This is a genomic window from Mesorhizobium sp. M0910 (assembly GCF_040319465.1).
Classification (GTDB): Bacteria; Pseudomonadota; Alphaproteobacteria; order Rhizobiales; family Rhizobiaceae; genus Mesorhizobium.
In genome coordinates, this window is sequence record NZ_JAMYNZ010000009.1 from 1 (window position 1) to 230,686 (window position 230,686).

At 60.5% G+C, this 230,686-nt stretch carries 218 protein-coding genes, 1 tRNA gene and 9 pseudogenes; 107 read left to right on the top strand and 121 right to left on the bottom strand.

Features of this window, described 5'->3' with window-relative positions:
• The first annotated feature begins 68 nt into the window (after nt 1-68).
• Both NKH78_RS22170 and NKH78_RS22175 read left to right on the top strand, forming a co-directional pair.
• Complete coding sequence (locus NKH78_RS22170) at nt 69-686, top strand: thermonuclease family protein (protein ID WP_352883994.1); 618 nt, start codon at nt 69-71, stop codon at nt 684-686.
• 336 nt (nt 687-1,022) lie between these two features.
• A complete protein-coding gene (locus NKH78_RS22175) occupies nt 1,023-1,373 on the top strand; it encodes a hypothetical protein (protein ID WP_352508209.1) in 351 nt (116 codons plus the stop codon).
• A gap of 89 nt (nt 1,374-1,462) precedes the next feature.
• Here the strand turns inward: NKH78_RS22175 and NKH78_RS22180 are convergent, their stop codons facing one another.
• On the bottom strand, nt 1,463-2,812 hold the full coding sequence (locus NKH78_RS22180; RefSeq protein WP_352883997.1) for a Do family serine endopeptidase: 1,350 nt from the start codon (nt 2,810-2,812) through the stop codon (nt 1,463-1,465).
• A 277-nt stretch (nt 2,813-3,089) separates the two neighbouring features.
• Between NKH78_RS22180 and NKH78_RS22185 the strand changes: the two genes are divergently transcribed.
• The 5 genes and pseudogenes from NKH78_RS22185 to NKH78_RS22205 all read left to right on the top strand — a co-directional run bounded on the left by NKH78_RS22185 (nt 3,090) and on the right by NKH78_RS22205 (nt 5,490).
• Nucleotides 3,090-3,452, top strand: a complete 363-nt coding sequence (locus NKH78_RS22185) for a hypothetical protein (protein WP_352508211.1) — start codon at nt 3,090-3,092, stop codon at nt 3,450-3,452.
• Between the two features lie 261 nt (nt 3,453-3,713).
• Nucleotides 3,714-4,184, top strand: coding sequence for an Hsp20 family protein (locus NKH78_RS22190; protein WP_352508213.1), 471 nt, complete (start codon nt 3,714-3,716; stop codon nt 4,182-4,184).
• Between the two features lie 75 nt (nt 4,185-4,259).
• Nucleotides 4,260-4,754: an Hsp20/alpha crystallin family protein gene (locus NKH78_RS22195; protein WP_352517318.1), complete on the top strand. Its 495-nt coding sequence runs from the start codon at nt 4,260-4,262 to the stop codon at nt 4,752-4,754.
• 216 nt (nt 4,755-4,970) lie between these two features.
• Nucleotides 4,971-5,123, top strand: a pseudogene (locus NKH78_RS22200) (NADH dehydrogenase ubiquinone Fe-S protein 4); the annotation flags it as partial.
• 175 nt (nt 5,124-5,298) lie between these two features.
• A complete protein-coding gene (locus tag NKH78_RS22205; protein WP_352508214.1) occupies nt 5,299-5,490 on the top strand; it encodes a hypothetical protein in 192 nt (63 codons plus the stop codon).
• Between the two features lie 48 nt (nt 5,491-5,538).
• On the opposite strand, the gene NKH78_RS22210 is transcribed toward NKH78_RS22205, so the two are convergent.
• The 4 genes from NKH78_RS22210 to NKH78_RS22230 all read right to left on the bottom strand — a co-directional run bounded on the left by NKH78_RS22210 (nt 5,539) and on the right by NKH78_RS22230 (nt 7,962).
• Entirely contained in the window at nt 5,539-5,664 is a 126-nt protein-coding gene (locus NKH78_RS22210; RefSeq protein ID WP_023722793.1) for a hypothetical protein, read from the bottom strand.
• 405 nt (nt 5,665-6,069) lie between these two features.
• Nucleotides 6,070-6,270 (bottom strand): DUF2905 domain-containing protein, encoded by a 201-nt coding sequence (locus tag NKH78_RS22215; protein ID WP_352508215.1) that lies wholly within the window; start codon nt 6,268-6,270, stop codon nt 6,070-6,072.
• Nucleotides 6,271-6,408: 138 nt separating this feature from the next.
• Nucleotides 6,409-6,531 carry a hypothetical protein gene (locus NKH78_RS22220; RefSeq protein ID WP_292654615.1) on the bottom strand — a complete coding sequence of 41 codons (123 nt, stop codon included), beginning with the start codon at nt 6,529-6,531 and terminating at the stop codon, nt 6,409-6,411.
• A gap of 471 nt (nt 6,532-7,002) precedes the next feature.
• Entirely contained in the window at nt 7,003-7,962 is a 960-nt protein-coding gene (locus NKH78_RS22230) for a winged helix-turn-helix domain-containing protein (protein ID WP_352508216.1), read from the bottom strand.
• Between the two features lie 125 nt (nt 7,963-8,087).
• Between NKH78_RS22230 and NKH78_RS22235 the strand changes: the two are divergent.
• The 14 genes and pseudogenes from NKH78_RS22235 (at nt 8,088) to NKH78_RS22300 (ending at nt 23,810) form a co-directional block, all read left to right on the top strand.
• Nucleotides 8,088-8,525: pseudogene (locus NKH78_RS22235) on the top strand (cupin domain-containing protein).
• A gap of 506 nt (nt 8,526-9,031) precedes the next feature.
• A complete protein-coding gene (locus NKH78_RS22240; protein ID WP_352508218.1) occupies nt 9,032-10,045 on the top strand; it encodes an ABC transporter substrate-binding protein in 1,014 nt (337 codons plus the stop codon).
• Nucleotides 10,046-10,075: 30 nt separating this feature from the next.
• Nucleotides 10,076-11,083, top strand: a complete 1,008-nt coding sequence (locus NKH78_RS22245; RefSeq protein ID WP_352508219.1) for an ABC transporter substrate-binding protein — start codon at nt 10,076-10,078, stop codon at nt 11,081-11,083.
• A 45-nt stretch (nt 11,084-11,128) separates the two neighbouring features.
• Nucleotides 11,129-12,136, top strand: coding sequence for an ABC transporter substrate-binding protein (locus NKH78_RS22250; RefSeq protein WP_352508220.1), 1,008 nt, complete (start codon nt 11,129-11,131; stop codon nt 12,134-12,136).
• A gap of 32 nt (nt 12,137-12,168) precedes the next feature.
• Nucleotides 12,169-13,179, top strand: a complete 1,011-nt coding sequence (locus NKH78_RS22255; protein ID WP_352508221.1) for an ABC transporter substrate-binding protein — start codon at nt 12,169-12,171, stop codon at nt 13,177-13,179.
• 23 nt (nt 13,180-13,202) lie between these two features.
• Nucleotides 13,203-13,760, top strand: a complete 558-nt coding sequence (locus NKH78_RS22260) for an SCO family protein (protein WP_352508238.1) — start codon at nt 13,203-13,205, stop codon at nt 13,758-13,760.
• A 61-nt stretch (nt 13,761-13,821) separates the two neighbouring features.
• A complete protein-coding gene (locus NKH78_RS22265; RefSeq protein ID WP_352884003.1) occupies nt 13,822-16,380 on the top strand; it encodes a GAF domain-containing protein in 2,559 nt (852 codons plus the stop codon).
• Nucleotides 16,377-16,742, top strand: coding sequence for a response regulator (locus NKH78_RS22270; protein WP_352508224.1), 366 nt, complete (start codon nt 16,377-16,379; stop codon nt 16,740-16,742). Before NKH78_RS22265 ends, NKH78_RS22270 begins: the two co-directional genes overlap by 4 nt.
• Before the next feature lie 14 nt (nt 16,743-16,756).
• Complete coding sequence (locus tag NKH78_RS22275) at nt 16,757-17,884, top strand: adenylate/guanylate cyclase domain-containing protein (protein ID WP_352508239.1); 1,128 nt, start codon at nt 16,757-16,759, stop codon at nt 17,882-17,884.
• Between the two features lie 683 nt (nt 17,885-18,567).
• Nucleotides 18,568-19,581, top strand: coding sequence for an ABC transporter substrate-binding protein (locus tag NKH78_RS22280; RefSeq protein WP_352508225.1), 1,014 nt, complete (start codon nt 18,568-18,570; stop codon nt 19,579-19,581).
• Between the two features lie 25 nt (nt 19,582-19,606).
• Nucleotides 19,607-20,026 (top strand): hypothetical protein, encoded by a 420-nt coding sequence (locus NKH78_RS22285; RefSeq protein ID WP_352508226.1) that lies wholly within the window; start codon nt 19,607-19,609, stop codon nt 20,024-20,026.
• 213 nt (nt 20,027-20,239) lie between these two features.
• Entirely contained in the window at nt 20,240-22,468 is a 2,229-nt protein-coding gene (locus NKH78_RS22290; RefSeq protein WP_352508227.1) for an adenylate/guanylate cyclase domain-containing protein, read from the top strand.
• Nucleotides 22,469-22,902: 434 nt separating this feature from the next.
• On the top strand, nt 22,903-23,289 hold the full coding sequence (locus NKH78_RS22295) for a hypothetical protein (protein ID WP_023680933.1): 387 nt from the start codon (nt 22,903-22,905) through the stop codon (nt 23,287-23,289).
• Nucleotides 23,286-23,810, top strand: coding sequence for an RES family NAD+ phosphorylase (locus NKH78_RS22300; RefSeq protein ID WP_352517316.1), 525 nt, complete (start codon nt 23,286-23,288; stop codon nt 23,808-23,810). The genes NKH78_RS22295 and NKH78_RS22300 overlap by 4 nt, the downstream gene beginning before the upstream one ends.
• A 43-nt stretch (nt 23,811-23,853) precedes the next feature.
• Here the strand turns inward: NKH78_RS22300 and scpB are convergent, their stop codons facing one another.
• The 4 genes from scpB to NKH78_RS22320 all read right to left on the bottom strand — a co-directional run bounded on the left by scpB (nt 23,854) and on the right by NKH78_RS22320 (nt 26,639).
• A complete protein-coding gene (scpB, locus tag NKH78_RS22305) occupies nt 23,854-24,561 on the bottom strand; it encodes an SMC-Scp complex subunit ScpB (RefSeq protein WP_352517315.1) in 708 nt (235 codons plus the stop codon).
• Between the two features lie 2 nt (nt 24,562-24,563).
• Complete coding sequence (locus NKH78_RS22310; protein ID WP_352517314.1) at nt 24,564-25,520, bottom strand: DUF1403 family protein; 957 nt, start codon at nt 25,518-25,520, stop codon at nt 24,564-24,566.
• A 242-nt stretch (nt 25,521-25,762) separates the two neighbouring features.
• Nucleotides 25,763-26,353 carry a type II toxin-antitoxin system VapC family toxin gene (locus tag NKH78_RS22315; RefSeq protein WP_352508232.1) on the bottom strand — a complete coding sequence of 197 codons (591 nt, stop codon included), beginning with the start codon at nt 26,351-26,353 and terminating at the stop codon, nt 25,763-25,765.
• The gene (locus NKH78_RS22320) at nt 26,343-26,639 is read right to left on the bottom strand and encodes a hypothetical protein (protein WP_352508233.1); all 297 of its coding nucleotides are present in this window, start codon (nt 26,637-26,639) and stop codon (nt 26,343-26,345) included. The genes NKH78_RS22315 and NKH78_RS22320 overlap by 11 nt, the downstream gene beginning before the upstream one ends.
• A 210-nt stretch (nt 26,640-26,849) precedes the next feature.
• Here NKH78_RS22320 and NKH78_RS22325 point away from each other — a divergent pair, with 210 nt between their 5' ends.
• The 5 genes from NKH78_RS22325 to NKH78_RS22345 all read left to right on the top strand — a co-directional run bounded on the left by NKH78_RS22325 (nt 26,850) and on the right by NKH78_RS22345 (nt 32,959).
• Nucleotides 26,850-27,980 carry a site-specific integrase gene (locus tag NKH78_RS22325; protein ID WP_352884012.1) on the top strand — a complete coding sequence of 377 codons (1,131 nt, stop codon included), beginning with the start codon at nt 26,850-26,852 and terminating at the stop codon, nt 27,978-27,980.
• A 1,005-nt stretch (nt 27,981-28,985) separates the two neighbouring features.
• Entirely contained in the window at nt 28,986-30,167 is a 1,182-nt protein-coding gene (gene repA / locus NKH78_RS22330) for a plasmid partitioning protein RepA (RefSeq protein ID WP_352508236.1), read from the top strand.
• Nucleotides 30,164-31,198, top strand: coding sequence for a plasmid partitioning protein RepB (repB, locus tag NKH78_RS22335; protein ID WP_352884015.1), 1,035 nt, complete (start codon nt 30,164-30,166; stop codon nt 31,196-31,198). The genes repA and repB overlap by 4 nt, the downstream gene beginning before the upstream one ends.
• A gap of 154 nt (nt 31,199-31,352) precedes the next feature.
• Nucleotides 31,353-32,696, top strand: a complete 1,344-nt coding sequence (gene repC, locus NKH78_RS22340) for a plasmid replication protein RepC (RefSeq protein WP_352884017.1) — start codon at nt 31,353-31,355, stop codon at nt 32,694-32,696.
• A 77-nt stretch (nt 32,697-32,773) separates the two neighbouring features.
• Entirely contained in the window at nt 32,774-32,959 is a 186-nt protein-coding gene (locus tag NKH78_RS22345; protein WP_352671160.1) for a hypothetical protein, read from the top strand.
• Between the two features lie 25 nt (nt 32,960-32,984).
• On the opposite strand, the gene NKH78_RS22350 is transcribed toward NKH78_RS22345, so the two are convergent.
• The gene (locus NKH78_RS22350) at nt 32,985-33,917 is read right to left on the bottom strand and encodes a recombinase family protein (RefSeq protein WP_352884019.1); all 933 of its coding nucleotides are present in this window, start codon (nt 33,915-33,917) and stop codon (nt 32,985-32,987) included.
• A gap of 276 nt (nt 33,918-34,193) precedes the next feature.
• On the opposite strand from NKH78_RS22350, the gene NKH78_RS22355 reads away from it, so the two are divergent.
• From NKH78_RS22355 to NKH78_RS22365, 3 genes are all read left to right on the top strand, one after another.
• Nucleotides 34,194-35,324: an RHE_PE00001 family protein gene (locus NKH78_RS22355; protein ID WP_352884021.1), complete on the top strand. Its 1,131-nt coding sequence runs from the start codon at nt 34,194-34,196 to the stop codon at nt 35,322-35,324.
• Between the two features lie 91 nt (nt 35,325-35,415).
• Nucleotides 35,416-36,093 carry an XRE family transcriptional regulator gene (locus NKH78_RS22360; RefSeq protein ID WP_352884023.1) on the top strand — a complete coding sequence of 226 codons (678 nt, stop codon included), beginning with the start codon at nt 35,416-35,418 and terminating at the stop codon, nt 36,091-36,093.
• On the top strand, nt 36,094-36,702 hold the full coding sequence (locus tag NKH78_RS22365; protein WP_352884026.1) for an RES family NAD+ phosphorylase: 609 nt from the start codon (nt 36,094-36,096) through the stop codon (nt 36,700-36,702).
• 227 nt (nt 36,703-36,929) lie between these two features.
• On the opposite strand, the gene NKH78_RS22370 is transcribed toward NKH78_RS22365, so the two are convergent.
• The 14 genes from NKH78_RS22370 to proA form a co-directional block, all read right to left on the bottom strand.
• Nucleotides 36,930-37,904 (bottom strand): nucleotide kinase domain-containing protein, encoded by a 975-nt coding sequence (locus tag NKH78_RS22370; RefSeq protein ID WP_352884028.1) that lies wholly within the window; start codon nt 37,902-37,904, stop codon nt 36,930-36,932.
• Nucleotides 37,905-38,001: 97 nt separating this feature from the next.
• A complete protein-coding gene (locus NKH78_RS22375) occupies nt 38,002-38,763 on the bottom strand; it encodes a dCTP deaminase domain-containing protein (protein WP_352884030.1) in 762 nt (253 codons plus the stop codon).
• Between the two features lie 2 nt (nt 38,764-38,765).
• Nucleotides 38,766-39,347, bottom strand: a complete 582-nt coding sequence (locus NKH78_RS22380; protein ID WP_352884032.1) for a hypothetical protein — start codon at nt 39,345-39,347, stop codon at nt 38,766-38,768.
• Complete coding sequence (locus NKH78_RS22385) at nt 39,344-40,159, bottom strand: thymidylate synthase family protein (RefSeq protein ID WP_352884034.1); 816 nt, start codon at nt 40,157-40,159, stop codon at nt 39,344-39,346. Before NKH78_RS22385 ends, NKH78_RS22380 begins: the two co-directional genes overlap by 4 nt.
• On the bottom strand, nt 40,159-40,812 hold the full coding sequence (locus NKH78_RS22390) for a C1 family peptidase (RefSeq protein ID WP_352884036.1): 654 nt from the start codon (nt 40,810-40,812) through the stop codon (nt 40,159-40,161). The genes NKH78_RS22385 and NKH78_RS22390 overlap by 1 nt, the downstream gene beginning before the upstream one ends.
• A complete protein-coding gene (locus NKH78_RS22395; protein ID WP_352884038.1) occupies nt 40,809-41,741 on the bottom strand; it encodes an ImmA/IrrE family metallo-endopeptidase in 933 nt (310 codons plus the stop codon). Before NKH78_RS22395 ends, NKH78_RS22390 begins: the two co-directional genes overlap by 4 nt.
• 79 nt (nt 41,742-41,820) lie before the next feature.
• On the bottom strand, nt 41,821-42,177 hold the full coding sequence (locus NKH78_RS22400; protein ID WP_352884040.1) for a helix-turn-helix domain-containing protein: 357 nt from the start codon (nt 42,175-42,177) through the stop codon (nt 41,821-41,823).
• A gap of 8 nt (nt 42,178-42,185) precedes the next feature.
• Complete coding sequence (locus NKH78_RS22405) at nt 42,186-42,548, bottom strand: hypothetical protein (protein ID WP_352884042.1); 363 nt, start codon at nt 42,546-42,548, stop codon at nt 42,186-42,188.
• A gap of 68 nt (nt 42,549-42,616) precedes the next feature.
• On the bottom strand, nt 42,617-43,003 hold the full coding sequence (locus NKH78_RS22410) for a holo-ACP synthase (protein WP_352884044.1): 387 nt from the start codon (nt 43,001-43,003) through the stop codon (nt 42,617-42,619).
• A 20-nt stretch (nt 43,004-43,023) separates the two neighbouring features.
• Nucleotides 43,024-43,794 (bottom strand): DNA/RNA non-specific endonuclease, encoded by a 771-nt coding sequence (locus NKH78_RS22415; RefSeq protein WP_352884046.1) that lies wholly within the window; start codon nt 43,792-43,794, stop codon nt 43,024-43,026.
• Nucleotides 43,795-43,984: 190 nt separating this feature from the next.
• Nucleotides 43,985-44,224, bottom strand: a complete 240-nt coding sequence (locus tag NKH78_RS22420; protein WP_352884048.1) for a hypothetical protein — start codon at nt 44,222-44,224, stop codon at nt 43,985-43,987.
• Nucleotides 44,225-44,233: 9 nt separating this feature from the next.
• Entirely contained in the window at nt 44,234-45,733 is a 1,500-nt protein-coding gene (locus tag NKH78_RS22425) for a S8 family peptidase (protein ID WP_352884051.1), read from the bottom strand.
• 381 nt (nt 45,734-46,114) lie between these two features.
• Complete coding sequence (locus NKH78_RS22430) at nt 46,115-50,044, bottom strand: AAA family ATPase (RefSeq protein ID WP_352884053.1); 3,930 nt, start codon at nt 50,042-50,044, stop codon at nt 46,115-46,117.
• Nucleotides 50,045-50,568: 524 nt separating this feature from the next.
• A complete protein-coding gene (proA, locus tag NKH78_RS22435; RefSeq protein WP_352884055.1) occupies nt 50,569-56,562 on the bottom strand; it encodes an anti-phage protein ProA in 5,994 nt (1,997 codons plus the stop codon).
• Between the two features lie 353 nt (nt 56,563-56,915).
• On the opposite strand from proA, the gene NKH78_RS22440 reads away from it, so the two are divergent.
• The 4 genes from NKH78_RS22440 (at nt 56,916) to NKH78_RS22455 (ending at nt 62,904) form a co-directional block, all read left to right on the top strand.
• Complete coding sequence (locus tag NKH78_RS22440; protein ID WP_352884057.1) at nt 56,916-58,175, top strand: metallophosphoesterase family protein; 1,260 nt, start codon at nt 56,916-56,918, stop codon at nt 58,173-58,175.
• Nucleotides 58,172-61,642, top strand: coding sequence for an ATP-binding protein (locus NKH78_RS22445; RefSeq protein ID WP_352884060.1), 3,471 nt, complete (start codon nt 58,172-58,174; stop codon nt 61,640-61,642). The genes NKH78_RS22440 and NKH78_RS22445 overlap by 4 nt, the downstream gene beginning before the upstream one ends.
• Before the next feature lie 285 nt (nt 61,643-61,927).
• A complete protein-coding gene (locus NKH78_RS22450; RefSeq protein WP_502899824.1) occupies nt 61,928-62,314 on the top strand; it encodes a hypothetical protein in 387 nt (128 codons plus the stop codon).
• A 377-nt stretch (nt 62,315-62,691) separates the two neighbouring features.
• Entirely contained in the window at nt 62,692-62,904 is a 213-nt protein-coding gene (locus NKH78_RS22455; protein ID WP_127298034.1) for a cold-shock protein, read from the top strand.
• Between the two features lie 489 nt (nt 62,905-63,393).
• Here the strand turns inward: NKH78_RS22455 and NKH78_RS22460 are convergent, their stop codons facing one another.
• Together NKH78_RS22460 and NKH78_RS22465 are read right to left on the bottom strand one after the other, a co-directional pair.
• Nucleotides 63,394-63,615, bottom strand: a complete 222-nt coding sequence (locus NKH78_RS22460) for a hypothetical protein (RefSeq protein ID WP_352884062.1) — start codon at nt 63,613-63,615, stop codon at nt 63,394-63,396.
• A 198-nt stretch (nt 63,616-63,813) separates the two neighbouring features.
• On the bottom strand, nt 63,814-64,056 hold the full coding sequence (locus NKH78_RS22465) for a DUF982 domain-containing protein (RefSeq protein WP_352884064.1): 243 nt from the start codon (nt 64,054-64,056) through the stop codon (nt 63,814-63,816).
• Between the two features lie 412 nt (nt 64,057-64,468).
• Between NKH78_RS22465 and NKH78_RS22470 the strand changes: the two genes are divergently transcribed.
• The 5 genes from NKH78_RS22470 (at nt 64,469) to NKH78_RS22490 (ending at nt 69,888) form a co-directional block, all read left to right on the top strand.
• Nucleotides 64,469-65,665 carry a DUF932 domain-containing protein gene (locus tag NKH78_RS22470; RefSeq protein WP_352884066.1) on the top strand — a complete coding sequence of 399 codons (1,197 nt, stop codon included), beginning with the start codon at nt 64,469-64,471 and terminating at the stop codon, nt 65,663-65,665.
• Between the two features lie 286 nt (nt 65,666-65,951).
• Nucleotides 65,952-68,102 carry a ParB/RepB/Spo0J family partition protein gene (locus NKH78_RS22475; protein ID WP_352884068.1) on the top strand — a complete coding sequence of 717 codons (2,151 nt, stop codon included), beginning with the start codon at nt 65,952-65,954 and terminating at the stop codon, nt 68,100-68,102.
• 72 nt (nt 68,103-68,174) lie between these two features.
• The gene (locus NKH78_RS22480) at nt 68,175-68,651 is read left to right on the top strand and encodes a UCP036055 family protein (RefSeq protein ID WP_352884071.1); all 477 of its coding nucleotides are present in this window, start codon (nt 68,175-68,177) and stop codon (nt 68,649-68,651) included.
• An 83-nt stretch (nt 68,652-68,734) separates the two neighbouring features.
• Nucleotides 68,735-69,127 (top strand): hypothetical protein, encoded by a 393-nt coding sequence (locus NKH78_RS22485; protein WP_352884073.1) that lies wholly within the window; start codon nt 68,735-68,737, stop codon nt 69,125-69,127.
• A gap of 131 nt (nt 69,128-69,258) precedes the next feature.
• Nucleotides 69,259-69,888 (top strand): DUF1419 domain-containing protein, encoded by a 630-nt coding sequence (locus tag NKH78_RS22490; RefSeq protein WP_352884265.1) that lies wholly within the window; start codon nt 69,259-69,261, stop codon nt 69,886-69,888.
• A gap of 430 nt (nt 69,889-70,318) precedes the next feature.
• On the opposite strand, the gene NKH78_RS22495 is transcribed toward NKH78_RS22490, so the two are convergent.
• Nucleotides 70,319-71,509 (bottom strand): DUF1173 domain-containing protein, encoded by a 1,191-nt coding sequence (locus NKH78_RS22495; protein WP_352884075.1) that lies wholly within the window; start codon nt 71,507-71,509, stop codon nt 70,319-70,321.
• A gap of 185 nt (nt 71,510-71,694) precedes the next feature.
• Between NKH78_RS22495 and NKH78_RS22500 the strand changes: the two genes are divergently transcribed.
• From NKH78_RS22500 to NKH78_RS22550, 11 genes are all read left to right on the top strand, one after another.
• Nucleotides 71,695-76,197 carry a strawberry notch-like NTP hydrolase domain-containing protein gene (locus tag NKH78_RS22500; protein ID WP_352884078.1) on the top strand — a complete coding sequence of 1,501 codons (4,503 nt, stop codon included), beginning with the start codon at nt 71,695-71,697 and terminating at the stop codon, nt 76,195-76,197.
• A gap of 12 nt (nt 76,198-76,209) precedes the next feature.
• Nucleotides 76,210-77,274, top strand: a complete 1,065-nt coding sequence (locus NKH78_RS22505; RefSeq protein ID WP_352884080.1) for a DUF7146 domain-containing protein — start codon at nt 76,210-76,212, stop codon at nt 77,272-77,274.
• A gap of 245 nt (nt 77,275-77,519) precedes the next feature.
• Nucleotides 77,520-78,461 carry a DUF2493 domain-containing protein gene (locus NKH78_RS22510; protein ID WP_352884083.1) on the top strand — a complete coding sequence of 314 codons (942 nt, stop codon included), beginning with the start codon at nt 77,520-77,522 and terminating at the stop codon, nt 78,459-78,461.
• 63 nt (nt 78,462-78,524) lie between these two features.
• Nucleotides 78,525-78,785: a type II toxin-antitoxin system prevent-host-death family antitoxin gene (locus tag NKH78_RS22515; protein ID WP_352443212.1), complete on the top strand. Its 261-nt coding sequence runs from the start codon at nt 78,525-78,527 to the stop codon at nt 78,783-78,785.
• The gene (locus NKH78_RS22520) at nt 78,775-79,194 is read left to right on the top strand and encodes a hypothetical protein (RefSeq protein WP_352884086.1); all 420 of its coding nucleotides are present in this window, start codon (nt 78,775-78,777) and stop codon (nt 79,192-79,194) included. Before NKH78_RS22515 ends, NKH78_RS22520 begins: the two co-directional genes overlap by 11 nt.
• A 157-nt stretch (nt 79,195-79,351) precedes the next feature.
• On the top strand, nt 79,352-79,633 hold the full coding sequence (locus NKH78_RS22525) for a type II toxin-antitoxin system TacA family antitoxin (protein WP_352884088.1): 282 nt from the start codon (nt 79,352-79,354) through the stop codon (nt 79,631-79,633).
• Nucleotides 79,634-79,768, top strand: a complete 135-nt coding sequence (locus tag NKH78_RS22530) for a hypothetical protein (protein ID WP_023723161.1) — start codon at nt 79,634-79,636, stop codon at nt 79,766-79,768.
• Between the two features lie 226 nt (nt 79,769-79,994).
• Nucleotides 79,995-80,126, top strand: a complete 132-nt coding sequence (locus NKH78_RS22535) for a GCN5 family acetyltransferase (RefSeq protein WP_352884091.1) — start codon at nt 79,995-79,997, stop codon at nt 80,124-80,126.
• 199 nt (nt 80,127-80,325) lie between these two features.
• Nucleotides 80,326-80,859, top strand: coding sequence for a hypothetical protein (locus NKH78_RS22540; protein WP_352884093.1), 534 nt, complete (start codon nt 80,326-80,328; stop codon nt 80,857-80,859).
• A gap of 710 nt (nt 80,860-81,569) precedes the next feature.
• Complete coding sequence (locus tag NKH78_RS22545; protein ID WP_352778180.1) at nt 81,570-81,893, top strand: DUF736 domain-containing protein; 324 nt, start codon at nt 81,570-81,572, stop codon at nt 81,891-81,893.
• Between the two features lie 57 nt (nt 81,894-81,950).
• On the top strand, nt 81,951-82,292 hold the full coding sequence (locus tag NKH78_RS22550) for a hypothetical protein (RefSeq protein ID WP_352884095.1): 342 nt from the start codon (nt 81,951-81,953) through the stop codon (nt 82,290-82,292).
• Nucleotides 82,293-82,409: 117 nt separating this feature from the next.
• On the opposite strand, the gene NKH78_RS22555 is transcribed toward NKH78_RS22550, so the two are convergent.
• Nucleotides 82,410-82,817, bottom strand: coding sequence for a hypothetical protein (locus tag NKH78_RS22555; protein ID WP_352884097.1), 408 nt, complete (start codon nt 82,815-82,817; stop codon nt 82,410-82,412).
• Nucleotides 82,814-83,494 carry a nucleotide-binding protein gene (locus tag NKH78_RS22560; RefSeq protein ID WP_352884099.1) on the bottom strand — a complete coding sequence of 227 codons (681 nt, stop codon included), beginning with the start codon at nt 83,492-83,494 and terminating at the stop codon, nt 82,814-82,816. Before NKH78_RS22560 ends, NKH78_RS22555 begins: the two co-directional genes overlap by 4 nt.
• Before the next feature lie 490 nt (nt 83,495-83,984).
• Between NKH78_RS22560 and NKH78_RS22565 the strand changes: the two genes are divergently transcribed.
• The 3 genes from NKH78_RS22565 to NKH78_RS22575 are packed head-to-tail and all read left to right on the top strand — an operon-like array spanning nt 83,985 to nt 86,631.
• The gene (locus NKH78_RS22565) at nt 83,985-84,110 is read left to right on the top strand and encodes a hypothetical protein (protein ID WP_352884101.1); all 126 of its coding nucleotides are present in this window, start codon (nt 83,985-83,987) and stop codon (nt 84,108-84,110) included.
• Nucleotides 84,107-84,391 carry a hypothetical protein gene (locus NKH78_RS22570; RefSeq protein ID WP_352884104.1) on the top strand — a complete coding sequence of 95 codons (285 nt, stop codon included), beginning with the start codon at nt 84,107-84,109 and terminating at the stop codon, nt 84,389-84,391. The genes NKH78_RS22565 and NKH78_RS22570 overlap by 4 nt, the downstream gene beginning before the upstream one ends.
• Nucleotides 84,388-86,631, top strand: a complete 2,244-nt coding sequence (locus NKH78_RS22575) for a relaxase/mobilization nuclease domain-containing protein (protein WP_352884107.1) — start codon at nt 84,388-84,390, stop codon at nt 86,629-86,631. Before NKH78_RS22570 ends, NKH78_RS22575 begins: the two co-directional genes overlap by 4 nt.
• Nucleotides 86,632-86,974: 343 nt before the next feature.
• On the opposite strand, the gene NKH78_RS22580 is transcribed toward NKH78_RS22575, so the two are convergent.
• Complete coding sequence (locus NKH78_RS22580; protein ID WP_352884109.1) at nt 86,975-87,703, bottom strand: FRG domain-containing protein; 729 nt, start codon at nt 87,701-87,703, stop codon at nt 86,975-86,977.
• A 23-nt stretch (nt 87,704-87,726) separates the two neighbouring features.
• On the opposite strand from NKH78_RS22580, the gene NKH78_RS22585 reads away from it, so the two are divergent.
• Nucleotides 87,727-87,802: transfer RNA gene (locus tag NKH78_RS22585), tRNA-His, on the top strand.
• Nucleotides 87,803-88,140: 338 nt separating this feature from the next.
• Here NKH78_RS22585 and NKH78_RS22590 read toward each other — a convergent pair.
• From NKH78_RS22590 to NKH78_RS22600, 3 genes are read right to left on the bottom strand one after another with little or no spacing between them, the layout of a single operon-like run.
• Nucleotides 88,141-89,217, bottom strand: coding sequence for a cytochrome-c peroxidase (locus tag NKH78_RS22590; RefSeq protein WP_352884111.1), 1,077 nt, complete (start codon nt 89,215-89,217; stop codon nt 88,141-88,143).
• On the bottom strand, nt 89,214-90,893 hold the full coding sequence (locus tag NKH78_RS22595; protein ID WP_352884114.1) for a flagellin family protein: 1,680 nt from the start codon (nt 90,891-90,893) through the stop codon (nt 89,214-89,216). Before NKH78_RS22595 ends, NKH78_RS22590 begins: the two co-directional genes overlap by 4 nt.
• A 14-nt stretch (nt 90,894-90,907) precedes the next feature.
• Entirely contained in the window at nt 90,908-91,513 is a 606-nt protein-coding gene (locus NKH78_RS22600) for a hypothetical protein (RefSeq protein ID WP_352884116.1), read from the bottom strand.
• 661 nt (nt 91,514-92,174) lie between these two features.
• Here NKH78_RS22600 and NKH78_RS22605 point away from each other — a divergent pair.
• Nucleotides 92,175-92,813, top strand: coding sequence for a hypothetical protein (locus tag NKH78_RS22605; RefSeq protein WP_352884118.1), 639 nt, complete (start codon nt 92,175-92,177; stop codon nt 92,811-92,813).
• A gap of 21 nt (nt 92,814-92,834) precedes the next feature.
• Here NKH78_RS22605 and NKH78_RS22610 read toward each other — a convergent pair whose 3' ends face one another.
• The 14 genes and pseudogenes from NKH78_RS22610 to NKH78_RS22680 all read right to left on the bottom strand — a co-directional run bounded on the left by NKH78_RS22610 (nt 92,835) and on the right by NKH78_RS22680 (nt 109,719).
• Nucleotides 92,835-94,496 carry a DNA polymerase/3'-5' exonuclease PolX gene (locus NKH78_RS22610; RefSeq protein WP_352884268.1) on the bottom strand — a complete coding sequence of 554 codons (1,662 nt, stop codon included), beginning with the start codon at nt 94,494-94,496 and terminating at the stop codon, nt 92,835-92,837.
• Between the two features lie 107 nt (nt 94,497-94,603).
• Entirely contained in the window at nt 94,604-96,502 is a 1,899-nt protein-coding gene (gene ligD / locus NKH78_RS22615; RefSeq protein WP_352884120.1) for a DNA ligase D, read from the bottom strand.
• A gap of 234 nt (nt 96,503-96,736) precedes the next feature.
• Complete coding sequence (locus NKH78_RS22620; RefSeq protein WP_352884123.1) at nt 96,737-98,887, bottom strand: type IV secretory system conjugative DNA transfer family protein; 2,151 nt, start codon at nt 98,885-98,887, stop codon at nt 96,737-96,739.
• A gap of 12 nt (nt 98,888-98,899) precedes the next feature.
• Nucleotides 98,900-99,921, bottom strand: a pseudogene (gene virB11, locus NKH78_RS22625) (P-type DNA transfer ATPase VirB11).
• Nucleotides 99,918-101,351 (bottom strand): type IV secretion system protein VirB10, encoded by a 1,434-nt coding sequence (virB10, locus tag NKH78_RS22635; protein WP_352884130.1) that lies wholly within the window; start codon nt 101,349-101,351, stop codon nt 99,918-99,920. The pseudogene virB11 and the gene virB10 overlap by 4 nt, the downstream one beginning before the upstream one ends.
• Entirely contained in the window at nt 101,351-102,148 is a 798-nt protein-coding gene (locus tag NKH78_RS22640; protein ID WP_352884132.1) for a TrbG/VirB9 family P-type conjugative transfer protein, read from the bottom strand. Before NKH78_RS22640 ends, virB10 begins: the two co-directional genes overlap by 1 nt.
• Nucleotides 102,145-102,852, bottom strand: coding sequence for a VirB8 family type IV secretion system protein (locus tag NKH78_RS22645; protein WP_352884134.1), 708 nt, complete (start codon nt 102,850-102,852; stop codon nt 102,145-102,147). The genes NKH78_RS22640 and NKH78_RS22645 overlap by 4 nt, the downstream gene beginning before the upstream one ends.
• Nucleotides 102,853-102,930: 78 nt before the next feature.
• The gene (locus tag NKH78_RS22650) at nt 102,931-103,974 is read right to left on the bottom strand and encodes a TrbL/VirB6 family protein (RefSeq protein WP_352884136.1); all 1,044 of its coding nucleotides are present in this window, start codon (nt 103,972-103,974) and stop codon (nt 102,931-102,933) included.
• A 183-nt stretch (nt 103,975-104,157) separates the two neighbouring features.
• Entirely contained in the window at nt 104,158-104,892 is a 735-nt protein-coding gene (locus tag NKH78_RS22655) for a type IV secretion system protein (RefSeq protein ID WP_352884138.1), read from the bottom strand.
• 9 nt (nt 104,893-104,901) lie between these two features.
• Nucleotides 104,902-106,059 (bottom strand): transglycosylase SLT domain-containing protein, encoded by a 1,158-nt coding sequence (locus tag NKH78_RS22660; protein WP_352884140.1) that lies wholly within the window; start codon nt 106,057-106,059, stop codon nt 104,902-104,904.
• Entirely contained in the window at nt 106,043-108,445 is a 2,403-nt protein-coding gene (locus NKH78_RS22665) for a VirB4 family type IV secretion/conjugal transfer ATPase (protein ID WP_352884142.1), read from the bottom strand. Before NKH78_RS22665 ends, NKH78_RS22660 begins: the two co-directional genes overlap by 17 nt.
• Nucleotides 108,442-108,735: a VirB3 family type IV secretion system protein gene (locus NKH78_RS22670; protein WP_023720449.1), complete on the bottom strand. Its 294-nt coding sequence runs from the start codon at nt 108,733-108,735 to the stop codon at nt 108,442-108,444. The genes NKH78_RS22665 and NKH78_RS22670 overlap by 4 nt, the downstream gene beginning before the upstream one ends.
• A 3-nt stretch (nt 108,736-108,738) precedes the next feature.
• Nucleotides 108,739-109,053, bottom strand: a complete 315-nt coding sequence (locus NKH78_RS22675; protein ID WP_224615608.1) for a TrbC/VirB2 family type IV secretion system protein — start codon at nt 109,051-109,053, stop codon at nt 108,739-108,741.
• A gap of 12 nt (nt 109,054-109,065) precedes the next feature.
• Nucleotides 109,066-109,719 carry a lytic transglycosylase domain-containing protein gene (locus tag NKH78_RS22680; RefSeq protein WP_352884144.1) on the bottom strand — a complete coding sequence of 218 codons (654 nt, stop codon included), beginning with the start codon at nt 109,717-109,719 and terminating at the stop codon, nt 109,066-109,068.
• An 87-nt stretch (nt 109,720-109,806) separates the two neighbouring features.
• Here NKH78_RS22680 and NKH78_RS22685 point away from each other — a divergent pair, with 87 nt between their 5' ends.
• From NKH78_RS22685 to NKH78_RS22695, 3 genes are read left to right on the top strand one after another with little or no spacing between them, the layout of a single operon-like run.
• Entirely contained in the window at nt 109,807-110,409 is a 603-nt protein-coding gene (locus NKH78_RS22685; RefSeq protein ID WP_352884146.1) for a hypothetical protein, read from the top strand.
• Complete coding sequence (locus tag NKH78_RS22690) at nt 110,406-110,948, top strand: thermonuclease family protein (RefSeq protein ID WP_352884148.1); 543 nt, start codon at nt 110,406-110,408, stop codon at nt 110,946-110,948. The genes NKH78_RS22685 and NKH78_RS22690 overlap by 4 nt, the downstream gene beginning before the upstream one ends.
• On the top strand, nt 110,945-111,109 hold the full coding sequence (locus NKH78_RS22695) for a hypothetical protein (RefSeq protein ID WP_352884150.1): 165 nt from the start codon (nt 110,945-110,947) through the stop codon (nt 111,107-111,109). The genes NKH78_RS22690 and NKH78_RS22695 overlap by 4 nt, the downstream gene beginning before the upstream one ends.
• Here NKH78_RS22695 and NKH78_RS22700 read toward each other — a convergent pair.
• Nucleotides 111,106-111,450: a hypothetical protein gene (locus NKH78_RS22700; protein WP_352884152.1), complete on the bottom strand. Its 345-nt coding sequence runs from the start codon at nt 111,448-111,450 to the stop codon at nt 111,106-111,108. The genes NKH78_RS22695 and NKH78_RS22700 overlap by 4 nt on opposite strands.
• A gap of 351 nt (nt 111,451-111,801) precedes the next feature.
• Between NKH78_RS22700 and NKH78_RS22705 the strand changes: the two genes are divergently transcribed.
• Together NKH78_RS22705 and NKH78_RS22710 are read left to right on the top strand one after the other, a co-directional pair.
• Entirely contained in the window at nt 111,802-113,415 is a 1,614-nt protein-coding gene (locus NKH78_RS22705) for an RcgA family putative transporter (RefSeq protein ID WP_352884271.1), read from the top strand.
• The gene (locus tag NKH78_RS22710) at nt 113,405-114,430 is read left to right on the top strand and encodes an alpha/beta fold hydrolase (RefSeq protein WP_352884154.1); all 1,026 of its coding nucleotides are present in this window, start codon (nt 113,405-113,407) and stop codon (nt 114,428-114,430) included. Before NKH78_RS22705 ends, NKH78_RS22710 begins: the two co-directional genes overlap by 11 nt.
• A 430-nt stretch (nt 114,431-114,860) precedes the next feature.
• Here the strand turns inward: NKH78_RS22710 and NKH78_RS22715 are convergent, their stop codons facing one another.
• Nucleotides 114,861-115,367, bottom strand: coding sequence for a helix-turn-helix domain-containing protein (locus tag NKH78_RS22715; protein WP_352884156.1), 507 nt, complete (start codon nt 115,365-115,367; stop codon nt 114,861-114,863).
• Nucleotides 115,368-115,484: 117 nt separating this feature from the next.
• Between NKH78_RS22715 and NKH78_RS22720 the strand changes: the two genes are divergently transcribed.
• Nucleotides 115,485-116,087 carry a hypothetical protein gene (locus NKH78_RS22720; RefSeq protein ID WP_352884158.1) on the top strand — a complete coding sequence of 201 codons (603 nt, stop codon included), beginning with the start codon at nt 115,485-115,487 and terminating at the stop codon, nt 116,085-116,087.
• A 56-nt stretch (nt 116,088-116,143) separates the two neighbouring features.
• Nucleotides 116,144-116,602, top strand: a complete 459-nt coding sequence (locus NKH78_RS22725) for a hypothetical protein (RefSeq protein WP_352668388.1) — start codon at nt 116,144-116,146, stop codon at nt 116,600-116,602.
• Nucleotides 116,603-117,363: 761 nt separating this feature from the next.
• Here the strand turns inward: NKH78_RS22725 and NKH78_RS22730 are convergent.
• Together NKH78_RS22730 and NKH78_RS22735 are read right to left on the bottom strand one after the other, a co-directional pair.
• On the bottom strand, nt 117,364-118,242 hold the full coding sequence (locus NKH78_RS22730; RefSeq protein ID WP_352884161.1) for an MBL fold metallo-hydrolase: 879 nt from the start codon (nt 118,240-118,242) through the stop codon (nt 117,364-117,366).
• A complete protein-coding gene (locus NKH78_RS22735; RefSeq protein WP_352884163.1) occupies nt 118,229-119,734 on the bottom strand; it encodes an aminotransferase class V-fold PLP-dependent enzyme in 1,506 nt (501 codons plus the stop codon). Before NKH78_RS22735 ends, NKH78_RS22730 begins: the two co-directional genes overlap by 14 nt.
• Nucleotides 119,735-119,828: 94 nt before the next feature.
• Here NKH78_RS22735 and NKH78_RS22740 point away from each other — a divergent pair, with 94 nt between their 5' ends.
• Nucleotides 119,829-120,311 (top strand): Lrp/AsnC family transcriptional regulator, encoded by a 483-nt coding sequence (locus NKH78_RS22740; RefSeq protein WP_352508390.1) that lies wholly within the window; start codon nt 119,829-119,831, stop codon nt 120,309-120,311.
• Between the two features lie 185 nt (nt 120,312-120,496).
• Here NKH78_RS22740 and NKH78_RS22745 read toward each other — a convergent pair whose 3' ends face one another.
• From NKH78_RS22745 to NKH78_RS22780, 8 genes are read right to left on the bottom strand one after another with little or no spacing between them, the layout of a single operon-like run.
• Nucleotides 120,497-121,189 (bottom strand): amino acid ABC transporter permease, encoded by a 693-nt coding sequence (locus NKH78_RS22745; protein WP_352884167.1) that lies wholly within the window; start codon nt 121,187-121,189, stop codon nt 120,497-120,499.
• Nucleotides 121,190-121,207: 18 nt separating this feature from the next.
• A complete protein-coding gene (locus tag NKH78_RS22750) occupies nt 121,208-121,924 on the bottom strand; it encodes an amino acid ABC transporter permease (RefSeq protein ID WP_031194726.1) in 717 nt (238 codons plus the stop codon).
• Nucleotides 121,925-121,983: 59 nt separating this feature from the next.
• A complete protein-coding gene (locus NKH78_RS22755; RefSeq protein WP_352884170.1) occupies nt 121,984-122,811 on the bottom strand; it encodes a transporter substrate-binding domain-containing protein in 828 nt (275 codons plus the stop codon).
• Nucleotides 122,812-122,835: 24 nt separating this feature from the next.
• Complete coding sequence (locus tag NKH78_RS22760; protein WP_352884172.1) at nt 122,836-123,576, bottom strand: amino acid ABC transporter ATP-binding protein; 741 nt, start codon at nt 123,574-123,576, stop codon at nt 122,836-122,838.
• Between the two features lie 57 nt (nt 123,577-123,633).
• Complete coding sequence (locus NKH78_RS22765; RefSeq protein WP_352689173.1) at nt 123,634-124,197, bottom strand: peroxidase-related enzyme; 564 nt, start codon at nt 124,195-124,197, stop codon at nt 123,634-123,636.
• On the bottom strand, nt 124,194-124,676 hold the full coding sequence (locus NKH78_RS22770) for a CMD domain-containing protein (protein WP_352689175.1): 483 nt from the start codon (nt 124,674-124,676) through the stop codon (nt 124,194-124,196). Before NKH78_RS22770 ends, NKH78_RS22765 begins: the two co-directional genes overlap by 4 nt.
• On the bottom strand, nt 124,673-126,142 hold the full coding sequence (locus NKH78_RS22775) for an NAD(P)-binding domain-containing protein (RefSeq protein WP_352689178.1): 1,470 nt from the start codon (nt 126,140-126,142) through the stop codon (nt 124,673-124,675). The genes NKH78_RS22770 and NKH78_RS22775 overlap by 4 nt, the downstream gene beginning before the upstream one ends.
• Nucleotides 126,139-127,110, bottom strand: a complete 972-nt coding sequence (locus tag NKH78_RS22780) for a LysR family transcriptional regulator (protein ID WP_352689180.1) — start codon at nt 127,108-127,110, stop codon at nt 126,139-126,141. Before NKH78_RS22780 ends, NKH78_RS22775 begins: the two co-directional genes overlap by 4 nt.
• Nucleotides 127,111-127,323: 213 nt before the next feature.
• Between NKH78_RS22780 and NKH78_RS22785 the strand changes: the two genes are divergently transcribed.
• The gene (locus NKH78_RS22785) at nt 127,324-128,394 is read left to right on the top strand and encodes an NAD/NADP octopine/nopaline dehydrogenase family protein (RefSeq protein WP_352884175.1); all 1,071 of its coding nucleotides are present in this window, start codon (nt 127,324-127,326) and stop codon (nt 128,392-128,394) included.
• Between the two features lie 358 nt (nt 128,395-128,752).
• Entirely contained in the window at nt 128,753-129,295 is a 543-nt protein-coding gene (locus tag NKH78_RS22790) for a hypothetical protein (protein ID WP_352508383.1), read from the top strand.
• 21 nt (nt 129,296-129,316) lie between these two features.
• On the opposite strand, the pseudogene NKH78_RS22795 reads toward NKH78_RS22790, so the two are convergent.
• The 3 genes and pseudogenes from NKH78_RS22795 to NKH78_RS22805 all read right to left on the bottom strand — a co-directional run.
• Nucleotides 129,317-130,254: pseudogene (locus NKH78_RS22795) on the bottom strand (MFS transporter); the annotation flags it as partial.
• A gap of 110 nt (nt 130,255-130,364) precedes the next feature.
• The gene (chrA, locus tag NKH78_RS22800; protein ID WP_352884179.1) at nt 130,365-131,774 is read right to left on the bottom strand and encodes a chromate efflux transporter; all 1,410 of its coding nucleotides are present in this window, start codon (nt 131,772-131,774) and stop codon (nt 130,365-130,367) included.
• 9 nt (nt 131,775-131,783) lie between these two features.
• Complete coding sequence (locus tag NKH78_RS22805) at nt 131,784-132,761, bottom strand: chromate resistance protein ChrB domain-containing protein (RefSeq protein WP_352508381.1); 978 nt, start codon at nt 132,759-132,761, stop codon at nt 131,784-131,786.
• A 189-nt stretch (nt 132,762-132,950) separates the two neighbouring features.
• On the opposite strand from NKH78_RS22805, the gene NKH78_RS22810 reads away from it, so the two are divergent.
• The 8 genes from NKH78_RS22810 to NKH78_RS22845 all read left to right on the top strand — a co-directional run bounded on the left by NKH78_RS22810 (nt 132,951) and on the right by NKH78_RS22845 (nt 140,856).
• Complete coding sequence (locus tag NKH78_RS22810) at nt 132,951-134,159, top strand: APC family permease (RefSeq protein WP_352508380.1); 1,209 nt, start codon at nt 132,951-132,953, stop codon at nt 134,157-134,159.
• Nucleotides 134,160-134,185: 26 nt separating this feature from the next.
• Nucleotides 134,186-135,004, top strand: a complete 819-nt coding sequence (locus NKH78_RS22815) for a DUF1259 domain-containing protein (protein WP_352508379.1) — start codon at nt 134,186-134,188, stop codon at nt 135,002-135,004.
• A gap of 587 nt (nt 135,005-135,591) precedes the next feature.
• On the top strand, nt 135,592-136,062 hold the full coding sequence (locus tag NKH78_RS22820) for a chromate resistance protein ChrB domain-containing protein (protein ID WP_352452041.1): 471 nt from the start codon (nt 135,592-135,594) through the stop codon (nt 136,060-136,062).
• A gap of 39 nt (nt 136,063-136,101) precedes the next feature.
• Nucleotides 136,102-136,998, top strand: coding sequence for a DUF1259 domain-containing protein (locus tag NKH78_RS22825; protein WP_352452040.1), 897 nt, complete (start codon nt 136,102-136,104; stop codon nt 136,996-136,998).
• Nucleotides 136,999-137,123: 125 nt separating this feature from the next.
• Nucleotides 137,124-137,804 (top strand): ABC transporter ATP-binding protein, encoded by a 681-nt coding sequence (locus NKH78_RS22830; RefSeq protein WP_352689200.1) that lies wholly within the window; start codon nt 137,124-137,126, stop codon nt 137,802-137,804.
• A gap of 85 nt (nt 137,805-137,889) precedes the next feature.
• Nucleotides 137,890-139,188: an ABC transporter permease subunit gene (locus NKH78_RS22835; RefSeq protein ID WP_352884183.1), complete on the top strand. Its 1,299-nt coding sequence runs from the start codon at nt 137,890-137,892 to the stop codon at nt 139,186-139,188.
• Nucleotides 139,172-139,894, top strand: a complete 723-nt coding sequence (locus NKH78_RS22840; protein ID WP_352884185.1) for a LamG domain-containing protein — start codon at nt 139,172-139,174, stop codon at nt 139,892-139,894. The genes NKH78_RS22835 and NKH78_RS22840 overlap by 17 nt, the downstream gene beginning before the upstream one ends.
• Nucleotides 139,895-140,082: 188 nt before the next feature.
• Nucleotides 140,083-140,856, top strand: a complete 774-nt coding sequence (locus tag NKH78_RS22845) for a sulfite exporter TauE/SafE family protein (RefSeq protein ID WP_352689249.1) — start codon at nt 140,083-140,085, stop codon at nt 140,854-140,856.
• 199 nt (nt 140,857-141,055) lie between these two features.
• On the opposite strand, the pseudogene NKH78_RS22850 reads toward NKH78_RS22845, so the two are convergent.
• From NKH78_RS22850 to NKH78_RS22895, 10 genes and pseudogenes are all read right to left on the bottom strand, one after another.
• A pseudogene (locus tag NKH78_RS22850) lies at nt 141,056-141,157 on the bottom strand (YqaA family protein); the annotation flags it as partial.
• A gap of 49 nt (nt 141,158-141,206) precedes the next feature.
• Complete coding sequence (locus NKH78_RS22855; protein ID WP_352884188.1) at nt 141,207-142,190, bottom strand: oligopeptide/dipeptide ABC transporter ATP-binding protein; 984 nt, start codon at nt 142,188-142,190, stop codon at nt 141,207-141,209.
• The gene (locus NKH78_RS22860) at nt 142,183-143,196 is read right to left on the bottom strand and encodes an ABC transporter ATP-binding protein (protein ID WP_023722128.1); all 1,014 of its coding nucleotides are present in this window, start codon (nt 143,194-143,196) and stop codon (nt 142,183-142,185) included. The genes NKH78_RS22855 and NKH78_RS22860 overlap by 8 nt, the downstream gene beginning before the upstream one ends.
• Nucleotides 143,193-144,104: an ABC transporter permease gene (locus tag NKH78_RS22865; protein ID WP_352884191.1), complete on the bottom strand. Its 912-nt coding sequence runs from the start codon at nt 144,102-144,104 to the stop codon at nt 143,193-143,195. The genes NKH78_RS22860 and NKH78_RS22865 overlap by 4 nt, the downstream gene beginning before the upstream one ends.
• A 4-nt stretch (nt 144,105-144,108) precedes the next feature.
• Nucleotides 144,109-145,050, bottom strand: a complete 942-nt coding sequence (locus NKH78_RS22870; RefSeq protein ID WP_352884198.1) for an ABC transporter permease — start codon at nt 145,048-145,050, stop codon at nt 144,109-144,111.
• A gap of 28 nt (nt 145,051-145,078) precedes the next feature.
• The gene (locus tag NKH78_RS22875) at nt 145,079-146,641 is read right to left on the bottom strand and encodes an ABC transporter substrate-binding protein (protein WP_352787553.1); all 1,563 of its coding nucleotides are present in this window, start codon (nt 146,639-146,641) and stop codon (nt 145,079-145,081) included.
• A gap of 132 nt (nt 146,642-146,773) precedes the next feature.
• Nucleotides 146,774-147,214, bottom strand: coding sequence for a YqaA family protein (locus NKH78_RS22880; RefSeq protein ID WP_352884202.1), 441 nt, complete (start codon nt 147,212-147,214; stop codon nt 146,774-146,776).
• 9 nt (nt 147,215-147,223) lie between these two features.
• On the bottom strand, nt 147,224-148,546 hold the full coding sequence (locus NKH78_RS22885) for an MFS transporter (RefSeq protein ID WP_352884204.1): 1,323 nt from the start codon (nt 148,544-148,546) through the stop codon (nt 147,224-147,226).
• Between the two features lie 67 nt (nt 148,547-148,613).
• Entirely contained in the window at nt 148,614-149,951 is a 1,338-nt protein-coding gene (locus NKH78_RS22890; protein ID WP_352787686.1) for a cation diffusion facilitator family transporter, read from the bottom strand.
• 8 nt (nt 149,952-149,959) lie between these two features.
• Nucleotides 149,960-150,241, bottom strand: a complete 282-nt coding sequence (locus NKH78_RS22895; protein ID WP_352787545.1) for a metal-sensing transcriptional repressor — start codon at nt 150,239-150,241, stop codon at nt 149,960-149,962.
• A 101-nt stretch (nt 150,242-150,342) separates the two neighbouring features.
• On the opposite strand from NKH78_RS22895, the gene NKH78_RS22900 reads away from it, so the two are divergent.
• From NKH78_RS22900 to NKH78_RS22910, 3 genes are read left to right on the top strand one after another with little or no spacing between them, the layout of a single operon-like run.
• Nucleotides 150,343-150,729 carry a hypothetical protein gene (locus NKH78_RS22900; protein WP_352787542.1) on the top strand — a complete coding sequence of 129 codons (387 nt, stop codon included), beginning with the start codon at nt 150,343-150,345 and terminating at the stop codon, nt 150,727-150,729.
• Nucleotides 150,730-150,777: 48 nt separating this feature from the next.
• The gene (locus NKH78_RS22905; protein WP_352884206.1) at nt 150,778-151,515 is read left to right on the top strand and encodes a HupE/UreJ family protein; all 738 of its coding nucleotides are present in this window, start codon (nt 150,778-150,780) and stop codon (nt 151,513-151,515) included.
• A gap of 11 nt (nt 151,516-151,526) precedes the next feature.
• Nucleotides 151,527-152,315, top strand: a complete 789-nt coding sequence (locus NKH78_RS22910; protein ID WP_352787538.1) for a hypothetical protein — start codon at nt 151,527-151,529, stop codon at nt 152,313-152,315.
• A 163-nt stretch (nt 152,316-152,478) separates the two neighbouring features.
• On the opposite strand, the gene NKH78_RS22915 is transcribed toward NKH78_RS22910, so the two are convergent.
• The 12 genes from NKH78_RS22915 to NKH78_RS22970 form a co-directional block, all read right to left on the bottom strand.
• Entirely contained in the window at nt 152,479-153,192 is a 714-nt protein-coding gene (locus tag NKH78_RS22915; protein ID WP_352452073.1) for a HoxN/HupN/NixA family nickel/cobalt transporter, read from the bottom strand.
• Nucleotides 153,193-153,212: 20 nt separating this feature from the next.
• Complete coding sequence (locus NKH78_RS22920) at nt 153,213-153,857, bottom strand: DUF1007 family protein (protein ID WP_502898301.1); 645 nt, start codon at nt 153,855-153,857, stop codon at nt 153,213-153,215.
• A 1,378-nt stretch (nt 153,858-155,235) separates the two neighbouring features.
• Nucleotides 155,236-156,093 carry a copper homeostasis membrane protein CopD gene (gene copD, locus NKH78_RS22925; protein ID WP_352517453.1) on the bottom strand — a complete coding sequence of 286 codons (858 nt, stop codon included), beginning with the start codon at nt 156,091-156,093 and terminating at the stop codon, nt 155,236-155,238.
• 2 nt (nt 156,094-156,095) lie between these two features.
• Complete coding sequence (copC, locus tag NKH78_RS22930) at nt 156,096-156,455, bottom strand: copper homeostasis periplasmic binding protein CopC (protein WP_352508360.1); 360 nt, start codon at nt 156,453-156,455, stop codon at nt 156,096-156,098.
• 257 nt (nt 156,456-156,712) lie between these two features.
• Nucleotides 156,713-157,255, bottom strand: coding sequence for a hypothetical protein (locus NKH78_RS22935; protein WP_352452020.1), 543 nt, complete (start codon nt 157,253-157,255; stop codon nt 156,713-156,715).
• A gap of 285 nt (nt 157,256-157,540) precedes the next feature.
• Nucleotides 157,541-158,548, bottom strand: a complete 1,008-nt coding sequence (locus NKH78_RS22940; protein WP_352517454.1) for an AI-2E family transporter — start codon at nt 158,546-158,548, stop codon at nt 157,541-157,543.
• Between the two features lie 322 nt (nt 158,549-158,870).
• Nucleotides 158,871-159,935, bottom strand: a complete 1,065-nt coding sequence (locus NKH78_RS22945) for an ABC transporter ATP-binding protein (RefSeq protein WP_352884209.1) — start codon at nt 159,933-159,935, stop codon at nt 158,871-158,873.
• Nucleotides 159,928-161,598 (bottom strand): ABC transporter permease, encoded by a 1,671-nt coding sequence (locus tag NKH78_RS22950; RefSeq protein WP_352452017.1) that lies wholly within the window; start codon nt 161,596-161,598, stop codon nt 159,928-159,930. Before NKH78_RS22950 ends, NKH78_RS22945 begins: the two co-directional genes overlap by 8 nt.
• 120 nt (nt 161,599-161,718) lie before the next feature.
• Nucleotides 161,719-162,822, bottom strand: coding sequence for an ABC transporter substrate-binding protein (locus NKH78_RS22955; RefSeq protein ID WP_352720480.1), 1,104 nt, complete (start codon nt 162,820-162,822; stop codon nt 161,719-161,721).
• Between the two features lie 208 nt (nt 162,823-163,030).
• A complete protein-coding gene (locus NKH78_RS22960) occupies nt 163,031-164,101 on the bottom strand; it encodes an ABC transporter substrate-binding protein (protein ID WP_352884211.1) in 1,071 nt (356 codons plus the stop codon).
• Between the two features lie 29 nt (nt 164,102-164,130).
• Entirely contained in the window at nt 164,131-165,537 is a 1,407-nt protein-coding gene (locus tag NKH78_RS22965; protein ID WP_352884213.1) for a sensor histidine kinase, read from the bottom strand.
• Complete coding sequence (locus NKH78_RS22970; protein ID WP_352884215.1) at nt 165,524-166,198, bottom strand: response regulator transcription factor; 675 nt, start codon at nt 166,196-166,198, stop codon at nt 165,524-165,526. The genes NKH78_RS22965 and NKH78_RS22970 overlap by 14 nt, the downstream gene beginning before the upstream one ends.
• Nucleotides 166,199-166,609: 411 nt before the next feature.
• Here NKH78_RS22970 and NKH78_RS22975 point away from each other — a divergent pair, with 411 nt between their 5' ends.
• Nucleotides 166,610-167,974, top strand: a complete 1,365-nt coding sequence (locus tag NKH78_RS22975; protein WP_352884217.1) for a hemolysin family protein — start codon at nt 166,610-166,612, stop codon at nt 167,972-167,974.
• Here the strand turns inward: NKH78_RS22975 and NKH78_RS22980 are convergent.
• Entirely contained in the window at nt 167,964-168,269 is a 306-nt protein-coding gene (locus NKH78_RS22980) for a hypothetical protein (RefSeq protein ID WP_352517460.1), read from the bottom strand. The two genes, NKH78_RS22975 and NKH78_RS22980, sit on opposite strands and share 11 nt — an antisense overlap.
• Nucleotides 168,270-168,534: 265 nt before the next feature.
• On the opposite strand from NKH78_RS22980, the pseudogene NKH78_RS22985 reads away from it, so the two are divergent.
• Both NKH78_RS22985 and NKH78_RS22990 read left to right on the top strand, forming a co-directional pair.
• A pseudogene (locus tag NKH78_RS22985) lies at nt 168,535-168,819 on the top strand (transposase); the annotation flags it as partial.
• 123 nt (nt 168,820-168,942) lie between these two features.
• The gene (locus NKH78_RS22990) at nt 168,943-170,769 is read left to right on the top strand and encodes a heavy metal translocating P-type ATPase (protein WP_352517461.1); all 1,827 of its coding nucleotides are present in this window, start codon (nt 168,943-168,945) and stop codon (nt 170,767-170,769) included.
• A 458-nt stretch (nt 170,770-171,227) separates the two neighbouring features.
• On the opposite strand, the gene NKH78_RS22995 is transcribed toward NKH78_RS22990, so the two are convergent.
• The 9 genes from NKH78_RS22995 to iolG all read right to left on the bottom strand — a co-directional run bounded on the left by NKH78_RS22995 (nt 171,228) and on the right by iolG (nt 180,831).
• On the bottom strand, nt 171,228-172,277 hold the full coding sequence (locus NKH78_RS22995) for a Gfo/Idh/MocA family protein (RefSeq protein ID WP_352517462.1): 1,050 nt from the start codon (nt 172,275-172,277) through the stop codon (nt 171,228-171,230).
• A 209-nt stretch (nt 172,278-172,486) separates the two neighbouring features.
• The gene (locus NKH78_RS23000) at nt 172,487-173,491 is read right to left on the bottom strand and encodes a substrate-binding domain-containing protein (RefSeq protein WP_352517463.1); all 1,005 of its coding nucleotides are present in this window, start codon (nt 173,489-173,491) and stop codon (nt 172,487-172,489) included.
• Nucleotides 173,492-173,549: 58 nt separating this feature from the next.
• Entirely contained in the window at nt 173,550-174,650 is a 1,101-nt protein-coding gene (locus NKH78_RS23005) for an ABC transporter permease (RefSeq protein WP_352517464.1), read from the bottom strand.
• A complete protein-coding gene (locus NKH78_RS23010) occupies nt 174,643-175,383 on the bottom strand; it encodes an ATP-binding cassette domain-containing protein (protein WP_023676590.1) in 741 nt (246 codons plus the stop codon). The genes NKH78_RS23005 and NKH78_RS23010 overlap by 8 nt, the downstream gene beginning before the upstream one ends.
• A 137-nt stretch (nt 175,384-175,520) precedes the next feature.
• Nucleotides 175,521-176,645 carry a Gfo/Idh/MocA family protein gene (locus NKH78_RS23015; protein ID WP_352517465.1) on the bottom strand — a complete coding sequence of 375 codons (1,125 nt, stop codon included), beginning with the start codon at nt 176,643-176,645 and terminating at the stop codon, nt 175,521-175,523.
• Entirely contained in the window at nt 176,635-177,600 is a 966-nt protein-coding gene (locus tag NKH78_RS23020) for a hydroxyacid dehydrogenase (protein WP_352884222.1), read from the bottom strand. Before NKH78_RS23020 ends, NKH78_RS23015 begins: the two co-directional genes overlap by 11 nt.
• Nucleotides 177,600-178,415, bottom strand: coding sequence for an HpcH/HpaI aldolase family protein (locus NKH78_RS23025; RefSeq protein WP_352517467.1), 816 nt, complete (start codon nt 178,413-178,415; stop codon nt 177,600-177,602). The genes NKH78_RS23020 and NKH78_RS23025 overlap by 1 nt, the downstream gene beginning before the upstream one ends.
• 10 nt (nt 178,416-178,425) lie before the next feature.
• A complete protein-coding gene (locus NKH78_RS23030) occupies nt 178,426-179,862 on the bottom strand; it encodes an NAD-dependent succinate-semialdehyde dehydrogenase (protein ID WP_352517468.1) in 1,437 nt (478 codons plus the stop codon).
• 3 nt (nt 179,863-179,865) lie between these two features.
• On the bottom strand, nt 179,866-180,831 hold the full coding sequence (gene iolG / locus NKH78_RS23035) for an inositol 2-dehydrogenase (RefSeq protein WP_502899827.1): 966 nt from the start codon (nt 180,829-180,831) through the stop codon (nt 179,866-179,868).
• 150 nt (nt 180,832-180,981) lie between these two features.
• On the opposite strand from iolG, the gene iolD reads away from it, so the two are divergent.
• The 3 genes from iolD to NKH78_RS23050 all read left to right on the top strand — a co-directional run bounded on the left by iolD (nt 180,982) and on the right by NKH78_RS23050 (nt 184,692).
• Entirely contained in the window at nt 180,982-182,829 is a 1,848-nt protein-coding gene (gene iolD, locus NKH78_RS23040; protein ID WP_352517470.1) for a 3D-(3,5/4)-trihydroxycyclohexane-1,2-dione acylhydrolase (decyclizing), read from the top strand.
• Nucleotides 182,830-182,954: 125 nt separating this feature from the next.
• Nucleotides 182,955-183,854 (top strand): myo-inosose-2 dehydratase, encoded by a 900-nt coding sequence (gene iolE, locus NKH78_RS23045; RefSeq protein WP_352689230.1) that lies wholly within the window; start codon nt 182,955-182,957, stop codon nt 183,852-183,854.
• A 4-nt stretch (nt 183,855-183,858) separates the two neighbouring features.
• Nucleotides 183,859-184,692, top strand: a complete 834-nt coding sequence (locus NKH78_RS23050; protein WP_352517472.1) for an SDR family oxidoreductase — start codon at nt 183,859-183,861, stop codon at nt 184,690-184,692.
• Nucleotides 184,693-184,752: 60 nt separating this feature from the next.
• On the opposite strand, the gene NKH78_RS23055 is transcribed toward NKH78_RS23050, so the two are convergent.
• The gene (locus NKH78_RS23055; RefSeq protein ID WP_352517473.1) at nt 184,753-185,628 is read right to left on the bottom strand and encodes a MurR/RpiR family transcriptional regulator; all 876 of its coding nucleotides are present in this window, start codon (nt 185,626-185,628) and stop codon (nt 184,753-184,755) included.
• A gap of 623 nt (nt 185,629-186,251) precedes the next feature.
• Between NKH78_RS23055 and NKH78_RS23060 the strand changes: the two are divergent.
• From NKH78_RS23060 to NKH78_RS23080, 5 genes and pseudogenes are all read left to right on the top strand, one after another.
• Nucleotides 186,252-186,423 (top strand): annotated as a pseudogene (locus tag NKH78_RS23060) (DNA starvation/stationary phase protection protein); the annotation flags it as partial.
• An 86-nt stretch (nt 186,424-186,509) separates the two neighbouring features.
• Entirely contained in the window at nt 186,510-187,010 is a 501-nt protein-coding gene (locus tag NKH78_RS23065) for a hypothetical protein (RefSeq protein WP_352517475.1), read from the top strand.
• An 86-nt stretch (nt 187,011-187,096) separates the two neighbouring features.
• Complete coding sequence (locus NKH78_RS23070) at nt 187,097-187,723, top strand: hypothetical protein (protein WP_352517476.1); 627 nt, start codon at nt 187,097-187,099, stop codon at nt 187,721-187,723.
• Nucleotides 187,720-187,815, top strand: a pseudogene (locus NKH78_RS23075) (hypothetical protein); the annotation flags it as partial. The gene NKH78_RS23070 and the pseudogene NKH78_RS23075, both read left to right, overlap by 4 nt.
• A 64-nt stretch (nt 187,816-187,879) precedes the next feature.
• The gene (locus tag NKH78_RS23080) at nt 187,880-188,047 is read left to right on the top strand and encodes a hypothetical protein (protein ID WP_352517477.1); all 168 of its coding nucleotides are present in this window, start codon (nt 187,880-187,882) and stop codon (nt 188,045-188,047) included.
• 103 nt (nt 188,048-188,150) lie between these two features.
• Here the strand turns inward: NKH78_RS23080 and NKH78_RS23085 are convergent, their stop codons facing one another.
• Nucleotides 188,151-188,846, bottom strand: coding sequence for an alpha/beta hydrolase (locus NKH78_RS23085; RefSeq protein ID WP_352517478.1), 696 nt, complete (start codon nt 188,844-188,846; stop codon nt 188,151-188,153).
• Nucleotides 188,847-189,033: 187 nt separating this feature from the next.
• Between NKH78_RS23085 and NKH78_RS23090 the strand changes: the two genes are divergently transcribed.
• Nucleotides 189,034-190,584: a winged helix-turn-helix domain-containing protein gene (locus tag NKH78_RS23090; protein WP_352517479.1), complete on the top strand. Its 1,551-nt coding sequence runs from the start codon at nt 189,034-189,036 to the stop codon at nt 190,582-190,584.
• 201 nt (nt 190,585-190,785) lie between these two features.
• Here the strand turns inward: NKH78_RS23090 and NKH78_RS23095 are convergent, their stop codons facing one another.
• Nucleotides 190,786-191,367, bottom strand: coding sequence for a DDE-type integrase/transposase/recombinase (locus NKH78_RS23095; protein ID WP_352517480.1), 582 nt, complete (start codon nt 191,365-191,367; stop codon nt 190,786-190,788).
• Between the two features lie 483 nt (nt 191,368-191,850).
• Nucleotides 191,851-192,747: a LysR family transcriptional regulator gene (locus NKH78_RS23100; RefSeq protein WP_352517482.1), complete on the bottom strand. Its 897-nt coding sequence runs from the start codon at nt 192,745-192,747 to the stop codon at nt 191,851-191,853.
• An 80-nt stretch (nt 192,748-192,827) separates the two neighbouring features.
• Between NKH78_RS23100 and metC the strand changes: the two genes are divergently transcribed.
• The 5 genes from metC (at nt 192,828) to NKH78_RS23125 (ending at nt 198,181) form a co-directional block, all read left to right on the top strand.
• Nucleotides 192,828-194,042, top strand: coding sequence for a cystathionine beta-lyase (gene metC, locus NKH78_RS23105; RefSeq protein ID WP_352787517.1), 1,215 nt, complete (start codon nt 192,828-192,830; stop codon nt 194,040-194,042).
• A gap of 23 nt (nt 194,043-194,065) precedes the next feature.
• A complete protein-coding gene (locus NKH78_RS23110; protein ID WP_352517484.1) occupies nt 194,066-195,106 on the top strand; it encodes a transporter substrate-binding domain-containing protein in 1,041 nt (346 codons plus the stop codon).
• 70 nt (nt 195,107-195,176) lie between these two features.
• A complete protein-coding gene (locus NKH78_RS23115) occupies nt 195,177-196,292 on the top strand; it encodes an ABC transporter permease subunit (RefSeq protein ID WP_352517485.1) in 1,116 nt (371 codons plus the stop codon).
• 39 nt (nt 196,293-196,331) lie between these two features.
• The gene (locus NKH78_RS23120) at nt 196,332-197,387 is read left to right on the top strand and encodes an amino acid ABC transporter permease (RefSeq protein WP_352848573.1); all 1,056 of its coding nucleotides are present in this window, start codon (nt 196,332-196,334) and stop codon (nt 197,385-197,387) included.
• A gap of 44 nt (nt 197,388-197,431) precedes the next feature.
• The gene (locus NKH78_RS23125; protein ID WP_352517496.1) at nt 197,432-198,181 is read left to right on the top strand and encodes an amino acid ABC transporter ATP-binding protein; all 750 of its coding nucleotides are present in this window, start codon (nt 197,432-197,434) and stop codon (nt 198,179-198,181) included.
• A 48-nt stretch (nt 198,182-198,229) separates the two neighbouring features.
• Here the strand turns inward: NKH78_RS23125 and NKH78_RS23130 are convergent, their stop codons facing one another.
• A complete protein-coding gene (locus tag NKH78_RS23130; protein ID WP_352453299.1) occupies nt 198,230-198,568 on the bottom strand; it encodes a hypothetical protein in 339 nt (112 codons plus the stop codon).
• A gap of 158 nt (nt 198,569-198,726) precedes the next feature.
• Here NKH78_RS23130 and NKH78_RS23135 point away from each other — a divergent pair, with 158 nt between their 5' ends.
• Entirely contained in the window at nt 198,727-200,172 is a 1,446-nt protein-coding gene (locus tag NKH78_RS23135) for a hypothetical protein (protein WP_352517488.1), read from the top strand.
• Between the two features lie 151 nt (nt 200,173-200,323).
• On the opposite strand, the gene NKH78_RS23140 is transcribed toward NKH78_RS23135, so the two are convergent.
• The 8 genes from NKH78_RS23140 to NKH78_RS23175 all read right to left on the bottom strand — a co-directional run bounded on the left by NKH78_RS23140 (nt 200,324) and on the right by NKH78_RS23175 (nt 207,757).
• A complete protein-coding gene (locus NKH78_RS23140) occupies nt 200,324-200,518 on the bottom strand; it encodes a TetR-like C-terminal domain-containing protein (protein ID WP_352508721.1) in 195 nt (64 codons plus the stop codon).
• A gap of 76 nt (nt 200,519-200,594) precedes the next feature.
• Nucleotides 200,595-200,840, bottom strand: a complete 246-nt coding sequence (locus tag NKH78_RS23145; protein ID WP_352508722.1) for a TetR/AcrR family transcriptional regulator — start codon at nt 200,838-200,840, stop codon at nt 200,595-200,597.
• A 257-nt stretch (nt 200,841-201,097) separates the two neighbouring features.
• Nucleotides 201,098-202,084 carry an ABC transporter ATP-binding protein gene (locus tag NKH78_RS23150; protein ID WP_352508723.1) on the bottom strand — a complete coding sequence of 329 codons (987 nt, stop codon included), beginning with the start codon at nt 202,082-202,084 and terminating at the stop codon, nt 201,098-201,100.
• Nucleotides 202,084-203,082 (bottom strand): ABC transporter ATP-binding protein, encoded by a 999-nt coding sequence (locus NKH78_RS23155; protein WP_352508724.1) that lies wholly within the window; start codon nt 203,080-203,082, stop codon nt 202,084-202,086. The genes NKH78_RS23150 and NKH78_RS23155 overlap by 1 nt, the downstream gene beginning before the upstream one ends.
• Nucleotides 203,079-203,972: an ABC transporter permease gene (locus NKH78_RS23160; protein WP_352508725.1), complete on the bottom strand. Its 894-nt coding sequence runs from the start codon at nt 203,970-203,972 to the stop codon at nt 203,079-203,081. Before NKH78_RS23160 ends, NKH78_RS23155 begins: the two co-directional genes overlap by 4 nt.
• A 2-nt stretch (nt 203,973-203,974) precedes the next feature.
• A complete protein-coding gene (locus NKH78_RS23165) occupies nt 203,975-204,910 on the bottom strand; it encodes an ABC transporter permease (protein WP_023680718.1) in 936 nt (311 codons plus the stop codon).
• 9 nt (nt 204,911-204,919) lie between these two features.
• Nucleotides 204,920-206,518 (bottom strand): ABC transporter substrate-binding protein, encoded by a 1,599-nt coding sequence (locus NKH78_RS23170; RefSeq protein ID WP_245274882.1) that lies wholly within the window; start codon nt 206,516-206,518, stop codon nt 204,920-204,922.
• Nucleotides 206,519-206,542: 24 nt separating this feature from the next.
• Complete coding sequence (locus NKH78_RS23175) at nt 206,543-207,757, bottom strand: trans-sulfuration enzyme family protein (RefSeq protein ID WP_023680716.1); 1,215 nt, start codon at nt 207,755-207,757, stop codon at nt 206,543-206,545.
• Between the two features lie 100 nt (nt 207,758-207,857).
• Here NKH78_RS23175 and NKH78_RS23180 point away from each other — a divergent pair, with 100 nt between their 5' ends.
• Nucleotides 207,858-208,760, top strand: a complete 903-nt coding sequence (locus tag NKH78_RS23180) for a LysR substrate-binding domain-containing protein (RefSeq protein ID WP_352508726.1) — start codon at nt 207,858-207,860, stop codon at nt 208,758-208,760.
• A 57-nt stretch (nt 208,761-208,817) separates the two neighbouring features.
• On the opposite strand, the gene NKH78_RS23185 is transcribed toward NKH78_RS23180, so the two are convergent.
• From NKH78_RS23185 to NKH78_RS23195, 3 genes are all read right to left on the bottom strand, one after another.
• Complete coding sequence (locus NKH78_RS23185) at nt 208,818-209,951, bottom strand: recombinase family protein (protein ID WP_352508727.1); 1,134 nt, start codon at nt 209,949-209,951, stop codon at nt 208,818-208,820.
• Nucleotides 209,952-210,092: 141 nt separating this feature from the next.
• Complete coding sequence (locus tag NKH78_RS23190; RefSeq protein WP_352884235.1) at nt 210,093-210,410, bottom strand: recombinase family protein; 318 nt, start codon at nt 210,408-210,410, stop codon at nt 210,093-210,095.
• Nucleotides 210,411-210,434: 24 nt separating this feature from the next.
• On the bottom strand, nt 210,435-210,662 hold the full coding sequence (locus tag NKH78_RS23195) for a hypothetical protein (protein ID WP_352508729.1): 228 nt from the start codon (nt 210,660-210,662) through the stop codon (nt 210,435-210,437).
• 140 nt (nt 210,663-210,802) lie between these two features.
• On the opposite strand from NKH78_RS23195, the gene NKH78_RS23200 reads away from it, so the two are divergent.
• Nucleotides 210,803-211,231, top strand: coding sequence for a putative toxin-antitoxin system toxin component, PIN family (locus NKH78_RS23200; RefSeq protein WP_352508730.1), 429 nt, complete (start codon nt 210,803-210,805; stop codon nt 211,229-211,231).
• The gene (locus NKH78_RS23205) at nt 211,228-211,479 is read left to right on the top strand and encodes a hypothetical protein (protein WP_023722511.1); all 252 of its coding nucleotides are present in this window, start codon (nt 211,228-211,230) and stop codon (nt 211,477-211,479) included. Before NKH78_RS23200 ends, NKH78_RS23205 begins: the two co-directional genes overlap by 4 nt.
• A gap of 192 nt (nt 211,480-211,671) precedes the next feature.
• Here the strand turns inward: NKH78_RS23205 and NKH78_RS32645 are convergent, their stop codons facing one another.
• Both NKH78_RS32645 and NKH78_RS23210 read right to left on the bottom strand, forming a co-directional pair.
• Nucleotides 211,672-211,917: a Y4oE-related protein gene (locus NKH78_RS32645; protein WP_502899825.1), complete on the bottom strand. Its 246-nt coding sequence runs from the start codon at nt 211,915-211,917 to the stop codon at nt 211,672-211,674.
• Nucleotides 211,918-212,048: 131 nt separating this feature from the next.
• Nucleotides 212,049-212,765, bottom strand: coding sequence for a pentapeptide repeat-containing protein (locus tag NKH78_RS23210; RefSeq protein WP_352508731.1), 717 nt, complete (start codon nt 212,763-212,765; stop codon nt 212,049-212,051).
• Nucleotides 212,766-213,788: 1,023 nt separating this feature from the next.
• Here NKH78_RS23210 and NKH78_RS23215 point away from each other — a divergent pair.
• The 3 genes and pseudogenes from NKH78_RS23215 to NKH78_RS23225 all read left to right on the top strand — a co-directional run bounded on the left by NKH78_RS23215 (nt 213,789) and on the right by NKH78_RS23225 (nt 215,565).
• Nucleotides 213,789-214,001 carry a DUF982 domain-containing protein gene (locus NKH78_RS23215; protein WP_352517489.1) on the top strand — a complete coding sequence of 71 codons (213 nt, stop codon included), beginning with the start codon at nt 213,789-213,791 and terminating at the stop codon, nt 213,999-214,001.
• Nucleotides 214,002-214,285: 284 nt separating this feature from the next.
• Nucleotides 214,286-214,552, top strand: a complete 267-nt coding sequence (locus NKH78_RS23220; RefSeq protein ID WP_352689242.1) for a hypothetical protein — start codon at nt 214,286-214,288, stop codon at nt 214,550-214,552.
• Between the two features lie 71 nt (nt 214,553-214,623).
• Nucleotides 214,624-215,565: pseudogene (locus tag NKH78_RS23225) on the top strand (IS630 family transposase).
• Between the two features lie 230 nt (nt 215,566-215,795).
• Here NKH78_RS23225 and NKH78_RS23230 read toward each other — a convergent pair.
• From NKH78_RS23230 to NKH78_RS23265, 8 genes are read right to left on the bottom strand one after another with little or no spacing between them, the layout of a single operon-like run.
• Nucleotides 215,796-216,791 (bottom strand): response regulator, encoded by a 996-nt coding sequence (locus NKH78_RS23230; RefSeq protein WP_031195385.1) that lies wholly within the window; start codon nt 216,789-216,791, stop codon nt 215,796-215,798.
• Between the two features lie 11 nt (nt 216,792-216,802).
• The gene (locus NKH78_RS23235; protein ID WP_352884241.1) at nt 216,803-217,825 is read right to left on the bottom strand and encodes a chemotaxis response regulator protein-glutamate methylesterase; all 1,023 of its coding nucleotides are present in this window, start codon (nt 217,823-217,825) and stop codon (nt 216,803-216,805) included.
• A 22-nt stretch (nt 217,826-217,847) separates the two neighbouring features.
• On the bottom strand, nt 217,848-218,138 hold the full coding sequence (locus NKH78_RS23240; RefSeq protein WP_352884244.1) for a response regulator: 291 nt from the start codon (nt 218,136-218,138) through the stop codon (nt 217,848-217,850).
• On the bottom strand, nt 218,033-220,141 hold the full coding sequence (locus NKH78_RS23245; protein ID WP_352884247.1) for a chemotaxis protein CheA: 2,109 nt from the start codon (nt 220,139-220,141) through the stop codon (nt 218,033-218,035). The genes NKH78_RS23240 and NKH78_RS23245 overlap by 106 nt, the downstream gene beginning before the upstream one ends.
• Entirely contained in the window at nt 220,138-220,857 is a 720-nt protein-coding gene (locus NKH78_RS23250) for a chemotaxis protein CheW (protein ID WP_352508166.1), read from the bottom strand. The genes NKH78_RS23245 and NKH78_RS23250 overlap by 4 nt, the downstream gene beginning before the upstream one ends.
• Entirely contained in the window at nt 220,854-222,107 is a 1,254-nt protein-coding gene (locus tag NKH78_RS23255) for a CheR family methyltransferase (RefSeq protein WP_352787507.1), read from the bottom strand. The genes NKH78_RS23250 and NKH78_RS23255 overlap by 4 nt, the downstream gene beginning before the upstream one ends.
• A complete protein-coding gene (locus NKH78_RS23260; protein ID WP_352508170.1) occupies nt 222,104-222,568 on the bottom strand; it encodes a chemotaxis protein CheW in 465 nt (154 codons plus the stop codon). Before NKH78_RS23260 ends, NKH78_RS23255 begins: the two co-directional genes overlap by 4 nt.
• Nucleotides 222,569-222,575: 7 nt before the next feature.
• A complete protein-coding gene (locus tag NKH78_RS23265) occupies nt 222,576-224,474 on the bottom strand; it encodes a methyl-accepting chemotaxis protein (protein WP_352518176.1) in 1,899 nt (632 codons plus the stop codon).
• 466 nt (nt 224,475-224,940) lie between these two features.
• Between NKH78_RS23265 and NKH78_RS23270 the strand changes: the two genes are divergently transcribed.
• The 4 genes from NKH78_RS23270 (at nt 224,941) to NKH78_RS23285 (ending at nt 227,591) form a co-directional block, all read left to right on the top strand.
• On the top strand, nt 224,941-226,173 hold the full coding sequence (locus NKH78_RS23270; protein ID WP_352884279.1) for a pilus assembly protein TadG-related protein: 1,233 nt from the start codon (nt 224,941-224,943) through the stop codon (nt 226,171-226,173).
• Nucleotides 226,174-226,178: 5 nt separating this feature from the next.
• Nucleotides 226,179-226,619 carry a TadE/TadG family type IV pilus assembly protein gene (locus NKH78_RS23275; protein ID WP_352508174.1) on the top strand — a complete coding sequence of 147 codons (441 nt, stop codon included), beginning with the start codon at nt 226,179-226,181 and terminating at the stop codon, nt 226,617-226,619.
• 40 nt (nt 226,620-226,659) lie between these two features.
• Complete coding sequence (locus NKH78_RS23280; RefSeq protein ID WP_352508176.1) at nt 226,660-227,013, top strand: TadE/TadG family type IV pilus assembly protein; 354 nt, start codon at nt 226,660-226,662, stop codon at nt 227,011-227,013.
• A gap of 293 nt (nt 227,014-227,306) precedes the next feature.
• Complete coding sequence (locus NKH78_RS23285) at nt 227,307-227,591, top strand: PilZ domain-containing protein (RefSeq protein ID WP_023680838.1); 285 nt, start codon at nt 227,307-227,309, stop codon at nt 227,589-227,591.
• Between the two features lie 573 nt (nt 227,592-228,164).
• Here NKH78_RS23285 and NKH78_RS23290 read toward each other — a convergent pair.
• Nucleotides 228,165-228,308, bottom strand: a complete 144-nt coding sequence (locus tag NKH78_RS23290; protein WP_352518178.1) for a hypothetical protein — start codon at nt 228,306-228,308, stop codon at nt 228,165-228,167.
• Between the two features lie 109 nt (nt 228,309-228,417).
• Between NKH78_RS23290 and NKH78_RS23295 the strand changes: the two genes are divergently transcribed.
• The 4 genes from NKH78_RS23295 (at nt 228,418) to NKH78_RS23310 (ending at nt 230,592) form a co-directional block, all read left to right on the top strand.
• Complete coding sequence (locus tag NKH78_RS23295; RefSeq protein ID WP_023722969.1) at nt 228,418-228,615, top strand: hypothetical protein; 198 nt, start codon at nt 228,418-228,420, stop codon at nt 228,613-228,615.
• Between the two features lie 667 nt (nt 228,616-229,282).
• Entirely contained in the window at nt 229,283-229,513 is a 231-nt protein-coding gene (locus tag NKH78_RS23300; RefSeq protein ID WP_352508186.1) for a hypothetical protein, read from the top strand.
• A 262-nt stretch (nt 229,514-229,775) separates the two neighbouring features.
• A complete protein-coding gene (locus NKH78_RS23305; protein WP_352508188.1) occupies nt 229,776-229,994 on the top strand; it encodes a hypothetical protein in 219 nt (72 codons plus the stop codon).
• A 262-nt stretch (nt 229,995-230,256) separates the two neighbouring features.
• Entirely contained in the window at nt 230,257-230,592 is a 336-nt protein-coding gene (locus tag NKH78_RS23310; RefSeq protein ID WP_352508190.1) for a DUF982 domain-containing protein, read from the top strand.
• Nucleotides 230,593-230,686: the final 94 nt, after the last annotated feature.

The following is a 230,686-nucleotide window of genomic DNA, read 5'->3' on the forward strand; positions in this document are numbered from 1 at the left end:
AGGTGGTGTAACTCCGTTCGGGCTACGCCCTCACTGCGTCACACCACCTGCGCCGAGTCTCATCTTGATTGACGCTGAATCTCATCCTGATCGCCGCGCCGCACACAGTAGAGATTGCAGGCCAAAGGATTCGTTTCAATGGCATCGACGCGCCCGAGAGCCGTCAGCACTGCGACGACGCCAAGGGCTTTGACTACCCATGCGGGCGCCGCACTGCCCAAGCCTTGGACAAGTTCCTGGCAGCTTCGCGACCGCTGCATTGCAGTTTTGTCGATCGTGATCGGTACGGGCGTCTTGTCGGGAACTGCGATCGGGCGGACGGTCGTAGCGTTCAGCGCTGGCTTGTCGAGCAGGGCTTGGCACTGGACTGGCCCCTCTACAGCCACGGCGCCTATGCGGGGCAGCAGGCGAAGGCAGAGGCGGCAAAGCTCGGTCTGTGGGCCGGAACTTTTCAGGCGCCTTGGGTGTGGCGTCTAGCGCATGCCGACAACCGGCCGCTTTCTAACCAGCCGCTTGGCTTAATCAACCGCCATCAGGTCGCACAAAGCGGCTATTCATGCGAGCCGCGGCGCACCTGTTCCCAAATCAGCTCGTGCGATGAAGCAAGTTGGTACCTAGCCAACTGCTCTTGGGGCCGCAAGCTAGACCGCGACAAAGACGGCATCGCCTGCGAAAGCCAGTGTTGAACCTGCAGGTGCTGCCGCTTCACGGTCGCACGCACGTCGGTGTTGGCGCCGCGGCGCGTTGGGGTGGGTTTGGTCATGTGGAGGGGCTCCTAATGAAAAGGCCGCCTCGACGGGTGGCTTTTGAACGGTGACGGACTGCCGTTCCAAGCGGACCAGCTATTGTCGACTAAATGAAAGCGGGAAGATCCAACGATGCCTCCAAAATACGTGCCGCCCTCCGGTTCATGAGACAGCTTTCAGCGGCATTCCAAATCGGCAGGGAATTCGGCAGAGCCGAGGCCGAAGTTATGTTGTCACCGCCCGTCGATTATGATCGCCACCCATCGACAACGAGCGATGCAGAACACGGCGAGCCGACCTGACGTTATCATTCGCTGGCCTCAAGTCCGGCCTGATTTTCCAGAACTCGTTGCAACTGATGCGGCGAACTTTGACGCTGCCGTCTCAACAATGACCGTGCGAGATGTGGTCATATGGCGTCTTCGGGAAGGGCGCTCGCTGCGCGGTTCCGGCAAGGCCGGTCTTCATCATCGCCAACGCGGCGAAGGTCTTCTGTCACGCTATGCAGGAACGGAGTGCGTCAAAATTGACACGGGCTCGGCACGAGCTGCTCAAGTGCGGACGGTGATGGGAGCCACGGCCGGCTGGCTGCTTTTTGCCGCGCGCGAGATGGGAGGAGGCGGCTGAAGTGATGTTTGGGCCCCGGCGACCTGATTCCGTTCTTTCGGATACGGAACGGAAACTTTGTCACATTTTTGGTTTCGACGCACGCTACGTCAGGAAGCAGCTAGGGCAATGAAGAGCGATTGTCCTTGCCTGTTTATGCGCAACAGAATGGGCTTGTGCTGCTGCCGGGATCTTGCCCACTCCTCCTGGATATCTGACGGCTGTGCCACATCCCGGTTGTTGGCCGAGACAATCACGTCGCCAGGTCGAAGGCCGTTCTCGGCGGCGGGGCTATTCGGCGCCACCCCGGTGGTACCCGGCTGCAGACCCAGTTGCTGGCGCGCTTCGTCCGGAATGGGGCTGAGCGACAGCCCGAGGCGTTGGTCCGCCGCTTCCGGACTCGGAACGGCACCGGTCTGTACCTCCTCGTCCTTGCGTTGACCGAGGGTCAGTTCCACCTCCTGCTGGGAGCCGCCGCGGTTCCTTGTCAGCGTGGCTTTCGACCCCGGCTTTTCGTTAGCTGCCGCCAGCGTCAAGTCATGGACGCCCTGAACCTCCTTGCCGTTGAACCGGGTGATCACATCCCCCGATTGCAAGCCGGCCTTGTCTGCCGGACTGCCGGGCTCGACCGAGGCGACCAGCGCTCCCTTGGTGCTCGATATGCCAAGCGCCTGGGCAAGCGACGGCGTCACCTCCTGGAGACGCACTCCGATGAACCCGCGCTCGATCCGGCCGGTGCGGATCAGCTGATCGGCGACGCTCCGTGCGGTTCGGGACGGCACGGCGAAACCGATGCCTATGCTGCCGCCAAACGGAGAGACGATGGCCGTATTGACCCCGATCACTTCGCCGCGCGCGTTAAACAGGGGGCCGCCCGAATTGCCTCTATTGATCGAGGCGTCTGTCTGGAGGAAATCGTCGTAAGGGCCGGCTTGGATGTCGCGCGAGCGGGCGGAAAGAACGCCGACGGTCACGGTTCCCCCGAGCCCGAAGGGACTGCCAATCGCGATCGTCCAGGCACCCGGCTGCATTGCGTCAGAGTCACCCCAGGCGGTGGTCGTCATGTTGGGGCGTGGATCGACCTTCAGCACCGCGATGTCGGTTGCTGGATCGCGGCCCACAAGTCGCGCGGGCGAAGTCTCCTTATCGGAGAATACGACGTGGATTTCGGTGGAGTCGGCCACGACATGATTGTTGGTGACGATGTAGCCCTCCGGACTGACCACGAAGCCGGAGCCAAGAGCTTCTCGCACCTGCGGCTGGGCAGGCCCGCGGCTGTCGAAGGGGTTGAGAAAATCGTCGAGCATCGTTTGGTCCTGGATGATCTGCCTCGTCGTGATCGCGACCACGGCCGGCAGCTTCTGACGCACGATTGCGCTGAAGTCGTTCGGGATTTCCTGTGCTGAAACCGGAGCAAAGCCGCCAGCCGAGAGCATCAAGATTCCTGCGACGAGGCCCATGCTCAGTCGCTTCCTGGAAATGTAAGACATGACTGATTCTCCTGCCCGACCGCCCTGGCGCTGCCGCGCGACTTTTCCCAGACGCAAGAACTGACATTCACGCCGATTGTTTCACCGGTTCGAAAAAATGTTGATGGTGGGCTGAACTGCGAGGATTTGGCCTTGTCGGGCCATTGAAATTTGGTCGAAACTCTCCAAAATTTTCAGCTGGTGGAAATCGCGAGAGCCACCAAAGATGACATCAACAAAGGAGACTATTCAAAGCGGAGGACCATCGATGGAAGGAGCCATTTCGACGAGTTTTCCCCCAATCGGGCCCGAGGGCCCTGATGTTTTCCTTGACCGGTTGCTCCATCCGGCACGGCATTTCGAGCGACCTGAGAACGTGCTGACCGACGTGATGCTGGACTTCCAGGAGAAGCGTGCAATCCTTTCGTCCTGGGCATCGGATGCCTGTGCAGTGGAATCGGTGCCGGCGCTGCGCATGCCGCCGGGCGCAACCGAACCGGTCAGCTTCGATGCCATCATGGACGCGTTGCGCCAATTGGATCAATTGGAGAAGCTTCCCGGCGCCGGTCGCGGTCGTGAAATCGAAAGTATCGCGGTCACCGGTTTTACAGCATCCGTCGATCGACTTTGAGTTGAACGCGGCCACTCTCTGCATCCGAGGCATCCGCCCGCCGGCGAGGATTGGCCGGCGGGCGGGATAGACGTGTTCTTAGCGACCATTCGTCGCGACCATTCGTCTGGCTGAAAATTTTCCTATAGCCCCTTGAACGCGTAAGGCACTGTTCTAAATAACTAATCGCCGGTCGCCAGATGGGGCCGGCGCAGGTCCAGGAGGCGTCAAGGCTCTCTTGGCGTCTCCTTGTATCCATGTTGCTCAAAGGAGGATGTGGCTATGAGGACAAACCTCGATTTTACCCCTCTGTTCCGGTCCAGCATCGGCTTCGACCGCATTTTCAACATGCTGGAAAATGCGAGCCGTGTCACTGCGATAGACAATTGGCCGCCCTATGACATCGCCAAGGCTGGTGAGGACGCCTATCGCATCACCATGGCGGTCGCCGGCTTCTCGCAGGATCAGCTAACCATCACTCATCAACCTAACCTGCTGGTTGTGAGCGGGTCGCAATCTGGCGACGATGACGGCCAGTATCTCTATCGCGGCATAGCCGGGCTCGGCTTCGAGCGTCGGTTCGAACTGGCCGACCATGTGAAGGTCGTTGGCGCCAGCCTGGACAATGGGCTGCTGAACATCGATCTCAAGCGCGAGCTTCCCGAAGAGATGAAGCCGCGCCGGATCGCCATCGCCGGCAGCACGGCAAAGGCAGCACCGCGGCAGATCGAGGCCGAAAAGAACGCAGCCTGAAGTCAGCGTGAACCAGAAGCGACAGGCACCGGCAATCGTCCGGTGCCGCGCGGTTGAACGTGGAGGTGAATGACAATGAACATGCGTGACCTTATCCCGTGGGGCCGCAACAACAACCAGGCCCCGAGCATCTATAGCGGTGGCGACCCGTTCCTTTCGCTTCACCGCGAGGTAAACCGGCTCTTTGACGATATGTTGAGGAGCTTCGAGACGCGCTTGCCTGCTGCGGGGCAGCTTTCGCCTTTCGATAGCGGCTGGCCGAAGGTGGAGATCTCGGAGTCGGATAATGAGCTTCGCGTCACCGCCGAGGTCCCCGGCATGGAAGAGAAGGACATCGAAGTTCTGCTCGACGAAGACGTGCTGACCCTGCGTGGCGAAAAGCAGTCGGAGACCGACGAGAAGGACTACTCCGAGCGCTTCTATGGTCGCTTCGAGCGGCGCATACCCCTTGGCTACGAGGTCGAGGACGACAAGGTCAAGGCGTCCTTTGCCAATGGCGTCCTGACCCTGACGCTGCCGAAGAACCCGAACGCGCAGTCGAAGGTGAAGCGCATCCCGATCACCCACTGACGCATGGAGCAAGTCGGAGGCGGCAGGCCGCTGCCTCCGGCGCATCCTTCGCCAAAATGGGAGGGATGAGTGATGCAGAAGCAAGAAAGAGAAGTCACACCAGTCGTAGAAAATCTCGAACTGGCAAACGACAACCGCGGGCGAGCGCCGCTGTTCGGCAGATCCGAGTTCCCGAGTGATGCGGTCGCACGGATCTACAAGCCTTGCCGCTCAGTCATGACCTCCGGCCGTGCGCGGCCGAAGGTCTGGCGGCTGGTGCTCGAGCGGCGTACTGCGCCGGTCATTGAACCGCTGATGGGCTACACCGGAAGTGGTGACACGCTGACCCAGGTGGAGCTCGATTTTCCGACGGCTCAGGCGGCCATCGACTATGCCGAACGGCAGGGGCTTGCCTACGCGGTTCAAGGAAGCCCGGCGGCCAAAAAGTTCAGTGTCGAATCTTCCGATGCGGACAAGCGGCTGCAGGCCGGCGTACGGCGGGGTTTCGCAGGCGCCACATTATGGACCGGCGCTGACGGACGAGGAGGCGTTTTATGCATCGCCGATGGACGTGGTCGTCGATCCTCGTCTGGCAGCCGACGAGAAACGCGCCATCGTGCGAAACTGGGCGTGGAACGAGTATCTGGTCGATCTCGCGACGGCCGAGGGGATGCCGGAAAACGCGCGTCCGACGCGGCTCGACGAAGTGGAATTGGCCCTGCTCGCGCTGGTGCAGCAGCGCGGCATCCGCCCCTAAGCTCACAAGACCTCGCGCCCGCCGGTCCAATCCTGCTGTCTAAAAAGATCAGGACGTCCCGACGAGGGCGATGGTCAGCAGAGACACAAAAAGGACAAGAGCGATCGCAGCGCCCCAGAAGAGAACTTTTTCGGTGCCGCGTTGCTCTTCCTCGCGAGATATGTCTTTCGCCATTGGATACATCCTTTGCGATGATCAACGACTTGCAACGTGCCGCGCCAAGGCTGAGTTCCTGCAACTATCTTGTCCCTTCGGCACTGAGAGAAAGAGCTCGGAATCAAGCCTCGTGTTGTCCAACCGTCGGTTGGTGGACGTATTGCAGCTGATGCATCTAAATCCCTGTGATCCGCGCGCACCGGGCATGCCCAACCCGAGCCCCCGCCGGGTGCAACAGCGCTTGATCGGCCCGCCGCATCAAACTGTGCGGCGGGCTTTTTCACTCACGCGATGGAACACCGGCGCGTAGGGAAAGTTCTGCCACGCAGCAAACTCTTTCCCTCATATTTTTGCTGCCAGATCGGATAGCTCCGATCGGCCCACGTCGTTCTTTCCTCCGGCGACGTGGGCTCGCCGTCCTCGCTATCGGTTGAGTAGCCATAGAACAAACGAAAGCACGATGCTGATCAGAATCCCAGTGCCGATCGGAGCGTAAAACGTGAAGTTCTCACGTTGGATCACGATGTCACCGGGCAATCTGCCCGGACCGACCCGCGACAACCAGGACCACAATAGGCCTATGGCAACTATAATCAGACCATTGACAATCAGAGTTCTGGACATGGCGGCATCCGGCCGGGAATATAGTGGCTGACCATGAACGTTGCGATAGTGGTCATTCGTCGCCTCAAGCCGATCCGCTCAATTTGCAACTCCGCGGATTGCCGTGACAAAGCTCCCTTTCCCCCGGCTTGGAAGTGCTTAGCTGTCGTCCTTATAAGACTTGGCGGCTTCATCGATCTTACGCCAATCGTTTCCGTGGCGCCGCACAAGCTCTCGCGCCTGGGCTGGCGATACACTTTGCGTTTCGACGATGTGGTTCACTTCCGTCTCCTCGCCTTTCAGGGGACGCGAACGAGGGCTCGTTGGCCGTCTGGCCGCTGGGTTTTTTGCATCTCGTCTGGGCATGAATGGACCTCTCCTGGAGCAGAATAAACGGTCTGGCGCGGCGAAGGTTTCGCCACGCTAGCTCGTTGAGCAGTTTCACCGATCGCCTCCTTGGCTGCCCCTTGCGGCTCTGACCATACGTTCTGGTGTTCTTGGACCCGAATGAGCTGCACCGCGTTGTTTGCGAGCAGTGCTGTGCTTCGCAATCTGATGGAAAAATCCGACGCCCCTGCTGCACCGCAGCCAGCTCCTTGAGCCGAAGCGCGCTTTCCGTACGATCGCGCGGCGGTTGAGCGGTTTCGCCAGGCATTTCCGCGCGCCAGGTGGAGTTACGAGCGCAAAAGCTGGTTCATGCCGGGAAAGACTGCCGCGCGGCGCATCCAGCGCTGGCAGGCGCAAGAGGCGGATCTACGAGTAGCACATGATGACAGCAAGGGACGGCATGCCTTGCGCGTAAGCCGGATCGAGTTCGATGGCACGTTCGAGCAGCACGAGCGCTCGCCTCACTCGCTCAGGCATGCCGGAATCAACGTCGAGTTGGGCCCGCAGCACAAGGTCGTAAGCATCGAGATTGTCGGAGCGCCTGCGCTTGACCCTCTCGATTTCTGCACGCCGCAGACTCGGTGCGATTGCGCCGATAGCCGACATGGCGATCGCATCCTGAAGCCCGAAGATATCGTCAGAGCTGCGGTCATACCGCTCGGCCCACACATGAGCGCCGGTCGATGCATCGATCATCTGGCCGGACATGCGCACGTGGCCGCAGGCTCTCCGCACGCTGCCTTCGAGCACATATCGTACGCCAAGCTCGCGGCCGATCTGCTTCACGTCCACGGCACGACCCTTGTAGGTAAACGTCGAATTTCGCGCGATGACGAGCAGCCACTTGATGCGCGCCAGGCCGGTGATGATATCGTCAACCATCCCGTCGGCGAAATAGTCCTGCTCCGGATCGCCGCTTAGGTTCGAAAATGGCAAAACCGCGACAGACGGTTTGTCCGGCAATGTCAGCGTTGCCGTTGCTGCGCCCCCGGGTGTCGGATCACGGTTACCGGCTGTGACCGCCGGCCCCACATAGCGATAGCCGCGTCGCGGCAGCGTTTCGATCCAGCATGCGCCAGCCGCCAGTTCCTCAAAGAGCCGCCGAACTGCCGCGATCTGGACCGTCAGGTTGCTGTCCTCAATGGCATGTCCGGGCCACGCCGCCTCGATCAGAACTGCCTTCGGAACCGGTGCGCCCGCCCGTTCCACAAGCAGCGCAAGCAGCGCGAGCGCCCGCTGTCCGAGCGACGTCGGCTCTACGCCGTGGAATAGAATTCCAGCATCGGTGTCGAGGCGAAATGGACCAAACGCGAGGATTGTCGCCATTCCCAAAGAAGATATCGTCTGTGAATTTTTCGCAACGATTTCGGAACGGCTTCACGACTCGCGGAAACGGGGAGCGCATCTTGTCCACGTGCTAGCGGAGTAGCACCCAGCCAATGGAGGATCAGATGAGCGTCGCTCCCGTCATTCGCATGCCCGGCGAGAACAATGGAGTCAGGTTGCGTGGCTCTCCGATGGCGTTCCTTGTCACCGGCAACGATACGAAACACACGAGCATGTTCGACTGGACGATCCCTGCTGGCTTCGCAACCGGGTTCCATGTTCATCGCGTACAGGAGAAACCTTCTACGTGCTTGAGGGCGAATGCGTCTGGCATGTTGGGGACAAGACGATCCGCGCGACCCCGGGCACCTGCCTGTTCATTCCACCGGGCGTTCCGCACAACATCACCAATGTCGGCGAAGAGCCGGCCGCCCGGACACGAGCACTATTTTGAAGAGCTTGCCAGGCTCGCTGCGCACGGCTCTCCGGATCCGAAAGCGCTTGCAGACTTGCGGAACCGTTACGACACTGACCAGCTTTCTACCCTGACGACAAGAGCCTAAGCTCGATTTGCAATATCGGGTCATGGCGCAGCACCGCTCATGGCGTCGGCACCAGCGATGTCCGCTTTCAGGGGGCGTGCAGGGCCGCAACAAACGACCGAGGTTGGGCGCTTTGCGGTTAGGCAGATTTTGGGCCGAACAGCGGAATGGCGGCTTTTGGCGTCCGAAGAACGATAGCGGACGTTCAGCGGGTGGGTCCGGCCGCAGCAAACTTGAACTGGCCATTCGCAACCCCGTAAACAGTCTCCATGACAGCGAGGCGCTGGCGGGACGTTCGGCGTAGCAAGTTTTGCGCTCGCTACCTACGCAAATTGGGCGTATCGTGGCATATCGTCTGTTGCTAATAAATGAGCCGGCGACTGAGAGCGCAAGACTCTCGCATCGGACTAGGCGCGCTAGGTTCCACAACTACTCGTCGCGCTCACCAGACCATCTGCCTCTGCTGAAACCTCTTTTCCTCGGTTCCGGCCAGTATTGCTTTTGCCAATCGGAAGAGGAGCGTTCTGATGCAGATCATCCAAACCCGCCGCCGGTTCCTAGCCGGCGCTGCAATGGCAGGCGCTGCCGGTATCGTCGGTGTTCCAGGGTCACTCCACGCGGAACCGCCGTTGGAAACGACCACGGTTCGTCTGCCGCTGTGGGTCGGTAGTTCCTACTGTTGGGCAGGTGCGTACATCGCCGGAGAACTGATGCGCGCCGAGGGTCTTACCGATGTCCGCTACATAGAAGGCGACAGAAGCGTCAACCAATCGGTATGGATCGCACGCGGTGAGACCGATTTCTCCGTGAACTTTGCGCCGAACCAGGTCGCGTCGATCGCCGCCGGCGTGCCGATCAAGGTGCTGACCGGGTTGCACTCGGGATGCCTCGAACTGATCGCCAAGGAGAGCATTCGCAGCGTCACGGATCTGCGGGGCAAGAGAGTGGGCGTGAACGGTTTCAACAACTCGCGGCACGTGTGGCTGTCCCTCATGTCCGCCTATGTCGGACTCGATCCAGTGAACGATATCCAATGGGTCTTGACTAACGACGTCAAGCCGACGGAACTCTTCGTCGAAGGGAAGATCGACGCATTCCTGGGGACGCCGCCCCAGCCGCAGGAGCTGCGCGCCAAGAAGATCGGCCACACGATCCTCAACAATGCCGTCGACCGCCCGTGGTCACAGTATTTCTGCTGCATGATTTCGGCCACGACGGACTATGTGACAAGATACCCGGTGGCGACCAAGCGGGTCTTGCGATCCATCCTCAAGGCCGCCGACCTCTGCGTGTCGGATCCCGAAAGTGTGGCCCAGCAGATGGTCGATCGCGATTTCGAGACCAGCTATGACTACGCGCTCCAAACTCTGAAGGACATTCGGTACGACCGCTGGCGGGAATTCGATCCCGAAGACTCCCTGCGGTTCTACACACTGCGCATGCAGGAGACGGGCATGATCAAGTCGAGCCCGCAACAAATTATCGCCAACGGAACGGACTGGCGCTTCCTCGACGAGTTGAAGCGTGAGCTGAAAACCTGATCCCATCTGGTCTCGAGGGGAGACGTAGACATGCAAATCATTCAGAGCCGCAGGCGCTTCCTGGCCGGCCTGACGGCTGCCGGCACCGCAAGCCTCGTCGGCACTCCAACTCGAGTTCTTGCCGAGCCAGGGCCGGAGACCACACGCATTCGCTTGGCCAAGATCCCTAGCATCTGCGTGGCGCCACAGTATGTTGTAGAGGACCTGCTGCGCGCTGAGGGCTTCACCGAGGTTGCCTATGTCGCGGCAGGCCCCGGTGCGGCCACGGCCTCCGCGGTGGCGAATGGCGAGATCGACTTTAGCCTCAACTTCGTGACAAATTCGATCGTCGCCTTGGACTCCGGTGCGCGGCTCACTCTGCTCGGCGGCGTCCATCCCGGTTGCTTCGAGCTGTTTGCCAAGCACGGGATCGACAGCGTCGTCGATCTGAAAGGCCGGAACGTCGGCGTCCAGGGGCTCGGTTCGGGGCCGCATCTGTTCCTCGCCAGCATCGCCGCCTATGTCGGGCTCGATCCGGCGCGCGACATCAACTGGGTGGTGGACCCGGCGGTCAAGCCCAAGGAGCTGTTCGCGCGGGGCGAAATCGATGCATTCCTGGGCTTTCCGCCGGACCCGCAGGAATTGCGGCGCAGCAAGGTCGGGCACGTGATCGTCAACAGCACAGTGGACCGACCTTGGTCGCAATATTTTTGCTGCATGCTGTCCGGCAACAGCGATTTTGTGGCCGCGCATCCGGTTGCTACCAAGCGGGTGCTGCGCGCCATCCTCAAGGCCGCGGATCTATGCACCGCCGCGCCGGCCTTGGTTGCCGAGCGCTTGGTCGCGGGCGGATTCGCCAGCCGCTACGATGACGCGTTCGCAGCGATCAGCGAGTTGCCCTACCGGAAATGGCGGGACTACGATTCAACTGACACCGTCCGCTTCTATGCGCTGCGGCTGAAGGAAATCGGTTTGATCGGGTCCACACCCGACAGGATCATCGCCAACGGAACAGACTGGCGCTTCCTCAACGAGCTAAAGCGAGAGCTGAAGACGTAGACCTATCGCCGATACGCGTTGCCTTTTCAAGGGAAGGAGAGACTCGTGCAGATTGTCCAGAACCGTCGCCGTTTCCTCACAGGCTTGTCTGCGCTCGCTGCAGCAGGCCTTGCCAACGGCCGCAACGCGGCCGCCGCCGAAGCGGCACCTGAAACCACGACCGCCCGCTTTGCGGCGGCGCCTGGTATCTGCATCGCTCCGCAGTACGTCGCCGAGGATCTGATCCGCGCAGAGGGGTTCTCAGATTTCGGCTTCGTGGCCGCCGAGGCCGGTATCGCCCAGACCGAGATGCTGGCGCGCGGCGACATCGACTTCGGCATTGACTTTGCCACGGCCCTAATCATTCCGGTCGACACTGGCGCCCCGATCAAGGTGATCTCCGGAGTGCATGTCGGCTGCTACGAGTTGTTCGGACGCGAGGACATCAAGAGCATCGCGGATCTCAAGGGCCGCAAGGTCGGCGTCGGCGGCAATCTATCGTCGGATCCACATATCTTCGTCAGCGCCATGGCGACCTATGTCGGCCTCGATCCGCAACGCGACATCGAATGGATCGTCGGCGAGGCAAAGCCGGCGGAGCTCTTCGCCGATGGCAAGGTCGACGCCTTCCTGGCCTTTCCGCCTGAGGCTCAAGACCTCCGCGCCCGCAAAGTCGGCCACGTCATCCTCGACAGTTCCAAGGACCGGCCGTGGTCGCAATATTACTGCTGCATGCTAGCGGTCAACGCCGCGTATGCCGAGAAAAATCCAGCCGCCACCAAGCGGGTCATCCGGGCGATCATCAAATCGGCCGACATCTGCGCGGCTGAACCGGAACGGGTGGCACGCCTTCTGGTGGATCGCGGACACACCGAACAATACGACTACGCTTTGCAGTCGCTCCGCGAGCTCCCATACTCTAACTGGCGCGACTTCGATCCCGAGGACACGATGAGGTTCTTCTCGCTGCGGCTGCATGAAGCCGGGATTGTCAAGTCGAGCCCAAACGAGATCATCGCGAACGGCACGGATTGGCGCTTTTTCAACGAGGTCAAGCGCGAGATGAAAGGCTGAGTCTGCTCGTGCCGAGGGAGAGGAGACGTGACATGGAGATTGTCCAGAGCCGCCGCCACTTCATGATGGGCCTGTCGGCGGTCGGCGCCGCGGGTCTCGTCAAAGTGCCGACATCGGCTCATGCCGAGCCGGCGCCAGAGACCACGACAGTGCGTTTGCCAAGGACGTTCCGCGCCCTTTGCGAAGCACCCAAGAATATCGCCGGGGAGTTATTGCGGGCCGAAGGGTTCACCGATGTACGCTACATAGACTTGGCCGCCGACTCCGATCCGTTCGCGATGCTCGCAAACGGCGAACTGGATTTCGCCACCGACTTTCCGCCACCGCACATCATGGCGATCGAGGCCGGCATGCCGATAAAGGTGGTCACCGGCCTGCACTCCGGCTGCCTCGAACTGATCGTCAACGAAAGCATTAACAGCATCTCCGACCTCAAGGGCAAGAGGGTGGGCGTGTTCGCGCTGACCTCAGCTCCGCACATGCTCGTAACCCTCATGGCCGCCTATGTCGGTCTCGATCCCGCCACCGATCTCAAGTGGGTCGCGAACCCGGACGTCAGCTCGATGCAACTATTTAACGAAGGAAAGGTCGATGCCTTTCTGGCGGTGCCACCCGAGCCGCAGGAGCAGCGCGCCCGGAACGTCGGCCACACAATCCTTAATACGACCGTCGACCGGCCATGGTCGCAACACTACTGCTGCATGCTTGCCGGCCGCGCGGACTATGTCGACAGACACCCCGTGGCGACCAAACGCGTGCTGCGAGCGATCCTCAAGGGCGCCGACATCTGCGTGTCGGATCCGCAACTGGCTGCGCAACTATCGGTCGAGGGCAAGTTCACCGATCAATACGACTATGCATTGGAGGGCTTGCGCGAAGCGCGCTACGACGTGTGGCGGGAGTTCGATCCCGAAGACACAATGCGCTTCTACGCGCTGCGGATGAACGAAGTCGGCTTCATCGAGGCCGGCCCTAACAAGATTATCGCCAACGGCACGGATTGGCGTCTCTTCAACGAGATCAAGCGCGAGATGAAAACGTGAGCGAGTGGCCGGCGCGCATCTTGGTGCTGGCGCTGATGGCCGGGCCGGCACACGCGCACGACGCGCCGCACGACGAGCGCCTGCCGACGATTGGACCGGCGCCCGACTTCAGCCTGGTATCGCAGGATGGCGAACCTGTGTCGCTGCACGACTTTCGTGGCAAGGTGGTCGCCGTTGCATTCATCTATACGTACTGTACCGACGTCTGCCCGATGCTGACCGCTCATATGGCCAGCGTGCAGGAGAAGCTGGGCTCGACGTTCGGATCGAAGATTGTCTTCGTTTCGATCACCGTCGACCCGGAGCGCGATACGCCCGATGTTTTGAAGGCATATGCGCAGAATTTTGGCGCCGATCTGAGAGGCTGGTCGTTTCTTACCGGTGATCCGGCGGTTGTCCATGAGGTTGGACGGAAATACGGGGTCATCGCGAAGAAGGCGGCGAACGGAGATGTCGACCATACCTTGCTGACGTCGCTCGTGGACCCGGACGGCATCTTGCGCGTACAGTATCTCGGCGTCCGGTTCGACCTAGAGGAGTTCCGGGATGACCTTGTCAGCCTCTTGGACGAATCCAAGTAACATAACGAACTGGCTCGTCGGCTGGGTTGCCCGGCTGCCGGCGCGCGTCCAGACCAAGCTCTTGATCGCGTTCCTGTCGATCGTCGGCCTGTTGATCGTGCTCGGGGCCGTCGGGTTGCAGGTGCTGAGTGGGGTCAATGATCAAACAAACGAGCTGATCAAGCTGCAGCGCAGGATCGCGGCCTATCGCCAGGTGCAGCACGATACGACCACCCAGCTCTACGGCATCTCCACCGCCCTGTTGCTTCAGGACAACCGGATGCTGGATGGGGCGCTGCGCCAGCTCAACCAGTTTGGCTATGACCTCGACCGCATGGAGTTCGTCGCTGAAACTGAGGCGGAGGTGCTGGGCCAGGTCCGACAGGAGTACGAACGGCTTGCGGCCGGCGTGACGCATGTCGCGGAGCTCTTCCGCGCCGGTCGCACGGCGGAGGCGCGCAAGGTTCAGCTGGATGAGATCATGCCGTCGGCCGACCGCCTCGAGCGACTGACGAACCAGCTGGTCAACATGGCCGAAGCCGACATGGTGGCGGCCATCGAAGCGAGCGAGGGGGCGTACGGCACCTCTCGACTGATCGTGGTCGCTTTTGCTGTGGGCAGCATCCTGCTCGCGCTTGCGCTTGGCTACATCATCTCCTGGTCGTTGATCGAACCGGTCAAGAAGATCGAGACGCGTCTCAGTCAGATAGCGGCCGGCGACTTCGCCCAACAGGTTGCCGTCGCCAATCGCGACGAACTTGGAGTGCTCGCCACTAACGTCAACCAGACCTCCGACCAGCTGGGGCGCCTGTATCAGGAGATTGAGACGCGCACCCAGCAGCTCGACGAGGCCCTTCAGCAGCAGACAGCCACTGCAGACGTTCTGAAGGTCATCAGCCGCTCTACCTTCGATCTGCAGGTCGTGCTCGATACGTTGGTGGAATCGGCTGTCAGGCTCTGCCGTGCCGACAAGGGTGGTATCGTGCAGTTGCTTGATGGCGTATTCCGCTATGTGTCGACGCATGGCTACCCGCCCAGCTTCCGTGCTTATGTCGACGCCAATCCACTTCCAGAGCTTGCCGCAGGCCGAGGCTCCGCCGTAGGGCGCGTAATCGAAGAACGGCGGATCGTGCAAATCGAAGACGTGACCGCTGATCCGGACTACCGCGTTGTCTTGATCGCTGAGGCAGGCGGATTCCGCACCGTCCTCGCTGCCCCGCTGTTGCGGGAAGGTGATCTCGTTGGCGTATTCGTCATGACGAGGGTTGAGCCGCAACCTTTCAATCCCAAGGAGATCGCGCTCGTCGAGACATTCGCCGACCAAGCCGTGATCGCCATCGAGAATGCGCGGCTCTTCGAGGCGGTGCAGTCACGGACGCGCGAGCTTGCCGCGTCTGTTGGTGAGCTCGAGGCGCTTGGTGAGGTGAGCAAGGCGGTCAATTCGACGCTGGATCTCGACACCGTGCTGAAAACGATCGTCGCCAAGGCGGTCCAGTTGTCGGAGACGGATGCTGGCACCATCTACGTGTTCAGCAGCACGCGGCAGCAATTCCGTCCGCGCGCGAACTTCGGTATGAGTGATGAGCTTATCGCTGCAGTCTCACACCAGACGATCGGGCTGGCCGACATGGGGATCGGCGACGCACCCGAGCGCTGCATGCCGGTGCAGTTTCCCGACCTCAGCGAGGAGACCTCATCCTTCCTTGTAAGAAAGACGATCGTCGAAGCCGGATATCGCGGTATCCTGATCGTTCCGCTGCTGAGGCCCAACAAGATCGTCGGTGCACTGGTCGTCAGGCGCCACAAGCCAGGGGTCTTCCATGAGCAAGTTGTCCATCTGCTGGAGACCTTCGCAGCCCAATCGGTGCTCGCGATCCAGAATGCCAAGCTGTTCCGCGAGATCGAGGAGAAAGGCCGGGAGCTGGAGGCAGCTAGCCGCCACAAGTCCCAGTTCCTCGCGAATATGAGCCACGAGCTCAGGACACCGCTCAATTCAGTCTTGGGCTTCACAGAACTGCTGGTCGATGGCATCTACGGCGAACTCCCGGACAAGGCGAAGACGACCGTCGCGCGCGTGCAGGCAAACGGCCGTCACCTCCTTGGGCTCATCAACGACGTACTCGACCTTTCCAAGATCGAAGCCGGCCAGCTCACGCTGGCGATCGAGGACTACTCCGTCGCGCAGATTGTTCGATCGACCGTTACGGCTGTCGAGCCGCTGGCACGAGCGAAGGGTCTTGAGCTTTCAACGACTGTTGCCGAGAACCTTCCAATCGGCCGCGGGGACGAACGCCGTTTGATGCAGGTCCTGCTCAATCTTGCAGGCAATGCCGTCAAGTTCACCGAAACGGGTGCGGTCGACATTCTTGCCGATGCGGTCGACGGGCACTTCGAGATCACCGTCCGAGACACCGGTCCCGGCATCGCGTCCAAGGACCAGGCTCTCATCTTCGAAGAATTCCAGCAGGTCGACAACAGCAGCACCAGGCAGAAGGGTGGCACAGGTCTTGGCCTGGCGATCTCGAAGCGCATCGTCGAAATGCATGGCGGAACCATAGACGTCGAGTCCGTGATCGGGTCAGGGTCGACATTCCGTCTCAAGGTACCAATCTGGGTGAATGAGGACGTGAGGGCGGCATGAGCAAACGAATCCTTATGGTGGAAGACACCGAGGACAACCGCCAGATCATCCGCGATCTCATTGCCACCACCGAATACGAACTGATCGAGGCGGCGGACGGCGCCGCCGGCATCGCTGCAGCGGGAGCGCACAGGCCAGACCTGATCCTTATGGACATTCAGCTGCCGGTGATCGACGGGTATGAAGCGACCCGCCGCATCAAGGCCGACCCGGCGCTGCGGCACATTCCGATTATCGCGGTCACCTCCTACGCGCTGTCGGGCGACGAGGCGAAAGCCCTTGCTGCTGGGTGCGATGGCTACATTGCCAAGCCATTCAGTCCGCGCCAGCTGCTCGCCGAGATTCGTCAGTTCTTTTCCTGAGGGGAGACAGTGCCTTGCACGATCCGCCTCGCATTCTCGCGGTCGACGATACCCCGGAGAACCTTGAGATTCTGCGTATGCGGCTCGAGGCGAATGGCTACGAAGTGGCGACCGCCGCCGATGGTGAAGAGGGGTTGGCAAAAGCTCGCGAACTCACGCCGGATCTGATCCTGCTCGACATCATGATGCCGAAGCTGGACGGTATCAGCGTGGTTCGCCTGCTCAAGCAGGATCTCTCGCTGCGATCGATCCCGGTCATTCTTGTCACCGCAAAAGCCGACACGCGCGATGTGGTCGAGGGGCTGGACGCCGGGGGCGATGACTATTTGACAAAGCCCTTCGAGCACCAGGCGCTGTTGGCGCGGGTGCGCTCGATGCTGCGCCAGAAGGCGCTTCACGATACCGTCGCAAGCCAAGCCGTGCAGCTTTCCGATTGGAACCGCTCGCTCGAGCAGACCCTGGCGGAGCAGGTGATCGAGATCGAGCGAATGGGCCGGCTCCGGCGTTTCCTGCCCGCGCAGGTCGCCGACCTCATCCTTGCGGCGGGAAATGGCGACACGCTTCTGCAAAGTCACCGTCGCGAGGTGACCGTCGTTTTCTGCGATCTACGCGGCTTTACAGCCTTCGCCGAGACTGCCGAACCTGAGGAGGTGATGGCGGTTCTTGGCGAATACCACGCCTGTCTTGGTGAACAAATCGTCCGCTACGAGGGAACTCTTGAGCGATTCGTGGGCGACGGCATCGTCGTCGTTTTCAACGATCCACTGCCCTGCGCCGACCATACGGAGAGAGCCGTCCGCATGGCTGCGGCGATGCGTGATGCGATTGACGAGCATTCAGAGCAATGGCGCAAGCGCGATCACTTGCTCGGCTTCGGAATCGGCATCGCCCGAGGCCATGCAACCATCGGGCGGATCGGTTTCGATCAGCGCGCCGATTATGCAGTGATAGGCACAGTGTCGAACCACGCCGCCCGATTATGCGAGGAAGCCAGGCCACGCCAGATTCTCGTCAGCCAGCGGGTCGTTGGTGCCGTCGAATCCCTGGTTGAGTCCGTCGCCGTTGGCGAACTGACGCTGAAGGGCTTTCGCCGACCGATGCCTGCCTATGAAATTGTGCGGTGGATCGGTCGGCCAAGCTAGGGATCACTGTGCCTAATGAGATAGATCGCCTCCTGCGCTGAATGGGCCATACAATGATGCGGGCAGCTAGACCGATCAGCGATCGGACGGCCTTTGAGCTCCATGGCCGTTGCTCCCTATTCGCCTCGCTCGGGGAAACTTCCGTCAGCTCGCAAGGCACGTTACAGATACCTGGTTGGCTTCTTTCAAGCCCGGTCGCCACAAGGCGCGACAGGAGTTTCCGGAAGTCCAGCCCAACCTGTGAACAGCGCCTGGACAAGATGGCCGTAGCGGATGTGCAGCGTCCGTTCATGGCGCAAGCTAGACTTCTGTGAACGCGAACTTTGGACCCGATCCAGTCGTCACGTGGGATGAACTCGAACGTCTCGAATTGGTTCGAGAAGGCGCCTTTTGGCAACTACCCGACGATCCGTTTTGTCAGCGCCCTGGAAGGTACGAGGGTTCCGTAAAGGGCTTGGCCCTGGCTGAGAGCATTGCCCTCGCCACGAACGTTGACAAGGCGTATGGTCGTTAATCGTTGGCTGAAAGCGTTCTTGGCCAGCGACTGAAGAACGACAAGACTCCCGCCTTTACAGGGCGTGCTCCAACTCGCGATTACTCGGCGCGCTCACGCATTGTCCGTCCTCTACTGGGGTCATTTGCTTGATTCCTAGGGGCGATCAGTTTGCCAAAGGAGCGTCCCGATGAAGCTAATTCAGAATCGTCGCGCATTCCTGGCCGGCCTGTCGGCGATCGGCGGTGCCGGGCTCCTCAATGTTCGCCCATCCAGTGCGGCCGGGGAGCCTGCTTTGGAAACGACAACCGTCCGCTTGGGGCAGTGGGTCGGAGGCGCTTACTGTTGGGCGTCCATCTACCTCGCCGGAGAACTTCTGCGCGCCGACGGTTTCACCGATATCCAATATGTCGAAGGCGACACCCACGTCGACAATTCCAAGTGGCTCTCCGCCGGCCTGATCGATTTCGACATGAACATGCCGTCGATGCACATTAGGTCCATCGACGCCGGCGTGCCGGTCAAAGTGCTGATCGGCGTGCATTCCGGCTGCTTCGAACTGATCGGCAACGACAGCGTCCGCAGCATCAGGGATCTGCGGGGCAAGCGCGTCGGGGGAGGGTCGGTGGAGTCGCATCCTCACATCCTGACGGCCCTCATGGCCAACTATGTCGGGCTTGATCCGGTGCACGATATCGAGTGGGTGGAGGGAGAACAGGCCCCGATGCAAATGTTCATCGACGGCAAGGTCGATGCCTACATGGCTGGTCCGCCCGAACCGCAGATCCTGCACGCCCGGAAGATCGGCCATACGATCGTCAACAACGGGACCGACCGCCCGTGGTCGCAATATTTTTGCTGTATGGTGGCCGGTAATGCGGACTATGTGAGCAGATACCCGGTCGCGACGAAGCGAGTGTTGCGCGCCATTCTCAAATCCGCCGACCTGTGCGCTTCTGATCCGTCGTTGGCGGCACAGCAGCTCGTCGATCGAGGCTTTCTGCCCAACTATGACGAAGCGCTTGGGACGCTGAACGGTGCTCAGCATGACAAGTGGCGCGTGTTCGACGCCGAGGACAGCGTGCGGTTCTATGCACTGCGCATGCAGGAGACCGGCATGATCAAGTCGAGTCCGCAACAAGTCCTGGCCAACGGAACGGACTGGCGTTTCCTCAACGAGCTCAAACGCGAGTTGAAGGCCTGAGACCCTAGCAGACGCAGTTCTCGCCTTGGCGCTGAACATAGCGCGGACGAGTGAGCACGACGCGCCGAACGACGAGCGCCTGCCGACAATCGGACTGGCTCAGGACATCACGTTGACATCGCAGGACGGGGCGCGCGTGTCGCTGCGCGATTTTCGCGGCGACCAACGCCGCCGGATGGTGGCAGCAACCAGCCTCCAGATATTCGTTGTCTCTGGAGGACTGCTGTTTCGTGGGAGCAGCCGTTTCCATCAACAGCAACCACACGGCAACAAATGTCGCAAACGTGTTATGTCGTCTGTTCGCTCGAATGTCCGCTTTTGGGTTACGGCTTTGGGCTGCTCAACGGCCGACATTGGGCGCGATCCGGCCTGTCGCGAACGCGAACTTTTGACCCCAAAGCCCCCATTTGGCGGCGAACCCATAGACGGTCGCTTCTGGCGCTAGTTGCCCGTTCCGGCGGCCGGCTCAACGGCAAGCCCTGACCCAAACGAGCCATTCCGGCAGGCAAGCGCTAATGTCTCGAATGTGGTGACTACGACATTGGTTACACCTCGCCGTATCAGCGGTCCATCAAACGTGCGGGAGAAGGGATTTGCTGGTGAGGTCGGTTTCCTTTCAGAACAACCAATACTATGATCCGCTGGGGCCAGGCCACCGATGGACCGCAAGCTTGCCGCGATTCTAGCCGCAGATGTAGTAGGCTATTCGACTCTGATGGAGCGCGACGAGGCCGGTACATTTGAGCGACTACGTGCCGGACGCAAGGAACTGTTCGAGCCCGAAATTGCCCGCCACCACGGCCATATCTTCAAGCTGATGGGCGATGGGATGCTGGCCGAATTCGGTAGTGTCGTCGATGCCGTCGAATGTGCAGTGTCGTTGCAGCGGGGACTGTCCGAGCGCAACGCCTCGCTTCCCGCAGTGGAACAGATCGTGGTGCGGATCGGCATCAACCTCGGCGAGGTGATCGTCGACGGCGACGACCGGTATGGCGATGGGGTCAACATCGCGGCCAGACTTCAGCAGTTGGCGGAATCGGGCGGCATCTGCATCTCGGGAAAAGTGGCCAAGGAGGTTGATAGGAAGCTGGCGTTCGCCTTTGAGCCAATGGGCGAACAGAGGGTCAAAAACATAGCCGAACCCGTTCAGGCGTATCGCGTGTTGCTTGATTCCGCGGCAGCGGGCAAGACCCTCCATGCTCGCCGCCAGCCGCGCGCCTGGCGTTTTCCGGCCGCGGCGGGAATTCTCGTCCTGGCTCTCGGCCTTGCAGTAGCATGGTGGCAGCCGTGGGAGAGGCCTGCACCGCTTGCCGTTCCGACCGTCAGCGAGGCAGCCGACACCCGGCCCTCGCTAGTCGTCCTGCCCTTCGACAATCTCAGCGACGACAAGGAACAAGAATATCTCGCCAACGGCTTCACCGAGGATCTGACGACCGCACTGGCGCGTGTGCCGGGTCTTTTCGTCTTCTCCCCCAACGCGGCCTCCGCTTACAAGGACAAGGACCCGAAGGAGATTGCGGCGGCATTGGGCGTCCGGTACCTGCTGAAAGGCTCGATTCGCCGCGTCGGCGACGACATGCGCATCAATGCGCAGCTGATCGATGGCTCGACTTCCAGACATCTCTGGGCGGAGCGTTTCGACGGCCGGTGGGCAGACGTATTCGCGCTGCAGGACAGCGTTGTCAGCAGCATCGCGGGTGCGCTCCAGCTCCGCCTGGTGAGCGGCGCGCCGGCTACCCGGGCCGGAGGCACCAGTAATCCCGAGGCCTATGAGGCCTATCTCAAGGGGATGGACATCTACAACCGTATCAACACGCCCGAGGAGTTTGCGCAGGCTGTGAAGTATTTCCAGCAAGCCGTGCAACTCGACCCCGATTTCGGCGCGGCGTACGCCCAGCTCGCCTGGGCCTACTGGGACGCGGATGTCGGTCGGGTCGTAGTAATGGGACTTACGACGGACGTGGCCCAGGGCAAGATCTATGAAACCCTGGAAGCGGCGGCCAGGGATCCTTCGCCGGGCTACTATCAGCTCGTCGCCGAGTTGATGGTCCGCGAGCACGACTCGGACGACGCAGTTACCGTTCTTCTGAAGTCGGTGGCGCTCGATCCCAGCGATACTTGGAATTATCTCTCGCTGGCCAATGCTCTGAATTTCAACGGCAGGCCGAAGGAAGTGCTTAGCTATCTCGATGCGGCTGCGCGCGTCGACCCAAACTCGTGGATGGACTACAGGCGCTACCAAGCCGGACTGGCCGAGTTCGGCCAGGAGAAGTTTGAGGACGCGGTTCGCTCTATCGAGAAGATGGACCTTATATCGGCCGATCCACGGGCGAAATTTTATGCCCTGCAGGTCCTTATTTCGGCTTATGGGCATCTTGGGCGCACAGACCAGGCCGCGGCGGCTTTGGAAACGCTTAGGAAGGTTGTTGGGCGGGTGGACAGGGGGCCGAGCCAGTTGATGACCCAGGATTACATGGTGTTCAAGAATACGGCCGATATCGAACGCCTTTTGGCCGGGCTGACCAAGGCAGGTGTGCCAGAGCTGTCGGCATTGGCAAAGGCAGGCATGAATCCGAAGGACCGGCTCACAGGGGCGGAAATAAAGTCTCTCATGTTCGGGCACGAAACGCGCGGAAAATTGGTAATGCCCACGTTCCTGCCGATGCAGCGCACAACCTCGGTCGACGGCGCCGTCAGCGAGACCGTTGGCCAGAGGAGCCGCGTAGGAACCTCGTGGGTGCAAGGCGATTTCTTGTGCAACGCCTTTCCCATAGAACTGACAAGCTGTGGGGCGATTTTTCGCAATGTGTTCAGGACGCCGGGGCGCGACGACGAATACAAGGCCGTTTACCGCGGGGACCAGTTCGAGTTTTCGGTCGTCAAGTGAACTCCCAAATGCCGCAAGGCCGTAAGTCTGCTTGCCGAGTAGACGCGACGTTGTTGGCATAACTGCAAACGTCGACAATTGGCGCTATCAAGACGTCCGGCCCTGTCGCTGACCACGTCTGCTTTCAGGCAGCGGCTAAGCCAATCTCTACGGCCGACATTGGGCGCAACCGCGACTTTCAGTGCAGTCACGTTCGGCTGACATGAGGCGCTCGCAACCTCAAGCGTGGTCGCCGGCAACGTATGCTTTTCGTAGTTGGCAGGACGGGGTTCTACAGCCGCTATGCGGCGCATTGCCGCCGCTAGCGAACAAACGCTACGGAATGAAGAAGGCAAGTAGTCTGGGAAGGAGTCTGGGAAGGAGTAGGGCCTCCGTCCACTTGCTATGCATCGGAATGTGCATATATTGTGCATATGAGAGGTCGGAGATTTGTCATGGCCCACGCACAGCTCGCACATTCCACGGTGATTTCAGGCTTTGTCGATAGCCTGCAGGAGCCGCGCACGCCTTATATCTCGCCGAAGCGCCTGTCGCAGGCGCTCGGCGTGAAGGTGGCCAACTTGGCCCAGCTGACCGGTGTCCACCGCAACACGCTCCGCAACCCCTCATCGGAGCGCCTGCAGGGCCGGATGCGCGAGATGGTAAAAGTGATCTCGGCGGCGACGGAACTCACCGGCGACGTCAACAAGGCGATCTTTTGGTACCGCAATGAACCGATCGCCGACTATGGCCATCGTACCGCAGCCGAGCTCGTCGCGGGCGGCCAGGTCGAGGCGGTTCTGGCCTTTATCCGGGATCTCGAGAATGGTGCGCGCGGGTGAGGATCACCCGCATCGGTCCAGACGAAATCTTCCATCGCTATCTGACTCCCAAATGGGCTTTCCTGCCCACCAGCGGTGCAGGCGCAGCGATCGACGGCGGTCGTTTCAACCGGCCAGGCATCGAAGCACTTTATCTGTCGCGTGCGACCCAGACGGCGCTTGATGAATACAAGCAGGGAGCCAGCATCACCCCGCCCGCCACCCTTGCCGCTTACAAGATCACGCTCGCCGAGGTAGCCGACCTTTCGCAGGGTTTCGACCCGGACATCTGGGATGGCCCGTGGAAGGAGTGGGATTGTGCCTGGCGCCAGGTCGCTCGCATCGACAAGAAGATCCCGCCATCGTGGAAGCTCGCGGATCTGGTCATCACCGCCGGACTTCGCGGCATCCTGTTTCCGTCGCTGCGTCACGCCGGCGGCACCAATCTCGTGATCTTTCCGGCCAATCTTGTCGACGGCGACCATGTCGCGGTTCACGATCCCGATCAACGGTTGCCGCACGACCAGTCGTCCTGGTCCTGAGCTATCGACTGTCTCTGGGATCGCAACGCGACCACGCCCCCCGTCACGGCGCTTGCTCCCCAACGACATCGTCCTCGCCGTCGCCCTCCCCGCTCGCCAGCCCGGCTGGAATATCGCCGGCCAGCAGCTTCTCCTTCGACAGCAGCCCTGCGTCCTCAAGCGCCTCGAAATCCGGCAGCTGGCGCAGCGTGTCGAGCCCGAGCTGCGACAGAAAAGTTTTCGTCGTCACATAAGTATAGGGCGCGCCAGGTTGCGGCGAGCGCGGACCCGAAGCGATAAGATCCTGCGCGCGCAGCACGCCGATCAGGTCGCGCGACACCTCCTTGCCGAAGAAAGAAGACAGCTCGCCACGCGTGATCGGCTGGAAGTATGCAATGCACATCAGCACGAGCGCCTCCGCCTGCGGCAGTTCTTTTGTCTCCTCGCCCGCTGCCTTGCCGAAGGCTGCGCGAATGGCATCGCCAAAAACCTTTCTGGTCCGGTGCTGCCAGCCGCCGGCGACCGAGACCAGCTCATAGGGGCGGCCGGCGAGCTCGGCGCGGACGTCGTCGATGATCAGCTCAAGATTGCAGTTCTTGCCGACGACCCGCGCCAGCACCTCGCGCGGCACTGGTTCGCTGGCCGCAAAGACAACCGCTTCGACGCGGCCCATCCACTCGCGCCAGCGCAGTTCGGCCGGTAGATGTTCGAGCTCGGTGTCGAGCAAGGCCGGCTGTTCGTTCGGCTTGCGGCGGGCGGAGGCTTCGGCCATCGCTAGAGTCCAAACAGTCGGAACGAGGCGCGGCCGGTGAGCTCGCGCACCGCCTCGAGCTTTTGCAGCCGCTCGAACAGGCGCCGCGCCGCAAACCGCGACAGGCTTTTGGTCGTCAGCGATCCGGAGAGGGCGTCGTCGTCGAGCAGTCTTTGGATCACATCGCCCGCCCCCTTTGCCCTGAGCTTCGGTGCGACGGCGATGAGCCGCTCCGCGCGCCGCGACAGCTCGGCGGCCAACCGGCAGGCGTCCGCCGCCGCCTGCGCCAGCGCCAGGCACACTGCCCGCTCGAACCCTTTTTCGCCTGGCCGGATCCGCTTGCCGCCGCCAGGCTTGGACCGAAACGCCGGGCCAAAAGCGTGTGCCATCAGCAGCGGCAGCGGGCGCGGCCAGCGCAGGTTTTGCGCTAGCACCAGGTCGGCGAGCCACCAGGCAAAAAGCTCGGAGTCGGACTGCATGGCGACGACGCGAGCGGCGATTGCCGCCGCGGCGAACGGCGCCGGCCGCCCCGAGCGCGCCAGGTCGTCGATGTGTTCACAAACCGCGGCCAGCGCCTCGACGTCCCAATGGAGACCCATCTGGTCGACGACCTTTTCGAGCTGATCGGCGCTGGCGGCGGGCGGCTGCCCGGCCAACTGCCGCCAGGCGCCAAGGATGGCGCCAGCGGGTCCGGGTGCGGCACCTGGCGTGCGCAGGTGCCATGCGTCGCGCAAGGCGGCCTCGTCCTCCGCGCGCCCGGCCAGCCGCATGCTGGCGGCAGCGCATTTCAGCGCCAGCCGCTGGCGCCAGGCGCCGGCCCAGCCGGCTTGCGTGCGCGCGAGCGTCTCGAGCGCGCTCAAGGCGGCGCCGGCACAGAAGGCGGCGTCTGCGTCGGTGACGACAGCGCCGTTGGCCAGCGCCCAGGCCGGGACGACCGGCTCGAGAACGGGAACGGCGGCGGCGGGGTCGAGGCGAATCATGCTTCTGGAGGGTAAAGCAGCCGTGCGCTTTTTGCGACAAGCTTTGCACCAAAACGCACAGGCTGTCGTGCGTGCATAACGAATGATAATGTTGCCGTATCGTTCGTTTTTGTCCTTACGTTAGAAATGGCCGTTGTCGCCCGCGTTTCAACGGTCGCAGGAGAGTGTCAGCGACCAAGACTGGTGGTCATTAAAGGAGGTTGGACGAACACGGTGCACGGGCATATCTGCCACAGACGCTTTCAACCCTGCGGGCGCAAGTCTGTCACCGGCCGGTAGAAGATCACACGCACCGACGGAACAAGCTGGTTGAGGTAATCGAAATCCCGAACATTGCCGGTCAGGACCGTCGCCCCCAGCAGACCGGCCTGGTGAAAGATCAGCGCATCGTTGAGGAAGCGGCGTTCATGCCCCTCCCCTTTCGGCAGACGGCTCAGCCGGAACAGCAGGCCGGCAAGCATGCCGGCGCGTCCCCAGGCGGTGGCGTCGGGTGCATGCAGCCGGTGCACTGGAATGTCTTCAATCGTGCCTGCAACCACTTTCAGGACCGACTTCGTCGTGGGGTGCGCTGGGTCGAGCCGGCCGAACAGGTGGCTGAGCTCGGCAAGGCAGACGGCCGAGTGCTGACAGAGCCGATAGGTCAGAAGGTCATCGACCACTTTGGGCGTGCGCCCCTGAAGGACATCCAGATAGACGCTCGTGTCGAGAAGCAATGCACCGCCGACAGGCGGCTGGTCCCCTGCCCAGGACAGAGCGGAATCCGGCCGCCGTTCCAGCCCGGCACGCCGCTGTGGTTTGAGGGAACGCAGTGCGCTCCCGAGATCAAACGCCAAGATCAATGTCTGCGGTGATGCTGCCCTTGCGGCGGACGAGCCGGGCGCCAAAATCGTCCTCGAGGGCCAGCCGCGACAAGGCGAGCTCCAGCAGCTCAGTGTCGGAGGTCACATGAGCGCGCTTCTTTGCCGCCTCGATCAATTCCGACGGCACCCTGCCGGAAAGACGTGTGTTCTTGGCCGCGCCGAGAAGGCCGACCGCCCTCGCCTGCTCAAGCACCAGACGGTTCCGGGTGTGGGCGATCCGCTCCTCGCTTTCGGCTGCCGTTGCGCCACGTACGCTCATCCTGGATTCTCCTGTTGAACGAAACATAAGGGATGTTGAACATGAAGGCAAGGATCGGCACTGAGAAAGAGGGCCCTAGGAGGTACGCGACCGGCGCAAATCTCGGGAGCTATTGGTCAAGCACCTCGCGGTGGACAATTGGGCGCTTTGGTCGCACGTTGGGGCTCTCAGAATCGCACCACTGTGACATTCAAATGATCGAGAGTTTCGATGGGCAGTCCCCGTAATTTCATGACGCCCATCGACGCGGTCGACACCAGCGACCTGCCTGACATTGTCGACGTCGTCATGAAAATGGGGCACCCGGATGAGGCTCCCTCCCCTTCCACGCAGGTCCTCGACTCGCGACAAGCATCACTGCCTGCGCATCTCGAAAAGCTGGCCGACCGCGCGCGCGATTACGTCGAGGCGGCGAGTTCGGCAAACACCCGTCGCGCCTATGCCGCCGACTGGAAGCATTTTTGCGCCTGGTGCCGGCGCCAGGCGTTTGATCCGCTGCCGCCAGATCCACAAGTCGTCGGCCTCTACATCACGGCCCAGGCCTCAGGATCGGAACGGGACAAAAAGTCTGTGTCGACCATTGAGCGCCGCCTGTCGTCGCTGACCTGGAACTATACGCAACGCGGTCAACCGCTCGACCGGAAGGACCGGCATATCGCCACCGTGCTCGCCGGTATCCGCAATAAACACGCCTCCCCTCCCCGTCAAAAGGAAGCCATCCTGCGCGACGATCTTGTCGCCATGCTGGAAACGCTCGATCGTGGCACGCTGCGCGGTCTGCGCGGCCGCGCCATGTTGCTTTTGGGCTTCGCCGGCGGCTTGCGCCGCTCCGAAATCGTGGGCCTCGATGTTGCGCGCGATCAAACCGAGGACGGGTGCGGCTGGATTGAATTTTTCCCGGACAAGGGCGTGCTGGTTACGCTGCGAGGCAAGACCGGCTGGCGCGAGGTCGAGATTGGCCGCGGCTCGTCCGATGCCACCTGCCCGGTCGTCGCCCTGCAGACCTGGCTGAAGCTGGCCCGCATCGCGCATGGCCCCCTCTTCCGCCGCGTCACGGGGCAGGGCAAAGCTGTGGGCGCCGAGCGGCTCAACGATCAGGAGGTGGCGCGGCTGGTCAAACGCGCGGCCTTGGCCGCCGGCGTGCGCGGTGATCTTTCCGAGGGCGAGCGCGGCCAAAAGTTTTCGGGCCACTCGCTGCGTGCCGGCCTCGCGTCCTCTGCCGAGGTTGACGAGCGCTACGTGCAGAAGCAGCTTGGTCACGCCTCGGCAGAGATGACACGCAAATACCAGCGCCGGCGCGATCGCTTCCGCGTCAATCTAACTAAGGCGTCAGGATTGTAGAGTGCGGTACGCCCCCCCAGCCGCAGGTGACTCTGGATGCGCCAATCCACCCCGGCGCCACAGATCCAACCATCATGTTGATGGGTTTCCAAGGTTTATTGGTGCGGTCGCAAGCCTCCAACTTGAAGAGCTGTTCCCAGCTGGGAACTCAAAGTACGGGTTGTGGGAGAAGTTTGCTTCTCGATGAGTTCTCCAGATCCTTCGCCGACACGTGGACTGGCCCCGAGGGAAGTTGCCTGGCGACTGCAGGAGCCTCTTGCCCGACGCTGGAGGAAAGTGCGCGTGGACAGGACGCCTACGTGCCAAACGGTGCTGATTGCTGTCAAATCGCGTGGGACGCTTGGCGACAGGTCCGAGCCGCTGAGTTGCCATTCGCGAGGGTCGCTCGGCCCGGAAGGAATGCCTCGTTGCAGGGTAGGGGCAGTGGGGCGTCTAACTTGTCAGCCTGGGGCGATCACCGAAGTGACATCGGAAGCGGCGCGGCATGGCTGCATCACAAACACAACCCATCGTCTCCGACGCACAGGATGGTGACTCCCATAGGACTGCGCGAACTCAGTGCCTCCGTCACAACGGGAATTTCGCCGCCGCGCCAAAGTGGGGGGAGGGGGTATCTCTCCATGCGCCGAAACCTACCTGCGCTTCTGTAGGTCGCTCGCCGCCGTACGCGGAAGCCAGAGGCCAACCGGGTACACCAACGTCGACTATCTACGAGAACAAAACGGGCAAGGGGCTCGCCCGTGCCCCCATGCTGCGTAACCAACTTCATAGCGGTCTTTTTCAATGCCTGATGCGCAACTTTGACGGCACAGAGAAGCCAGCGATAAAGAAAAGTTCCCAGCTGGGAACTGCCCTGTGTCCATTTGCTCGAATTCTCCGAATCGGGCATACCTCCAGTAACGGAAAAACCGCGTAATTCGAAAAGTTGGCGTAGTTGGCGTGGCGTTAACAGCTTGTTAACCACAGTCGCTATCAATAGGCGCTAGGTGCAAGAGGAGAATCTGGGTGACGCGGCATCTAAGTAGCCTTCAGTTCATGAATACCTTTTCGACGAAACTCGAGAAGGCACTCAACAATCTTTCGCTGGCTCAGTATCCTCCTGATGCGATTCGTACGATGCGCAAATTCACTTCGACGGAAGTGGCAGCATTGCTAGGAGTGACTGAAGCTTACATACGGCAGGTCTCCTTAAAAGGGCAGGGACCTGAGCCAGAGACAACGACCACCGGAAAGCGCCTATATTCTGTGGAGCAGGTGCTGGACCTTCGGATGCACCTGGCGGAAAAGGCACGGAAGAAATGGATCAATCCTCGTCGTGTTAAAGGCGAGGATTGCCAGATCATCGCGATCACGAACTTCAAAGGTGGATCGTCCAAGACAGCGACCACTATTCACTTGGGTCATTGGTTGGCACTACGTGGATATCGCGTTCTCGCAGTCGACATGGATCCCCAGGCGTCGTTAACAAGTCTGCAAGGAGCGTTACCCGGATTTGACTACCGAGAAGGTGACACCCTTTACTCAGCGATTCGGTTTGATGATCCGGTGCCAACGGAAAAGATTATCCATCAGACGCATATCATCGGATTCGACGTCATCTGCGCCGGTCTTGAGCTGACAGAATTCGAAACGGCCGTTACCCTTGAGATGCGCAAGAGCGGTGGAACCAGTTTTCTGCTTCGAGTGTCACAGGCCCTCGAACAGGTCGTCGATAGCTACGACATCGTTCTTCTCGACTGTGCGCCGTCACTCAATTTCCTGACACTTTCGTCGCTCACTGCCGCTACCGGAGTCCTAATCCCAGTTCCAGCGCACATGCTCGATGTCGACTCCACAGGGAAGTTTTTGGAGCTGGCCGCATCTTATATGCAAATCCTGGATGAGGCTGGTGCAGGCGCACGTTGGGATTTCGCCAAATTCCTCATCACAAAGTTTGAGGCCAACGACCACCCGCAAGCCAACATGCAGGCCCTAATGCGCCAAGTGTTTGGCGAGGATTTACTTCTGAATTCAGTCTCCAAATCCACTGCGGTTGCGGACGCTCTCACTTGGAAGCAGAGCCTCTATGAAGTGCAACGATCGAGGTTTTCGGCACCTAAAACTTATGATCGTGCAATCGAATCGATCAATGCCGCGAACGCGGAAATAGAAAGCCTCATCACAATGGCATGGAGGCGTGAACAGTGAGCCGTAAAGATTCTAAGGGCATGTTTGCTGCTGTTTTGGGGCAACTCGGGGAGGACAATTCGGAGGAGGGCGTCAGCCGCCGCACGTCATCGCCGCACCTGATGAAGGTGGCGGCTGGTGTTCGCCAAATGCAAGAGCGTAGCGATATCGCCGACAAGTTACTGAAGTCAGGCGAACAGATCATTGAACTCGATCCCGACAAAATACGGCCGTCGTCCATCACCGATCGATATGATGACGCCTACGAGATTTCCGCCATTGCTGAGATCACTGAATCCATGCGGGAGCGCGGTCAAATTGTGCCTGGATTGGTTCGGCCAGTACAAGGCAAGGATGGCGAGTTTCAAATCGTCTATGGTCGCAGAAGATTAGCGGCAGCTAAGCAGCTTGGGATCGGATTCAAAGCGGCCGTCCGCGAGTTAACTGATGAACAAGCAGTCATTTTCCAAGGCGAAGAAAACACCGCTCGAGAGGATCTTTCATACATTGAGAAGTGCGCTTTTGCGCTTGCGCAGCAGGAAGCGGGATACAAACGGGACACCATCTGCGCTTCGCTGTCGACAGGAAAATCGCATGTCTCCGAGATGATCAAAATCGCCTCATCGGTCGACAAGGAGATACTGCAATCGATTGGTAAAGCTCCCGGGATTGGTCGAGGACGATGGCAGGAATTCTCGAACCGCTATTCCATAGACGGCTCACCCGCAAAAGCTTTCGATCTTATTCGCAAAAACAAATTCCGCGAGGCAACGTCCGACGACAGATTCATTATTCTGCTTGAGACGCTTCCATCGGATCATAATGCGATCAAAGAACTTGCGGGTCCGGCCAAGCCATCAAAGCCCAAGATTGCTATGAAATCCTGGGCTGCTCCAGACAAAACAGTCAGCGTCAGCCTCAAAGACAACGGAAAAACTACCATGATTGCCGTGGGAGAGGCTGAAGGATCGCGTTTCGCAGCGTTTATCGCCGGACAACTGGACGACCTGTTTGAGGCCTTTCGGAAGTCCATCACGAAACAAGGAGTCTGAAACCGCAAAAGAAAAAGGCCCCCGAACGGCAAGCCGTGGAAGCCTCTCTCTGAACTAAGCACTCTGAGAATCGCATCTCCACGAATCACTGTCAAGAGTCATTGGCGTCGTTTTGGCGAGCAGGTTTCTTTTGCCTAATCGAGGGTGAAAGAAAATGGAGACGAATATTGCGACGACGCCCTTTGGGCGGCGGCCGATGACGCTTGGCATGATTTCAAGCCAAGTCACCGCAAGGGCCGTGCCGAAGGACGCGATCGTCCACAAATGGCATGTCTTCCAAGATATCAAGGACGCCAGGATCGCTCTGGGCGCCACCGATCGCGCCTTGGCTATTCTCGACGCGCTGTTGTCGTTCCATCCGGACACAGCGCTTTATGGCGACAGCGAACTGGTTGTATGGCCATCCAACGAGCAGCTTATCCGCCGCGCCAATGGCATGCCCCCAACGACCTTACGGCGCCACCTGGCCGTTCTGGTCGAGTGTGGATTGATCATCCGTCGCGACAGCCCAAACGGCAAGCGCTTCGCCCGGAAAGGGCAGGCGGGCGAGATCGAGCAAGCCTATGGCTTTGACATCTCGCCGATCGTGGCGCGCGCTGAGGAGTTCAAGGATCTTGCGGATGCGGTCAGATCTGAGAAGAAGGCATTTCGTCTCGTTAAGGAGCGGCTAACCATATGCCGGCGCGACATCGTCAAGATGATCGACGCCGGGATTGAGGAGGGCGTGCCGGCAAACTGGGGCAGGGTTCAGCAGGCCTACCAGGCGATTGTTGGTCAGATACCACGCACTGCACCTAGGCAGACTCTCGAGGTGATTGCCGAAGAACTTGAAGGCCTTTGGGCTGAAGTGCGTGAAGCATTGGAATCATTTGTAAAAACACAGAAAGTGGACGCCAATGAGTCCCAAAATGGGCGCCACATACAGAATTCAAAACCAGACTCTCAATTTGAATCTGAAAACGGCTCAGGAGATGAAGATGAAGCGGGCGGCAACGTTGCGGATACCGACAACGTACGCAGCCTGCCGAAACGCGAACTGCCGCTAGGGATCGTGCTGGATGCCTGCCCGAACATGCTTTGGCTGGTGAAGGGCGGCGGCGGAATCCGCAACTGGCGTGAATTTCTGGCCGCGGCCGAGGTTGCCCGACCGTCCATGGGCGTCAGCCCGAGCGCCTGGGAGGAAGCGCGAACGGCAATGGGTGAGCAGCAGGCGGCGATTACCATTGCCGCGATCTACCAGCGGCAGGACCAGATCAACAGCGCCGGCGGCTATTTGCGCAGCCTGACAGATCGAGCAAAGGTCGGAAAGTTCTCGGTCTGGCCGATGGTGATGGCTTTGTTGCGGGCCAAGCTTGACGCGTCGAAGACGACCGGAACCGGAGCTGAAGCCGCTGCCGTCGATCTGGAGGCGGCAGGCAAGGTTTTGCGCACCGAATCCCGGCTGGAAATCAGCGATGCGTTGCGCCGCAGCCTCGACAAGCCAGGGCGCGGATCATGATCAGCCGGGCGGGTTTCGATCCGTGGACGATGGCTGCAGCGCTTGTCGGGACGAGCGTCTTATGAGAGCGTTGAGGCATGAAAAACGAACACGACCGGGAACCGACGCCCGATGAAACCGCCGGAATGGTGTGGTGGAACTCACTTGCCGAATCCGATCGTGCGGCTTGGCTGGCGCGGGCCGGCAGCGCTGTTCCAGCTGATGCCTGGGCCGCGTACAAGCGGCTCGGGAATGTTGAGCGTCAGCCACGGACCGTAAACTGAAGACTGTTCTGCAGCGGGATGACGGTCAGCTCGCGGGTAGTTCGGCGACGAGTCCAAGCCGGCGGGCTCGATCGAGCAGGTTCTTGACTGAGGAGGCAGACCATTTTGCGCTCCCTCGTGGGGTACGCTCATGCAGGCGCTCGAGCTGGCCAGCGATGTCGCGTAGCGACAGGTCCGGGTTGGACTGCGAAATCCCTGCCACAAGAGTCATCAGGCGATCTTCGGGAGGCAGAGGAGACGCCCGCTTTAGCAGTGTGGCTTCGGCCAGGTGCTCGGTGACGAGCCACCTCACTGCCCGCCGCAGTCGTTCAGGCGTCCAGTCGAGGCCGCGCTGCTTCAGGACCCGAGCGATGTCGTCCCAGTTATGGTCTGGTCGCATCCGACGGACCGTCGGAAGCCACTGGTTCATCGTTGATTGTAGCCGTCGGCCATAAGCCGCCTTTTGTATCGCGGTCATTTTCGCCAGGGCTTCGGGCTTGCGCTCCCGGATACCAGGATTGCCTGGCAGTCGCCCCTTCGATCTTGCAGCGATGATTCCGGCCTTGGTCCGTTCCGAGATCAGCGCACGCTCGAGCTGGGCAACGGCACCGAGTACCTGTAGCGAAAACATGCCCTGTGGCGTCGACGTGTCGATTGGATCTCGCAGAGATCGGAAATGCGCGCCCTTCTCAGTCAGATCCTCGATCACCTGAAGAAGGTGGCTGACTGAGCGCGCAAGGCGATCGAGACGCACGACGACCAGGATATCGCCGGCGCCGATGTCGCTCATCAACCGCAGTAGGGCAGGGCGAGCTCTCGACGCACCGGATCCATATTCCTGAACGACGACGTCACAACCGGCCGATCGCAGCTCAATCTCCTGCGCTTCCGTCGCTTGTTCGTCCGTCGATACGCGCGCGTAGCCGATTCGCCGACCCTGTGGTCGACCGGAGCGTCGATCTTGCGCCTCACGGGCCATTTGCGGCGTCTCTCAGCATCGGGAAAGGGGCGTTTGTACAAACACCGAAGATATCAACAAACGATCGTTTGTAAACGTCTTTAGGCGGCCTTTGCATCGGCCCTACGGCCTCGGTGAGCCTGAAAAGCACCGTTTTTCAGGCTCCTGAGAGCCCGAGGGCGTGGTGCTGTACAGTCCCGATATGAGGTCATTATCGATAGTGTTCTTTCTCCCTGAAGAAACACGACGTAAGTCCAGTGAGACCCTCACTAGCTTGACCAATGCGAATCAGCCATCATGAAAACAATGGCTTACACGTTCGACAAACTGCCCCTGGAAACCCTGATCGGGCCGGTTGCCCGCGCGACCGCGGTTTTGGTCCGCCTCGACGAGCGGGTCGCCCGTTCGCCGGTCCGCGACGGCTTTGTCGAGCGCCAGCATTTTGCCGACGCGGCTTCCGCGCTCTGGCTCGAGGGCGAACTCGTCCACATCGAGGACCTCGTGCTGCACGATGCCCACATGGACATCCGCACCCCTACCCACGAACTCACCCGGGCGCACGCGGTGCTGCGAACCCGCCGGCGGATTTTTTCGCAAAAGCCGGACTGGGCGCTCAGCCGCGACGGTTTTTTGGCGCTGACCGGTCGCGGCGGCGCCATGCCGGCGGCGGGCCAAAAAAGCCGGGACGGGGAGGGGGCTGGAGCCAGCTCCTTTGAAGCCGACGATCGCGATGACGCTGAGGCCGACCGGCTGACCGAAGAATTTGCCGAGATCGATGCCGTCCTGGCGCGCTCATCCAAGATTCTGAATGGCGCCGACGTGCCGGCTCGAAAGGAGGGCCGGCCGGAGCCGCAAAACGGCCTGATCTACGATCTCGACTGGAATGAAGAAGAACGGCTGGCCGAATGGCAGGCCGTGCTCGCCGACACGCGGGAGTGGCCGTCGGTGCTGCGCGCCGCAATCCTGCTCGAAGCCTGGTCGGACATTGAGGTGCTGCAGCATGCCGCCTGGCTCGGGCCGCTGCTTGTTGCCGCACTGCTGCGCCACGAGGGGCCTGCCGCCAACCATCTCGCAAGCCTGCATCTCGGCGCGAAAAACATTCCGCGCGAGCGGCGGCGGGCGCGCAATCGCGGCGATCGGCTGCTCGCCTTGCTCGATGCCATTCACGACGCAGCAGTGGCTGGCCTGAAGGAGCATGACCGTCTCGTGCTGGCAAAAAGCCAGATGGAGCGACGGCTGCGCGAACGCCGCGCCAGCTCAAAATTGCCCGACCTGGTCGAGCTGGTGCTGTCGCGGCCGCTCGTCTCGACGGGCATGATCCAGGAGCGGCTAAAGGTGACAAAACAGGGGGCGCTCAACCTGATCGGCGAGCTTGGCCTGCGCGAGATGACGGGCAGGGGAAGGTTTCGCGCCTGGGGAATTGTTTAGTCCGCAGCCTTCTCCACTGACTTTACGAAATTATCGAACTTGACGAACTTGCGCTCTGTAACCATATTGGTGACAGCAGGAGGTTCTCATCATGGCCGCTCCAAAACGCAGCAATCATAGCGGGACCGCGTCGCATGCGGGGGTCGCCGCCCTGAGCTTCACGACAAAGCTTCCGGCACAGGCAGACTTCAAGAAGGTATTGCTCGAACGCTATCAGGAAGCGATCGCACGCAGCCGCAAGATCGGCCACCGCGTATCGTTCCGGGTAGAGGTCGATCCGGCGGGCGATGCGCAGACGATCACGCCGGTCGAGGAGCAACCGATCGATACCTTTCCCGTCGACGACACGGGCAAGCCCGATGCCGAACTCGAGGCGGCGCTTGCCGGAGCGCGCGCGCGTGGCCGCAAGCGTGTCGCCGAAATTGTCGCAGGCGAAGACATGCTGAGCGCGGATGCCTTTGCCAAGCTGCTCGGCACGTCGCGGGTGACGGTCAACGCCAGGCGGCAAAGCGGACAGGTGCTCGGGATCGATGGCGCCAAACGCGGTTTCCGCTTTCCTGTCTGGCAACTCGACAAGGACGGTCGTCCCTTCGGCGCATTGCCGGCGCTGCATGCCATGTTGGGCAATAGTGCCTGGGCCGTCTATCGGTTTCTGGTGTCGCGCCATGGCGCCCTCGATGGCCGGGCCGGTCTTCGTGCCCTTCAACAAGGCGATGACGCCGCGGTGCTGGCGGCGGCGGAAGGCATGGCCAGGGGCGATTTCGACTGAATGCCCGGCGTTCCACCTCCACCCGATTTCGCGCGCGCAAAGCTCGAAATCGAGACCTTATCGCGGGGACGGACATTCGGCCGGATCTACTGGAGCACTTATCCCGATCCGCTGGGATACGGGAAGTCGCCGAGCCGATTCAGCGATCCTCGACGCCGCGTTGACGCCAATCGGTTTGGTGTTCTCTATGTCGGTGACTCCCTGAAGGTGTGCTTCCTAGAGACCGTGCTCCGCGACCGCCGCGAAGGAATCCTTGACGATCTTCCAATAGACGAGGCGGAGTTGACCCGACGGCGCTATGCGGAGATCGCGACCACGACAGACCTACGCCTGGTCGATCTCAGAGGCGACAATGCCGTTCGGATGGGTGTGCCGACCGATGTCGTTCGGGCACAGCGCCAGAACCTGGCGCGCCGCTGGTCACTGGCGTTTCACCAGCACCCATCTGAGCCTGACGGGATCATTTATCCCTCGCGCCTCAACGGTGCAACCAATCTCGCCATTTACGATCGGTCGATAGGAAAGCTTCAGCCGAAGCGTGTGGTGACGCTTCTCGGGGCGCTGGGATTGGCTCAGGTTCTGGAGGATTTCAGGGTGGGGTTGGTGTGAAGATGCCGCACGTATCCGTACCGCTTGGCGAAGATGGCTATAGCGCCAGAAGCCGCCCACTAAGCGGGAGCAACGGAACGACCGGTGTTGGGCCGGAAACCGACCGTCCGCTTCTGGCGTCCGTGCGGCTACCATCGGACGTTCATTCTGATGCCGTTGGCGAAAGAGCAAACGAAGTTTTTGGCATCATTGCGCGAGGGCAGACTCCTGAGCCGAGGTAGATAGCTCTACAAGGTAAGGGATAATTGCAGTGAGGGCACGCCACCATCCCCCACTGGGAGTTCGACCTTCCACCGCGGCGGGAAAAATGGGCGGGCGAATACCTGCCGGCTTGCTCGGTATTGCTGCTTGATGCGAACTCGCCCCGAGACGCCCGCCACTTCAGGATGTGCTACCCTAGCGTACTTCGAAATCTCGCAGAACAGATTTTGGCAGTCGATCGGCTGAAGTGGGCGAGACCCAAGTCTGGCAAAGTTCAGCCCCAGTCGCGCGAATGCGTCGCCCTGGCTCTCGGTGACCATATGGATAACTTCTTCTGCAGACAGATTGCCGCTGTCACTGAGACACTTCGCTATGCCGTCAAGAGCGCCAGGCCCGGCGACAACCAAGTCGGACTCTTCGAAGTCCAGCATCGCAGAGTAGTTCAAATCGATCGTGTACTGAAACGCAAGGAAGCGGCCGAGGCCAGGGTAGGGAATAAGCAGATCGAAGACCTCGCGGAGGCTGCCGGCATTCGCGACCCGGGCCGGTAAGCTGTCCTCCATCATCATTTTGAGCAAGGCGATATGGTTAGCGTGCTTCCTGACATGTCCAAATTTTGGCGCCGGCATAATGTAGGCCGCTGAGTAAACAGCCTGGCCGGCCGCCATCATCCGGTCCAAGGCCTGGGACATCTGCTCCAGGGAGGTGGTAGCCCAACACAGCGGCCCGACGGCACGTTCGAGATACTCCCACGTTTCAATCTTGTTGAAGATTTTGAACAACAGGGTGCGGAAGAAGAGTTCCTCGACGTTTTGCGACCGGCCTTCTTCGTACTGGACATGTCGGATCAGGTACTGGCTTACGCGATCTGCGGCTCGATAGGTGTTCGTGAAGCGATACCGGGCAATTATCGGGTCGTTAGTCCAAGGGCCGACCGGGTCGTGCAGGCGCTTGAAATAGACCTGCTGACGCTCGTGCGCGAAGCGCCAGTAGGTGTCCATGATAGGTGAAAATTCCATTCAAATACTCGCGACAAAACCGATCTTTCCTAAACCGTGAGGGCATGCGACGAAAGCAACAAGCAGCCGCCGCTAACAGCTACGGCGTCGCAGGTTGGGCCGCCGGTGTCGCTGGTTTTGGTACCGGCGGAGCCGAGATCGACGGGGTTGCGGGAATACCGGCCTTCAGTTGACTAGCCGAGCAATCCTTCAAAAAGATTGCGACAAGCAGCGTTCCGAGGATCGCAGCGGTTGTCTTGAGAAGGACGTGCTCCTTCTCGATGCTGGCCATGCGGTCTGCCAGACGCTTGTCTGTATCCTTGATCTTAGAGTCCAGCCCCGAGAAAGACTGCACTCCGTCCGCGATATAGCTTACCAGATCGGGCGGGATGTTCTGGTACCCAGGCTTATCACCAACCTCTTTGTAGTCCCTCAAATCAGCGTACCAGATGTGAAAACACGCCTCACCATGTTCGAGGTGAACCGCGCGTGGTCCGGCGTTGAAAACCGAGAAAATGAGCTTGCCCCGAAAACCGGGATCGACATGGAAGCCTGAGACGTTGACCAGGCCTTTGAATTTGTATTTGGCCCGAATGGAAATGAACGCCAGAGCATTCTCTGGAATGAAGACCTCTTCATGAGTGATCAACAGGGTGAACTGGCCCGCTGGAATCTGAAAATCATCTCCGGAGCTCAGGCGCGTCTTCGTCTTGAGTGTGGTGTCGCTTCCAACACCCGTGGGCGAAACATAAACTTCCTCACCGACCCGAAGGCGATAAGTTGCGCGGTCAAGAAGGTCGGAGTCAAAAGGCTTGATAAGATCAGGTAGGCGCTGCTCTAGTTCCTTGTTGCCCCAAAACATCTTCAGCCCCCGCTTGCCAGAGTCCGATGGAAGATCGAACGGCGTTCGATGAACCTAAGCCGCTTGCGGTAGTGGTCGACGAGGTCAAGCTTCAACGCGGCCGCGTATCCCACCACGAGCCTGAACAGCGCCAAATTGCTCTCGCGCATCATCGTGTTGAAGGGCGCCATCTCGAGATGGTCCCAGGACTCGCAGGCCTTTGCGAGCAACCCGGCGGCAATGGCGTACGCCCTAATAAAAGCACTCTGCCCTTCCGGTTGCGGAACCGGGGCCTCATCTAGGCTTGAGATCGATGCCCATTCCTCGGCTACTGCCTTGCCAAGATCCTGGTTGATGGTGTTTGCGGTGGCGAGCGTGATGATGAAGGCGTCTGTAAGTACCGCAGCGAAGCGTTCGGCGTCGGCCGCCTCGAAGAAGTAGGCGACGTACTTTCCGTTGTGCAACGCCATGTGCTTCACCCGCTCAGCCAGGGGCAGGATTACCACATCCTTGTGAAAGCTTTCGTCATGGCGCAGCTGCTCGAGCTGCAATTCGTAGACGAAGTCGGCGACCGTAAACCGCACCTCTGCTCCGAGCGTAGTCATACTGCCTCCTTGACGGCATAGAGCTGGCGGCTCGCCGCGAGGAGTGCATCGATGTCGCCCATGTTCCACTTGCGTTTGTCGCCGGTGTCAAGTTTGGCGTAGGTGGAGTTGATAGTGAGGGGGCCAACGTCCAGCCCGGCTTCATGAGCAAGGAAATACTGCAGGCGAGCGAGGCCGAGCAGATTCCCGAGCAGGCGCTGCACGTAATAGTGAGAGCGATAGGTCGCGTTCAACCGAACCTTGCCGTGGTCCAACTTGATGCTCAGATGCATTAGGCAGGGCAGGTGACCGTACATTGGGCGCCGGTCGGCTGCGTCGTTGTAGATGGCAATATCGTCGCCAACCGCCTCGCAATCCTCCATCGCATGGCCTAGCCCCAGCTCGAAGGTGGCTTTGTACTCGCCGTGGTTCTGGATCTTTTTCAAGAGTTCCTTCAGCGGATTGTATGTCGTTCCGTCCCGATCCTTCTGGCGAAGGATGCGCATGGCATAGTTCCCCCACTGCCGGTCTTTTCTCGCTGCGTGGATCTTCGCCATCCGCTCGGGATAGGTCTCGAAGACTGCCTCCTTGCCACCGCGGATGTAGTCTTGGAGGGGGAAGATCGTTTCGGCCACCGTGGAGACCGGAGCCCCGCCGTGCCGCACGAGGAAGCTCTCGACGCCTGCCAGCACGGTGGCGTCCGCTTTGGACAGAGGCGATGGGTTCGTGATGTGGAGGATCACATCAAAATCCTCGTGGCCCGGCATCCTTTGGAGGTACTCGCATGCTGCGAGCCACACCTCGGGAGTGCTCGTGCCCTTGATCAGCTCCATCACTTTTCTCCCTTCGAGATTATGGCTGTTTCGCACAGTTGCGCTTCCAGATAGCCTTCCGAGACCCAAGCGTAACCCTTCAATCCCCACGACGAGCCCCAGCTGTTGCGGATCAACACGTAGAGACCGCCGCTAAGGTCGTACCCGTACCCTACGGCCAGTACGGCGTGACCTCCGCGCTCGGTATCAGCCGGCAAAGCATTGATCCGGCCAGTTCCATCCGGGACCCTGAAGCCGTCGGTGATGACCAGCCCCAGAACGACGACCTGTCCGTCTTCCAACAGCCGACAGATCTCATTGACGTCCAGTTCGCCGACGTCGGCGTCAGCGTGGAAAAGCTGCCCCAGCTCATCCGGAGGTATCCAGTCGGGGGGATAAAGCTGGACCTTGTGATAGGGCCAGATCGCTTCAGCGGGCTGGCCATCGTCCTCGATGGCAGAGGCGACCACCTCCATCGCGGCACCCATGTCAGGATTGGCACCCGGCGAGCGGGCGACCGACTGGAAGTAGAGGTACTCTATCGACAGTGAGCGGCCGTCGCCGCGAGAGTGCTCGTGGGCGCTCGACGTGGCGAAGGCAAGGCAGCAGTTCCGTCGCCCCTGCCTTCCTGCCGGTGGCAGGTCCGAACGCAAGTCGATCATCGCAACGATCACGGGCCGATACCCCGCCGCCGCCGCTCAACCCGCGACAGTCCACTGTCTTCCTTCCCTTCGAGCACCAGTCTGAGCTGGAGCTCGGGGTCTCCGTCCGTAGCCTCGTCTGTAGCCTGACGTTCTTGCAGACGAATCTGGGTGGCCCCGCGACCAGGTGGACGCGCAATCACCGTCCGCTGGGCTGGAGCACCATAAAGCAGTGGATCTCGGGAGAAGGTGGACTCGTCGGCCAGCACTTCGTAGCCGGCATGCCTGAGGTCACTTAAGTCCCACTGGTAGCCGCCGTCTACCATCTCATCGAGGTCAAACCGGATGAGGTCATCGGGATTGCCGCTTACGCTCGAGCCCGAGTCCTTGCGGGTGAGGCGCCAAACGTCGGCCCAGGAGTCGCCGGGGCGGAACGACTTGCCGGCAGTGGTCTTGAGTTGCGCGACCTTGGACCGAGTCAGTATCTCCACTTCGGCGCGGTCAAGGATCTGATGGCCTGCCAGCCCCCAACATGTGGCCGAATAGCTCGCACCCATCCGTAGCGACAGTTGGTAGACAACGTCCGGGTTGCGTAGGTGGCCGGTGGTCCAGCCCTGAGTCTTCGCGTGATGGAAGTACAGCCAGCGGGGCAGCAGGAACTCGGCTGCGAACGCCTCTGCCTGAATTTCCGGGAGATCGCCCTTGTTGCCCGAGAAGGGATCCCGGGCCAAGATTTCTTGCTCCTTGTCGATGCTGCCCGTGTGCTCGAGGATCACGTGCCCCAGCTCATGCGCCGCTGTAAAGCGCTGGATGTGCAGGCCGCGCAAGGTTGTCACCATGATGCCGCGCATCGGCGCCGGCAGGCAAAAGCCAAGGGCCGAGGTCAATGGCTTGAAGATCAGAGCGATATCGAGTTCGTCGATAGCCTCGAAGATGTCGACCTGACCGCCGGATTCGATCACTCGCCTCTCGAGGTCGAGACCGCGGTGAACCCGCTTTGCGGCGGCGACCGCCCGTAGCCTGGCCAGGGAGGACGCTGATCTAGCCATTGTCCGGTCTCTTCGGTGGCCTAGCTTGAAGGAATTGGGCGAAGCGAAGCAGCTCGTCCCGATCCTCTGTAGACAAGTCCTTAGCTGCCCGCGCCAGAGCAGTCACGCTGTCCGGGATTGCTTCAGCCTTAGCTTCGCCTGACAGGTATTCGATGGTCTGCGCGTAAATCCGAGCGAAGTTGCCTAACTCCACCGCGTCGACCTTGCGCCGGCCGTTTTCGATCTGGGACAGCGCCGACCGGGATATGCCGACGGCGTCGGCAGCCTCTTCCTGCTTGAGTTCGACGTATTCGCGAGCCTTGCGCAGGCGCTCGCCAATCTCTTGCCACCTGTCCCCTTCGTTTGCCATCACATCACCTACGCTGCAGCCTTCACGAGGGGCTTCTTGACCTTTAGATCCTTCGTAAAGACGCGCTTAAGGAGAGGTACCAAATGGTCGGCCATCTCCTGGAAGTCATTGTAACCGCCGGGCTTGATGATCTCGGGTGGCAGTTCGATGCCCAGCACCTCCTCGGTGATGACCGTAGTATCGACGATGCGCTTTGAATCAATGGTAGGCCGGCCGGACACTACCGAGCCCCCGGTCCCGCTTGGAGCAGATTTGGAAATGACGTCATCGATCGACGCAGCTTCGTTGTCGAACCATTCCTGCAAGCGTTTGAGCAATTCCGGCACCTTGGCGTCGAACTGTTTCCCGAGATCATCTATGGTCGCGTCCATGGCACACCTCGTGTTCGAAAATCGAACATAAAGATGATTGTTGTGTTGGAAAAGTCAACCCCCCGACCTCAGCGGGTGACGGCGAAGAGGATTGCGCTGGCGCCTGCCAAGCCCTCCTTGCAGAATGAGTCAATAACTATAAGGCCTTGATAGCCCTTGCCTGCGACAGCGTTCATGCGGCGCAGGGCACCACCCGAGAAACGCGCTTTGCCAGGAAGTTCGATTTCAATGCACCTCCAGTGGACGCCTTTGGTCATGCCGGTCCCAAGGGCTTTCGAGCATGCTTCCTTCGCGGCGAACAGCTGTGCAACGTACTCCGCATTGTCCCAGGACGGCGCCCTGTCTAACTCGGTTGGTACGAGGACTTTGTTCGCCCAGGATCGGCCCAGGCCCTCTAGTGAGCGCCGTATCCTCTCGACGCTCACAAGGTCAATGCCCAGACCGACGATCTTCACGGTCTAAGGCCTCCTGCCGCTCAGCGAGTGAGATAAAAGTCGGCGACGCTCGTCACTTCGACCTCGAAGTTCTCACCGGCACCCTCGAACACATCGTAGGCGACATACTCGTCGAGGTTGAGGCCCGTATCGGTTGCGATGCTTGCAATGCTGACCTGGGTGTCCTGGAAGTCGCCGAAGACGAAAGCCGCCTTGGCCGGACGCGGCAGGAACTTGGCTTGCGACCGCTTGTAGCCAATGGTTGTTAGCTGCTTGTTGGTTCCGTTCACGAAAGCAACGATCTTCCAGAATTCGATGGGAACCTGGACATTATAATAAGTCGGATCCTCCCCGCGCATCACCGGACCGGTGAGGACGCAGACCTTGAGGTTCTCATTGTCCGAATTGCCGAGGACGTATTCTTCTAGAGCCAGCCAAATGCCGGCGTTGAAGCCTTGGCGCTGCGGGGCAACATTGGTTACGTGAAAGGTATCCGCGTCGGCCTGCTCGAGCAGCTTGACGTCCTCGCCCCAGTTGGGATCCTCCCGTCGGGTCATGTGGCCTCGCGAGAAAAAGCCCTGGTTCTGGTTCCCGTAACCCTCGCGAAGATTCTGGTACTGGTTGGGTATCCGAGGGTCACGGCGCCAAACGTCGGTGCGGTTGACGTCCCGGTTCGACAGCTTGCCGTCGATGTTGACGGCGCTGACAAATGGGGCGCGGCGGCTCTTAGATATCCGAACCGAGAAGTTGCGGTACGTCAACTCGGTTGGATCGGCGCCGTCACGGCGGGCGTCATCGAGGAGTTCGACCACATCGCCTTTCCATTTTCCCTTTGCGGGTGATGGGAGCGGCAAGGTATCTCCCATGAATTTTGGATCGTAGCCGTTTCGATCCCTATATTCGCCGATCGGCCGTAGCGCTTCGGTAACTCGGAGTGTCGATAGGTCTTCTGCTGGTGGTCCAAACGTCTTCCGATGCATATCAAGGCCCCTTGCTTAAAAGCTATTTGATGCTGCGATGCGGACGGTGGTCCGATAGCTGCCCTTCCGTCGCTAAAGTCCATCCGTCGATCTTTGCAGCAACCTTCTGGACCTTGGCCGGCTCACCGATGATCTGAATGGTCCCCGGCACAACTTCTTCCGCCTCGAACCCTTCCAGGGTCTCAAGCGTGCGATCTACTTCTGACGGCGTTGGATCCGCCGGGCTCCCGTAGACTAGGACAAATGTGCGCTTCTTCTTCATGGCCATTTACTAGGTGATGAAACCGCTTCCTTCGAACTCGGCGCCAAACCCAAAAGCCTTCGCATTGACGAAAGCGAGCTTGATGATGTCGTCGGACCTCTGCTGGTCCCTGTCGGCCGCCATCAGAGCTTGGTTTGTGGAGAGCAAGCCAGCTATCTTGGCCGTAATTACGGGGCAGGCCATCGAGGTTCCATCCATCACACCTTTCTCCGTTTTGGACACCCAAGATATAATGCCGACACCCGGCGCAATGAAGTCCAGCTCGTTGCCCACGTTGCTGAAAGTTCCGAAGAACACCTTCTGTATCGGCGCGGGGGCCTTGGCGACGTATCTGCCGGTGCTAGATCCAACTGGCCAGGAGTCGATGGCGCCACACGCTGAGACGGCGAGCATATGGCTTGATCGCGCGGGATAGAGCACGGAGCTCATGTAGTCGTTGCCGGCGGCCGCCACGCAGACAGTGCCAAGCTGTCGTGCCCGGCGGGTCTCGCGGCTGATGCTGAGCGCCTCCGTGGCTTGACCGAGGCTCAGGTTTATGAGGTCGCAATTGTTGTCCACAGCGTCTCGAATAGCCTTCGAGATCGCTACTTCGCCGGCCGTCTCGTCCTTTCCGCCGAAGACCCGATAAATGAAGAGCTCTGCGTCTGGAGCGATCCGCCGGATTATGCCTGCAACATGAGTGCCATGGCCAACGCCGGTGTCCTCCCACTTGTCCACGGCGTCGACACCCGTAGTGTTCTTGCCGATGGTCGCATCCAGCCCCTCGAACTGGTCGGCGCCGGTGTCAATGATTGCAATGCGGACTCCGGCACCGCGGTTCTTCCCTTTGGGGCCGATGATGTCGAGGCCGTCCTTATGCTTGGGACCAATCGGGATGACCTCAACCGTGACCTGTGTGTTTCCGGCCTGGTTGACAACGATAGCGGCAATCTCCCCCGGCCAGTAACCTGCCTTTGGCACCGCGATGATGCTGTTGATGGCATTGAGCGCATTAGGAAGCGGCGTCGTCATCTGGCCTTGGGCGTCGGTCCATTTGTTAGTGATGCCTTGACCGGTCTTGGCGTTGAAAATGATAATAAGTTCGGTGTTCGGCACCGGCCTCCCGGTGCCTTTGGACACTACCGTGACGGTGAGCGTGTTGATCGGGTTGGCCTTCGGCAGCTTTGGCTGAGTTATGCCGGCCGCTAGAGGCAACGTGCGCAGTGGCCGAAGCCGCACCTCTTTGACGACACGTAGGCTTGGATAGTGGTGAGCCAGCTCGTGTGCTTGGTCGGATGTCATCTCGACTAGCGCAGCCTCGCTGAGGTCGACGCTATCGATTACCTTGAACTCGCCGACGTCCGATGCGACGGCCCTCCTGGTCATCTTGTAGAGCGGCCTGCGTTTCGCCGCTCGTGTATTCAGTGACTTAAGGAATTGCGTGCTCTCGGTTTCGCCTGCCAAGTCGAAGTTGTTTGGAATGATGACATACCTGTCGGTCGACTTGTTCAAACGCTTCTTGGCTACCACGTCCTCGCCCCTCCCAAGAATTTCTTTTAACCTAACATGCCTTCCGAGTGGTTTATATGATTGTGGCTGAAGGCGTTTGCACGGTTAGGAATCTGCTACGAACATTAGGACTCGCCAGCTGATGCGCGTGTCATGTGAGCGCCAGATCCAGGCAAGTGGAAACACAAGCGAGGTGCCTCACCGGGCGCTTTTCAAGGTTTTTTGTTCGATGTGACGGCGATCTGGCCAGCGGAAATTGTGACGTCAAAGAACCTCGACAGTCAGATGCGTTGGCAATGTCCGCTTCCGCAACGCGACGACCGTCTGTTGAACGTCCGACTTTAGGCGCAAAGCGGACTCGCCGCTTTTGGTCGCGATCGACTTGGTTTGCGCGTCACATCGCTAGACGTTGTAAAGCACGCCGACGATTTTCCGAGCGCCAACGACCGATGGAACCCCGCATGCCGCCTTTCCAACAGAAAGGACCTGAGACGATCCCATCCCGCCTATGCTCTCGAACAGCCTGAGATGGGAAAGGTCGCCAGGAAGTGCCGACCCCACCCGCTTGAAAATGCTTGATCCGTCATCAAGGAAAAGGGCAACGAGGGCGTCCTGATGATGCCCGAGGGTATCGAGTTCGATGTGATCCCCTCCAAGGACGACTTGCTTGTCCAGTGCGAGCGGCACCGCACTTTCATCGACCACGCGGAAGGCCACCGCGATCCGCTGCAACTCCCTGTTGACGTCAACAGCTACGGCCTCTTCTGGGCCATGATCGACGCGCACCCTGTGGTCGAAAATGATCCCGACAACTTGGTGAATTGCCGTTTCATCCTCGGGCAGAAAGACGGTTTTAGGATTGCGGATGCGCGGGTCCGGCGTCTCGGCAGTAAGGCCGATTAATCCGCCATTTGCGCTGCGAACCAGCCGGCGCGCGTAAATATCCTTGCCGTGACGAGCGATCACAAGCCGCCGGTCCGCGCTTGGTGCTGCGATCGACTTAACGATCGCAAGACTGCCAGCGGGTGCCGCGAACCCGAAGTTGGCCCGCCTGAGATAGTATGCGACGCAGCCCTCAAGAACGCGCGAATCCAGAATCTCTGGTTCGTCCTGAGTTCCCGTAGCCGCCCGGTGCCGGGTAAAGGCCGCCAAGTCAGGACAGATGATGACCTGCGGTGTGGAAAGCGAAGTAAAGTCGATCGCAGCTGGCGCCTCAAGCTTCTGCTTCGCTTCTGGGGCGTCCCGCCGGCGCCAGCGATAGCATTCGTCACGCATGTCCTCGGCAAGTTTGATCAGATGGACCAATTGGCTAGCGCATAACGCGACCTCTCCAGCAGTGATGTCTAGGCGACGTCCGTGATGGGCCTTGTTCATCAAGGCCACCACCGGGGAATTGTCACCCAACGCGGGGTGTTCAGTGAACCGCCTGAAAATGCCTGCGCCAAACATCCCGACCGATCCGGCACGCGCCAATGGGCGCATACGCTGCACGAAATCGGCGAGCGTGGGATTCGGCGTAGCCTTCGCCCAGGATGAATGGGCCGGATCGTCGAACATGTCCCCAAGCTGCGCTTCGAGGAACACGCGACATCCATCGGCGAACTCGCGTGCGGGCTCTTCTTCATTTGGGTCGGCATCAAAGCGCTTCTTGCGCTCAAGAAGGACGGCATGGGGTACGATCGTCCTGACGCGGGGCTGCAGCCGTGTCGCGGGATGCATTGCAAGATGCTCAATTCCGCCCGGAAGCTGGATTTTGGCAACTCGGCTGCTGAAGCGGGGATCATAGGACGTAACGATCACCTGCGCCCCCCCGCTCGCCAAGTTCCCGAGTGCGGCCGCTAGCCGCTCCCGGTTTTCGTCGTCAAGCAACTCCTGGGGATCGTCAAGCACGAGAGTAGTCAGACCGCCACGCTCCTTCAGCACGTGCTGCCAGAAGGCGAAAAAGAATGCGACCAAATTCGCCCTTAGGGCCGATGCGTTCGTGACATGTTGGGCTGGAGCCGCGACACCTCCTGCTTGGACGACGAGTTCCAATTCGCCTTTGCGGCCCATGCCGGTATCGACGAGTTGGTGAGCCGTATCGGGAAATGCGCCGAGATAGATCAGATGCCGCCATGCGGCGGCGTCAGTTCGAAGGATTTTGCGAAGCTGGTCGACTTGCCTGTCAGCCAGTGTTCCCAAATCAGCGAGTTGGCTGAGCGCCGTGCTTGCCGTCGCGTAATTGGCAAGCCGGATTTCAGCTGCCCGACGCGTCGCCAAGTGCTTTGAGAGCCGTGCACACTGGGTTAACGCGTCCGATATCGGCTCGGCTGCTTTGACGATGTTTTGAAGTTCCAACAGCTTCCCGGTAAGGGTTAGCTTCTCTGCAGGCTCCCCTTCCTTGGGCTTGCGCCCGAGTACGCGGTTGAGGACATCCTTTGCCAATGCATCGTTGTTCTGGCGCCAACGGGCAAAGCGGATTGCCCGGTCAAGCCGCTCCAAGGCCAGTTGAAGGTCGCTACACCCTGCTGGCAAAGCGATGGCGACGGGATCATCCAATTCCGCGCGATTCTCGAATACGCCATCGAGGCTGGAGGCCGTGGGGGACTTCAACTCGCCAAGAATGCCCGCAAACGGTGCGAACGAAAAAGCCTCTTCAACGAGCGCTTTTCTCAGAAGGTCGCACGGATTTGACGGCAAGTCCGTAATCAACTCAGCGCGAAGCGCCTCGGGTAACGAGCGCAACATATCACCATGGGCATTTGCCGCCCAATGGGCAAGGGTTTGCGACAAGAGGTTAGCATTGGAAGCAGCCCCGGCCAGGTGTTGTTTGACCGGCTGACCCGTCACAGGGTCGACGGCATGTGAATGATCGCCACCACACACGACGCACCGGTCTTGGTCGCGTGCTGGGTCCGGATGATCCGTCATCCAGGCCTTGATCCGCGCATACAAGCGCGTTCGTGCTGCGCTTGACGGATTTTGCGCCAGTTCCTGGAGGGTACGCGCTTCCGTCAGAATGGCAGTCAGCTTGTTTTCGGCACCGCCAAGCTGGTCCGGGGTCAGTTTGCGGAGGTCGGCGAGTCGCGCGATCGACTTCAATGTTTGAGGCTGGCTGAAACGCTCGAGCGCGCGACCGATGTTATCTTCGAGGTCGGAACGCAGTTTTGCATCGGCGGGATCGAAACGCCCGCCAAGGATCTCTTTCGCGGACTCAAACGCCGATGCCTTTGCGTCGTCGAAGTGCGCCTTGATGGTCTTAACCTTTTCCTCAATGGCCTTGTCGTCCGACGGGACTGGCACCGCCATCGGCGGCTCAAGCCCAGCATGGGTCCGCAAGATTTTTTCGAGGTCGCCTTTGGCAACGTTGTAGTCGGCGTCCGCCTTATCGCGTTCGCTGCGCTTAGCCTTAACGAGGTCTTTGTCAATTTTGGTTTTCGCGCGGCGCGTATGTGCGGCAAGGTCCACCAGCGCAGATAACCCTGTAAGCTCTGACACTGCGCGTCCCAATTCTGACTCGGATCCCAACCGAATGAGCGGGAGTAGGGCCGGCATGACGGTGCCGATGCGAAGTGCGATAGGATCGACCCCAAGCGCGGATAGATCGGGTGGCAACTCCTTCAGCTTGCCCTGAAGCGAGCGCGTTATGCTTCGGCGGATTGGGGGAAGCTCCACGCCGCCGTCATCAACGAAGGTCAGTTCAACCCATGTATCTGCGGGAACCCAGTCCTTGTCTGGCCGGTACTCGTCCAGGAGTGGCATGGGTGTCAGTGAGGACAATTTGTGCGTTGTCCGCTCGTCCTCCGCATTGCCTATCCAGCAATCAAAGTCCTCCGGGTTTTCCGGCTCGCGCTGCGGCCGAAGCATCTGACCGGTGAGGGTCCAGATGACGGTATTGAGCAGGGAGGTCTTGCCGGATCCGTTCCGCCCTTCGAAGAGCGTGATTGGGGACCAGAACTCATGGACATAATTCTCCGGAGCCGCATCCGGTGTCCCAAACTTATGCAGGCCGGCGAACCGGTGGGCCTCCACCCTCTTCAGCCGAAGGCGCCGATTGTTCGCGTTCGCGGGCCGCGAGGGCAAGGCCTTCACGGCAGGTGGCGGTTGGGAAATCGCGTCCACGAGTTCTTCCGCATGCAGGGAGCGGACATCAGCACTCCAGGTCGCCGGGCCACGATTTTGATACCATGCCAACGCGCTACGCGTTGCAGTATCAGGCAAAGAAAATCTGCGCGAGCCTTCAATGAGAACTGGGATGCCTGTAATCAAATCGGCAACTAACGAGTCTATTGTGTGCAAATGCAGCGCACGAGCATTTAGCCCATCGATGTTTTCGTCTGACCCTTCTTGCACCGGAGACACCTTCACCAATGGTATTGGGGTAGAGAGAGTGTGTGACACTAGCGAAATAATTGTCCGGTATCAGAAAATTTTGCCTTCGAGGGGGTGCCTGCCAACAACTTTGCAGTTAAGCGAGTCCTTTTTGCGCCAGTCCGCTTCTTGTCGGTTCCGGCCGGCGTGGGGCTTTTGGAAACAGTCGTGAAAAGCAGCGCTGGTTCGCAAGGCGCTCCACTACAATCTCACCCTGACCGTAGTAGCATGCATTCCCCACGGTTAGTTGCCTTCAACTTTGAACAATGCGGCACGACGTCGATCAAACGATCGGCGCTAGCTTCGCGGAAGGTGATCAAGATTCCCCCGTACAACTCGCGAGGTGACCCCCACGCGCTCGACGCTGAAACGCTCGACAGTTTTCCGGAATGGACAAGGGGCAGGAAGCTTCCGGCCGGTTTTAGCCTTTCGCCGATACACCTTGTCAGCGTGGAGGCGCGTTCCGGACATTCGATCTTCGCCTTCTTTCGATCGTAAGCAAGCCATCACGATCCAGTTTGGGTCGTCGCGATATGGTGCCTTGCCCTGGCGATTGCTTCGTCTAGGCGCGTCCGTGAGACCGCCGCAAGCCGCTCGACCCCAAGGAGTCGCGCCATATCGCGTGCAGGATCGGGCATGTCCAGCAGTTCCGCATTGTCGATCACCACCGAGGCTAGTTCCGCCAACGGTATCTCGGCAATCGAACGCCGGGCCTCCTCATTGACGGGTAGACGATATGGCATCGGGTCCAAGACCTTGCCCTTCTTCCAAATGAACTCGCCGCTCGACTCTAGTGTCCTGTCCAGATCCCGCAAATGAAGATCAATCCTCTCGCGGATGCGTCCGCCCGTGCGGAGCCAACCATGGGCCCGAGCAATCCGTTGGGCGAGGACGTCTGTTCGCAATGGACTTTCAGTGTCGACGACGGTTTCAATCATGCCAAGCAGCGTCGCGCGATAGCCAAATTCGAAGAACTGATCGGGGTCTGCCCGCAGGCCACTGAGATCGGCCAATCGATACCGCCTGTCCGCGGTGCTGTCGGTAATAAGCGGGCCCATTATCGGTGGTGGTGCGGTCGTCTCAGCGGGGCTCGAAGCTGCCGGAATATTCACCGATACGAGTTCAGTCACCGCCACCGTCGGCGGCGATGGAGGCTCCTCGATTGGCGTCTGGTGGTCCTCGGCGATCTCGTCGGTCGGGTTGACCTGGCGCCCCATATCCCAGTGAGCCTCGGTCTCCGGTTCTTCGGCCGCACGTTTCGCCCGGCCCTCTTCCAGTAGGGTTTCCAAGCTGGTGTGCAACCGTTCGGCACATCCGTTGGCGTCGAACCACCAGTCCGTTGACCAGACGCGCAGGATGTTCCAGCCCAGCCCCTTCAGCACTTGTTCGCGAACCTTGTCGCGATCCCTTGCCGTCGACGACCGGTGATAGGTCGCACCATCGCATTCCACCCCCGCCAGGTAGGCGCCAGCCAAATCCGGGTGACGGATCGCGAGATCGATGCGGAAGCCGGAAATCCCGACTTGCGGAACGACAACCCATCCCCTCCGCTCCAGCTTCGTGGCTACGGCTTCCTCGAAGGGAGAATCGAAACCTCCGACAGATCCGATGTCCTGGGCCGGCAGCGCGATCGCGCCTCTCTCGGCATAGTCGAGGAACGTCTTCAGGTGGTGAACGCCGAGCGCCTTGCTTCTCGCCGGGTCGATCTGGTCTGCCGTGAACCCGGAGAACACGATGAGTTCCTGGCGCGCGCGCGTCACGGCGACGTTGAGACGCCGCTCGCCTCCGTCACGGTTCAGTGCCCCGAAATCCATCGGCGGTGACTTTCCGGAGGCATCCTTCCAGAATGTGATCGAGAACAGGATGACATCCCTTTCGTCGCCCTGCACGTTCTCGAGATTCTTGACGATCGTTGGCTCGACGCGATCTTCAGCGAAGAACCATTCGAGTTCAGGATGATCTCGGCGCGCGGCATCGAGCAGATCCAGGATCAGGGACTGTTGCTGGGCATTGAAGGTGATCACGCCAAGCGTCGGCCGGCCAATCTCGGGGAGTTTTAGCCAGCTATTCATCCGCGCTACGGCCTCAGCTGCGACAGCATCCGCCTCGATCCGGTTGGTGCGGCTCTTGCCACGGTCATAGATGCCATTTGGCACCTTTCGCAGGCGCACCGCGCGGTCCTCGACCGTCGGCGAAGGAAATGTCACGAGCCGGTTCTGATAATAGTGATGGTTCGAGAAAGCGATCAGAGACTCGCTTCGGCTGCGGTAATGCCATCTCAGATCGCGCACCGGAATGCCGGACGCCCTTGCTTCGTCCAGGATGCTTTCCAGGTCTTTCTCGTGGTCGGCGATCTCCTCTTCCTCGTCGTTGCGTCCGAAGAAATTGGTCGGCGGCAACTGCTTGGGATCGCCCACGATGATGGTCTGACGCGCCCTGGCAATAGCGCCCACCGCGTCCCAGGTGGTGATCTGCGAAGCCTCGTCGAAGATCACCACGTCGAACAGAGCCTGGTTCGGGGGAAGGTACTGGGCAATGGAGAGCGGCGACATCAACATGCAAGGCGCAAGCTTCGAAAAGCATTCCGGCATCTTGCCGATCATATCCCGGATCGACTGGTTCGGCCGCTGAAGCTCCATTTGGTGGCGCAGCAGTCCCAGTTCCGAGTTGCGCGAAACACCTTGAACCGCTGGCAGGCCATGTGCGATTGAACTGATGACGCGCTGCGCGGCATGCGACCGCGCCAGATCGTCGATCTCACGGAACTCCTTGATGGCGTTCTCGTGCTGAAACCTGCGGAAGTTTCGTAAGACAAGATCCTCATCTAGGACCTTCGGGAGCCACCATCGGGCATAGCCTACGCGAAACGCCGAACGCGCATTTTCGGGGCGGATGGCTCCCGTCTCGATCTGCTCGACCAGAGGGGCCAAGTTGCTGCTGATTGCCCTGCTCCTGACCCGACACCAGGCCGACCAGTCGCGCAGCAGATTTCGCGCGCCTATCAGAGCACCAAGCTTCGTGTTGAGCGCGGCGAGACCTGTGCCATCGGCGCTGTCGGGAACGTCCCGCCCGGCAATCTCACCGAACACCCGACGCGCGACCTCAAGGCTTTTCGTAGCCGCGAGAAGCCGATCTCCCGCCTGGCGTATCCTGTCATTTTCCAGCGTGCCCCGAAGGCTCGGCGCGACAGAACGCAGGACGGATCGTGTTTCCTCTTGAGAGCATCCGGGGATACGCAGAGCACCGCGAAGGCGTTGAGCGAGATCAAGAATGTCCGTCACCCCCTTGACATCCGTGGCAAGGCCATCGATCCGCAGCGGCTTCCCTGCCAAAAGGCTTTGGTCGATGGCGGAGAGTGCTTGCTTCATTCGCTGCAGCAGCGGCAGGTCCCGGCCGGGGTTCGCGGTGCCGAGTTCAACATGGCCCTGCAGAAGCTTCTGGACCTTGCGCTTGCCAAGCGTGGAGTTCGGCCAGAACGATGCCTTCGCTTCGCGCCATTGACGGTCCAGACCATCCGGATCCAGCTCGCGGACCTGGGCAAGACCATAGGTAGCGGCAAGGCCCCGCTCAGCTTCGCGATAGGTTTCGATCGAACGTCCCAAATCAACGAGTGCGGTCCTGCACTGTGCGAAGTCCCGTTCGAACGCAATCGAGATGTCGCGACCTCGGCTTTGGCTCAGGACCTCCGCCAGGCTCGCAAGGCTCTCAAGTACCGCGCGCGGCACCGGCTCTTTGGCGCCGAGGCCCAGACTGGCGAGGTAGTCCCCGATCGAGCTCGTCAATAGTTCGATTGCTGTCTGAAGCGATTTCGCTGCGGAAAGCAGGTTTTCTTGCCAACCGATGCTCCACTCTCCAACATCGATCAGGTCGAGTGCCGGCTCACGGTCAACGGATGCAAAAACAAGGCCAACTTCTGCGGCAAACTCTTCCAGATCGAAGAGTGTTTGCGCGTCGTGCGTATCGCGCGCCTGCCATGTGAGCACAGGCGCAGGCTCATCTGCCGATCTAAGGGCGATCCCCAATGCCAGATAGGGCGTCCAGCCATTTGAGTAGCGTTTGTGAAGCGCCTCGACGTAGGCATTCAATTCATCGCGCCTCGCGCGAAGCCGCTCGTTGATGGCGACCCATTCGGACGCGTCGTTCCGGCCGCCATGTTCCCAGGAAGATTTCAACTGCCCGAGAAAATGCTTGCGGTCGGCCTTGTTCGAATGGAGCTCGATACAGTGATGTCCCAGGCCATGCTCCCGCAGCCGGCGATAGACGACGTCGAGAGCCGCAGTCTTCTCCGCCACGAAAAGGACCGTCTTCCCCACACCCAGGCAGTTGGCGATCATGTTGGCGATGGTCTGGCTCTTGCCCGTACCCGGGGGACCCACAATGACGAAGTCATGGCCCTCGGCAGCCGCGAGACTGGCGGCCGTCTGCGATGAATCCAACGGCAGAAGGCTTATGATGCTCGAGGGCGCATAGGCGCGGTCCAGGTCACGCTCCTCGCGAAACGGCGACTGTCCATCTGCGGCCTGAAAGGCCTGCTCCGGTGTGTCGATGAGGTGGCGCACGACCCTGTTTTGGCGGAGCGCCTCGGTCCGCTCGACCAGATCCTTCCACATGAGAAACTTCGCGAAGGAAAAGGTTGATAGCGCGGTCTCGTCGATCACCTCCATCCCGGGAACGTCACGCACCGCCTGCCGCATCATGGTGAGGACCCGCGGCACATCAATGCCATTGTCGTCCAGCGGCAGATCGCCGCCAAACTGCGGAAGGCGCAGATCAAAGTCCCGCTCCAGGAACTGGAGAAGCGTTGCGTTGAAACGGGGTTCGTCTTCATGGAAGCGGATCGTGAAGCGCGAAGTCGCACTGCGGCGCTCGAGCCGTACCGGCACGAGAAGAAGTGGTGCCCGATAGCTGCGGTCATCGTCCGGCTTCTTTTTCCAGCGCAGGAAGCCCACCGCGAGGAACAAAGTATTTGCCCCTCCCTCGGCGAAATCGTTACGGACCTGTCGATGCAAATCGATCAGCCTGGCGTCCAGCTGACGGGCATCCAGCGTCGACGGCAGCTCGTCCCTGAGCAGAGCCTCCGCCGCAAACCCGCGCTGAAGGTCGCGTCCGTGGACATCGCGATAAAGCACCTCGTCGCGCTCACCCAAGGGGTTCTGCTCGGGGAGCGATATGAGACGGATAGCGACACCATTTGCGAGCCGATCCTCCAGATAGGCCACGTCGGTGCACAGAAACGGGATCGTCTTCTTCGAATCCGGGAGATTGAGGAGCCGGTTGCGCAGCGTCAGGTCGAGGAGCTTCTTCTGCCAGCGGTCGATACGCCCGGCGGCATTGGTCGGCTTGACCTCGATGGCCTCGGCAGGCAATTCGCCAATCGCTGGCGCCGCAGGAAGGGGCAAAACAGTAGCCACATCCGCGTCATCCTCGACGGCGTTGCGGCGGATCGGCTCGTGTGAGGCGAGCGGCGTTATGCCGCCGCTGCGAGAGCGGCGTACGTCTATAGCCGCGACGAAGGCGTGCGCCTGGTCTTCCGCCAGACGGTTGCTCAACGCACTTTGCGCGCCGTCAAATGTGAGTGCAGGTCGGTGGGTGACGCCAGTTGTCTCGAAAGCAATGAATTCGCGAGACGCCAACGCCTTGCGGACCTCCATCTGATCCGTCTCAATGGCATTGGCAAAGGTTCTCTTGGTCAGCCAGACGCCGGCCGCCGCATGCCCATCGAATATCAAGATGCCCGGATGCAAGCCGGCAGCCTCCAGCGCGGCGGCAAACAGAAGCGTGGTGTCGAGGCAGGTCGCAAGACGCTCTTGCGCGATCGTCATTGGGCGCCTGATCTTCTGGCCCCGGCTCTCGAAGCTCGCCGGCGGCTCCGCATAGTGCAATCCCATCCCGGCGATCGCCGAATAGATCGCCGCGGTGAGCATGTATGCCCGCTGGGGACTCTGGGATTGATATCCGTCCAGGCCACTCGGGTGACCATGCGCGACAAGTCGTTCCGCCGCGGCCCGCAGGATCTGCGCCACAGCGGGATCATTCGGCATGGCGAATGCTGGCAGCAATTGAGCCATGTCCGCAACGCCACCCCATTCGTCGCGCGCGAGCAGTCTGACTGTTAGGCGTCTCTCGTCTAGAACCCTGCCGGCCGATGACAGGCGAAGCGTGATCTCACCGCGTTCGGCCTCGTTCAGGCCGGCGAGATAACCAGCATCGAGCTCGACTTTGCGGTCGCTCAGCGGAAGCCTGTCGCCAGGGATAATCCGATCGACTGTCCACGTCTTCGGCCGCAGGAACGACGGTGAAGACGTCAACTCAAGAACGCAGTTTTCAAAATGAGAGGCCGAGTTGTTCTCAATTCGTATCGAACGGATGACCGGTATTGCATTCTGATAGGATGCATATGTGAAGCTGGAAGCGACATCGGCAACGATGCATGGCGCAGCGGAAATATCGGATGCCGAACTGTCAATTGTTGCGTACTGAGAACTATCGGCTGATTCCATTGATGCAGTACCCCCCTTGAGAGATTAGCGGCTTTTTTCCCTCTTGTCGTGTTTTTGGATGTCAGATCAGAACTAGAAGCTCTTTTGTCAGCTTGATAGTTTGGATGTACAGATGGTTTTCTGGGAGCGGTTCGCAGCATTTCCCTGCGAACCCCATCGAGGCCCTGTCGCCACACTCCAAACCCATGAAAGAGAGTTGCCGAAAGCGGTTGGGCTTTGCTAACCGGGTGCGAGAGGCGGCGAAGCCGGCCTAACAAGCGCCTGAATGAAAAGTACCCTGAGTTCGAACCGCTGGGACCGAGTGCCGAGTCGACTCGAACCACGTCCCTTCGTTCGGGGCCGGAGATAGCCCAATGGCATTTCGCTTCATGCATACGGCCGACATTCATCTCGACTCGCCGCTGCGCTCGCTGGCGATGCGAAACCCCGATTTGGCCGAACTGGTTGGAGACGCCAGTCGTCAGGCATTTGTCTCCATCATCGACCTTTGCCTTGCGGAGCGTGTCGATGCCCTCGTCATTGCCGGCGATCTTTACGACGGCGATCAGACGTCGATGAAGACGGCACGCTTTCTGGCGTCGCAAATCACTCGTCTCCATCAGGCCGGTGTCAGGGTCTTCATGATCCGCGGAAACCACGACGCCATGTCGCGGATTACGAAACAGCTCGTGTTTCCCGATACCGTGACGATCTTCGGTGGCCGAGCTCAACCGGTGCTGCAATCAGCCGGCGGTCTGGACATCATGGTCCATGGCTTGAGCTTCGCAAACCCAAAGGCGCCGGAGAGCCTGCTGCCCAAATACACCGCGCCCCGCGAAGGGGCGGTCAATGTCGGCATCATGCACACCAGTCTGGCGGGATCGCCCGGTCATGACGTCTACGCCCCTTGCAGCGTAGCCGACTTGCACGGCCATGGTTTTGACTATTGGGCGCTGGGGCACATTCATGTTCGCAAAGTCCATCCCGGCGCGCGCACGGTGGTCATGCCGGGAATGCCACAAGGCAGGGACATCAATGAGGCCGGAGAGAAATCCATCACCCTGGTAACGATACGCGACGACCGGAGCGTCACGATCGAGGAGAAGCTGACCAGCGTCGCGCAATTCGAGCGGATGAATGTTGATCTAACCGGGACGCTGGAATGGCCAGAGGCCGTCGGACGGATCCGGTCCGCACTCGAGCAAGCCCGGGCCTCCGTTCGCTCCCGCCATGCCGTGGTCCGCCTCGGTCTGACCGGTACGTCGCCTCTGTCCTGGAAAATAATCCGCGACAGGGATCTGCTGCTCGGCGAGGCTGAACAAGCAGCCCAACAGGTGGGTGATGCGTGGATCGAAAAGCTCGAGCTGGACCTGTCACCGCCCAACAGTGAGACATCCGACGGCGTTGCCGATCCGGTTTTGGAGCTCGCGCAATCAATGCACACCTTTGCCAAGTCGGAAGCTTTTCGAGCGGAAGCCAAAGCCCTCGTTTTGAAAGCCATCGCGGATCTACCGCCAGACGCGCGCGACTTTGCCGGAAAGGACGAAGCCGCACTGGACGTGTTCCTCAACGGTGCTCTCGCCCGCGGCGCCGATCTGGTCACGGCCCGCCTCAAGGCAGGCGGGCAGCAATGAGATTGCGGCGCCTCGACCTCATTCGCTACGGGAAGTTTACCGACAAGGCGCTCGACTTCGGGCCAAAGCCGGAGTCCGGACCCGATTTGCACATTGTGTTCGGCTTGAACGAGGCTGGAAAATCGACAGCACTTTCCGGTTATTTGGACCTGCTGTTCGGCATTGAGGAACGCAGCCGCTACAACTTCCTGCATGAGTATAGCGCCATGCGAATCGGCGGCGTGCTCGAACTCGCCGGCGAAGAACAGACCTTTTCGCGCACGAAACAGCGCAGCAACTCGCTGCACGATGCAACGGGCCAACCGGCCAGTGAAGTCGCGATATCGGCACATCTGGCAGGCCTGTCGCGCGAGGCCTACAGCACCATGTTCTCACTGAATGACGAGACGCTGGAAGCAGGCGGAAAGTCGATCCTGGAATCGCGCGGAGACCTCGGCAAGCTGCTTTTCGCGGCCAGCGCCGGACTGGGGCACGCCAGTGACATCCTGAGCGCGCTCGAGGCGGAGGCAGACTCTCTCTATCGCAAACAGGCACACGGAACCGAACTTGCGCTGCTCAAGAAGCGGTTTGCCGAACTGAAGTCGCGCAAGGATGAAATCGACACGTTGGCCTCCACCTTCGAGACATTGGAGGCGGACCGTGTCGAGGCCGCGGAAAAATACGATCGCAGCATAGCTGAACGATCGGTGCTGTCGGCTCGCCTGGAGACAATCGCGAAGTATCTGCGCGCGGCTCCCCTTGCGGCCGATATCCAGCGGAAGGCCGCTCGGCTTGCCGAATTGCCTGACCTGCCTTCGCCGCCCCGGACCTGGACGGGGAGTGTCGCCGAAATGATCGATCAGGACGCCAGCCTGCGAACGCGCCAACTGGCAAACGACGACGAAATGGAGAGGCTAAGGGCGAAGATCGCGGCGATCACCGTGGACGAGGCGATCCTCGCAATCTCAGAACAGGTTCGCGGACTGGCCGATCGCAAGGCGCGATATGTTTCTGCGGGCCTGGATCTGCCCACCCGCAGGACCGAGCTTCAAATCCTCGACAACGCCGTCGCGAATTGCCTTGCCGCCTTGGGAAAATCCACAGAACCGGAGCCAGCTTCGCTTCTCCTGCCCGCCGCCATTGTGGGGACCGTTCGCAATATGGTCGAACAGCGATCCGGAATAACCACCAGCGTGCGTGTTGCCCGCGATGAGGCCGCGGCAGCCCTGGATGCGCTTCACACGGCGCGGCACCGGATCGGTGAAGAACGCGCTGTGCCTGAACCTGCCAGGGCGAGGCTGACGGCAGCAGTGTCAAAGACGAGAGCAAGTGGGCATCTGAGCGAGATAAAGGCGGCGCGTGAGGCGGAAGACTCGAGTCAAATTCGTTGGCGGACAGCAATCCGGCGTCTCCAGCCGTGGACGGGGGACGCGGAAGATCTCTCAGCGATGTCAGTTCCAAGCGCCAGACAAATCGCGGCCTGGAAGACACTTTCGGCAGAGCATGAGAGGAACAGAGCAGTCCTTTCCGAACGTCTGACGGAGCAAGAGCAAACGCATGCCTCGCAGTTGGCACATTTGGAGGCCATCCGGTCCTCGGTCGATGTGGCGGATGATGAAACCGCAATGGCCATGCGGCAGAAGCGGGACGAGGCTTGGAAGGGCCATCGCGACAGGCTGATCGCGGAGACGGCGGACATTTTCGAGGTGGCGTTGGCTCGTGACGATGATGCTGCAGCAACCCGTCTGGTCCACGCGCGCGAGCTCGCTGAAATCCGAACAACGATGCGAAGCCTCGCCGAAGGCGTCACCGGCATCGCGCGCACGGTTGATCAACTGGGGCAGCTCGCCTCGAGCGCGAAAGCGGCACTCTCAGAAATCACCGCCGCAGCGAGAGACTTGCTTGGGACATGCCAGGCAACCTCGCCTGAGCTTTTGATTGGGCTGATCGAGGAGCGTAGCTCCGCCCGCGCCGATGCGCTCGCGGCCTGGGACGAAATCTTGGTCGCGCGCAAGAAGTTTGAGCGGGCAACTGACGATGGGGCCCTGATACGCCTCGAGGTGAGAGCGGCCCTGGAAAGCGTCGGGATACAGCCGGAAGCGAATGAGAGCCTGGAGGCCATGGTGGCCGTTGCTGAACGGTTCATCGACAGGCAAGCCAAGGTCGATGCGGAACGCGCCGAGGCGATCAAAACGGTGAGCGCTAGGGAGGAAGATCTTGCAATCAGGCGCCGCGCCCTGGAGGTGGCGGAAAGCCGTGAGGAGGATTGGGTAGCCGATGTTACCGCAGCCCTTAAGGGCACTTGGTTGGAAAGCGGAATTTCCGCGCCTGGCGTCGGCGGCGTCCTCGATCAGTTGGTGGAGTTGTCAAAGGCCATCCAGGATCGCGACGCGATGCGGTTGCGTATTGCGAAGATGGAAACGGACAGGGGCACGCTCATCGAGGAGGTTACTGCTGTCGCAAGACAAATAGGTGAGCCGGCGGACAAGGCTGACCCGGAACAGTTGGCCATCAGGCTTGCCGAGCGCCTGGAGCGCGCCGATCGTGCCCGCGAGACAAAGGCGACCCTGCTCGTTGACCAGCAGCGCTTGGAGGATGTTCGTGACGCGCTCGATTTGGAGGTCGCGATGCACGAGCGAAGCAAGCAGGATGTGTTGACCGCCTTTAGCGTGGCCACCCTGTCCGAAGTCGTAGAGCGCGATGAATTGCTTAGGGAAAGGGACCGCTTGCGTGCCGCCTTGACCAACCTTGAAGAACAGCTGTCGGCTGAGCTCACGGCAGACGGTGCCAAACAAGCCCATTCGATCCTGGATGGTCTTGACTTGCATGGGCTTGCGATCGAGAAGGCCGAAAGCGAGCGGCGGCTTGGCGATCTCGATGAACTGATACAGCAACAGCTTATCCGGCGGACCCGTGCGGCCGACAAGCTGGACGCCATTGGCGGCGACAGCGCGGTTGCCCGAATAGATGCCGAGCGTCGCACCGTGCTTCTTGAAATCGAGGAGAGGGCGGTTCGGTATATCGAGCTGAAACTGGGAGTAATGTCCGCGGCAAACGCTCTGAGAGTGTATCGCGAGCAGCATCGCTCCGGGATGATGGTCCGGGCATCTGATGCCTTCGCGCTTATCACACGCGGTCAGTACGCGGGCTTGGCGACCCAGCCGGTGAAAGGCGGCGAAGTCCTAATTGCCATGCAACGCGACGGGCATTCCAAGGTTGCCGACGCGCTGTCGAAGGGCGCTCAGTTTCAGCTGTACCTAGCCCTGAGGCTCGCTGGCTACTACGAGTTTGCGCGGCTTAGACCCTCCGTGCCCTTTATCGCCGACGATATAATGGAGACCTTCGACCACGTCCGATCCGAGGAGGTCTTCAAATTGTTTGGTGAGATGGCATGTGCCGGTCAGGTTATCTACCTCACGCATCACCAACACCTGTGCGAGATCGCCAAGGCAGTCATTCCCAGCGTGACGATCCATGAGCTCGGATAGTTGTGCTCGTTTTCCGTTGGTGCAAATGATCGCCTCGGGATCAATCCAGGCGTCCAATCCCCATGTCGTAGGTGATCGCAATGGACCTTCCATGCGTGCACCCACATCATCGGAAGTTGGCGCCTCAAGGTGACAAGCTGAAAACCTGGCCCAACGCATGTTCATGATTTGTGCTCCGAAAGTCGCATAAAAGGCAACGTGGAACGATCGGGAGGGCGGTTGGTGCGTGGATAGTCAGACCTGGCCTATTGCCGATTGTGCCAGCCGGCGCGCATTTTCGCAGCCATGGTGGCGGAGCATGTTGAATTGGTGTTGTTTGAGCAGTCACTCGGCAACATCGAAGGCATGCATCGGCCGTTCTATGATCGTGTGGCTGACGCTGCGGAGAAAACCGCAGGATCGGTTCTTTTCGATGTTCGTGTCGACGGCGATATCTGCGTTCAGCGGATGGCCGCGATTGGATATGGCGTCACCGGCACAGCAATAATCGTGATGGCGAAGAACGGACAACTTAGATGCGCATCGGTAAACGGGGATACCGCCGTTTTGGTGGCAGAAGTGGCTGCCTGGTATGCGTCTCCGCTGAGTGAGCAAGCGAAGGTTGACCAGAGCGGAGCGGCCATCATCCTGCTAGCCAAGCTTCGGAGCTCAAGTCACTTCGCCCGCTTCTAGCTGAACGCCGCTTCCTACCTTGCGGGCCAGAGGAGCGGAAAGATGATATTCGACCGCTGGTGTACTTGGCGTCCAACTTGTCAAATTCACCGTTCAGGAATATCGAAAACGTTCTAAGCAGATGGCGCGGCGGCGATGGGGCACCGGGTCCGCGGATACCAGCCAGCAGCTGCTTTAGCGGTGAGAGCAGCGACTTGGCGTTGCTTGGTCAATTACCGAGGTGGCGTCGGCGTTCAGCGGACCGCCGCTTGGCGCCAATGGCTTTTGACAGGGCAAAGGCTTGCCATTACCGCCATTTGCTGCATCCTATCTGATGGCAGCGGCCGGTGCGGCCAGCCAAACGGACATGTAGACACTTGCGGCAAGGAAACACCTATATGGCGACTGGAACGGTAAAGTGGTTCAACGCGACCAAGGGCTTTGGCTTCATTCAGCCTGACAGTGGTGGACAGGACGTTTTTGTCCATATTTCTGCTGTCGAGCGCGCTGGCCTGTCGACGCTCGTTGACGGCCAGAAGGTCAACTATGAGATAGAACAGGATCGGCGGACCGGCAAATCGTCGGCCGGCAACTTGAGCAAGGCTGGCTGAGCCAGCCATGTGATTTCGGCAAGCGCATCAGGCACGCAAGCTTCTTCAGTGCACTAAGATGATCAAGTCTGGTGGCCTACCGGCATGTCGTTGAAGTGTCACCTTTGCTGACCTACATGCGCGGTGCGTCGGATGTTTCCTCCCATTCGTCTGGCGCGTTCCCCTCTGGAGGTTTTAACCTTCACACCTGGCCGGACCTATGGTCCGGCCTTTTTCCTGTGCGCGAGAAACGGGTAAACTGAGGCCACGACGTCCATTCGCTGGTTGGCGATCTCGCTGCCCAGAAGTCCAATAACGCGGCGCTTCACCGGTGAAATGAGAAGCATGATGAGAGCTGTCGAGCCGACGGCTTATCTTCGCCAGCTCGGCAGGCGGAAGACTGAATCCATCGCCGTTTTCTCGACCTGCCATTCTTGCCGGTCATCCGAAGGGCAATGGCAATTCGCTGCCAGCTGTCGCCGATATTTCAAAGTGATGTGGAAGAATTGACTATGCTGCAGGCTTGTCGAAGACCATGGGCAACCCACGGTTCGACGCCATCTCGACGAACAGCTCTTCGATTGCTTGATCGGAAAGGCGGGTCTGCAGTGTCGTACGAATCCTTTTGACCAGTTCGTGCACCGGCAAAGGCAAGAGATCCTCTGCATCATCGAGAAACCGACTGACTTCGATCACAACGTCAGCATCGATGTCACTCGGCAAATCTCGCATATGCCATCTCCGATCGACGTTAATATTGCCGTCTTCCTGACCGTTGTCGAGTCAAGCAAACGTCGGGTTGTTTCCCACGACGGCAGGACTCGATGTTCTGCTTCGGCTGCACAAATCCCGGTCATCGCTGTGCGACAGCGTGAAGCTCTGCTTCCCCAGTCACTCTGGGAGCCATTGAGCCTACTATCCATTTGGCGATCAGTCGCTGCGTAGGATTTTCGCTTCTAACGCCGCTGTAACAAAGGCCCGTCTCGCTACCGGCGTCTGAGCTTCACCACGCAGAACCTGAAGACATGCATCCATAGCCAGTTTTCGCTTCTTCGTCTGATGAGGGAAACTCCGCAGCAGGATCGTGGCTGCGTCGTTCACATCGAATATGACGCGCTCACGGTCATGCCGACCAACTTGCACCACCACGGGCCGGACGAACCTGCTCGACATGCAATTGCACTCTCAATTCCGACCAGAACACGGTCTTCGCGTATCATGACGTGGGGTCAATTTATACATGTATTGGCTAGGGCCTGGAGAGAACCTGCAGTTGCTCAATCTCAAGACAAGCCAATTTCAGCAGGCCGCTACCTGAAATCCCGATGGGTCCCGGTCTTGGTGCGCAAGAAAGCACAGCGGAATTCTGTCGCGTCCGGAAGTGAAGCGGCGCTTGGTCCCAGGCGCGGGCTTTCCTGAAACCCGAGCCTTCCTTCCTGGGTGCCAGCCTTGACGCGGCCGCTGCCGCAAGGCCGACACTTCCAGTGGGGCGCGGATGCCGGGAGAGGAAGAGGGCGGGCGGGCCGCGGTGGCGGGTGGAGGTCCGGGGAGAGAGTCTCCCGGCGCCCGCCGAGGAGCGACAACTATGACCCAGATGGAAATTCACACGCCCACGCGTAACGAGCGTGCCGGCTACAAGGTCGACATCAGCCGCGGCCAGCGTATCGGCCGCGTGTCGTCAGAATGGTTCAACCGCCCGGCGGACGAGCGATACCTGTCGCTCACCGACCTTCGGAATTCGGTGAAGGCCCGGTCGGAACGCAGCAAGACCCGCATCGTCGAAAGTGAGCTGATCCGGGTCGAGGCCAGCCGCGACGATCCAGAGCGCCTGAAGCTAATGCTGCCCGCTGCGTGCGCCCCAGTTGCCCCCACGCATTGGAGTTTTGGCCAACTCGCCAGCCTGGTAGGGGCGCCGGCCAACTATCTGCGCCAGCTCCCGGCCCCGCTCGCGGCGATCAACCTTCAGCACGGACTCCTCAACCACCGCGCCGAGCAGGTGAAGACGCTGGAAATCGAGAACGGACGCCTCGAACTGCGAGCGGTAACAGGTCCGGACTATGGCAGAATATTTGACTCAGAACTGATCGACGCCGTGCAGAGGATCGCTGGCAACGGCACCGGGGACACGCGCTGGAAGGTGCCGGGAGTCCTCGATTGGTCGACGGGAATTTACAACCCGAACGTCGACATTTCCAACGACACAACGACGCTCTATGCGTCCGACCGAGATGTGTTTGTGTTCCTCGTCGACGACCTGAACCCGATCGAGGCCGGGCGGCTGCCGAACGGGGAACCGGATCTTTATTTCCGCGGCTTCTATTGCTGGAATTCCGAAGTCGGAGCCCGCACCCTCGGGATTGCCAGCTTCTATCTACGCGCGGTATGCCAGAATCGTAATTTATGGGGCGTCGAAGATTTCGAAGAAATCACCATCCGGCATTCCAAATATGCCGCCTCGCGTTTCGCCTTGGAAGCCGAGCCAGCGCTGATCCAGTTCGCGGAATCGTCGCCCATGCCATTCGTCAACGGCATCAAGACGGCGCGGCAACGGATCGTTGCCAGAAACGACGAAGATCGCCAGGGCTTCCTGCGCAAGCGCGGCTTCTCCAAGTCCGAGACCACAAAGATCATCGATACTGTTCTCATGGAGGAAGGCAGACCACCGGAATCGATCTTTGATTTCGTGCAGGGCATCACGCGGGTCGCGCGCGACAAGTCGCATCAGGATGTCCGCCTGGACATGGAGGGCAAAGCCAAGAAGCTTCTCGATTTCGCGAACTGAGTCCACAGAAGCCGGCGGCGAAAACTCTCGCCTCCGGCCTCGCTCCGGCCGTCTCCATCAATTCCAGCGCGGTCCTCCGCGAGCCCAGAGGACGGCGCTCTTTTCGTGGGAGAACCCGGTTACGCCAACAAGCAGGAGGCCCCTCGGGCGGTTCGGTCGGGTCGAGATCCGCGAGCCGGGGCCGGGTCGGCGTGAGGCCTGGAGGCAGAGGGGGGAGGGGAGGGTTTTTGACGGGCTTGGAGGTTCGGGGAGAGGCCCCGGGCCGCCCGTCATGGAGAACCTGACCATGGCTAAGAACGCCATTCAGAAGATCGCGATGAACGCCGCGGAGAATATTCCCTATGACAAGCTGGTGTTGTCGCAGAAGAATGTTCGGCGCATCAAGGACGGCGTGTCGATCGAGCAGCTGGCCGAAGACATCGGACGGCGAAAGTTGATCCAGAGCCTGAACGTCCGTCCCGTGCTCGACGGCGAGGGCGAGGAGACCGGCACGTTCGAAGTGCCCGCCGGCGGCCGGCGTTATCTCGCGCTCGGCATCCTCATCAAGCAAAAGCGCCTGGCCAAGAACGAGCCAATCCCCTGCATCGTCAACCGCGGGCAGGAGACCTCGGCCGAGGAGGATTCGCTTGCCGAAAACCTGCGGCGCGCCGACCTGCACCCGCTCGACCAGTTTCGGGCCTTCAAGACGCTCAGCGATCAGGGCCTCGATCCGGAGGAGATCGGCGCCCGTTTCTTCGTATCGCCGACGACGGTGAGGCAGCGCCTGCGGCTAGCATCGGTGTCGCCGAAACTTCTCGGTCTCTACGAGAAGGACGAAATCCGGCTCGAACAGATCATGGCGTTTTCGATCTCGGACGATCACGCGCGCCAGGAACAGGTCTGGGAACGGATTGCCAGCTCGCACACGCACGAACCCTATTACATCAGGCGCCTGCTGACGGAGACCACGGTGCGGGCCGACGATCGCCGGGCCGTCTATGTCGGCGCCGAAGCCTATGAAGCAGCTGGCGGCGTCATCCTGCGCGATCTCTTCGAGCAGGATTCCGGCGGCTGGTTCCAGGATGCGGCGCTCCTCGAGCAGCTTGTCTTCGACAGGCTGAAGGTGGATGCCGAGGCGATCCGCGCCGAAGGCTGGAAATGGGTCGAGGCGGCAATCAGCTTTCCCTATGGCCACACCTCCGGCATGCGGCGCATCTACGCCGAGGCGCAGGAGCTCAGCGCCGAGGAGATCGAACGCTACGACGCGCTGAAGGCCGAATACGACAGACTGGATGCGGACTATGCCCAGGCCGAGGATGCCGATGAAGCAGTCGAGGCGAAGCTCGACCAGCTGGGTGCCGAGCTCGATGCGATCGATGATCGTCCTCAAAGCTACGATCCCGCCCAGAAGGCCATTGCCGCGGTGTTCGTTACGCTTGCCGCGAACGGCAAGCTCCAGGTCGACGCCGGTTTCGTGCGGTCCGAGGACGAGCCGCGGACCGAAACCGGCAACGTTAATGAGGGTGAGGAAGAGGGCGCCGACGGCGGAATCCGATCCAATGGCGACGACGATGGCGATGGTGTTGTCGTCAAGGGCAAGCCGGTGAACGACAGCGCTAGTGACGACGGCGAGGACGATGGCATTAAGCCACTGCCCGATCGGCTCGTCTTCGACCTGACCGCGCAGCGGACGCTGGCACTACGCAACGCGCTCGCCGGTGACGTCGACATCGCCATCGTCGCCGCACTTCATGCCTTCGTCCTGCAGGTCTTCTATCGCTTCGCGCCGGACACGTGCCTCGAGATCAGCCTGAAGAGCGGCAGCTTCAGCCAGGTCGATGGTCTTGCCGAGACATCCTGGGCCAAGGAGATCGCCGAGCGGCACGAAGCTTGGGACCTCGATTTGCCCGATGAAGCGGATGGCCTGTGGGACTTCCTTCTCGGCCTCGACGAAGCAAGCCGCAAGGCGCTGTTCGCGCACTGCGTCTCGCTGACCCTCAATGCGGTGGTCGAACCCTGGAACAGGCGACCGAAGGCGCTCGAGCATGCAGACGTGCTTGGACGTTCACTCCAATTCGACATGGTCGACGCCGGCTGGACGCCTACCGTCGAGTTCCTCGGGCGGCTCACCAAGGCGCGGATTCTACAGGCTGTCCGTGAAGCTCGTGGCGCAGACTCCGCGCAGCTGATCGACCACATGAAGAAGGACATCATGGCCCGTGAAGCCGCCCGTCTTCTCCAAGGATCGAACTGGCTGCCCGAGCCGCTGCGCCTTGAGATCGATGAAGTGGCTACCGATGCTGGCGACGCGGTCGTCGGCGACATGTCGGACGAGGCGGCTCTCGAGGGCGATGCCGCCGAGCTGCCGGCCTTCCTCGCCGACGATGCGGATCCGTCCCCCGAAGAGCCGGTGACCAGCTCCGGCGACGAGGCGGACCACCTCCAGGCCGCCGAATAATCGGCATCCCGCTCGCACCGGGCCCGGCACTCCCGCCGGGCCCTTCTCATTTTCCGACATGGAGAAACCCGCATGTTCGCACACATCGTTTACGAATCTGCTCCTCTGGGGAGCGTTATCCGGTACAGCGACGGCACCGCGAAACCGCCGGCTCGCTTTTCCAAGAAGCTCGCCGCGTGGGAGAGCCGCAACGGCGTCGGTCGCCTGGTCAGGAAGGAACCGCCGCGCGAGCGCGCGACCTATAGCTCGCCGGCCCATTTCACCCTGCGCGAGGGCGATTTCGGGCAGGGCGGCATCATTGTCGTCTCGGTCAGGCGCACCTGGTCCGTCGAGAGCAGCCTGCGTTTCGAGATCGTCGAGCGTCCTACGATCGGCATTGTCCGTGTCCTGCAGGATCTCGGCGACAGCCCGGAATTGCTCTATCTCGCCAAGAACCGCGAGGCTGCCGAACGCTGGCTCGCCAACAACCAGTATCGTCGGGCCTATCTTGAGGAAGTCTCCGCCGATGAGGTCGACGCCGACGTCATCGAGGGCCGCATGGCCGCCTGACCGTTTCACCACTTAAGCCACCCGACCACGGGCCCGGGATCGCGCGAGCGATCGCGGGCCCGTTCCATTTCATGGAGATCGACATGTTCGACTGGAACAGAAGCTGCTCTTATGACGAGCAGCAGAAGAGACGTTTTCACACGACAGCCCGTTCACGGCTGAAGAAACTCGCCGCCGAACTAAACCTGCCACCGGGGTGCTTTGACCTGCGCTCGAACAAGGCGGGCATAGCCGTTTCCGGTGAAATCATCCTGCACCATCACCGCGCCTACATCCAGGTCGGCCAGTTCGGTTTATCCTCAGGTCACGGCATCCTGATCCGCACCTGCAAGGGCCGCAAGGACTTTACCGGCGGGGCCAACCACTTCGTTGCGCTCGGCATGCTCGACGATATCCCGGCGCTCGCCGCCGCCGTGCGTGCCATCACCGGGGTTGGTCGAGACGCTTCGCGTTCCTCTGAACGCCGCGCCGCCTGAACCCTGCAAACCATCATCGCCGGTGCACGCGCCGGCCGCAGGCTCGGCCAGTCGCCAGCCACAACATCACCAAGCTGTTGCCACAACGCGGTTCATGCCGCGCGTGGCCGACCTGCGTTCAGGAGAACCCCATGACCGCACATCCACCCTTCAGGAAGGTGCTCGACGGCGTCGCCACCCGCGAGCAGATGTTCCAACTGTTCAGCCGACACAAAGACACTCCCGGCGTCGATCTTCTTTCCGGCACTCCCTATTCAGGCGAATGGTTCGAGATTGCCGCGTCAGAATACCACTTCATGCTCGATTTGCTGCCGCCGCTCTTCATGCGCACCGGCATGTTCGGCATGTCGGAGTTCAAGGCCGGCAACGTGACCAGCGTATTCTTCGCGATCCGGATCCGAGGCCGCGAACGCTGGTTTCATGGCTTTTGCGACCTCACGGATCGGCAGTCTCCTGACAAGATGCGCGCCGCCATCATCGCCCACGAGACCGGCGCGAGCGACAGCATGACCCGCGCGGAAAAGCTCGAGGCAATCTGGAACGCGACGCATCCCCACTTCAAGGGGATCGCCGGCGAGATCAATCCCCACAACTGGCCCGCGGAGCACCGTGGCAAACGCGTCATTCTCGTCAACGACGGTGGCAACGGAACGATCCCGAAACTGCTGGAGGACCTGTCCGACAACGAAATCGACAACCGCATGGGGGCGATGCGCCCGCACACCAAAAGGAGGGGGAGCAACGATGATGACCCTTCGTAAGCAGCCGACACGGGCGGACAAGCGCAGCTATGAAGCGTGTTCGACCTATACCGCCGGCTTGGGTGTCCCAGATCGTTGCCGATACCGGCGCACACCGCCACCCATCGCAAACATCGACCGCGGTGCCGTCCCGGACGGACGCCGACGCGAAAGCCAACTCTCCAGCGTTTCGCTCGCCGATGCAACGCGGGGTTCGGACAGCTCGAATGGCATGCCGAGTTCAACGCTGAGAACGACCAGGCGCCCACTGTGCTTACGCTGCGGATCCTCCCAAACCCGCAGCATGCTCACCGAAAAAGACGATCGCTGGTCACCCCTCACCATACCGTCATGGTCCAAGACAGCGGGGATCCTTGTCCAACGCATTGTCTGAATCGATAGCCGCCAATCGATTCACGACATTGATGGAAATCTGAGATGTCGTCCCAGCTTATGGAAGGGCCGGCATCTCCCCGTCACCGACCCGCCAGGTCCACGCACCCATCTCAGGCCGGTTCGCGATCATGTCCTGCAACGAAGCCTCGAACGCTTCGTCCGCACCGGCTGGGACGACAAAGAGTGCGGTCGGCTGCTGCCTGTTCTGGAGCAAAGCGTTCGCGATCGGCTGATCGGTTTGCAGGTCGTAGCGCAATCCCTTCACGCTTTTCTCGCGAAGGCGAGCGAGCGCATCGACAAGCCGCTTTTCCGGGACCGTCTCGTATGGAACCCAGTTCTCGGATACCACCATCAACGCGACCTCCTCGACAAGGGCGAGGCCGGCCGGATTCAGTCCGAAGGTCGCGATCACCATCAGATGTGAGCTGGAATCCGCTCCCCACAGCGACAATTCTTTCTCGAAACGAGCCTGCAAGCGGCGGTGCAATGCATCGTCGATGATGAAGGGAAAGCCGGGCAAATGTCTTATGACAAGTTTTTGGCCGGAGCGGGCAGGAACAATCTCTTTCACCTCGCCGACCAGCACCAGCAACTTTCGTGGGCCGGATTTCGGCGGGAGCGCCATGCCGAGAGCCGCATTGCGACGATGTTCGATCGCTTGCCTGTTCTCGGCGCGAAACGGCTCGGGCACGAACACGATATCCGCGAGCGGTCCGCCTTTCACCGTCATTTGCCCGGCAGCCTCGAGCAGATGCCAGCGGACATTCCACCAATGTCGCTTGCCGGCCCATCGGGATGTCCAGACCGTCAATTCGGCCTCGTGCCAGAGATAATGAAGGAGGCCACGCAGCGACATCCTCCTGGGATCGGCGGTTGCGCTGGCGGAACTTTGCCCCGCAGGCACGGATGCTGCGCGGCTCCCTGTTTTCGACAGGCTGAAGTGCAATTTGAGGGCCGCCATGCCGCTTTGCGGATCGAGCTGTATCGCGCTGCCCATCAAGGCGCCGAGCCCAGACAGTTCGTAAGGCGATTCATATGAATCGCAGGACGGATCATGCCCGCCGCCGCTCAGCGGCATGCGCTTGATCAGATGAAGGTCGCCGATGCGCGCAATGTACATCGGGCAGCCCGGCTCGCGGCACAGGCATAGCGGACGCTCGGTGCGGGTATAGGCGTTCGCCAGCGCCGCCTGCAGGTCAGGCGCTCCCTCCTCATAGACCGCACTGCCAATTTTGAACCGTCGCATCACCTCCGCAGCTCCAGGTCGCCGCCGCATCCCTGTCCGGACATTCAAGTCATGGCTTTGTGCAGAGCGCAACCCCCTTGGTGCGTCGGCGCCAGAGGCAGAGGGGAGCCGGGAGGAGTGCGGCCCGGCTGACGCGCAGAGAGTGCCGGCGCGGGCGCCACTCCCCTCTTGCGAAGGACATTTCCATGAACATTGTTTCGACCACACCGGCCGTTGCCCGGACCGCCGCTCCCCTCGACGCGCCGAGGCCCACCCCCATCAACAACGCCCAGGCGATCCATCAAGCGGCTAAGCTGCTTTTGCCTTTCCTCGAGCGAGGCAAGCCTGTCACCACCGCCGCACTGCGCACCGCCATGACGACAAGTTTTGGCGGCAGCGATGCGCAAGGGTTCTGGGTCTGGAAGGACGCCTACGAGGCGCTCGAAGTCGCGCAGGTGCAGTTTCTGCGTCGGTTCGGCCCGGCGATCCTGTCTCGGTCGACTACGCCGCAGGCAACGCTGGCGATGATGAAGCGCATCGCAGAACTCGTGCCGACCCACACACGGCGCTCCGACGAGAGCCAGGCCATGCAGCAGCTCTCCACGCCCTTGCCGCTGGCCTTCGTCACGGCGCACGCCGCGGCGATTGCATCTTGTGATCTCGTTCTCGAACCCTCGGCCGGCACCGGAATGCTCGCCGTCCCTGCCGAGATGGCGCGCGCCACAATCGCCCTCAACGAGCTTGCCGCGACGCGGGCCGATCTCCTCGGCCTGCTATTTCCAAGGGTCCCCGTCTCGCGGCACGACGCCGCCCATATCGACGATCATCTCGACGCGGCCATTGAGCCGTCCGTGGTGCTGATGAATCCACCGTTCAGCGTCGGCGCCTATGTCGACGGCCATGTCACTGACGCGGCATGGCGGCATCTTTCCTCCGCATTCGCACGCCTACGTCCGGGCGGACGTCTCGTCGCCATCACCGGCACCGGGCTGTCTCCCGAAAACTCCAAATGGCGGCCGGCCTTCGAACGGTTGCAGCAGCAGGGCACCATCGTCTTCACCGCGGCGATCGACGGCCGTGTCTACGCCCGCCATGGCACTACCACTGAGACCCGCCTGACCATCATCGACAAGGTACCGGCCACCGACCCGACCGGCTTCGTCCGGTCGCCCGGCAAGGCCACGGATGTCGAAACGCTGCTCTCCTGGATCACGGATCTGCCGCCCCGGACACCGGGCGGCTTTCCGGATTCGCTCGGGGCATTGTCCAGCGGCATCAATGCCGTCATGCACATGGGCGCCCGTACAGGGGCGAGAGCTAAACCCCTTGCTGTTGCAACGGCTGCTCCGAAGGCCGTCCGCCCGATGACGCCGGCGAAGCCCGCCCGCCAGGTCATGGCAAACAGCACGCCGGCTGTCCCCCTCGGCTATGAGCTGCGCGACTGGATGCCAGAAGAGGGCTGTCGGCTCACCGACACGATCTACGAGCCCTACGCGCTCCAGTCGATCGACATTCCCCGCGCAAAACCGCATCCGACGCCGCTCGTGCAGTCGGCCGCAATGGCCGCCGTCGCGCCGCCGAAGCCTTCCTATCGACCGCTTCTTCCTGATGCGATCATCGACGAGGGCCTGCTGTCAGACGCCCAGCTCGAAAGCGTCATCTATGCCGGCGAGGCTCATTGCGGCCATCTCATTGGAGCCTGGACGGTTGACGAGACCTGCGATGTCGTCTCGGCCGCGCCAGAAGGAGCTACGAACGCTGTCCGGTTTCGGCGTGGATGGTTTTTGGGTGACGGAACCGGCTGCGGCAAGGGCCGGCAGGTCGCCGGCATCATCCTCGACAATTGGCTGCAGGGCCGCCGCCGTGCGATCTGGATTTCCAAGTCGGACAAATTGCTTGAAGACGCCCAGCGCGATTGGGCGGCACTTGGCCAGGAAAAACTTCTCGTCCAGCCGCTCTCACGTTATCGGCAGGGCACGCCGATCCGCCTTGCAGAGGGCATCCTGTTCACGACCTACGCAACCCTGCGCTCGCAAGAACGGGAAGGCAAGAAATCCCGGATCGCCCAGATCCTCGACTGGGTCGGACAAGAGGCGGGAAGGGACCAAGGCCCGACGGGGACTGGAGAGAACCCGTCGGGGGCAAAAAAATCTTTTGATGGCGTCATCGTCTTCGATGAGGCCCACGCCATGGCCAACGCCGCTGGCGGCAAAAGCGACCGTGGCGACGTCGCGCCCTCGCAACAAGGCAAGGCGGGCCTGCGGCTCCAGCATGCACTGCCTGACGCCCGCATCGTCTACGTCTCGGCAACCGGGGCCACGGCGGTCGAGAATTTGGCCTATGCACAGCGTCTCGGCATCTGGGGCAGCGAGGATTTTCCATTCGCCAACCGCGCCGAATTCGTCGCCGCGATCGAGGACGGCGGTGTCGCGGCGATGGAAGTGCTCGCCCGCGATCTCAAATCGCTCGGCCTCTATGCGGCGCGTTCGCTTTCTTATGACGGTGTCGAATACGACCTGCTCGAGCACGCGCTGACCGAGGAGCAGATCCGCATCTACAACGCCTATGCCGACGCCTTCCAGGTCATTCACAACAACCTTACCGCCGCACTCGAGGCGACCAACATCACCAGTGAGGCCGGCACGCTGAACCGCGACGCAAAATCGGCGGCGCGCTCGGCTTTCGAGAGCACCAAGCAGCGCTTCTTCAGACATCTGATCACCTCGATGATGACACCAACCCTGATCGGCGCGATCGAGCAGGACCGGGTCGACGGTCATGCCGCGGTCATCCAGATCGTTTCGACAGGCGAGGCGCTGATGGAACGGCGGCTTGCCGAGATCCCGACCGAGGAATGGTCGGACCTGCATGTCGACGTCACGCCGCGCGAGTACGTCGGCGGGTATCTGATCCACTCCTTCCCCACCCAGTTGTTCGAGGAGTATTCGGACGCCGAGGGCAACGTCTATTCGCGGCCGGTCCACGACGAAGATGGCAATCCGGTTCAGTGCCGCGAGGCGGTTCGGCGGCGCGACGAGATGGTCGAAAAACTTGCGTCGTTGCCGCCGGTCGGCAGTGCCCTTGACCAGATCATCCATCACTTTGGCACCGACACGGTTGCCGAGGTGACCGGCCGCTCGCGGCGCATCGTCAAGAAGACAGGCCGCGACGGTATCGACCGGCTGGCCGTGGAAAACCGCCCTGGCTCGGCCAATCTCGCCGAGACCCAGAGCTTTATGGATGACGACAAGCGCGTGCTGATCTTTTCGGACGCCGGCGGCACCGGCCGCTCGTATCACGCCGATCTCGGGGTCAGGAACCAGAGGCTGCGCAAGCACTATCTGCTCGAGGCCGGCTGGCGCGCCGACAACGCCATCCAGGGTCTCGGACGGACCCACCGCACAAATCAGAAGCAACCGCCGTTGTTCCGGCCCATGGCCGCCAATGTGAAGGCCGGCAAGCGCTTCCTGTCGACGATCGCACGACGGCTCGACACGCTGGGCGCGATCACGCGCGGCCAGCGTCAGACCGGCGGGGCGGGGCTGTTCCGTGCTGAGGACAATCTCGAAAGCCCCTATGCGCGGGCCGCACTTCGCCAATTCTACATGCTGCTGCATCAGGGCAGGATCGAAGGTTGTTCGCTCACGACGTTCGAGACCGTGACCGGGCTGTCGCTGACGACTGACCAGGGCGGGGTGCGTGACGAGCTGCCGCCGATCACGACCTGGCTCAATCGCCTGCTGGCGCTGCGCATCGAAACCCAGAATCTGCTGTTCGAGGTGTTCGAGCAGCTGATGGCGGCTAAGATCGAAGGCGCCATCGCCGCCGGCAACTACGACAGGGGGCTGGAGACGATCACGGCGGAGAGCATCGTCGTCACCGATCGCCGCACCGTCTACGCGCACCCGGTCTCGGGCGCGCAGTCGCATGTGCTGACCGTCGCGCGCAAGGACCGGATTCTGCCGCTCAGTCTCGTCGACGCGCTGGCCATCGTCCGGGCCGAGCCGCAATCGGTTCTGTTGGTGAACACGCGGTCGAACCGCGCGGCGATCCGGCTGCCGACGGCGAGCCTGATGCTCGACGATGGCGCGATAGAGCACCGCGTGCGCCTGCTGCGGCCGACGGACGAGCTGCGCTTCGGTCTCGACGCCCTTGCCGAAACCCACTGGCAGCCCGCCGACCGAAAATTGTTCTGCGACCTGTGGCAGGCAGAAGTCGCCGCCGTCCCGGAGTTCACCACCAGTACCTTTCACATCATGACGGGTCTGCTGCTGCCGATCTGGCGTCGGCTGCCGGACCATGATTGTCAGGTCTACCGGATCCAGACCGACGCCGGCGAACGCATCATCGGCCGCCACATCGCGCCGACGCTGGTCGCGACCATGTTGCGCAATCTCGGCGTCGATGATGTTCCGACCCTCGCTCCGGACGAGGCATGGACCGGCTTGATCGAGGGGCGGATCGGGTTGCAGCTTGCCGACGGCCTGATCCTGCGCCGCAGTCGGGTCATGAACGACTACCGTGTCGAATTGATCGGCTTCACCGACGCGATGGTCCCTCGGCTGAAGGCGCTGGGGCTGATCTCCGAGATCATCTCCTGGAAGCTGCGGCTGTTCATCCCGACGACCGCGCAAGGGTCCGCCATTCTCGCCACGCTTATCGACAGCCATACGCTGGTTGGCGTCACCGACCGTACAGCAGCGGTTTGAGGGGAGACGATCATGACCGTCTCGCCCTCCGAGCTGGCACGCCGCCTTGGCGAACATGCCGAGGCGGTGTGCCGCGAATATCTCTCCAACGGCCGTCGCTCCGGCAATTACTGGATGGTCGGCGATGTCCGCAACACGCGCGGCCGTTCCATGCATGTGCGGCTCAAGGCGGTTGGCGGCAAGGCAGCCGGAAAATGGGTCGACGAGTCGTCGGGGGAATATGGCGACCTGCTTGACGTCATCGAGCAGAGCTGTGGTCTGGTCGACTTCCGCGAGGTCGCGGATGAAGCACGTCGCTTCCTCTCCATGCCGCTGCCACCGCCCCAGCTCCCGCCCCAGCCCCTTGGCTCGCATCGCCAGCCTGCTGCGACACGCGGCTCGCCTGACGCCGCGCGTCGCCTGTTCGCCATGTCCCATCCGATCGCCGGTACGCTGGCCGAACGCTATCTTGCCGGTCGCGGCATTTTGCTTTCGACGCATGAGCGCGCGCTGCGCTTCCATCCTGGCTGCTACTACAGGGATCTCGTCACGGGCGAGACGCGGACCCTGCCTGCGCTGATCGCCGCTGTCACCAGCCTCGACGGGCGTATCACCGGCCTGCAGCGCACTTACCTGTCCTCTGGGCTGGACCCGAGTGGCAAGGTCGGCAAGGCGCCGGTCGCCGATCCACGCCGCTCGCTTGGTCACCTGCTAGGCAACGGCATCTGGCTAGGCCAACAGTCCGGTGCGCCCGTCATGGCCGCCGGCGAGGGCTTCGAGACGATGGCGTCGCTCCGGACGGCGATGCCGGCGCTGCCGTTGGCTGCCGCCACCTCAGCCAATCACCTCGCCGGCCTGATCTTCCCGCCCGGCTGCCGTCGCCTCTACATCGCAGCCGATGCCGACGCCGCCGGCCGGCACGGCATAGAGCGTCTCAGCCAGCGCGCAGGCGAGGCAGGGATTCTCGCCCTGGTGCTGCGGCCGCAGCTCGGCGACTTCAACGACGATCTGCGTCATCTCGGCCAAGCCCACCTCGCGGCATGGCTCCGCGATCAACTCGTCCCGGAGGATGCCCGTCTCTTCCTGCCGCCCGGATGAATGGGTCGGGCTGGCACGCGGCTCGGCGCGGCGTCGGACAGCCTGCAGATATGGCGGGGGTCCACCGGAGAGGCCGCGCCCGCGGCCTGCCTGAGAGGCGACCCCTGCCACCCCCCAGTCGCGGCCGCAACGGCTTCGCCGTCCTCCGCTCGCGCTTCGGCCTTCGGTGCGGCCGCGCCCGGCGCGCGGCCGGGATGCGCTGTCAGGCCGCGATAGGCGCGGCCACAACCGACGGAGACACCGCCATGACCTACGACATTCCTCTCGACGACGCCTACGAGCCCTCCCACGCCTCCTCGCCGACCGACCGCGTCATCCTCGAACTGCAGATGTACGGCCATCGCCCGCATCAGGACGAACCTGACCCTCGGCCGCTTCCCGACGACGAGGTGATCCGGGCCGGCCTCGCCGGGATCGTAGAAACCTTCGCCGGCATGCTCGGGGACACCAGGCTCGAACCCGATCTCGACGACCTGCTCTGGTCGTTCGCAAACGTCTTCCACCGTGCCGCCGAGCGTGTCGCCCGCAGCCTCGACCGCAACGAGGAGGCGCAGCGCTCGAGTCAGCAGGAGCAGGACGGCTCGGAGGTGAAGTCGGTCGAGCTGGAGCGGCTGACCGCGGAAGGCATCAGCTATATCGAGCGCCGCAACGTGCTCGAAATCATGCGCGATGAGGCCGCCGACCTCTACGAGGCGCAGACCGGATCGGCATGGCGGCCGCGCACCGGCTCCAAGGTCAGCCACCAGGCGATGACCGCAGCGGTGATCGACTCCAGAGACTTCCTCGCCGCCCGCCGCCATGCCGAAACCGAGGTGCTCGTTCCGGCCGGGACCAAGATCGCCTTCGCCGGCGGCCTTGACTGCAACGATCACGACCGGATCTGGGATGCGCTCGACAAGGCCCGCGAGAAGCATCCCGACATGGTCCTGCTCCACGGCGGAAGCCCGCGGGGCGCCGAGCGCATCGCCGCGTGCTGGGCCGAGAACCGCAAGGTCATCCAGATCGCCTTCAAGCCGGATTGGAACCGGCACGCCAAGGCGGCTCCGTTCCGCCGCAACGATCAGCTGCTTTCGGTGCTGCCTTACGGCCTGATCGTCTTTCCCGGCTCCGGCATCACCGAGAACCTCGCCGACAAGGCCCGCCGGCTTGGCATTCCCGTGTGGCGGTTCGCGGAGGGCGGCGCGTGAGCGCCGTTTTCTTGCAAATCTGGCGAATCCAGATAATATGGAGATCGATCAAGGAGTCTAGCCATGCGCCAGTTCACGACGGGGGATCTCAACAAGCAGGTTGGCGACGTCACCGACGTTGCCAGCCGCGAACCCGTTATTCTTACCAAGCACCGGAAACCCCGGTTCGTGCTGATGAGTTACGAGCACTACGAACGGATGCGCATCGGCGGCGATCCCCGCCGCGCATACCATGTCGCCGAGATGCCGGAGGAACACACGGAACTCTTCGCCGCCGAGATCGACCGATTGGCGCGCGGGGAAGGATACGATGATGAGCGGTAGATTTCTGCCTGGTCAGGTGATCTCCTACCCGTATCTTTGGGCATGGCAACACGAGCGCGGCGAAACGGAAGGCCGCAAGAGCCGGCCGACCTGCGTGGTCATTGCTGTCCGCGGCGCAAGAGATGGCCTGACCCATCTCGCGCTCCTGGCGATAACCACCCAGCCACCGACCAGCGATCGGGTCGGTTTGGAAGTCTCCGCTATCGAGTGCCGCCGCGCCGGTCTGACCAATCTCAAACGCTGCTGGATTGTGGTTGACGAATACAACTACGATATTGCCGAACGCTCCTGGTACATCGAATCCGACGGTAAGCCCCTCGGTCGTTTCAGCAAGGCATTCATGATGAAGATCGCAGGCGCCTTTATCGAAGCGCGCAGCGAGGGCCGCCGCGTCAGCCGTCTGGATTGACGTTCTCTTTCGCGGCAGGGAGCATACCTCGGATCGGATCAGTCCGCCGTTTCCGCATGCCTGTACGCCGGTCGCAGGAACAGGAATGTTGCGTCACGCAAATCCGGTGTCATGCTGCATTGCACGGACGTATGTCCATCCAGCACAGGAACGCACCATGACCGCCGCCGCGAATAGGAAGATATCCGTCTCGATGCGGTTTCGCGACGACGATCTCACGATCATCGACCGCGGCGCGGAGCTGCTCGGCCTGTCGCGCACCGAGTTCATGCGGCGCGCAGCACTGCACGAGGCGCAGGCGGCCATCGTCAACACAACCGTCATCCGCGTGTCCCCGGAAGCCTATGACGCCTTCATGCAGGCGATCTCGGCCCCCGCCGCTGCGCCTCCGCCGAAGGCGGCCGAGCGGCTGCGCCGGTCCCCGCCCTGGGACCGTTAGGTGGCGCTTTCAGGCATCGAACTCCTCGATGACACGCACCGCCTCGACAGCTTCGATTGCGGCAAGCCGGCACTCAACGCCTGGCTGGCTGGCTTCGCGCGAACGAACCAGGCCCGCGGTTTACCCGCGTCCTGATCGTTCACGACGAGGGCACAGTCGTCGGCTATTACGGCCTCGCGCCAGGCGTGATCCAGCCAAACCGCGCGCCTCCGCACCGGCCGGCGGCCCGATCCGACCCTGTTAATCGGACAACGCCGTCGACCACCGCTATGCCGGACGAGGCATCGGCAGCGGCCTGGTCAAGGACGCGCTGCATCGCTGCGTCGCCGGCGCCGACATCGTCGGCGGCCGCGCGGTGGTGGTGCGGGCGATCGACGCCGAGGCCGAGCGCTACTGGCAGAGCTGGGGCTTCATTCCCGCGCGGGACAATCCGTCGGTGCTCATGCGCTCGATCCAGGACGTGAGCCTCTGGCTGGCCGACAAAGGCCACTAGCTCCACGCGCGTAACGCCTCCGGCAGCGGCAGGGTCCGGGCGCGCCGGCCTGCGGCGGCCGGGCTCTAGTCGCGGCGTCCCGCCGCTCCCCGAGCCGGCTTCGCCGTCTCGGCCTTCGGGTGACGATCCCTCGCGCCGGGCTAGAGGGAGAGGGCGGCCGGCGCGGGGCGGGGGACGCTGGAGAGAAGGGATAAACACGATGTCGATGATATTCATAGGTGGATCACCCGAGATATTCGAGCTGCCGGAACCTGCCATCGCTCGCATCGGCGCAATCGTTGCTGCCGAGCACGGCGTGCTGATTGGCGACGCGCCCGGAGCCGATGCCGAGGCGCAGGGCTTGCTCGCTGGCTACGGCTACGAACATGTCGGGGTCTTCCATACCGGCAAGGAACCCCGCAACAATCTGGGCGACTGGGCCGCCTACCATGTTCCTTCTACTGAGGGCGCCGAAGGATACTGGTTCCATGCCGCCAAAGACCGGGAGATGGCGCGGCGCGCCGACTTTGGCATGATGGTCTGGGATGGCGCATCACCCGGCACGGCCGTCAACGTGCTTCGGCTCGCCATCGCGAACAAGCCGTGCGTCATTTACGATCTGGCAAGGGGCAGCGTGGCGACGACGTACAATGTGCAAGACTGGTGCGCCATACTCCGCCATGCCGGTATGGACATTCGCCGCCAGGCCGAAGCCCGCATGATGCCGGACGAGCGTCTGGCGTTGCCGGGATGATGTACGCGCGGTCCCGCCGACAGCCCGGCGGTCCGATCCGATAGGCTTGATCCGGCCCCGCGCCGCCTACTCCACTTATATGAACGGCCGGAGCCGACCCCCCTTTCGAAACCGGCCCGCGCAGAGCCGCGGGGCGTTGTGCAGGATGATCATCTTGACGCTTCTCGCCTCTGAGGCGGGGCAAGCGTGCCGAACATCCTGGCGTGCCGGGTCATCCAACCTGGCTGCGAGGCTCGTCCCCGAGGGGCGTGAACTTCGCTGCCAGTCGGCTCCGATCTCGAAACCGCTGTGCCGCCATACCGAACACGTAAGGCGGTCACGCGCCGGGCTGCTGTTCGATGTGTTGGCGATGCCGACGACATGACCCGAGAGGCTGCAGCCTGTTCCTGCGATCCGGCAGCGTTGCGTCGGCGGTCTAGCGATGGCGGCCTGAGTTCTTTTCCTTCGGTCGCATCCGGGGCCATTTCCGTTTCATGTCGCCTTTGTAGACGACCGCCTGCTTTGTGCGGTCAACCCCCGTTGGGGGTACACTCGGCGAATATTCAGGAAAATTCGATTTCTGTTTTTTGTCTGCAGACAGGCGAAGGGCCTGTCCGCTATTTTTCGGCAAATAGAATTTTCCAGAATATTCGCCGAGATGACCGCAGCAGGACGGTCCTCTCCTTTGGCGCCATCGGGAATGGTCCCGATGCAACCGAAGGAGAACTACCATGGCCACCACGATCGCAAACCTCACCACCAAGGCCGACGGCTCGATGGAAGGCGTCTTCGCCACGCTCCGGGTCAATGCCCCGATCACCCTCATCCCGAACCCCAACAAATCGCGCGAGGACGCCCCCGACTACCGGATCGTCAACAAGCGCACGGGCTTCGAGATCGGAGCCGGCTGGCACCGCATCTCCCAGCGTTCGGGCGAGGAATACCTCTCGGTCAAGCTGGAGGCCCCCGAGATCGGCGTCATCTTCGGCAATCTCGCTCCCGCCCCGGGTGGCGAGGAAAACAAGAAGGTCATCCTCTGGAACAACCCCCAGTGAGGCATCAGTGGCCGGCCCCGCAAGGGGCCGGCTCCCCACCGGCAATAGGAGGTTGCAATGAGCCGCTACACCATCACTGTCACTGGCACCGTCACCGGACAGGGCCGCTCGGACCAAGACGCTGTCATCGGCTACGATCCACCACTTCGGACCTACTTCCTGCAGGCGTTCCCACACGAAGAAACCGACGAGCCCGGTCTTTGGCTCGGCACCCACGATCGCGCGTTCGAAACGCTTGAGGATCTTCATCGCGCAGCCATCTCACACGGCTGCGACTTCATCCCGCTGTCGCCCAAACTGGCCGCAAAGCTGGTCGACGATAAAGCGGCAGCCAGCGGGCGTCCGGTGCGAGACACAATCCTCGGCCAGGTGCTGAAACACCTCAACCAACCCAAGTAGGCAAACACATCTCAGGGCCCGCGACGGAGTGTTCCGTTGCGGGCCCTTTTTTTGCGCGTCGCAAAGAGTCACGAACATCACCCGTCACAGCATGCGACAGCGACTCCATACCGCCGATTATTCCTTTGGCAGTTTGTGCTTATGAACGCGGATATAATCCTGCACGGCCTTTCGCAGCAGTTCGGTCATGCTGTGCCCGTTGCTGATCGCCAGCAACTTGAACTGGCGCTGCTCCACTGCCGTCAGATAGTACCCGCAGCGGATCATCTCCTCCTCGCGAATCTTCTTTCCGGCAATGGGGTCCTTTTTCTGACCCTGCCGCAGCAGCTTGCGGAAATCAGGCTCGACTGCCGTGGATGGCTTTGTCGGTTCCTGCATGTGGGGCGTAGCTTGCTCCTTGATCCCTGATGGCTCGGCCTTCTGTGGGATGAACATGCTGGGCAGCGCCGGCGGCTGCGTGGAGATCGCCTTCATCATGCGGGCTTCCTTGTCGTCACCGGCTTTAGGTGCGGTTTCTTCATTCATGCCGCGTTCCTTGTGGCTTCGATGAAGGTTTGCAGAAGGTCGTCGAAGACCCCTTCGCTCTCGGCAATCGCCTTCGCGTCAGGCACCTCGGGGCTGTAAAGGGTCTGCCCGGTCTGAAGGTCGCGGTAGGCAACGCGATTGTGCAGGACGTGTTCTGCAATGGGCGTGCCGTTGGCCTGGATGATGGCGCGCAGTTCGGTCAGGGCTCGCGCCCTACCATCGATGATGGTCTGCTTGGTCAGCACGAATATCGCAGGCAGCGGTCTATCCCGGCTCTCGACCGCCAGCGGGATGTAGTGGTCGGTGATCTGGATGGCGGCGGTGACATCGTCGAGGGCAAAATAGACCGGCACGACGACAATATCGGCGGCGAAGAGCCCGGCCATGAGGTTATCGTTTGTGGTGCCCTCCGTATCGATCAAGACGACCGAGCGTTCACCGTTGTGAGTGGCGGCCGCGCGAAGGATTTCCTGCGGTGTCATCGCGCTCACCATCTGGAGCCTGTCAGGACGATTGCCAGCTTCGCCCAGCATCTGGAACCAGCGGTTCATGTTCTGCCGCCGGTCGCCGTCGATAAGAGTAACCGAATAGCCCCTATGCAGCGCGACGGATGCGAGGGTGCGCAGCATCGTCGATTTGCCAGTGCCACCCTTTGGGATCGCAGCGGAGATGATCATGGGGCCTCCTTCCCGCGTTGTCTCCTTGTTTCCATGTTAACATGGAAACAAGTCATCATGGACACATGAAACAAAATCACGGTCCGAAACATGGTGACATTGTCGACGGGGAAGACTGGTTTGGCAACCCATGCGCGCACCGAAGGGCTCGCTCAAGGTGGAGTTTTGCGCAGCTGCTGTCTTCAGCGAAGAAGGGCTCCGGCGGGCTAATCCGACTGCGCATTTCCGACCAAGCTTTTCCGGCTGCCCATCAGAGGCCGACTTGTTTCCGTGTTAACACGGAAACAAGTCGCCAACGCATCATAGACACATCGCATCAAATCACGACGGGAACATTTCGCCCGCGCCCGACAACTGGGCTGGTGAGAAGACGCGCCCATAATTTGCTTTCCTCCCCACTTCTTATTGGCAGGATAGCTTATTTTGTGATACACACAAAATAAGCGGCGCGGCCCTGGCGGGCCTTCGCGCCCGCAAGCGGGCTTGAGAGATGGATGCAGACGCCCAGAATGCAGCGGTGAAGAGCGCGTCACGACGCTATGGCGAGGTGACACACATCCGGTTTTCGGCTGACGAGCTGGCCAGCCTCAAAGCCATTGCGGAGCGGACGGCGTGACCGTCAGCGAGGTCGTGCGGCGTCTTGTGCGGGCAGAGGCCGGGCATCTGCCTATTGCGTCGGAGGCGTTGCGGCCGGCGATCGTGGACATGACCGATCAACTGCGGCGCGTCGGTGTCAATTTCAATCAGGCCGTGCGCGCCATGAACGACCGCCGTGTTGCCCATGATGAGGATCTTGAGCAGGCGCTGATCGCCGTGGGCAACCTGGTGCGGCAGTTTCGCGAGGAACTGAAGACGATGACTGGCGGGTCACGCAAGGCGAGGGAAGCCAGGCCATGAGCGGTCGTCTTGCTGGCTACGCGGCCGAAATCGAACGCTATCTGCGGGGCGAGTCCGACGTGAAGCGTGAGGAGCTCCACGACGACAAGTCCGTGACGGGCGCCCGACGCGAGGCCGGTGAATTCCAGGCGATGAAGAGTTATGAGCGAACCGGTGGCGGCGGACGCCTCGGGCAAGGACAGGCCGGCTCGACGCTAGGTGGCGGCAGCAACACCCCTCCTTCGTCGTCGGGAGGATTGGGGGCTTCGGGGAGTTCCATGTCCAGCAGGGCACCGAAGTCTACTGCTGCTGCGAGTTCGCCCAGAGCCCCTAGCGCGCCGATCATGGTCTATGGCGCCACGCTCGCCGGTTTCCGGCCGGAAGAGGAGGAGGAAGACTGGAAGCGGCGCGGCGGCGGCGGTGGCCGTGGCGCGGGTCGCGCGAGCGCTACAGGGCGAGCGGCGCGGGCGGGTTATCAGGCGCGGGCTGTGGCGGCGAGGGCAGGCTATGCGGCGGGCGCGCAGCCTGCCGTGTTCAAGGTCATGCCCAATCCTCCGTCGACCAGGGAAGCCGCCGCGCGGCTACTCAATTACATCGGCAAGCGCGAGGACGAAAAAGGCGAGAAACACGACATCGAGATTTTCGACGAGGATGGGCAGATGCTTGCGACAGGCGGCGCAAGAAAGGCGTTCCTGGAGACGTTTTGCGAGACGTTCGAACCGCCCCTGGAAAATACCAATTTTCTGGAGGTTCGTTTCGAGCTCGCCAGCGAGGTCACCGATGCCGCCGTGAGCGAGGCGCTGAACAAGGCATTCGGGGCAAAACCGATCATCTATGCGCAGGACGGACAGACGGTGGAGGTTTACGCGCACACCGATGAGCGGGCTGGACCGCTCGCCAAGGTCCTGGCCGGTGGTCGGGAGGATTCGCGCAGCAAGGCGCTCGACAAGATCGAGGCGCGGTTGTCTGAAACCATGGGCGCGGCGGGGGTGGTCGCCAGGGCAGAGGTAACGGCGGCTGTGAGCCGTGAACCCAAAGCAAAATATTTCCTGCAGAAGTTCATCCGCACCCACAGTCACGTCCGCCACGCAAATGGCGAGCCCGTGCCTGGAGTGAAGAACTCCACGAAGGCTGCGGCTTCAGTCTATGAACAATGGCGCCCGCAGTTTTCGGGGCGTGAGCGCCGCAATGCCTATCACCTGCTTTTCTCGGCAAGAGCCGGCACCGATGCCAACGCCGTGATGGCCGCGGCGCGCGCCGTGCTCGAGGAGCGCGCGCCAGGATACAAGTTCGTCTTGGCGCATCACAAGGACACCAAGCACGTCCATATCCACGCGATGGTGCAGGCACGGTCAGCCGATGGCGAACGCCTGAAATTCTACAAGCCAGATCTGATCGCCTGGCGCGAGAGCTTTGCGGAAAAAGCACGCGAGAACGGCATTGCGATGGTGGCGACGCGGCGCATGGATCATGCGATGACACGGCCTTTCACGAAGGAGCATGCCGGAGCCTATAGCCGCGCCCAGGGGGATCCGCGCTATCAGATCAGCGCCAGGACGATCGAGCGAGTGGAGGCCAAGCGGCAACGCCGTCTGGATGGGCAATCCCTTGTCGTGAACGGCGATGCAATTGCTGCCGCATGGCAAAAGACTGTGACGACGATGCGGACCGCGGGCGTAGTCGGTCAGGCTCTCGCTGCAGCGGAGTTGATCGGCAACAATTTTCTGCAGTTCCGTCGTGATCGGACAAGGGAGGGGCAGCCAGGTCCTGCCGCGGATCGCGGAGCTGATGAATCGGGGCAGAAGTCTTTCCTGTCCCATCCCGGTATGAGAGAATTGAATGCACTGATAGGAGATTTGGATATGGCGCAAACCCCCTTGGAAATGCGGCGTCAGATGGCCCGCGTCAATCAGGCTCTCGACAATATGCGCGAGACGCTGCCGCCGGCGCATCAAGGACAGTTCGAACAGTATCGTGAAGAGGTCAACGACAAGATGCACGACCGTCTCGCGCGGCTGCAATTCGAGCGGCAGCAACAGCGTCGTGGTGGTGGCAGTGAGGAGCCAATCCCCGAGCGCGAGGCGCGAGGGCGAGACCTTCCAACGCGGGACGATCCCCGCGAGCCGGAGCAGCCGCGCACCGGCACTGAGCAGGAGAAGGTAAGCGCCAAGCAGAAGGACGCCAAAAAGCAGAAGGCTCAGCAGGCTGAAGAGCAGGACCGCAAGACGCAGCGCTCAAACGACAACGATTACGAGCGTTGAGCAAGGGCCAACCTAGCGTCCTCGCGCGGCGGTCTATCAAAACGACGCATCGTCGCAGAATGATCAGGCTGGATGGCAGCAATGCGCCTATCTCGGCCGTAGAGAACAGCTTTGCGGCTTCCTGAAAGCAGACATCGCCGGTGATCACGCTGCAGTCGTGGTTGCGCCATAACCTGCATTCGCGGCGCTTCTACAAACCTGCCCTCCGCGCAACGACCCAAGCCGCCCTTCTCGGACTTTGAACCCGGCGAGCCCCGAGGTTGGAGTCGGCCGGAAGCGGAAGGACCCGCTTCGCGGGAGCGCCGCGGCGAACCGATTGTCATCCGATTCCTGCTTACCGCTATTAGCCGAGGTGCGATCTTCGAACGTAAGTTGCTAAGCCCTCTACCCCTCCAAACAGGCGGAGAGGGTTTATTCCTTCGTCGATCAGTTTTCGTCTCATGTCATGAACCGAGGAATGCGGGACCGGTACGCGTTTCGCAACCCTGGTGTTAACAGCGTCGTCCAATGCACCCTCGTCGCCGTGGAATGTGAAGCACCCAGACTGAAGACGTACTCTCTGGTTCGACCACATTGGTCTCATGGCAATAGGCGTCTTATTAGGGAACGAGATGCCTCTTCTAGCAGCCAAGGCAGCTTCATAATAATCGAAGTTCACGCTGTCCACGGCATCGTATATTACCCGCTCGCCGCAAAAAAGCTCATTAAGCTTGTAAGGGTTAAGGACCCAAATCCAAGGGTCTCCAGTTCCTTTTCGCTCCGAATTCGCAACGGCAAAATACATTGCCGCATTAAGATCAGTTGTCCAATCAAGTAACCGAGTCGGGACGCCGTGATGTTGCATGAACGAAAGACGTTCCCAGCTGTTCTGAATAGCTACCCCTTCAATCATTGTCCAGAAATCAGCGAACATGTTGACCTCGGCATCGGCGTGCCGATTTTCGATCCGCAACAGTGAAGGTCTCAGCCGATGCCTTCCGTCACTTATTCCGCGATACCACGCTCCCCCGCGCTCTGTACCGGTCCGACGACGAGCGTCCTGTATCGACGCAAAAAAGTCATTGAACGGCAATTCTAATACCTCGATAGTGGAGATCCAGGGTAGTGTTCAACGGTTAGCACGCCAGGTCGTGGACTTGGAAGTCTTGGTTCGAATCCAGGCCCGGGACCAAGTTTCGTGCTTCATACGATTTGCAGCGAAACGTCCGTTCCGGAGAGCTAAGCCGGCGCCCTAAGATGCCTGCAATGGGGGCGAAGCGGACGCCAGCTACTGGTTCGATGATTTCTGCTCTTCACCCAGCCAGTCTTTCGATGTTCGATTCTGGCGTTCTCATTGAAAAACAAAGACTCAAACGAAACAGCCTCCAGCAAACCCAAGATGGTTCACATGCATAACGGGTATGTCACTTTCGGCGAGCAGTTCACCGTGGATATCAACACCGCGGCACTTCTTTCTGACGAACAGGTCGTTTTGACTTCATAGGAGCCATGCGATCTGTATCTCCAAGTTCACTTATTTGGCGTCGTCTTTTGATACCATGGCCTATCAAGCGTGCTAGCACTTTGCGCGGTCGCCTCCGCTTCGGGGCTAGTTAATGACTTAAGAAACGCCACCAGCGCTGTCTTCTCAGAACCGTCCAAATAGAGCGGGTGGATTGACGGCGAAAGATTCGGATTAGCGTTGCCGCCACGATTGTAGAAGTCCACGACTTCTTCCAGCGTGCCCATACTACCGTCGTGCATGTAAGGGGCAGTCAGGTTCAGATTCCGAAGAAATGGAGTTCGAAACTCACCCCATTCGGTCGCGTCGCGCGACCATGCATATCGGCCGGAATCGCGGAACCTTCCCCACTGATACCCAACGCCTAGATTGTGATAGCGGAAATCCGAAAAGAGCGCGAGACCTCCTCCCAAGGCGTTGAACTTGGGATGGAAAACATCATGGCAATTTAGACAACCTCCCTTCGTGGAGAACACCCCCAGACCTTTGATCTCCAAAGCGTTCAGAGCGCGCGCGTCGCCGCCGAAAAGGTAATGGTCAAACGCGCTGTTGCCTGAAACAAGGGTCCTTTCAAACGCAGCTACGGCCGTCGCCAGGTCGTCGGCGTTCGGTTCTTCATCGAAAACCTTCCGAAAGAGGGAGACATACTCGCGGTTCGATTTTAACGCGAGGACGGCGCTTCCGACATCCTTTCCCATCTCTCCGCTCTCACGAAAGGCGTCCAACACCTGGTCTTCGAGTGTACGAAACCGCCCGTCCCACATAACCGAAGGCAGGAATCCGACGTTATAGAGAGATGGGGCGTTACGACTTTGTATTAACCCGCCGTCGCTAATGCTACGCGGACGCGGGTCCGCGTAACCAAATTTAGGGTCATGGCAAGTTGCGCAACTCGTTGTCCCAGTCCGAGAAAGAGAGCTGTCAAAGAACAGCTTCTTTCCCAACCCAACCAACTCGTACGTAAGAGGCCGGTCCAGCGGTATGTCCGGTTCGATCAAACCTAGTGGCCGCTCCACTTTGAATGGCTGCGCCATCGCCACAACGGTGGCGACTGCAACTAGCGACAGAGTCAGGGCCAGCTTCATTTAACTTTCAGTTCGAGCGTCGTGATATGAAGCTTGTCCGCGCCAGGGGCGGCGACCCGCGTCAACTGCACCTCTCTCACAGTCTCATCAACGACGTTTTTGGTAGGCAGATCTGTGACTAGCTCCTGAAACCTTTGTGCAATCGTCCCTTTGGAGGTTTCGGCGGAAAACCGCTTGGCCGCATCCATAAGTACTTTTTTGCTCTCAGCGTCTATCGGAACCTCTTTGAGCACTTTGCCGATTGCTTCTACACGTGCAGGATCGGACGTTGAATTTGCCACGGCGACAGCGAACTCCGAGGCAATTTCACCCATGTCGACCTTACCGGGGTTCAAGTCATAGATCGCGTTAGGCAGGGTGCGCGGAAAAACAGTCGCCAGATCAAGAAGTTTCTCAGCCCCTGCTGGCGCAGATATACCAACTGCGGCATCGGGTATTACCGATGTACCGTTGCCAGCAGTATCAAGAGCATTGAACCGAATCTGCAAATCCGTCCCCGGAGCGAAGGGACCAATAACTGCCTCGAACAGCGTTGGTACCACGAAGTTTCCTGATTTATAGTTATGAGCGGACCCGGCCCACGTCAGGCCCCCATTGGTGGAAAATTGCGTCGTCACTCCAGTCGCTTCCAAGACCCCCGAGCCCTCGTCGGACACGAGCACTTGGATTCCGATGCGATGGTCAGCAGTCGTGACCAATCTATAATCGGTCACTGTTGGAGGGATAGTGTCATATACCTGAAACCATTCGCGTTGCTGCCAGGTCGCATTTTTGGCGACGTCAACGAGTGAAAGCCTGGCTTCTAGGAAGTCTCCCTCGTTCAACGTTGAGGGTGCTTTCATGGTAAGCGTACCACGAATGGCTTGATTGGGCGCGAGCACAAACGGATCGCTGCTCTCCGGAATGCCCTCGATCTTCCAGTCGGGCGGGTAGGGTGTCCGTTCAAGAAGCCATCTCACTGTTTTTGGTTCAGCGGTGTCGTTCTTGAAGACATAATTGAAAACATTCGTGTAATCGGGTTCGACACGGTGCGGCACATTCCAGGATTTCCCCTTTGTGTTGTCCAAAGGGTTCACGTCGACTGCACCTATCGTCTCCACGGTCGCACGCACGTCATAGCGGCGACGATCGCGATCGAACTGGTCGATGATATTGTTCAACTCCCGACTGGACTTCATCCGCAAGATTTTACCTTCCCGTCCTCCGTCCTTGACGGCGGGAATTCGAACTGTTTTCATGTCGTCCGGAGGCTCGAGTTGGAGGATTGGTTGGCCTTCTTCGTCAAGGATATCCACCCAGACGCGCCCCTCTGCTGCTGTGTCGCCTAGGTTTCGGACCCTGACCTCGACTTCCTCGACTTGCGCTGCGTTGCGCCAAGCAATAGACATACCCGGGCGACTTGCCGGCCCACTAAAATCGCCACCCAGAACAACCTCGGTTGGGAGGAACGACTCTTTTACCGCGGCGTATTTGGTCGGATGTTTTGTTTCGAGTTTGCCCCAAGAATTCGGCCGCTTGAATGTTTCATCGTCCGCTATGCCGAGATCGACTCCCTTCACCTCGGCCAACTCATTTTTGGAAACGATGGTTTTCTCGTCAGCGCTTCTCACTGGACTTTGGGACGAAAGCAGTACTCCTGTGGCAATTACTGGCAGAATGAGATACTGGAATCGCATGATACCCTCCGTCTTCATGGCAATGCCAAGGACGACTTATGTCGTCCTATACGTGATCTGATCTCTTGATATGCGCTAATTACAGTCAACGAGGCGGGGGGAGCAACCATTCTTGTTCTCGCCGCCGATCTCCAGCTCTCCAGCACTATGTCGTGGCGACCGCTTGGAGTGTGCTCTTCCTTTGAGAGCACAAGCCCCCACTCTTCGAGCTTTTTTCTCTCTTTTGTAAGTGTTTTCCTTGGCATTTCGAGATCAATTACTATAAAATCTAAAGCAACCAATCCGGCTCTCTCGACTAGATTGAATAACCGGAGACCGTCTGGGGATAAGAAACTCCTTCTCCACCTTATTCTTTTGTTGTCCAAGGCAATTTTGAAAACACAGGCCCAAAGACTTCGATGAATTAGTGTAACTTTGTAGTCGATGAGCTTGATTACGATCACATCGGGATCGTTAGCCAACGCGGAATATGCATTGTAAGCATCATTCGCCCGGTGGTGACTCCACCAATTTCCGGTAACACCTGGTCCTAATATTAAATCTACCAGTGAGACTAGACCCTCTGCCGGACTCAAAGGAATTAGCCCTTGACTTTCCAAATATTTTTTTGCGTCTTTCATTAGGCGCGCCCGAATACCCGGAAAAGATGCTATCATAATCAAGTTCGATGTCGAGTCGAATTTTGTCGGTCACACGGCCGAGCGTCACGTTTGTCTCGAATACTGATCACAGACTCTTGGATTTAGTTCCAAACGCAACTCTTGTCGTGCGAAGCGGCAATATCTGGTCGATCATCGCGCAGCGGTTGTCGAAGCCAAGACAGCATCTGATGATTCTGAAATTGTTGCTGCCATGGCGAGTGTAAAACATATCGCCATGGCAACCAAAAGGATCAACCGTTTCTATCAGGAGCCGTGCGATGGCTATGCGGCGCATCGAGCAGAGAGACGAAGCCAGGAATGTCCGGTTTAGAGAGGAATATCCGTCGCCGGAAAGGCGGCATTGGGTCAGGTTAGGACCGAGCCTGCGCCGAGCTGAATGTCCGCTCACTTACATCTTGCACTAGAAGCTGCCAGACCGCTTCCGGCCCCAAAGCCGCCAGGCGGAAACGCACTGTGAGATGAACTCTGCTGCTTCCTGTTAGTCGTAATTGCAAGCGGGCCCGCTAACAATCGTGGTGCGCCTTTAGGGCATACTGGTTAGGCCACTGGGGATTAGAACTCGCGTTGGCTTTGCGATCGGCTCATCGCTGCCGACAATGGATGACCTATATAAAGGGGCATGTCCACGCGCCGAAAAATCAATGCAACGGAGAAGCTGATCGGAGAGTGGCCTTTAACCCCGGCTGCAACGCTTGGATCGTCCGTTAGAGCGAAGGGTATTTTTCTCGAAATACGCGCACGCCTTCCAACGGAGTTCAGGAAACTGCTCCATATCGAGTCCCGCGTGCTCACCCTGCGCCTGTCTGAGGGCGCCGAGGATGATGTGAAGGTGGTATTCGGGATCGTATCCAAAGCACTGCAGAATATCGAAGACCTGCCCGTAATCCCCCGTGAAATCGAGGACATTCTGACGATCTCGACGGCCGAACGGCACCGCTGGCTGAAAGATGGTCGCTTGCAAAGCACCGGGACGAAAACGGTGAAACTCCGCGGGCGGGCAAGGAACATCACCTTTCACGTGTTCGACCCGCAGCACGTCGAGGATGTGCTTGACCGCGACCTGGTCACGGTCTGGCGCGAACAGGACGCAGCGACAGCTGCAGAGAATAGGCGGCGTGGCGCGGGGAAGGCGGCTATGAAACGTGCTCAAAGAAGCGTTCGCGGAACTGCAGCTTCAGCTGGCTATGGCCACGATGAGAACGCGCACTCCAGTTTGCGCGGCTGGGAAGATTTTGAGAAGGACGGACTCCTGCACTGATAGGCCGGGCGCACAAGCAGGTTAGGCCGTTTGGCTGCGCCGTGCGAGATGCGCAAGGAGGGCCGCCAAACGCATCGCGTTCAGGACCCGCTTCGCAGGGACACCGCCCTTGCGCGCCATCTCGACACCCCAATGCATGTGGTCGAGCTCGCGGATCGAATGAGCGTCCGGATTGATGCTGAAGATGCAGCCCTGATCGAGTGCCTTTTGATGCCAGCGCCAGTCGAGGTCGAGTCGCCAAGGATGTGCGTTGATTTCGACAGCGACGCCGTGTTTCGCACACGCTTTGAGGACTTTGTCGACGTCGAGATCATAACCGGGCCGGCGCAACAGCTGGCGTCCGGTCATGTGCCCGATGATTGTCGTCCGAGGATTTCCGATCGCCTCAATGATACGCTCCGTCTGTTCCTTCTTGGGCAACTTGAAGCGGCTGTGCACGCTCGCGACGACGAAATCGAACTGCTCCAAGATATCATTCGGGTAATCGAGCGAGCCATCCGCCAGGATGTCCGCCTCGATGCCCTTCAGTATGCGAAATTTTCCATTGTATGCCTTGTTCAGCCGGTCAGCTTCGCGGTGCTGTTCAGCAATCTCCTGCACCGAAAGGCCGCCAGCATAGTGAGCGGACTGCGAATGATCGGCGACACCATAGTATTCGAAACCGCGCTTGCGCGTGGCTTCAGCCATTGCCTCAAGCGTTTCGGTGCCATCGGATGCGGTCGTGTGAGAATGCAGGATGCCATGCAGATCTTCATCCCGGATGAGGGCGGGTAGCTTCTGCTTTGCCGCTCGCTCAATCTCGTCCCTGCCTTCGCGCAATTCAGGCTCGATAAACTGCAAGTCTAGAGCTTGGTAGATTTCTTCTTCTGTCGCTGACGCGATCAGCTTTCTCCCGCGATAAAGCCCGTCGGCGTTTAGGGTGAATCCCTTGTCGGCCGCGAATGTCTTCAGTTGCTCGAGGTGGTCTGCCGAACCGGTTGCTTCGAGCAGGCGCGCGCCAAAGTGCTTCCTGTCCGTAACAACAAGCCTGAGGGTCGCATCCTCGCTACCAGTCGATTTTCTGGCCTGCGCTACCAGGGCGAAGTCAGAAACGAGCTCGCAACCGCGCCGGAAGTCACCTGCAATCTCCACGCGTGAAAATTCTGGATGCTCTTGCTTCACCGATATGACCGCATGTTCGAGAAGAGCGGCGGCCTTGTGCAGGTGAAGTTGCGTTTCGCCGCTTCGCACGATGGCCAGGTTCTGCAGGAGCTTTGTCTGAAGCGCGGCGCCGAGACCTTTGACTGGGCGTATACGGTCTTCTCTTGCTGCGGCCTCGAGCTCCGCCAGCGAGTTCACGCCGAGCGCCTGATGAAGCTTCAGTATCTTATCGGGACGAAGCCCGGGTATGGCAAACAGCTCCATCACGCCCGCTGGAACATCCTCGCGCAGCTTCTCAAGGCTTGGGTGCGTGCCGGTTTGGTAAAGCTTGGTCACGATGTCTGCGATCGCGTCACCGATCCCCGGGATCTTGGTGAGGGCGCCGGCGGCGATGATCCGATCAAGCGGCTGCGATAGCGCCGTCAGACTGTCCGCGGCGCGCAGGTATGCCTTTGTGCGATAGGGATTGTCGCCGCGCATGGACGCCCGTTGCGCATATTCCCTCAAAAGATTGGCGACGGTCCTTGGATCGATTTTTACCATGGCTTCTGCCAAACGAGGCCTATCTCCGCAGGTTCCAATCAGGCAGGGCCATGAGCGCCACGTTGCCCTTTGAATGCTGGCTTTACTGACTCTTCCCGCGTCGGACGCTACAGATTAGGCAAGGATTGGTCAGCGCGACCCCATCCAGCCAGAGCTTTGGAGGCTGCGCGTTTCTTTAATTCAGGAGCATCGCCCACGTGGAAATGAGAGGGCGCGTCTATTGTCTTCATCTCCGCCCACGTGATCGGTGCCGCGACAGGAGCGCCCGGACGTGATCTTACGCTGTAGGGCATGATCGCGGTCGCCCCGCGCTGATTGCGTAGATAGTCCACAAAGATGCGACCCTTGCGGCGCGCCTTTGACAACACGGCCGTGAAATGGGCCGGATCGCTCTGGGCGACCGCCTGCGCCAGGCGAGATGCGAAGTCCTTCACCTCTGGCCACTCGGCGCCAGGGGTGAGGGGCGCGATGACATGCACTCCTTTGCCTCCTGTCAGCATCGGGAAAGTCGTGAGCCCCAGCGATTTAAGGATGGCGCGGAACTGAAAGGCAGCGGCGCGGACGGCCTCAAAATCGAGGCCTTCATCGGGGTCGAGGTCGAACACCAGGCGGTCGGCCTTTTCGACATCCTCGATCCGAGCCCCCCATCCATGCAGCTCGATCGTTCCCATCTGGACGCAAGTCATCAATCCGTCGGCATCGTCGATATAGAGATATGGTTCCTCGTGCCCGTCTTTCTCCGTGATGCCGACGTGATGGACTTTGTCGCCAAAGCTGCCGGCGTCGTGTTTTTGGAAGAAACACTTCTTCGCGCGGCCCTGTGGGCATCGAACCAGACTGATCGGCCGGCTGCCAACCCAGGGAAGCATGATCGCCGCAACCGCTGCGTAATGGTCGGCGAGCTGTCCCTTGGTGATGTTGGACTCCGGATAGATGATGCGGTTACGGTTACTTATCGCGATGGCTGTTGTCGCAGTCGCGGCGAGATCGGCTACATGACGTTCCTTCTCGAGCACGACCGCGTCCGGCTTCTTGTCTTCGCGGAGACCAAGATAGCTCGGATGTCGCAACGTCCCTTCATTTGTCATTTCGGTGAAGGCAATCTCAGCGACCAGTTTCGGACGGAGCCAGTGTGCGCCGCGCACTTCGGCGCGTGGTGCGTCGACGGTCGCGGCCTTCTGCTCAAGCGGCGCCATGATCTTCAAGAGACGAAGAAGTTCAGCGGTATCGAAGCCGGTGCCGACTTTCCCGGCGTAACGCAGCTTGCCGCCGTCATGAACGCCAAGAATCAAGGACCGAAAAGCTCGGACCTTGTCGGACGGCGTCCAGCCGACAATCACAAACTCCTGCCGCCTGATGCATTTGATCTTCAGCCAGCTTGCGCCGCGGGCTCCCACATAACTCGAGTCCGCGAGCTTTGAAATGACGCCCTCAAGGCCGGCTGCGCAGAAGCGATCGAGCAGCTCTTCTCCGCGGCCGAGGATATGGTCGGAGTACCGAAGGACCGGATTTTTCGCAGGAAAGATCGCCTGCAGCTTCGCCTTGCGCTCAAGAAGAGGAAGCCTTGTCAGATCTTCGCCGGCGAGCTCCAGCAGATCGAACGCATAAAAGTCGATAGTAGCCGGGGCAGCCTTCAATGCCTTCTGAAGTGCCTGGAAGTTAGATCTTCCTTCCGCATCGACAACCACGGCCTCGCCATCAATCAGGGCGGAGCGCACCTCGAGCTTGCGAGCCTCGGAGAGGATCGAGGGAAAACGGCTAGACCAGTCCAGACCAGATCGTGTGTAAGCTCGCGCCTCGCCACCGCCGACGGCAACGAGAATACGATAGCCGTCGTATTTCATCTCATGGATCCAACGATTGCCGGCAGGGACTGTGTCCACGAGCGTTGCGAGCTGGACCGGCCGGAAAGCGGGCGGCGCTAAAGTGGCCTCGTCACGAGCGGGCGACTTCGCTTGACTGGCGCTCGACCCATTGATTGCCCTACGCGACGTTGGCTTGACCACTCTGACCTAAACCATACTCGAGACGAAATAGCGTTATCCGCGTCCAACGCGCGACGACTTCTTTAGTTTCGGTCCAGGCCGTATTGAGTTTTTCGTATCGTCGACGTTTCGCGCCGTGTGATCTTCTCGATTGAGACCTTGGCACTGCCCGAAGCTCGCGGCAATTTCCTCCGCCGCCGTGACGTGTGCGGTCACGGTAGACAAATGACCTCTCCGCCGCATTGGAATGCTAGCCTACCCATCGACTACATCAGGCAAAGTATCTTCGACGACGCTCAAATTCCTATCGAAACCCTCGATATCGGATGCGTTGGCACGCAGGGACCGCACCTTGTTCAGGATCGCCGCAACCGCCGCTTCTTTGTCGGGCGCTATGCGTGCTGTCACTGCTTTGGCCGCCAAAGCGGAAAAATCTATTGCGGCATAGGCTGGTACGTCTGCAGCGTCTGTTGCTTTCAGCCTTTCTTTTACGATTGCGCGCCGGCTCGGCGGCGGAGCTATACGGCCTGCTTTTGCGGCAAATGTCGCGCCGCGCCGCAGGCGGGCCTGCAAGAGGCCTGAGCGATACGCGGGTGCTGTCGGCACAATCGTCGGGAGCATAGGAGATGGAACCGCCCCAGAGGAGTCCGCGGCAGGGCTTTTCGTCCGCGAAACGTCGGTAGAGGCGGGTAGGGGCATGAACGCGCGTTTGGCGAGCTGGCCGTCGGCGAAATAGAAATTGCGCGTGCCGAGGATCGGCAGTTCCCCACGCGGCAATATGATGACCTTGTTCCTGTCGAGGGTGCGGATTTCATCTGGCCGCATGAGGGGCCGCCGCACTTCCTTGCGGTGCTCCGAGCGCGTGTAATAAGTGTCGAACAATGTTGCCTTGGTGCGCGTCACGTCCTTTTGCACGTCCGAGGTCTCGCCGAGCTGCTCAGAAACGTAGCGCAGATCGTCAACGTCCTGCGCACCGAAAAAGATCTGCACGCGAGCCGCGTTGATGAGTGTCTTGCGCCCCTCCTGGCGATAGATCTCGTCTACAGCCTTCAATGACTGTACGAAAAACCACATAGAAACGCCGTTGCCGCCGAGCACGCTCGCCGTTTCGGTCACGTTCTCGAGCTTGCCGAGGTTCTGGAACTCGTCGAGCAGCACAAGCACCGGATGCTCGCCCGGCTGCGGCAGGCTTTCCGACATGAAATTCATCATCTGCGTAATCAAGACGTTGAACAAAGGTCCAAGCGACGTAATCTGCTCGCGCCGCACGTCGAGATAAAGAGAGATCCGATCGCGCTTGAGATTGCGAATATCGAACGTGCTGCGCGAGGTAGCTCGCATCAGGCGCTCGTTGAGAAAGGGCGCCATGCCGGTCCGTACGCCGGCGTAGATCCCGGAAAACTGCCGCTCAGACATCTCGAAATAGGGCAACAGGGTTTGCAGCGTGAAATGCGAACATTCGCGGCGGCGTTCCTCGCGCAGCGAGCCGATGAATTCCAGGAGCGGCTGCTCGGCACCGTTCATGATCTCGAGGATTGTGGCGAAGGTCTTTTTCTCGTTCGGGATCGCAAGCGATTCCATGACGAAGGACGCGATGCCGGTAAATAGGAGACGGGCGTCGTTAACCCAATACGGGTCTGCATTTGAGGGCGGTCGCGGAAACAGCGCCGCAGCGATATTGCGAAGGTCGATGTCGCGCTGCGCCGAATCCAGGGAGATGAAGTCCATCGGATTGTAGCATGCTGTATTGCCGTCCGGATCAGCCGGCGCGAAACGCACCACGCGGCTCATGGTTGAACGGTAGCCGGCGGTCGCCGCATAGGTCTCGCCCCGCAGGTCGAGAACGACGAGCGAATGCTGCCAGGTGAGGGCGTTCGGTATGATGAGAGACGTGCCTTTCCCGGAGCGCGGCGGCCCGATGACGAAGCCGCCGACATCATCGCCATCAATCCACAATTTCTTGCCGCCAATTAGCTTGCGCTGCGTCAAACGGATCTTGCCGGAGCGCTGATCGCGGCCGGGCGACAGAATTTCGGCAAGCCTGCCGCCGGCTCGACCGATGAAGACGCCGCCAACCTTCGTCAGGCCAGTTTTTGCTACGTCGCTCATCGTCATGAAGCGAGAGTCATTGCGCTTTCTCGGGCGCATGACAAACAGACCGACCAGGGGCGCAAGAAACCCCAATGCTCCCGCGGCAATGGCGTATTGTACCCGGCCAAGATCCCTCGCCATCGTGTCCGCCCAGGCCTGACGAACGACCGGCAAGGGATTGGCGTTCAGCTGTTCGAACAGGACGTGGGAGCCGGTCCGGTACCAATCAGTCGCGGCATAGGCGACCGTGAAGAGCAGGACGCCCAGGGCCATCGCCATGAGCACCATGAAAATTGCTGTTGCGATTTTCTGCATGGATAGGCCCCGCTAGATCGTCTCCGCCTTGGTGAACTTGATCTCGCTGATGCCGCGCCGTCCGCCTTCGGTGCGGACCATCTGGACGACCACCGGAATGACCTCGCGCAGATAGTCGAGAATTTCGCTTCGTGAGAGGCCCGAGCTGCCCTGCATGACCATGAGCGCAAGCCGCTCGTAGGCGGACCGGGCGGAATTGGCATGAACGGTCGTGAGCGAACCGGGATGGCCGGTGTTGATCGCCTGGAGGAATGCGAAGGTTTCAGCGCCGCGCAATTCGCCCAGCAACAGACGGTCGGGTCGCATGCGAAGCGAGGCCTCGAGCAGCTGTTGCGCGGAGACCTTTGCAAGGCCCTGGTCGCCCTTCGAGGCTATCAGGGTGACGTTGTTGGGAGCCGGCAGCCTCAGTTCGCGGGTATCTTCGATCGTGATGATCCGTTCATGAGCTGGGATCTCCTTCAGGAGTGCATTCAAGAACGTCGTCTTGCCGGTCGACGTACCGCCTGAAACGACGATCGAGACACGGTTGCGCACCGCATACCGCAGGAACTCCATCGGCGATGTGTCGTGCAGCATTTCGACAAGTCGCTTTTCTTCGGCCGACAGCGCCAGGCCGCTGCCGATCGCAGTGTTCTCGAAGGCGCCGAGATCCTTGTAGGCAGCAAGGCTCATATCCATGATGACCTGTTTGCGGATTGAGATCGCCCCGCCTTCGGGAGCCGCGGGCGGCAAGATGCATTGGATGCGCCCGAGGGTAGAGCCGCCGACAGGACCGGGTTTTCATCGTTGATGACCTGATTGGTCGCCGAGGCGACACCCGTCGAGATATGCCTAATCCAGCCGGGCGTGACCTCGCGCTTGACGACGTGCTCCATCTCTTTCGCGCCGAGGCGTTCGATGAACAATTCACCGGGCCTGTTGATCGCAATCTCGGACACCGCATCTTCGTTCAAATAGGGCCATATCGGCTCCAGATGAGCGCGCAGCACCGGGGCTCTTGCCCAAGGGTCGGGAAGGGGATGCACGGCATTCATTTCACCGGGCTCCCATAGCCGGGATAGAAATGATCCTTTGGCGTCGTGTAGAGAGGCGTCGGATCGATCGCCGTCTTCGGCCGCCCACCGGCCTTCAGGCGCGCCACTTCTTCCTGGACGGGATCGGCATACAAATCCGAGAAATCGAGATCTCGCCGCACCAGTACGACGACCGATGTGCCCTGGTCGACAGAGACTGTCGGACCAATGTTCTGCGTGTCGCGAAACGCCTCCTGCGCGAGTTGCTGCAGGGCGGTCGATGACTTGTCAAAAGCGATGCCGCGGGCGTCGCGCCGCGAGCCATTGCCCCCATAAGTTACGGTCGTGGTCTCACCGGTTACGGGATCGATCGTCGACACTTGGCGCTGTTGTCCATTCTGGCTGCTATCGCCAAGCGAGGACAGATATTCAGAGACACCGCCAACGACAGAAAGCATGATGGCGTTGCCGTACCGTTCAATCCAGTGCGTATCGACACGGCCACCCATGCCACCGCGGCCGAGCGCGTCTGCGCCAGGCGATTTGATATCGACGGAAATGCCGTCCGAGCGGATGACCCTGCTCCAGACGATGAAAACACGCTTTTGACCGCGCGCAAGCCCTGAGCGGTATTCTCCGGTCAGGCGCGAGCCCTTCGGAATGAGGATCCGCCTGCCGTCGAGCGAGAAGACGTCCTCACGCACGACAGCGCGCACGGCACCGGGAAGGTCGGTGTTGATCGCGGTTTCCAAATAGCCGCGAATGATCGTTCCTTCAGGGATCAACGAATCGGTGCGTCGGAAGGCCCTGGCTTTGACGATGCCGGAAGAACTTGCCTCAGACTGCGCCAGGAATGCCTTGTTGGGGTCACTGTCGGCGCCGGGGACCGGGATGATCTGACCGTCAGGCGCGATTTCGACCTGCGCCGCCTGGGCGCCGGAATCTGTCGAGCCGGTTTGATCATTCGTCACCATCTGGTTCGACCGCAGGCGTTCCCACACCGCTTTTTCATGCTCGGCGGCCTCCGCCTTGCGGCGGGCTTCTTCCGCCTCAGCCTTGCGGCGAGCCTCCTCGGCCGCCATTTGCGCCTCCAGCGCGCGTCGCTGCGCATCGAGATCCGCGCCCTCCTGCACGGTCTGATCGACATTGTCAGCCTGCTGCGTGCCATTCTGGTCGGCGGCGGGCGGGGGCACCACGATCTGGTCGATCGTGCCGTCGGCAGGTTGCGGCGGATCGTTCAACGCCGGCGGGCGAAACTCCGGCGGGTTGAAGTTTTCCTCGCCCTCGCTGCGAGCATCGCGCGATATCGGCTCTCGAGGCCAGTTCAGCCATATCAGCGCGCCTACCAGCACTACGCCGAGGCTGACCAGGGCGATCCTGGTACCCACGCCCGCACCACGGCGCGCGACCGTCGGGCTACCGTCCAGTTGGTTATAATCGATCTGGGTCATCACCGCCCTCCGCTGGATCCGAACAGGGTGGAACCACCCGTCAGTTTCGTTGGACCGTAGACCTGCTCGACTGGATCGATAGCGTTGGGTCGCGCCCGGTTGTAGAGGCAGAGCGTCTTGCCATCGGCCCGCAAGGTGAATTGCCGTGCGACCTTGTCGATGACTGTGTATTTGCCCTGAGTACGAACGTTGACCAGCGACTCATGGCGCTTGTCGTCGACAACGAAAATCGCCGGAATGTCGCCCTTGAACTCCAGAAACACCTTGGTGCCGTCGTCGAATACGGTGCGCGGCTTCAGGCTGTCGTCGCCCTTGTAGGCGTAGTCGTAATTGAGATCGGCATAGTTCAGGTCCTTCAAATCCGGATCGGTTGCGCTCTCCTTGGCCTGTGAGAGCAGGCGCGCGTTGATATCCTCGTCCGGGTATTTGAACCGGACCTGGAAGGATGCCCGGTCCCGATCATTGTCAGTCGCCTGCAGCAGCAGGGAATAGACGCGCCGGTTGGTGACCACGTTGACGTTGGTCCACGCATCGCGCTCTAGCGGCTTGACGAACAGAAACCGCGATCCGCGTTTGGGGATGATCGACCAGCCTTTCGTGTCTCCGGCCGAGACGGTTTCGATGACTTCAGTCGGACTGAGCTCGACCATCGTTGAAATGCCAAGAGCTGCGCGCACCGACGTCACGTCGTCATTGTTGAAGGTGACATATCGGATGCGGCCATCGCGTGCGGCCGCGCCGTGGATCGCGCCGAGCAGAAGGGCGGCTGACAGGGCGAGGCTCACGCGCCATCTCATTGCAGGCTCCCCGCAGCCGGCGCCGATTCCTGGTCGCGGCGATAATCCGTAACCTGAAATCCCAACGGGTTGTCGAAACGCCACTCGTTCTTCAGCGGCGTCGAGGTGTAGCGGAATTTTATCACCGCCACCCAATTGTCAGCGGTGGACGAATTGTCCCGCCGCGTCGTCGTGGCAAAGCGCACCGAGGCTGTGTTGCGATTGAGCAGGGAAACCGATTTGATCTCGACCGAGACAGTGACATTGCGGCCATAGGCCTTGTCCAGCGATTGCGGATTTGCAGGCGTGAAAAGCCATGTCAAATCCTTGGACGCGGCGTCGGTGGAGTAGAGCTGCGCCAGGTCGTAATTCTGTTTCAGTTCACGCGAATCGTAGGTTTCGCGGGCCCTGATATAGCGCACCAGATTGGCCGCCGCGACGGCCTCGTTCTGGGACAAATCTCCAGGCTTGAGCGCGCGCATGATCTCGAGGTAGCCCGTCGATTTGTCGACCTCCACAACATACGGTTCGAACTGCCGGAGCGGCAGGATCAGCACGAGCGCCAGCAGCGACAGCACCGCAACCAGTCCCGAAACGCCGCTGACGATCCAGGCCAATGTACGTGATCGACGCATTGACCTGTGCGTGTCGTCTTCCCAGGTCGCGCCCGCCCTGTAATAGCGCTTGTCGACGAGTTCGCTGCTGCTGCTAGCAGGTGTTTCCATTGAGATTGACACTTTACTATTGCCTCGTTTGCGCGACGATCCCGATCCAGGGCCGCTATCGGTGATCGTTCTTGTGTTTTAGGCCAGAGGCCTGGAGTTATCGCGCGCACCTTGCTGGATGGCGGACCGGGTTGCGTCGTCGGCCCTCGCTCCTCGCGAAGATCGAAAACTGTTTGCCGCGAGCTGCCGGGCGCCCCGAGCGGCACGGCCTGCGGCCCATCGCGCGCCGGAGTAGCGCACGGCATTCCTGCCGAACCTCCCATATGAGTAGCGAGCTCCCACGGTGCTGAGATACCCGCCTCCATTCAGGATCGAAGCAATCGAGGGTATCTGCATGAGAACGTAGATCCCGATGATCGTCACCAGCACCAAGGGCAGCACCAGCGACATTTTGCTGTCCATGGTCGCTCCGCCGGACGTAGCGGTGTTCAGCGCCGCATTGACGAGCGAGAAGTAGAAACCGAGAAAGCCGTAGATCAGGACTTGCTGGATCATCAGAAAGGTGGTCAGCGAAAGGAAGCCTTCGCTCATGCGCGAGGACCATCGGTAAAGCCAAAGAATGATCCATATCGGCGCCAAGGCTAGCGTGATGAACAACATCACTTTGGCGGCGATGATCGCGGCAATGGCAAGCGCTGCGAAGATGATGGCAGACAGCAGAACGAGCAGCGACAAGAGCGCACCAAAAATGTCATAGAAGGATCCGCTGTAGACCTGATTGGCGACGTCCTGCGCCCCTTGGTAGAGATTGTCGATAAGCGCTGGAATTGCCGCCTGGTCGCTAAGCTGATTGCCGGTGGCCCGTGACACGGCGCCGACGATCACCTTACCGACCTCGTCTGGAATGCTTTGCACGAGCTGATAGATCGTCGCGGAAAATGTGCCCCATCCGGTCAGCAGCAGATAGATGATGACGGCGCGGCCGAGGCGATAGGCCGCTTCGATTGGCGAAATCGACTCACGCCCACTCAGGATCGAATAGCCCCACCACACGATATAAAGGGTCAGCATCAGGGTGAAGACGTTGCCCATCGCATTGCCCAACTGCATATAGACGGTGCGAACGAAGTCCTCACCGATGTTGTCAATGCCACCGAGGATGCTTGCGGCGAGACCGTTCATGGATCCTCGTCAATGATGCTGGCGAATGGCGTTGAATTGACCGGCTTCAGCGCGCCGCATTCGTCGGCGTGCGCATACGCCAAAGGCCCGCACGGCGCTTTCAGTTCGCGATTTGCGCATCCAAAAAGCCCTGCGCCGAGCCCAATCACAACGCATATGCGCAGGACTCGCCTCGACAAGCGCTCAGCCTCCGCTCTTGCCGAATTCCGCGAACGGATTGACGGTGCGCGGTGTCATCATCTTCTGCACCTGGCTCTGGCGAAGAAGATCTCCCTTCAGCTTCTCATTCAGGGCGGCGACCGCACCGTTCTGGACCCCGATCAATTCGTTGACCGCGCGCGCGTTTTCCAGCTGCATTCGTGTGTTCTGGTCCACCGAACCCTTGACGTCCTGCGACTGCCCGATCTGCCCGCTCGCTGACTGCAGAGACTGTTGGCGCTGGGTAACGCCCTGCGAAGCCTGCGAGGTCAATGCGCTTAGCAGCGAGGCCACATTGACGCTGCCGCCATAGGCCATGTTGACGGCGCTGGTCTCCTTGCCGGCAATCTGCTGGAGTTGCTTCACCAGCTGGAGCCCGTTGATGACGGCGCCGGCGATTTTCTGGATTTCGGGCGAAAGGCCGCCAAACGAAAGAGCCCCGCCGTTCAGGATCGATCCGAACGACGGCGCCTGGGCAATCGACATGTTGCCGCCGAGGCCCATTTGTCCGATGCCGAGCGAACCGTCACGACTGCCGCTGAGAGCCTGCAGGATCTCCTCGCTCTTTTTCAGAATATCCTTGTTGGAGTCCATGATGGAGTTGGTGTTGTCCGCATTTTTGCGGGCTACATCGAGATTGACGCCATCAATGACGGCAATCTGTGCATGGGCCGTGCTTGCCCAAAGCGCCAGACTGGCCGCAATCGCGAATTTCTTCATGTCAGCCTCCTATTGCTGTAGCGAATCGATCACGCTGGCAGCACCAGCAGGATCACTGGTGATGATCATCGAGCGGCTGTCAGCCGAGCTTGCCCCCGCGTTCTCAAGTGCACATGGTGACCACCCGCCGCGATCGATCTTCAACCGTTCCAGTTCGGCGGGATCACAAGAGAACGGGTTTGGAGAACCGCTCTTCGGCTGTTGCACCAGCTTCGACGCCTGCGATGCCTGAACGTTCTGCAACGATAGAAGCTGAGCCAGCAACGCCGTAAAGTCGCCCGCCTGGGCGAGGTATTGGTTGGTGACACCGGCGTTGATCCCACGAGCGGACGAGTTCAGCTCCCAGGCGTCCTTGTATTCGGTCACCTGGCCAACATTGCCCGCCAGGGCGTCGATCGCCGCATTGTTGGCGCCGATCTGCGATGAGCTTGCATCAAGGCCGCCAGCCGCCTTTCTCACCGTGCCCATGGCCGTGTTCTGGGCCGTGCCGCCCGCGCCGTCGGCCGTTACGATCGAGAACGGTGGCGGCGCGGCGGCCGGAGCCTTGCCGCTCGACACATAGTCATTGAAGTGGCTGTTCCAACGGCCGACGCCGCCGGCCCATTGGTTCTGCTCCCCTGCGTTCGATCCGTTGTAGAAGGAGGCGAGACAGCTGTAATTCGTCGCCCCGCATTGCTTCACGCCCATTCCGAGATATTTGACACCGCCTTCGACATTCTGCTCGTTCACGTCGCGGTCCAGTCCCATGGACTTGCCGGTGCCCTTGGTCAGCTGCATGACGCCTTTGACGCCGGTGTGGCTCCCGGCGCATGTGTCGAAGCGCGATTCCTGATAGGCGACGGACAGTGCCAGGCCTTCGGGAACGCCGTACTTTTGCGCATAGTAGCGGATTAGCTTTACGTTGCCGGCGTCGCGCTGCAACGCGTCGGCCGGCGACCGGCGAAACATCTGTGAGCGATATTTGTTCGAATAGGTGCAGACGACGCCTGTCTTCTTGTCGGTTTCGTCCTTCTTCGCTTCATCCGACGTCTTGCTGTGCTGCTCGTCCTCTTGCCGCTTGTCGAGGTTCTGCCCGTCGATGACCGCGATCTGAGCGACAGCCACGCTCATGCTTCCCGCCGTCGCGAGAGCCACGGCCAGACAAGCGCTGCTAAGCCGCTTCGTCATGCTCGTTCTCCCATCCGCAGAAGTATGGCAGCCACATCTCCGGCTCGTCGCCGAAGGTCTCCCGGAGCCGTGCGCATTCCTTGCTGTTGGCTTCGTTCGAGGACAAGACCTTGATGAGATCGGGCATCGCCGACAAATCGAGCTTGGCTACGATCGAGTCGCTGTCGTGCTTGACGAGGAAGGTGCGTGTTTCCTTGGCGGTTCGGCGCACGAACTCGAATTCCTTCGCCGTCAACGAGAAGCGCTCGATGTAGGAGTCCTTGCTCGCCTTCGGGTTGGGGAAGAAAATGTTGGTCTTCGTTTGCTCGATCAGGGACGACGAGATCGAGGAATTGACGACGTCTTCCGCTGTCTGCGTGCCGAAGCCGACCACGCCGTTGCGGCGACGAATGGTCTTCAGCGTCTCGTTGATGAAAGCGGCGAAAACCTCGTCGTCCAGCAGCTTCCAGCCTTCATCGAGGAAGAGCATGATCGGCGAGCCATCAATGACTTCTTCAAGACGGTGGAAGATGTAGAGCAACGCCGCCGAACGCAGCTTTCGGTCACTCAGGATCTTGGTCATATCGAACCCGACAACCGGCTTCGAAAAATCGATGAGATCGACGGGATTGTTGAAAAGCCAGCCTTTGTCCTTCGGGTCGAGCCAGGGCTGTATCCGTGCGGCCAGATCGTTCATGCCGGGGATGAGCGAGCCGCGCAGCACTTCGGGTAGCAGGTCGAAGGTGCGCTGTTCGCGCGGGATCTTGTAGATCATGTCGACGGCGGCGTTGATGACGCGCATCTCCGCCACGTCCAGCGCGCCGCCTTCCGGCGTTAGAATGTAGATGAGCAGATCTTCCAGGAAGGACCGGTTTTCTGCCGTGTCCTCCAGCTGCAATGGCGCGAACCCGGTCGGCTGAGAAGGCTCCATCACCTCGTAGCGCCCGCCGAGCGCCCGAACGAAAATTTCAGCACCGCGCATATAGTCGAAATAAACACATCGCGGCCGCGGCATGACGCGCATGGCCTGCGCCATCAGGAACGACAGCACCACGGTCTTGCCCGAGCCGGTCGGGCCGAACACAGTGAAGTGCCCGACATCGTGAACGTGGAAATTGAAGTAGTAGGCCGTCTGGCTGGTTGTTTCGAGCAAGGCGATGGGCCGTTTCCAATGCAGCCGCTCACGTTGGCCGGAGGGGAAATTGTGTCCGGAGAAAAGGCCGGCGAAGTTAAGCGACGAGATCAACGCACGTCGCGCGATGTAGCTGAAATTTCCCGGCAATTGCGCCCAGAAGGCCAGTTCCGTGTTCAGTGTCTCGCGAACCGGCACGATCGACATCCGCGAAAGCTCGGCCGTGATATCGGATAGCGCACGGTTGAGCCCGGTCATGTCCGGCGCCAATGCCATGACGCTCATGTGATGTTGTCCGAAGACGACTTCGCCGCCTGCCAGCTTATCGGCGCCGTCGTGGACGGACTCCTCGACCGTCGTGCCCGCCTCGTCGGAGCCCTCGACCTGGTTCGCGATGGTGTTGATCCTGCGCATCGCCGTTACACGATCTTCGATCGCAAAACTCTGCGTCAGGACAAACTCATGCGGCAGGCGCAGGAGGCCGTCCAATGAGCCCGGAGCGGTGAACGGTGGGTATTCCTTGATCGACACCAAGGCGCCCAGCTTGCTTGCGTCCGGTCCGCGAAGTTCCAGCGCGGACTTGCCGAAAAACAGCTGCCGCGTCGCCAGCACATCGCCAAAGCTCATGCGCGGCAAAGGCATTTCCACGTCGACGCCGCCGGCGAGGATCTTCGCCAAAAATTCCGCAGGCTCGGAAAAGAAGCTGTCGCGGCGCTTCACGACACCGAGAAGACGACCCCCATAAGCGGTAAAATCCTTGACGACGCCGTCGAGAACGTCATGCAGTTCTGCCATCGCCTCTTCGCGGGCTTCTTCGCCCGCCGTACTGATGCGGAACGCATTGAGCGCCTTGTCCACCCAGCCGACGCGGCCGACCATCGGTCGGCGAATGACCGTCAGATACGCCTCGTTGACGAAAAGGTTTTTCGCCCCAAGCTCATCCATGTAGCGGGCGTCGAGCTCGGCCACGAAAGGATTGTCAAAGTCGCCTTCGATCTCCGGCGTCACGTGGCGGCGGATGATCGTTGTGTAGACCGCAAAGCGAGACGTCGAGAGATTGCGGAACGTTGTGTTGCGGTTGAACATGCGGCTGTTCAACTCGGCTTGGTCCATCGTCTGGAAGGGCAGGCCACTAAGCTGGATGACGCCGACCAGAAAGCCGCTCTTCGTCACGATCAGATTGTCATCGGCATGGCGAAGGTAAGGGATGTGCATCGCAGCCGGCTTTTCACGCCGGCGCTCACGGCCAAATTTCAGGTCGGCATCGAGGCTCATGGCGAATAGCTCCTCGCCCCCCAGAAAGTAAGGTTCGCCACCGCTCCGCGTTTGGAGACGCGCCGCTCGAAAATATGAAACATGTAGGGGTCGCGCTGGCACAGATATGCGCTGACCAGATGCACCACGCCGAACACGCCAAGGCCGAGCATGAAGCTGCTGGTGGCAATAAAGCCGATCACCGCCAGAATGCCGTTCAGCGCGAAAACCTCGTAGCGCACCCCCCATTTCATCGGGGGGCGTGTCAGTGGCAGACTGACCGGCTCGACATAGACTTCTTCGTCGTCCATGCGTCAGCTGCCTCCCGCGGTCGCGCGAACAGCATCCACCAGCTGCGCGGCGCCGAAGATCAGAGCGATGCCGATGATGATGGAGAAAGCCATCATCCACGCCAGCCGGCCCGTCATGGCGAGGAAGCCGAGAAAACAGACCGCGATGATGGCGAATGAACGCGCTATGTTGCCCTGCAGAACTCCGACGAACCACTCCAGCACATTTTCGACTGGCGCCGCCGACTGGGCGTACGCAGTGGCTGGCGCGAGAGCTATTCCGACCGCCGAGGCCAAGGCCAGTTTCAGGGCAAATATGCCCGCTTTCCTGTATTCCACCCTTGGCTCCTTTCAGTTGCCGAAATCCATGACATGACCATCCTGCCAAGCGTCCTCGCTTGCTGGCGGTGCGGCCGCGAGCGTCTCGGATTTGGTCAGGGCGGACTTCTTCACCAGACCGCCGAACTTCCAGCGGTTCAGTATTTTCACGATGTATTCCGCCGTCTCCGGATTCACCGGAATGCCCTGCGCCTTGTAGACGCTGTTGGGCCCGGAGTTGTATGCCGCCAGCATCAGCAGCGGATCCCCGAATTCGTCATAGAGTGACTTCAGGTAGCGAAGGCCAGCTCGGACATTTGCCTGTGTATCGCAACGGTCGCTGACCCCTAGATCGGCCGCCGTGCCTGGCATCAGCTGCATGATTCCCAGGGCTCCGGCTTTTGAGGGACCCTGGCTGGAGCCGAGATCGCTTTCGGCCCATGCAATTGTCTCGGCCAGATCGGCGTCGAAGCCTTCCTCTTGCGCGATTGAACGCACAAGTCGGGAGACCTCGGTCCGATTTACGGTCTTACACTCCCCCGGCCTTTGCGCGCGGGCCGCGGCAAGAGCTTGCGCCGGCGTTGCAAAGGCGATTGCCACGCGGTCTGATGTCAGGTCCCGGCCGTGCGCTTGCAACGGCAACGTGGCGCCAAAGAGCGCGAGCAGAAGAGCGGATCGAGTGTTCATACTGTCGCCAAAATTTAACACTTTACTATGGCTACTCGCAGCCCTAGTAAAGTGTCAACACGATATCGATCACAAGGACGAATTTCGATGAAACAGACGGCCCTTTGCACGGTCTTGCTGCTCCAGGGCAGCATGGCTTATGGTGCCGGCGCCGACGGCCCGAGCGCCTTCGCGCAACCCTCGGAGCACTACCTGCTCCAGTTTGCGAAGCCGGGCGAAAAGGTGTTCGTCTATGAACGCTACGATGGGAAAGGCGCGCTCTTTCAGCGCGACGCGGCCGCTCTCATCGGGCCAGTTAAAGTGCCGTCGGCGACCGAGCGCGTCGTCAACGGCGTGACGTACCGGCTGCGCGGCCTTGCCGCCTGCCCAAAACCGAAAATTGCGTACAAGACGCAGCAGTGGGACTGCACGAAAGCCGCGCAGGACTACGAAGAGGCGATCTACAACGATCGTGCATCCGTCGTGCTTTGCAAAACACTCGTGCTGCAAAGCAGGAAGGGTGAACCCGACGCTGTCTCGTGCTTCTCGCTCGTGGGTGCGGGTAACGCAAACGACCCGTACAACGTCGCCTACGACGACGACGAAATGGTTTTTTTCGACATGGCGGCGATCGGACGCAACAAGGACGGCAAGTCGCTGCGCCCGGATCTCGAGCATTCCGCCGAACTCGGTGGACAGTTCCAGGAATGAAGCGGGCGAGCCTCGCAGTGCTGGCCGCATTTCGGTTGTGTGCATCGGCACAGGCCCAGGATGCATCGGAGTCTGCCGTGCCCCTCGCGGTATCGAAATCAGCTCAACTGCTGACTGGAGATACATGGCGTGACGGAGATCACCTTTTCCGCCTCTATGGCGTCCAGTCATGTCTTCGAGGCACATCAGCCGAAGAGCCAAATGGGAACAAAATCGATTGCGGGAACACCTCGCTGGCGCATCTGGCAGCGCTGTTCGACAGCGCGGCGGTTACGTGCCAGCCAATCGGCCACGCCCTGGACAAGGCGGTTTTTGTCGTGTGCGGTGCGCAGCTCAATGGCGAAACAATTGACGTTGGCACCGCGCTCATAGCGACCGGATATGCGTTTGCCGCAACGACAGCAAAGGGCAAAGCCGTCAATGAGAACTACCTCGTCGCGGAAATCAACGCTAAGATGAAACGTGCGGGTTTGTGGGGCACGACGTTTCAGCATCCTGTGCAACTGCTGCTGAGCCAGGGGTTGGAGAAACAGCAATGAAGCAAGACGATGAAGCGCACAGATATTATTATCCCGTGGAAGGACGCACCGACGGCGCCATTGGCGATGCTATCGCTCTCATCGCGATCATCTTGGTGCCGGCAGGACTCTATGCGGCCTGGAATACCATGGCCTCATGGATTTCAGCCCTCTTCTCCTAGGACTGCAGTTTCGCGAAAGAACCGAGCAACGCGCGAAAATCGTCGACATCAACCTCGCACCAATCATGAGCCTGCAGCCGTTGGAAGTAAGCAGCCTTCATTTTCATCTCAACGACATCGGCCACCGGCGCAGCGGCCGCGCGCCGACGCGCGATAGCCTCTTCCGCCATGACCGAATCCAATCGCCGGCCGATCAGGGTCGCGTCCGGCCCTTCGGCCCTCAGCCATCGCTTGCCGAGACGTTCAACCATGGCGACTGCTTGACGATGCGCCGCGAGCAGATTCGCGATCCCATCGGCCTCTTCCATCACTCCGTTGTTACAGACCACTTGAATGGGCATCGACCGGCTCCACGCGCATGACTATTCGCAAATGATACCTGGGGAGGCGAGAAAAATAGAGATGGGTTCATCCCTCTGCTTCCCAGACTCACGGGTTCGGAAGCATGTCCGGTTGCCGTGCTCGCGTAAGGTGGGCGCCCGCCCTGCGACCGATCCGGTCAGTTCAGTGGCCGGCGGTTTGCGAAATATCTCCCACGCAACAACCATGTTCAGCCTCTCCAGCGGGTCACCCGTCATTCGATCTTCTCCCGTGCCGGCCAAAATCGAGTTGATAAAAACGTTGATTGAGGACGAAGGCACGATAGGATACGAAGCCTAGCGAAACGGAACGAAACTAGAGCCTATAAGTTGTTGTTTAGGAACGGAAAGTTATTTCTCCCTCCGCCGAGAGACGGGAGTGATTTCAAAGAACTATTCAAACGACTGGCGGCGGCGGGTGCGGGTCGACTGTTGGGCAAAGACGGGTTTCCTGCTGGCCCATGGACGCCCGAACTCCTTGCAGAGGCGATTTCACAGATTGATTCCAACCAGGTTGGGGTCGATCTGCGAACGGTGCAGCTTTGGTTTCAAGAGAACGAGAAGGGAATTAGCACTGCCAACATTCGTTGGCTGGCGAGGATTTTTGGATGCGATGATCCGGTCGCAACTAGCGAATGGCAGATGGAGCTTAGTGCTGCGCAATCGCGGTTATCGGCCAAGAGACGAGAATGGAAGAGAGTCGGAAGCAGCGTTGCACAGGAGATTCCAGATACAGCACTGACTGCGACCTTCGATGACGAGACAGACTCCCCGGCAGAGCTGACACGGGATACTGAGCCCAAGGGGCCGAGCCGGCGTTTTAGTTTGGCGAGGAAATCGGAAGCGTTTTTTAGTCGCGGATCTCCCCTGAATTTACCGGCGTCGGTGTTTGCGGGTGTCACCGCTCTTGGGTTTTTGTCGTATCTTACAGGGATTCACAGCGTGACATATGGCCGGGCGGATGGCGTCGTCAAGCAGGTTGGGTTTCTTTGGACGGCGAATTGGACATTCGTCTTCATGGTATTTTTGCCACTGTTTTTTGCCTTCGTGACCGAGCTGGTGACCTTTTGGAAAGATGAAGGCCGCCCAAAGCTTGTGGCGCAGGGCGACAAGATGGAAAGCGACGATGCTTGGGCGCGCAACGTGGAAGCTTCTTCGTATTCATATTGGGCGGTGTTTTTGATTTGTGTGATATTCGCCGGTCTTTTTCAGTGGATGGGCGTGTCGTTAATCCCGTTGCTCAAAGGGGGTGGCAACTATGCGACGGATTGGGGCTCGTTAGCGATTGTGCGCCCTGAGGTTATATCGGTTCCGGAAGCGGTCGTATTCACGGGGCTTGCTTACCTATACATGTGCCTCTGTTTTTATCTGTTCTTCGTAGGCCTCATTCTGCTTTATACGGTGATCCATGATCTTTGGAGAATCCCAGAAGCAGCGAGTAATCGGCCTGAGGTGGATCATCAACACGAGCTCCATGAAGCCAGCCTCAGGGTTATGCGTGCGATTTTTCGGTGTACTGTTTTAGGGCTTCTGATCGCCATAGTCATGAAGCTCCAGAGTGCTTACCTGACATCGCGTGGAGAGAATATTGTGTCTTGGTTGGTCGGCGATATGTCTTCCGCCTTTTATGGGCGCAATGATGTGATCGCCGGGATCATCTACCGTAGGCCGACCCATTACAGTAGCCTTCTTATCGCTATTTCGACCTGTGTTGTATTTCTGTACGGCACCATCCGTTTAGGTGTCGAACGTCGGTTTTGTATGCCTTGGTGGAGGATGTCAGCGATCGTAGCATTACTCGTGGCTGGTTACTTGCTGATCGATGCATTTGCTGGCTTTTCGATCCTTCTGGGCGTTGGAGTGCTGCTCGCGATATACGGCCTGTTTGATCCAGGGTTGGGGCGATGGCAAGCGAGTAAGTTAGGAAACAATCAGAGTGTATCATAGTTGGCTAGATCATTGGGATGAGCGGCGGGCGCGACGCGGTGAGGAAGGGAAGAAACCAACGGATTTCGTCCTTGACGCGGAACGCGCCTTTCCAGGTGCGAAGAAGACAACAAGTATCGAGGAATTCTGCGCCCTTGCGGATCAAGCCGTGGCTGATCCAGCCTTTTTCGATGAGCCGAGTGTGAGTGATCAGGGTTTTGAAAGGCTAGGTGGGTGGCTCAAATTTCCATCGGACATTTCTACTGATATCGAACAGAACAATGTCGTCTCGGCGAAAATCACAGAAAGCGGGCCGTTCGATCAGGCGATGGTGATTTTTCACCATTGGAATGCAAGCGCCCGGAATCGCCAGATTGCAAACTTTTTCTCGCAGCGTGGCATCACGGTTGTCGAGATTGCTATGCCTTATCACTTGGAACGTAGCCGTCCCAGCTCCGTGCACGCCGACTATATGCTTAGCCCTAATCTCGGTCGAACGATCCAATCTGTAAGGCAGGCAGTGTTGGATGGGCGAAAACTCATACGTTGGTTGAAGATCGAAGGCTATCGAGAGATTTCGGTTCTCGGTATGAGCTTAGGCTCCTGGGTTGCGGGGGTGGTCGCGGCGCATGACTCGGCTGTGTCAAAAGCCTCGTTGTTTCTGACGGCCGGAAGTCTAGCGGATATGGTTTGGACGGGTCGCGCGACACGATTGATACGTGATAGCCTTGAGCCTGAGATTGAACTGACCGATCTCAGAAGGGCCTGGGGTCCACTTAACTTGGAGAATTATGCACATAGTTTGGCGCGGCCTGATCTCGATCTTCATGTTGTGTTGGCTAAGAGAGACAAAGTGGTTTTGCCAGAGCTATCGGAGAGGTTCATGCAGAGGCTGAAGGACGCCGGAGCGAGGCCAAATATTTTGAAATTAAACTGTGGTCACTATTCGCTCGCCATGCCGCCTTACATTTTGTTAGCCGGTTTGAGCTTGAAACGGTTTCTGTCGCGTGCTGACAAGTCGGCCCGGCGAGCGTGAGTTTGGCTTTGGCCGGTCAGTTCATCAGCAAATTTTCTGGCAGGCATCACGACACAAATGTGATGAATGTCGGGTCGCACCTACCGGGACCGACCCCTGGAAGTGGCCGACAAAGGCGCAGGCATGACACCGGCAGTCGAAAAGGCCACGACACCCTTCTTCTCTACGCGTGCCGGCAGGTTTGACGGCTGGTTCTCATATGGTTTCGACCGTCAAGGGAAAGCTCTTCATCACTAGCATTCCCGGCGCCGGCGGAGTCATCCATGTCAAAGTCCCGTTATCATTCCGGCCGCTAACAGCCGACGATGACAGCAGCGGCCCGACAGCCGCGGCGGGGGCGCTAGTCGGCCGCCGGGCCGGACCGGCAGGGCATAGGAGCGGCGCCGGCGCTGGGACGAATTATAGGCCCTTTAGGAACACTCGTCGGGCGCTAGGGGTCGGCTCTGCCAGGCGGGATCTTTTCGGAAAAGAGGAAGGTCGCTGGATCAAGTTTCAACGCCTTGGCGATCGCGGCAATCGTGTCCACGCTGATGTTGCCGCTCGCGCGTTCCAGTTTCGTGAATGTCGCCTCGGCCACGCCGATGAGTTCGGCCATCTCATAGCGGTGCAAAGTACGTCGTTGTCGCTCAAAATCGATGATATGCGCCAGCCGCTTGCGGATCGCATTGTCGTCCAACCGATGCGCCCATTCCGGAACTTTCTTCCCACCGGCGAGCAGTCCTGCAAAAGACACTTCCAAGCCCTTTGCCATGATCTGCAGCGTCGTCAATGTGACATTATTTTTCTGACGCACAGTCTGAATGTAGGTTCGATAGGCCAGCTTTTCGCCCTCGGCGGTCCGAAACAGTTCGGCCATGTGCATATGGGATAGGCCGCGTCTGGCTCTCTCCCGCTCAAGCGTCAGGGCAATGTTGGCGCGCAACGGGTTGTTGACCACGCCTCCGTCGTCTCGTTTCATAAATCGATGTAGTCGCACAAACCTGCCTTTTCGACCTGTCCTTTTTCGCGCGGATCATCCATAGTAAACTGTCAAATCTGCAGCGAGGAAAAGGCTATGACCATACTCAAATTTCTACTGGGGGGTGCCGTCGCCATCGCGGGCGCCGCAGCTCTTCCATCCCAATCAAAAGCGTCGGAATGGGGCTGTCAGGTCCTCCTATGTCTTTCCGGCGACTGGCAAGGCACCCCCGCGTGCCACCCGCCAATTTACAAGTTGATTGCGGCGATGGAAGCCCCGGGTTTCAATTGGCCGACCTGTCCGCAAGCCAACTCGAGCGCGGCGAGATTTGAGAAGTATGAGGATTGTCCGTCTGGCTGGCAAGCAGTTGGCAGCTCCGAATCCGATCGGCCGGGCTTAGGTCAAGAACGGAACGTCTGCCGCCTCGCGGCTGATAGGCTCTCCTTGCCCGTCGTTTTCAAAAACAACGCCCTCGGCAGGCATCATGGAGACGGATCACGTCAGGTCCAAATCGAAATCGACGGCAAGGCGGTTGCGGCAACAATCCAGACCGCGGGGAACGATCGAGGGCATTCCACCGGTAATGGCCCGACCTACTACACCATCCCTCGACCGATGCGCGGAAAGCCCTGGTTCATCGAGTATGATGACGCGAACGGCGTGCGCCAGAAAAGCTGGTTCAATCTCAACATGCCATAAGCCAGGCCATCACGTAGGACGAGGACTATGAGGGCAACAATTCAGGGAGGTTTGTAGTGTTCAAGGCGCTTCTGCTATCCACAATGATTATGAACACAGGCGCAGTGTTGACGGCGGCTGGTCAGAGCGACAAGCCGCGATCAAGTGTGGACAATCCTATGTGGCCCGCTTCACTGAAATGGGACTGCAAGACCGCTGCCAAAATCGTCTGTGAGCGTGATGGCAGTTGCTCAGTGGCTGAGGACCACACCGGATTTGTGCTGAACTACGGTAGCAACGAAGCTGAGTTCCCGGCCAGCAATGTGAGGATCAAACGCCACTATCAACAGACTGTGCAGGCAAGCCCTTTGCAGCAGGAAGTTAAGGTCGAACTGGCCGACAATCGCGTTCTTTGGCTGACGGCCGTGGATGCCAGCCGCACTTATTCGGAAGCCTGGGTCGGCGCACTGAGCGAGTTGAAGGGTGGCGCGGTACTGATGGAATCCGAGGGAGTCTATTGCATGCCGCACAAGTGAGTGCACCCAGAGGGCAGGCGAGCGAAGGTTGATGGTCTGACCTGAGGGGCGCCGGACCCCCAGCGTTTCAGAAGAGTTCAGGTTTCCCGTCCAATTTCATCGGACGATGATGGCCCTAAGTAACATCGATCCGTCGAAAACCGAGACATTGAGGAAATTGTTGCCGCACTGATCGGTAAGGTCCGGATACTGTCGTTAAGACCTACAGTAAGCGCACGTGCGAACTTAATAAGACCAGGAAATACGTTAGTTTACTGGCGAAAGTCGCATAATCTATCTTATGGAACTTCGATTTCGTTAAACTGAAGCACTACACAAATCTGAACGACGTGCCGTGAAGTGGTGCGTGATGGCCCGCGGCCGGGCGCAATCCCGAAGCTGTACGCGAAAATCTCGTGGTGCCAACGATGCTGTCTATGGAATTGCGTCAAATCACCAGTACATACATCGGCTATTTGAGGTCCGCCTCAAGCTTTTCATCCCCAAAAGAATTGCCTCCCAGGTGCGGCTCGATAACCGAAGCTTGGCGATCTTATTCCACATCCGAGATACCTCCTCAGAACATGATCGATAATAGTGTTGCAGGCGCGCCACCGCAATTGCTTACCGCGATCACCTCCGAGAGCGCTCCGAGGATTGCTCATCCCGACGACGTACGTGGCGAGGATCGACCCGCCTGCGCCAATTCGGACGAGCGTGTATCCGGCGCAATCCTGAACCGATCGTGAGCTGAAGCTGCTGGAGGGAGCCCTTCCAACTCGTCACTGACCCCAGACCGATCCTGGCAGCGCGTTGAGCGGGATTTTCAGATAACGCAGGCCATTTTCCTCGACCTGAGGCAGCTCTCCTCCGCGAATATTGACCTGGAGGGCATGCAACATGAGCCTTGGCATCGGCAATGCCCTGTCTCGCGCCTCTCGAAGCCTGATGAACGCACTCCGAGATTGACCGGCGACGTGCTGGTTTTTCCCTTTCTGCTCCGCCACCGAACTCTCCCACAGAGCCTGGCGCCCTCCCGGCCTGTAGTCGTGACCGGTAAAGAGACGGGTCTCGCCGGGTAAGCTCAGAATGTCCTGGATGGACTGCCACAGATCAGCTGCGCTGCCGCCTGGAAAATCGGCGCGGGCGGAGCCGCTATCGGGCATGAAAAGCGTGTCGTGAATGAACGCCGCGTCGCCGATGACATACGTGATCGACGCCAATGTGTGCCCTGGCGAGTGCATGACGCGGGCTTCCAGCTCGCCAATCTTGAAGATCTCGCCGTCGCCAAACAGCCGATCCCATTGTGAGCCGTCGCATGCGAGATCCGGCCAATTATAGATCTCCTGCCAGATCTGCTGCACTTCCTTCACGCGCTCGCCGATCGCTATCGGCACGCCGGTTTTTGCCTTGAGATAACCCGCGGCCGAAAAGTGATCGGCATGCGGATGGGTGTCCAGGATCCACTCGAGCTTCAAATTGTGGCTTTTGATGTAGTCGAGGATCGTGTCCGCATTTGTCGTTGCCGTCGAGCCAGACTTTTCGTCGAAATCGAGCACCGGGTCGACGATGGCGCATCTTCGCGAACTCGGGCATGCAACGACATATTGGATGCTGCCCGTCCGTGCATCGTAGAAGCCGACGACTTCAGGCTGCTGCATGGGCGATGCCCTCGACTGCGGCTCGCGGGAAAAAGATCGCCCGGCCAGGGTCGAGGTCGTAGTCACGCTCGAAGTCCGTTGCGTCGGACGCAATCTGCGCCACGGCATCGAGTATGAACTGCACCTTCTCGTCCGGCAGCAGAACGCTGAAATTCAGCCGGGTGAATCCCGGCTTTTTCATTTCGTCGCCGGAGAGAATGGCTTGCCTGATTTCCTCGGACTGTTCGTCGTCGATCGACAGCAGTCTGTGAACATACGGGCCGGCGCAGGCGCAGCCACCGCGCGCCTGGATCCCGAACCGGTCGCTTAGCATGCGCGTGATCAACTGCTGGTGGACGTAGCCGTCCTTTCCGTTTTTGACCCGGAAAGAAAAGATCGGAAGCCGCTCAGGATCCGATAGACCGAGGAGGTCCAGCCGCGGCAGGGGTTTCCATGCGCGAAAAGCACGACGCGCCAGCTCGCGATTGCGCGCTGTCATCGCGTCGAGTCCGATCGCATCTTTGACGATGAAGGCCAGCGCGGCTCGTATGTCGCCGATCACGTTCGGCGTGCCGGCTTCCTCGCGGGATTCCAGGCCGTCGCTGTAATCGTGTGTCTTCGGGGAGACAAACTTCACCGTCCCGCCACCTGGCCACGACGGCGTTTTCGTCGAAGGTCCGTCGCGTCGAACGATCAAAATGCCGGAGGCGCCGGGACCCCCGAGGAACTTGTGAGGCGAAACAACTATCGCGTCGATCTGGGCATCAGGGGCGGGCGACATGGAAATCGGCAGGTAGGGACCTGCGCCCGCATAGTCCCAGATCATCTTTGCGCCGGCGGCCTTCACGATCACGGTGATGGCCGCAACATCGCTGGTGATGCCCGTGACGTTCGAGGCCGCGGACATCGAGCATATCGTCAGATCTGACGACCCCTCGCCAACCGCGTCCTTGAGCTGAGACAGGTCCGGCCCGCCAGACGGATCCTCGGCGATTTCCACGATTTCTGCTCCGCTCTCGCGCCAGGGCAGAATGTTGGAGTGATGCTCATAGGGACCGATAATGATCCGAGCGCGCTTGCCCGCTGCCACGGCTTCGGCGACGCCGAATAGCTTGACGAGGCGGTTGATCCCCGACGTAGCGCCGGAGCCGGTGAAGATCACAGCATGCCGTTCGGTGGCCCCGCAGAATTGACCGACCAGGGCGCGCGCTTCCCGACGCATGCGGGTCATGAAGCCTCCGCAATACGAGGCTTCCGTGTGGCTGTTGGCGTAGTACGGCAGGACCTCCTCAAGCACAAAGCGCTCGATCTGACGGAGTGCGCGGCCTGACGCGACATAGTCGGCGTACACCAGGTCCTTTTGCCCGTAGGGACCCACGATTTTCGCCGTCGATCCCACAAGCCCATCCCGGAGGTCGGCGGTCACGTCAGCCTTTTTCTTCAGCCCCTGGCGGAACTTTGACAGAGGGGTCTCGGTCTGCCCTGTCGTTGGGCGAGCTGCTTGCACGGTCATTCTCCCCGGCTCGGATATTGACTCGGATTGTACCCTGCTCCACGGTCGAAAAAATTCACCTATTTTCTGCAATTTCTTGCAAAGAGCGTGTCAGATGATCGAAGATCGGGCGAAAATCGATGCATTTGATATGAAGATTTTGACGGCCATGCAGATCGATGCAAGCGTTTCCCAGCGAGATTTGGCGGAGAGGGTCGGCCTGTCTCAGAACGCGTGCTGGCGGCGGATCCAGCGCCTGCAGTCGCTAGGCCTTATCCGGGGGTCGCACAGCGATATCGATCTGCGAGCGCTGGGACTCGACCTGACGGTTTTCGTAATGGTCCGCACTCGCCACCATTCCAAGGAGTGGAGTGAGGCGTTCCGTGCCCATGTTGAACGGTTGTCGGAGGTGATCGATTTCTATCGGATCGGAGGGGACTGGGACTATCTGATCAAGGTCGTGACACAAGGCATGTCCGGCTACGATGCATTCTACCAGAAACTGATCACGAACTTCGACCTGGCTACGGTGACAGGCTTCTTTTCCATGGAAGCGATCATCAACAATCGTCCAGTGGATCTGACCAATCTGCGATAATGCGGCGCCTGCTGTTGGACACTTCGCCCTTCATCGTCGGCAAGCCGTCGACTGTGGCACCACCAGGGTAAGGTGTCGATTACATGAGCCCGCAGGTCTGGCTGCGAGTTCGCCCCATGAGCTGTTTGCAGGCCTCAACTGAGAGTTCCTCCGCCCTTGCTGCGCGGGTCCTGACGACGCTTCGCTCACGTCCGCACCCTCAGCGCCTGCTCCAGCCTGTCGGCAATCTGGGTGACGATATAGGCAATCACCATGTAGATCACGACGGCAATCACGAAGGCTTCGAGGTAGTAGTAGTTCAGCGCGGCGGTCAGCTGGGACTGGGCGAAGATATCGACAACCTCGATGGCGAATCCGAGAGAAAGCGCCTTCATGATGACCATCATCGAGGTTGTCAGGTCGGGAATTGCCGTGAGAGCCACCTGGGGAAACAGAATCCGTCGGAACAATTGGCCGTTCGTATAGCCAAGGGAATGGGCGGCGTCTGACTGACCGGTGTCAAAGGCGTTCAGGGCTCCTTTGATAATCTCCGATTGGAACGCAGCGATACAGCCTGTCACCGCAATAATAAGGATAACCGAGTTGGGTGTTTCGTGGGCGTTGAAGTTGATCCCGAGCAACGAGAGCAGGAACTGGAATGCCGGGGGCAGACCGAAATAGGCGAGGAAAATCACGATGACCATCGGAACGCCCTTGAAGACGATCTTGTAAGCCATGATGAGCTCTCGCAGCACCGGGACTCGTCTGTATTCGACGAGTGCAAAAATGCTGCCGACTAGCGTCGACAAGACGAAAATCGTCAGCGCCATTTCAAGCGTTACAGGTACGGCGCCCAGAATTTCCTGGGTGTCCTGGAGCAAAATTTCGGTATCGAACATGGTTTAATACCCTTTAGGTCAGACGCTGGCGATGGCCGCGTTCTTGATCTGAGCTGTTGTCGTGGCCTCAGGCGCCTGCATCGGCGAGCGAAGCTCGAACAAGTGCACGATGAACCAGGCAATCAGGCACATCAGCGCATAGATGACGGCCAGGACGAGGTATGTTTCGAACTGGTACTGGTTATAGTCGCGCTCCATGATCAAATGCGCGGTCGCCATCACGTCCGCCGCCCCGATGTACATGACGAGCGCAACGTTGTGGATCAGGTAAATGATGGAGTTTCCATAGCCCGGCAATGCGAAGTGCACCGCTTGCGGGCCCACGATGCGGGTGATCTTCTGGCGAAAGGTATATCCGAGACTGTCGGCTGCATCATGCTGGCCGCGATCGACGGCCAGGTATGCGGGCCGCAGGACTTCCGACAGATAGCCGCCATGGTAAAAGCTCAGTCCGACCATCGCAGCGATCGTCGGCGAGAAGAAATCTGCGGAGCCGAACAGGGCCACCAATAGGGGGAGCCCGTAGAACGCGACGAACAACTGGAGGACGACGGGAACGCTGCGGGCATAGGACACGTAGAGGTCGGTGAGGTGGCTGACCACTGGTATCCTGCGAATCCGCAATGTTGTCGCAACGAGCGCCAAGCAAAAGCCGACCAACATGGCGGTAAACGTAATAGCGAGCGTCAGCGGCAATGCCGAGAGCAACTCGGGAATCATAGCAGAAACATCCACTTTGAAACGCTCCTTCTTGCAATTCAGCCTTGCCGCTGACGATATCTACTTAGATCACATCATTTCATATACTTGACGATGCCTTCGCCAAACCACTTCTGCGATAGCTTTTCGATCGTGCCGTCGTCTTTCAACTCCTTGAGAACTTTGTTCACGTCATCGACCAGAACCTTGTTTTCATCTGACCTGTGAATAAGCATATAGGTGTTGTTGCTGAAGACTGGTTCGGACGCCACGATGTCGAGCTTCTTTTCATCGATGACGGTCTGCTCACCAAGATTTGAAGGCAGGACCAGCGCGTCGAACTTGCCGTTCTGAACCTCATCCAAACGGTTTGGATACGGGATTCCGGCGCTCGACGCCGTCACGTCAAGCTTGTATTGCGGATTTTCTTTTTGCCAGTTCATGATGAATTTATAGGTTCCGCCGCCAGCCGTGGTCGGAACGATCCTCTTGCCGACCAGATCTTTCATTTCTTTGATGCCGCTGCCCTTTTTGCTGTAGATCTTCAACAGGCTGGCGCCCATGGGGTTTTCCGGAATGAAGAACTGCTTGGCGCGCTCGGGTGACTTGTAGTAACCGCCGACCGCGATGTCGTATTTGCCTGTGGCCAGGCCGGTTTCCTGCGCGATGTCGGAGACACCTTCCATTTCGAACTTGTATTGCGGCAGCTTTGCGTTGATCGCCCTCAGCAGATCGGGTTCATACCCTTGCGGCTCAACGCCGAGCGCGCCCCAAGCCAATGGCTTGGATTCGGCAGAGGTCGCGATCTTGATTGTCCGAACGGTCTGACCGTAGCTGATCCCTGCTGTCGCAAGGGCAATTGCGATGCCGCCGGCGACGGCCAGGGCATAACGACGCGAAAAACTGGATTTGATTGCAGACATTTCTTGGGTTCCCTTCTTGTTGGATTATTGAAAAGCGAGTTCAGACTGCAGGAATTGAGCAAGTCGCGGGCTGGAAGGCGCATCGAAGATCTCAGCCGGACTGCCGTCGGCGGCAACCACGCCACGATCCATGAAGACGATCCGGTTCGAGATGTTCTTTGCGAATTGCATCTCGTGGGTCACAAGCAGCGAGGTGATGCCGGACGACGTGACGTCCTTGATCACCTTCAGGACTTCACCGACCAATTCGGGATCCAGCGATGATGTCGGTTCGTCGAAGAGCATCACATCCGGCCGAACCGCCAGCGCACGTGCGATGCCTGTACGCTGGAGCTGGCCACCTGAGAGCTGGGACGGATAGCTGTCCCGCTTCGCTGAGAGGCCGACCCTTTCGAGCTCTCGCAGCGCGATTTCACGCGCCTCGTCCGTGGACTTGCGCTGCACTACGACCAGCGGATCCATCACGTTCTGGAGGACGGTCATGTTCTTGAAGACGTTGAATTGCTGAAAGACCATCGCTGTCCGGAGCCGGATCGCCTGGATGGCTGCCTTGTCGGCGCGCTGATAGTCCATCCGAATCTGGTCGAACGCGATGGTTCCAGATGCAGGCTTAACCAGGTAGTTGATGCATTTCAGCAGGGTGGTCTTGCCGGTGCCGCTTGGGCCGATGATTGACACAACGTCACCTCGCTTTACCGAGAGATTGACGCCGTTCAGGACCTGCGTGCTTCCGTACGACAGTCTTATATCTTTGAGGTCGAGCATTGCTGGTTGGTGTCCTTCAGAGTGTGGGACGGAGTGCCTTGATCGCATGCGACATCATCACCCGCTCTCCGCATGGCCGAGAACGTGCATCAGCCGGTTTGCCCAGCCGAAGATCGATATGGCGTGGATCAGGTCGATGATCTCGCAGTCATCCATGCCGACTGATCGAAGCGCGGCGATATCGTCTGTCGTCGCTTCCGACGGTGCTGCCGAGAGGCGGCGGGCAAAGCTGTAGATTGCCGCATCGCGTGGGCCGAGCGCTTCAGGTTTGTCGAGATACAGCGCGGTGACCACCTCGTCGCTCTTGGTCAGTTCTGCGTGCCTGCGGGCGTGAACAACGGCACAGAATTTGCAGCCGTTGACCATCGAGGCGCCCAACGCGCCAAGTTCCCGATCGGGACGGGCGAGCCCGCCCTCGACATACATGATTGCGTTGAACAAGATGGTGCGGGCAAGATAGCTTTCCGGATCATGCACAAGGGTCCGTACATATTCCGAAACTTTCTTGGCCGACGGCGTAACCTTCATCGCATCGAGCTGTTCCGGCGTGGCCTCGGATAGCTCGACCGGCGCGATGTACGGATGCCAATTCAATGGCTTCAGACGAACCGAGGAGATCATGTCGACCTCATCAGGCGCAATCCGGACGCCACCCGTGTCTGGAAGTTGACAAAAGCAATCAGTTCGGAGAGCGCGACGACCTGAGGATTGTTCAATCCAGCCTTCTCCAGGAGAGCGATATGGCTCGCTTCCGCGCTTTTCGGTGTCAGAGTGATCAGGTCAACATGACCAACGATGGTCGCCAAGGGTTCAATCAAATCCGTTTCCCCTTGGGCCAAGGCCAGAAGCTGCTCAGTCGGGTCAAGCTGAGCCAGCTGCACATCATACTCGGCCATCAGGATAGGATCGGCATTCAGGGCGGCCATGCGACGGGCCAGAGCAACCCTTAAATTCGGCGCCAGCCCCTGATCGTTTGCCGGCTGCAGGACGGAGAGGCGACATTCTTCCGCCCCTCGCACGAATTCCGGCCGAAACCGCCGTGCGGCGAAAAGGGTATCATCCGGTGAAAGGCCGGCAGCCTTGTCCATCGCGTCGATCACCACGCAGCCTCCTTCTGCAGCAAGGGTGTTGAATCGACCCATTCGTCGCCCAGAAGTTCGGGCGTGTCGTAGGCGATCAGATTGGCGAAGTGGGTTTCGACGTCCTCGGCAAACAGCGATGCGGCAATGCCGCGGACCAGACGGTCGGCCCCGGCGCTGACGGCCGGGATATCGCCAGAGACCTTGCCATGGGTCAGCATGGCGGCGTCGTTGAAGCAGTGGATATGCGCCAGCATCGGGCAGGAGCCGGGGACGTGTTCGCGAAACTCGAAGGCCGGACCGAGATCCGGCGCGTCCGACATGCCTGCACGAGCCGGCCCCATATCCGGCCTATATCGGCCATCCGACCAGGTGCGGATATGTGGGGCGATCGCCGCAAATTCCGGGCGGCCGCTGAAGTCGTTTGAAAAGCCGGTTGCCGCGATCAGAAAGTCGTAGCGCAACGGCCCCTGCGTGGTTTCCACCAGCAGGGTCCCTGTCTCCTCCTTCACCGCAACTATGCCGCAGTCGAGAAGGAACCGAGCATTCGAGTGGCGAGACACGCGGAGTGTCGATGAACGCGGCGGCGGTGTCTGGGTCGAGGCGGTATAATCGAAGAATTTCCACTTCCAGGCATCCGGCAAGTGATGCATGCCGAGTACGACACCCGGGCTGCCTATGCCGGTCAGCTTGTTGATGCGCGGCATTTCCTTGCGCCGGATCAACATGTCAACAGAGCCGGCTCCCGCCTCGAGTGCCGTTGCGGCATTGTCCATGGACGAGGCACCGGCGCCGATGACAGCGACACGCTTACCTTTCAGCGTGTCGAAATCGATGTCGTCGGCGGAATGGGCCCAATAGGCGCGATCGATGCCGCTGAGGAAATCGGGCACGGCAAAACCGCCCAAACCCGACCGACCGGTGGCCAGAACGAGACGACGGGTGAGAACCCGGCCGGTTTCCGCGCCTTCGATATCGATCGCAATCAGATCTCCAACGGCTGCCAGTCCGGTCATGCGCACGCTGTTGCGCACCGGCAGGCCAAGAACCTTGCGGTACCAGACCAGGTAGTCCATCCACTGGCCCTTGGGGATTTTGTCCAGCGACCGCCAGGCCTCAACGCCCCATTGCGCCGTGAACCAGGCGCGGAACGTCAATTGCGGCAGGCCGAGCGACGGACCGTGCAGGGTTTTTGGCGACCGAAGCGTTTGCATGCGGGCAAACGTCACCCATGGTCCTTCGAGCCCGGCTGGAGCCGCATCATAGGCCACGACATTGGTTATCCCGGTCAGCACCAGCTTTGCCGTGGCAGCAAGTCCGCACATGCCGGCGCCGATCACCACGACATCGCGGACCGGCACGCCATCGTGCGAACGCGCGGGAACCCATGGCTTGGCGGGCAGTTCGAGAAAGTCGAGATCTTGCGCGAGCTGTACTTCGAGCGCAGCAAGACCTGTCGACGTTGGCGCGGCGGGGATATGCTTCATATTCCCGTTCCGTGATTTGTACCGGACGCAGGATCGGTCACCAATTGGCCAGCCAGGGCCGGATCGAGTTTCTTGAAGCCGACGATCGACCGTTCAGCCACCGCCTCGACCGCATCCATCAACGCCTGAGCGACTGGACGAAGCGGGCGTTTCTCGGCAGCCACAACGCCCCAATAAAAGAGAACGGTTGCGTCGATCGGGCGGATGACGACATCGGGCAGGGCGACGCCATAAGCGGTGAGGGGATCGATGACGGCCGCCGCACCAGTCTGACGCACGATCTGTAACGCGCCATATGCAGTATTCGTCCGGATCACTGGTCCTGTGTCGATGCCCCTGGCCGCCAAGGCTTTTGAGACATGCAACTGGAAACGTAGGGGGTTGAGCAGTGTGGCGACGCGGCGACCGGCAAAAGCGGAAAGCGGTATGACGTCAAGTTCAGCCAGCGGATCGTCCTCCCGCACGGCAGCAACATCAGGCGCTGAATAAAGCCGCAGGACATCCAAACCAGGCGTATCGAGCGGCAAGCTTGAAAACCCGATTTCGGCACGTCCGCTCCGCACCTCCTGGGCGACGATTGAGGGGAGGAACTGCCCGAGATGCGTCTCGTGCGGAAGTTCGACACCTTTGAGCTCGGCCATGGCCGTTGGGATCAAGCCAGTACCGATCGCGGAAGTGGTAACAATCTGCAGGATTCGCCCTCTGCCGGCGGCAATCATCTTGGCCCGCGCGGCAAGCTCGGTGAAAGACATCAGCAATCGTCGCGCCTCCTCCTCGAAGGCGGCGCCTTCTTCAGACAGCTGCACCCGGCGACCGACCCGGTGCAGCAATTCGAAGCCGAGTTCTGCCTCGAGGTCCTGAATGGTGCGTGTCACCGAAGGCTGGGAACACCCGAGCATCTCAGCAGCCTTGGTGATGCTGCCGTTGGCGGCAACGGCAAGGAAGCTCTGAAGGTCGCGGGTTTCCATGTTCTCTCTACATACGCAATCCGTATGATTGACATCGTCTCATTCATTTTTGATATATGTCAAGAGGAAACGAATATTCGCTGAGGCATGTTGCAATCGCGGGCTCAGGCCGGAATCCCATCGCCAGAAGCCGACGATGGCAGATGCGGCTCCGATTTGTGGAACCTCCTAGTGAGAAATGGAGGCTGCAAGGCCCGCAACAGGAGGGAATTTATGCGCGTAAGCATTCTTGGCGCCGGAGCGATTGCTTACGGCCTTGCCGCCTATCTGGCCGAAGCGGGACATGACCCTATGCTTTGGTCGCCTTCCGGAGAACGCACCAAGGCGCTGGCCGCCGGTGGATTGCTGAAGGCTACCGGAGCTATCAAGGCAACGACTAAGGTGCGCATCGCCAAGGATTGTAAAGACGCCATTGCCGATGCCGACGTCGTCATAATCGCGTTGCCGGCTTACGGCCACAAGATGGTGATGGACGCTGCCACTCCTTATCTAAGGGACGGAACGCCGGTTATCATCAGCTCGCACAGTTCCTTTGGGGCACTGTATCTCTCCAAGCGGCTTGCCGACCGGAAGGTTAGGCTGCCGATCGTCGGCTGGGGTACCACGCTCGTGACCGGGCAACAGCGCGGGCCAGCCGAAATCGATGTTGCAACCGTTCGCCAGAAACTGGATGTCGCGACGCTGCCTTTCAGTGCTCAGGACCAAGGGTTCGAGCTTTGCACGAGCTTGTTCGGCGATCGTTTCGTCAAGCGCGACGGCATGCTTGCTATCGCGCTCAGCAACCTCAATCCGCAGAACCATCTCGGGATCGCTCTTCTTAATCTCACACGCATGGAGAAGGGAGAACAGTGGAGCCAGGCCGGAAACGTCACCCCGGCTGTCGGCCGCTTTATCGAGGCTCTGGACGCGGAACGATTGGCGATCGCCGCCCGTTTTGGAATTGCCGTGCGCACAGTTGAAGAGCATTTTTCATTGTCGTTTCACGTCCCCATGGCCACCGTTTCGGAAATGAACCAGGAGATGGATCGCCAAGGCCGCGGCGGCTTCGGCCCGTCAACCATCGAAAGCCGCTATATTCTCGAGGACGTTCCGTTCGGGCTGCTGCCGACCGTTTTGTTGGGGAAGATCAGCGGAAATTCAGCGATTCTCCATGAATCTGGAATTGCCATATTCTCGGCGGCTTACGGTCGCGATCTTAAGGGAGATAATGATATTCTTCCCGCGCTGGGCTTCGAGGGAATGGCAAAAGCGGACCTCGAAAACCTTTGCCGTAAGGGATTTTAACAAGTTTCCACAGTGGACTGGGACATAGGCCAAGTGCCCGAAAAACCACCGGCGCTGGTTGCCGGCGAGCACGACATGCAGGTTCCTCGGCGAGCGCCGGGAGATGTCTCCAGGAACTCAGCACGAGATCGAATGGTCCCGCCCGGCGGTGTGAGTGGGTCTGTAGCAGGGTCCGTCATCGAAACCCAGTGCGGCATGGTTCCATCAGTTGCCAGATGCCTGAACATTGCATCAACTGCGCAGGCGCTTCGCGCCTCCATCAAGATACCGGCCATGCAGGCGCCGACAGTCCGGAACAACGAGTGTCGTAGCCCGTTCAGGATAAGTGGTTCGTCCACATCAGCTACGCGAGATAGACATGTTCCGATTTCTAACGTTGGCAGGGACCATCTTGGGTCTGACGATGTCGCCGGCGCAGGCCGCCAGTGATGCGGATCAGGCTGTCGAACAATTTCACCGTACCTGTCTGGCCGAGGGTCCCAATTTCGAGCGCATGATAGAGACCGCGCACGAACGCAGGTGGACACTTATTGCCGAAGCAGGCTTCGGCGAACTCGCGCCAATCGCTAATCCAACCTCAGTGGAGGCATGGCTGGTGGCCGAAGCGGAGGAAGGATTGCCAGCAGGAACCATCATCGGCACTACCAAGGCAACGATGAGCGGCAAACCGGTGCAGACGTGTACGCTGGCATTTCCCGATATCGATGAAGAGGCATTTCGGAAGAGTTTCTTCACCCGTACGGATGCCGAGAAGATTGCCGAAGACCGCGATACGGAGGAGTTCTCGCGTCTCTACATCCTCGTTGCCGGCGGACGTAAGCAATTTGTCCGGCTGGTGGTCCTGCCTTCAACGCCACCAGGAAACCCGCGCGTCGTTGCCAGTTCGATCATGGCCGACTGACATGTCATTCCTCCCGCCCCCGTGCTCCTCTGGAGGGCGAACACTGCGAAATGTCGCGAGCAGCAGAAGGTCGTAGATAATTTTCAGCCCACCGGCGATGATCAGGGGCCAGCCGAAGCTGGAGACGGCAAGGAGAGCCCCTGCGAGGACTGGACTGGCGGCCGCCGCGAGGCTGCGGGGGGCGGCGGTGATGCTCGCCGCGGCAGCCCGCTCTTCGGGCGTCACCACGGCCATGAGGTACGATGTGCGGGTCGGTACGTCCATCTGCGACAGCGCGCTTCTAATCAGCAGAAGAACGATAGCCGGAGCGACGCTCGGCATGAACGGGATGAGCACCAGACAGAGGCTCGACGGAAGGTGCGTAAACACTGCAGCCGCCGATAGAGGAGCACCGCCGCCAACCCAAGTGAGGCATAAAATAGAAAAGCTGCCTGGAGGGCCTGCTTCATTTCCAGGCCGATGGCGTCGCGGAGAAAGTCGGGCGCTCCTGCGGCCAGCGCTCCGACGGCGCCGGCGAGAGAGCCGATGAGGCTGTAGCGCGCAAAGAGCGCCGTGCGGTCGCGGTCGGTGACGCTCTGCGCAAGCTGCGCATGTTCGAGCGGTAGAAACACGCTGACGTCCCCTGAAGATGGGTTCAGCGTGCCGACGAACGCGATGAGAAGCAGCGGCCAGAAGTCGTGAACGACAGCGAAGACGACCCCCGTTGCTATCATCAGGACAGCCGCTGCGGTCAGCAGCGCTCGACGGGAGAAGCGATGCGCGACGATCCCAACAGCCAGGGTGAGGACGGCTGAGCCCGCGAGCGTCGCCGTCGACAGGGTTCCGATCTCGAAGGCGTCGAAGCCGAGCGTGGCCAGATAGGCGGGAAGCAGGATGCTGACCAGACCGTCACCGAACGCCCGCAGTCCCCTGGATGTCAGCAGGTTCGCAGCAGTCGGCTCAGCACCGGCAGGAAGCAGCCTGAAGCGCCGCTTCGAAATAGCTTTGCGCAAACCGTGCGCGAGCCACTGTAACGTCAACGATGCCTCCACCTCCTCACCCCACGGGTCAGGGCGCTGGCTGCACGGGGTTAGATCGCTCCCGTCGCCATCCCGTAGAGCAGCCCGAGGATCGAACAGCCGACGAGCACCGGGAGCATGCCGATCTTGAAGCGAAACACCGCTAGCAGCGCACCCAATGTCAGGACGAGGGACGGGACGTTGACGGAGCTGAATGCGGGCACATCGACCGTCATGCCGAACCCTTTGACCTCGCGCAGTGCTCCAAACAGGACGTGAAGCGCGAACCACACCGCCAGGTTCAGGATCACGCCAACCACGGCTGCCGTTATTGTCGCCAGCGCGGCGGACAAGGCCTTGTTGCTGCGCAACGTTTCCACGAACGGCGCACCGACAAATATCCACAGGAAGCAAGGTGTGAAGGTGACCCAGGTGGTGAGCAGGCCGCCCAAAGTTCCAGCGAGCAGCGGATTAAGCGATCCCGGCGCTCGATACGCGCCCATGAACCCGACGAACTGGGTCACCATGATCAAGGGGCCAGGCGTCGTCTCCGCCATGCCGAGGCCGTCCAGCATCTCACCTGGCTTCAGCCAGCCATATGTATCGACAGCCTGCTGCGCCACGTAAGCGAGGACGGCGTAGGCGCCTCCGAAGGTCACGACCGCCATCTTCGAGAAAAAGACCGCGATATCGGCGAAGACATTGCCGGACCCGAACAGCACGAAAAGGCCGAGGACAGGTGCCAGCCATAGCACCAGAAACACACCTCCGATCTTCAACGACCAGCTGACCGGCGGGCGAGCATGGGCAGGAATGCCTTCGCCGAGCGCCGATTCCGCGTCGGCGACCTGCTTGCCGCCGATCTTGCCGTGGCCGTTGCCCGCCATGAACGCTGCCAGCCCGGCCCGCCCGCCGACGTACCCGATCACTCCGGCCGTCAGGACAATGAGCGGGAATGGGACATGGAACAGGAAGAGCCCGATAAAGGCGGCGGCGGCGAGGCCTATCATGACCTTGTTCTTGAGCGCCCGCTTGCCGACCCGGATAACCGCCTCGAGCACGATGGCGAGGACGGCGGCCTTCAGACCGAAGAAAAGCGCCTGCACCGCGCCGACATTGCCAAAGATTGCATAGATCCAGCTCAGCGCCATGATGGCGAGGACGCCGGGCAGTACGAACAGCGTGCCGGCCACGAGCCCGCCTCGGGTTTTATGCAGGAGCCACCCGATGTAGACGGCGAGCTGCTGGGCCTCCGGTCCTGGCAGCAGCATGCAGTAGTTCAGCGCATGCAGGAACCGCGTCTCGCCGATCCAGCGCTTCTCCTCAACGAGGATGCGATGCATTACCGCGATCTGGCCGGCCGGGCCACCAAAACTCAACGCAGCGACTCGCGCCCAGACCCGCACTGCTTCGCGGAAGGGGATGCCATGCGAAGGTTCATCCCCCAGCGCATTCGGATGGACGGCATGGACGCTGGTCATTGGTTCCCCTCACCCGCGCTTCTGGCGGAAATACTGGTAGAGATTGTCGAAGACCGGGCCGCCCTGCGCGATCCGCTGCTCGTCGCCCTTATTCGTCATGGCGATGCCCGCGATTAGGCTGGCAATGCCCGTCGTCTCGTCGCGCCCGAACTTGCCGTCCTTGAGGTCGATATCATGGACGATCTCGGCGATGGCCTGCAGCGCCGGGTCGCCAAGCCCGGCCCGGGTGAGCAGCACCTCGAAGCTGCAGCGGTCGCCCTCATGGGTGATCTCACCGTCAAACATATCAAAGCGCAGCTCTCCCGGCTTTGCCGCATAGCTCTTGCCTGGGACGAAGCGGATGACGGCGTCTGGATCAATGAAGCGACGGATTAGCCAGCTGCAGGCCATCCGGTCGACGTGCACGTCGCGGCGTGTCACCCAGATCCGGCCCTTGAGGTCAGTAATCGGCTCAGTCGCCTTTGACTCCTCGGTCATGGGCTGGTCCTCCACGAGATGCGTCTCGAGTTCGGCGAGCAAACCCTCAACCGCGAGGCGACCCGTGGCGCCGAAGAAGTCGATCGTGTCCACCTCGGCGAGCCGCTTGCGTATTCGGCCGAGCTGCGATCGTGTCTCCGCACGCTTTTCCGGCGTGGCGTTCGCGCCGATCTCGGCGGCGAGACCACGCGCTTCCTTGGCGATCTCCGCATAGTCGGCATCACGCGCCGCATCGAACAGCGCTTGGACCTCGGCATCCGACAATCCGTCGATGAGACGCGCCTCGCACACCATCGCCTCGCCACCACCCGCGACGATCTCCTTCAGGAGCCACTCGAAATCCTCCTGCGTCTCGGCATTGGCCGGCAGTGCATAGACGGTGCTTTTTACCGCGACCGCGCCGATGCCTTGCAGCCGCCGCCAGATCTTCACCCGGAAATAGGCCGGCTTGCTCGGCAGCCGATGGATAAGGAGCAGCCAGCGCTGTTCCGTCGTTTCCCCCTCACTCATAAGTGAACCGTATCACGTGCAAGATTAAATGCAACACTTGTATCATTATTTGTTCAGGCGTAGCGTTGGCGGTCTCGCAGACTGTCCCGCTGACGCCTGACAGGAGGTGCCGAAATGAGAGCTTCGGGTGGGGCTACCCAGTCAGGATCATCCGCGACTCGGACCCTTGGACGCACCGCAGCTAGGCTCATGACTGCCGGCATGATTATCGGGACGGGTATTTTCGGTGCCCTTGGTGCGACCGCCGAGCGGGCCGGTCCCGCCCTTCTCCTGGCGATGATTCCAGGAGGGCTGGTATGCTTGGCCACAGGTATCAGCGGCGCGCAGCTCGGCGTCAATTTCCCCAGACATGGCGGTGCGTTCATCTGGGCACGAGCGTTCCGTCTCGACACGGTCGCCTTCCTTGCTGGCTGTTGCTATGTTGGACAGGGCATTGTGGGCACGAGCGTGGTATCGCTCGCCTTCGCTTATTACTCAGCACAACTTATTCCTGGCCTGCCCCTACATTTGACGGCTGGCGCGGTTGTACTCGTTGTCATGGCACTGAATTCCTTCGGTATCTCCTTCACGAGCAAAGTCATTATTGGCCTGATGCTGGTCATCGTTGCGCTGCTGGGCGTATTCGTCTTCTTCGCGGCTCCGCATGTAGAAGTCGCTCGTTTGGCCCCGACACTGGATAAGGGGCCATTCGCATTTATGGCGGGCGCCGCGATCTTCTTCTGGGCTTGGGACGGCTTCATGCGCACCGCCATTATGGCGGGCGAAATTCGGGATCCCCGAAAGGCCATTCCCTTCTCCATTCTAGGCGGCATTGCGATCGCCGCCGTCGTCTACTACGCCGTGGCCGCTACTACTCTGGGGGTGCTTGGCGCAGAGGAAATGGCCAAAGATGACGTACCTCTCTTCAAGGCAGGTATGCAGGCTATCGGGTCGTGGGGCGGCTGGCTGATCCTGGGGGCCGCATGGACAGCATCGATTAACGAACTCGTTAGCGATCTGCTCAGCGTCTCGCGTGTGGCGCTCGCGATGGGCGAGGCGCACGAATTGCCGAAATGGCTCGGCGAGGTCCATCCGCGCTTCAAGGTGCCGCGTCACGCAGTACTTGCCGTCGGCGTGCTCGTCTTTGCAGTGGTGCTGGTGTTCGACCTGCGTCAGGTTTTGCCGCTCGCCAGCTTTTACCTGCTGGTTTGGTTTGCCATTACCCACTACGCGGCTCTGCACTTAAGCAAGGAGCAGCGCCTATTCTCGCCCTTCTTCGCTTGGTTGGGCCTGGCTTGCTGCTTCACACTGCTCTTTTTCATACCACTCCTGCACCTTATAATTGGAATGGTGACGCTCGCGATGGCGTTCGGCACTCGATTCATTGTGCGGCGCCAACCGAAATTTGGTTTCGGCTAGTGCTAGATGAAACGAGGAGGTCTAAGATGCTCAATACCCAAGCTATTGAATCCCTTACCGGACTGAAGGGACAGACCACGGGGGACGTGCTCAAGTTATCGGTCCCGCGCAGTGAAATGAGAGTGACCCTGGACGGCTTTGAGATCATTCCGTTTATGGGCCTCACCTCCTGGGTCAGTTTTAAACAGGGGGCACATCATGCCACGTTGATGGGCGACATCGTCGTGCTCGAAGATGAAATCGAGGACGCGATGGCCGCAGCGATCCAGGCGAACCTGTACGTAACAGCCCTACACAATCATTTCGTCCGCGAACAGCCGCGCGTGATGTTTATGCATGTCGAGGGTACGGCTGATGAAACTGCGTTAGCGACAGGAGCGCATAGGATTTTTGAAGCGATAAAAATCGTGCGCCAGAAGCATCCTGTCGAACCTGCCATGAAGAAAGTGAACAGTAGCTTGGACGCGCCGCCGCTTGAGGCGATTGTCGAGCACAAGGGCGAGAGCAAGGACGGCGTGCTCAAGTTTGTCCTGGGGCGCCCATCCGTGCCCGTCGTCTGCACACGCTGTGGCGAGCTCAATATTGATGCGGCAATGGGCTACAACACATGGCTAGCCTTTCAGGGCACGGACGAGCGCGCCGCGGTCTGCGGCGACTTTGCGATGCTGGAAAATGAAGTCCGTTCGGTCATCCGTGAACTGCAAGCTGGAGCGATTGAAGTGATCGCGGTGCACAATCACATGTTCTTTGAAGACCCGCGGATCATCTTCTTGCACTACTGGGGCATCGGCAATGCTCAGGCGTTGGCGCAGAGCTTGAGGCGGGCGCTCAACACACAGCAATAGTCTGTTGCAGTCGCCACAGGAGTCACGCGACCGCCGCGCGCTCGCGATTGATGGCAGCGATGATGTATCGAGTGAAGAACTTCGGCGCAGCGCTCGGGTTGGCGGCGCGACGGCGGTGGGAAGGTCGGCCTGGGTGGCGGTTCCGTCGAAGTTGCCATACTCGTCGATCCTGGCGGGGCCGAACGGCACATCTCTTGGGAACTGCCGTTGGCATCGATCCAGTCGATGTCACGGCGGACCCCAAACACGGGTCGGCCAAGATCGAAAACCTATCTCCGGATCAGCGGCCGAGCAGGGTAACCGCCAGCGCGGCGCCGATGTCCAGAACATGTCCCGCCTTGGCTCGCAGGATTTCGGTGCGCGCCATCAGATCTTCACCCGGAAGGCCGGCTTGCTCGGCAGCTGATGGGCTGATGGATAAGGAGCAGCCAGCGCTGTTCCATTCGGTTCGCCATCACTCATAAATGAACCGTATCACGGGCTAAATAATATGTAACACTTGTATCATTCTTCATCCAAGCGTAGCGTTGTTGGTATCGCAGCAGTAGGCCGCGCTGTGTGGCGCCAACCAAAAGGGAGACAAGGCCATGAAATGGGTTACCCGCGAACGTCCGGTCATCGACCGTATTGCTTGTCCCTGGCTGATCGCCCGCTTCATCGACAAGGAGCCAGAATTCCTGTTCGTGCCGCCGGATCGGGTGATCCCGGTTGCCCAGGAGACTGGCGCTACACCGTATGACGTGCCCGGTGTCGAGTTCACGCATGTGGGTGACGGCTGCAGTTTCGATACCTTCGTCTCGAAATACGGCCTCGAGCGCGATCCGGCGATCGTGACGATCGCCTCGATCGTGCGCGGCGCCGACACCGATCGGCACGATTTGACGCCACAGTCTGCGGGGCTGCTTGCGATCTCGATGGGGCTCAGGGACGTGACGCCCGACGACCAGGAAGTGCTGAAGCACGGCTTCGTCATCTACGACGCGCTCTATGCCTGGGCTTCGCGCCGCAAGGCGGAGACGCACAGCTGGCCACCTGCCATGAAACCAGCTGTGGCTTGACCGGTGGGCGATTGGGGGCAGATCACAAGGAGAACTCCCATGCAAGCAAAACTCATGAGCGGCGCAATGCTGATTGCGGTCTCGGCGCTGCTCGAACCGGCATCGGCTGCACCCAATTGGCAAATAGTCGCGCAGACACTTGGCAAATCCGGAACGGAAATGCCTGGCGGCGTTTACAGGGTGGGCTTGCCACGAACCGACCTGAAAGTATCCCTCGATGGGATATCCCTGAAGCCAGGATTTGCGCTCGGAGGCTGGATCGCGTTCGAGCCAATGGTGAACCAGGCGATGGTCATGGGCGACATCGTTCTGACGCAGGACGAGGTGAACCCGGTCATGAAGAAGCTACAAGAAGGTGGGATCGAGATCACTGCAGTGCACAACCACCTGCTGCGCGCGGAGCCGATGACGCTCTACATGCACGTGTTCGGCCAGGGTGATCCCGTCACGCTCGCCACTGCGCTTCATGCCGGATTGGCGTTGACAAAGACCCCGATGGAGAATGCCGCGTCCGGTGCCTCGCAATCGGAAGCATCCACCCAGCCGATCGACACGGCGGCCGTCGACAAGGCCATTGGCTACAAAGGTAAGGTCAATGGCGGCGTCTACCAGTTCAGTATCCCGCGCGCCGAACCGGTCAAGGAAAATGGTATGGACGTGCCGGCCGCCCTGGGCTCGGCCTTAGCGATCAACTTCCAGTCGACGGGCGGTGGCAAAGCAGCGATCACGGGTGATTTTGTGCTGACCGCCAAGGAGGTCAATCCGGTTCTCAAGGCAATGCAGGATAACGGCATCGAGATTACCGCCCTGCACAGCCACATGCTCGATGAAGAGCCGCGGCTCTTCTTCATGCATTTCTGGGCGAATGACGACGCGCAGAAGCTGGCAAAAGGCCTGCGCGCGGCCCTCGATAAAGTCGCCGTCAAGAAGAGCTAGATATTGGGCCTCCGCGCGATCGCACGCCGGGAGGGAATCAGCCGATGTTGATGCGAAGCCGGATGTCTGACAAGGCGCAAATCGCTACACGGCAAGAGGGAGGATATGCCCTTCAGGTCGGTGCGTTGACCAAGCGCTATGGCGAGCAAACCGCGTTGGCGGATGTTGCCTTCAACGTGGAGGCCGGCGAAGTTCTCGGTCTTATCGGGCCGAACGGCGCCGGCAAGACTACGCTGTTGGAAGCGATCGCCGGCCTTCTTCCGGCCGACTCGGGAACGATTCTCCGGCACGGCGCCTCTCTGCCGCCTGCATCGCGCCGCAGGTCGATCTTCTTCCTTCCCGACGGCCTGCGGCCCTGGCGCGACCAGTACGTCGAACATGTTCTTGCGTTCTTCGCTGATGTCTACCGGACATCGCACCTCGACGTCGCGGAGACAGTCGGGGCCGTCGGACTTGCACCGGTGTTAATCAAGCGCGTGTCTGAATTGTCCAAGGGGTATGCCCGTCGACTGATGCTGGCGCTTGCCCTGATCACGCCGCATCCCTTGCTGCTGATGGACGAGCCCTTTGACGGCTTCGACTTACGACAGACCCGCGAGATCATGAGCGTGCTTCGCAAGGTCGCGGCGCAGGGGCGCAGCCTCGTCCTCGCGATACACCAACTGCTCGATGCCGAGCGCATATGCGACCGTTTCGTCTTGCTCGCGGACGGCCGCGTACGCGGCATCGGATCCCTGAGCGACCTGCGGGCGCGTGCGGGAATTTCCTCCGGTGGGTTGGAGGAGGTTTTCCTTGCGCTCACCTGAGGCAGCCGTACCGCTCGGCGCTCCCTTCGGCCCCTTGCTGGCCAAGTAGCTGCGGGAAATGGCGAGCGGCCGGCCGCTCTGGATAATGCTGCTGATACTCTGCCCTCTCATCGGCTTCAGCTTCTTTCAGGCCGTATCGCTCTATAGCAACGCGAGCGCCACGGCGCTCGACGCGTCGGGGCTCGCGAGCGCGCTATCACCGCTTGACGGCGTGTTGGTCCCGACGTTCGGTGGCTTCTACGTCGCCGTCACACTGCTGTTTCCCTTTGTTGCCATACGCGTGCTCGGCAACGAAAAGGAGTCCGGCGCCTTGCGGCTCCTGATCCAACTGCCCTATCGAACGCCGACCTTGATTGGCGCGAAGCTGGTTGCCGTCTTGGCAGCTTGGCTCATTGCCGCGGTGCCTGCGATCTCTGCGCTCGCGATTTGGGAGTTCATGGGCGGACACCTGTTCGTTGCCGAGACGCTGAATCTTGTTCTCGGACATTTGCTCTACGGGCTACTGGTCGGCGCCATTGCATTGTTCGCAGCCGCGCTTGCCGAGAGCGCGGCAACCGCCGCGATTGTCACGCTCGGTTTCACGATTGGATCGTGGGTCATCGACTTCGCGGCGGCCAGCCAACCCGACCTCCTTGGCTGGTCGTCGTGGCTGTCGCTCACCCAAACGCTGCACACCTTTGAGCTCGGATTGCTGTCGATCAGTCTTGTCGTCGGGGTGCTCGCTGCGATTCTTGGTTTTGCTGCGCTCGCTACCATTTGGCTCCCGATGGGCGTTGCCCTGCGCACCAAGGTTGCACGTTCGGTCGTCTGCATCGCGGCGACCTGCCTTGTGCTGGTCGCTGCAGCCCAGATCAGATGGTCGGTGGATTCGACCGAGGACCGGCGGAACTCTTTCTCGCTAGCCGACGAGCAGGCGCTGGCGCAGCTCAGCAAGCAGCTGACCATCACCGTTCACCTGATACCTGAAGACCCCCGGTATGCGGATTTGCAGACCAGCATCCTGTCGAAGCTCGAGCGGATCATTCCCCGGATTATCATCCGTCCTGCAGGCGACCAGCAGAGCGCTGTCGGCAGCGCAAGCGACGAGTCGTATGGTGAAGTGGAGTACAGCTACGGCGGCCGGTCGGCTGTCAGCCGATCGACGGGCACCGAGGAAATTCTGCCGCTCCTCTACGGGCTCGCAAACGTGCCCCTGCTCGCACCGGTCACAGGAACCGACGACTATCCAGGTTATCCGCTCGTCGCCGCGCCCTGGATCGCGCTTCCCTGGTTCCTTGGCGGCCTGCCGCTGCTCATCGGGGTCGCCTGGTGGCGGTGCCGCCGGGTACCGACCATCGAATACGCTTCAAGCCAGAAGGAGATCAGCCGTGAAAATCTCACATAGCCTCGTGACAGTCGCCGCAGCTGCCGGCCTGGTGGCCTTGCTGCTGCCAGCTTCTGCCGGCCAGCGCAGCATCGTGAACTTTTCGGACGAGGAAGTTGGCGCAGATTCGAAGGCTATGCCCGGCGTGGTGGGCATTTGGCGGATTGAAACTGAAGGCGACAACAAGGTGTTGGCCGTCGATGGCCGCCAATGGAAGGAGGGGCAGACCTCCGCCGGCCTCGCCGACAAGGCACGGGCGCTCTATGGGGAGCGGTATGCCGAGTTTCTCGACCGCGTCCAGGCTTATGCATACTTCCCCTACGCGGTCTTTGAACGCACGCCAGATTTCCGCGATGGAGAGATTAGCGTCCGCTTCGAAGGCATCAGCGGCCGCATCGACCAGGGTGCAGGGATATTGTTCAACCTTAAGCCCAATGGCGACTATCTCACGATTCGCGCCAACCCTCTGGAGAACAATCTTGTCTTGTGGAGGTTCGAAAAGGGGAAACGCTCGTCGGTGACCTGGGTCAAGAACACCCCAACCTCAACCCATGAATGGCACGACCTGAAGGTGCGCATCGCCGGCACCAAGGTCGAAGGCTATGTCGACGGCAAGCTCTACCTGCAGGACACGCTGCCTGAGCCGGTGACCGGGCGTGTTGGCTTGTGGTCGAAGGCCGACAGTCACGTGTATTTTGATGACTTCACCGTAACTCCGGCTGGTTAGCCGGTACGCTTTCAACCAGCTTTCAAAGCTATCGGCGGTAAGGTGCGCCGGAGTCCGGTCTTCCGGGCGCCCGCGTTTGGCCCGGTAACGGGTGATTATTTCCATCGCACACGAGACTCAAAAGGCGGGCCGGGTTTTTGCGAACCGATGCGTTCGGAACGATCGGAGGCCCGCTTCGTTCTGATCCGATGGACTGGATTAGACTAGGCCTCCTGGCGTTGGCGGGGTTCCTCACCTGGACGCTGAACACCCTCTCGGCCGGAGGCGGAGGTCTATTGCTGATCCCCGCCGTGACTTCCATCACAGGGAGCGCGGCGGTTGCGCCGGTCATCACCTTGACCGAGCTCATCGGCAATCCCGTCCGCGCCCTGGCCTTTCGGCGCGACATCGATTGGAGCCTGGTCCGTTGGTACCTGCCCGGCGCCATCGCCGGCGCCGCGGCGGGCTCCTGGCTGTTCGCTAACAGTCGGGCGGAATGGCTCCAGATACTCATAGGGATCTATCTGATCAGTGCAGTCTGGGAATTTCGCGGCGGGGCGCGCGAGCGGAGCTACCGAGCCCGCCGCTGGTGGTTCCTCCCGGCCGGCCTGATCGTCGCGCTGTTGTCGGCGCTGATGGGCACGGTGGGACCCGTCTTGAATTCGCTCTATCTGAACTACGGTTCGGAGAAGGAGACGTTGGTCGCCACGAAATCGGTGAACTCGTTTGTGACCGATGTCGTCAAGATCGCAGTATTCACCGGACTCGGCGCGCTCGGTGGTCAGGCGGTCATGTACGGCTTAGCCGCGGGTTTGGGCGCCGCGCTTGCCAATCTGCTGGCCAAGCCCTGGCTCGAACACCTGAGTGGACGACAGTTCCGCCGCCTAGTGGTCGCGCTCATGGCTGTGAGTGGAGCGCTGATGATCTGGAACCAGCACAGCTTCGTTGTGCAGGCCTGGCGCGCGGCCACAGGAATGTCTTAACAATGTCGATGTTGGCTGGAGCGCTGCGCCGTAGCTTGGTTTGCCGGTCGCGCGATACGCAGAAGCTGGCAAAAGGCCTGCGCGCAGCCCTCGACAAGGTCGCCGTCAAAAAGAGCTAGCGCTTCCCGTCCGCGCGCATCATACAGGGCTCTTCGAACCAGCCGACCTAACCAGCTCAGCTTCGAGAAGCTTCGTGAGATTAGATCACGCTCAGGGTCACGGCGGCAAGAACCAGATAGCGGCCGACCTTAGCGACGGCGACAAGCAGCAGGAAGACCCTGAAAGGCTCGCGCAGGACGCCGAGACCACGGTCAGCTTCGCGAAACGTTCAGGCGCAGAAACGACATCTTTCAGATAACAGGGCGACCCGCGCTATCAGCCAGATGACAGGCTGCAACGCCGCCATGCGGCACCGATCGCAGCATCGGTTCCTCGACACGGCAGACATCGATCGCCACCGGACAGCGCGTGTTGAATCGACACCCCGGAGGCGGCGCGCTCGGGCTTGGCGGATCGCCGGCGAGAATGATCCGGCGGCGTCCAGCTTCGATGCGGGGATCGGGAGAAGGAACAGCCGACAGCAGCGCCTGGCTGTAGGGATGGGCCGGCTCGCGAAACAGCGGGCGGGTCAGGCCGGCTTCCGAGATGCGGCCGAGATACATCACCGTCACGTCCGAGCAGACCTCGCGCACGATCGCCAGGTCATGCGCGACAATGACAATGGTCAGGCCAAGCTGTTTCTGCAGCGACGTGAACAGGTTGACGATCTGCGCCCGGATCGAAACGTCGAGCGCGCTGAGTGGCTCATCGCAGACCAGTATGGACGGCTTCAGCGCGAGCGCGCGCGCAATCGAAACGCGCTGGCGCTGGCCTCCGGAAAGCGAGCGTGGAAGCCGATCGAGCACCGTCTCAGGCAGCGCAACCAGGTCCAGAAGCTCGGCGATGCGGCGCCGGCGCTCGACTGATGAACCGAAGCGATGGATCTGCAGCGGTTCCTCCAATGTCTGATAGACGGACTGGCGGCGGCTCATCGATCCCAGCGGGTCCTGGAAGACGAACTGGACTTCGCGGCTGAACGACTTCCTGTCCGATTTCAGCCATTCGGCGCGATTCCTTCCTCCAATCAGCACGGTGCCTTCGCTCTCCTTCTGCAAACCGACGATGGTACGGGCCAGCGTGGTCTTGCCGCAGCCGGACTCGCCGACGATGCCGTGGAACGCGCCACGCGCGACCGTCAGGTCTATGCCATCGACCGCCCGCACCGCGCCGACACCCGACCGGTTGGCGAAATGCACCTTCAATCCCCTGACCTCGATCGCCGCGGCATTAGACATGGACGGCGATCCCCTCTCGTTTCAGCACGACCGGGCAAGCCACGCGGTGCGGGCTTGTCGACGCGGATATCGTCTGCAACGGCGGCCGGTGCTGCCGGCAACCGGCTTCGACCAATTCGCAGCGCTCGGCAAACCGGCAACCCGGTTCCAGCCGGATCTGGTTTGGCGGCAGGCCCGGTATCTCGCGGGTCGCCGCGCGTTCGTCGGCGCGAAAATCCGGCACCGATGCGAGCAGCCCGCGCGTATAGGGATGGACCGGCCGGGTCAGCACATCCATCGCGGTCCCCTCCTCCGCCACCTGGCCGGCGTAAAGCACGATGACGCGGTCGGCGACGGAGGCGACCACGCCGATATCGTGCGTGATCAGCACGACCGCGATGCCATCCTCGCGCTGGATCTGACGGATGAGCTCCAGGATTTGCGCCTGGACCGTGGCGTCCAGCGCCGTGGTCGGCTCGTCTGCGATCAGCACGCGCGGCCGGGCCGCCAGCGCCAGCGCGATCATCGCGCGCTGCAGCATGCCGCCCGACATTTCGTGCGGATAGCGGTTGTAGCGATCCTCAGGGTCCGGAATGCCGGAGCGTGCCAGAAGCGAGACCGCTTCCTTGCGCGCGGCCTCATGCGACAGGCCGGCGAAGCGGCGGGCCTGGCGGGCCAGCTGCGGGCCGATTTTCAGCATCGGGTTCAACGCGCTCATCGGGTCCTGGAAAATCACGCCGAAATAGCGCCCGCGCAGGTCCGACAATTGCCGTGAACCGATGCTGAGCAGTTCGCTTCCGTCGGCTCGCGCCGATCCCTTCATGTCCACGGTCACGCCCTCGGGCAGCAGGCCGAGCGGACCGAGCGTCATTACGGTCTTTCCCGAACCGCTTTCGCCGACGACCGCGACCGTTTCTCCGGGACGGACGTTGAACGACACCCCGTCCACCGCCCGCACCGAAACGGTGGTGGCGTAGAGGTCGATGACCAAATCTTCGATCGAATAGATCGGCTGAGCGTCGCTCATGCTGAAGTCGTTCCCGTTTCGACGGCGTTACGCTCGGCTTCTTCGCGAGCGCGCGCCTTTCGGCGTCTGCGCAAGGTCGCGCCGCGAACCGGCCGCGGCACCTTTTGCAATGCGAAGGCTTCGCCCAGAAGGTTAAAGCTGACCACGACCAGCGTCAGCGCCAGACCGGGCAGCACGACGAGGCGCGGTACCTCCTCGATGTAGCTCATGCCGTCGACCAGCATCTGACCCCATTCCGGTGTCGGCGGTGCGACGCCAAGTCCGAGAAAGCTGAGCGTAGCGATGGCCAGCACAAGCGCGCCGGCGTCGGCGCTTGCATAGACCACGACGAGGGCAAGCACATGCGGCAGGATATGGCGAACAAAAATCCAGAGATGACCGGCGCCCATCACGCGGGCCGCCTCGATATAGGGCTGCTGCAGCTCGGCGGTGACGACGGCGCGGCTCATGCGGGCATAGTTCGCCCACCACGCCAGGGTGAGCGCCGTGATCATCGACCAGTAGCCGGTGCCCAGAATGCCGATCAACGCCAGCGCGATCACCAGGCTGGGAAGTGCCAGCGCAATATCGATGATGCTGATAAGGACGAGCTCGACACGGCCGCCGACATAGCCGGCGAAGGAGCCGATCGTGACGCCGATCGCCAGCGCGGCGACAAGCACGATCACCATCGCCACCAAGGAGATGCGGGCGCCGCCGACGATGCGGCTGAGGACATCACGGCCGAGATAGTCGGTGCCGAGCCAGTGGCTCCAGCTAATGCCCTCCAATGTCGCCGAATAATCCTGCGCGCTTGGATCGTAAGGCATGATCACCGGGGCAAAGATGCCGACGAACACAAAGCCGATGACGGAAAGCAGCACCAGCCACGGCCAGTCCTTCATGTCCCTGATTGCGGAAATGTTCATCGCCTCATGCCCCCCGCGCCCGGCGCATTCGCGGATCCGAAACAATGCAGATCATGTCGACGATGAAATTGACCATGACGAAGAAGACGACAAACAGCAGCAGCACCGACTGCATGCCGATGAAGTCGCGGAAACGAATCGCCTCGATGAAGAAGGCACCGACGCCACGCAATGCAAACACCGTCTCGACGACGATCGATCCGATGATCATCAGCGTAAACTGCGCTCCGAACGTCGTCAGGAACGGAATGGCGATGTTGGGCAGCGCCTCGCGCAGCAGCACCTGCGTTCTGGTGTAGCCCTTGGCGAAGCCCGTCGTCGCAAACGGCCGCGACATCGCTTCCTGAAGGTTGACCCGAACGACGCGGCTGAGCACCGACGCCGGGAACAACGCGATCGTCACCCATGGCAGAATCCATGAGGTGAAGCCGCTGGTGCCGAAGGTTGGCACCCAGCCAAGCATCACCGAAAACACGATGACCAGCAGCGCTGCCACGAAGAAGTTCGGGGTCGACGCGCCTATCAGCGAAAATGCGTGCAGGAACCTGTCCATCACGCCGCCATTGCTGACGGCGCCAGCGATGCCAAGCGTGATCGACAGGATGAAGGCGAGAACGCCGCCGCCGGCAAGCAGCGCCGCCGTCATCGGAATGCGAGCGGCAAACTCCTGAGAAATCGGCTTTCCCGTTCGCAGCGAAATGCCGAAATCGCCAGCCAGCGCGCTGGCCAGCCAGCGTCCATAGCGGATCGGCAGTGGGTCATGAAGGCCAAGCTCGTTGCCGATCTTGGCGATCATTTCGGCGTCCGCGCCGGGGCCCGCCGCTCGCTCGGCAATCAGCGCCGCAACATTGCCCGGCGCCGCCGCAACCAGGGCGAATGTCAGCGCGGATGCCGCCAGGATCAATAGGCAGGCAAGCAGCATCCGTCGCAGGATCGTGCGCTTCATCGTCAGGCCTCGCTTGGGCTCGAAGTCTTCAAGCCTTCAGCGTGATCGCTTTGAACGGCAGATCATAGTCCGTCGCCGGGAGCGAGAAATTCTCCGCGCGCGGATTGTGGGCCCACAGTCGCTGGCTGACGACGAGAGGACAGATGGCGGTGTTGTCGTGGAGCCAGTCATAGAGGGCCTGCATCTTCAGGTCGCGTTCGGCGCCGCTCGCCTCGAGCGCAGCCTTAACGACGCCGTCGAGCGCGTCGGAGACGTAGATCTTGCCGTCAGGGCCGCTGTCGGCGGTCGAGACGAAGGCGTTGCCGAGCGTGCCGTGCGGATCGTAGGGCGCTCCATAGGTGGTGAAGAAGGCCAGGTCGTAGTCAAAGGCCGGACGCCGTTCATGCATGGTGGCATTGTCCACCGAGGATACCTGGACCTGGAAACCGACCTCGGACAACTGACCCTGGATCATTTCGGCGATGCGCCGCGACCCTGGCAGGGATTCTTCGGAAACCAGAAAGTCGATGGCCAGCGGAGAGCCAGCCTTAGTCCAGGCGCCGCCGCGGCCGACCCAGCCGCCATCGGCGAGTATCTTCTTGGCCGCCACCACATCGCGCACCGGCACGTCATGCCGCTTGCCCGACGAGGGCACGTTCGCCGGAAACAGATCGGCGGCCGGGTCGGCAAAGCCCTCGAACAGCACCTTGGCGATCGCCGCCCTGTCGACCGATGCGTAGACGGCGTCGCGGACGGCCTTGTCAGCGATGATCTTCGACTTCGGCGAATAGCCGAGTAGCATCGTCGCCGTGCCCGGCTCGGCCACGACCTTCATGCCGTCGCTTTCCAGCGCGCGAGCGCGGCGCGGCGACAGCGTCGCCACCCAGTCGCCACCGATGACATCGAGGTCGCCCGAGCGCAGACCATTGGCGCGGGCGAGCTCATCGGGAACCACCTTCAATTCCATCCGGCTGAAGAGCGGCTTTTCGCCCCAGTATTTGTCGTTGCGAACGAGGCTGGTGCCGCTTGAATCGTATTTTTCGACAATCCACGGTCCGGTGCCGATCGGCGCCGTCTGCTTGCCATCCTTGTCGACCGCCTTGGGCGACAGGAAACGGACTGGCCGCACGATGGTGAGTTCAAGCAGTGCCGCCGGCACTGGCCGCTTCAGCTTGACCGTCAACTTGTTCGGTCCGTCCGTGACGATGCTGTCGAACGCGTCGGAGATGCCGATCCAGGAGAAGTCGCTCACCCCCATCCAGCGCTTGAGGTTCCATTCGGCTGCGGTGGAATCGAAGGGCGTGCCGTCGCTGAAGGTCACGCCTTCACGCAGATCGAAGGCGATCGAAAGCTGATCGTCGGCGACTGTCCATTTGGTGGCAAGTCCCGGCTCAAGCGCACCGTTCTGGCCGTAGTGGATCAGCGCATCGAAGACGATGGTGTAGGTACTCAGAGTCGAAACGTTCTGCAGCAAATCGAGATCGCCGGTCTCTGCGGCGATGGCAATCTTCAGCGTGTCGTTCGTTTCGGAAAAGGCACTCCCTGGCAGCGCGGCGGCGAAGGCTAGTCCGGCAGTTGAAACAAGGAAATTGCGGCGGTCGAGAGTGATCATGTCAGTTCCCCATTTTTTGATTAGTTTTGAATCATCCTAACTCAGGTATGCGATATGTCTATACTTATTCGATCTGCGTCGGCTCAAAAACAAGGTCAGAAGCGATGGTCACGGATGTGTTGCCACCAGCCACTACATCCAACTCAGTGTCACCGCCGCGAGTGCTAGGTAGCGGCCAACCTTCGCGATCGTGACCATTGCAAGGAAGCTCCAAAGTGGCTCCCGCAGCGCCCCTGCCACGATCGTCAGCGGATCGCCCACGAGAGGCAGCCAGCTCAACAGCAGCGACCATCGTCCATAGCGCTGGTACCATCGCGTCGCGCGCGTCAGCGCGGAGGGCTTCACCGGGAACCATTTGCGGTCGCGAAAGCGATCGATCCCCCGGCCGAGCCACCAGTTGACGATCGAGCCGAGCACATTGCCTGCGCTTGCGGAGAAGATGAGCAGATCCGGAGCATAGCTTTCCGTCAGAAGCAGTCCCGCAAGGGCTGCTTCCGATTGCATCGGCAGGATGGTCGCCGCCACGAACGCGGTCAGAAAAAGACCGCCATAGACGGCGAGATCGCCAAGCATGCCCGGCGCTCAACTTGCTTTTGGCCATTGCCGGTGCCGATCATCGACGACGAAACCATGCGAATGCTCATAGCCTGCTTCCGACCATACCGCGTTGCCGATGTGCCGGTCGTCCTCGGGCAGATCGGCATGCGTGTGCACAAGCACATCCGGATCGTGTTTGGGCCACAGCCAGACCGCGGCAGACAGGGCTGCCGCGCCAATGACGCCGAGCAGAATGAACGTGAAGGGCAATCCCATCGCCGCGCCGACGCGGCCGGCAATCGGATAGGTGATCAGCCAGCAGGCATGAGAAAGTGCGAATTGAGCGGCAAACAGAGCGGGCCGATCGACGGCATCAGCGGAACGCCTGATCAATCTGCCAGAAGGCGTCTGCGCCAGCGAATAGCCGAGGCCGAGCACGAACCAGAGCGACAGCAGAAGATAGTAGCTGCTGACGAGCGGCCCGGCCAGCACGCCCGCGACCAGGATCGCGGCACCCGAAAGCATCGCAACCCGGTCCGGGACGTTCTCCAGCAGCCTCGGCAGGGCAAGGGCTGCAATCATCGATCCACCGCCGAAGGCTGCGAGCGCCAGCGCCGTGTCGGTTTGGGAGAGGCCAAATTGCGCCTGCACCAGGACGACTGTGTTGACGATCACCATGGCGCTGGCCGCCGCGACGGCCAGATTGAGCGCCAGCAGGCCGCGCAATCGCGGCGTTGCCAGATAGATGCGGATTCCGCGCGTCGTGCGTTCATAGATGCCGCGCGGCTCCGAGGGTTGCGGGCTGGGCAGCACCACGGAGACGACCAGCGCCGCTGACGCCAGGAATCCGACAACCGTAGCGGCGAACAGGCTATGGAAGCTTATGACTGAAAGCAGCGCCGCAGCGAGGATGGGACTGACGACGCTTTCCAGGTCGTAGGCCAGTCGCGAGAGCGACAGGGCCCGCGTATAGTCCTTCTCCTCGGGCAGCACATCAGGAATTGAGGCCTGGAAGGCCGGAGTGAAGCCTGCCGACGCCGACTGTAGGACGAAGATGAGAAGATATACCTGCCAGACTTGGGTAACGAAGGGCAGGAACACCGCGACCGCGGCCCGGACGAGGTCGAGGGAAACCAGCATGGTCCGGCGTGGCAGGCGCTCCGCGAACGCGGCGGCGACAGGCGCCACGCCGACATAGGCGATCATCTTGATGGCGAGCGCCGTGCCGAGCACCGCGCCGGCATCGGCGCCGGCAAGATCATAGGCTAGCAGCCCGAGCGCCACGGTGGCAAGGCCAGTGCCGATCAGGGCGATGACCTGGGCCAGGAAGAGATGACGGTAGGTGCGATTGGCCAGGACCTGAAGCATATTTTGCCTTCTTGCAGCGGATTGGGGTTCGTCGAGCCAGGAATGTAGCGCGAACAGCCCGCCTGTCTCAGTGGTGGTGACCTTCGGGTTCAACCATCTTGAACGGCAGCACCTGCTCGCGACCTTTCGCGGCCAGGATCAACCTCGCTTGGAACTCATGCGGCTCGGCCGGAGCAACCGTGCTCTCAAGCCGGTGATGGTTGTCGGCGACGGCTTCGAGGCGAAGCGTCTCTGGCCCGTTGGGCCGGTCGATGATCACAGTCGCTGTCAAATCATCGGCGTGCCGTTCTATGGTCAGCCGCATGCGCTCGCCGGCCGCCGTGTCGACGATTTCCAACGTCCCTTCAGCCAGATCGCAGGCGACCTTGAAGGGCTCCGGCGCATGATGGTGAGCATGAGAGGGTTCCCTGCCAGTGACGGCCGGCCCGGCCGGACTCACCAGGCGGACATTGGCTTCCGCCAACGCCGGCAAGTGGGCGAACAGCTCCTCCTTGAGGGCTTCGGTTACGCCCAGCACGTTCTTGGCCGTCGCCGTCTCCGGAACACTGATGGCGACGTCGGCATGCAGACGATGTCCGATCCAGCGTGCCTGCACATTTTCAACGCGCCCGATGCCCGACACGTGTTCGGCGGCATGATGGATTTCGTCGATGACGCCGGGCTCGACTCCGTCGAGCATGCGGGTCAATACGGCTTTCGACGACTGCCAGACGATGGCGAAGATCGCCACGGTGATCAGCAGCCCGACGATCGGATCGGCAAGCGGAAAGCCCAGCCAGACGCCGATAGCGCCCAGCACGACCGCCAGGCTGGTAAAGCCGTCGGTGCGCGCATGATAACCGTCGGCGATCAGTGCCGCGCTGTTGATCTCGCGGCCGACACGGATACGGAACACAGCGACGGCCTCGTTGCCTATGAAGCCTATGAGGCCGGCGATGACGACCCAGCCAAGAAATGTGATGGGACGCGGATTGATCAGCCTGTCGATCGCCTCATAGCCGGCGACGATGGCGCTGAACAGGATGATGAGAACGATGACGATCCCAGCCAGATCCTCGACCCGGCCCAGCCCGTAGGTGAACGTCTTGCTCGGTTTGCGGCGGGCCAGCACGAACGCGATCCACAGCGGTATGGCAGTGGCCGCGTCGCCGACATTGTGGATCGTATCGGCCAGCAGCGCCACGCTGCCGGAGATGAACACGACCACAAGCTGGAGCGCTGCCGTGATGGCCAGAACGACGAATGACCATTTGATCGCCCAGATGCCGCGCGTCGTCGTGGCGATCGTCGGATCTATGACACCGTGTGTGTGGCCATGGCCACCATCATCGTGATCATGCCCGTGGCTGCCCATGCCATGCGTCATCGGGCCAAATCCAAACCAGTCGCGAACTTTGTCCATAATGGCGCTTCTCACAGGTACTTGGTGATATCCTTGAACTCGTCGATCGAGCGGCGCTGCTCGCGCGCCAGCGGCCCGACGACGTCTTCAAGGCAATGGTTGAGATGATCCTGGATCAGGGTCTTCTTGGCTTGCGAAATGGCCTTCTCGACAGCATGAAGCTGCTGGGCGAGGTCGAGGCAGGGCCGGCCCGCCTCGATCATTTCGATGACACCCTTGAGATGTCCGCCAGCCCGTTTCAGGCGCTTGACGATATCGGGATGGGTTTCGTGGGCGTGGAGTTCTTCGCTCATTCTTCGTAACTATCCTCCTGGAGGGGATATGACAAGCCTCAAAGAGGCCCCGATTCCGGTGCAGGCAACCATTCGTAGATTTTAGAGACTAATCGCCAGTCATGCCGAATCGGATCAGCAGCCCAGTCCTTTGTCTCGTCATCGCCTTGGCGATGATGTTCGGCGTGCTGCGTCCTTTCGGCTATTCAGCCTCGCATGATCCGATCGCGCTTGCCGCCGCCGCGGCCGAGCGTCACGCCGGAGCCGCCGCGCAGATCGAAGATCATGGCCACGCACATGATGACGGCGTCGCCGACGAGCAGAGCCCTGGCCATTTTCACGGGCACAATGCGGCCGACCACTCGCACGAAACGGCGAGTACGCCCGCCGACTTCGCGCCGACCGTTCCACAGATCGAGCGGGGCTGGCTAAAGTATCAGCCGACTTTCGTCGATCCGGACACGACATTCCGGCTTGATCGACCGCCGAGACCATTCCTCGCAGCATGATCGCGGCCGCTCACGCGGCCACCCTCAACGACGAAGATTGGAAATCTTATGCAAGGACCCTTCGACCGGGGCCGGTCACGCTCGCATCGCGAACGTTGGCGACCCACCCTGCCGCTGCTTATCGCTCTCCTGACCCTGCCGCTGCTGACCGGAGCAGCCTTTGCCCATGCCGTCGCCGCCGGCGACAAGGGCTATATCCAGGAAATCTCGGGCATCAACGTGTTGCCCTTCATCTATCTCGGGGCCAAGCACATGGTGACCGGATACGACCACATCCTGTTCCTGTTCGGGGTAATCTTCTTCCTCTACCGGATGAAGCATATCGGCATCTATGTCAGCCTGTTTGCGCTCGGCCACTCCACGACCATGCTGCTTGGCGTCTACTTCAACGTCGGCATCAACAGCTACATCATCGACGCGATCATCGGCCTTTCCGTGGTCTACAAGGCGCTCGACAATATGGGCTCTTTCCAGCGATGGCTCGGCTTCCAGCCGAACACCAAGATCGCGACGCTGGTCTTCGGCTTCTTCCATGGTTTCGGCCTGTCGACGAAGATCATCGAATACAACATCTCGCCGGACGGCCTGGTGCCCAACCTTTTGGCCTTCAATGTCGGCGTCGAGATCGGGCAGCTCTTGGCTCTCGGCGCCATCCTGATCGTGATGGGCTACTGGCGCCGGACACGAAGTTTCTGGCGCCACGCCTATACCGCAAACGTCATCATGGTGACGGCTGGTTTCCTGCTGATCGGATATCAGCTCACCGGCCTGTTCGTCGCCGCATAAGGAACCGAATCATGTACAACACCGACCTTCCCAGCCGCGCCGATTTGCCGACGTCAGCGCAGCTCAAGCGCTCCACCTTCATTGCCGCGCTGACGGCTTTCGCATTGCTCATCACGGTCGTCATGCCGTCCGAGTATGCGATCGACCCGACCGGAGCAGGCAGATTGCTCGGCCTCACCAGAATGGGCGAAATCAAGACACAGCTGGCAGCCGAGGCGGCAGCCGACGAAATGGCCAGCGCGAAGGCACCAACCGAGCGGATGACGCAAATGGTCCCTCCAGCCGAGTTGATGGCGCGCATGGACCGAATTGAAAACCTCCTCGTCGCCCTGACCGCCGAACGGCCTGCTTTGCAGCCGTCGCCAACTGGGGAGGCCATATCCCAAGACAATGTGACAGTTGGAGAGATCGCTCCTGCCGAGGCTCCGGCCATTGCTACAACGCCTGCCACCGAAGCAACCTCGGAAGCCCCGATCCAGCCAGATGGAAGGCAAGACGAGCTATCCTTCACGTTGGCGCCAGGCCAGGGTGCCGAAGTCAAGCTCGTGATGCGGCAGGGCGCCAAAGCAAACTTTTCCTGGACAGCTGACGGTGGCGTGGTGAATTTCGAGACGCACGGCGATGGCGGCGGTCAGTCCGTAAGCTACGAAAAGGGTCGCAGCGTTCCAGCTGACGAAGGTGCCATTGAAGCCGCCTTCGATGGAAATCACGGCTGGTTCTGGCGGAATCGCGGTGACAGCGACGTGACCCTGACGATCCAGACTGAAGGCGACTACATCGACATCAAGCGTATGATCTAGCGCATACAGGGTCGCCCGGCGCCACTTCGAGCGTCGGGCGTCACCTATCCGTCTGTTCCACCGACGAGCGCAGATGCGCGTCGAACTTTGCGCCGCTACGAAGACACGGCTGACCTCCAGGTAAACGGGTCTTGATTCACCGCTCGATCTGGTTCACCGCATTTCAGCCCGACGTGATCTGCCAAACGGCTACGCCGGCAAGCGCCAAGCCGGCAGCGCCCTCAATGGCTCGGGAAATGGCATCGAACAGGCGTGGCCGGCTATCGAAAAAATGGACCAGACGTTCACGAAACAGGATCGACAGCACCGCAACGCAAGACAGCGTCAGCGCCACGCCGGCCATCATGGTGATTGCGAAAAGAATGCCGGCGACCGGAACGCCTCTGGATATCGCAAAGGTCATCACGAAAAGCGTCAGCGGGCATGGGATCAGGCCGGCCATGACGCCGACGGCCTCGCCCTCATGCTTGTGGTGATGGCCGTGGCTCAATGCGCGCCAGAGCATCCAAATGCCGATCAGGCCAAGCAGGCCCCGACTGACGTCTTCCAGCAGCGGGGCGCGGCCAACACTGCCCAGGGCAATCGATACCAACGGCAACGAGAGCGCCGCGATCAGCACGGCAATCGTTACATGCGTGAAGGAGAGTGTCAGCGACACCAGAAGCCCACGCCGGACGCTGGCGTCCGATCCTGCCAGATAGGTGGCCAGGACAGCCTTGCTATGGCCCGGCGTCAGCGCATGCGCCGCACCGAACAGAATGCCCATGGGCAGAAACGCCGTGAACGCCAGCCAACCGCCGCCGGCCGCAAGCAGTTTGATCTGCTCGGCCAGCGCCAGGTAAATCGTGCGTTGGAACTCGACCAGCGTCTGGAACATGGCCATCGAACCGGCTCCGGTCAGCCGCACGTCAATTCGAGGCGAGTCGCGAAAATCTTGCCGAGATCGGTCCCTGTCGGATCACTGAAGAACGCGTCTGTCAGGCTCTTCTGGTTCTGCGCGATGGCCGTGTCCGGATCTGGACGGACGACGGAACGTGAGCAGCCTTGCGGCAGACCGGCCACCGCAAGCTTGTCGTCGTCGGTAAAATCGATTGCCGTGTAGAAGGTCGGATCGTAGACACCGATGCTGACTTTTCCAGCAAGGGCCAACGGGTCCTTCGGCTGCGTTTCGAACTGGACGACGAGTTGATCGTTTTCATAGCTGACGCTGAACTTCGGCGGTGGCGCCATCGTCACGTCCTTGCCGTTCAAGGTCACCATCTGAAAGTAGTTGTACTCGGCCAACGACGCATGGACGGTGAGAGCGACTTCATCGAGTTCCTTCGCATCAAGGACAAGGTCGGAATTCTTGTCGAATTCCATCAGCACAGTGCTGGAAAAGAGGTCGTCGAAACGCCAGAGATGCCGAAGCGACTTGACCGTCCTGTCTGGACCGACGGTCAGGTCCAGCTTCGCTTCGGCAAAGACATGCGGATGGGCGTTCGCTGCCGCGGTGGAAGCGAGCAATAGCGCCGCGCCGGATACCATGCCTGTCAGTTGCATTTTTCGCTCACATTTCGCTCGTCGATTCCGCATCAGGCAGGACACCTGCCATTGCAAGCAGGCCGAAATGGGACGGGCCAAAGCCCATACCAACCTTGATCGATCAGGGCTGTGTTGCTTCATCTAAGGAGGCAGCTACCCAAGGTCGCCCTTCAGCCAATGTTTGAGCATGATCACCGCGATACCAGCAAGGATTGCCAGCACTATCATCCAGATGATCTTTTGCCGATCGCTCAATTTCCTGCTCCTGATCGATTCAGAGCATTCCTATCGCGAGTTCCTTGCAAACGCAAAAAGCCCCGCGTCCCGTGCAGATAACACCAGCCGATCCGCCCTAGTCGTCGGCGATCGAGCTTGCAATGACCGTGTTCGATGTGATCCGGACCTCGGGAACGTCAAATAGACAAGTGCTTGCGATTGCCGACTGTCAATATGTAGAGTTTGGAAACTTGCATTCCGTTTCTGTCCCCGCCGATTGTTTCGGCATCCGTCCGGGCGAAGAAACGCTCCTCGAATGCCCGCGCGGTCGACATCGAATAGCTTTATGGAGCAAGTTTGCACGGACTTGCCATTCAAGTGGCTTTTGTCACCGCGATCATGGTTTTGGCCGGGAGGTCGTCACCGGTCGCCTCCCAGCCCTGGAAGGCGCCTACGTCACCGACGGGGGCAAGTGCTGCGTCGCCGGACAACGGAGTCCATCCGCGTCTCTTGGCCGCAGGACGGTTCGTTCGAAGTCAGGTCCATGGGCAAGACAAATACCGTGAAAAGCTTCCAACGCCAGATCGACATTTATCGGCACGCACCAGCGGCGATCTCAGGCATATAGCAGCGAGCGCCGGGATAAAGAGGGGCTTCGACATCAGCACACCGCAGGGTCAAAAAATGGACCCTCTGGCACGTTAGTCAAGAGTGCCATTTGGCGGGCCCAGCGGCTGCGACGAGATCGACCTCCATCCGACTGTCGGCGGCTGCGCCGTCGCGCCGTAGTATCATTCGCCAGTTATTCTCCGACGCGGTCCGCATTGAAGACCCGCGGTAGCCGTCGAACTTGTCGCCAGTTATTCTCCGACGCGGTCCGCATTGAAGACCCGCGGTAGCCGTCGAACTTGTGTGTCCATTCCCTCGGCCCTCGGGAGGCTTCTCCACCAGGGTGGGGATCAAAGGAGCGATGGACGCTGGCCGGCTGGTGCTGGCAGTTACTCGTTTACGCATGGAATCGTGTCTAGGTCGCAGGCATATATCCGCGCTCCACACGTCCCGACGTTGGTTGAGATCGGCAGCCAGACCGGCCAGCCACTCTGTGCGCCAGGCGGATAGAGGTGAGTGTCGATCGCGAATTGCAGAAACGTTGCCAGCCAATAATTGCAAAGTCAGCGCGTCACGCGTACGGATCCATAAGCCCCAGCGCGCTTACATCCATAAGCACCCCAAACCCGATGATCTGCTCCAGCGCAACGTTGCGAGACAATGTGCCCAAGCTTTTGGCCGGTTCGGACTTCATGCGGCTGACCAGGGCGTATCGATTGTAGACCGCCAAACCGACCATCGCGACGAATAGGCTGATCTTGAACAGGAGAATTCGACCGTAGCTGTTGCGCGGATCGGGGAACGAGCCAAGCATTAGCCAAGTGGTCATAGCGCCCGTAAAAAAAATGAGCGCAACCGCCACCATACCAAAGCGGGAGAAGCGCCACAGGACGGTCTCCACGCTTGCGACTTCGGATGGATGCCGCCGCGCTGCCGCGATTAGCAGGCCGAGGGGCAGGAGGCCACCTATCCACGCCCCGGCACTTGCAACATGGAGAGCTTGAGTCAGTGAGGCTTGAAGGCCCAACGCCGCCGCGTGGCCCTGCCAACCCTCACAGGTCAGTAGCAAGAAAGCCGGCCCGACGATCAATTCGGGCCGCCCCGAGAAGCTGATCACCGGGAGCAGGAGAACGAGCGAAAGGCGAACAAACCAAACAGTTCCGAAGTCGCTTTCCATGAGAACGCTGCGCAAGGTGTCAACCATACCCTCGCGTCCGGAGAGCCCGGCCGTAAAGCACAGCAGCCAAATTGCCGCGAAGATTGCGGCCGCAAGTGCGAGGGCAGGATTGATGTTACGGGGTAGAGGCGCAAGCGCGGGAGCCGCGGTTTTGTCTAGCGCATAGAAAGGGAAGAGTGCCGACCCGAATAGAATCATCACTGAGAGGAAGTAGACCCACCGGGCGAAGGCCAGAGTGCCATCAACGTCCATTTCTACGGTCTGACTTCAAATTTGAAATTGCCCTTCACCTTGTGCCCGTCTGCTGACAGCACGTGCCAATCAACTTGATAAACACCCGGCGCAAGGGACCTTGATACAGGTGCCACCATGTCCTTATCGCGCACCGCGATCTCCGTGGTGATCTTCGCACCATCCGGCCCCGACAGATCGATGCCCGAGAATCGAGCCTCAATGGGTTCGCTAAAGCGCAGTCGAATCTCAGTGGGCGGAGCGGCAATGGTGCTATTGATCTCTGGAGTAGCCTCGACCAATCGAGCATGCGCAAGCGCCTGGCCGGATAATGGCACGCTCCACAGCGCAACTGTGGCGATCATTCGGATAGTTCGGTTCAACGCGAACTCCTCCCGCGATGACGGTCATCAAGACTATGCACTTTCTGACGAATATACGAATATTTGGTGTTGCAGGGCCGCCACCGTTCGAGCTGTCACGAAATTTTCCATTTGCCGGAAAAGTGATGGGAAATCAGGCCAACACGCTACCGACCGCCGAGACTCTCGATTGAAGGTCACGGACGCCGCAAGCGTTTGTAATTATCAGGACAAGCGCGGGCGAAACAAGCGTTTGCGCCCGCGTGACTCCATTTCAGCTACTTAACCGGGATCATGAGATGTGCGTATGGAGTGCCCGGCCACATCACATAGGGCTTGGATGTGTCAGGCTTGGGGTCCGTCGGATAGCCCTGCATCATGTCCATTGCGTTGACGATCATCACATGCGGGCCGGTCTCTATCCAATTGTTGCCTTCCTCGGGCTTCGTCGCATAGGGATCGGTGTTGCTGCCATCGGTACCGCCGGACAGCATGTACATGAAGCCGACCTTGCCCTTGGGCGGTTCCTTCTTTTCCATCCATGCCATCGCCCATTCCATCGCGTTGGCATCGCCGCACATTGGGTCCGGGCCGGGCGTGGACGGGCTGTCTGGCATGCACCAGAAGCCGTTCTTGCCCTCGCGCAGGGTGCGCATGGCGCCCTTTTCATCCGCGGCGTAGACCGCAGCGCCGCTTGCCACGGCAGGGGGTGCAGCAGATTCAGCGCTCTTGATCATCGCAGCGTCGTCGGCGGCTGCGCCTTGCATCGTAACCAAACTGCCTGCCGCCAAAAGGGCAGCGACCGTCAGAAGCCGTTTCATGGCCGTTCTCCGGTTGAGTTGATCTTGTGCATGATATCCGACGCACGGCTTTCCGAAGCCGTTTGTCGGTGATCAAATACTAGCAGATTACATGCCTCCGGACAATTTACGTTTTAGCGCTGTCTAATGTCTTTGCAGGGGGCGTGCTATTAAACGGGGGCCTTCAATCGGTCACGAAACTCCTGAGGGTTCACTAACCAAGATGGTGCTGTTCAGCGAGTGGTCAAATTTGCGCGGGTTCCCAGCAACTTTGCTTGCGTCGTCAAATCGCCACCTGCCCTAACCCTAGATTAGCCCGCGCATCGCCAGTTCAGCCTTCAAATAGGCATAATAGATCGGCGCGGCGACAAGACCCGGCATACCGAACCAGGCTTCCATGAAAACCATCGCCAGAAGAAGCTCCCAGGCACGCGCATTGATCCGCGAACCGATGATCTTGGCGTTTACGAAGTATTCGAGCTTGTGAATGATGATGAGAAAGGCAAGCGAGCCGAGCGCTGCAAGGAAGGAGATGCTGAGGCTGACAACCACGATCACCGTGTTGGAGATCAGATTGCCGATGACCGGCAGAAGGCCAGCGACGAAAGTCAGCGCTATCATTGTCCTGATGAATGGCAGATCGATGCCGAAGGACGGCAGAACAGCGACGAGATAGATCGCCGTCAGAAACGTATTCAACGCCGAAATCCGGATTTGCGAGAACACGATGTTGCGAAAGGCCTTGCTCAGAATGTTGACACGATCCGCCAGCGCGACCGCCAGTGGGCCGGGCTCGCGCGATGGCGCCGCCGAGCTCACCGCGATCAAGCCGCCGATCACCATGCCGACGACAATGTGGACCACCAAGACGCCAACATCCCGCCCAACGAGTTGAAGCTGGCCGGCATGTTCGCGGAGCCACCGGGCCGCGAACACTTCCAGTTCCTCGATGTTTGATGGAAAATAGGCCATCGCCCAGGTCGGGAGATGGACGCGCGCGGTATCGATGATCTCGGCCATCTTCTTGAGGAGCGTCACGACGTTCTCCGAACCGCCAGTCAATTGCGACATGCCGCTAAAGATAGCGGCGGCTATCAGGAGCGTGAAAATCAATGCCACCAAGGTCAGCGCAAGGCTTTTGGTCAGGCTGTTGGAGACGCCGATTCGATGGAGCATCGGTGCGGCGAAATGAACGATGTTGAACACGAGAAGGCCCGAAAGCAGTGCCGGAAGCAGTCCGAGTTCGAGAACGGCGACGAGCGCTATAAGCGCAAGCAGGCACGACGCGAGATAGAACCATGAGAAAGTCAGCACTTTTCACCTGCAGAAGCAGCCAAGTCCTCTCCGGGTTTCATTAGCTTTGATACCCGGTGATGCGCAAGCGAACACGCGTTCAACACGTGTGTAAGGCTAACCGCCTCGCAGATCCCATGCTTGCGCGCCAGGTCGCCCGCTTTTGCCCCGCCTCATGCTCACGCAGGACTCTTCCGTAAACCGCATTCTCTTCATCAGTCCGCCCTTAAATCGAGTGCCGGACTTTAATCTCAGATGGAGGAAATTACCGATGGCAGGTCAGCCGCTCGAGGATGTTTATGCCGGTTGGCAAGAATGATCCTCTTCGTAGTGAAGCCGAAGTTCATTCCGCCGCGAAGACCATCAGATCCTCGAAGGGGAACTCGACATAGTATTGGCCGGACGGAAGGGCGTCCCGGGAATAGGTCCGGATGGTCAGGTCATTGCTTTCGAAAATGACTTCATGCCGATCCCCAAGGAAAAGGCTCTCGACGCAGGTCATGGCGATACGTCCAGGGCCATCCTCCCCAGACCACGTCACCCGCTCAAGCCGGACGAGTGCGGTGGCTTTGGCGCCGACGGTCAGCTCCTGCTGAGCGCTGCCCACAAGATGGATGCCGTTGGCGCCAATTTCCGCGCGGTTGCCGTTGATGGCGGTAACCACGCCGTCAAGGCGATTGCTGGCACCCATGAACTCTGCTGCAAACAGGCTCTTCGGCTCGTTGTAGATTTGCTTGGGCGTTCCGTCCTGTTCGATCTGGCCGCCGTTGAGCAGCAGGATGCGGTCGGCGAGCGCCATCGCTTCCACCTGATCATGGGTGACGCACAGCGCCGATAGCCCGAGATTGGTGATGAGGCGGCGCAGCCAGATCCGCGCTTCTTCGCGTAGCTTGGCGTCCAGATTTGACAGCGGCTCATCGAGCAGAATCACGTTCGGCTCATAGACCAGCGCACGGGCCAGCGCCACGCGCTGCTGCTGTCCGCCGGAGAGCTGATGCGGATAGCGTTCGCCCAGTTTGCCGAGGCCGATGCTGTCCAAAGCCTTCTGGACGCGGCTCGCAACATCTGCCTGGGACACTTTGCGCAGCTTCAGGGGATAACCCACATTCTCGGACACCGTCCGATGCGGCCACAGCGCATAGGACTGGAATACCAGCCCGAGACCGCGCGTTTCCGGCGCCAGTTTGATGTTCTGCCCGGCATCGAAAAGCGGCTTGTCACCGAGCAGTATCTTGCCGCTGTTGGGTGTCTCCAGACCGGCGACCGCTCGCAAGAGCGTCGTCTTGCCGGACCCGGACGCGCCGAGCAAGGCGACGATCTGACCCGGTTCGACCGAGAAGGACACACCTTTCAGGATTTCAAGGTTGCCGTAACTGAGGCGCAGGCCGTCTATGATGATGTCAGTCATTGAGGCGGACTCCAAAGCGCATCGCGAGGGCAAGACCGGTCACGATGATGACGGTGTTGATGACGGCGAGAGCCGAGACCAGATCGATCGCGCCGGTGCCCCAAAGGGAAACCATGAGCGAGCCGATCACTTCGGTTCCCGGTCCGAGCAGATAGACGCCCGTCGAATATTCACGGGCGAAAATCAGGAAGATTAATAGCCAGGCTGAGAACATGCCGCCGCGGATGAGCGGCAGCGTGATGTCCCTGGCAACCTGGCCCTCGCTGGCACCAACTGACCGGCCGGCTTCCTCGAGCTCCTTGCCGATCTGCAGGAGCGTTCCGGAAATCAGCCGCATGCCATAGGCGAACCACACAATGGTATAGGCGAGCCATACCGAGATCATCGTGGCGCGCAGGGGTGCGATCGGCTTGAAGAACAGAAATATCCACAGCATGGCGAGGCCAGCCACAATGCCCGGCATCGCCCGCGGTATCATGGCCACGTAGTCGACGACTTTGGTCAGGGGTGCGCTCGAGCGATGACCGGCGAGTGCCACGGCAGTATAGGCCGCGATCGAAGCCGCGCCTCCGACCACCGCGACGCCGACCGTGTTGACAATGGCGCTGACGACATTCGGATAGTCAGCGAGATCGCGATAGTGATCCAACGTCAGCACCTGGAAGATATTCACCCCGACGCCCCAGCTTGTCACCAGTGAACGAATTGCGACGCCGCCCACCGGTATGATCACGGTGGCCGCGAACCAGGCCACCACAAGCGCGAAGGCCGGCCAGCGAAGAGCGCCCAGCCGGATGGGGTTGTGCCGACTGCCCTTGCCTTTGACGGACACATAGCGGCTGGCGTTGCGCAGCATGTAGCGCTGCAGCACCACCAGCGGCAGCGCGATCATGATGATCGCCACCACCACTACGGCCATCAACTGGTAGGAAGGAACACCGAGCTTGTTGGTGAGCTTGTAGAGATAGGTGGCGAGAACCAGCACGCCTTCCGGATCGCCAAGCACCAGCGGCAGGCCGAAAAGTTCGAAACCGAGGAAGAACACCAGAACCGCCGCATAGAGCACCACCGGCATCACCATGGGCAGCGACACACTGGCGGCGACGCGCCAAGGGCCAGCGCCGGCGGTGCGTGCCGCCTCTTCGAGGTCGGCGCCAACGTTGCGGAGCGCCGCCGATGCATAGAGATAGACATGTGGGACATGGGTGAGCCCGGCAATGATCGCGATCGATGTCACCGAATAGACATTCCAGGGCACGTAGCCGATCATCGACTTGACCGCCAGCGAGACGAAGCCGACTGGTCCCAGTGTCATCACATAGCCGAAGGCCAGCACCACCGCCGACATGAAAACCGGGATCAGGATGATCGGCTCCAGCCAGCGCTTGCCCGGCACGTCGGTGCGCACGATGATGAACGCCAGCAGGATTCCCACCGGAACTGCGATCACCGTCATGCCCACCGCGAGCTTGAGCGAAGTCGTCAGCGCTAGCCAGAAATCCGCGTCCGCGAGGATGAAGCTGTAGGCGTTCAGCGACAGATGCGCGGTTTTCTGGAAGAAAGGCGCGGACAGAAAACTCTGATAAATGATCAGGGTGACCGGTGCCAGCACCACCAGGATGGCAAGGAGGTTGGTGCTGACACGAAAGACACGGAAGGGCATGATCGCCTCGAACAAAGCCGGGGGCCGTCCGCTAGCAAGAGCGCAAGCGCGCCGTTCCGATGATTCTTAATAGCAAGAAGGGTGAGAGAGCCGACTGTGGAGGCACTCCCGATCAGGCGATTACTCGCCCTTCATGGCTTTCTGCCACTCGTTGAGGAACGCCAGCCGTGTCGTCTCGTCGAGACCTTCGAGCAGCTTGTCGTCGAGCGCGATCGGGTGAACGTTTTCACCGGCGGCCGCCTTTATGGACGCCAGCGTGGTTGCCCCTTCAACGTCATCACGAACGGCATAGAGCTTGATGTCGTCGGCGATCAGCTTCTGCGCGCGCGCCGACAGCAGATAGTCTACGAATAGCTTCGCAGCATTGGGATCCTGGGCTTCCGCCGGAATGACGGTGGCGCGGGTGGTCACCAGGACATAGTCCTTCGGGATTATCACACCGAGGTTCTCGTCCTTGGCCTGCTTGGCGAGGCCATATGAGCCGAAGATGCCATAGGCGATGGAATGTTCGCCAGACGTGACCTTCTCGATCATCGAGCCGGCGGAGCTGTAGAGCTTGATATGGGCCTTGCCAAAAGCCTTGTTAAGCGCCCAGGAATCGGTCCAGTTCTTGGCGTCCTGGTTGTAGAAATAGAAGCCGACACCGGATTTTTCCGGATCGTAGGACGCGATCTTGCCATCATATTCTGCGGTCTTCCCGGTCATCAGCTTGAGAAGATCGGCGTGGGTTGCGGGAACATCGCCTTCAGGCACGAGACGCTTGTTGTAGACGAAAGTCACCGGGTCGGCGGTGGTACCATAGACCATGTCCTTGTAGGACGCCCAGGCCGGAAGGTGGGCCGCCTCCACGGATTTGTATTCCTGCGCATAGCCGTCTGAGGCAAGTTTGATCTGCAGATCCGGAGCCGAAGACCATGCGACATCTGCCGTGCCTTGGCCCGAAGCGGTTTCGGCAATGACGCGATTGTAGAGTTCGGTGGAATTGAGGTCGGAATATTCGACGGCGATGCCGGGGAATGCTGCTTCGAAGTCCTTGAGCAAGGGTTGGACCAGCGCCGCATCGGTCGTCGAATAGATGCTGAGGTGTCCTTCCGCGGTGGCGGCGGCCACCAGATCCTTGTAGTTCTCCGGATACCCGGCGGGGATCTCGGCAGCGGCGGCAAGCGTCGCGAAAGCGGCTGACAGCGAAAACGCGGCCATCATCGTCGCAAGACGATTTTTCATTAGGGTCTCCTCCAAGTTCGCCTAAATCGTACTCCTCCAGGCACAAAGGCGAGTATCATCCTGACCTGTCACCAACCTGTCACGGCGATGTCGAGGTTTGCTCAGCCGACTAGGCCCGATGGGTCGTGATCAGATTGTCGACGACAGCCGGATCGGCCACATCGACGTATTGCCGAATTTTTGAAATCTTGGGGCGGCATCCTACGCGTCACGGTCGCTGGCCCTGCGCATCGATCATGGACTTGCTCCAATCCTCGATGAAGCGGCGGCGCAACGCCTCGTCCTGTACGGCAAGTAACGCAGGGCCGATGCGTATGGCGCGCGCGATACCAGACTCCCCAAGTTTTTCCGGGCCGTCCGCTCCCTCAGGCAATTGCCCGTTCTCGGCAAAGAAGAAGGCGCTATCCCTGGCAACCTTCTGTCCCCGGGCTGACAGAAGGTAGTCGAGAAATCGTTTGGCAACGCCCATATTCGGCGCCGTCTTCGGAATGAGCGCGCCACGACTGAGTATCAGCGCATAGTCCCGCGGGACAACGACCCTCAAATCGGAATTGCCCCTGGCCGCGGCGTAGGCATATGACCCGATCATATTGTAGCCTATATATAGGCTCCCGTTTGCAACGTCCTGAAGGGTCTCCGCGGTGCAACAACGCACCACAGTTTCCGCTCGGCTCATGCTTTCCAGAAGCCGACCGTAGACCGCCGTCGTCTGCCGCGCATCACTGAACGCCAATAGGTAGCCGATGCCCGAAAGTCGGATGTCGAACGTTCCGACCCGTCCGCGATAAAAATCGATCCGCCGCCTGAGAAGATCGGCGAGTTCGATGTGGGTGCGCGGTACGTCGCCGGACGGCACGAGGCGGGCGTTATAGACGAAGACGGCCGGTTCGTAGGTAAAGCCGAATACCTCGTCGCGCCAGTTTGCCCAATTGGCGACATGCGCGGTTTCGGCCGACACGTGCGGCGCCGCGCAGCCGTCATTGGCGAGCTTCACGAGTTGGTCGACCGACGGAGACAACAAGATGTCGCCCAGCACCGCGTCCGTCCGACAGGCTTCACTGGCACTCCTTTGCAAGTCGTTGGTGACATATTCAACATAGTCGACTGCCACGTTGGGGAAAACGGACTGAAAATCCCGGATCAGTGGTTCCATAGCCGCCAGATCGGTCGCGGCGTGGATCGACAGTCGGTCCTTCTCCGGCTGAGACGAAGGGAAAAATGCGCTGCTTCCTTCAGCCGCTCTTGCCGCGTGACCGATGCATAAGACGACCGCAGCCATCAAACCGAATGTCGGCAATGTTCCCGCTATCATCCGGTCTTCTCCGTGGCGATGGGCAACGTCAAGGTGATGGTGAACCCTTGCGTGCCCTTCCCGCCATCCTTGCTTGTCTCGCGAAAGGTCAGCGCGCCACCGTGAGCCGCCGCAACCTCCGACGCGATGGCGAAACCAAGACCTGCGCTGCCGTCATGAGATTTGGACGTTTCGAAGCGCTGCGTGACCCGCTCCCACTCGCCCGGCGGAATGCCCGGTCCGTCATCTTCGACCTCGAGATGGGCACGCGTACCGTCGCTGCGTACTCTGACCTCAAGGCGCGACACCACTCCATGGCGCAAGGCATTGTCGATGATATTGACGATCGCTTCGCGAAGGCTGACGGCGTCCGCAAGCACGACCGGCTCGTCGTCAGGCGCCTCGAAGGAGACGATGATGTCCGGATCGATAGTTATCGGAACCGCCGCACGGAAAGCGCGCCGTGCGACATCTGCCAGACCGTGCGGCTGAAGCTGCACGGAATCGGCACGATGGATGACCATGGCGTGGCTGAGCAACTGGTTGGTCAGGCGCGCAAGTTCGCTGGCGCGCTGCTGTACGCGATCGAGATGCTGGCGGCTCGACTTGTCCAGCTTGGCTTGACTCAACAGATCGAGCTGCGCCGTTAGCGCTGTCAGCGGCGTTCTGATCTGGTGCGCCGCGTCGGCGATGAAGCGCTGCAGGAGTTTCACGCGCTCGTCGAGCCGACTCATGAAATAATTGATGGAAGTAACGAAGGGCCGCAATTCTCTCGGTACGACGACCGTTACCGGCGTCAGGTCTTGTGGATCGCGACGGCGGAGCGTCGCTCCGAGATGCTTGACCGGTTGCAGAGAATAGCGAATAGCAATCATCGCTCCAGCCAATGCCAATATGCTCATGATCGCCAGGAGGACGGTCGCCCTGAGAGTCAATTCACCCGCGAGCGCGCGGCGGGCTTCCGTGGTCTGCCCAACGATGACATGCGCCCAACCGGATACGGCTGGATCGGACAGTGCGCGCGCCACCACCGCAATCCGAACCGGTTCGCCGCGATAATGCGCCGATTCCAATACCGGGACATCGTGTATTGCGGCCAGATCAACTTCTGTTTGCAGATCGGCATAACCTGTCAGCGTCGCGCCGGAAGGGCCGATCACGCGATAGAAGATGCGATCGCGGCTGGCGAGGCCCAGGAGTTCAAAAGCTGATACCGGCAGGTTGATGATGAGCGAACCGGATTCAACCGTAAGGCTGTCTGCCATCTGGATGGCCGCACCAAGCAGAAGCCGGTCATAGGCGTTATCGGCGGCGGTACGTGCGTAGTACGACGCCGCACTCACCAGAAGAGCCGCACCCAGGCCCAGCACCAGCGATATGCGGACCGCCAGGCGCGTGAAAAGGGAAGGCTCAGCCGGTATCATCGGAAGCCAGCTGATATCCCACGCCCCGCACGGTAACGATCTGCGCCTTGGCGCCTTCCAGCTTCTTGCGCAGCCGCCCGACATAAAGTTCAATCGCGTTCTGATTGGCCGGCTCGTCAAACCCGAAAAGCTGATCGATAAGTTCATCTTTGCTGAAGACGCGGCCTGGCCGCGACGCCAGTATCTCAAGCAACGTCATCTCGCGTCGTTTCAATTGCATCTCGCGCCTGCCTACTCGCACTGAGCGGCTGCCGCGGTCGAGCACGACATCGCCACACTGTACGATGTTGGTCGCCTCGCCGCTTTTCCGCCGGAGCAGAACACGGGCGCGCGCTTCCAATTCCCGGAAATCGAACGGTTTGACCAGATAGTCGTCGGCGCCGAGATCGAGCGCGCCAACGCGGTCCTCTATCTCGGAACGGGCCGTCAACATCAGAACCGGGGTCGTATTCCTTGCCTGCCGGAGCCGTCGAACGATTTCGAACCCGTCGAGGCTGGGCAGCATGACGTCGAGGATGACGAGATCGTAGCAGGTGAAATCGAGGATCTCTGCGGCAGCACGGCCGTCCGTCTCCCAATCGACTGCGTGGCCGATCGTTTCGAAGCGGCGGCTGATAGCCTCGCCAACGTCGCGCGTGTCTTCGACGAGGAGAATTCGCATGCCGGAGCATTTGCACGGAAGCAGCCGCCTATCAAGCGTCACCTCTTTGCGGAGAGGCGCTTGACATCATCTGCAGATCCCGCGTTGGCTTCAGCCCTGTTACCGTCAGCAGTTCAAGCCCAATCATTTGAGCTTTATCGACGGGCTGCGTGATGGCGTCTGCCTTCATGTGATCTGCGCATCCACGCCAAGAACGGGGCGCGTCGGTACATGACCCGCGCTGCAAGCCAGGCTGGACCACGCACTTTGCCGCATTCAACGTATTCGACCGCACCGTGATCAGTCGCTAGTAGATGCACCACCATCGCCATCAGGGGATTATGCTTCTGGCGATCGTATGCTGATAGCGATTGCGCAATGCCATCATTTGCGCTTCAGAGAAGTATCCAATTGCGTCATTAAGAGGATATCATGCCGACAGGCGATGGCAGTTTGAGCGACATTCTTGGAATCTTGTCGGTTCTCCTACTCGTGGCCGCAAACGGCTTCTTTGTCGCCGCCGAGTTTTCCCTGGTCGCCGTGCGCCGAAGCCGAGTTGCCGAACTCGCTGCGGCTGGGCGGCTGAACGCGGCAGCGCTCCAGCGGGCCGTCGACAATCTCGATGCCAATCTGGCGGCGACCCAGCTCGGCATCACCATTTCATCGCTGGCACTCGGCTGGATCGGCGAACCTGCTCTCGCGCATCTCGTCGAGCCTCTCTTGATCGGGCTGCTCGGGTCGTTGGCGACTGCGGGCTCACACACTGTCGCCGTCGCGATCGCTTTCATCATCATCACCGCGCTTCACATCGTGCTTGGCGAGCTCGCACCAAAGAGTCTGGCGCTCCAGCGCAGCGAAGACACTGCGCTCTGGGTCGTGCGTCCGCTCGGTCTGTTCCTCTTTCTGCTCAGGCCGGCGATTCTAATGCTGAATGGTCTCGGCAACCTCGTTCTGCGACTCTGCGGCCTGCGCCCGGGAACCGGTGAGGATTCATTGCACTCGCCAGACGAGCTGAAGCTTCTGATCTCGGCCAGTCAGGAAGGCGGCCTGTTGCAGCAGGCGCAGCGGGAGATGGTCGAGCGGGTCTTCAATATCGGCGAGCGCCGCATCAGTGACATTATGACGCCTCGGCCGGATATCGACTGGATCGACGTGAATGATGACCGAACCGAGACTCTTCGTACGATCCGCGATTGCCGCCATGAGCAGCTCCTTGTTGGCAAGGGCGGTATCGATGAACTGCTCGGCATGGTTCTGAAGAAGGACATGCTCGACCAGGTTCTTGACGGGCAGGTTCTCGATCCGATGGCGATCATCCGTGAGCCGCTCGTCGTTCATGAATCAACGCCGATTTTCAAAGTGCTGGAGCAGTTCAGGAAGGCGCCCGTCCGCATAGCAATGGTCCTCGACGAGTACGGAAGTCTGGAAGGAATTGTTACCCAGACCGATTTGCTCGAAGCCATCGCCGGCGACCTGCCCAACATCGAAGGCGAAGAGCCGGATGTCGTCGAGGGTGAAGACGGCTCCCTTCTCGTGGATGGTATGATGTCGGCCCAGGACGCGTTCGATCGCCTTGGTTTTCGAGCACGGCCAACTGAAGGCGACTTCCATACGATCGCAGGATTTGCCCTGTTTCGACTAGGGCATCTGCCTGAGGTCGGGGAACATTTTGAGTATGGCGGCTGGCACTTCAAGATCGTGGACATGGATGGCCGGCGGATCGACAAACTGCTCGCACGAAGGAACTCTCCCCCGGGGCGGCAAGAAACATCGGAGGTAGATGGGCTCAGAACATAGGCCAATGAATAGGCCGCCATGGCCTCGTCGAGGTCGCCGGTGCCCGCGAACCAACTGTATCCTGCGTGATCCAACCTGACTGATACTGATGCACCATCACCCGGTCCACGAAAGGCGAAAGCACCCGCACCACCCCCATGGCGTTGCGGGTCGCCTCGACAACGACCTCGTCCGTCCTGTTCAAGCTGCGGCCAAATCCCTCCAGTCCGGAGCGGGTCATGTCGACCTGTCCGTGATGGCGCAGCCGGTCATCTTCGCAGAAAACCACTACCGCAAAGGTGCGGTGGATCGCCATTCCAATTACACGTCATTGGCGCCCTCTCTCCTTGAACAATCGGGGGCCGGCGGGCGACGCGACACCTACGGATCCGCGCTCTCGGCGCAACCGGGCAGGTCGCAGGGGCGGCCAGCTACTAACGCGAGCTCGCAGCTTATCGAATACATCGGCCTGCCCGCACTTGGCGTGCTCCCGGCGCCGCTGTCCCGGATGGTCACACATACGCTGAAAATCTCGCATCTCCAGCGGAGGATCAGATGGCACCGTCATGATCATACCGGTTACCAACCCGATCGAGCGCCTCAACGGCGAGATCAAGCGGCGCACCGAGGTCATCGGCATCTTCCCAATTGATGACGCCATCGTCCGTCTGGTTGGCGCGATCCTGCTCGAGCAGAACGATGAATGGGCCGTGCAGCGGGGGAGATACATTACGCTGGAAACCATCAGCCAAATGAGTGATGATCCACTCATCAGCCTGCTGTGGCGCGCTGATCATTCCCGGCCCATGCCGGAAGCTGCGGCGACCAAGCCGTCAACTACACCACTCCCTGGGACAAGATCCTGATGCGCTCACGCTTCAAGCCAAGACCGCAATCCAGATAGCGAGCCAATCATGAAATCCGAGACAGCAGCCACCGAAAGCGTTGAGCCGGCGCCTAAGGCTGTTCCATCGGGTTGGCGAGTGTTGATGACACGCGAACGTTGGACCGAAGTCGCTCGCATTATATTTACCGGCCTGATGGCCTTTCTGTACTGGCAACAGCTGATTCCCATTCAAGCTTTGTGGGGGGCGGTTGCCATCGGCTTGTATCCGCTTGTCAAGACCGGCGCCGTTGACCTCGTAAAAGAGCGCAAGATCGGTACCGAGATATTCGTCACCATCGCTACGGTGGTAGCGCTGATCGGAGGCGAGACCGTCGCCGGCGCGGTCCTCATGGTGATCATTCTGATCGCAGAGTTCATTGCCGATTTGAATATGGATCGTGCGCGAGCCTCGATCAAAGACCTGATCGGCTCGGTGCCCCAGGTGGCACTTGTGCGGGACCCAGGTGGCGAACGCATGGTCACGATCGAGAATTTGCGCGCGGGCGACGTTGTCTTGGTGCGGGCCGGCGAGAAGATCCCGGTCGACGGCACCGTCGTCGGTGGAGCGGCTTCGGTCAACGAAGCATCGATCACTGGAGAGAGCATTCCCAAGGACAAGAGCGATGGCGCCCATGTCTTTGCCGGAACCTTCGTCGAATCCGGCGCCCTCGACATCGAGACCGAGAAGGTTGGTGCCGACACCACCTTTGCCCGCATCATCAGTCTGGTCGAGAATGCCGAAGCGGAACAGGCACCCGTCCAGAAACTGGCGGATAAGGTCGCGTCATGGCTGATCCCGGTCGTGCTGATCTTCCTCGTTGCGGTTTATCTTTATACCCGCGACGTTCGGATGATCGTCACTCTGCTGATTTTCACATCGCCTGCCGAACTCGGATTGGCGACTCCTCTGGTGATTATCGCAGCCATTGCGCGAGCCGCACGCAGTGGAATTCTGGTCAAGGGGGGCGTCTATCTGGAGTCTTTGGCCAAGGTCGACGTCCTGGTGTTCGACAAGACAGGCACCCTGACGGCGAACAAGCCCGAGGTTGTCGGCGTGGAGATGCAGGACGGCACGCTTTCGGAAGCTGATCTGCTCAGCCTTGCCGCCGCCGCCGATCGGCGGTCCGCTCACCCCTTGGCGAAAGCGGTCGTCAACTATGCCGCCCGGATGAAAATCGATGTCCCGGAACCGGAGCAGTACGAGCAGTTGCAGGCGCGCGGTGTGAAGGCGACGGTCTCCGGACGCACCGTGCTGGTCGGGAATGCATCGTTGCTGCGCGAGGCCGGCGTGCCGCTTTCCGATGCGATCGAAAAGGGCGGACAGACGCCGGTTCACGTCGCGATCGATGGGAAATTCGCGGGCGTGATTCTGATTGCCGACACATTGCGACCAGGTGCGCGCGAAGCGCTGGCACGACTCCGCGCGACCGGGGTCAAGCGCATGGTGATGGTGACGGGTGACAATGAGGCCACAGCGCGGACCATCGCCAAGGAACTCGGCGTGGATGAAGTGCGTGCCAATCTGATGCCGCAGGACAAGGTCGCCGCCATCGCCGAACTGCAAAAGCAGAGCCATCGCGTGGCGATGGTCGGCGACGGGATCAACGACGCGCCGGCGCTGGCACGCGCCGATGTCGGCATTGCGATGGGCGGCGGCGGCACGCAGGCAGCGCTGGAAGCGGCCGACATTGCATTGATGAAGGATGATCTGGCAAAAATTGTCAGCGCGCGCGCAATTGCTCGACGTGCTTACCGGACAATTCAGGAAAATATCTTCGTCGGTGTCGGTGTTGTGCACGTCTTGGGCATTACCGCAGCGCTGATGGGCTGGATCGGTCCTATCCAGGCAGCGATTTTGCACTTGGGGCCAGATGTCCTGGTGTTTTTGAATTCGGCAAAACTGCTGCGCGTTCGAATCCAAGATGTTTAGCGCATCTCTTTGGAGCCTAGTAGGGCGCTTGCAGTTCTTTGGACGACAAACGCGTCCATTCGCATTGTCCACGAAACCGGGCAACCGCAACCAGAGTACGCTTACTACTGTGGCGCTGGTGGCGGTGTGCCGCCAAACCACGCAGCCGCATACCCGATCACAAACAACACCACGGTCACGGCTGCCACACCGTACCAGAGGCGGCTGTCCGTGAAATTCATCGTTACGCTCCAAATATCGCGCTGCGCCTGGCGACCCAGCGATTTCTTCGATCCTTTGGTCGGTTCCTATTCGAGACGCTGCGCGGTACCAACGGATGATCCATAGTGCCGGCACGTTCGGAAACAAGATCGTGACTGCCTCCGCAAGAACGGTTGCACGGTACAACGCGGTACGCGATGGCGTTCGTGAGATGCTTCTCGCAATGAATCCTGGCTGGCTCCGCGGGCAAAAGCGCGTCAGAGAAGCAGCCGCTGGTCCGTTGTAGGCAAGATGCGGATCATATCCGCAGTAGGATGAACCTGCCGTGCCGGCGTGTCTATCTTCTGAGGCTGACCGGTGCTGGCGGCGCGCTCAATGGCAAGCAGGGCGCGCACGTCGGCAAATCCTTCTCCACCGTCGGCTTCAGGCGGTTGTGCATTCAGGATGCAGTCGGAGAAATACGCGGTCTGTCCGGCGAAATGGTCTGTCTGCGGGAACGTCTTGTCGGTTCTGATGTCGCCATGCCGAAGCTTCATTTGCACGGCAGTCTCGAAACGGAAGCCAGGGTCGGCCGTTACGCTCCCCTTCGTTCCGGCCACGTGGTAAAAATCCGAGTTGTCCGCGCCGAAGCTGGCAATGAACTGTGCAAGCCGGCCCTCGGGGAAGCGCAACGTCACGGCAATGCTTTCCTCTACCTCCCCGACTGAGGCGCTGCCGAAACTCCTTACCGCGACTGCCTCGATCGGCTCAGTGGCAAAGATATGGCGCGCGGCATTCAGGCAGTAGACGCCGATGTCCTGCAAGGGACCGCCCCAATAGGCGGCCTTGAGGCGGTGATTGTCGGACGACGCTACGAAGGAGAAGACCGCGGCAAAGATGCGGGGATCGCCGATCTCTCCGCTGCGGATGCGCTCCAGCACCTCGACAGTGCCGGGCTCGTTGTGCAGCCGATACGCGGTCATCAGGTACGCGCCGCTCTCATTGGCGGCGGCGATCATCGCCTCGCATTCCGCCTCGGTCGTGGCCAGCGGCTTCTCAACCAGCGCGTGCTTGCCGGCTCTCAGGGCTCGGATCGCATAGTCGGCATGCATGGAGTTCGGCAATGCCACGTAAACTGCATCGGCGACGTCCGATGCAAGCATCTGGTCGTACTGCTCATAGCTGAAGACGTGTTCCACGCCGTAGAATTCGGCGAGCTTAGCGGCGTTTTTGGCCGAGCCGCTGACGATCGCCGTGATTGTCGAGTTTCCGGTCTGGGACACACCGGGCATAAAGGCTTCCTGTGTGATCCAGCCCGCGCCCACCACGGCATATCGTATCTTTCTCAATTGCTCCTCCCGAACGGGATCACTCCCGGCACTCGTCTAAAAATGGTAACGCCGTGGCCAGCGGAGCGTCTCTGAGGCCTGACGGCAGCGGTCGATTTGAGCCAGTCGCTCGATGGGTCTGTTGTCGCCTCTCAGGGGCATAGGCGGGCAAGAGTCGTCCCTCGCCCGCCGCAGAGTTGCGCCCCCGCCTACTTTCCGATGCAGGTGTCAGCGGTTTCGGGGGTGCAGACGTCGAGACCGGTGTAGGTCGGGTCGGCCGGCGCGGGCTTGCCGTCCTTGATGTCCTTCAGCGCCAGCATGGTCTTGTAGCCCATTTCGAACGGCCGCTGTCCGACCTGGCCGAGCGACAGGCCTTCCTTCATCTGGTCCATCTGCACCGGCAGCGTGTCGGCGACGACCAGAGCCAGCTCCTTCTTGGCGATCTTATCCTTGTACGGCTCGACCGCAGCGCGATTGGCATCCGGTATGAATTGCGGAAAGCCGCCTGTCGGCACGAAGGCGTCGAGGTTTGGCGTCTTCGCCATGAAGTCCTGGAACTGCTGAACCGACAGAGGGAAGTCGTCGTTGGTATAGAGAGGGCAGCCCGGTGCTTCCGTCCAGCCGTTCTGGCCGGTCAGGGCATCACCTGGCGAGGCGGCCGACTCCTTGCCGGCCAGCGTATCGCGTATACCCTTCATGCGCTCATTGTGGTTGGCCGCGGCAGCTCCGCCCGACTGGATGCAGATGGTGCCGCCTTTCGGCTTGATGGTCTGCACGATCTTGGCGAGGTTGACGCCAATTTCGTAATTGTGCGTGCCGATATAGGCGACACGCAGGTCCTTGTTCTCCGGTAGCACATCCGAGTCCCAGGTAAGCACGGGAATGCCCGCTTCCTTGGCGGCCTGAAGCGCGACGGCCATTGCCGCGGCGTTCGACGGGGCGACGGCGATGCCGTCGACCTTCTTGGCCACCAGGTCCTGCACGATCTGCACCTGCTCCTCGCCGCCGCCATGCTCGCCGGGGCCGATATACATGCATTCGATCGCGCCGTTGGATTCGGCTTCGGCCTTCTTGCAGCCGTCACGAGCCTGGTCGAAGAAAGGATTGTTCATGTTCTTCGGCACAAGAGCGAAGACGTATTTCTGCTGGGCATAGGCCTGCCCTGCCATCAGCGCGGAAAACGCCACGGCCGCCGTCAGAATGTATTTTTTCACCTGTTCCTCCACTTTGTTTTGACGTCCACTATCCCCGACGGCTTGCGGCCGCCGGATTCTATTTGCGCTTCCAGGTAAACATACCCTCCAGCGTCGCCCGCAGCGACTTGCCCGAGGTCTGCATGCCGAGAAGCACGGCAAGAATAATGAAGGCCCCGACAAAGGCGCCCTGCCAGTTCGAATCGATCCCGGCCATCAGCAGCGCGTTGCGGATGACCTCGAGGAAGGCCGAACCGATCACAGCGCCAAACGCGGTTCCGTAGCCGCCCATCAGGCTGGCCCCGCCGATGACGGTGCCGGCGATCACCCTCAACTCGTAGCCGGTTCCCATCGCGTTGATGGCCGAGCCGCTGTAGCCGAGCAGCAGCAGGGACGCGATCGACGCGGTAAATGCGCAGAAGACATAGGCCTGGAATTTGATCCAGTCGACCGGGACGCCGGTCATCCGCGAGGCGTTCTCGTTGCCGCCGATCGCGAAGAGGTGGCGCGCCCAGGCGGTGAAAATGAAGACGAAGCCGACGATGAGCGCGAGGATCACCATCACCCAGAAATGCGAGGACAGTTCCGGGATCCAATGAGGCACCCAGCCGTCAGGCGTGTGCCTCGGCCATTTGGCCTGGCCGATGGCCTTGACGATCGGCGCATCGGGTCCGAACTGGTAAAGCATCTGGTTGCCGGACAGCACGACCGCCAGCGAGCGCGCGATCGACAGCATGCCTAGCGTCACCACGAAGGACGGCATGCCGATATAGGCCACGAAGAAACCGTTAAAGGCTCCGCAGGCGATGCCTGCGAGCAGACCCGCGCCAAACGCCACATACCAAGGCTGGTGCCAAGTGAGCAGCAGGCCGGCGACGATCGCGACCAGCCCCATCACCGAGCCGACCGAGAGATCGATGCCGCCGGTGATCAGCACCACCGTCATGCCCAGCCCCATGATGGCGATAGGTGCAAAATTGCGGGTGGTGTTGGTAACGTTGTCGACCGTGCCGAAGCTGGGCTCCAGCCACGTCATGAAGACCACCAACACGAAAAGCGCGATCGCGACCCAGAAGGCCTGGCTGGCGATCATCTTCTGGAAAACGCTCTGCTCTCTTATGCCGACCACATCACCGATGGACGCATGGCCTTCCTTCAGCATGTCGCTCTGGCTATGCATCACGGATCGCTCCCGTAATTAGGCCGGTGATCTCCTCCGGCGATGTCTTCTCCGTCGCCTTGTCGGCCACTTTCGAGCCGCGTCTCAGCACGATGATGCGGTCGCAGACCGCGAACACATCGGGCATGCGGTGGCTGATCAGCATTACCGACACATTTTGCGATTTGAGCCGCCGGATCAGCTCCAGCACCTCGGCTACCTGGCGGACCGAAATCGCCGCGGTCGGCTCATCCATCAGCACGAGCTTGGAGTTGGATAGCCGGGTGCGGGCAATGGCGACCGCCTGCCGCTGGCCGCCTGACATTTTTTTGACCAGATCGCGCGGCCGCGTCTCGGACTTCAGCTCCGCGAACAGTTTTGCCGAGCGGTTGATCATCGCCTGCTTGTCGAGCACGCGGAGCGGCCAAAACCCCTTCTTCATCTCGCGGCCGAGAAAGACATTTTGGGCGGCCGTCAGATTGTCGGCCAAGGCCAGATCTTGATAGACGACCTCGATCCCTTCGCCCCGTGCCTCGATCGGCTTGTGGAAATGGCAGACCTTGCCGTCCACCGCGATTTCGCCGTCGGAGGGTGGGAAGTTCCCCGCAATCAGCTTCACCATGGTCGATTTCCCGGCACCGTTGTCGCCCATCAGGCCAACCACCTCGCCGGCAGCAACCGCGAAGCTAACATCTGACAAGGCGCGGATAGCACCAAAGCTTTTCGAGACGCTTCGTACGTCCAGCACAGACACATTCTCCTCCCTGTGCGACGTCGACTTGAGCACTCAGCCGACGTGCCTCTCTCCGGCTGCAATCTATATTGCAAAATGTACAAACATGCAACGTTTATTTCAGACGCATGCGGGGCGTCGACCAACTCTCCCTTGCATCAGTCTGTTCGCAGCCACTTGCTCTCCCGGGCCGAGCCCTGAATTGCCTCCACGAGTTCCTGGATGCGTTGGCCGGCCCGGAAGCCGAAAGACTCGTCTCGCTTCCCGGCGATCGCATCGACGAACCGCGCAATCTCGATAGCCTTCAGATCGTTGAAGCCGAGCTGATGGCCTGGTGCGACGCAGAAGAGTCCATAGGGATCGTGATCCGGACCGGCCTCGATGCGCCGAAAGCCACGCCGGCCGCCGGGATCGGCCGTGCTGTAGAAATGCAGCTCGTTGAAGCGCTCCTGGCTGAAGACGAGCGCCCCCTTGGTGCCATAGACCTCGAAATCGTGCTGCATCTTGCGGCCGGTGGCGACCCAGCTCGCTTCGATGCTGCCGGATGCACCATTGGCAAAACGCAGAAACGCGCGACCGATGTCGTCGACCTCGACGGTCCGGCGCCCGCCTCGGCCATCCGGACGGCTCGCTATGACGGTGACGGAATCGCCGAGGACCCGTTCCACCGAGCCAAGCAGAAACTCCGCCGTGGCCAGAGCATGGCTGCCCAGATCCGCCAATGCGCCACCGCCGACAGGATCGTGCCGGAAGGTAAATGGGCTTTCCGCATCCGCCATGTAGTCCTCGGCGTGAATGCCGCGATAGCTGCGGATCTCGCCCAACTCGCCCGCGCGGATCATCTGCCGTGCCAGCGCGAGCAGCGGGTTGCAGAGATAATTGAACCCGACCTGCGTCCTGACGCCGGCCGCTTCCGCCGCCTCGGCCATCCGTCGGGCATCCGCCGCAAGGGGCGCCAGCGGCTTCTCGCAATAGACGTGCTTGCCGGCGGCAATGGCGGCGAGCGCCATCTCCTTGTGGAAGGCGTTCGGCGCCGTGATATCGATCATATCGATCTCCGGGTCCTCGACCAGACGCCTCCAGTCCCCGCTCGCCCGCGCGAACCCCAAGGCCTGCGCCGCCTGCGCGGCGAGGTCATCGGTTCTGTCCGCAATCGTGTGGAGCACCAGTTCGTAGGGAAGATCGAAGACACGTTGTGCGGCAGCAAAGCCGAACACATGGGTCTTGCCCATGAAGCCGGTGCCGATCAGGCCGATTCTGAGTTGAAGTTTTTCACCGGCCATTCAACGCGGCTCCGTTTACCACCAGCGCCGAGTCGATCCGCCCGGCGAAAAAATCGAGCACGTTCTGCACCGACGAGATCGCCATGCGCTCGCCGCACTCGGCGGTGAGCCCGGCAATGTGCGGCGTCAGAATCACTTGGTCGAAGCCGAAGAGCGGATGGTCCGGAGCAGGCGGTTCATCGTCGAAGACGTCGACACCGGCCGCCGCGATGCGCCCTTCTCGCAGCGCCGCGATCAGCGCAGCCTCGTCGACCACACCGCCTCGCGCCGTGTTGATGAGGATTGCGGTAGGCTTCATGGCCGAAAGCTCCGCGGCGCCGATCGCCGGCCGGTCAGTCTTCGGCACATTGACCGATACCGCATCCGCCCAAGCCAGACCGGCCATTAGGTCGCTTGCCGGCGCCACCAAGCCCTCCGGCCAGCCTTGCCGCTCGAGAAACGGGTCGTGCGCCCGAACTTCCATGCCGAACGCCGCTGCCAGGCGCGCAAGATGGCGGCCTATGCGGCCGAAACCGAGGATCAGCAGCCGCTTGCCCGCGAGTTCGCTTGGCTCCAGCCTGTTGCGCCAACCCCATTCGTTGTCGCGGACCGAACGATCCGCGCGGATAAGCCGCTTGGTAGCCGCCAGAAGAAGCATCATCGCGTGCTCGGCCACCGACACCGAATTCACATCGCCGACAATGGCAAGAGCGATGCCGCGCAGGTTGAGTGCGGAAACGTCCACCGCGTCGTAGCCGACGCCATGGCGCGAGACGATCTTCAGCCTCTCGGCGCGTGCGACGGTCGGAGCCGACAAGGGCTGGGTGCGGATGACGAGACCATCGGCCTTGCCGATCAGAGGTGCGTAGCTTGGCTCGGAGACATCTTCGACATAGTCGTAGGTGACGCCGGGCGACGCATCGAGAAGTTCGATGCCGCTCGGATGAAGCTTTCCGGCGACCAGGACGTGGGGCATCAATAGCCTCCCTTGCCGGCTTCGGCCGGGACGGCTTTCGCACCCGTCAATTCGCGGAAGCGAGCGACACTTGCCTGCGCGGCGGAGGCAAGCAGTCGGGAGTCACCCGAGACGGTGGTCATCTCGAAACCCCATTCGATGGCACGTGCGGCGTAGTCGGCCGTGCCGCAATGGAGCGCGGCGCGTTTGTTATGCCTCTTGCAGGCCGCGACTATGGTCCGCAGCGCCTCGATCATCTCCGGCTCCTCGCGGTCGAAGCCCGGCGCGAGACGCCCCTGATGCAGGCTGAAGGTCAGGTCTGCGGGACCGACATAGATGCCGTCGAGTCCTGGCGTTGCGGCGATCGCATCGAGATTGCGCATCGCCTCGGCGGTCTCGACCATGGCGAAAGCCAGGATCTCGTCATTGGCCTCGGCCGCGTAGTTGGCACCCGCCGAGAAGTTGGCACGCGTCGGCCCAAAACTGCGCTGGCCGGCCGGCGGATAGCGCAGGTAGCTGACGAACTGAGCCGCCTGTTCCGGCGTGTTGATCATGGGACAGATCACGCCATAGGCGCCGGCATCCAGCACCTTCATGATGATGCCCGGCTCCAGCCACGGCACGCGCGCCATGGGCACCACCCTGGATGCACGCATCGCCTGGAACATCGGAAGCAGCATCGAATAGTCGAGCGCGCCGTGCTGGACATCGATGCTCACGCTGTCATAGCCCTGCGCGGCCATGATCTCGGCGGTGAATGGATTGCCGATCGAAAGCCAGCCATTGATCGTGGGCCGCCCTTCGGCCCAGATCTGCTTGAGCTCGTTCTTGATCAAGGCGGCCTCCTCAGAACACGATCTGCGCAAGCTTGGTGTCGAGGTAGTCACCGATACCTTCGCTGCCGCCTTCGCGACCCATTCCGGAATATTTCGTGCCGCCGAACGGAGCCTCGGACGCGGCAAGAGCGAAGCTGTTGATGCCCACCATGCCCGCCTTGAGCTCCGCGACGACTCGCCTGGCCCTGTCTGGACTGCGGGTGAACGCATAGGCCGAAAGCCCCACCGGCGAAGCATTTGCTCGCGCGAGCACCTCGTCGTCCGAGGAAAATCTGGCGATCGCCGCGATGGGACCGAAGTTCTCTTGGGCAAAGACCGTCATGTTGTCGGTAACGTCGGTGAGGGCGGTGGGCTCATAGAAATGGCCCGCATTGAACGAGGCGGCGCGACCAGCTCCGGTCGCTACTTTTGCTCCGGCCCCCACCGCGTCGTCGACGATGGCTTCGATCTCGGCAAGCCGGCGGTCGCTGATTAGCGGTCCCATCTGAACCGAGGGGTCGAGGCCGTCGCCCAGCTTCAATGCTCTTGCGCGTTCGACGAAGCCTTCGATGAAAGAGTCGTGGAGGCTTTCGTGGACGAAGAAGCGATCAGGCGTCACGCAGACCTGCCCGGCATTAGCGTATTTGGTTGGCACCGATAGGTTGAGCGCAGCGTCGAGATCTGCATCGTCGAAGACGATCAGCGGCGCGTTGCCGCCAAGCTCCATCGACACCTTCTTCACAGTGTCGGCGGCATCGCGGATCATTTGCTGGCCGACTCGAGTGGAGCCGGTCAGCGATACCTTGCGCACAGCAGGCGAAGCCATGATGGGGGCATAAGTCGTGTCCGTCAGGCCGATGACGAGGTTCACCGTGCCGGCAGGAAGCTTGCCGGCGCGCATGCAGTCGACCATCACCATCGCCACGCCGGGAGTCTGGCTCGACGGACGGATGATAGTCGAACAACCGGCAGCTAGCGCCGGCGCCACCTTGCGGGCAACCAGAGCAGCCGGAAAATTCCAGGCCGTGAACGCTGCCGCAACCCCGACCGGTTCGCGCAGGACCTCAAACCGGCCGCCCGGTACGCGGCTTTCGATGACTCGACCATAGATGCGCCGCGCCTCTTCGGCATACCAGCGGAACTGGTCGATCGAGAGTCCCCATTCCCGCTCCGACTGGGCGATTGGCTTGCCGGTCTCGGTCGAGATCATCCGCGTCGCTTCGTCCTTGCGGCGGATCATCTCGTCGGCGATGGCGTGAAGCGCGTCAGCCCGCTCGAAGGCGCTTTTGACTTTCCAGGCGGCGAAGCCGCGGACCGCACTTTCCAGAGCCTCCTCGGTATCGACGAAGGCGGCAGATGGCGCATTCCCAAGTGACTCTTCTGTGACCGGGCTCAGGATCGGGAAGGTGGCATTTCCGAACGCCGGTCGCCAACGACCATCGATAAACAATCCGTATTTCGCGTACATGGCTTATCCGATCTCGCTGACCTTCACGGAGCGGCCTTCGACCGCCGATTTCATCGCCGCTTCGGCCAAGACCAGAGCGCGGCGCCCGTCCTCGAAACCGACCAGCGGCCGCTCGGCCTTCTCGACGCAGGTAACGAAGGCGTCGATCTCGGCATCGAACGCTTCGCGGTATCGCTCGATGAAAAAGTCGAGGTAGGGCGCGGTGGCTTCGGCCCGCGCGGCCGAGTAACGGAGCAACTCATGAGGCTTCCGGTTGCCGCTGATCACCATGCCGGTGCTGCCCAGCAGTTCGACGCGCTGGTCGTACCCATAGGTTGAGGTGCGGGAATTGTTGATGTGGCACTGCTTGCCGCTTTTGGTCCGCATCACGACCATGACGCTGTCATAGTCGTTCAGTTCCTCCATCATCGCCGGGTCGATCAGCCGGCCTCCGATGGCGAACACCTCCTCCGGCTCCTCTCCCAGCATGAAGCGGGCGAGGTCGAAATCGTGGATCGTCATGTCGCGAAAAAGTCCGCCCGCGACCTCGTAGTAGGAACGGGGCGGCATGCCAGGATCACGCGAGGTGATGATGACCTGGTGCAGGTCGCCGATCTCGCCGGATCGTACGGCGTTCCACGCCGCACGATGACCGGGGTCGAAACGTCGGTTGAAGCCGATCTGGACCGGCACGCCCTTGGACAAAATTGCTTCGGCGCAACGGTTCACCCTTTCCAGGCTAAGATCGATCGGCTTCTCGCAGAGCACGGGTTTGCCAGCGGCCACCACCTTTTCGATGTAATCGGCATGCGTGTCAGTCACCGTCGCGACAAGGACCGCATCGACGTCTGCCGAGGCAAAGACCTCGTCGGCGGACGCCGAAGCGCGAACGCCATGCCGCGCCGCCACACTCTCCGCGGACGATTGGTCGATGTCATAGACAGTGGCGAGTTGCGCACGAGGATGCGCGGCAATGTTTGCCGCATGCATCCTGCCGATCCGGCCACAGCCGAGCACAGCAATTCTAAGCAAGAAATCCTCCCGGTTTGAATTTTTGCAATGATCGTTGCAAACATATTGATTTGTCAATGGGCATTCCGTATAGATTTGGAAAGACCGTCGTTAGGGGAGGAGACAAAGATGACCAGGACCACCGTCCGCCTGACCATGGCGCAGGCGCTCGTGCGCTATCTGTGCAACCAGTTCACGGTTGTCGAAGGCGAGAAAGTTCCGCTTTTTCCGGGAGTCTTCGCCATCTTCGGGCACGGCAACGTGACTTGCCTTTCCGAAGCGCTCGAGGCGGTGAAGGACGTGCTGCCGACCTGGCGCGGCCAGAACGAGCAGTCAATGGCGCTCGCTGCCATCGGGTTTGCAAAGGCGAAGCGCCGGCGCCAGATCATGGTTGCGGCCACCTCGATCGGTCCGGGCGCATTGAACATGGTGACGGCAGCGGGCGTCGCCCATTCGAACCGGCTGCCGGTGCTGCTGCTCTCCGGCGACACCTTCGTCAGTCGCCGGCCCGATCCGGTCATGCAGCAGGTCGAGCACTTCGGCGACCCGACCATCAACGTCAATGACGCCTTTAAGGCGGTCACGCGCTACTGGGACCGCATCGTCCATCCCGAGCAGATCATCTCGTCGCTACCGCAGGCGGTTGCGGTGCTGCTTGATCCGGCCGATTGCGGGCCAGCCTTCATCGCTTTGCCGCAGGATGTGCAGGAGATCGCCTGGGATTATCCCGAAGCCTTCTTCGAGCCGACGGTGCATACGGTTCCACGCCCGCGGCCTGATCGGAGCCGGCTCACTGAGGCGACGCGCATCCTCAAAAGCGCAAGGCGGCCGCTGATCATCTCGGGTGGCGGCGTGCGTTATTCCGGTGCCGAGAAGGTTCTTGGCGATTTCGCCGAAAGGCATGGGATCCCGCTGGCGGAGACGATTGCCGGCAAGGGCACGGTTACGCACGACCACCCCGCGCATGTCGGACCGATCGGCATCGTCGGCTCAACCTCGGCCAACGCGCTGGCGGCGGAAGCCGACGTGATCATCGCCGTCGGCACACGGCTCATGGACTTCACTACCGGATCCTGGAGCGCCTTCTCCGCCGACGCGAAATTCATCTCGGTCAATGCCGCACGCTGGGATGCCACCAAGCACCGGGCGCTCGCTGTCGTCGGCGATGCGCTGGAAACGGTAAGCGAACTTGGGGCTGACCTTGGTGATTGGCAAGCCGACAGTGCCTGGACCCAGAAAGGCAAGGTCGAATTTGGCAAGTGGAACACGCTGCTTGATGGCTTCCAGAAGCCGACCAACGACCCCGTGCCGACCTACGCGCAAGTGGTGGGCGTGGTGAACGCCAAGGCGGGCGAGCGTGACCTGCTGATTACGGCGGCCGGCGGACTTCCCGGCGAGGTGATGAAGAACTGGCGGGTGAAGGAGCCGAACACCTTCGACTGCGAGTTCGGCTTCTCCTGCATGGGTTATGAAATCTCTGCCGGCTGGGGGGCGGCCATGGCCGACCCTTCCCGCACGCCAATCGTCATGATCGGCGACGGAACCTACATGATGATGAACTCCGACATCTATTCGTCGGTGCTCGCCGGCCACAAGATGATTCTCGTGGTATGCGACAATGGCGGCTATGCGGTGATCAACCGGCTGCAGAACGCCAAGGGCGGCGCCTCCTTCAACAATTTGATCAAGGACTGCCGGGTCAAGGAGCCGTTCTCGGTCGACTTCGCCAAGCATGCGGAAGCCATGGGCGCGCTGACGCGGCGTGTCGAAAGCCTTGCCGATCTCGGCCAGGCGATCGAATGGGCGAAAACCACCGACCGCACCACCGTCATCACCATCGTCTCCGACGCTTTCGCCTGGACCCCCGGGGATGCGTGGTGGGACGTCGGCGTACCGCAAGTCAGCAACCGCGAACAGGTTCGCGAGGCCCATTCCGTGCAAGCCGAAGGCCGCAAACGGCAGCGCATAGGTGTCTGAGTTTGTCTGGCGCCCCTCGGGGCGCCCTCTGCCGGAACGATGCGACACTCCCTGAGCATTGTTCCGGCAGTTTTTCGTGGCGCAAGCAGCCGGCGCCGGCCGGAAAATCATGATTGGAGAAGAGAATGAGAGCCAAGCTTGGCATCGCGCCGATCGCCTGGTGGAACGATGACCTCGCCGAATTGAGCGACGACGTTTCGCTGGAAGAGTGCCTGCGGCAGGCCTGTGAGGCCGGCTTCACCGGCATGGAGACCGGCCGCCGTTTCCCGATGGACGCGGCGGTGCTTGAGCCCATCCTGACGCAGCACGGCATGAGCGTCTGCGGCGGCTGGTTCTCCGGTCGCTTGCTGGTCGGCGACATCGATGAAGAGAAGGACCGCATCGCCGCGCAGATGGCGCTGTTCAAGGCGACCAACGCGCCATGCATCGTCTATGGCGAGACGGGTCGCACCATCCAAGGCGACCGCGGCACGCCGCTGGCCATGCGCCCGCGTCTCGACGACGATCAGATCAAGGCCTACGGCCGCAAGCTCACCACTTTCGGCGAGTGGTGCGCGGACCAGGGCATGCCGATTTCCTACCACCACCACATGGCCGCGCCGATCGAAAGCGAACAGGACGTCGATCTGCTGATGAAGCATTCCGGCGAGGGTCTGCCCCTGCTCTACGATGCCGGCCACATGGCCTTTGCCGGCGGCGACGTGCTGCGGGTGGTCGACAAACACCACGCCCGCATCTCGCATGTACACACCAAGGACATCCGTCAAGCGGTCGTGGACGGGCTCGACCGCAGCCGGGAAAGTTTTCTCGACGCGGTGGTCAAGGGGGCCTTCACCGTGCCCGGTGACGGCTCGCTTGACTTCGAGGCGATCGTGAAGCGGCTAGCCTCCTACGGTTATGAAGGCTGGTTCGTCGTTGAAGCCGAGCAGGATCCCGTCAAAAGTCCGCCACTCGAAATGGCGAAGATCGGGCATAAGGAATTGCTGCGCGTCATGGCCGCGGCTGGCTACACTGTGGAGAGCTGAAGTTATGAATCGCATGGATGGGAAGGTCTGCGTTGTCACGGGTTCGACGCAGGGGTTGGGAGCGGCCATTGCGCGCCGGCTGGCGGAAGCCGGCGCTGCCGGTCTTGTCACGCTCGGCCGCAACGAGGCGAAGGGCCGTGCCGCGGCGGAGGCGATCAAGCACGACACCGGCGTGCCTGTCCACTTTGTCAAGGCCGATCTCGGCAAAGTCGAGGATTGCCGACGCGTGATGGCGGAGGCCGAGCGCGTATACGGCAAGATACATGTGCTGGTAAACGCCGGTGCCCGCACGGACCGTGGCACCATCCTCGATACCTCGCCCGAACTCTTCGACGCCCTGTTCGCCGTCAATGTGCGAGGGCCCTACTTCCTGATGCAGGAGGCCATCCGCCGCATGATCCGCGACGGAATCGAAGGCGCCATCTGCAACATCGGCTCGATCTCCGAACATGCCGGCCAGCCTTTCATCAACGTTTACTGTGCCACTAAGGCGGCGCTGGCGACGCTGACCCGCAACACGGCGTTTTCCGTCATGAAGAACCGCATCCGCGTCAACCAGCTGGATGTCGGCTGGATGGCGTCTGATAACGAGCGAGAATTGCAGGCGAGTGAGACGGGCGATCCCAATTGGGAAGCGAAAGCCGTTGCGAACCTGCCCTTCGGCCGGCTGGTCGATCCGGCCGAGGCCGCCCGCACCGTCAACTTCCTCGTTTCGGACGATGCCGGGCTCATGACAGGTGCGGTGGTGGATTACGACCAGACAGTCCTCGGTGCCGCATCCGGCCCCATGGCCGTGCCTGAAAAGGCGATGGCGCTCTCGCCTTCCGACACTGATTGATAATCGACGGCTGGCGGACGGCAATGCTGCAACGACGTCAGCTTTCGCGGTTTGCAGTCCCTACCGCTCGGTAACCGTTGGAATGCGGGGATTGACCGCGTTGTTCTGAAGCCTGGCCGCCAAGGCCACGGTCAAAGCCTGGGCAAGACACATGGGAGCCGCAAGCGAGCGCGAGAATGTGTATTCGTGCTCCGGTACGGCGAAGAGAACGCGCGCGCTCTTGGCTAATGGAGACAACGTGCTGTCCGAGATCGCCACGATGGGTATACCTCTCCCCGCGGCTTCTTCCACAACATTGACGACCTCGTTCGCATAGAAGCGGAACGACACCGCAAACAGCAGGTCCGTCTTCTGCATTGCACGGGCCATATGCGTGGCCAGTCCGCCGCCCGGATCCAGGAGCACACAGCGCTTACCTAGCATGGTCAGTATATAGCGAAGGAGTTCGACGACCGGTGCCGAGCGAAGTTGTCCCATCAGATAGACGACGTCGGCCTTCTCGAGCAGGCTAACGGCTTCTGCCAGATCCTCGGGTTGAAGATCGGTGAGCATCTCTTTCAGGGACGCGATGTCACGGACGACCAGGTCGTGCATCAGTCCCATCTCGCTGCGATCTGTCCGCTCCCCCAGTTCCTTCTCCAACGCCTTGATGCGGGCTTCGAAGCCGGGAGCCGCGGTGGACAATCGTTTCTGGAAGAGGCTCTGCAGGTCCTTGAACCCCTCATACCCCAATGCTTGGGCAAATCGGACGAAGCTGGACGCGTGAACGCCGCTGCCTTCCCCAATCGAGTTCACCGATCGCACCGCGACGTCATTCGGATTTTGGGTGAGATACAACGCAATCTTCTGATACGCCTTGCTCATCTCATCATACCGGTCGTGTATCACGCGGATGAGATCCTCATAATCCTTGGGAGCCTCGACCTTCTCGTCCACGATGCACATCCTTGCAATTTTTGTTGCATGATGGCGTCTTTGAAGGTTTTTGACCAGCAGAGAGTTGTCAACTCTGTTATCGGGTCTGTTATCGGCCACAAGTTGTGTGCGCACCGCGCGTCCGCGCACCAAGAGGGCTGCGACAGCTCCGTGCGAAGGAGAAGCGTCAGAGGAGCAGCGGTTTCGGACAGGCGTAGGAATAGAAGGCCGGAAAGTCGACCGCTCCACCGCCCGACCAAAAGGCTTCGCGGCGGCGAAGATCTTTGACGACGCCGCCCACTACGACTTGGAGAATACCTGCTGCCTTATGCGATCCGCAGAGTTACCGATCCGGAAGCAAGCCTCATGGTCTTCCTGGAGAGCACATATCTCGCCGCGCGCTTGCGGACTGGGATTCAGCCGGTCTCGAATGTGCATTCGGGCAACCTCTGCGACCACGGGCTCCGTAAGTGCTCTGTCGCGCCGACGTTCGCAACGGCAAGTCCGTCCTACGACCCTGAAAACATCATCGGCTGCGCTTCAGCGGTACTGCATTTGGTACTGCATCGCCAACTTAAATCCCCCTTAAGCTTTGATTTTTAGTAGCTTTTCGGATCAGCCCGTCCAGTCCATCATGGGCGCAAGCCGAACTGCGTCAGGACAATGCAACGCTCGTCGCGAGCCATGCGCCCGATGCACGATCTCGGCGACGAATATGGCGACGTGGCGATCGCCAGCCTGCTGGAGAACTGGATCAACGAGAGCGAGAAGCGCGTCTGGTTCCTATTCGAGACGCTGCGCGGCACCAACGGATGACAGTTGGAACTCAATGGATGTCAGGATGTCAGATTTTCACCGACCGAAGCACGCCGCAATGGTAACGTCGGCAGGCGTAACACGAGATGCCGCCCAACATCAACGCCGACGACGCGCCTCAAAAGCCTGTGATCGGATGGCGTTCAGCCTTCCGACTTGAGCCGACTGAGAGGTCGGTGCGCAAGCTCGCCCTGAGCTCATTCATCGTACCGGGCGCATTCGGCCCGGCCGCGTCGAAGGTCAGGGCCATCATTGTCCGCATATTGTTGCGCATGATCGCCCCGATGCTCCGCACGGCGGGCCGCCTCAGATGGGGGCATACGTCTTCAATGCCCGCGATCCTGTCGATATCCCGGGCCCGGAATGCCTCGCGGCGCCATCGCGCCGGCGAAACGGATGGCACGCCTGACCTCGCGATCCCTGGCGAAGCCGTCGGTCACCGCCGGGTCCCAATGATCCATCGTGCCGGTGAAATGCATGTTGAAGACGAGCGGCACGCCACCCGTTTTGCCGAACCGCCGGTAAGCGAACGGGGTACCTGCGGCGTACACGAACTGCGTCGGCGCGGTCTGGTGACTGTGTATTGAGATTTCCTCTGGCGATAGTTCAAGCCGATACCAGACCCTCTAACAGGAGCACTTAAGCAATGCCGGCCGCTCTTAAGGGAGAAGACATGACCACGCTCAAAGTCGCAGACGCCGATATAACGTCCCGTCATCTGGACTATGGTCGTTTGATAGATCGTGTGTTCGCCCAAGGTTGTATCGTCCCGACGCGCCACCATCACACGATCGAGATGGAGGGCCAGCCCGACGCTACTCTGCTTCTGATGCCTGCCTGGAGCAGCAACTCCGATGACGTCAAATATCTTGGGGTCAAGCTCGTGACTGTGTTCCCCAGCAACTCCGCCAGGGCTTGGCGGGCCTCACTTCAACGCTTCAACGTATGTGCTCCACGATGGCGATACGGGACAGCATTTGGCCATGATGGACGGCAACCTCACAGCGCGCGGCGGACAGTGGCCACCTCGGCGCTCGCGGCGCGCTACCTTTCTCGCGAGGACTCTCGGAAATTGCTCGTTTTGGCCTCGGGCCGCGTTGCAAGTCTCATACCTGAGGCATATCGCGCCGTTCGTCCAATTGCCGAGGTATCCGTCTGGGATATCAATCAGGAGAGCGCGGCCCGCATGGTTGCCGATCTGAGCAACAAAGGCTTCCTGGCGTCAATCGAGAGTGACCTCGAATCGGGTGTCAGAAATGCCGATATTGTCACTGCCGCGACGCTTGCCACATCGCGTTGATTCAGGGCGCGTGGCTCTCTCCTGGGACCCATGTCGACCTGATCGGAGGCTTCACTCCAAAGATGCGTGAGGCGAACTCCGAGGCTGTGCTACGTGCGGCCGTATATGTGGACACCCCTGAGGCACTGCATGAGGCCGGAGATCTGAGCCAGCCAATTGCGAGCACACTCATATCGGCAAGTCACATCCGCGGGCACCCTTGCAGAGCTTGCAAGGAAGGAGATCAAAGGGAGGAGCAACCCGCAGCAAATCACACTTTTCAAAGCGGTCGGCTCGGGCCTTGCGGATCTTTTCGCGGCAAAATTGGTGTATTGCTCACTCTGACGCAGTCAACAGCAGTCAGGTCCTGGTGCATCCGGTCGTTCGGCCGGCCTACGGTCCTGAGCGCCGCCATGCGCCCAGGCTGTCTATAAGAGGTGATGCCGGTTCAGTTCTTGCCGGCGGCCGCCTGCTTGATGAGGCTGGCGACAGCTGCAGGATCGGAGACGTAGACGGCGTGGCTGCCGGGCACCTCCACCGTCGTCGCCCCTGCCCGGTTCGCCATGTTGCGCTGCGCCGGCGGCGGGATCATCTTGTCGTCGGTGGCAACGAGGTACCAGCTGGGCTTCACCTTCCAGGCCGGAGCGCTGACCTTGCCTTCGAGCGCCGCCGCACCCCACGGCACCTGCGAATCGGCCATGAAGGAGGCGAGCGAGGGACGGACATCGGCGGCGAACGCGGCGGCGAACTTCTCCTTGTCGAGCATCAGGAAGCCGTCGACGGGCGGCAGGATCGGCGGCACCGACGCTCCGGGCGGCGGGTTGGCGATCAGGGTCGAAACCGACTCGCCTGCATCCGGCGCGAACGCCGCGATATAGACGACACCTGCCACCTTCGGATCGGTGCCGGCCTCGGAGACCACGACGCCGCCATAGGAGTGGCCGACCAGGATGACATTGCCGGGAGCGGCGGCGATGGCGCGCTTGGTGACAGCGACGTCGTCGGCGAGCGAAGTCGTCGGGTTCTGGACGATGGTCACGTCATAGCCGTCCTTCTTCAGGATCTGGTAGACGCCGTCCCAGCCGGAGCCATCGACGAAGCCGCCATGCACGAGGACGACGGAATTTGCTGCAGTGTTCGACATCTGAGTTCTCCTTTTTCAAAGTGTTGTGAACCGTTGTGGCAGGAGGACTATGCGACGGAGCAGAAGCGCGCGCTTTGAGGCGACTTTCAGGACCTCTTGATTTTACCTTGAGATCGCTTTGATTTTGCGTCCGCGACGCGGCTAAAGTGTCGGCAGCCCCTCTTCGCCGTAATCCGGAGCATGCAGTTTGCCGTATCATTTTGAGGATTTTGCCCTGGACGGAGACCGGCGCGAACTCCGTCGCGGCAACGACCTGATCTCGGTCGAGCCGCAGGTGTTCGACTTGCTGCAATATCTGATCCGCAATCGCGAGCGGGTGGTCAGCAAGGATGATTTGATCGATGCGGTCTGGCAGGGCCGCATCGTCTCGGACGCCACGCTCTCCAGCCGCATCAACGCCGCCCGCAATGCGTTGCATGACAGTGGCGAGGAACAGCGCCTGATCCGCACAATTCTGCGCAGGGGCCTTCGCTTCGTCGGCACCGTCCGCGAGGATGGCGGCGCGCAGGCAACCGCGCCGATGGAGCAGCCGAAGCCTGCCTTAGGCATTCCCGCCCGTCCTTCCATCGCCGTGCTGCCATTCGCGAACCTGAGCGGCGATCCGGATCAGGATTATTTTGCTGACGGCATGGTCGAGGACATCATCACCGGTCTGTCGCGAATAAGGTGGCTGTTCGTCATCGCGCGCAATTCCTCCTTCACCTACAAGGGCCGCGCGGTGGACGTGAAGCAGGTCGGTCACGAGCTTGGCGTGCGCTACGTGCTGGAAGGCAGCGTGCGCAAGGTGGGAAGCCGCGTGCGCATCACCGGCCAGCTCATCGACGCGGAGGACGGCAGCCATCTGTGGGCCGAACGCTACGACCGCGACCTGACCGATGTATTTGCCCTACAGGACGAGATCACCATCAGCGTGGTCGCGGCAATAGAGCCCAATCTGCGCCGGGCCGAGATCGAACGCGTCAAGCGCAAGCGCCCCGACAGTCTCGACGCCTACGATCTGCTGCTGCGCGCGCTGCCCGATGTCTACACCTTCATGCCGCAAGGTGCCGCCAAGGGGCTGCCGCTGCTCGACCAGGCGCTCGCCATCGAGCCGACCTATGCCCTTGCGCACGGCTTTGCTGCCTGGGCGCACCAGACGCTATTCGTGCGCGGCGGGATGCATCCGGAGAACCGCGAGAAGTCGATCCGCCATGCCCATGCGGCGATCGAGCATGGTTCGGGCGACGCGATGGCGCTCGCTCTGGCCGGGTTCACCATCGGCATCGTCGAGCATGACCGCAGTCTGGCCGACGAAGCGTTTGCGCAGGCTTTGACGCTCAGCGCCTCCTGCGCCTTCGTCTTTGCCTTCGGCTGCGTGTCGGTGGCGTATGGCGGCGACGCTGCCCGGGCGATCGACTGGGGTGAGCAGGCGTTACGGCTGAACCCCCTCGACGCCATGAGCTGCGTGCCGCAAGGCATGATCGGATTCGGCAATTTTCTCACCGGCCGGCACGAGCAGGCCGTCATATCAGGCCGCCGGGCGGTAGAAATGAACCCCGGATTCAGCATGCTGCACGGATGGCTGGCCGCACCGCTGGCCAGGCTCGGGCGGCTCGACGAGGCCAAAGTATCGGCCGCGCGGCTGATGTCGCTCGACCCGCACTTCACCATCGGCCGCTGGTCCGCCGCCGTAGGCATTGCGCCGGATATTGTCGATGACGTCACCGACGCCATGCGGATAGCCGGCCTGCCGGCATAACCGATAAAGGCGCATGCCGCGTCGCGGGACGAACGTTGCCGTGCAAGCAGCGCGAATTCAGGCTTTGCGATCATCCACGCCACCAACGCGGCGTGGCGCCGGTCAAAAGCGGCGGACTACAAATTGCGGGCGATCTGAAGGGTGATGTCACATAAACGGAGATGGGCTGTCGTTGTGACTTTTGGGAATGATTTCAGGCGATCACGCCGGCAGCAGCTTTCCATTGCGCTGGCATTCAGGCGGTGAAGATGGATCTGAAAGGCGGAGCATTTTGAACGGGGCGGGACGAAGAGATTGCGGACTGCAGAGAAAGGTCGAGACGAAACGCTGGAGGCTCCCCGGTGATCGAAAGCCTTGCATCATCCGCTCTCGTTTTCGCCGTGGCACATGCGAATTCTCCGCTCTGTTGTTCAACCCTTGTGCGACCGGTGCTCGACGTCCGGCATGACTTGACGCCGCGCTGCTCCATAGGAGCCGCGCTTGTCGGTGATCATCCGCTTCGGCACCTGGCCCTGCTTCTTCAACAGCCGTCAGTAAGCGCTTGGCGGCCTTGGTGTTGCGCCGGGTCTGGACGATCTCGTCGAGCACATAGCCGTCCTGGTTGACGGCCCGCCATAACCAATGCTTCTTGCCGGCGATCGTGATGGCGACTTCGTCGAGGTGCCAGATGTCATTTCGACTGGGCTGCTTGCGGCGCAGGCGCCGAGCGTAGTCCAGCCCGAACTTCTTTCCCCATCGACGGATCGTCTCGTAGGAAGCGACAATGCCGCGCTCCAGCAGCATTCTTCGACTTGACGCAGGCTCAGCGGAAATCGATAATATAGCCACACCGCGTGGGCGATGATCTCGGGTGGGAACCGATGCCGTTTGTAGCTGATCTGCGAAGTGTTCATCCCCAGCATCTATCGCAGCGATTCCTGACACGCGGTTACCGTGACAACGCCCCTGGGAGCGCCTGGACCAAATCGGGTGCCCAGTTCTAATATGTGGCGGGTGGTACGACGGGATCGCTCTACTGTCATCTCAGGAACGCATGGTGGGAAGAATCCCGAGGGCGACCTTGCGCATGTTCGAAGGTGGCCATCTATTTCTCTGGCAGGATAGCTCCGCGTTCGCCGAGATCGTCCGGTTTCGTGCAAACGAGGAAGCCGGCTAAGGGGCGAACACGAATTTGCGCCGTGCGACGCGCTGCGTGAGGCCATGGACGTCCGCGCCTTACTGAGGCAAGACCGGTGGCGTCTATGTTTAGGCGGCGAGCCACATTGCCTATACCTCGCTCGATAGCATATTGCGGGCGGCATAGAGTTCGCCAATGAAGTCGGTGATCAAGGTCGAATTGATGCCGTCCGGCGGGCGGAGGAGTAGCGCGCGGAAATTGACGGCCGGCTCGAATGGCCTGGCCAAAATGCCGCCGATCATGCGGTCCGCAATGACGGAGGGATTGACCAAGCCGATCCCCATGCCCTTCGCTGCAAGGATAGCGATAGTCAGGCCGTAGGGCGTTTCGATCAAGATGCGCGGCCGTACCCCATGCGCGGCCAGGATCTTGTCCATGGCGAGCCGAGCAGTATCTTCCGGCGACAATGCCAGGAAGGCCTCGTCGGCGAGATCGGCCGGCGTGATTATCTGCTTCCGCGCCAGCCGGTGGTTCTTCGGCATCACGCAGACGGCGCGCGGTGTGGTGAAGACGCTGTGCAGCACGCCGCTGGTGTCGACCTCGTCGGCCGCGAGCCCGATATCGAAACTGCCAGAGGCGACCAGGTCGCGCACGACATTGGAGGTGCGGACCTGATAGCTGATTCGCACCTGCGGATGCCGGTGCGAGAACGCTACGATGGCGCGCGGCACCAGCCCATGCCCGAGTGCCGACAGGGAGGCGACGCGGATGGTACCGGTGCCGACCTCCTTGATCTGGGCCGCCCGCAGCTTCAGCCGGTCGAGCCCGACCAGGTTGGCTTTCACCTCGGCATGGAACAACTCCCCTTCGCGTGTCGGCACCAGCCTGCCACGAATGCGGTCGAAAAGCCTGAAGCCGAGTTCAGCCTCTAGCTTGGCTAGCGAACGGCTGATGGCCGGCTGCGAGGTGTCGAGCAGCGCGGCCGCCGCGCCGGCGCCGCGCGTGATCATGATCGCGTTGAAGACATCGATGTCGCGCAGGTTCATAGTGCAGCCCATATCAAAAGCGAATTAACTTTATCGGCGCGGTCATAGATGGCAATGGATGAGCCCGCTAAGTTTCGCCCATGAACCGACGCGACGACACTTCACATGTCCATCCTCCCAAGCGCTCCGAGGAACCGTTCCAGGCGGTGGCGATGCCGGTCGAGCGAGCCTCGACCGTTGTCTTTGACGATCTGGAGTCGTTCGAGCGTCGCGTCGAGCGCCTGTACGACGGGTTCAGCTACGGACTTTACGGCACACCGACCAGCCGGCAGCTCGAAGATCACATCGCCGTGCTGGAAGGCGGATCCCGGGCTCTCGTCGTCCCGTCGGGCATGGCTGCCATGACGCTGGCGACCATGGCTGTCTGCCGCGGCGGCGAAAGGGTTCTGATCCCGGAGACGCTCTATGGCCCGGCACGCGACATGGCCGAGCGTTTTCTTGGCCGCCTCGGGATCGAGGCGGTTTCCTACGATCCACGGCTGGACGCAAGCATCGCGGCGATGATCGACGCCAGAACGCGGCTGGTCTGGGTGGAATCGCCTGGTTCGGCCACCTTCGAGGTGCAGGATGTGCCGGCCATCGCGGCGGCCGCCCACAAGACTGGCGCTCTCGTCGCGGCTGACAACACCTGGGCCTCGCACCTTCTGTTCAAGCCGCTTGCCCATGGAGTCGACATTTCGATGCAGGCGCTTTCCAAACACGCCGGCGGCCATGGAGATCTTCTAATGGGCTCGGTGGCCGTCAACGACGTGGCCCTTTTCCGGCAGCTGAAGGATACGGCGCGTTTCCTCGGCTATGGCGTCTCGCCCGAGGATTGCGCGCTGTGCGAGCGCGGCCTGATGACCATGCCGGTGCGCATGCGTCATGCGGACGGCACCGCGCGCAAGATCCTCGTCTGGCTATCGGAACGCCCGGAAGTCGCGCAGATCTTGCATCCCGCGCAGTCTGGCCATCCCGGCCACGCGGTCTGGAAGCGTGACTTCGCCGGATCGGCGGGCGTGTTCTCCTTCGTGCTGCGGCCGGAACTGGCGCCACTGCAATCCGATGTCCTGCGCAGCCTGCGGCTGTTCAGGCTCGGCGCAAGCTGGGGCGGCGTGCATTCGCTGATTGCCGTCAGCGATCCGCGCAAGGGCCGCGCCAGCCTCGATTGGCTGAAGCCCGGCCCGGTCTGGCGCCTGTCGATCGGCCTTGAGGCGCTCGAAGATCTTCTGGCCGACCTTTCCCAGGCCTTCGAACTCTTTGCTGAAGCCCGGCGCAACGGAACCGCAGCAGCCGACGCCAAGGCCGCCGAATGATTACAACCTCAACGAGAAGGGGAATGACTATGAAACATCAAGGTCTGAAATGGCTCACGGGTCTGGCGATAGGGCTGGCCAGCCTGTCTTCGGGCGGCAGCAACGCCAACGCGCAGGCGGTCATCAACAAAATCAAGGAGCGCGGCTACGTCAGCTGTGGCGCCAGCCAGGGCGTGCCTGGTCTCTCCCGGCCCGACGAGAAGGGGTATTATCGCGGCTTCGATTCCGACATCTGCCGCACTTTCGCGGTCGCCATCCTCGGCGACAAGGAGAAGATCCGTTACGTGCCGCTTAACGCAGGCCAGCGTTTTCCTGCGCTGCAGACCGGAGAGATCGACGTTCTGTCGCGCACATCCACCATCACCTACAGTCGCGATACGGTTGTCCGCTTCGTCTGGATCAATCTCTACGACACGGACGGCATGCTCGTGCGCAAGGCCGACAATATTACCGAGCCCAAACTGCTGGACGGAAAGACCGTTTGCCTGCAAGGCGGTGGCAGCCTGACCGAGAAAGCGATCGAGGAAACCGAGGAAGAGTTCGGGATCGCGATGGAGAAAGTCTATTACGACTCGACCATTCAGGCGCGCGACGCCTTCTTCGGCGGCCGCTGCGATTCATACGTCACCGACGGCACTGCGGCAGCCGGACAGCGTGCTTCGGTGGCCAAGAACCCCGACGACTACGACATCATCAAGGTCGGCAAAGCCGCCGAACCCAATGGCGTCGCGGTCGCCCGCGGCGACGATCAACTCTTCGACGTCGTGCGCTGGACATTGAATGCCCTGTTCTGGGCCGAGGCCAACGGCATCACCTCGCAGAACATCGATGAAAAGCTTGTGTCGGGCAGTCCGGAAGTCAAACGGGTGCTCGGCGAGGAATCCGGCTTCGGCAAGCCGCTCGGATTGGACGATAAGTGGGCCTACAACGTCATCAAGCAAATGGGCAACTACGCCGAGATCTGGGACCGCAATCTCGGCAAGGACAGCCCGCTAAAGGTCGAACGCGGTCTGAATGCGTTGTGGAAGGACGGGGGCCTCAACTATCCTTTCCCCTGGGATTGAGCCGCATGATGGAGGGGAACGGGCCCGGCGCTCCCCTTCCCTGCCAACGCCGCGAACCCTCGAGGTCAACATGCTGAGCGATGCCAAGACCAGATCGATCATCATCCAGTGTGCCCTGGCCGCCGCGGTTGCCGCTTTCGCTGCCCTGCTCGTCAGCACGACTTTCGCCAATCTCAGGGCACGCGGCATCCCGATCGGCTTCGATTTCCTGACGATGCCGTCAAGGATCGTCATCTCGGAAGCAATCCTCACTTACAAGTCGCGGGACCCCTATTACTGGGCGATCGCGACCGGGCTCGCCAATACGGTCTTCGTCTCCGCGGTCATCATCGTCTTTTCATCCGCGCTCGGCCTCGTCGTCGGCATCACCCGGCTGAGCAGCAATCCCCTGGCGGCGGGCACCTGCCGCGTATGGGTGGAGGTTGCACGCAATTCACCGCCGATCGTGCTTCTGATCTTTCTCTACTCGCTGTGGTGGAAGGTGCTGCCGCCGGTCGGCGAAGCGCTCAATCCGCTGCCAGGCGTTTACGCCTCCATGCGCGGCTTTGTGGTGCCGGCTGTCAGCATGGACTTCGCCACCCCGGGATTGCTCGTCATTGCTCTCGCCCTGGCATTGGCGGCCGCCGGCTGGGCGGCGGCGAGAAGAGGATGGTTGCCGCCGCTGGCCACGCCGGCGATCCTCACGGTGGGCGTTGCCGGACTATGGCTTGCCGACGCGAAATTCTCCGTCGACTGGCCGACCTTCACCGGGTCGAATTTCAAGGGCGGCAAGGAACTGACGCCCGAACTCAGCACCATCCTCATCGGGCTGACCATCTACACTACCGGCTTCGTCGCCGAGATCGTGCGCGGCGGCGTGCTTTCGGTCGGCCGCGGTCAGTGGGACGCAGGTCATTCGCTCGGCCTGCCGCGCGGCAAAATACTGCGTCTGATCATCATCCCGCAGATGCTGCGGGTGATCGTCCCGCCGCTCAACAGCCAATACATCAACGTCGTCAAGAATTCGACGCTGGCGATCGCGGTCGGCTATCCGGACTTCCTTGCGGTCATGAACACCATCATCAGCAAGTCCAGCCATTCGATCGAGGGCGTCTTCATCATCCTCGGCGTCTATCTCGCCCTCAACCTGAGCCTGTCGAGCGCGGCCAATTGGTACAACCGTCGCATCGCCATCGTGGAGCGCTGAACTATGAAGGCCGTGTCTCTTTCCCTTCCGGCCGAGCCAATGCCAGGACAGATCCGCTTCGGCGCCTTGCGGCGGTCCGCCAAGCTCCTGTTCGGCACGCCGCTCAATGCCGCCCTGACGCTGTTGTTCGGCGTTCTGCTCGTCGCCACGGTACCGCCGATGCTGCGCTGGCTGGTAATCGACGCCGTGCTGTTCGATCCCAATCCAAGCGCCTGCCGGGTGGCCACCGGAGCCTGCTGGAGCTTCATCTACGCCAAGTCCGGGCAGTTGCTGTTCGGCATATATCCGCTCGACGAACGCTGGCGCCCCGCCATCGTCTGCCTGCTCATCCTGGCGCTGCTTGCCTGGTCGGTGCGGCCCGCCAGCTGGGCGCCGCGGCTGGCAGCGCTCTGGATGGCGGCGCTCGTGTTGATCTTCTGGCTGATGGCCGGCGGTTTCGGCCTAGCCGAGGTTCCGACCTCGTCCTGGGGCGGCCTGCCGGTGACGCTCATCCTCACCGTCGTTGCCATCGGCGTCGCCTTCCCCGTCGGCATCCTGTTGGCGCTTGCCAGGCGCTCGACCATGCCCGCGATACGCATCGGCGCCGTGGTCCTGATAGAATCGGTGCGCGGACTGCCGCTCTTGTCCATCCTGTTCGTGGCATCGATCATGATGCCGCTGTTCCTGCCCGAAGCCTTGTTGCCCGACAAGTTCGTGCGTGCGCTGGTCGCCCTCACCATCTTCGCGGCGGCCTATCTCGCCGAGGTGATCCGCGGCGGCCTGCAGGCCATCCCGAATGGCCAACACGAGGCCGCGGCGGCGCTCGGCCTGCCCTTCTGGCGCACGCAATATCTGGTGATCCTGCCGCAGGCGATCCGGGTGGCGATCCCGGCGCTGGCCAACACCATCATCGTCATGATCAAGAACACCAGCCTGGTCCTGGTCGTCGGCCTGTTCGACCTGATCAGCTCCGGTAAGGCGGCGCTGGCAGACCCGGACTGGCCGTCGCCGGCGGCCGAGACGTTCCTGTTTATCGGGGCGCTCTTCTTCGCGCTCTCCTTCTCATTCGCCCGCTTCGCCGACTTCCTGGAGCGGCGCGGCCCGACCGCTCACTAGGAAATGCCTTGATGTTATCGTCCGCCCCAACGCGCGTTCCGTCCATGCCCGATCGCAGCGCTCCACCCGCTATCCAAATGACCGGCATGAACAAGTGGTACGGAAATTTCCATGTGCTGAAGAATATCAACCTGACCGTCCATCGCGGCGAGAAGCTGGTGATCTGCGGTCCGTCCGGCTCGGGCAAGTCGACGATGATCCGCTGCATCAACCGGCTGGAGGAGCATCAGCAGGGGCAGATCGTCGTCGAAGGCGTCGAACTCAGCAACGATTTGAAGCAGATCGACGTAATCCGCAGTGACATCGGCATGGTGTTCCAGCACTTCAACCTGTTCCCGCATTTGACCATTCTGGAAAACCTGACACTGGCGCCGATCTGGGTGCGCAGGATGCGGCGCGGGCAAGCCGAGCAGACCGCCATGCACTATCTGGAGCGGGTGAAGATCCCGGACCAGGCGCATAAATATCCCGGCCAGTTGTCCGGCGGTCAGCAGCAGCGCGTCGCCATCGCCCGTGCGCTCTGTATGAGCCCGAAGATCATGCTCTTCGACGAACCGACCTCCGCCCTCGATCCTGAAATGGTCAAGGAAGTGCTCGACACCATGGTCACGCTGGCCGACGATGGCATGACGATGCTGTGCGTCACGCACGAGATGGGATTTGCCCGCCAGGTCGCCGACCGCGTCGTCTTCATGGACCAGGGCGAGATCGTCGAGATGAACACGCCCTCCGAATTCTTCTCGCATCCGCGTCACCAGCGCAGCAAACTGTTTCTTGCCCAGATCCTGAACTAGCGAACCTCTCCCGCCAGCCCATGCGCCGGCCGGATGGGCAGACGCAAATCAGAAATCCATCCGGGGCCTGGTCAGCGCGCAGCGACCTGCCAGACCGCGACGCCGGCCCAGGATCAGGCCGGCGACGCCTTCGATGCTGCGCGAGATAATGTCGAACAAGCGCGGCCGACTCTCGAAGGAATACACCAGGCGTTCGCGAAACAGGATCGACAGCGCCGCGAGTTCCGGCCATTGGTAGATGTTCGGCCCACAACTTCTGCACGTCGACGATCCGGGCGCCTGGCGGTGGGCGCTCCGGTCCTGTTTCGACGATAATGCGCCGCCGGCCGGCGCAGGCACAGCTGCCACGTATTGCAGCAGACGGCAGAGGACGAGAACGTCGTCCACAACGCAACTCTCGACTCGAAGTCGTAGCTGCATCATATGGCCTGTTCACCAAGCGGGCTTTGGGGGCTAGCACGAAGTCGGGCACCCACTTTGGCACCTCCACTTGCGCGAGCAGTAGTCCGCTTTCCTTCGCAAATGCCATGTGGCAAGACGGATGGATGGCGGCGGACAGCGAACATAAAAGCATCTCTGCGAGAGCGTTGGGCATCGCATTATCAGCTGCTGCCCTCGTGCCGCATTTCACAACCCCAGCCTTTGCCCATGCTTCCGAGCGCGGCTATGTCATGCTCCTGCCGACCGGATATTATGTCGTGGGCGGGGCGGTGGCCGTAGCCGCGAGTTTTCTGGTTCTGGCTGTCCTCCCGCCCAGGCTGCTCGAACGCATTTCGGCATCCCGCCTGCCAATTGGTCAATTCGGCGACGCCGCGCGCATTTGGATCAGCATGCTCGCCTTCGCGGTTCTCGCCATACTCGTGGCGGCGGGAATTCTCGGCAGCCGAGATCCGCTGTCGAATCCACTTCCGCTAACGGTGTGGACGCTGGTCTGGGTCGGACTGACATTGCTTCAGGGCGTATTCGGCAATGTTTGGTCGTGGACAAACCCGTGGTACGGGCCGTGGCGCATTTTCTCCAGCGTCTTCCCGGCATTCCGCGATCGCACAATGCCACAAGGACTGGCTTACTGGCCGGCGTTGATTTTGTTTGCAAGCTTCGCCTGGTTCGAGCTGATCTATCCGGCGCCCGAAGATCCGGCGCGGCTTGCGTTCGCTCTCATGGCCTACTGGCTCTCGACCTTCGTCTGCATGATCATCTTCGGCTACGAAGGCTGGAGCCGGCGCGGCGAGTTTCTGTCCGCGTTCTTCCGCATGGTGTCACGCTTCGCCATCGTCGAAACGACGCCGGACCACCCAAGCGGGGGGCGCGCCCTCTCACTCTGCTGGCCTGGAGCGAAATTGTGGAGCGCGCAAGCCTTGCCGGCGAGCGGTATGCTCTTTCTGTTGCTGACGTTGAGCTCGGTGTCCTTCGACGGTCTGTCGAAGACCTTCTCTTGGCTGGGCGCGAATGGTGTCAATCCGCTCGAATTTCCGGGGCGCTCGGCATTAGTCGGAATCAACAGCGCCGGTCTTGTGCTGATGTTTATCGCACTTGTCGCCGTGTTCTTCGCCGCAGTGTTTGTCGGTGAGCGGTTGGCCGGGAGCATCTCTTTCGGAAAAGCGGTCGGGCTCCTTGTCTGGTCGATCGTCCCGATCGCGCTCGCCTATCATTTTTCCCACTATCTGACGGCCCTCCTGGTGAACGGCCAGAATGCGATCGTCGCTATTTCGGATCCGTTTGATCGGGGATGGAACCTATTCGGCACGGCGCACATGAATGTCGGGGCGGGAGTGATCATGGGCTCCGATGCAGCGTGGATCATCTGGAACTTTCAGGCGGCGGCGATCATCGGCGGCCATATACTTGCCGTTCTGGTCGCGCACGGGCTGGCGTTCCGTTTGCATCCGGCGCGCAGCCGCGCGGCGCTCAGCCAATTTCCGCTGACCGTTTTTATGGTCGGATATACGGTTTTCGGGCTGTGGCTGCTGTCCACGCCGACGGCCGTCTGACGGCCGCAAGCCACGTATCGGAGGCGTTGGTCGACAGACCTCACGGCGGTGTATCGCGACCTCAAGGACATGCGTCGAACAAAGCCGGTGGTTGGTGAATTGGCAACGCCGGCAGTGCAACTGACTGCTTCACAGTTCTTCGGCCTGATATCTAAGCCGACGGGACGCCCTCGGTGGCCAGACGCCGGAAGATCTGGTCGACTTGTTGCGGCGGCAATTTGGCGCCGCCGTCGAGCCACCAGATCAGCACCGACAGAAAGGCACCCACGACGAACTGGACGATCAGTTCGTTCGGCACGACATCGGGAAGCTTCCTGTCCTTGTTTGCGGCAAGCTCCGCGCGCACGAGATCGCATAGATCTCGCGGATGCTGCCGAGCACAAAAGTCCCACCGCGGCCCCCGGCCAGAGCTCGGTAGAGATCTATATGTTCACGCGCGTGCTCGAACATACCGAGCACGAACCCAAGCTGCGATCTTTCAGCTCGCCTGGCGCTGCAAGCGCATGCCGCTGGCGTTCGACCAGCATGGCGCGCAGATGATCGTCCAGGCCGCTGCGCTTGAGGTCGTCCTTGCTGGTGAAGTGCGCGTAAAAGGTCGATCGGCCGATGTTTGCCTCATTGCAGATGTCCTCGACGGTAATTGCTTCATATCCCTTTCTCAGGATCAAAGTGATCAGCGCATGGTGAAGAGTCGACCGGGTCCGGGCGACACGGCGGTCTATCGTCTTAAGCCAACGCTACAAGAAGCGGACTAATAACCGGCAAGAGGATCCTCCCGGCCCGCCTGAGTAACCAGGGCTGCCGACAGAGCGCTTTCCCACTCACTGCCGGCCCGGTACCGGAAGGAAGGAGCGCAAATCTCTGCTTCGCCACCAGAATGCGCAACGCATCAGGTCCCGCACGGTCAGCTAGATCTGACGTTTAATCATGCGGCCGAGACCCGTTTCGCGAATAGGTCGCCGGCGAACCTGCACGCCGCCTTGTGCATTGAGCTTACTTCTTGCGACACAGGCTCAGCCTCCGCACAAGCTTCCACGGAAAGGGGACACCGCGTCCTGAAGAAACAGCCGGAGGGCGGATTCGTCGGACTTGGGATTTCGCCCGTGATCAACGGAGGGTTGCGCCGACGCTCGGTGGCAGGATCAGCCTCCGGAATAGACGCGAGAAGGAGCTGGGTGTAGGGATGGCTCGGATTCCGGTAAACCTCTTCCGAGCTGCCGCTTTCTACCACCTTGCCGAGGTACATCACGTAGACCCGGGTCGCCGCCTGCCGGACAAGCGCGAGGTCATGCGCGATAAAGAGGCAGGACACGCCTAGCTTCTCTCTGAGGTCGAGGAATAGGTTCATGACCTGCGCGCGTATAGACAAGTCTAGCGCGCTGACCGGTTCGTCGCAGATTAAAACCCGCGGCTCTACGGCCAGCGAGCGCGCGATCGCGATGCGTTGCCTCTGGCCGCCTGAGAGTTCACGGGTGAATCTGTCCCGGGCCGTCGTCGCCAGACCCACCTGGTTGAGGAGTTCGGCGATCCTCCCCTCGCGTTCCGTTTGCGAACGCAAACCTGCAATGATGAGGGCTTCGTTTATGGCTTCGCCCACAGTTTGGCGATCATTCAGCGATGCATAGGGGTCCTGGAACACGTACTGAACGGCGCGACGCGCTTCCCGCAGACGGCGCCCGCTCAGGGAGCCGAGGTCGACGCCATCGAAAACGACGCGTCCGGACTGGGGTTTTTCCAAGCCCACGATCGAACGGCCAAGCGTGGACTTGCCGCAGCCGGACTCCCCCACCAAGCCGACAATCTCGCCGGGATTGAGGTGGATCGAGACGTCATTTACCGCTTTGATCGTTTGGCCACGTTTGGCGCTTGGAAAGCTGGTGACCAGATGCTCGACTTCGAGTACCGCGCTCATTATGCGCACTCCTTCGCCCGAATATTCAGAACGGGACAGGCGGCTGACACACCCGGAACTGCCGTCGGCAAGAACGGCGGACGTCGCTCGCCGCAGGCATCCACAGCGTATCCGCAGCGGGGCATGAAGGCGCACCCTGTGATCGGCGCGCCAAGGATGGGCGGAACCCCCGGCAATCCACGGAAACGCGATCCGATTGCGTCCTGTTTCCTCGGAATTGCGTCGATGAGGCCCATCGTATAGGGATGCTGCGGCTGGGAGAGTACACGCTCGGTCGGTCCGGTTTCGACGTGGCGCCCCGCGTACATCACCATTACGCGGTCGGCCGCGCCCGCCACGACACCCATGTCATGCGTGATCAAGATCATGGCCATGTCCATTCTGGACTGGATTTCCTTCAGCAGTCGGAGGATTTGCGCCTGGACCGTCACGTCGAGCGCGGTGGTCGGCTCGTCGGCTACGAGAAGTGTCGGCTCGGCGGCAATGGCGATTGCGATCATGACACGCTGTCGGAGACCGCCCGAAAGCTCATGGGGATACTGCTTGAGGCGTATTTCGGGGTCGGACATCCCGACCATCTTGATAAGTTCAAGCGCCCGGGTTTCCGCAGCTCTTGCGGTCATGCCGAGGTGAAGCTCGGCTACTTCTGCTATCTGCCGTCCGACCCGGCGGGCGGGATTGAGCGCGCTCATCGGGTCCTGGAAAATGAAGCCAATGGATTTTCCGCGCAGGCTGCGAAGCGTTTCATTGTCCGATCCGACGAGCTGGCGGCTGTCGAACAAAATGGAGCCCGATATATCCGCCTGGACGCCCACGGGCATCAGGCCGAGAGGCGCAAAGCAGGTGACCGTTTTGCCGCTACCGCTTTCTCCCACAATCGCGAGGGTCTCTCGACGGCTCAGTTCATAGGCTACTCCGTCGACTGGGCGGACCACGGTATGCGCCGTCAGCAGGTCTATGGTCAGATCTTTGACGCGGAGTATCGGTTCAGAACTCATGGCCGTGCCTCCTTGGCCCAGAATGCGGTTACCCGGCGACGGGCCGCGAGCATCCGGGAGGTCAGCGGCTTCGGAACTCTGTTGAGGGCGACCGCTTCACCGAGGATGTTGAATCCGATGACAGCTAAAGTCAGGGTCAGCCCCGGCAGGATGACCTGGCGCGGATCGGACTCGAGATATGGAAGCGCGTCGACCAACATCTGTCCCCATTCAGGCGTCGGCGGCTGGATCCCCAGCCCGAGGAAGCTCAACGTTGCGATTGCGAGCGCGACTGCTCCGGCGTCGGCCGTGGCATATACGAGCACCGCCCCGATCGTCGTGGGAAGAAGATGGACAAAGTAAATGCGAACGGGACTTGCGCCCAATACTCTTAGGGCCTCCATGTGGGGCTTGTTCATGGTGTTGACAGCCACGGCCCGGCTAATGCGGGCGCTACCCGGCCACCAGGCGAGCGCGAGCGCGAGGATCATGTTCCAGTAGCTGACTCCGGCAATGCCGATCACCGCAAGTGAGACGATGAGGCTGGGGATTGCCTGGCCGACGTCAACGATGCGCATCAGCAGTTCGTCCGTCCAGCCCCGCCGGTATCCGGCAATCGTGCCGATGGCGATGCCGATGGCGTGCGCGCACACAAGGACGAGACAGACTCCGACCAGCGACGTCCGAGCCGCCACAATCAACCTGCTCAATGTATCGCGCCCGAGATGGTCGACTCCGAACGGATGGGCGAGCGTCGGGCCCTGGCCAGCGATCAGCAGGTCTTGCGCATTGGGATCATGTGGCGCGATGTAGGGTGCGAGCAGTCCCAACAGAACGAACGCGCCAATAGTAAATACCGCCGAGCGCGGGAAGGCGCCAATGGCCTTCAGGAGTGGTCTGACTGCCTGCATGTTCAGCTCCTTTGAAGTCTAAGGCGCGGATCGGTCAGCGTAATGCAGATGTCGACCACGACGTTCAGGATGATGAAGAACGTGATGAAGACCAGAAGGCAGGCCTGCACGACCATGAAGTCGCGGAATCTCACCCCGGTCAGGAAGAGGTCGCCGATGCCCTGCCAAGCGAACAGAGGTTCGACAACGACCGCGCCCACGACCATCGTCCCGATCTGCGTTCCCAAGGCGTTCAAGTACGTCGGCGCGATGTTCGGGATCGCGTCGCGAACCAGAATACTCGTCCTTGACAGTCCTTTGCTCATGGCCGTTAGGACATAAGGTTTGGCCATCGCCTCCTCGAAGCCAACTCGGACGACGCGGCTCAGAACTGCTGCGGGAAGAAATCCCAGAGTGAGCCATGGAAGCACCCAACTGACGGGTCCGGCAAACCCGAAGGTCGGAAAGACGTGCCACGTGACCGAAAAGGCGTAGACCAGCAGTGCTCCGACGAAGAAGGACGGAGTCGAAGCGCCCAGAAGAGCGCTCCCTCGGGTGACCACGTCTGGCGCCCTATGTGCCCAGAGCGCGCCTACGAAGCCGACGAACAGGCTCAGCAAGAAAGCCACGACCGCTCCGCCCGCAACGAGGGTGGCGGTCACGGCAAGGCGGCTCTTGAGGGACGCGCCGACCGCCTCGCCCGTCTTGTAGGAAATGCCGAAGTCGCCGTGGATCGCTCCGTTCAGCCAGAAGCCGTAGCGTTCGAGAAGCGGCTTGTTGAGCCCCAATTCCTCCTCGACCTTGGCAATATCGGCTTTGGTGGCCGTCGGCGTCCGCAGCTCGGCGATGAGTATCGCCACGTTGCCCGGAGCGGATACCACGAGCGCGAAGCATAGAACGGACGCCAGAAACAGCAACAAGACTGCGTTGCGGGCCCTTTTAGCGATGAAGGCGAACACGGCCGTATCCTACTCCGCCAGTGTGATATTCTCGTAGGGCATGTCGTACTCGGTCGCGGGGCTCTGGAAGCCCTTCACCCGAGCGGCATGCGCCCATATGCCCGGAACGAAGAGCAGCGGCGCGATGGCGTCGTTGTCGTGCAGCCAGTCATAGACCTTCTGTAGAGCTGCTTCCATCTCGCCTTCGGGCGCGGACATCGCGGCGAGCACCAACGGATCGAGGTGCTCGGGGTCGATGAAGAGCTTGCCGTCCACGCCGTTGTCATAGGTGGATAGGAACAGGCCCACCACAGTCCCGAAAGGTTCGTATGGCGCGCCGAACGTCTGGAAGAAAGCGAGATCGAACTTGCGCTCCGGAATGTCGCTGTGCCGCGACGCATGATCCACCGAGCGGATCGTGAGCGTGACGCCAATCTCCTGGAGCTCGGACTGGATCACTTCCGCGACGGATCGGGACCCCGGTACTTGCTCCTCGCTAACGACCAGTTCAATGGCAAGGTCCTTGCCGTCCTTCTGCCTGACAGGCCCCCCGACCCAGCCTGCCTCCTCGAGCAGCGACTTTGCGGTCTCGGTATCCCGCCTAGGCACATCGAAGCGCTTCCCCGAATACGGAACGGTTTCGGAGAACAGGTTGCCAGTGGAGGTCGCCAGACCGCGGTAAAGCACTTGCGAGATCGCAGCCCGGTCGATGCCGAGGTTGATCGCCTTGCGGACTTTCGGGTCCCTCAGCGCTTCGACGCGGGAAGTGTTGAAGGCCATAATCATTGTGGTGGTGCCGGGATCGATGACGACATCGATGCCCGCTCCCTTCAGCGTCTCTGCTTCCGTTGCGGTCAAAGGCGACACAAACGCTCCGCCGATCAGATCCACGTCGCCCGCGCGCAACGCTGCCATGCGGCCGCGCGAGTCCGGAAGGACTTTTACCTCAAGATATTTGAAAGAGGGCTTGTCACCCCAGTAGGCGTCGAAGCGCTCGAAGGCACTGCCCTCATTCCCGGCAGTCGCTTGATGCCACGGTCCCGTGCCGACGGGCGCCTTATAGCTACCGTCCCCAGAGACCGACTTGGGGCTGAGGAGCCTGACTGGCCGGACGTAAGCGAACTCCTGGAGCAGGCCGAGGACCGGTTCCTTGAACCGGACGTTGACGTGATCGTCGTCGACGATGTCCGTTCCGGCGTAAAGCCGGGACGAATTCATCCAGTTGTTCGCTTCGAGTCCGATCCACCTCTTCAGGTTCCATTCCACCGCCGCGGCGTCGAACGGAGTGCCGTCGTGGAAAGTCACGCCCTTGCGCAAGGTGAGCTTAAGCAGCCTGCCCCCGTCTTCGACCGACCATTCGGTCGCCAGCCCTGGCTCGATCTTACCGTCATGGCCGTATTTAACCAGCGGCTCGAAAACGAGGTCCTGAACGCCCCACAGGCCGGTGTATTTGTGAGGATTGATATCGCCGGCGGGCTTGGCGATCGCGATCCGAAGCGTGTCCTTAACCTCTGATGCCGCAACGATTGACGGCAGGATGGAGGATAGCGCCGAAACTCCCAGCAGTTTTGAGACGCCCGCCAGGAAGGAGCGCCTGTCTATTCGCATGAATTCATTGTTGTTGTTCATTGTCATTCCCCTTTTTGTGTTCACTCACAGCATTGATTGCCGGATGTTTTCTTTGCCGAACCGCTCGTCGTCGATCCGTGCTTGGATTTGGGCCAACATTTTCTCGAGATCGGCCATGAGATCGTCGTGCGATTCCAACCCCACGCTGAACCGCAGAAGGAGGTCCTGCCCACTCCAGGTCGTCGCGGAGCGGTTGCTCTTCACGGGCATGGGGGCAACGAGGCTGCGTGTCCCACCCCACGAGGCGCCGATGGCGAACGTCTCTAGCGTATTGAGCGCCTCCGGCACGTGCGGCAGTGCTTCGGGAACCAATTCCACGCTGAACACTCCGCTCGCGCCGAGGAAGTCGCGCTTCCAGAATTCGTGCCCGGGAGAAGACGGCAGGGCGGGGTAGAGCACACGCTCGACGGCTGGGTGGCCGCGGAACCAGTTGATCATCGCCGTCGCGCCGTCGTGCGCGTGTTTCATTCGCACGCCAAGAGTCTCCATGCCCCGCAACACCAAAGAGGCGTCGTCGGGGGAAACACCGATCCCGGCCCGCCCCATAGTCGCCTTGAGCGCGTTGAAAAGCTGCTCGGAAGCCACCGTGATCGATCCCATCAGCACGTCGGAATGGCCCGAGATATATTTGGTGAGCGCTTCGGTCACGATGTCGGCCCCATGTACGAGGGGCTTGAAGTTAAGAGGGGTCGCCCAGGTGTTGTCGAATCCGACGAGCGCGCCGTGCCGATGCGCGATCTCGGCAATCCGCGGCAGATCCTGGACTTCCATGGTCGTCGAACCGGGGGACTCGCACCACACCAGTTTCGTGTTCCCGTCGATCCGACGTTCGAGCCCCTCGGGCGAAGTGGGATCGTAGTACTCCGCTCGGACGCCAAACTTTGCCAGATCGGTATTCACAAAATCACGGACCGGGGGATAGGCCGTGTCCGCCACCAGTACCTTGTCTCCGGCATTGAGGACGGCGAGCATTGCGATTGCGTTTGCGGCCTGGCCCGATGGCGCGAGAAGCGTCCGGTGACCCTGCTCGAGCTGAGTGATCTTTTGCTCCAGTGTACGCGTCGTCGGGGTGCCGTAGAGGCCGTAGGAATAGCCGTCAGGCCCTCGCTGGCCGCGAGTGGCGTAGGCTGCGGCATCCGCGAATACGATCGTCGAAGCCCGATGGACGGCTGCACCCAGAGCCTCGAAGCCGTCTGTTTTGACTTTGGGGGTCACAACGCATTGGGTGAGATCGTTCATGCTTGCTCCTCATGTGTTGGAGACAGTTACAGCATGACAAAACCTATTCCGTCCAATATCAAGATCGGGATGTGCTATTCTCTCAGGTTATAGGTGCGCCATGAATCTTCGCCAGATCGAGGTCTTCCACGCCGTGATGACGATTGGAACCGCCTCACGCGCCGCGGAGATACTACGCATCTCACAACCTGCGGTGAGCAAGGCCGTCCAAGAACTGGAGCGCGACATCGGTTTCGCGCTCTTCCACCGCATCAAAGGACGGATGTCGCCGACGGCAGAAGGCAACCTGTTTTTCAGGGAAGTGGAGACCTCATTCTCCGGCCTCATCCATTTGAAAGGGGCCGCGGCGCGGATTCGCGACTTCGGTTCGGGGGAAATCCGGATCGCAAGTCTCTCCGCATTAAGTACGAATGTAATGCCAAAGGCATTAAAGGCATTTCAACACCGTCACCCTGACGTTGCGATCACCTTTCAGGCAAGGCTATCCTCGGAAGTCAAAGAACTCGTCGCCTCCGGCCAGTTCGACGTCGGCCTGGCGGCGGACGAGATCGATCTTGCGGGCGTCGAAGCCCACCCATTCCGGAACTACCGGGTCGCGATCGCCATGCCCAAGGGCCATCCGCTAGAGGGGAGGGAAGTGATCCGTCCCGCCGATCTCCATGGGCAGGCCTTCATCGCGTTGGCTCCGGAGGACACTACGAGACGGGAAGCAGAGGCCATCTTCGCTGATCACGGCATCAAGCCCAAAGTGGTTCTAGAAACCCCCTATTCCACCACCATCTGCTCGATGGTCAATGCGGGGCTTGGATGCGGAATGGTCAATCCTTTAACTGCCCTTCCCTATCTCAACGGAAACCTCAGCCTCCGTCCATTTCTCCCGGGAATCTCCTTCCGAACCCTTCTGTTGTTGCCACCCAACCGACGTCCATCGAGAGTAGTTAGCGACTTTGTCGAGCAGCTGATGCGTATCGCATTGGAAATTGATGGGGCTGTCCAAACTTGACTTCACTTTCGTGAACGTCGGCTTCTGGGCCCCATGCCGTCACCCGCCAGGCCGCAATTAGGATAGCGCGCCTCGCTCAGCCGCAGCAGCGAAATTGGAACTGGGAGTTCGATGAGTGTGGGGAAGGCGGTAGCGCTCTCCCGCTACCATCACTGCAGCGCTAGGCGCTGTTCCTGGTTTACGATTTGGCAGGTTGAGAAGCTCCGCCAGCGCACCGCGAACTTTCAGCTCAACCTGTCCCCTACCCTCCGTCGGAATGATCTCGATCCCCGTGACCAGTGAGCGGATGATCCTCGCCGCCTCGTGCCGCTCACACTCGTCGGATTGCAACGCGTCCTGGAGCTCGGATACTTGCCGACGGTAAATCGTTACCGCAGCCGGATGAAACTCCACAATGCTTTCCGCGGCCGCCATCGCCTGAAGCTCTCGGGCTAGATTCTCCTTTTCGCGCTCGAGGTCCAGTAGCTTCGATTTCATGCTTGTCGTCGCGACACCGTCAGCGATAGCATCGACGATGTTAGCGATCTGCCTGTCGATGCCGGCATGCCGCCTTTCGACTTCCCTTTGCCGTTCGCGGTTCATGGCGTTCAGTCGCTTATGCTCAGCATGATATTCAGCAAGGAAGCCCGCAATGGCATCTGGCGCCAGCAAGCGCCGCTGGATGCCAGCAAGCACACGCTTCTCAAGCTCGCCAACACGGATCGTCCTGTTATTGGTACAAGTGCCTTTCTCACGGTGCGCGGTACAAGCAAGCTGGTCTCTGTTCTTCACCGTATAGGAAGCGCTACAGCAGCCGCACCGCACAAGCCCCGAGAACATGTACGTCGGCCGTCGGCGGTGATGGAGTTTCATGCCTCCATAAAGCTTCTTGCGGGCTTGCACCGCATCCCACAGCTCATCGTCGATGATACGCAGATGCGGCACTTCAACGACCTGCCAGGTTTCCGGCAGATTCGGCCGCGAGATGCGCCTCCCAGTCTCGGGATCCTTGCGCATTTGGAGACGATTGAAGACGAGCAGCCCGATATAGGCTTCGTTGTAGAGAAAGCCGCTTCTCCGCTTGAGATTGCCATTGATGGTCGAGGCGCCCCAGGCACCCCCAAAGGGTGATGGGATACCTTCCCTGTTGAGGCCTGCAGCTATCGTACGCGCCGATTGACCAGCCGCGAACGCCCGAAAAATCCGACGCACGACCTCGGCTTGAGGCCGCCGGCGTTGTAGCCGTTCAATATGCGGCCGCTTTGGCCCCGTCTGATCTTGGCAGCAAGATCGCGCAGGAACAACGCGTTCATCGTTCCTTTCAGGCCCACGTGCAGTTCGTCTACGGCGCCCTCAGAGAGTGACGATCTTGACACCGGCAAAGCGCAGCCGCTTGAAGAGGCCGGCTACGTGTTCCTGGTCGCGTGACAAGCGATCGAGTGCCTCGGTTAGAACGATCTCAAATTGCCCGCTTTGAGCATCGGCGAGAAGCCGCTGGATGTCTGGTCGACGGATGATGCTTGAGCCGGATATGGCAGCATCGGCATAGGTCCCAACGACAGTCCACCTCTCCCTGGCCGCGAGCTCTCGGCAAAGCCGCAGCTGATCCTCGATAGAGGCTTCACGCTGGTTGTCGGATGAGTAACGAGCATACAGCGCGACACGGGTCATGAACCGCTCCTCTTCCTCTCGTTGCTATTGTCCGCCGCCGTCCCCATCCTCCCCTTCTGACGGTGTTTTCTCAAGAGGATGAACATTGTTGTCGTTGGCCGCCTGCAATTCCTCGAAATGCTCCCGAGCAACCCGCCGGCCCAACAAACGGGCGATCGACAGGACGGCTCGTTCAGTCATGTCTCGTGCCGACATGTCAGCACTGTAATCATGGCTTGCGCTGTCGTTCCCAGGTTTGGCCTCGTCCACCATGGCATGCCCGCTATTCTGTGTAGATCAAGGGCATTGAGCGACGTGATGATCAGCAAGACAACTTCAGTTGCCGAGCTGTCGCCAAATTACCAAAAGCTCGGTCCTCTTGCAATATCGCACGCGATATCCAATATGTCTGTATGAGACTGCTTCTCGATACGGCGACCATGGTGGCGGCGATCCGAAGTGACGCTGGCGCCTCGCGCCAACTGTTGGTGGCAGCTTTGGAACGCCGGCTGACGCTCATCGCTTCGGTGACGTTGATGATCGAGTACCAGGCGGTCATGACAAGGCCCGAGCACCTTGAAGCTTCCGGCCTGTCCGCTGAGGATGTGAACGCGTTGCTAGATGCCGTGGCGGCCGTCGCCGAGCCGGTTCGCCTTCTCTTCCTCTGGCGACCCGCCGTGCGCGACCCAGACGACGACATGGTGCTGGAAGCTGCGGTAAACGGACGGGCGGATGCTATAGTGACGTTCAACCTACGCGATTTCGGCAAAGTGGCCGAGCGCTTCGGTATCTTGGTCCTGTCGCCGGGCGAGGCGCTGAGACGATTGGAGAGAAAGACATGAGGAGAAGCAATTTCGCACTGCGGCTTCAGCTCTCGCTTCTGGATGAGGCGCGCAAGGTGGCGGAGAGCGAAGGCGTGCCGCTCAACCAATTCATTAACGTGGCAGTCGCTGAAAAGCTTTCGGCGCTGCGCACGGAAAGTTACTTTCAGGAACGCGCCGCCCGTGCCGACCTTCCCAAGGCGCTGCATATCCTGAAACGGGCCGGCAAAGGGAAGGCGCCGATCAAGGGCGACGAATTGCCGGAGTAATGTACCCCGAGGGGCAGAGCGGTACCGCTCGTACCGGAGTTTGCCTGCGTCCAAAGCGGCCGCCGGGCCGAAGACTGCCGGTCAAGGCTGGCGCAGCACGCGCCACAGCGATGCGGCTCTGGCATTGACGGGCTGACTTCGGTCCGGCGTTCCCTCGACAAGCAGGCAGTCCCCTCGTCGAACATGATTTCCCTATCGGGAAAAGCCTGGACGAACTCTCTCCGACGCTGCTTCCGCCACGGCATTGGGCGAACCCACTTGAAGATGGGCGAATACCCGAAACCAGAATCGATACTCCTGTGTCCGCCCGTCGCAACGCGCCGACACGGCGCCCCAGGCGATTGCGGTTGCGGCTGTCTTTCCCCACAGGGCTGTCGCTGCCTCTGCAGCTTCAGGCCACGGTCCATTTGTGCACGGCGGCATCGCGGTTGAAGGCATCCAGCAGATCGGGATCGCTCACCGCCGGATGGTGAGATGCCGCAAGAGTGCTCTGTGCTGGCAATTCCTGGCGGTTGGAGGGTGACGTGAGGCAGACGCTTCGCGCAAGTTGAGGGGTCGCTTGCCGACAACTATTCCTGCTGGAATTGACAGGGCCAATCTTCAGGCCTCGTCAAGCCAGAAGGCAACTCGGTCCGGGCGTCTCCGCAAGCCATGTTGAGCTGCCACTGGGACAGACCCGCCGAATTGGAAAGGTCGACGCCCTCGATACGGGTCAGAAAGAAAAAGGCGCGGTCAAAGTCTATCGGCGCGGTAAACCTCGCTCCTCGGAAGTCCGCCCGTGCGAGATTGGCAAACGAGAAGCGGCTGCCGCTGATATCGGCGTCATGGAACTGCGCACGCCCCAGTTCTGCCTTTGTGAAATCAACATTGGTCAGATTGGCGTCCTGGAAATTCGAGCGCTGCATTTCCGCGCTCGCAAACACAGCGCCCTGCGCGTCCATACGGCTGAAGTCGGTCCTGTAGCCCTCGATTCTGTCGAACCGGGCGCCTTTGGCGGTCGAGTCGGCCAGGGAAGCACGCACAAGAGTTGCCTTCTCAAGATTTGCCGCACGGAGATTGGTGTTCCTGAGGTCGGTCGAAGTGAAATCAACACCGAACAGGTTCGCCCCGCTCAGGTCCTGTCCATCTAGGATGAGAAGCTTCTTGTCACACTCTTGCCAATTGACGCCAGGCGTCGCGGCTGCGTCGCAATTTTGAGCGGCAGCGGCGTTCTGCCAAGCAAACACAGTGCAAACCGCTAGAACCAAGCCGGATGCGCCGTAACCTCTGGTTCGCCTCAAAGTCATTGTTGCTGCACCTCTGCCACTCGCCGACACTCACCCTTACCACATCTGCTGACACACGAGCCACGGTGACCACCGCCGTCACAGTTAGCGCGTTTCTCATATCAAGCTTCGATGTTGATCAACCGATCACCCCGCGCGTAGGGCGCGATTTGCGAGCGCCTCCCCATATCATCGGCGGTCCAGCAGAGATTCATTTGTCACCGGCCAGGCGCATCATTCCGTAGGTATGCTTGACTAAGCCGAGGAGAGCGGTCGTTCAGGCTGGCGAAGTCGCGTGCCAAGATTGGCCTCCGCTCTGGACGTTTGTCTCGCTAATTGGGAGCCTGCTCGAGTGCAGACCGCCACCGCCGGCGTCCGCTGCCGACAAGCGTGAATCCGCTTGGTTCCGCACCGGTCGGTACTTCCCGACGGCGAGGTTGACCCGGCACGGGGTGCTAGTCGCGTATCCTGATTCCGCTGTCGCATAAATCCCACGACTTCGCTTAGCGAGGCCGAAGTTGATCTCTGCCATCTACCAGGTTGAAGCATCAACCCGCATATTTGTGTCGTAAGCTGACGTGCCGCGAATACCCCGTTTTCGGTAGGCGGGCTTTATGGCGGGCGCCCAACCTATTCTTGTATTTTTATTGATGTAAACAATGACTTATGGCGGTGAGGGAGGATTCGAACTCCGCGCTTGGAAGAGCGTCCTTCTCGTCTTCACCGTGCAGGCCGGCTACTCTGGGCGGCAGAGTGCCCTTCCGCGCTTCGTTTCCGATATCAGCGCCGGCAACTGACCAAGGCATAGCGGGCTCGTAACGATAAGGACGGTTCTCGCTATTTGAGGACCGCAACGGGTTGGCGAGTCTAGTCTGAGCGATCAAGCCCGCGCTCTGGACGAGGTCCCATCCTCACAGATTGTTCGCCCACCGGGCCAAACGTGACGCAACGGAACGGATGGTTCACCCGTAAGGTCTTGGGGCGATTGCGAAAGGAGACCAGCATATGACCTGCGAACGAGACGTCGGCACGTTCGAAGAGCCCGTGACCGTTTTGCTGTCCTCGGGCAAAGTCAGTGTTTCGAGCACCCGCGAAGCCGCCGAAATGCTGCTTTACCGCTGGCCCATTGGAGAAACCGGGCGCCGCATCCAGGCTCGCATGGCGTGCATGAAGGTGCTCGGCGGCGGCAGCGCACCGGAGATAGCGCGCGTGGCATTTCTCAGCGCCGCCAAGGAAGCGAAAATCCTGAACGCTTGACATCTCGTCAATGCGTGCCCCACCACTGTCCATCGTGCATCACTCTTGCAGCGGCCGTTACATTTGTGCAAACATCGTGCGTCGATCATGCGCAGACGCCGAATGCTTGCGCGAGAAGGCTGGAGCCGCGGATCTGCACTCGCCGTCGACCCGCGCGTTGCTGCCCTCTGTGTCGAGTTCGAAGTCGAGATCATTCCCAAGAGCCGATACCAAAGGAAGGCCAGACGCGCGCCGTCGGCTCCATCCGCCGGCTGATCGACAATCATGGCGCTGAGCATGCACGGTTGGTCCTGTGTGTCCTGGGTGAGGGCCGCGGCAATCACGCGCTCATCGAAGAAAGCAGCCTGACGGCCGTCTCTGACTTGCTGCTGGCCGGTCCGGACCTGGTGAAGCAGGGCATGGCCGCCGTGCTCGAGGTTTTCGACGCGATCCCGCTCGGCGCATACATGGCGATCGTCAATGAGCTGCGCGGCCGCGTTCATCAGGGGCATGCGCTAGCTGGGATCCTTACCGGCGCCTCCGGGAGAGCACAGCTAGAGCACGTCCTGTGATCGATGAATCGATTGTGATGTGACGGCTGCGTTTTGTGCTGATTCAACATCCACCTCGATGGAGGTGGACGATGGGAAGAGCATTGAGCGGGGATCTTCGGTCGCGGGTCTTGAAGGCTCGGACGAGGGCATGTCGGCGCGGCAAGCGGCGGCGCGGTTCGGCGTGGGAGTGTCCAGCGCGATCCGCTGGATTGCGCGGGCGAAGATCGGCGAACTGGCGCCACGCCCGCAGGGGCCCCGCCGCGCCTCCGGCCTCGATGCGCATGAAGCCTTCATCGTCGGGCTGATTGAGGAGCGCAAGGACATCACGCTGAACGAGATGGTGGAGCGGCTCGTCGCCGAGCAGTCGATGCGGATCAGCCGCAGCGCCTTGAGCGCCTGGCTTCGCGGTCACGGCTGGACATTCAAAAAAGTCCGCGCACGCACTGGAGCAGGGTCGCCTCGACATCCTGAAGCGGCGCCGGGACTGGTTCGACGGCCAGCTCGATCTTGATCCGGCGAAGCTCGTGTTCATCGATGAGACCGGCCTCTCCACAAAGATGGCCCGCCTGCGTGGAAGAGCGCCGCGCGGCGAGCGCTGCCGGGCCGGCGTGCCGCATGGCCACTGGAAGACCACGACCTTCACCGGAGCGCTACGGCTGACGGGCATGACTGCGCCCTTCGTCTACGACGGCGCCATGAACGGCAACGTGTTCCTGGCCTATGTCGAGCAGGTGCTGGTCCCGACATTGTCGGAGGGCGACGTAGTCGTCATGGACAACCTTCCCGCCCACAAGGCCGCCGGCGTGCGCGACGCGATTGAGGCCGCAGGCGCGAGCCTGCTCTACCTGCCGCCCTACAGTCCCGACTTCAATCCGATTGAGAACGCCTTCGCCAAACTCAAGGCGCTGCTGCGAGCAAAGGCCGAGAGAACCATCACGGCTCTGTGGGACGCGGTCGGCGCGGTCGTCGACCCCTTCACCCCAGCCGAATGTGCCAACTACTTCAAAGCCGCAGGATATGAACCGGATTAAACAGGACGTGCTCTAGATTAGACTGGACCAGGCGCATAAGCGTCGGAGGCGTAGCCGTCGAAAACGAATTCGTGTTTGAGGTTCCGGTCCGCGGAACAGCAGTTATCCAGAAATGGAACTGACTTTGAACTGTTTCGCTTGCCCGGTTGACAATCGAGGGGTCCCGTTCGGCGATCACCAAGCCTTTAAACTGCACGAGCTGTAAGCCCGTCCGTAAAGCACCCTTACCTTTAGTCGTAATACACGACACGGTCCCGTCCTTCCGACTTGGCGCGGAAGAGCGCCAGATCGGCCGCCTTGATGAGGTCATTTGGCGTGTGGTTCTCATCAGGCACCATGGTTGCAACACCGACGCTGATTGTCACCCGCTCAGAACCGTGTGGAATGCTCAAGGCTCGCACGCTCTGCACGAGCCGCTCGGCCATAGCGCCCGACTGCGCCTGCAAAATATCGACCACCACCACGACGAACTCTTCGCCGCCGTAGCGCGCCGCGAGATCGGTCGAGCGGTTGCAACTGCTTTGGATTACACTGGCGACCTGCTTCAGCACCTCGTCGCCTGCCATGTGGCCATAGGTGTCGTTGTAGCGCTTGAAGTGATCGGCATCGATCATAAACAACGACAGCGGGCTCTTCGTGCGGACCGCGCGCTTCCATTCCGCCGCGAGATATTCATCGAAGTAGCGCCGGTTTCCCAGACCTGTGAGACCGTCAATCCGTGTGAGACGTTCCAGCTCGAGATTCGCACGCATTAATTGCCGCTGGCTTTCTCGCAGGGCCCTGTATGCCTCCTCTCGCTGAACGTGGTCAAGATAGGCCCGGGAGTGATAACGGACACGAGCGACCAACTCGATACGGTCCGGCAGTTTGACCAAATAGTCGTTGGCTCCGGCCTCGAATGCCTCGCCCTTGATGGCCGGATCTTCTTTACTTGACAGCACGATAACGGGGACAGAATGCGTCGAGGAATTCTTTCGGTATTGCCGTACCAAGTCCAGCCCATCAACGCCCGGCATGACAAGATCCTGCAGGATGACCGTTGGCTTCACTTCGTCGGCAACTGTAGTCGCTTTGAGCGGATCGGTGCAGAAGTGGAAATCTATGTCCGGCTGGTTTGCCAGCGCGCGCCGGACCGCTTCACAGATCATTATCTGGTCATCCACCAGCAGAACCATTGACGAGTAATTGTCTGCCAGGGGTGAGACGAGATTGGATTTGCCCGTCATAGAATAACCTTTCAGCAAGATCGGCCGCACGCCTCGATTAGGCGCGGGGCGATTGAGTCAAGTGGTAGGATCTCGACAGCGGCACCGATGGCAGCGGCGGCTTTGGGCATCCCATAGACCGCACTCGACGCGCTGTCTTGAGCGATTGTCAAATGCCCTTTGTCGCGTAGCAGCTTGAGCCCTTGGGCACCATCTCTACCCATGCCCGTGAGCAAGACACCGATCACGACACCCGGCCACCACTGCGCGGCGCTCTCAAGGAATACATCTACGGAGGGACGGTAGACGTTGTCGTGCGGCTTCGGGGTATAGCCGAGCTTGTGGGCTGACTTGAAGACGAGATGATCAGCCGTGGCCGCAATTAGAACGGTGCCGGCCTCGGGCTCATCTCCTTCGCGTGCAGGACGGATTGGAAGTGCCGCATGCTGGCCGAGCCAGTTTGCAAGACCGGGTACGAACTGCGCATCGAGATGCTGTACGAGAACTATTGCGGCCGTGAAATTGCTCGGAAAAGCGCCGAGGATCGCGGCAACAGCTGCCGGCCCGCCCGCAGACGCGCCGATGGCAATAAGGTGCTGTGCCGATGACACAGACGGGGGCAATGTCCGTGTGCCCCAATTTGAAGACGGCGCGTCACGTACGAGTTTGCTGATCGTCGTTATCTTCTTGATAATAAGCTGTGCGGACCGTCCGGACCCCGGGCCGTCAGAGCCGATCGGGGGGATGTCGACCGCGTCAAGCGCACCATACCCCATTGCTTCATAGACACCAGGAATGTTGGCCTCAATGCTCGCCGTGACCAGCAGAATCAGGCATGGCGTCTTCGCCATGATCCTGCGCGTAGCCTCGACGCCATCCATTTCCGGCATCACCAGGTCCATGAGGATCAGGTCCGGGAGGTCTCGTTGGCAGGCCTCTACTGCCTCACGCCCGTTAACGGCGATCCAGGCCACCTGATGTTCCGGGGTTGATACAACCAATCGCCGCAGAAGCTCGACCGCAAGAGGCATATCGTTGACGATAGCGATCCTCATTGATGGATACACACGCTGCGCCTCATTCTGTCGCCTGGCCGATCAGGTCGACGACTGCATGGAGCAGTGTCTCGTCGTGGAAAATCCCTTTAGTCAGGTAGTAGTCCGCGCCGGCGTCCAGACCTCGCCTGCGATCGTCTTCGCGATCTTTGTACGACACGATCATGATCGGGGTGTTCCCGAGCCGGCTGTCCTTCTTCATCAAGGTCACCAGTTCGATGCCGTCCATGCGCGGCATATCAACATCGGTGATAACAAGATCGAATGGTTCAGACCGTATGGCGTTCCATCCATCCATACCATCAATCGCCACCTCGACCTCATAGCCGTTATTGTCCAGCAGCTTGCGTTCGAGCTCACGTACGTCAAAGAATCGTCGACCACCAGAACGCGCTTGCGCCTCCTAAGATCGGGGCTGGTAGTACCCCGCCGCAAGGTGCGTAGGCCGCCGGATGACGCGAGCTTGTCTACTGATCGGATCAGATCGTCGACATCAACGATAAGCACGGGCGAACCATCTTCCATCAACGCCGCCGCGCTGATGTCCTTGACCTTGGCAAAGCGAGGATCTAGCGGCCGGACCACCAACTCGCGCTCGCCCAGGAAGCGGTCGACAATCAACCCGTGGGTTTCACCGTGATCACCATTAATCAGAACGACTGAAAGTTCATCGGCGTCTGCTTGCGGCTCAGCGCGGTCAAGAACCTGGTGCGCGGTGACTAGTCCGATCTGTCGATCCTCGAAGCGGAAATGCGGCCGGCCTTCGAGCAGTTCGATGCGCGTGCGCGGCAACTTTATCGTGCTGGCGATGCCTGCGAGCGGGAAGGCGTATGGCTCTCCGTCAATGTCGACGAGCAGCGTGCGGAGCACCGACAAGGTCAACGGCAGCTGTAGTTGAAATCGGGTTCCGAAGCCGAACTCTGAGGAGACGGTTGCGAGGCCTCGGACCTGCTTGGCCATCGCCTGTACGGCATCGAGCCCCACGCCGCGTCCGGAGATGTTGCTAACCGTCGCTTTCATCGAAAAGCCTGGCAGAAACAGAAATTCGAGCAGTTCCGCTTCGGCAAGTCTGCCGACGGTCTCCTCTGTCGTCAGGCCGTGCGCCACGACCGTCTCGCGCAGCTTGTTCAGATCGATTCCCCTTCCGTCGTCCGCGACGATTATCTGCAGCAGGCCCGCATTGTGCCGTGCTTCGAGCCTGATGACACCTTCTTCCGATTTGCCGGCTGCTATACGTTCGTCGGTCGTTTCGAGCCCATGGTCGACAGCATTGCGGAGGAGATGGCCGAGTGGTGCCTCGAGTTGGTCTAGGATGTCGCGATCGATGCCAGTTGAGCCCCCGACGATGTCTAACCGCACGTTCTTCCCCAAGGTTCGGCCAAGGTCGCGCACCGTCCTTGAGTAGTGCCGGACGCCATCCTCGAAGGGGCGCATGCGACTCGCCAGCGTTTCGTCATAGAGTCGATTCGCAAGGTCAGTGGCTCTGCGGTCAATCGAGTCCAATTCGTCAAGGCGCTCTGCGAGGAACGTCTGGCTCAGCCGAAGTTTTTGCAGCGCCTCTGCCAATGCTTGCACCGCCCCGTCGTCCTTAGGAATCTCGGCCAGTGCGTCGCCTAGAACGTCGAAGGCAATGGCGAGATCCGACTGAATCCGTTTCAGTCGAAGTAGGCCGCCCGTAAACGGCCTGAGGCGACGAGCCTCCATCAGGGACTCACCGGCAAGCCCTAGTAAGCGGTTTAGACTATCGGCCGTTACCCGCACCATACGGTCGGAACCGACGCCGCCATAAGGTTGAAGAAGTGGTTCCGATCGAGCGAGGACGCCCGTTTCCTTTGCCGAAGAGGCCCACGGCGCCTCCTGCGGGGCAGCATTTGAGCCGGCGAGCTCCGTCTCTGATGCTGTAAGCACCTTGGCTGTCGATGGGGAGGATGCCTGCTCAAGCGCCAGCAGAAAACCGGCTATTTCCGGTTTGGCGCTCTCATCGGCCGAGGCAGGCTCACTCGCTATGGATCCGAGGAGATCGACGCCTTTCAAAAGTGTATCGATGTGCTCGCGACTCAGGCTGAGACGCCCCCGCTGTGCGGCGACCAGGCATTCTTCCATCGCGTGCGCAACTTCCACCGCTGGCGTCAGATCGACAATCCGGGCCGCCCCCTTCAGCGAATGGGCAGCCCGCATGCAAGCGTCGAGACTCTGGGCGGACACGGGATCGCGTTCGAGCGCTAGCAGACCGGACGTCAGGGCCTGCGACTGCGTCTCCAGTTCGGCCCGAAAGAGGTCGAGCATCGAAAATTGGCTGTAGTCCGCGCCGCTCATGCGATAGCTCGATCGAGCATGGCCAGCAGCAGCGCCTCGTCCAGACAACCGACCGCGCCCCCTCGCCACGAGACCATGGCTGCCGTCATGGTCGAGGACGCCTTGCCAACGGTAGCAGGCACGGCAAGCTGGTCGCTCTGTTTGAATCGATAAATGCCGTGCATTTCGTCCACAGCAAAAGCGACGCGCTTGTCGCTGTTGCCGACGACGATAAGACGCGGAAATGCCTTGGTCCGCGTGTCCTGTACCCGCGTTTTGCGATCGTCTACTCCGAGCAGTTTGGCCAACGAAACGCAAACCAGCAATTCGCCTCGAACATTGACGATGCCGAGGACCGCACTGTTCCTGCGGTGTGGCAGCGAATGGATACTACGAGGTTCGGCCACTTCTTGGAAGCAGCCAACCGGAAGCGCCAGCCATTCCTCGCCGAGACGAAAGACAACGACCGTCTGAAATGCACTGCCCTCGGCATTCCCGACTGGTTCATCGGTCCTTGCCTGGGCAAAATGTCGGGCCCACTCGTCCCGATAGCCGGGCGGCAGCGGACGGTTCAGGAGGTTCCGTGCGATTTCCTTATAGGTCGGGCAGTTCCGGCAGTGGAGATGCTGCTCCAGTTCAGGGCACGATCTGTCACCACGAACGCCTATTTGCCGCCAGCAGTCGCCGATGGCGATGTCCGGCACCGATGATGCGCTACCGGGCTCAGCTGACGTCAAGTGCCGCTCCTTTTCCCAATCCGACCGAGCCGCCCGGTGAGTGCCTCGGCACCGGCGATGTCACCCTGCTTGCGAAGCAGCAGCGCAAGATGCGCGAGGGCTTCTTGATGGCGGGGTTCGAGATAGAGGGCCTTGCGATAGTTCTGGATCGCCTCGGAACGCGCATCTTCTGCATCCTGAGCTAGCCCGAGCAGATAGAAGATTTCCGGGGAGGGACCGTATTCCCCGAGATGCGTCAGCGCGAGTTCCTTTGCTTCCGCAACTCGTCCGGCATTGGCGGTGCGTTCTATAGAAGCGAGGCTTTGGGCCGCCCGCTCGGACGGGTGGACGGAGCGCTCCACTGTCGCTGCATTACTGGAGGCCGGCCGGATCGGGCTCAGCACTTTGCTGACGTCAGAGATAGGAGCAGGGGTGGCCGGACCGAAGCGCGACTTGGAGGGTGCAACCGTCCGGGGCGCCTTAGCCGGCTCCACGTTCGTGAACGCAAATGCCATGGGTAATCGCGCTGAAGCAAAGCCGTGCAGAATCGGAAGGCCTGATTCCGCTGGACCGACGAGCAGCAGGCCATCTGGCGCGAGGAGGGTCTTCAGACAAACCAGCGCGCGGTCTTGCAGGTTTCGGTTGAAATAGATCAGCAGGTTGCGGGAAAAAATAATGTCGTACGGTGCCAGCCCATACGAGGCCGCAGGATCAAACAGGTTGCCAAGCCTGAACCGGACTTGCTTCAGGACCCGCACCTCAGGCCGTAGTCCGCCTTCGGCCGCTTCGAGATAGCGCCCTCTGAATTCGAGAAAATCGCCGCGAAATGAGTTGCGCCCGTAGACCGCGCGCTCCGCGGCCGCGAGGTTGCCCGTGCTCACGTCGACTGCGTCAATCTTGAAATCCTGTGCTCCGAAACCAGCATCGAACATGGCCATCGCCATCGAATAGGGCTCTTCGCCTGTCGAACATGGTAGGCTCAAGAGCATTACGGGTTGACCCGGCCGCATGCGCGCCCGTGCATGACGCGTCATTGCAGTGAAAGCTTCACGATCTCGGAAGAACCATGTCTCCGGTACGACAACCGCGTTGATCAGTTCCTGGAGCTCGGATGGGGAGCCAGCCAGCAATTGCCAATAATCTTGAAGCTCACTGATCTGGCAGGCTGACATCCGCTCCCGGAGCGCGTGACGGATCACCGACAGACCGACAGTGCCGCTGTCCAGTCCAATCTTTTCCCTCAGTAGCTGTTCGACCGCACCAAACATCATGAACTCATCGCGACCTGACGGAACAGCGTTTCGCGAATGTCGTCAGATAGCAGCGCTTCGGCCCTGACCCACTGGACAAGTCCTCTATCGTCGGACGCCACGGGGCCCAAGTAGGGCGGAGTTCCCGCCTCCATCCCGGACGGCGCGAAGTCAGAAGGATCCCGCTTGAGCATATCGGTCGCTCGTTCAGCAACAAGCGCAAGCAGGTGGTTCTCACCATCCTTGGTTGGATAGCGTATCAGAACGATTCGTGTGCTCAGCACCAGCGCCGAAGGGCGGCCAAGCGCAAGCAGGCTGAGATCGATCATGGGAACGGGTAAGCCCCGGCAGTTGATTAGGCCTACTACGCCGTTCGGCGCGCCCGGCAGCCTTCTCACGCCGATGTAAGGCAGGACCTCTTCAACCTGCTCCATGTCCAGCACATACCGGTCGCTACCTATACAGAACCCGAGGAATAACATTGTCGTCCTAGCTCGCAGGCACCTCTCGCAGCGCCCGCAGTTTGAAACGGGAAATGCTGCTGCGTAACCCGCCCGAAACCTGATTGAGTTCGTCGATCGCGAGCGTGGATTGCTGGAGGGATTCAACCGTCTGTTGGGCAGCTTCGCTCAATTGTATCAGCGTCTCACTGATCTGCCCTGCGCCCGTTGCCTGGGCCTGCATTCCCTCATTGGCCACTTCGAACCGTGGCACCAAGCCCTGGACCTGCTGAATAATCTCGTAGAGTTGGCCGCCGACCTGCTGCACATCTTGCATGCCACGTCGGACCTCCTCGGAGAATTTGTCCATGCCCATGACGCCGGCTGCGACGGCGGATTGAATTTCCTTGACCATCTGCTCGATGTCGTATGTCGAGACGGCGGTTTGGTCGGCAAGCCGCCGGATCTCCGTTGCCACGACCGCAAAGCCTCGCCCATATTGGCCCGCCTTTTCAGCCTCGATTGCGGCGTTTAGCGAAAGAAGGTTGGTCTGGTCGGCAACCTTGGTGATCGTGGTCACCACCTGATTGATATTGCCGGCCTTCTCGCTCAGGATCGCAAGTTTGGAATTAATCGCGGTGGCGGCTTCCATGACGTGCTGCATGGTTGCCTCCATGCGTGCCAGCCCTGCTTGTCCGCCGGTGGCCAGCGTGGCGGTTTGCTCGGCGACCGCAGAAACTTCGCTCATCGTTCGTACGAGCTCATTGGAGGTTGCCGAGATTTCCTTCGCGGTCGCTCGGATTTCGGTCGTAGTGGCCGCGATCTCATTTGCGGTTGCCTGCTGTTCCTTTGAGGTGGCGGCCACCTCGGTTATCGATGTGTTGACTTGAATGCTGGATTTCTGAACCTGGCCTATCAGCGTGGTGAGATCATCGGCCATGGTGTTGAAGCCCTCAGCCAGCGTGTCAAACTCGTCCTTGCGCTTCAAATCGAGGCGCCCGCTGAAGTCGCCCAGGCGCATTACACGGACGAGATCGACCAATCGGCCAAGCGGAACACTAACGGCACGGAATAGAAGATAGCCGCACAAAAGGGCCAAACCGAGTGCTACGAGGAACCCGGCAATCAGGCCCAACTTCGCTGTGCGGACGATCGAACCTATCTTTTGGGTCGAGCTGTTTGCCTCTCCTCTATGGTCCTCGACCATGGCTTGCAGAGCCGATTGCAATTTCCGAAAGATCGGCTCCACGTTGTTCTTGATGGCCGGGCGCTCGTTGGGGATCTCTCCCTTCGCCAACGCGGCACGACTGGCATCCAGTACGGCGGCTTCGGCTTGGCGGAATTGATCGGCGAGGTCCTTGACGACAGCGTAGTTCTGCTTGTCCAAATCGGACTCAATGGTCTCTTCATACTCGTCCATCGACCCTTGCAGGGCGTCGCGGTTCGCCTTGATGGTAGCCTCGAAAGCCCGCTTGTCGGCAGGATTGTCCTGAAGAGCATATTCCTGGAGAAGACTATGGGCATCCATCTGTCCCATCATGATCTGGGTGCTGTGATAGAGGTCCGGAAGAGTTTCCTTTTCCACGCTGGTCGCTTCTTGCTCCGTCTGGAGAAACCAAACGTATGTAATGCTGGCCATAACCGACATGACAACCAGAACGGCCGCGAAACTGGCGAGTATGCGGCGGCGTATCGTCAAGCTGTTCATCGGGCTCAGTTCCGCCAGGGCGCTAATTGATTTGTTGGCACGACTAGCCCAGCACCGCGTTGCGACTATGCCGAACAGGCGAGATTCATTCGAATCGCGGAATCTAATGTTGGAAACGTTTCTTTTCCGTTCACGTCGCGCCCACAAGCCGCCTGCGAACGGCATGTACGCGTCCAAACCAATGGCCGATCGCATCGGCCGCAACTGGAAAGTATCTCCAACATCGAGCGTGGCAAGCAACTCCCTCCATTGAAACGCTCGTGAGTCGCGCGTGTTCTCAGCGACGGATTGCTTCGAAGGCCTGGCAAAGGGGGCGCGCTGTTTCGCGCGAGAGCGCACATAGCTCCAGGTGGAACTCCTGGAAGCGCCGTGCAATTGGCGCCTAGGCTTGTCAAAGTGGAGCGCGTGCAGGTGAGGCCTGCTTGCCGTGCACGCTTTGGCGCAAATCTGATTTCATTTGTCGCGGCTATGGCCGTTAGCCTACCCACGAGGGCGAAACACTCGCAAAGTCAATCATTGAGACTGGAAACGCTAACCCGATACGCGACTGGCGCCGCCGGTTGAAGATAGGGCCAGCGACCAGCAGCGTGCTCGCCGAGTGCGGCCGCGGGAGCTTGTGCCGGCCGCGCCAAGGAGCGGATATATCAAATGGAGCGAAATTCTTAGCCATTCCTTCATCCATCTTTTCGTTAAATACCCCATGGAAATGGGGCGCATTATATCGAGGCGGTTGGTTCGGTGTTTGCGACGAGGCGTCGGGACGAGCGGCAACGTTGCTACTATTTTTGCCCTATCGTTGCCGATTGTCGTCGGCGCAGCGGGTCTCGGTATCGAGACCTCCTACTGGTATTTTAGCAGCCTGAAATTACAGGCGGTGGCGGATGCGGCAGCCTATGCTGGCGCTTTGGAAAAGGTTTCGGGATCTGACAAGCCAACGATAGTCGCCGCCGCGACACTGTCAGCGACGACGAACGGCTGGGACCCGTCAACAGGCACAATCGAAATCTTCACTCCCCCGTCCTCTGGCTCGAATGTCGCCCAAAAGGCCGTCGAGGTCATCGTTCATCAGACCCTCGATCGGTTTTTCACATCGATATTCACGCAAAACGCGATCGGCGCACGGGCAAGAGCGGTGGCTTTCATCACTGACGCCTCAAAGGCCTGCGCTTTGTCGCTCAATCGTTCCGCCCCGAGAGCGGCGCTGTTTTCCGGCAGTTCGACCATAAAAATGACGGGCTGCTCCGTGATGTCCAATTCCATTGCCGCCGATGCGATCAAGCTTCAGGGATCGGCAAACCTTCAGGCCGACTGCCTGATATCGGCCGGCGGTGTTTCGTTGAACAACCCTGTGACGACTGTTTGCGCCAGCCCGATAACCCAGGCCTTACCCGCTGGTGATCCCTTTGCCGACCTGCCGGCGCCACCAGCCACAACCCCCTGTCAAAACTCGAAATTGTCGACCCTGAACCCCGGGACATACTGCAGCGGGCTGAGCTTGAGCGGCAATGTTGCGCTCGCGCCCGGCGTGTACGTCATTCAAGGCGGTGATTTCAAGGCGAACGCGAACGCCAATGTTTCCGGCACCGGAGTCATCATCTATCTGGCCGGCAGCTCCGGCGTCACCATGAACGGCAACGCCACCGTCAAACTTAGTGCACCCACGTCGGGCACGTATTCCGGTGTCCTGTTTTACGGCGACAGAGGTAACCTGACGGGATCGAACACGTTAAACGGCACGGCGGATTCGCTTTTGACCGGCGCTCTGTATTTTCCAACCCAGGACGTCAATTATCTCGGCAATTTTTCTGGCAAGGGTGGTTGCACGCAGGTCGTCGCCGGTACCTTGCAGTGGTCCGGCAACACGAGCATCAGCCAGGATTGCACGAGCCTCGGAATGCGTAATATTCCGGCGACGCAATCCGTTCGGCTTGTGGAGTAATCTTCGTGGAACGATTATCAGCCCGGATCTTCCGGAGCGATTCGGGTGTTGCTGCGGTAGAGTTTGCGCTGATTGTGCCGATCCTTTGCCTGGTACTTCTTGGCGTCATTAACGGTTGGTCTTTCGTATCAAGCGCGCTGTCGATGCGTGCAGGCGTCAAAACGGCGGCGAACCTCGTGATGCAAGGCGCAGCCGACGACGCGGCTACCCAAGCCGTCGCCCTTTCGAGCTGGGAAAATCATCCCGATGACGCGCAGGTGACGCTGAGCCGGAAATATATGTGCGGGATCACCGTGGTCGATCTATCTGTCCTGTGCGACAGTTTGAAAGCTCCCGCGGTTTTCGTTGTAATACAGGCGACAACCACCTGGTTCCCGCCCTTCAGTTTTGGCGAGTTTTCCCTCTCGCGCGAGCTCAGCCAGCAACAGGTGATTCGTGTTCGCTAAAGGGAGAGCCTTCATACGTGGGGCATCAGGCGGAGCTGCATTGGAGTTCGCGCTGATCGCGCCTATTCTGATAACGCTTTTGATCGGCATCTTCGCATTCGGCTGGGCTCTGAATGCCATGTCGAGTGTTCGGTACACGCTGGAAACGTCCTCACGTGCGCTGCAAATGAAGAACTCGCTAACCGAAGCAGAGATAGAAGCGATAGCCACGGCAAAATTGCTGAGTTTGGGATTGAGCGACGTCGACGTAACAATAGCAATCGACGCCCCCAGCGGCGGCTTTCGAATGGCACATCTGACCGCCAAATATGCGTTCGTGATCGAGTTCCCGTATTTCGACCGGTATCCGATTAATTATGCGACAACCGTCACGGTTCCGTTGATTGGAACATAAGGCTCATTCTAGTCGGACGCCGCAGCTAGTTCTCCATCAAAAAACCTGCAGCGAAGCCCTTCCTTGCCGCAAGGTGCTTCACGCGGGCTTTGATCCCCGGCTTGACCCATTGGGGTCGCCGGCCGCTTTGGCAAGCCCTTTGGTAGGAGGCCGGCATGCTCCTGAAACGTACTTCCACGACCGATCCCGCATGTCACGCCGCCTCTGACGATAACGCTATGTTCATCAGCCACGCTCAATTATCTGGCAGACCAAAAGCTACACGAAGCGACAGACGCCGGGAATTAGGCGAAATGGCTGAAGACGAACAGAGGCGCCAACGCAGGCAGCGCGTCTTCAAGGGCGCAACAATCCTGACCGGCATGACCCATTCCGAGGTCACGTGCACGGTGCGCAACATGCATGCCGGCGGCGCCGAACTGAAGGCCTCGATCGACGCTCGCGTCCCCGACGAATTCCTGCTCTATGTGCCGACCGACGGCATCGCCTACAAGGCGGTGGTTCGTTGGCGTCGCGAAGACCGCATCGGCGTCATGTTCACCGGCACCGAGCCAAAGCCGCACTGGCACTACGGCTAAATCCCCTGAACCACACCTCGTAGCCGTATGCTGGGCGGTGATTGACCCCCGTCCTTTGGACGCCTTGTTCCTCCTCCAGAATTTCTTCGACTTAGGTGGCCGACAACCATTCTGGCGCCGACTGACTGCTCGCTTCCATTATCGGTTTGCCGACCATCGTTGGAGATTTCAGAATAGCTACTGCTCTCGCCCTCTCCACCGTCCTGATGGTTTAAACAGTGCTCGTGCATTTCGAGACGGTCCGAGTCGTCGCGAGTATGCGGCGCTGGTGGGGTCGGTCTGCTCGTGTGGAACTGCTCGCATTCATTACGCCTGCGTTTGTCGCGCACCTGCTCGGTATTGGGCAGGGGAATAAAGGGCGCTGTTCCCCCACAAGCAGAAAACCGGCCTTCCCCTTGCTTCGGCCTGGGGCCTGCAGCACCGACACGGCACTCGGTAGCGGGTGCCGCCGTCATCTTTTTCATGCCGTCGCGAATCGTCACGTGATCGGTCCGAAAGGTGATGGTTTTGGTCCCTCGAGACGACAGCGACATTCGCCTGACTGGGAACGACGGGGTCAGAGTGCCTGTCATATCAGGGAACCTCGTGCAATTTGTCGACCAGCCCACAAAGTTCCAAAAAAAACGGACCGTTCGCTTTGAGGTTGAGTTGCGCCTTAGTGCTTCCCTTGTGATCTTCCTCAGCGTCCGCTGTTTTGACAGGGAGCGCATTGGTCATTCGGCCCATCGCGCTTTTCTGCGGCCCGCCGTTTCGCCCGACATCATGGAACGATATCGCCCCCATGTATTAGAAACCCATGGACACTATGGAACCCCACGGCCACGGGATGGCGGCCGATCTTTTGACATCGGAAGTTGCCAATGCCAGGCAGCGCATCCACCGGACCGAGCTCGCGCTTCAACGCACTGAAGAAATGCTGGCCGAAAATCTCGCGCTGTGCAGCAGGATACGAACTGCGGTCGAGGCCGCAGACCGCTTGGTGAAGATCGATCCCCCCAGCTTTGAAGGACGTCGCGCGGGTTGAACTGGGCCGGCGTTTCATCGTCGCGACCTTGCGGCACCCTGCCGCAAGAGCCTGCCCTGTTGGCATCACAGCGTGAGCAAACATTGGACAGAAGCATTTCAACGGTCGCTATGTGCAACACCGACGCTAGATCGACACGATCTTCTGTTCAAACAGCGGGGATTAATGCTCGGCGGATCGAAGGGGGCACGGGGGTCTTCGCGCGAGCCAGTTAGCCGATCTCCCGCTCAGAAATTTCAGCCAAAATATTCCGACCTCCTGATGGAACCCATTCGTTGCGGGCGAGTTGCGGCTCATTGGGACGGACTTCCCGAACATGACAACGAGCAACAAAGCAGACCATCAGTCTGTCTCCGGAGCGTTTCGGAAACTGATCCGTTCCGAAGGCTATCGTCATCACGTACAAACGTTCTTAAATCTGGAGGTCGAACCAGAACTGCCGCCAACCCTACAGTCATTACTTGCGGCTATTGATCGGGCCAAACAGGGCCCGACGGAAGAAGGTCCCTAGCCGGCTGGCTGAGCGTCAGGTCAAAGAGTATAGAGGCTCGCTTCGTGGCTTGTCCCCCTGATTCCCACTCAGAAGTTATCAAACATTCTTCTTGATTTTTCTCGACAGAGGATCATGAATGTTCCCTTGGGTTCTCGCTGAGGTGGGAGGCCTTGTATGAACGTTTGGACGAACTGCCGACCTATCAAAGTGACTGCCAATGAGCTTGTTGAAGAGCTGATTTTACGAGCCCGGCGCGGCCAAATCATCATCTCCGTCAAAGAGACTATCGCAGCGGTGCGCCGAGACGGGCTACATCTGGCGGAAAGTGACTGCGAGCTGGTGGAGCTTATTGTCGATCTTGCCCCAACCTTTGGCATGTTCGTCGCGTTCGACCTTCGCGAATAGCCTGATGGCAGGTTCTTCCCTCCGGTATACGTCGGGGACGATTCGACCCAAGGTTGTGGACGAAAGGCGGATCGAAGCGCGCTCTATGGTCGGAGGGGGTCTGCGCGCGAGCCAATTATCCGATCACCGATCAGAAACTCGAGCTAAAAATTGCTGACTGTTGCGGCCTAGCACCGTGCCAATTCGTACGATTCGTACATGGCGTTGATGTCGGTCAGGAAGTGAGTAGATTCCCCTTCGGCGTGTCCCTGGGGAGGGCCGGATGAGCGTCGCGCAAAGGGTCGGTCCGCTTCTAGAGCAAGCAATCACTGTACTCCTCAACAGGGCGGACCGTCGCGACACGGTCTCGATCAAAGCGGCACTACGCGAAGCTCGGGAGGCTGCGCCTTGTTTGGTGGCCTCCGACGAAGAACTAACCAAGGCGATCCTCGAGGCAGCAACTGCCATGGGCCTCTACGTGCCTTTCGACGGTCGCGAATAGCTGTCAGCCAACTTCGCTTGTCGTGACCTGGCAATGGCGACCGTGTGCTGCCATTCATTCTCGATATTCCCGCCTTGGCGTGACAGCCCTCACATTAACGCTCTCGCCGAGGACGAATAAGCATCGGATGCCGCAGATTTCCGAATGGTCCTTTGAGGCGATCGCCGCAATGGCTAGACCGACAACAAGCGAAATGACTAGGGCGACACCCACCGGAAGATGATGCATACCGGCTTCGTACCGACCGCTCGGATAAACGTCGATGAACGTTTGGAAACACCCGTCACGGACTCAGACCATCCCTAACAAATGGTTAGCCGTCCTAATCGCTGAGCCGGTTTATAGAGAGGAAACCCTGGCTCGCCACTGGTTCAACCCTCCGGTCCCCGTCAAGACCGAGCGTCCCGGGATCATCCACAATGTCAACAACGCCGAGACAGCCGGCGAGGAGCTGATGAAGTGGACCAAGCGTGGCCCTTGCTGGGATCTCGCGGTGCGCGTTTGCATGGCCGTGATTTTCGATGAGATGGAACCCGAGGAGGCCCGCAAGGCATTCCTGGCTGCTGCAAAAGAGGAGGGGACATTACTCCCCCAATGACAAGTAGCTAACTTGAACTGCGGTAAAGGTTCTCTGACCAACACCGCCTTCGCGAAAGGAGCCCGCCGCCGGTGAGGGAGAGGCGACGGACCCC

Bases quoted from the DNA above. Each gene is read 5' to 3' on its own strand.
- NKH78_RS22895 (WP_352787545.1), bottom strand. From the start codon at position 150,241: ATGAGCGAAGAACTCCACGCCCACGAAACCCATCCCGATATCGTCAAG.
- NKH78_RS22460 (WP_352884062.1), bottom strand. From the start codon at position 63,615: ATGCGAGATTTGCCGAGTGACATCGATGCTGACGTTGTGATCGAAGTC.
- NKH78_RS23005 (WP_352517464.1), bottom strand. From the start codon at position 174,650: ATGCATAGCCAGAGCGACATGCTGAAGGAAGGCCATGCGTCCATCGGT.
- NKH78_RS23050 (WP_352517472.1), top strand. From the start codon at position 183,859: ATGAATCGCATGGATGGGAAGGTCTGCGTTGTCACGGGTTCGACGCAG.
- NKH78_RS23190 (WP_352884235.1), bottom strand. From the start codon at position 210,410: ATGACCCGTGTCGCGCTGTATGCTCGTTACTCATCCGACAACCAGCGT.
- NKH78_RS22755 (WP_352884170.1), bottom strand. From the start codon at position 122,811: ATGTCTGCAATCAAATCCAGTTTTTCGCGTCGTTATGCCCTGGCCGTC.
- NKH78_RS22375 (WP_352884030.1), bottom strand. From the start codon at position 38,763: ATGTTTTGGGGCAACAAGGAACTAGAGCAGCGCCTACCTGATCTTATC.
- NKH78_RS22870 (WP_352884198.1), bottom strand. From the start codon at position 145,050: ATGAAGCGCACGATCCTGCGACGGATGCTGCTTGCCTGCCTATTGATC.
- NKH78_RS22440 (WP_352884057.1), top strand. From the start codon at position 56,916: ATGGCATTTCGCTTCATGCATACGGCCGACATTCATCTCGACTCGCCG.
- NKH78_RS22210 (WP_023722793.1), bottom strand. From the start codon at position 5,664: ATGGCGAAAGACATATCTCGCGAGGAAGAGCAACGCGGCACCGAAAAA.
- NKH78_RS22650 (WP_352884136.1), bottom strand. From the start codon at position 103,974: ATGAACGGTCTCGCCGCAAGCATCCTCGGTGGCATTGACAACATCGGT.
- NKH78_RS22855 (WP_352884188.1), bottom strand. From the start codon at position 142,190: ATGTCTAATGCCGCGGCGATCGAGGTCAGGGGATTGAAGGTGCATTTC.
- NKH78_RS22790 (WP_352508383.1), top strand. From the start codon at position 128,753: ATGTTCCGATTTCTAACGTTGGCAGGGACCATCTTGGGTCTGACGATG.
- NKH78_RS22355 (WP_352884021.1), top strand. From the start codon at position 34,194: ATGAAAACAATGGCTTACACGTTCGACAAACTGCCCCTGGAAACCCTG.
- NKH78_RS22510 (WP_352884083.1), top strand. From the start codon at position 77,520: ATGACCTACGACATTCCTCTCGACGACGCCTACGAGCCCTCCCACGCC.
- NKH78_RS22555 (WP_352884097.1), bottom strand. From the start codon at position 82,817: ATGAATGAAGAAACCGCACCTAAAGCCGGTGACGACAAGGAAGCCCGC.
- NKH78_RS22920 (WP_502898301.1), bottom strand. From the start codon at position 153,857: ATGCAACTGACAGGCATGGTATCCGGCGCGGCGCTATTGCTCGCTTCC.
- NKH78_RS22520 (WP_352884086.1), top strand. From the start codon at position 78,775: ATGAGCGGTAGATTTCTGCCTGGTCAGGTGATCTCCTACCCGTATCTT.
- NKH78_RS22865 (WP_352884191.1), bottom strand. From the start codon at position 144,104: ATGAACATTTCCGCAATCAGGGACATGAAGGACTGGCCGTGGCTGGTG.
- NKH78_RS22875 (WP_352787553.1), bottom strand. From the start codon at position 146,641: ATGATCACTCTCGACCGCCGCAATTTCCTTGTTTCAACTGCCGGACTA.
- NKH78_RS23155 (WP_352508724.1), bottom strand. From the start codon at position 203,082: ATGAGTTCTGAACCGATACTCCGCGTCAAAGATCTGACCATAGACCTG.
- NKH78_RS22245 (WP_352508219.1), top strand. From the start codon at position 10,076: ATGCAAATCATTCAGAGCCGCAGGCGCTTCCTGGCCGGCCTGACGGCT.
- NKH78_RS23065 (WP_352517475.1), top strand. From the start codon at position 186,510: ATGCCGCCCAACATCAACGCCGACGACGCGCCTCAAAAGCCTGTGATC.
- NKH78_RS22645 (WP_352884134.1), bottom strand. From the start codon at position 102,852: ATGGAAACACCTGCTAGCAGCAGCAGCGAACTCGTCGACAAGCGCTAT.
- NKH78_RS22560 (WP_352884099.1), bottom strand. From the start codon at position 83,494: ATGATCATCTCCGCTGCGATCCCAAAGGGTGGCACTGGCAAATCGACG.
- NKH78_RS23285 (WP_023680838.1), top strand. From the start codon at position 227,307: ATGGCTGAAGACGAACAGAGGCGCCAACGCAGGCAGCGCGTCTTCAAG.
- NKH78_RS23085 (WP_352517478.1), bottom strand. From the start codon at position 188,846: ATGTCGAACACTGCAGCAAATTCCGTCGTCCTCGTGCATGGCGGCTTC.
- NKH78_RS22480 (WP_352884071.1), top strand. From the start codon at position 68,175: ATGTTCGCACACATCGTTTACGAATCTGCTCCTCTGGGGAGCGTTATC.
- NKH78_RS23230 (WP_031195385.1), bottom strand. From the start codon at position 216,791: ATGACGGGCAAATCCAATCTCGTCTCACCCCTGGCAGACAATTACTCG.
- NKH78_RS22885 (WP_352884204.1), bottom strand. From the start codon at position 148,546: ATGCTTCAGGTCCTGGCCAATCGCACCTACCGTCATCTCTTCCTGGCC.
- NKH78_RS23125 (WP_352517496.1), top strand. From the start codon at position 197,432: ATGCCCGATCGCAGCGCTCCACCCGCTATCCAAATGACCGGCATGAAC.
- NKH78_RS22280 (WP_352508225.1), top strand. From the start codon at position 18,568: ATGAAGCTAATTCAGAATCGTCGCGCATTCCTGGCCGGCCTGTCGGCG.
- NKH78_RS23260 (WP_352508170.1), bottom strand. From the start codon at position 222,568: ATGTTATTCCTCGGGTTCTGTATAGGTAGCGACCGGTATGTGCTGGAC.
- metC (WP_352787517.1), top strand. From the start codon at position 192,828: ATGAACCGACGCGACGACACTTCACATGTCCATCCTCCCAAGCGCTCC.
- NKH78_RS22205 (WP_352508214.1), top strand. From the start codon at position 5,299: ATGGACGTGGTCGTCGATCCTCGTCTGGCAGCCGACGAGAAACGCGCC.
- NKH78_RS22735 (WP_352884163.1), bottom strand. From the start codon at position 119,734: ATGACCGTGCAAGCAGCTCGCCCAACGACAGGGCAGACCGAGACCCCT.
- NKH78_RS22810 (WP_352508380.1), top strand. From the start codon at position 132,951: ATGACTGCCGGCATGATTATCGGGACGGGTATTTTCGGTGCCCTTGGT.
- NKH78_RS22600 (WP_352884116.1), bottom strand. From the start codon at position 91,513: ATGAAAGACGCAAAAAAATATTTGGAAAGTCAAGGGCTAATTCCTTTG.
- NKH78_RS22980 (WP_352517460.1), bottom strand. From the start codon at position 168,269: ATGGCGATCCACCGCACCTTTGCGGTAGTGGTTTTCTGCGAAGATGAC.
- NKH78_RS22380 (WP_352884032.1), bottom strand. From the start codon at position 39,347: ATGACTACGCTCGGAGCAGAGGTGCGGTTTACGGTCGCCGACTTCGTC.
- NKH78_RS22320 (WP_352508233.1), bottom strand. From the start codon at position 26,639: ATGAGCGTACGTGGCGCAACGGCAGCCGAAAGCGAGGAGCGGATCGCC.
- NKH78_RS22745 (WP_352884167.1), bottom strand. From the start codon at position 121,189: ATGTTCGATACCGAAATTTTGCTCCAGGACACCCAGGAAATTCTGGGC.
- NKH78_RS23295 (WP_023722969.1), top strand. From the start codon at position 228,418: ATGGCGGCCGATCTTTTGACATCGGAAGTTGCCAATGCCAGGCAGCGC.
- NKH78_RS22180 (WP_352883997.1), bottom strand. From the start codon at position 2,812: ATGGGCCTCGTCGCAGGAATCTTGATGCTCTCGGCTGGCGGCTTTGCT.
- NKH78_RS22590 (WP_352884111.1), bottom strand. From the start codon at position 89,217: ATGAAGCTGGCCCTGACTCTGTCGCTAGTTGCAGTCGCCACCGTTGTG.
- iolD (WP_352517470.1), top strand. From the start codon at position 180,982: ATGACCAGGACCACCGTCCGCCTGACCATGGCGCAGGCGCTCGTGCGC.
- NKH78_RS22620 (WP_352884123.1), bottom strand. From the start codon at position 98,887: ATGCAGAAAATCGCAACAGCAATTTTCATGGTGCTCATGGCGATGGCC.
- NKH78_RS22765 (WP_352689173.1), bottom strand. From the start codon at position 124,197: ATGATCTCCTCGGTTCGTCTGAAGCCATTGAATTGGCATCCGTACATC.
- NKH78_RS22805 (WP_352508381.1), bottom strand. From the start codon at position 132,761: ATGAGTGAGGGGGAAACGACGGAACAGCGCTGGCTGCTCCTTATCCAT.
- NKH78_RS22365 (WP_352884026.1), top strand. From the start codon at position 36,094: ATGCCCGGCGTTCCACCTCCACCCGATTTCGCGCGCGCAAAGCTCGAA.
- NKH78_RS22485 (WP_352884073.1), top strand. From the start codon at position 68,735: ATGTTCGACTGGAACAGAAGCTGCTCTTATGACGAGCAGCAGAAGAGA.
- NKH78_RS22900 (WP_352787542.1), top strand. From the start codon at position 150,343: ATGCCGAATCGGATCAGCAGCCCAGTCCTTTGTCTCGTCATCGCCTTG.
- NKH78_RS22175 (WP_352508209.1), top strand. From the start codon at position 1,023: ATGCAGAACACGGCGAGCCGACCTGACGTTATCATTCGCTGGCCTCAA.
- NKH78_RS22405 (WP_352884042.1), bottom strand. From the start codon at position 42,548: ATGGACGCGACCATAGATGATCTCGGGAAACAGTTCGACGCCAAGGTG.
- NKH78_RS22385 (WP_352884034.1), bottom strand. From the start codon at position 40,159: ATGGAGCTGATCAAGGGCACGAGCACTCCCGAGGTGTGGCTCGCAGCA.
- NKH78_RS22470 (WP_352884066.1), top strand. From the start codon at position 64,469: ATGACCCAGATGGAAATTCACACGCCCACGCGTAACGAGCGTGCCGGC.
- NKH78_RS23200 (WP_352508730.1), top strand. From the start codon at position 210,803: ATGAGACTGCTTCTCGATACGGCGACCATGGTGGCGGCGATCCGAAGT.
- NKH78_RS22230 (WP_352508216.1), bottom strand. From the start codon at position 7,962: ATGGCGACAATCCTCGCGTTTGGTCCATTTCGCCTCGACACCGATGCT.
- NKH78_RS22595 (WP_352884114.1), bottom strand. From the start codon at position 90,893: ATGCGATTCCAGTATCTCATTCTGCCAGTAATTGCCACAGGAGTACTG.
- NKH78_RS23195 (WP_352508729.1), bottom strand. From the start codon at position 210,662: ATGGTGGACGAGGCCAAACCTGGGAACGACAGCGCAAGCCATGATTAC.
- NKH78_RS22295 (WP_023680933.1), top strand. From the start codon at position 22,903: ATGGCCCACGCACAGCTCGCACATTCCACGGTGATTTCAGGCTTTGTC.
- NKH78_RS22420 (WP_352884048.1), bottom strand. From the start codon at position 44,224: ATGAAGAAGAAGCGCACATTTGTCCTAGTCTACGGGAGCCCGGCGGAT.
- copD (WP_352517453.1), bottom strand. From the start codon at position 156,093: ATGGACGTTGATGGCACTCTGGCCTTCGCCCGGTGGGTCTACTTCCTC.
- NKH78_RS22500 (WP_352884078.1), top strand. From the start codon at position 71,695: ATGAACATTGTTTCGACCACACCGGCCGTTGCCCGGACCGCCGCTCCC.
- iolE (WP_352689230.1), top strand. From the start codon at position 182,955: ATGAGAGCCAAGCTTGGCATCGCGCCGATCGCCTGGTGGAACGATGAC.
- NKH78_RS22690 (WP_352884148.1), top strand. From the start codon at position 110,406: ATGAAGCGGGCGAGCCTCGCAGTGCTGGCCGCATTTCGGTTGTGTGCA.
- NKH78_RS22955 (WP_352720480.1), bottom strand. From the start codon at position 162,822: ATGAAAAATCGTCTTGCGACGATGATGGCCGCGTTTTCGCTGTCAGCC.
- NKH78_RS22970 (WP_352884215.1), bottom strand. From the start codon at position 166,198: ATGCGAATTCTCCTCGTCGAAGACACGCGCGACGTTGGCGAGGCTATC.
- NKH78_RS22565 (WP_352884101.1), top strand. From the start codon at position 83,985: ATGGATGCAGACGCCCAGAATGCAGCGGTGAAGAGCGCGTCACGACGC.
- NKH78_RS22540 (WP_352884093.1), top strand. From the start codon at position 80,326: ATGTCGATGATATTCATAGGTGGATCACCCGAGATATTCGAGCTGCCG.
- NKH78_RS22575 (WP_352884107.1), top strand. From the start codon at position 84,388: ATGAGCGGTCGTCTTGCTGGCTACGCGGCCGAAATCGAACGCTATCTG.
- NKH78_RS22845 (WP_352689249.1), top strand. From the start codon at position 140,083: ATGGACTGGATTAGACTAGGCCTCCTGGCGTTGGCGGGGTTCCTCACC.
- NKH78_RS22860 (WP_023722128.1), bottom strand. From the start codon at position 143,196: ATGAGCGACGCTCAGCCGATCTATTCGATCGAAGATTTGGTCATCGAC.
- NKH78_RS22670 (WP_023720449.1), bottom strand. From the start codon at position 108,735: ATGGACGACGAAGAAGTCTATGTCGAGCCGGTCAGTCTGCCACTGACA.
- NKH78_RS22905 (WP_352884206.1), top strand. From the start codon at position 150,778: ATGCAAGGACCCTTCGACCGGGGCCGGTCACGCTCGCATCGCGAACGT.
- NKH78_RS22270 (WP_352508224.1), top strand. From the start codon at position 16,377: ATGAGCAAACGAATCCTTATGGTGGAAGACACCGAGGACAACCGCCAG.
- chrA (WP_352884179.1), bottom strand. From the start codon at position 131,774: ATGACCAGCGTCCATGCCGTCCATCCGAATGCGCTGGGGGATGAACCT.
- NKH78_RS22525 (WP_352884088.1), top strand. From the start codon at position 79,352: ATGACCGCCGCCGCGAATAGGAAGATATCCGTCTCGATGCGGTTTCGC.
- NKH78_RS22880 (WP_352884202.1), bottom strand. From the start codon at position 147,214: ATGCTTGGCGATCTCGCCGTCTATGGCGGTCTTTTTCTGACCGCGTTC.
- NKH78_RS23300 (WP_352508186.1), top strand. From the start codon at position 229,283: ATGAACGTTTGGACGAACTGCCGACCTATCAAAGTGACTGCCAATGAG.
- NKH78_RS22495 (WP_352884075.1), bottom strand. From the start codon at position 71,509: ATGCGACGGTTCAAAATTGGCAGTGCGGTCTATGAGGAGGGAGCGCCT.
- NKH78_RS23310 (WP_352508190.1), top strand. From the start codon at position 230,257: ATGAACGTTTGGAAACACCCGTCACGGACTCAGACCATCCCTAACAAA.
- virB10 (WP_352884130.1), bottom strand. From the start codon at position 101,351: ATGACCCAGATCGATTATAACCAACTGGACGGTAGCCCGACGGTCGCG.
- NKH78_RS22255 (WP_352508221.1), top strand. From the start codon at position 12,169: ATGGAGATTGTCCAGAGCCGCCGCCACTTCATGATGGGCCTGTCGGCG.
- NKH78_RS23245 (WP_352884247.1), bottom strand. From the start codon at position 220,141: ATGAGCGGCGCGGACTACAGCCAATTTTCGATGCTCGACCTCTTTCGG.
- NKH78_RS22240 (WP_352508218.1), top strand. From the start codon at position 9,032: ATGCAGATCATCCAAACCCGCCGCCGGTTCCTAGCCGGCGCTGCAATG.
- NKH78_RS22990 (WP_352517461.1), top strand. From the start codon at position 168,943: ATGACACGCGAACGTTGGACCGAAGTCGCTCGCATTATATTTACCGGC.
- NKH78_RS22695 (WP_352884150.1), top strand. From the start codon at position 110,945: ATGAAGCAAGACGATGAAGCGCACAGATATTATTATCCCGTGGAAGGA.
- NKH78_RS32645 (WP_502899825.1), bottom strand. From the start codon at position 211,917: ATGCCTTCAACCGCGATGCCGCCGTGCACAAATGGACCGTGGCCTGAA.
- NKH78_RS23020 (WP_352884222.1), bottom strand. From the start codon at position 177,600: ATGCCCCACGTCCTGGTCGCCGGAAAGCTTCATCCGAGCGGCATCGAA.
- NKH78_RS22975 (WP_352884217.1), top strand. From the start codon at position 166,610: ATGCCGACAGGCGATGGCAGTTTGAGCGACATTCTTGGAATCTTGTCG.
- NKH78_RS22490 (WP_352884265.1), top strand. From the start codon at position 69,259: ATGACCGCACATCCACCCTTCAGGAAGGTGCTCGACGGCGTCGCCACC.
- NKH78_RS22190 (WP_352508213.1), top strand. From the start codon at position 3,714: ATGAGGACAAACCTCGATTTTACCCCTCTGTTCCGGTCCAGCATCGGC.
- NKH78_RS22780 (WP_352689180.1), bottom strand. From the start codon at position 127,110: ATGGAAACCCGCGACCTTCAGAGCTTCCTTGCCGTTGCCGCCAACGGC.
- NKH78_RS22820 (WP_352452041.1), top strand. From the start codon at position 135,592: ATGAAATGGGTTACCCGCGAACGTCCGGTCATCGACCGTATTGCTTGT.
- NKH78_RS22825 (WP_352452040.1), top strand. From the start codon at position 136,102: ATGCAAGCAAAACTCATGAGCGGCGCAATGCTGATTGCGGTCTCGGCG.
- NKH78_RS23305 (WP_352508188.1), top strand. From the start codon at position 229,776: ATGAGCGTCGCGCAAAGGGTCGGTCCGCTTCTAGAGCAAGCAATCACT.
- NKH78_RS22450 (WP_502899824.1), top strand. From the start codon at position 61,928: ATGGTGGCGGAGCATGTTGAATTGGTGTTGTTTGAGCAGTCACTCGGC.
- NKH78_RS22660 (WP_352884140.1), bottom strand. From the start codon at position 106,059: ATGACGAAGCGGCTTAGCAGCGCTTGTCTGGCCGTGGCTCTCGCGACG.
- NKH78_RS22935 (WP_352452020.1), bottom strand. From the start codon at position 157,255: ATGAAACGGCTTCTGACGGTCGCTGCCCTTTTGGCGGCAGGCAGTTTG.
- NKH78_RS22185 (WP_352508211.1), top strand. From the start codon at position 3,090: ATGGAAGGAGCCATTTCGACGAGTTTTCCCCCAATCGGGCCCGAGGGC.
- NKH78_RS23135 (WP_352517488.1), top strand. From the start codon at position 198,727: ATGGCGGCGGACAGCGAACATAAAAGCATCTCTGCGAGAGCGTTGGGC.
- NKH78_RS22345 (WP_352671160.1), top strand. From the start codon at position 32,774: ATGAAAAACGAACACGACCGGGAACCGACGCCCGATGAAACCGCCGGA.
- NKH78_RS22760 (WP_352884172.1), bottom strand. From the start codon at position 123,576: ATGCTCGACCTCAAAGATATAAGACTGTCGTACGGAAGCACGCAGGTC.
- NKH78_RS22700 (WP_352884152.1), bottom strand. From the start codon at position 111,450: ATGCCCATTCAAGTGGTCTGTAACAACGGAGTGATGGAAGAGGCCGAT.
- NKH78_RS22370 (WP_352884028.1), bottom strand. From the start codon at position 37,904: ATGGACACCTACTGGCGCTTCGCGCACGAGCGTCAGCAGGTCTATTTC.
- NKH78_RS22910 (WP_352787538.1), top strand. From the start codon at position 151,527: ATGTACAACACCGACCTTCCCAGCCGCGCCGATTTGCCGACGTCAGCG.
- NKH78_RS22290 (WP_352508227.1), top strand. From the start codon at position 20,240: ATGGACCGCAAGCTTGCCGCGATTCTAGCCGCAGATGTAGTAGGCTAT.
- NKH78_RS22400 (WP_352884040.1), bottom strand. From the start codon at position 42,177: ATGGCAAACGAAGGGGACAGGTGGCAAGAGATTGGCGAGCGCCTGCGC.
- NKH78_RS23170 (WP_245274882.1), bottom strand. From the start codon at position 206,518: ATGAACAACAACAATGAATTCATGCGAATAGACAGGCGCTCCTTCCTG.
- NKH78_RS22350 (WP_352884019.1), bottom strand. From the start codon at position 33,917: ATGGCCCGTGAGGCGCAAGATCGACGCTCCGGTCGACCACAGGGTCGG.
- NKH78_RS23210 (WP_352508731.1), bottom strand. From the start codon at position 212,765: ATGACTTTGAGGCGAACCAGAGGTTACGGCGCATCCGGCTTGGTTCTA.
- repC (WP_352884017.1), top strand. From the start codon at position 31,353: ATGGAGACGAATATTGCGACGACGCCCTTTGGGCGGCGGCCGATGACG.
- NKH78_RS22965 (WP_352884213.1), bottom strand. From the start codon at position 165,537: ATGATACCGGCTGAGCCTTCCCTTTTCACGCGCCTGGCGGTCCGCATA.
- NKH78_RS23160 (WP_352508725.1), bottom strand. From the start codon at position 203,972: ATGCAGGCAGTCAGACCACTCCTGAAGGCCATTGGCGCCTTCCCGCGC.
- NKH78_RS22835 (WP_352884183.1), top strand. From the start codon at position 137,890: ATGCTGCTGATACTCTGCCCTCTCATCGGCTTCAGCTTCTTTCAGGCC.
- NKH78_RS22465 (WP_352884064.1), bottom strand. From the start codon at position 64,056: ATGTCGAGCAGGTTCGTCCGGCCCGTGGTGGTGCAAGTTGGTCGGCAT.
- scpB (WP_352517315.1), bottom strand. From the start codon at position 24,561: ATGGCCGAAGCCTCCGCCCGCCGCAAGCCGAACGAACAGCCGGCCTTG.
- NKH78_RS23290 (WP_352518178.1), bottom strand. From the start codon at position 228,308: ATGACCAATGCGCTCCCTGTCAAAACAGCGGACGCTGAGGAAGATCAC.
- NKH78_RS23070 (WP_352517476.1), top strand. From the start codon at position 187,097: ATGACCACGCTCAAAGTCGCAGACGCCGATATAACGTCCCGTCATCTG.
- NKH78_RS22950 (WP_352452017.1), bottom strand. From the start codon at position 161,598: ATGCCCTTCCGTGTCTTTCGTGTCAGCACCAACCTCCTTGCCATCCTG.
- NKH78_RS22610 (WP_352884268.1), bottom strand. From the start codon at position 94,496: ATGGTAAAAATCGATCCAAGGACCGTCGCCAATCTTTTGAGGGAATAT.
- NKH78_RS22445 (WP_352884060.1), top strand. From the start codon at position 58,172: ATGAGATTGCGGCGCCTCGACCTCATTCGCTACGGGAAGTTTACCGAC.
- NKH78_RS23120 (WP_352848573.1), top strand. From the start codon at position 196,332: ATGCCAGGACAGATCCGCTTCGGCGCCTTGCGGCGGTCCGCCAAGCTC.
- NKH78_RS23115 (WP_352517485.1), top strand. From the start codon at position 195,177: ATGCTGAGCGATGCCAAGACCAGATCGATCATCATCCAGTGTGCCCTG.
- NKH78_RS23255 (WP_352787507.1), bottom strand. From the start codon at position 222,107: ATGATGTTTGGTGCGGTCGAACAGCTACTGAGGGAAAAGATTGGACTG.
- NKH78_RS23205 (WP_023722511.1), top strand. From the start codon at position 211,228: ATGAGGAGAAGCAATTTCGCACTGCGGCTTCAGCTCTCGCTTCTGGAT.
- NKH78_RS22505 (WP_352884080.1), top strand. From the start codon at position 76,210: ATGACCGTCTCGCCCTCCGAGCTGGCACGCCGCCTTGGCGAACATGCC.
- NKH78_RS22550 (WP_352884095.1), top strand. From the start codon at position 81,951: ATGAGCCGCTACACCATCACTGTCACTGGCACCGTCACCGGACAGGGC.
- NKH78_RS22945 (WP_352884209.1), bottom strand. From the start codon at position 159,935: ATGACTGACATCATCATAGACGGCCTGCGCCTCAGTTACGGCAACCTT.
- NKH78_RS22730 (WP_352884161.1), bottom strand. From the start codon at position 118,242: ATGCAGCAGCCTGAAGTCGTCGGCTTCTACGATGCACGGACGGGCAGC.
- NKH78_RS22215 (WP_352508215.1), bottom strand. From the start codon at position 6,270: ATGTCCAGAACTCTGATTGTCAATGGTCTGATTATAGTTGCCATAGGC.
- NKH78_RS22775 (WP_352689178.1), bottom strand. From the start codon at position 126,142: ATGAAGCATATCCCCGCCGCGCCAACGTCGACAGGTCTTGCTGCGCTC.
- NKH78_RS22960 (WP_352884211.1), bottom strand. From the start codon at position 164,101: ATGGCTGCGGTCGTCTTATGCATCGGTCACGCGGCAAGAGCGGCTGAA.
- NKH78_RS22195 (WP_352517318.1), top strand. From the start codon at position 4,260: ATGAACATGCGTGACCTTATCCCGTGGGGCCGCAACAACAACCAGGCC.
- NKH78_RS22785 (WP_352884175.1), top strand. From the start codon at position 127,324: ATGCGCGTAAGCATTCTTGGCGCCGGAGCGATTGCTTACGGCCTTGCC.
- NKH78_RS22325 (WP_352884012.1), top strand. From the start codon at position 26,850: ATGGGCAGTCCCCGTAATTTCATGACGCCCATCGACGCGGTCGACACC.
- NKH78_RS22655 (WP_352884138.1), bottom strand. From the start codon at position 104,892: ATGAAGAAATTCGCGATTGCGGCCAGTCTGGCGCTTTGGGCAAGCACG.
- NKH78_RS23235 (WP_352884241.1), bottom strand. From the start codon at position 217,825: ATGAGGATCGCTATCGTCAACGATATGCCTCTTGCGGTCGAGCTTCTG.
- NKH78_RS22680 (WP_352884144.1), bottom strand. From the start codon at position 109,719: ATGAACACTCGATCCGCTCTTCTGCTCGCGCTCTTTGGCGCCACGTTG.
- NKH78_RS23100 (WP_352517482.1), bottom strand. From the start codon at position 192,747: ATGAACCTGCGCGACATCGATGTCTTCAACGCGATCATGATCACGCGC.
- NKH78_RS22640 (WP_352884132.1), bottom strand. From the start codon at position 102,148: ATGAGATGGCGCGTGAGCCTCGCCCTGTCAGCCGCCCTTCTGCTCGGC.
- proA (WP_352884055.1), bottom strand. From the start codon at position 56,562: ATGGAATCAGCCGATAGTTCTCAGTACGCAACAATTGACAGTTCGGCA.
- NKH78_RS22360 (WP_352884023.1), top strand. From the start codon at position 35,416: ATGGCCGCTCCAAAACGCAGCAATCATAGCGGGACCGCGTCGCATGCG.
- NKH78_RS22455 (WP_127298034.1), top strand. From the start codon at position 62,692: ATGGCGACTGGAACGGTAAAGTGGTTCAACGCGACCAAGGGCTTTGGC.
- NKH78_RS22685 (WP_352884146.1), top strand. From the start codon at position 109,807: ATGAAACAGACGGCCCTTTGCACGGTCTTGCTGCTCCAGGGCAGCATG.
- NKH78_RS22740 (WP_352508390.1), top strand. From the start codon at position 119,829: ATGATCGAAGATCGGGCGAAAATCGATGCATTTGATATGAAGATTTTG.
- NKH78_RS22720 (WP_352884158.1), top strand. From the start codon at position 115,485: ATGACCATACTCAAATTTCTACTGGGGGGTGCCGTCGCCATCGCGGGC.
- NKH78_RS22605 (WP_352884118.1), top strand. From the start codon at position 92,175: ATGTCCACGCGCCGAAAAATCAATGCAACGGAGAAGCTGATCGGAGAG.
- NKH78_RS22475 (WP_352884068.1), top strand. From the start codon at position 65,952: ATGGCTAAGAACGCCATTCAGAAGATCGCGATGAACGCCGCGGAGAAT.
- NKH78_RS23175 (WP_023680716.1), bottom strand. From the start codon at position 207,757: ATGAACGATCTCACCCAATGCGTTGTGACCCCCAAAGTCAAAACAGAC.
- NKH78_RS23095 (WP_352517480.1), bottom strand. From the start codon at position 191,367: ATGCTGCTGGAGCGCGGCATTGTCGCTTCCTACGAGACGATCCGTCGA.
- NKH78_RS22815 (WP_352508379.1), top strand. From the start codon at position 134,186: ATGCTCAATACCCAAGCTATTGAATCCCTTACCGGACTGAAGGGACAG.
- NKH78_RS22515 (WP_352443212.1), top strand. From the start codon at position 78,525: ATGCGCCAGTTCACGACGGGGGATCTCAACAAGCAGGTTGGCGACGTC.
- iolG (WP_502899827.1), bottom strand. From the start codon at position 180,831: ATGCATGCGGCAAACATTGCCGCGCATCCTCGTGCGCAACTCGCCACT.
- NKH78_RS23150 (WP_352508723.1), bottom strand. From the start codon at position 202,084: ATGAGCGCGGTACTCGAAGTCGAGCATCTGGTCACCAGCTTTCCAAGC.
- NKH78_RS22310 (WP_352517314.1), bottom strand. From the start codon at position 25,520: ATGATTCGCCTCGACCCCGCCGCCGCCGTTCCCGTTCTCGAGCCGGTC.
- NKH78_RS23110 (WP_352517484.1), top strand. From the start codon at position 194,066: ATGACTATGAAACATCAAGGTCTGAAATGGCTCACGGGTCTGGCGATA.
- NKH78_RS23015 (WP_352517465.1), bottom strand. From the start codon at position 176,645: ATGGCCGGTGAAAAACTTCAACTCAGAATCGGCCTGATCGGCACCGGC.
- NKH78_RS22665 (WP_352884142.1), bottom strand. From the start codon at position 108,445: ATGAGCCTCGATGCCGACCTGAAATTTGGCCGTGAGCGCCGGCGTGAA.
- NKH78_RS23270 (WP_352884279.1), top strand. From the start codon at position 224,941: ATGGGGCGCATTATATCGAGGCGGTTGGTTCGGTGTTTGCGACGAGGC.
- NKH78_RS22545 (WP_352778180.1), top strand. From the start codon at position 81,570: ATGGCCACCACGATCGCAAACCTCACCACCAAGGCCGACGGCTCGATG.
- NKH78_RS23180 (WP_352508726.1), top strand. From the start codon at position 207,858: ATGAATCTTCGCCAGATCGAGGTCTTCCACGCCGTGATGACGATTGGA.
- NKH78_RS23030 (WP_352517468.1), bottom strand. From the start codon at position 179,862: ATGTACGCGAAATACGGATTGTTTATCGATGGTCGTTGGCGACCGGCG.
- NKH78_RS22915 (WP_352452073.1), bottom strand. From the start codon at position 153,192: ATGTTCCAGACGCTGGTCGAGTTCCAACGCACGATTTACCTGGCGCTG.